We start from the raw sequence: 229,672 nt of genomic DNA on the forward strand, positions 1-229,672 counted from the left end.
GTATGCTGTCACCAGTACACTTTGAACAGAACCACAAAATGAAGACGAAGAGTGTCTAATAAACTCGGGGCTATTCATAGTCATGGTGAAGCAGAGACGGTTGCCCCACATGATCATGGGCAAGATTCTGCCAATGAGGGTGAAGAAGAGGATGGCGCTGAGCTGCCATTTGGTCGTTTTGGCAATACATTGCTTGCCAATCTCGTGGCCGGTGCCGGTTTTGCACTGCTTCTGGGTGGGGTTGCGCTGCTTGTTGGACGACGTATTACGCCGCAGAACGGTCTTTTCTGGGGGGTAGCCGGTTTCTTTGCAGCCGCTTTTCTGCCAGCTCTAGGGCTTTCGCCGGAACTGCCTGCAATGCCTGCCGCTGATCTTGCTCAACGTCAGCTATGGTGGATTTCGACTGTCGTGTTAAGCGGCGCGGGTATTTATCTGCTGGTTTTACGTGGCGAGATCGTTTCTAAAATTCTTGGGCTTGTGCTGATTATTGCACCGCATCTTTATGGCGCACCGCATCCTGAAGATATTGCATCGCCGATACCTTCACTGCTTGCTTCGCAATATGCTGTCGCATCACTTGCAACAAACCTGTTCATGTGGGCCGTTATCGGGCTTGCGCTTGGCTGGTTCATTCAGGCTTATGCAAAGTCTGAAGTTGAAGGTTGAAAGATATGGCTCTGCCCGGAACTAAAAATGCAAACATCACGCTGGTTCTTGGCGGAGCCCGTTCTGGTAAATCATCTTATGCAGAGAAACTGGTTGAAAACTCTGCTCTTCAGCCGGTTTACCTCGCGACTGGACGCGCATTTGATCAGGAAATGGAAAGCCGTATCTCTATTCACCGCGATCGCCGCGGAAATGAATGGAAGACGATAGAAGAGCCGCTCAATCTTGTGGGAGCGCTCGCAAAACACGCGCGGCATGACAGTTTTGTGCTGGTTGATTGCCTGACGCTCTGGATCACCAATCTGATGATGGCAGAGCAAAATATCGCTGCTGAGACTGAAGCCCTGATCAAGGCATTGCCGACGCTTTCAGGACCAGTTGTTTTCGTGTCAAACGAAGTTGGCATGGGGATTGTGCCGGAAAACCGGATGGCGCGAGAGTTTCGCGATTCCGCCGGTTTCTTGCATCAGGCCATGGCATCAGTGGCGGATGAAGTTTATTTGTTGGTGGCTGGTCTGCCACTCAAAGTGAAGGGATAATTCGATGCGTGGACAAAAGATTCCAGCAACCGTGATTACCGGATTCTTAGGTTCCGGCAAGACAACGATGATCCGCAATCTGCTGGAAAATGCCAATGGCAAGCGTATTGCGCTCATCATTAATGAGTTTGGCGATCTGGGCGTCGATGGCGGGATTCTGAAAGGCTGCGGCATTGAAAGCTGCCGGGAGGAGGATGTGATCGAGCTTAACAATGGTTGTATCTGCTGCACCGTTGCTGATGATTTCATTCCGACCATGACCAAACTTCTCGACCGCGCGGATCGTCCTGATCATATTGTGATCGAAACCTCGGGTCTGGCATTGCCACAGCCGCTGGTGGCTGCTTTCAACTGGCCTGAAATCAAGACACAGGTGACAGTCGATGGCGTGGTGACGGTTATCGATGCGAGCGCCGTTGCCGAAGGTCGTTTTGCTGATGACCACGACAAGGTGGATGCGCAGCGTGCAGCCGACTCTTCTCTTGATCACGAAAGCCCGTTAGAGGAACTTTTTGAGGATCAGATTCATGCAGCCGACCTTATTGTTCTGAACAAGGCCGATCTCGTTGATCCCTCCAAACTTGATAGCGTCAAGGCCGATGTGGCTGAGCGCTCAACGCGTCGCGTCAACATGGTACCGGCAAGTTTTGGCAAGCTTGGTGCCGATGTTTTGCTGGGGCTTGGCGTGGGGACGGAAGACGATATTGCCAATCGTAAATCGCATCATGAAATTCATCACGCCGATGGCCATGAGCATGATCATGACGAGTTTGAAAGCTTTGTCGTTGAAGCGGGTTCGGTTGCTGATCCCAAAGCATTTAGCGAAAAGTTGAAAAGCATAATAGCGCAACATGATATTCTGCGTCTCAAAGGCTTTTTCTATGTACCGGGCAAGCCCATGCGTCTGGTTGTGCAGGCCGTCGGGCCGCGTATTGAGCATTATTTCGATCGACCATGGGGCAAAAGCGAGCTGCGCAATACGCGTCTTGTCGTCATTGGTCTGCATGAAATCGATAAGCAGGCAATCACCAAAGCCGTGAAAGATGCTGTTGCTTCGTGAGGAACGATTGTGAAGTGACTAAACATCGCACTCGCATCGCTTTTCTGAGCATAATCTGTTCCGAAAACCGGTTCCCACTTTTCGGGATTATGCTCTGATGCATCTTTTACTTGCCCAGAAAGGAACGATAAGCGACGGCGATGAGGCTGTCGACCTTGGCCAGACGCCGGGTGATATATTGTTCCTTTCCGCTGCCGATACGGAGCTGGCCAGTCTTTCACAGGCCTACAGGTTTGTGAAGGAAGGGCCAAGTCTCCGGCTCGCCAATTTCTTAAGCCTCACACATCCCATGTCGGTTGATGCTTATGTCGAGCGTACAGCACAATATGCGAAGCTTATTATTGTGCGGATTATTGGTGGTGAGACCTATTGGCCTTATGGGCTTGAAGCGCTTCATGCCTGTGCGGTTTCGCGTGGCATTAAAATTGCCGTGCTGCCGGGCGATGACAAGCCTGATTACGGATTGACAAGGTTTTCAAACGTGTCAGCGCAGGAGCGGGATGCGCTCTGGCAATATCTGATCGAGGGGGGGGCTGCCAATACGTTGCGCTTTCTCGATTATTGTCGCGCTTTGATTGATGAAAGCGAAAAGCCGGAAGAGGCGGCACCGCTTCTGAAGGCAGGATTATGGTGGCCGGACATGGCTGCACCTTCGCTTGATCTGATCCGCCAGCAATGGAAGAATGCTGATGCGCCTGCTGCCGCAATTATCTTTTATCGGGCGCTGGTGCAGAGCGGGCAGACACAGCCGGTGGAAGCACTCATCAATGCATTACAGGCCAAAGATCTGAACCCTGTCCCGATCTTTGTTTCAAGCCTCAAGGATCGGCTTTCGGCAGCGGTTGTCGATGGTCTGTTTGAAGATTGTCAGCCGGATATTGTGTTGAACGCAACCGGCTTTGCTATTTCATCGCCGGGGGCGGAGCGTAAACCGACCGTGCTGGATAAGCGCGGCAATATGGTTTTGCAGGTGATTTTTTCCGGCACTCCAAAAGCGACCTGGCAAGCATCACAGCAGGGGTTGCTGGCACGTGATCTTGCAATGAATGTGGCGCTGCCGGAGGTGGATGGCCGTGTGCTGTCGCGTGCGGTGTCGTTCAAATCGGCCAAGCAATTTGATAGCGGCGTTGAAGCCAATATTGTCACCCATGAGCCGGATTCCGGTCGCGTGGCTTTTGTTGCGGAACTGGCAGCAAACTGGGTGCGCCTCAAGCGCAAATCGCAGTCAGAACGTCGCGTGGCGCTTATCCTCGCCAATTATCCCAATCGCGATGGAAGGCTGGGCAATGGCGTTGGTCTTGATACGCCAGCGGGAACTGTCGAGGTGCTGCGTGCCATGGAAGGTGAGGGGTATCAGGTGGGTGATGTGCCTGCCAATAGTGATGCTTTCATGCAGCTTTTGATGGCTGGGCCAACCAATGCCGCGCGTGATGGGCGTTTAATTCGCGAAGTCATTTCTCTCAATCAATACAAGGCTTTCTTTGCAAAGCTTTCCAGTGTGATTCAGGTGGAGATTGAAACCCGCTGGGGCAGCCCGCAGAATGATCCGTTCTATGATGCTGAGCGGAATGGTTTTGCACTGCCGCTGATGAAAATGGGCGAAACCATTGCCGGTATTCAGCCGGCACGCGGCTATAATATCGATCCGAAAGAGACCTATCACTCGCCCGATCTGGTGCCGCCGCATGGCTATATCGCGTTTTATGCTTATTTGCGCGACGTGGCGAAGATTGATGTCATCGTGCATATGGGCAAGCATGGCAATCTGGAATGGTTGCCGGGTAAAGCCTTGGCACTGTCGGAAAACTGTTACCCGGAAGCAGTGTTCGGGCCTATGCCGCATGTCTATCCGTTTATTGTCAATGATCCGGGTGAAGGCACGCAGGCCAAACGTCGTGCCGGGGCTGTGATCATCGATCATCTGACACCGCCGCTCACACGCGCTGAAAGCTATGGTCCGCTCAAGGATCTGGAAGCACTGGTCGATGAATATTATGAGGCGTCGGGCGTCGATCCGCGCCGCCTGCTGCGTTTGAAAGCGCAGATATTGGATCTCGTGCGCGATATTGGTCTTGATCGAGATGCTGGTATCCATGATCATGATGATGAAGACATGGCTCTGCAAAAGCTGGACGCCTATCTTTGTGATCTCAAGGAAATGCAGATCCGCGATGGGCTGCATATTTTTGGTCTCGCGCCGCAAGGGCGCTTGCTCACCGATTTGCTTGTAGCGCTTGCTCGTGTCCCGCGGGGCATTCCTGTTGCGCTGGGTGGTTTGCCGGGCGAACAAAGCTTGCAACGGGCAATCGCCCGGGATGCAGGCCTTGGTGAAGATTTTGATCCGCTCGATTGTGTTATGGCTGAACCGTGGGCTGGACCAAAGCCTGCATTGCTGGAAGCAGCAAGTTCTGTGAGCTGGCGTATCAAAGGTGATACGGTTGAACGTATCGAATTGCTTGCAGCTCAACTTGTTGAAGGCATAGTAGATTGTCCAAAAGAATGGGCGCAGACCAGCGCGGTATTGCAATCCATTAATGAACATTTGCGGCCCATGGTGACATCCTGCGGAGCATCGGAGATTGAAGGTTTTCTATCTGCTATTTCAGGACGGTTTGTGCCGCCGGGACCATCGGGTGCACCAACGCGGGGACGACCTGATGTACTGCCGACCGGTCGTAATTTCTTTTCAACTGACAGCCGGGCTGTGCCGACACCGGCCGCCTGGGAGCTGGGTCGTAAATCAGCCGAATTGCTGATCACGCGCTATACGCAGGATCATGGAGAGTGGCCGACTTCGTTTGGCTTGACAGCTTGGGGCACGTCCAACATGCGCACCGGCGGCGATGATATAGCACAGGCTTTGGCATTGATCGGTGTGAAGCCGATCTGGGATATGGCTTCGCGCCGTGTCACTGGCTACGAGATTGTGCCTCTGCCCAAGCTCGGGCGTCCTCGCGTGGATGTGACGCTGCGTATTTCCGGTTTCTTTCGCGATGCTTTCCCGGAACAGATCGCCTTGTTTGACAAGGCAGTGCGCGCTGTCGGTTCACTTGATGAAGATGTGGAAGACAATCCCATTGCCAGCCGCATCAAAGCCGAACAGAAACGGCTTATCGCATCGGGTGCCGATGAAAAGACCGCTGAACGCCGTGCCGGATATCGTGTATTTGGCTCAAAGCCTGGTGCCTATGGCGCTGGTTTGCAGGCACTGATTGACGAAAATGACTGGGCTGGCCGCAATGAGCTGGCGGAAGCCTGGCTTGTCTGGGGTGGTTATGCCTATGGCGCGGGGGAAGAGGGGCAGGCAGAACGCGGGCTGCTTGAAGAACGGCTTCGCTCTGTGCAGGCGGTTGTGCAAAATCAGGATAATCGCGAGCATGATCTGCTCGACAGCGATGATTACTATCAGTTTGAAGGGGGGATGGCTGCGACGGTTGAAAATCTCACCGGTGTCATGCCAACAGTCTATCACAATGATCACTCAAAGCCTGAAAAGCCGGTGATACGCACGCTTGAAGAAGAACTGGCGCGGGTTGTGCGTGGCCGGGCAGTCAATCCGAAATGGATCGCTGGCGTGATGCGCCACGGCTATAAGGGTGCCGTCGAGATTGCCGCAACTGTTGATTATCTTTTCGCCTTCGCAGCGACCACTGGCAAGGTGGGCAATCATCATTTCGAGGCTGTTTATCAGGCCTATATTGCCGATAAAGCAGTGCATGATTTTATGCTTGATAAAAATCCGGCAGCCCTCGCTGAAACTGCCTCAAAGCTCAATGATGCCATTGAGCGTGGCTTCTGGGTTCCGCGGTCCAATTCCGCGCGGTTTGAGCTGGAAAGTCTTATGAAATTGAGTCCGGGCGCTTGATTCCGAAAAGTTGCAGACTTTTCGGATAAGATCATGCGTTAAAAATGGAGACATTAAATGGCTGAGAAATCTGCAAAACTTCTTTCAATGACGGAAGAGGAACTGAATGCCCGTCACGCAGATAAAATGCGCAAGAAGAAAGCGGCACGCGACAAGATTCAGGCCACAAAGACCGATGAAAAAGGCCTTGTTATTGTCCATACGGGCAAGGGCAAAGGCAAGTCGAGCGCAGGCTTCGGCATGGTTTTTCGCGCCCTTGGTCATGGTATGAAAATCGGTGTTGTACAGTTTGTCAAAGGCTCATGGGATACAGGCGAGCGCTGGGTTTTGGAAAAATTCCCGGATCAGGTGACAATTTCGGCTCTTGGCGAAGGCTTTACATGGGAAACGCAGGATCGGGCGCGTGACATTGCCATGGCACGTGGAGCATGGGAGCAGGCCAAAGCCATGATCCTTGATGAAAGCTACGACATGGTGCTTTGCGATGAGCTTAATATCGTATTGCGCTATGACTATCTGCCGGTTCAGGAAATCATTGATGTGCTGGCAGTCAAGCCCAGGATGAAACACGTCATCATCACTGGCCGCAATGCGAAGGATGAGTTGATCGAGTTTGCTGATCTTGTGACTGAAATGGAAATGATCAAACATCCGTTCCGATCAGGTGTGAAGGCGCAAAAGGGAATTGAGTTCTGATCATGGTAGCGAGCTGGCAATTCTGGGCATTAATGTCGGCAGTTTTTGCTGCCTTGACGGCGATATTCGCCAAAGTGGGTATTCAGGGGATCAATTCAGATTTTGCAACGCTGGTTCGTACGCTGGTGATCATCGGGGCATTATGCCTGTTTCTCACCGTGACGGGCCAATGGCAGAAGCCCGGCGAGATTTCTGCAAAGTCCTGGGTGTTTCTTGTGCTTTCCGGTCTTGCGACCGGCGCGTCATGGCTTGCCTATTTCCGGGCGTTGCAGATCGGTGATGCATCCCGTGTTGCGCCTGTCGATAAATTGTCGGTTGTGTTGGTTGCGTTATTTGGTGCAGCATTTCTTGGCGAGCGGATGTCTGCAATCAACTGGCTTGGCATTATCTTGATTGGTTGTGGCGTCGTGCTGGTAGCGCTGAGAGTTTAGAAGCCGATTATCTGGCGGATTGGATTGCTGGGTTCCATCAGCAAACGCACAGCAAGAGCCAAGCTCACCACAATCAGTAATGGCTTGATAATGCGTGAGCCAATCTTCATGGCAAGGCTTGCGCCGATCTGTGCACCGATAAACTGGGCGATTCCCATGCAGATGCCGATTTTCCAGTTGATCACGCCGACCAGCGCGAAAGTGGCAAAGCCGCCGACATTTGATGCGCAGTTCAGCAATTTGGTATGGGCGGTTGCTTTCAATACGCCGTAGCCTGCAAGGGCAACAAAGGCCAGCATGAAAAATGAGCCGGTGCCAGGGCCGAAAAGGCCATCGTAAAAGCCGATTAGCGGCACAAGCGTGACGCCAAACAGGAATGGGCCCATACGGCGTGCACGATCCAGATCACCAAGGCTTGGCTTTACAGCAAAATAAATGGCAATAGCGATCAGCAGAATTGGCAGTGCTGCACGCATGATGTCGACGGGCAGGACAGTTGCTAAAAGTGCACCGAGAACTGAGCCGACCAGCGATGCAATGGCCTCGGGCCATTGCTCCTTGATGTTGACATGACCTTTGCGTGCATAGGCGATTGTGGCAGAGGAGGAGCCGAACAGTCCCTGAAGTTTGTTGGTGCCAAGTGCTTCGACAGGCGGCACGCCGGCCAGCAGTAAAGCGGGGATGGTAATCATACCGCCTCCGCCTGCGATGGAATCGATGATGCCCGCTATGAAGGCAGCCATAGTTAAGAGCAGCGTTAATGTATCGAAGAATTCAAGCATCGGTGGGTCCAGCAAAAGGTGATGCAACATAGAACAAGCAATCTGATTGTGCCAGATAAGTTATGTGAGGAACGAGCAGGTGCTTGCGTTGTTTTTTTGTTCAGGCATCATTATTGATTAAAGTCAGGTTGATCACAGGAGACAGTTCCCCATGAGCGAAAGCATTTTCGAACGTATTACTGCGTTTCTCAGCAAAAAGAGTGCTGTGCAGCGCGTTGCCGAGGATCCGGCGCTTGCTTCGGAACTGTTGCTTCTGCTTCATGTCGTATTTGCTGATGGTGATCGTCATCCGGCAGAAATAGCAACTTTTAGACAAATCGTTTCTGAAAGTTTTGGTATATCCGCTGAGGAATTGCCGGAAGTGACCGAATATCTGAAAGATTTTGGTTATGAGACCACAACGAAGCAGGCGGCTTCCATGCTGGCTGAAATGGCGCCTGAACGTCGTGCATCCTTGTTGCGCGATCTGTTACGCATAGCGCAGGCAGATGATCATGTTGATCAATCCGAGACAGCCATGATCAAGCGCATTGCAGATGTTCTTGGTGTTACGGCAGAAGATTTGCGAAACGCACAACAGCCGGTTTCCCGTGAAGGCTGAGGGCCGCTTTATTGCTCTTGGAATGGGCTGCTCTTCGGGTGCTGGTCTTGAGATACTTGTTTCGCTGGCCGATAGAGTATTGTCCAATGCAGCCTTAGGGCGGCCAGACGTTATTGCAACGATTGCCACCAAGCAGGCTGATCCAGTCTGGTTCGCAATCGCGCAATATTATGGCTGTGAATTATGCTTCTTTGATGCCAAACGGCTTGAACAGGAAACGCCAAGGCTTTTGAATCCTTCACAGGCTGTTTTCGATTTGGTTGGTTGTTATGGTGTTGCAGAATCTGCCGCGCTTGCCGCTGCTGGAGACAATTCTGTGCTGCTGGTCGAGAAGATTGCGGTGAGGGAAGCAACCGCCGCATTGGCGGTTGCCGGTTTTGATTAAAATATATTGCGACGCTGTATGATATAGGCTGCAACAGTCGAAATGAGCAATAATCCAGCAGTGGCAATGATTACGGCCATGTAAGCATGCTCAAATGCTTGAGATGCAAGGGTGCTCAGAATATTGGCATCAGCGACGGGCATCGATTGTGCAGCCAGAAGAGCTTCATCGAGGCTGTCGCGAGCGGCTGATGGAATGTTTGATCCTGCAGGCAGTATAAGGCTTGCCTTATAGAATGCTGACAGGATACTGCCAAAGATCGTCACACCCAGCGCATTGCCCAGTTCAAATGAAACTTCCTCGACAGATGCCGCCATGCCGGCTTTTGCAGCCGGAGCGTTGCTCATTATGGATGATGATGCACCGGTCATTGCACAGCCAACACCAAAGCCGAGGATTGCAAGGCCAGTCAGATAGAAATGCGACGAGAGCTTGTAGGTCAAGATATACAGCACGACACCAAATGCTGTGATGCCCAGAGAGGCCCAGAGCACTTTGCCAGTACCAAGCCGTGGCAACATCATGCCAGCCAGTGGCCCTGCAACAAAAGCAGCAAGTGGTATAGGCAGGATCACTAGCCCGGCCTGCAAAGGTGACATGCCTTCGATTAACTGCATACGCTGGCTGAAAACCAGTTCCATGCCGGTCATTGCACCTGATGCAACAAGGGCTGCAAATACGCCCATCGAGAACAGCTTATTGCTAAATAGTGAGAAGTCGATCAGCGGCTCCTTGCTTGAAAATTGTCTGCGCACGAAGATTGTCGTGGCGATAAGGCCAATAAGCAGTGCGGCGGCGAAGACCCACATTGATGCATCGCGTTTGGCAAGTTCCTTGATAGCATAAGTGAGCGCGATCAGGCCGATCATGATCTGGATCGAGCCAATGAGATCCCATTTGCGCTTTGAACCAAGTGGGCGATTTTCCAGGGCAAAGGCAGATAGTGCCAGAGCTATCAGAACGATAGGCACATTGATCAGGAATACCGAACCCCACCAGAAATACTCAAGCAGAATGCCCCCTGCGACAGGGCCGATAGCGGCGCCACCTGAAGCAATTGCTGCCCAGATGCCAATGGCGAGCGAGCGTTCTTTTTCATCTGTAAAGGTCAGGCGAATGATCGAAAGGGTTGCAGGCATCATCATTGCCGCACCACAGGCGAGCAACGCGCGGGCCGCAATCAATATTTCCGGGTTTGGCGCATAGGCTGCACACAGTGAAGCAATGCCAAAGACGACCAGACCGCTCATGAACATCCGCTTGTGGCCGAGCTTGTCGCCCAGCGTGCCAAGCCCGGGCAGCAGACCTGCCACCACCAGAGGATAAATGTTCATGATCCAGAGCTTTTCCGAAGCACTTGCCGCAAGATCATGGGTGAGGCGCGGCAGTGCTGTGTAAAGCACAGTCATATCAACAACGATCAGAAATAACGCGCTGGAAACAATTGCGAGAATGAGCCAGCGATTTTGCGGCAACATTGGATTACACCTTTTCAATACAAATGTATTTAAACTTGTCAGGGTGGCTGATATAATATAAATCCGCTTGTATGGAAAGTAAGAAATTGCAAAAAACTGGCCGCCCGCGCTCAATCGACCGTGACCATGTGCTTGATATGGCTGAGAAGCTGGTGGCAGAAGGTGGTATTGTTGCGCTGACAATGGACGCGGTGGCGCAGGCTTCCGGTGTCACCAAAGGCGGTGTGCAATATTGCTTTGGTAATAAAGACGGATTGATGAAAGCTATGATCAAGCGATGGAATGATCGCTTCGATGATCAGGTAAAGGCGCATAAGCAAAACGGGCAGGATGCGATTTCACATATCGCAGCCTATATCGCGATGACACGCGATAGTGATGCAGAAGATGATTCTCGATTTGCTGCAATGATGGCAAGCCTTATTCCCAACTCGCATTATCTGGATGAAACCCGGGCATGGTATCGCAAACAATGGGATGGTCTTGATGTTTCGACGCCTGAAGGTCGTCGTGCAAGACTGGCATTTATCGCCAATGAAGGTGCATTTTTGCTCAGAAGCTTCAACTTTTTTGAGCTGACGCAGAAGGAATGGCAGTCGATCTTCAAGGATATTGAAGGGCTTTTGCCTGAAAAAGATTGACTCCTCCGCCAGCTGAGAGGCATTCGATCCGTCTGAACAGAGGGATCAAGTGTGACAGTTCATTTCATTGGAGCGGGTCCGGGTGCGGCCGATCTTATCACGGTGCGCGGCCTGCGATTAATTGAAACTTGCCCGGTCTGCATCTATGCGGGGTCGCTGGTGCCAAAAGAGGTTGTTACCTCTGCCCCGAAAGGCGCGTTATTGATTGACAGTTCCTCTTTGACGCTTGATGAAATCATTGCTGCAATGGTTTCTGCTCATGATAAAGGGCATGATATTGCACGTGTTCATTCCGGTGATCCGTCTATTTATGGTGCGATGGCTGAACAGATGCGCAGGCTTGATACGCTTGATATCCCTTATGACGTGACGCCGGGTGTACCGGCTTTTGTGGCGGCTGCGGCTGCGATGAAACAGGAACTGACGATCCCCGAAGTCAATCAGAGTATCATTCTCACGCGCACTTCTGTGAAGTCATCGGCAATGCCTGTGGGTGAAGATCTTGCTACATTTGCCAAATCTGGTGCGACGCTGGTCATCCATCTTTCCATTCGCAATATTGCGAAAATCGAAGTAGAGCTGACACCATTTTATGGTGCGGATTGCCCTGTGGTTGTGGCTTATCGCATCGGCTGGCCTGATGAACAGATTTTGCGTGGAAAACTGTCTGATATTGCTGAGAAAATTGAGCTTTCAGGCATTAAACGAACTGCAATGATCTTTGTTGGACGAGGCCTTGATCCAAAGAATTTTCGTGATTCAGCGCTTTATCATGAAGCGCACAATCATGTTGCACGATTAAAATCTTAACAGAGAACGAGCAAAATCGAGTGCTTCATCGACTGTCGTGGCAATTGTTTTGGCGGCAACGGGTGGTCGACTAATCATCATGACCGGAATTTTGAGATCACGTGCTGCTTTGATCTTGGCATAGGAGATGCTGCCGCCGGAATTGCGGCTGACGATCAGACTGATTTTTCGCTCACTCAGGAAGTGCTTTTCCGCTTCATAATTTCCGGGCCTTGACAGAATGATCTCGCAGTTTTGTGAGAGTTTCATTTCCGGTGGGTCAATCATTCGCATCACAAAATGCGCGTCCCCGCGCTCTGCAAAGGGCGCTATATGCTGTCTTCCCAGCGCGAGAAAAACGCGCGCACCAGCCGGAATCATTATTGCAGCCTTTGCTTCGCTTTCTAAATCAATCCAGCTATCACCCTGTTCCATTTTCCATGCCGGGCGTTCCAGCCGCAGTAGCGGGATATTGGTGAAGTTTGATGCTCGCACGGCATTTTGCGAAATGCGTGTGGCATAGGGATGTGTTGCATCGATCAGAAGATTGATCTTTTCATTGGTCAGATAGGTTGCAAGGCCTTCTGCACCGCCAAACCCGCCAATGCGCAGCTTACCGTGGATTGGGGCAGGATTGGCTGTCCTTCCCGCAAGTGAGGTAATGCTTTCAACGGGCAGGGTGTTGAGTATGGCAGCAAGTTTTGACGCTTCTGCTGTACCGCCAAGGATGAGTATTCTAGAGACGGGCAAGGATATTGCCTTTGCGATCCGTCACGATCATTTCGATTTCAACGGGTGCGCCACGCAAAGTTTCGAGAGCTGTTTCTTTTGCTTTTTTCGCTATGGGGGTTGCCATGTCGATGCCAAGGCTTTGAGTCAATTCAAGCACTTCGAGCGCTGTGTTCGCAAAAAGAATCCGGTCCTTAATGTCATTTGGTGCACCAGCGGATTCTGCAATAGTCCAGAGAAAGTTTTTGTCGACCTGCGAACGTGCTGAGTGGAGGTCTAGCTCTCCTTGTGCGAGTTTTGTCAGTTTGGCAAAACCGCCTGCAATAGTGAGTTTTTCGATTGGGTGATCACGCAGATATTTGAGAACACCGCCTGCAAAGTCACCCATGTCGAGAATGGCAAAATCCGGCAGGTCGTAGATTGCTTGAGCTGCATCTTCTGACGTTGAGCCGGTTGCAGCCAGAACATGTTTCTGGCCTTCAGCCCGTGCTACATCGATGCCGCGGTGGATAGAATGAATCCATGCTGAACACGAGAAAGGATGAACGACGCCTGTCGTGCCCAATATTGAAATACCGCCAATGATGCCAAGACGCGGATTCCATGTTTTCTGCGCAATTTCTTCGCCACTCGGAACCGAGATCGTAATGACCAGATCAGCAGGCAATCCATATTCGGCGCAAATTTGCTCGCAAATTTCGGTCATCATTCGGCGCGGAACGGGATTGATTGCTGCTTCGCCCGGCGGAATTTGCAGTCCGGGCCGTGTAACTGTGCCGACACCTTCGCCTGCCTGAAATATTATGCCTGTTCCGGGCGGGGCAGGGAAAACGGTAGAAATGATTGTTGCACCATGGGTTACGTCCGGGTCGTCGCCCGCATCCTTGACGATTCCGGCCATGGCATAGCCTTCACCCAATCCTTCATATTCAAGCTGGAAATAGGGGACTTCGCCCTTGGGCAGGATGATGCCGACAGGGTCGGGAAATTCGCCGGTAATCAAAGCGGTCAGCGCGGCTTTGGTTGCGGCGGTGGCGCAGGCACCAGTCGTCCAGCCGCGGCGTAACGGTTCTTGCCCATTATTTTTCGTTTTTTCCTTGCGGGGCGTGGTTTCGTCGTTCATGGATGCCTGCGGATTTATCTGGTGACACATTGCAAAATGACTGAAAATAATCAACCGAACATTACTCTATATGACACTGACAGGATAGCTTTGCCTGCGATAGAGTCGGGGCATGTCTGGTTGGTGGGCGCCGGTCCCGGCGATCCGGGTTTGCTGACGCTTCATGCCGCGAATGCCTTAGGTCAAGCCGATGTGATTGTCTATGATGCGCTGGTTGATGAATCCTGCCTGTCGTTGAGAAATGCTACAGCTATACTTGAATATGCCGGTAAGCGTGGTGGCAAGCCATCGCCGAAGCAGCGCGATATTTCGCTGCGTCTGGTCGAGCTTGCTAAAGAAGGCAAAAAGGTTCTGCGGCTTAAAGGAGGCGATCCATTTGTCTTCGGGCGAGGAGCCGAGGAAGCGCTGACGCTGGTTGAACATGGTGTGCCGTTTCGCATTGTGCCGGGCATTACAGCCGGTATTGGCGGGCTTGCCTATGCAGGAATTGCGGCGACGCATCGCGATATCAATCAATCGGTCACGTTTCTCACGGGCCATGATGCAACGGGGCTGATGCCGGACCGTATTAACTGGGAGGGCATTGCGCAGTCCTCTCCGGTTATCGTGATGTATATGGCGATGAAGCATATCGACCTTATCACAGAACGACTGATGGTGGCAGGACGCTCGCCGGAAGAGCCGGTGGCTTTTGTCTGTAATGCCAGCTTGCCGGAACAGGTGGTTCTGGAGACAACATTGTCGAGGGCTGCGGCTGATGTTGAAGCATCAGGTCTTCAGCCTCCTGCGATTGTGGTTGTGGGCGAGGTTGTCAAGCTGCGATCCGGGCTTGACTGGCTTGGTGCGTCTCAGGGACGAAGGCTGACAAGTGATCCGCTTCATCTTGGCAAGGAGAAGAGCGCATGAATGGCTTTATGATTGCTGCACCTGCCTCCGGGGCGGGAAAGACGACTTTAACGCTTGGGCTGTTGCGTGCGCTTAAACGGCGTGGCAAGGCGCTTGCGCCTGTAAAAGCCGGTCCTGATTATATTGATCCCGCCTATCATAAGGCTGCGAGCGGTGCAGATTGTTTTAATCTTGATCCATGGGCGATGCGGCCAGAGCTGATCAGTGCCATTTCATCGCGCATGACAGAAGGCAACAAGCTGTTGGTTGTCGAAGCTATGATGGGGCTTTTTGACGGAGCGCTTGATGGGAAAGGCTCGTCTGCTGATCTCGCGCAATCTCTTGATCTGCCAGTCGTGCTGGTGGTTGATTGCGCCCGACAGTCCCACTCTGTCGCTGCACTCATTTCAGGTTTCAGTCAGTTTCGCAAAAATGTGCTGATTGCCGGTGTTATCCTTAACCGGGTTGGTAGCGGCAGACATGAGACCATGCTGCGCGATGCGATCAAGCCGCTTGGTGTGGCGGTACTTGGCGCTATTGCACGCGATGAAGCGCTGGTTCTGCCCTCAAGACATCTGGGTCTTGTTCAGGCGGGTGAACATGCTGATCTGGAACGTTTCCTTGAACATGCAGCAGATGTTATTGATGCGCGTATTGATTTAAGCGCATTAGAGCATATCTGGTCGCAACCAAAACACCACGAGGCCATGGCAAATGTTCAGCGTCTGGCGCCCTTGGGAAACCGGATCGCAGTTGCGCGAGATGATGCTTTTTCTTTTGCCTATGCGCATTTGCTTGCAGGATGGAGAAGGCGTGGCGCTGAGCTTTCGTTCTTCTCGCCGTTAGCAGATGAAGCACCAGATGAAAATGCTGATGCTGTTTATCTGCCTGGAGGCTACCCAGAGCTTTATGCCGGAAAACTGGTAGCTTCCAAAAACTTTCAGCAATCTATGAGGCGTGCCGCTGATCGTGGCGTTCACATTTATGGCGAGTGTGGCGGCTATATGGTGCTGGGTGAAACACTGGAAGATGCGCAATCGCTCACATATCCTATGCTGGGGCTGCTTCCGTTACAGACGAGCTTTGCAAAACGCAAAATGCACCTTGGTTATCGCAAACTGCAACCATTGCCGGGCTCGCCATGGCAGGTGCCGCTATTGGCGCATGAGTTTCACTATGCAAGCATTATATGTGAAGGGAAGGCCGAGCGGCTGTTTCGGGTTAACGATGCCTTGGGTGAGACCTTAGGAGAAGCAGGTCTGCGCGTTGGTTCAGTTGCTGGCTCTTTCATGCATGTGATTGATTTTTCTGGAGAGAATGCCTGTAAATGATTATTGAGCATGGCGGAGCGCTGGATAAGGCCATTGCGCGTTTTGGCGGTAAGGCGCAAGACTGGCTGGATCTTTCAACGGGCATCAATCCTGAACATTTTCCACTGCCAGAATTGCCAGCGTACTTGTGGAACCGCTTGCCGGATGAAGGACTGCTGCAACAGGTTTTGGCTGCGGCGCGTTCCTATTATGGGACAGGTCAAAATGCGCCAATCGTTGCCAGCTCCGGAACACAGGCGCTTATTCAGCTTATTCCAAGGCTGCTTGAACCTTCGACGGTTGCCGTTTTAGGGCCGACTTATCAGGAACATGCGGCAGCTTTCAGAGCGGCAAGCTGGAACGTGGTTGAGTGTGCGACGCTTGACGATATCCCGGAGGATGTGCGGGTGGTGACAATCGTTAATCCGAACAACCCGGATGGACGGATTGTTGCGCGGCATGATTTGTTGGAACTTGCACGAAAGCTTGGCAAGCGCGGTGGCTTTTTGATTGTGGATGAAGCTTTTGCTGATCCGTCTCCCGAAGTAAGTATTGCAAGTCATGCTGCGAATGAGCCGCTTATTGTGCTCAAATCTTTTGGCAAGTTTTTTGGTCTTGCAGGTGTGCGGCTTGGATTCTTGCTTGCAAATGATGAGTTTGTGCAGCGCGTTACAGACAGGCTCGGGCCATGGGCTGTGGCTGGGCCAACATTGGCCATTGCGCTCCATGCTTTTGAAAATACACGTGAGCTTGAAGCCTTTCGTAGTCGCATAAACACAAGGCGGGCAGAACTTGCCAAGTCGCTCACACATTGCCAGCTTATCGAAGTTGGAGGCACGGCGCTGTTTTCGCTGATAAGCCACGACAATGCGCATTCAATTTACGATGGACTATGCGAACGGCATATTCTTGTCCGAAAATTTGCCTATGCACCAAACTGGTTGCGCATCGGACTGGCGCCTGATCAGGCTGGTCTTAAACGTTTGGAACAGGCATTGCAGGATATTCTCCATTTGCAAAAGTGATTCAGGAAAGCGTATCAAGCCTATGGAAATAAAGCTTATTATTCTTGCTTTAGCGCTTGTTCTGGATCGTGTGGCGGGAGATCCGCCACAGCTCTGGCAGAAAGTCCCGCATCCGGTCGTTTTGTTCGGCAAGGCAATCAGCCGGGGTGAAAAACGCCTCAATGATCACAATCTTTCTACCAAGGCGTTGCGCAGCAATGGTATGTGGCTGATCATTGGGCTTGTGATTTCCTGCATTATCGTGGGGTTGGCGTTAGACTATTTGCTGCCCTGTCTCGGTACGGCGGGCGCACTGGTTGAAATTGTTATTGTTGCAGTTTTTCTGGCACAGAAAAGCCTTGCTGATCATGTGCAGGCGGTAGCAAAGGGTTTGCGCGATAATGGTATCGAGGGTGGGCGCAAGGCTGTTTCAATGATTGTCGGGCGTAACCCGGAGCAGCTGGATGAAAGCGGCGTCAGTCGTGCGGCGATTGAAAGCCTGTCCGAGAATGCATCTGATGGTATTGTTGCGCCTGTGTTCTGGTTTCTTGTCGGCGGCTTGCCGGGACTGTTTGCCTATAAGCTCATCAATACTGCCGACTCGATGATCGGCCATTTGAATGACCGCTATCGTCATTTTGGGCGTTTTGCAGCGAAGCTTGATGATATAGTAAATTATATTCCGGCACGATTGACCGGATTGCTGACTGCATTGGCTGCTGTTTATACGATCAATAAACACGCTGGCAAAAGAACGTTTATGGTGATGTGGCGCGATGCGCGGCTGCATCGTTCACCCAATGCTGGCTGGCCGGAATCGGCCTTTGCAGGAGCGCTTGAACTCGCACTGGCCGGACCGCGTCAGTATGGGGCTGAAAAAGTTGAAGCACCACTGTTTTATGGTGAGGGCAAGCGCGACGCAGATGCGGCTGATATTGACGCCGCCCTATCGCTGTTCTGGTCAATGATGAGCGTGATGACAGGACTGGTTATTGTGGCAAGCCTTATCGGGCTTATCCTTCGGCTGGTTTGAAAGCAGTCCCATCATAGCGTTGCAGACGGTTCGGATTGTCTGTGCGATCGCCATTTGCATCAAATTTCAATGTGCCGATTGCCGTTTCAAATGAAGTATTTCGCAATATTTCGATAAGGGGCTGTTGCTGTTCTTGTGATTTGCTGATTGCCGCGACAGCCAGTTCGACCGTGGCAAAGCCCATGACTGCATAGGATTCTGCTATGATGCCAGCCTTGTCGATAGCCTCTATAGCAGGCTTTGCCGTAGGCAGATCCTGCGCCTTGATCGGAGCAATCATCAGTGTTCCGTCTATTAACTTCTGTGTGCCCGGTGCAGCATTCAACTGGCTGCCACCTGCTATTGTCAGCGGATATTCAAGCGCTTGAGCACTCGCACCAATGGCTGCAATATCATCGCGTTCTCCGCCGACATAAACATGGGTTGCACCAGCGCGTCTCAGGCGGGAAACAAGTGCATTCTGATTTTCTATTCCGGGACGGTAGGTGTCTGTAAAGACTGGCTGTAATTGCTGATCTTTGAGGTTGTTGAGAACCTGGGCTGCACGTTCACGGCCTTCAATGGTGCCGTCATCAATAATTGCAAAGGGTTGTGCACGCCACAGGCTGCCAAGAAAACTGCCTGTCGCTCGTGTTTCCTTTTCAATCGAAGTAGTCAGGCGAAACACCGGCATTGTTGATGATGCGCGCTTTTCAGTCAGGGTCGGTTCACTAACGCCAGTGGTGATAACAGGTATATTGTTTTGAGTTAGCAGAGGCAGAGCCGCTTCAAGTGCTTCGGAGCATAGAAAACCGGTGGCTATCTGCACTTTCGCCTGAACAAAATTTTCGGCTGCCTGTTTGCCGCCTGTCGCATCACATCGGTCATCTGCAATGACAAGTTTTACATTGGCCTTCGCTGCTGCCACATTTGCCCCATCACGAAGCTGATTGCCAAGAGGGGCGAAGATGCCGCTTAATGGTGCAGCAAAACCGATGCGGATATCGGTTATATTGTCCTGCGCCTGTGCGCTCATACAAAGCATAGTGCCAGCTGATAACGAGATCAGAAGCAGTCTTAAGCGGCTGCATCCATAAAGTCGTTTTTGGATGAGGGCTCTATATTTTTCAGGAAACTGCTTTGGTGTGATCACAGAGGCGGTCTTCTTCAAACATTTCATGACTAATTCAACGAAAAGTGGGTAGCGGTTTCCTCGCCTTTGTGCAATGCCGTAGGTGGATACAGGTAAGCGGAGGTCTGTCTGCGCAAGCCTTGACAAGTCAATACGGATGCCTGGCTACGTGCAAATGCAAAAAAATACCACCCTCAATGCAGTTTCTGTCGAGTCAAAGACTTATCGCGATGCGATGAGCCATTATGCTGGTGCGGTTCAGCTGGTTACAACTGCTGGTTTGGCCGGTCGTCGTGGTCTTACACTGACCGCTTCCTGTTCGGTTTCTGATAATCCTCCGACTGTGCTGATCTGTTTGCAGAAGTCGCATGCAGAAAACCAGCTTTTCATTGAGAATGGTGTTTTTGCAGTCAATACGCTTGCCGGAGTGCATGAACAATTAGCCGATGCATTTTCCGGTCGGTTGGGCATGACACAGGATGAGCGTTTTGAGCTTGCAGAATGGGATGTGATTGCAACGGGTGCGCCGGTGCTTAAAAATGCATTGGCAATTTTTGATTGCCGCGTAATCAGTGTGCAGGATCACTCCACGCATTATGTGCTGTTTGGAGAAGTCGTTGGATTGCGGTTCAATGCCGATGAAGACGCGCTGATTTATCTCAATCGCCGTTATCACAAACTGGAACTCTGAATTTATTTGCGGGAGGGAGAATGATCAGGCGCGGTGTTATCGTTTCAACTCTGTTATTGCTGACAGTGTTATCCGCCTTTGCCCAAGGATCACTTCCTCCATTCAAAGATGATTATTTTGCTTATCCATCTGTATTGAGCAGCGCTGACAAGGGTGATTACAAAGTCATTGATTACAATGAAATGCGTGATATCAATGGCCGGGATGCCGTGCCGGAAAAGCGTGTTAAAGACGCCTATGTCTCGCTAAAAGCACGTGCTTACCAGAAGGATGTCGTGTTTCAGACATCCACAGGTCCGGTAAGGACCATGGCAGTCGGCAAACAGAAGGATGCTTCATTTATTGTCATTTACCTGCATGGGCGCGGTGGCAATCGCTTGCAAGGTGTGAATGATTTTACCTTTGGCGGTAATTTCAATCGGGTAAAAAATCTGGCGGCACGCAATGGCGGGCTTTATCTGACGCCGGACTTCAAGGATTTTGCGGCAAAAGGTGAAGCGCAGATTGCCGGGCTTATTGAGGCTGCGAAGGCAATGTCACCATCTGCACCGCTTGTTCTGGCATGTGGATCGCAGGGTGGGGCACTTTGCTGGCGTATTGCTTCCAATGAAAAGGCAGGCAACCAGCTTGCCGGTATGATTTTGCTGGGTTCTTTATGGGATGAGGGGTTTTTCAATTCACCGGCATTCAAAAAGCGTGTGCCTGTCTTCTTCAGTCACGGTAGTCGCGATCCGGTTTTTGCAATCGATAAGCAGGAAGGTTTTTATCGCGAAATCCGCAAACGTTCACCCGGCTACCCGGTTCAGTTTCGTCGTTTTGAAAGCGGTAATCATGGAACGCCGATCAGAATGAGTGATTGGCGCGAGATGTTGAACTGGATATTCACGAAACAATGATGACGACGTTGGGGATGCTTAACGAAAAACCGGCAATGTGTCCTTCCTGCCACTCGACAATTTTTCAAAAGCGAATAGTTATCTCGGTTAAAGTTTTACCCAATCAGTAGATCATAAGAGGTTGATCATGTACGGATGCACTCGCAACGGAGCCCGTTTGTTTGTTATTGCCATGCTGGCTCCATTGGCTGCGGCTTGTACAACAACGACACAGAATGCGACAGTTCCGGGCAAGTCTGAAGCGCCTGTTGCTGCTTCCAGCATATCTTTTCCACGCTTTATTCCAACATCGACCGTGGATTCATCTTTAGCTCAACCTTGTATTACTGCTGCTGCCAACAAATATTTCCTGCCTGAACGGGTTATTAGTGCTGTTAATTCGCGCCCGGGCGCCGGCGGCTCCACCAATGTTGATCTGAAGGTTGATTTGCGCACTGCAGTCTGTCAGGTTTCTGCAAATGGTTCGGTGCGCTCGGTTGTCGATACTTCACCAAAAAGTGCTGACCAGGCTGCTGCGGAAGCTGCGGCTGCCAAGGCTGCATCAGCACCTAAGAAATCAGCAAAAAAGTAATTGAATAAATCATCATAACATATGAAAAAGGCAGGAAACTTCCTGCCTTTTTGCTTTTTATTTATCGGGCTTTTTATCATACCAGCGAGGTGTATAAACCCACTCGTTGCCTGATGCCCGTGGAAAGCGAACAGTGTGCGATGAACCGATGATCACAACAGTACGCATGTCGACATCATCAGGCGTCAGTTGTCCGAGCGAAACAACCCTTGTAGTTTCAGCAGGCCTGCCAATATCTCGGCCAAGCACGACCGGCGTTTTCGCATCACGATATTTCCGGAGAATTTCGAGCGCACGACCAAGCTGATGGGGCCGGGCCTTGGATATCGGGTTATAGAGTGCCATCGCAAGATCAGCCTGTGCTGCCAGCGCCAGACGTTTTTCGATCATATCCCATGGCTTGAGATTGTCTGAAAGCGAGATGATGCAGAAATCGTGCCCAAGTGGTGCGCCGATGCGTGAAGCCGCTGCCATTGCCGCTGAAATTCCCGGCTGGATGATGAGCTCAACTCCATGCCATGAAGTGTCAGATGATTCATGCAGTGCTTCGACAATGGCTGCAGCCATGGCAAAGACACCCGGATCACCGGACGATACCATCACCACATTGCGGCCGGAGGCTGCAAGTTCAAATGCATGACGCGCACGCTGCATCTCTTCGCGGTTGTCGGTCATATGGATGATCTGGTCGTCGCGGAATGGGCCTGCCATACGCACATAGGTTTCATAGCCGAGCACGTCTTCAGCCTGTTCCAGATCACGCTGAACGGCTGGCGTCATGAGATCACGTGAGCCGGGACCAAGGCCAACAACGCTTAGCCTGCCGCGCTTGTGGCCAATAAAAAGAACATCGGCTGGTGTTGGGGCAACTGCCAGTATCAGGTTTTCAGTCACTATGTGCTGGACAGGGACTTCGATGGATGCCGCAGCCAAATCGTCAATGCCTGCAACAAAGCGCAAGGGTACATTGAGTGACTGTGCAGCCTTTTGGATATGTGGTGATGCGCAATCACTCTCATGAGCAAGAAGCAATGCAAGCGCGTCTTTCGAGAGGTTCGCATCATCAAGAGCCTGTTCGATCAGGCTTGTCAGATTCTCTCTTGGCCGTGTGATGGCAATGGCAATTGTTCGTGGGTGATAGATCAGCTCATTGGCTTGCGGCATACGGTTTTCAGCTGTGATGCTGATTGTCAGTTGTCCATCATCGGCAAATGGGAGTTTTGATGCTGAGAGCCAGCGAGAACTGCCATTGATGCGCAGCTTTTGTCCTGCAAGCAGGTCGGACATGAAAGTCTTCGCGGCTGCGGGATTGGCGAGTGTCAGTTCTTTAGGCGGATGCAGCAGGTTGATACCAAAGCGCAACTCACCAGTTGTGGTGATGGCAGGTGCGACTTCCAGTGCATGAGCAATTATCCGCGCCAGATCATTGACGCCCGATAGTCCGCCAAGCAATGGTACGATGGCACTGCCATCTTCTGCGACTGCGAGAACTGGCGGTTCTATGCGTTTGTTTTGAAGAAGGGGGGCAAGGGCGCGAATGATGATGCCGGATGCGCACAAAGCGATGATAGGTCGGCCTTCTTCATAAACCGCGCGGATCGTGTCGCCAAAATTTGCATAGCTTTTGTCTGCATTTTGAACACGGTTTTCCAGTCCCAGTATTTCTGCATTACCGAGTGCTGATTGCACCTTGCGTGCTGTTGAGATTGCAGCTTCGCTTAAAATCAGAATCGCAGGCTTCATGCACCATTCCACTTGCTGCCCGGTACCAGAATGATCGAGAAATAAGGGCAATCGCTACCGCTGACCTCACTTAAGGGCGCGATACGCTGGTTTTGCATGGTTGCGCGTTCGATATAAAGTGCACGATCCATCAGCCCAAGCTCGTTTAGCACATCACGCACCTTGTCGAGATTTTTGCCCAGTTTCATAATGGCTGCGGCTTCGGTGACTGCAAGGCGGGTTTTCAGTTCTTTTGTACTCATGACGCCAGAAAGGATCGACAGGGTTTGGTTGCGATAGACCAAGGGCGCACCAAGCACTGCCGCAGCGCCCAGAACAGAGCAAACCCCCGGCACGACTTCCGTTTCATATTTATCGGCCAGCCGGTCATGGATATACATGAATGAGCCATAGAAGAATGGATCACCTTCCGCGATCACGGCCACATCGTGACCTGCATCGAGATGGCTTGCAATCGTCGTGGTAATCTCGACATAGAAATCGCTGACAATTTGCTCATAATCCATATGTTCTGGCAGTTTTTCTGTCGTTACCGGATAGATGAGCGGGACCAATGTCTGTTCTGAGGACAGATAGGTCTCAACAATTGTCAGTGCATTGCCTTTTTTGCCCTTGGCTGCATGATAGGCCACAACCGGCGCAGATTTGAGTAAACGAAGCGCTTTGAGTGTGATGAGTTCAGGGTCGCCGGGACCAACGCCCAGACCATAGAGCTTGCCTTTCGGGGCCATTATTCGCGCTCCGAAGCAAGTGCATTAACGGCTGCGGCAGTCATGGCGCTGCCGCCGCGGCGTCCGCGTATGATGACAAAAGGCACATCCCGGCTGTTTTCTGCCAGTTCGTCCTTGGATTCGGCTGCACCCACAAAACCAACCGGCATACCGATGATAAGAGCCGGTTTCGGAGCACCATTGTCCAGCATTTCGAGCAAGCGAAACAGAGCCGTTGGTGCGTTGCCGATGGCAATGATGCTGCCTTCAAGATAGGGGAGCCAGAGATCAAGAGCAGCAGCGGAGCGTGTGTTGCCGATTTTCTTTGCCAGTTCCGGCACTGATGGATCATTTAACGTGCAGATAACTTCATTATTGGCTGGCAGACGTGAACGGGTGATGCCTTCTGCAACCATCCGTGCATCGCAGAGGATCGGTGCGCCATTGAGCAATGCATTGCGTCCAGCCTGTCCGGCACCTTTTGAGAAAGCAAGATCTTTAACAATATCGACCATGCCGGATGCATGAGCCACGCGCACAGCGAGCTTTTCAATATCCGCCGGAATGTGGCTGAGATCGGCCTCAGCACGGATAATGGCGAAAGAACGGTCATAAATGGCCTGCCCATCGCGGATGTAATCTGTCATGATGTCCGTTCTTATTGATTGGGTTTGTTCAAAAGCATGGCTGCTTGATCACAGGTGATATTTGAGGCCAATAGCCGCCCAAAGCGTGATGGTCCAGCCTTGTCTTGCGAAAACAGGTCGTATTTATTGGGAGAGTGGGCAAGAAGAGTATAGGGCAAAGGAGAAAGTGCGGCACAGGATTTGTCGCATCCGGTGATATGAATTTGCGTGGTGTCAGCTTGTAAGTGCCGGGCAAGTTTTTCACCATCTGCCTGAGTGTCTGCGAGGGCAGAGGCACAGCCTTGGGAACCCGAACAGGCTCGAAGCCGGGCGTGAGGTGTGTCTGGCTGGGTGGCGAACCCAAGATCATGCAGCTGGCTTATAACGTCATGGCATTCGGTTTCCTTAATATGCGGTATCAGAATGCCTTGCCATGGTGTGAGGTGTAATGCGTGTTTTGCCTGTCTCGCCAGTCCTGCCAGTTCATGTAATTGTTGCGGTGTCAGGCGTCCCAGCAGCGGCATGGCCCCGACATAAAAATGACCATCGATCTGTTTATGCAAGCCAAGATGCGCATGAGCAATGGGTGGTCTGCGCTGCCAGTTTGAAGGCGCATCAAATGCAAAAGGAAGTGTTTGCAGGAATTCTTCAACCGGCATTATCTCAAAGAGGTGCTTCATACGGCTAACGCCAGCCGGGGCAACAGAAAGGAAATGTTGCAGCAATGCTTCGATAAAGGGCAGCGCATGCTGGTCAGAAATTACGCCAAGCGCCTGTTTGTCTGGCGAAGAAGCCAGCCCAAAAGCATAGGCATTACCTCCTTTAATTGCCGAGAGCCATATGTCACCGGGATGGGAAATCATTGCGCAATCTTCACCCCCGTCAATTTGAAACGAGAATTTGGGTGACAGTGCATGATAGGTTTCGGTTTTTTGTAAAATGGAAAGCAAGCTGGTTGCCAGATCAGTTATATCGCTGATCTGGCCATGATCGATACCAACCGTCGGACTGACCATGACATTACGAACATCGTCGGCGGCTGCATTTTCTGCACCCAAGCCTGCTTTATGAAGGGCGTTAATGACGTTGCCCCAGACATCGGGATGAATGCCGCGAAGTTGAATATTGGACCGAATCGATAATTCAATAGCGCCGGTCTCAAACTGTTCTGCAATATCTGCAATGGCTTGAGCCTGCGTAATGCTAAGGCGGCCCAGCTTTAATTTGATGCGGGCAATTGCACCATCTTTGCTCATCACCATGCGTGACAGACCCGGACAGGCATTGCGCCGGTCTGCTCTGATTGCTTTTGTATGGCTGATTTGCTGGCTTAACATGGCTTTCTTATACGCCTTCATGCTTGCACTTGCTACTGTGTCAACATAGGAACGAAGAAAAGGAGCAATGCCATGAGCTGCTGGCTGACAATTATTGGTATTGGTGAGGATGGACTGGCGGGACTTGGCAAAAATGCCCGCGACGCTCTCTTCAATGCAGATGTAATTTTCGGCGGCAAGCGGCATTTGAAGTTTCTCAATACAGACTTCAAGGCCGAGCAGATTTCGTGGCCGACACCTTTTGATAATGCATTTCCAAGGATCGAGGCACAACGCGGCAGGCAGGTTGTGGTGCTGGCAAGTGGTGATCCGATGTTCTTTGGTGTGGGAGCGTCGCTGAGCCGTCATTTCTCATCAAAGGATATGCATATTATTCCGTCTCCATCATCTTTGTCGCTCGCTGCAAGCCGGATGGCGTGGCCGTTGCAAGAGGTGCGTATGGTCAGCCTGCATGGGCGCCCGTTTGAATTGCTTGCACCACATATTTTGCCGGGTGAGAAAATTCTTGTGCTTAGCAATGATGGAACGACACCTGCCAAGGTTGCAGCATTTCTGAAAGCCATGAACTTTGGCCAAAGCCGGCTGACGGTGCTTGAGCATCTTGGTGGGCCGCAAGAAAAATCTATCAGCGGTAGTGCGGAGGGGTGGGCGCATGAAAAATGTGCCGATCTCAATGTGCTTGCGGTTGAATCTATTGCTGCATCAGATGCTGTTGTTTTTTCACCCGTTAGCGGCTTGCCGGATCAGGCTTTTGAAAATGACGGCCAATTGACCAAGCGCGACATACGCGCGGTAACAATGTCACGATTACAGCCTTTGCCGCATGAGCTTTTATGGGATGTGGGGGCAGGCTGCGGTTCGATCGGCATTGAATGGATGCGCATACATCCTTCTTGTCGGACGATTGCTATCGAGGCTCATCAAACACGGCAGGATATTATCGAACGCAATGCGCATGCGCTGGGTGTGCCGGGTTTGCAGCTTGTGAAAGGCTATGCCCCGGAAGCGATAAAGGGGCTTGAAGCACCTGATGCAATTTTTATCGGTGGCGGCGTGAGCGATGAAGGGGTGATTGAAGCTTGCTGGGCGGCGTTGAAACCGGGTGGTCGTCTGGTTGCCAATGCTGTGACACTGCAAAGCGAAATGCAACTTTTTAACTGGCGACAGAATAATGGCGGTGATCTGACAAGATTACAGGTAGCACAGGCCGGGGCGCTTGGTTCGTTCGATGCATGGCGTCAGGCACTGCCTGTCACGATATATTGCGGCATCAAAGAAAAATGATGACTTGAATTATCATGTTATGTTCGGCTAAGGCTTGACCGCTATTCTTATGAGGAGACAGGCATGTCCGAACTGAGCCTGAACGCCAACGCCCGTATTGAAGTCGACAGCCCTGATCGCATAGCTAATCAGTTGCTGGATCATTTTGATGAACATTGCGATGTCGAACGGGAGGAAAACAGGGCAAAGCTGGTTCTGAGTTTCGGTCAGGCAGATGTGCGCTGGGATGGCGAGGCTATTAATGTCGATGTGCGCAGCGATGACGATACCGGACTGGCCTATATGAAGCTGTCAATTGCTTCACATCTTCTGGAGTTTTTTGATAAGAATAAAACCCCGCCAAAAATAAGCTGGGTGGGTGATGGTGCAGCCGGTGAGTTGCTGCCGTATTTCCGTGAAATGAAAGTTGTATCGGTTTCCAACGTAACGCCCCATATGCGCCGGGTGCGTTTGCAGGGCGAAAATTTACAGCGTTTTTCGCAACATGGTCTGCATATCAGGCTTCTTTTTGCGCCGCCAACACTTGCGAAACCTCAATGGCCGATCATGGGGGAAGATGGTCGCCCGATATGGCCGGAAGGTGAGGCGCAAATTGTGGCGCGTGTTTACACAATCCGCCGGATAGATGTGGATGCCGGCTGGGTTGATATCGATATGGTTGTCCATGGCGACGATTGTGATGCGCCGGGTTCTGGCTGGGCAATGAGCGTGAAGGCGGGTGATATTGTCGGTATGACTGGGCCGGGTGGCGGCGATGCAGCTCATGATGCAAATTGGTATTTGCTGGCTGGTGATGAAACAGCATTGCCAGCCATAGGGCGCATTCTGGAGCGTCTTCCGCAAGGCGCGAAAGCCGTTGTCCGGGTGGAGATCGACAGTGCGGCTGAAGAACAGCTTATTCAATCTAAAGCAGATGTCGATCTGCAATGGTTGCATCGTAATGGTGAAGAAGCTGGGACGACGACGCTTTTGCAGGATGCTGTTCGTGCCGTGGATTTACCGGATAGTGAAGAAAAAATCTTTGTTTGGGCAGGTTGCGAATTCAATGCATTTCGTACGATCCGCACCTATATGCGCAAGGAACGTAACGTGCCCAAGGACAAACAGCTTATCGTTGCCTATTGGCGGCGCGGCAAGGACGGGGATAATGCCCGTCGCGGGTCGGATGATTGAAAAAGGGGACCTTTTGAGGTCCCCTTTTATTTGGTTATCTGCGGAAGCCTTCGCTGGCAGCCATCAGGTTTTTCGTGTAGTCGGCTGATATTTGACCGCTGACAAGATCACCGGCTTCAAGCTGTTCAACCACTTCACCATTTCGCATCACGGCCAGACGTTCACACATATGGGTGACAACGCCAAGATCATGACTGACCATGACAAAGGTCAATTGGCGATCCCGACGTACCTGTTCCAGCAGGTTGAGCACTTCGGCCTGTACGGAGGCATCGAGTGCTGAGGTTGGTTCATCTAGAAGCAGAATGCTTGGCTCAATGATGAGAGCGCGCGCAATCGCGATACGCTGACGCTGACCACCAGAAAGCTGGTGCGGATAGCGGAAGCGAAACCCTGAACCCAGCCCCACTTCATCAAGAGCACGGACAATGCGCTGTTCTGTATCACCGATGCCATGAACGGCAAGTGGTTCAAGCAACAGCCGATCGACTGTCTGGCGCGGATGCAGCGAGCCATAAGGATCCTGAAACACCATCTGAACATTGCGATAGAATGCTTTGTCACGCGGTGTTCTGAGTATTTTTCCGTCGATCCTGATTTCGCCGTCCTCAACGGGGGCGAGGCCCGCTACTGCCCGCAAAAGGGTAGATTTGCCGGAGCCGGATTCACCGACCAGACCATAGGATTCTCCACGCGCCACTTTAATGCTCACTGATTTGAGCGCGTGGAATTCATTAAAATATACGTCGATCTTATCGACGCTGAGAGCTGGTACAGTGCTCATAGACGCCATGCCTCCTCACGCTGCAAGGTCGGAAGCGGGTGACGTTCGCTTCCCAGTTTCGGCATGCAGTTCAGCAGTCCCTGCGTATAAGGGTGTTTTGCATTTGCAAGATCATTTGCGGCAATTTCTTCAACGATTTTGCCTGCATACATGACAATCACGCGGTCACAGAAAGAGGAGACGAGACGCAGATCGTGGCTGACGAAGATCAGCCCCATGCCGCGTTCTGCAACCAGCTTATCGAGAATGCCAAGCACTTCGAGCTGCACTGTCACGTCAAGTGCCGAAGTTGGTTCGTCGGCAATAAGCATTTCTGGTTCTGCGACAAGCATCATCGCGATCATGACACGCTGTCCCATACCGCCAGAAACTTCATGCGGATAGAGTTTCATCACACGTTCAGGATCACGGATTTGCACGGCCTGCAGCATGGCAATTGAACGGGCGCGTATTTCTGCTCTCGAAAATTTGCCGTGGGCTTTCAGCGTTTCTGCGATCTGCTTGCCGATGGTCATGACAGGATTGAGCGAATATTTCGGGTCCTGCAACACCATTGCAATGCGCCCGCCACGTAAGGCGCGACGTTCGCGAGCTGAAGTTTTGAGAAGGTCGATACCGTCAAATTCCAGTTTCTTGGCGGTGATCTTTGCGTGTGGTGGGGTAAGCCCCATGATGGCGCGTCCGGTCTGCGACTTGCCGGAGCCGGATTCACCCACAATACCAAGTCGTTCACGGCCAAGCGTAAAGCTTACGCCCCGAACGGCTTCAATGGCACCTGTGCGCGTTGGAAAGGTGACACGCAGGTCTTCAACTGTCAGAAGTGGCTTCATTGGTTGCTTCCCCGCGGATCAAGTGCATCACGCAAACCATCGCCCAGGAAGTTGAAGCCAAGGCTGACAATCAGAATTGCGATACCCGGCATTGCCGCAACCCACCATTGGTCCAGAATGAAACGGCGGCCTGATGCGATCATTGCTCCCCATTCCGGTAATGGTGGCTGTGCGCCAAGACCAAGAAAGCCAAGACCTGCTGCCGTTAAAATAATACCGGCCATATCGAGCGTTACACGCACGATCAGCGACGATGTGCAAAGCGGCATGACATGACGCAGGACAATGCGGAACGGCGAAGCGCCCATCAGTCGTACAGCAGAAATATAATCCGAATTGCGGATGGTCAGGGTTTCAGCGCGTGCAATACGTGCATAAGGCGGCCACGATGTGATCGCGATGGCGATGATGGCGTTTTCGATGCCCGGTCCCAGGGCGGCGACAAAGGCAAGTGCCAGAATGAGTTTCGGGAAAGCAAGGAAGATATCGGTGATACGCATCAGAACCGCATCGACCCAGCCACCCGCATAACCCGCAACCGTTCCGACCAGAAGGCCAATCGGTGCTGCGATAATGGCAACCAGCAAAACGACATAGAGTGTCAGTCGCGAACCATAGATCAGACGCGAAAGAATATCGCGGCCCTGATCATCGGTGCCAAGCCAGTGACCGGGTGTGCCCGGAGGCAACAGGCGGGCATTGGCGAGATCACCTGTATAAGGCGAATGCGGTGCCAGCAAAGGCGCAAAAGCTGCAACAAGCAGCAGTGCAATGATGATAAGCAGGCCAAATACAGCGAGCTTATTGGCGGTGAAGCGGCGCCAGATCATATAAGAACGACCCAGACGTGCCTGCATGCGTGATTGAGGGCGCTCGGTGAGCAGCCATTCGCGCCATGAAAGATTGGATGTTTCTGTTATTTGGCTCATCGTGTGCGCGTCCTTGGGTCGAGAAGCCGATAGAGAAGATCGGATACGAGGTTGAGCGCAATAAAGACCGAGCCGATGATAATTGTACCACCAAGAACGGCATTCATGTCAGCATTTTGCAGCGAGTTGGTAATGTAAAGGCCAAGACCCGGCCATGAGAAGATCGTTTCTGTCAGAACCGAGCCTTCTAGCAAGCCTGCATAAGAAAGCGCAATCACAGTTACCAGTGGTACGGCGGCATTGCGAAGCGCATGCCCCCAGATGATGCGGGTTTCTGAAATGCCTTTTGCACGCGCTGCCACGATATATTCCTGCTCAAGCTCATTGAGCATGAAAGAACGGGTCATGCGGCTGATATAGGCGAGACTGAAGTAACCAAGCAGTGCAGACGGCAAAACTAGATGCGAGACGATGTTGTGTAGCGCTTCCCAGTCGCGCTGGATAATCGCATCAATCAGGTAAAAGCCGGTGATTGGTGTGAAGGTATATTCAAACATAATGTCGATCCGCCCCGGGCCGGCAGTCCAGCCAAGACGCGCATAAAACACCAGAAGCGCCAGCATACCGAGCCAGAAAATTGGAACGGAATAGCCAACAAGCCCAATCACACGAACAATCTGGTCGATGATGCTGCCGCGTTTGACTGCGGCAAGAACACCAAGCGGGATGCCGAATAATGCACCAATGATTGTGCCAATGGTTGCAAGTTCCATCGTTGCAGGGAATACGCGGCGAATATCGGTCATGACAGGATTTGTTGTGAGGACCGATGTGCCGAAATCGCCTTGCAGAACACCTTTCACATAAAGGAAGAACTGCTGGTAATAAGGCAGATTAAATCCCATTTCCTGACGTACACGTTCAACCACATGCGCGGGGGCGCGGTCGCCGACAATGGCCAGAACTGGATCAATCGGCACAACGCGGCCAATGAAGAAGGTGACGGCCAGAAGGCCAAGATAGGTGGTGATGACGATCGCCAGAAAACTGGCAATGGCCAATGCGATGGAAGAGGAGCGTCGCCGGACGCTCCTCTTTTTCTTAACAGTTGTTATTGTATTCAATTGTCTGGCCGTTCTTCAGGTCAGTCTTTGCTGACTGGTGTGAGGAAGTTCGAATCGAAAGTCGGCCCGAGCTTGTAACCTTTTACGTCGCCGTTAAGGCCTGCCACTTCGATCTGCTGGAACAGCATGACAAATGGGCTGGTATCAAGGGCTTCCTGCTGAAGCTTCCTGTATTCTTCTGCACGCTTGTCATTGTCACGTTCAAGCAATGCTGCCTGTGTCTGCTTTGTCAGCTCAGGAATATCCCATGCATTACGCCATGCGAGTGTCTTGACGGATGCATCATCACCATTGTCCGGGTTTGATGTGAAGGCTTCGGCATTGGAGTTTGGATCCCAGTAATCCATGCCCCATTGACCGATATAGAGATCATGGTTACGGGCACGATATTTGGTGAGCGTTTGCTTGCCATCACCCGGAATGATGTCGATTTTAATACCAGCCTTGGCCGCAGACTGCTGGAAGGATTCAGCAATACCTGTGACTGGTTGTGTGTTTCGTACGTCAAAAGTAACTGACAGGCCGTCTTTCAGGTCAGCTTTTTCCAGCAGTTCCTTGGCTTTTTCGACATCAAGCTTATAAGGAGCTGCATCGAGAGCGCCGAGAACACCCTTTGCCTGATAGGTCTGGCGGATATCGCCGATGCCCTTGATCAGGGTTGAACCGATTGCATCATAATCAACGAGATATTTGAAAGCTTCACGCACTTCAGGCTTAGCAAGATTCGGGTTTTTCTGGTTGAGGCTTATATAATAAACCGTGCCTTTAGGAGCGCTGGCAACTGCCAGATCCTTGTTTTTCTGTATGGCTTCCAGATCACCGGGTTCCAGATTGCGTGCAACATCGACGTCACCCGATTCGAGCATCAGGCGCTGGGTGGCGCTTTCCTTGACGTGGCGGTAGAAAACGCGAGCGAGTTTGGCTTTTTCGCCGTAATAATTATCGTTGCGTTCGAGAACGACAACTTCATTGGCTCGCCAGTCGCGAATTTTGAACGGGCCGGAACCGGCATAGCCGGTCTTCAGCCATGCTGCACCGTAATCTGTGTCGTATTTATATTCATCAGTCGGCGTTACCTTGACTGAATGTTCTTCAAGCAGCTTCTGGTCCACAATTGCGCCAATGGTGGCCGTCAGGCAGTTGAGCACGAAGCTTGGTGCATAAGGCTTGTCCACTTTCAGAACGAAAGTCGTGTCATCCACAGCCTTGGCATTTTCAATCACGTTATCGCCATTAAGGCCAAACTGGGTCAGAATGAAAGCCGGGCTTTTATCGAGACGGACCGCACGTTCGAAGGTGTAGGCCACGTCTTTTGCAGTCAGTGGATTGTCTGAAGCAAATTTTATGCCCGGCTTCATCTTGAATGTATAGGTGAGGCCGTCATCCGAAATGGTCCAGCTTTCAGCAGCACCCGGCACCACTTTCGAGGTGTCATTAATGTCAAGGCGAACAAGCATGTCATAGGTGTTGCCGATGAATTCTGCTGGCGTAAGTTCAAAGGATTCCGCCGGATCAAGCGTGATCGTGTCATCAATTGCCCAGGCTTGCACCAGCGTGTCGGCGGGTGTTGCTGAAAATGCCGGGTTCGCGGCTATAATGACGGCCAAGGCGGCACCAGCCGTAAGAAGGCGAAAACGTCCGAAATGTTTCATTTTAGTTCCCTTTCTATAATTATATCTGTCTGTTTTTTTTAGTGTGTTTGTTCAAGCTGCTTCGTGCCATGCCTGTTTTAAAACGCGTATCCAGTTGCCGCGACAAAGCTTGGCAAGTTCACCATCATCATAGCCTGCCTTGCGCAGGACTGCGACGAGATTTTGTGTGCCTGCGGCGTCACCAATTTCGGATGGAATGGTCGCTCCATCATAATCGGAGCCAAGAGCGACGCAATCAATGCCCATGCGTTCGACCATATAGTCGATATGGCGGACCATGTCGGACAATGGCGTCTGGGCATTCTCCATGCCATCAAAACGTAGCATTGTGGTTGCATAATTGAGGCCGGCAAGACCTTTGCTTTCGCGGATCGCATCCATCTGACGATCTGTCAGGTTGCGGGCAACGGGCGTCAGGGCATGAGCGTTTGAATGGCTGGCAATCAATGGCTGATCACTGAGTTTTGCCACATCCCAGAAACCTTTTTCGTTGATGTGAGCGAGGTCGATCAGGATGCCTTTGCGGTTGCATTCCTTTACCAGACGTTGCCCGGCTTCGGTCAGACCCGGACCTGTATCAGGGCTCATCGGATAGGCAAATGGAACACCATGCGCAAAAATATTGTTGCGGCTCCAGACCGGGCCGAGCGAGCGCAGCCCTGCGGCATAAAATACGTCCAGCGCAGCAAGGTCAGTATCAATGGCCTCGCAACCTTCCATATGCAGAACAGCAGCGAATGTGTCGCTTTCGATGGTTGCATCAAGTTCTTTACCATTGCGGCAAAGCTTCCAGCCGCCAGCTTCTTCAAGCCGCAAGGCGAGAGATGCAAATTCAAGAGCAATATCAAGGGAAGGGCTACGTTCCAGTGGCGGAGAAAGCGGTGTTTTATAATGGCCGTTTTCGTCAGGTTTACCCAATTCGATATGTTCGCCCGATGGAACATAGATAGCGCAAATACCGCCAGCAAGCCCCCCTTTAAGCGAACGCGGCAGGTCTATATGACCGTTGTTCGTTCCGTCTATGAATTCTTTGATGGGATCGCCGCCTTTACGCTGGGTTTCCCAAAGACGCAAAAGGACATCATTATGTCCGTCGAAAACGCGCTGCATATTTCATTCCTAGCCGAACGACGGAGTTAAGCTTGCCGTTCAATTGAAACTGGTTCCGGGCAGGCGAAGGAGGCAACGCAACACAACATTATTCACTCGTTGCAGATTTCGAACGCCCCACCCGAACCCTTGATATATAAGAAGTCGCAGGCATGTGGAGTCAAGCTCTCTGCTGCGTTACTTCTCATTTAGCACGCATAAAATAGTGTAAAAACAAAGGGCTACACCGTGAGTGCAGCCCTTCATGCAAAAGTTGCATGTCTTGATGCGCAGTCGGAATAACCCGGCCCGAAAAATGATCAGAAACGGTAGTTCACACCTGCTTTAATTGAATGATTCTTAAGGTTATTGGACTGTCTAACACCATTCACGTCTGACTTGACGTTATTGAAGCGCTGGAAGTCATATTCAGCCTTTACGGACAGCGGGCCGGTAAGGGCTTGCTCAACGCCGGCACCGATCAGTGCGCCACCTTCCCAGCCAGGAGCTGATGTCGTTGCGCCTTTTGATTTGAACTTTGCTATACCATATCCCGCAGTGCCATAAATAAGGGTTTTATCAAGCGCATAGCCTACTTTGCCCTTGGCATTGGCATTCCATGATTGCTGCAATCTGCCGCCATTACCTATGCGGTGTTCAGCTTCAGCAAAGTTTCCTTCCAGTTCTCCCCCGAAAACAATATTGCCGCTTTGCATGTTTTTGCCAATGACTGCTCCACCGAGAAAACCGGTGCGGCTGGTGAACGGGCTTGGAAACTTTGATGAGGAAGCGCCGATCTGACCACCAATATAATTGCCGGACCAGTCATGTGGGCCAGAGGCAACAGGTTCATTGTAGGTATAGTCATTATTGTCCATCATATCAGCGGCATATGAATGGCCAGCAAATGCAATGAGCGTGGCACCAAGTGCTATGGCGATGTAGGAAGGCTTCAACATTTTTACTCCAGTATTCCTGTCAAATACGCGACAGGAATCATGCTGATTTCTTTTGAAGAACCAATTTTGATTGTCTTCATTCTGCACGTGTTATCGCCAGTGATTCTGTCCAAATTTAAGAAAATTAGAGTTTCCCTCCATGAGGAGGGTGTTTTTTGTTTATATATTTAATGAAGGATGAATCCGTGTTTCAGATCAATCTTGAGCCGCGCATACTGACATGGCCGTGTTTGCCGATGATGATGTGATCATGGATTGAGATATTCAATGCTTTGGCGGCATCAATCAAAAGCTTGGTCATGTCGATGTCGGCGCGGGAAGGGGTAGGGTCGCCCGATGGGTGGTTGTGCACGAGAATGATGGCGGTTGCTGAAAGTTCCAGTGCGCGACGCACAACTTCACGAGGATAGACCGGAGTGTGGTCGACCGTTCCCTGTTGCTGAACTTCATCGGCAATCAGGCGATTTTTCTTATCAAGGAAAAGAACACGGAACTGTTCCCGCGTTTCATAAGCCATTGCTGCTTTGCAGTAAGCAATAACTTTGTTCCAGGATCCCAACAGCTCACGCTCCATCACGGTACTGCGTGCTGCGCGTTGGGAAATGGCTTCAACGATTTTTAGTTCCATCGCAATGGATGGGCCAATGCCGGGTATTTCACCTAAGAGCTGTACGGGTGCCCCCAGCACTTCCGCGATTGTTCCGAAGCGGTTTAATAAGGATTTTGCAAGTGGTTTTGTATCTGCTCGCGGAACGACCCGAAACAACAAAAGTTCAAGCAATTCATAGTCAGCAAGTGAGTCTGGTGCTGTCTTGAAACGCAGGCGCAGCCGATCTCTATGGCCGAGATGATGCGGTTTATCGAGAGATGCCTGAACCCTTATTCCTTCACTGAAACCGGGAAAGCCAAACCCTACCGGTTTTTTATTGTTATGTGTCATTCTGTTTAAACCCCCGCTGAAACAGTCGACAAATTTTATGACAGCTTACCGCATGCTTGGCGGACCAAAAATGTTCTTCGGTGACAGTGTAAAGATTTCGTAGCCATCCTTGGTAACGCCAAGGGTATGCTCATATTGGGCAGTCAGAGAACGGTCGCGTGTAACGGCTGTCCAGCCATCAGAAAGAACCTTGACGCCGGGCTTGCCGAGATTGATCATTGGCTCAATCGTGAAGATCATGCCTTCTTTAATCTCAATACCTTCATTAACGGTACCGTAATGCAGGATATTCGGTGTGTCATGGAAAAGCTGTCCGACGCCATGGCCACAGAAGTCGCGTACTACAGAGCAGCGCTCACCTTCGGCATAGGTTTGAATTGCTGCGCCTATAGCTCCTGTTTTTACACCGGGCTTTACGACTTCAATACCGCGCAGCAGGCTTTCATAAGTGACTTCAAGCAGACGTTCGGCAGCGCGTTTAATAGTGCCAACTGCATACATGCGACTTGAATCACCGTGCCAGCCATCGAGCAGATATGTGACGTCGATATTGACAATATCGCCTTCGCGCAAAGGCTTGTCGTCAGGAATACCATGGCAAACAACATGGTTAATCGAAGTGCATGTGGATTTTGTATAACCGCGGTAATTCAAAGTCGCTGGAAAGGCGCCATTATCCATACCAAATTCAAAAACGAAGCGGTCAATTTCATTGGTTGTAACACCCGGTTTGACAATGTCGTTCAAGGCATCAAGACAACGAGCGGTGAGGTTGCACACTTTGCGCATCGCTTCAAAAGCTTCCGGGCCATAAAGCCTGACTTGCCCCGTATATTTTAACGGTGCACTCGTTGCTTCGATATAAGTAACCATTTTAACTTGTCTTTCTAATATTCTATCGGCACCAGAGTTTCAGCCATGATGCACTTTTCAGTAATTTGGCATCGAATTGCCCAGGCCTCAACCCCTGCGGCTTGTGCGCGGCTAAATGCGCGCGCATAAGCGGGATCAAGATCGCCCGAGATGCTGAATTTGTCACAATCACCGCGCTGAATAATAAACAACATTACACCACGATAGCCAGCAGATACGACATCAGCCAGCTCATCAAGATGTTTCGTGCCTCTTGCAGTCACGGTATCGGGAAATTCTGCAAGCAAAGGGGTATGTATAAAGTGTACATTCTTCACTTCTACATAGGCGCGTGGTCGCTCGCCTTCATCGAGCAATATGTCAACTCGCGAATTCTTACCGTATTTTTGCTCTCGCTTGAGAAGCGCGTAGTTTTTCAAATCTAGAATCATCCCGGAGAGGATAGCTTCTTCCGCAATTTTGTTGGGGAGGGCAGTATTGACGCCAACAAGTGTGTTGTTGGCTTCAACAATCTGCAACGTGTGCCGATATTTTCGGTGGGGTGCATCTGAAACGCTCAACCAGACACGAGAACCCGGAGCGGTGAGACCGAGCATTGATCCCGTATTGGGAACGAAAGCGGTAATAAAATGTCCATCGTCGAGCGTGATGTCGGCGAGAAAACGTTTGTAGCGTCGTTCTAAACGACCGGTCACTAGAGGTGTCTGGAAAAGCATAAGGCGATTTAGGCCTATGCTTTATGTTATGCAAGCATTGCTTACATCATAATATTATTTTGAGAATGGTGGAAACTGCCGACAAAAAAATCTGGCAAATGGTACGCCCAAGGGGAATCGAACCCCTGTCTGCGCCGTGAAAGGGCGCTGTCCTAACCGCTAGACGATGGGCGCCTGTCGCTGGTGTGAGTGGGCTTATATGCAGGAAATTTCCGGTGCGCAAGCTCTTTTTTAGAGAATTTCCAAGAAAATATTATTCTCTAGAGAAAGAGGTGTTGCATATAAAAACAAGGAGATAATGCAGAAAGCTAAAGTGATCTTTGTGTAGAATTACACTTTAACAGAATATTTTCTGCCGATGCTCTTTCAATTTTCATGATGAAGCCAGTGGTACGCCCAAGGGGAATCGAACCCCTGTCTGCGCCGTGAAAGGGCGCTGTCCTAACCGCTAGACGATGGGCGCCTGTCGCTGGTGTGAGTGGGCTTATATGCAGGAAGTATCTGACTCGCAAGCCCTTAATTCGACTTTTTTATAAAAATATCATCCGAGGCTAATTTTAAGAGGACTTACCCTGTGGAGGAATAACTATCTCATTGTAATATATGAATGAGTTAGAAGAACTTCCACCTCTTGCCTGTTGATTATCGTTTGCAGCTCCAGTTCCAGTCGCGTTCTGGCCCTATATCCACATGGACCGAAGTTGTATGGCAATAGGTGCCAACGCCGCCACGATTGGACATTTTACGAGCGTAGCGGGCAATTTCATGCTTTGATACGCCAGCAATTTGAATGTCGGCCGCAGCACAGATCATATGAAGTGATTTGCGTGCACCATTCACTTTGCGGTTATAAGAAGGGCTACGATAGCCGGATGTGACCATAACCGGCTTGCGGAAGTGGCGTTCCATGGTTTTAAGCATCGACACGAGCTGAGGTTTTAGACAAGCAACGTCGACTGTTTCGCGCTGAACTTTCAAGCCATTTGGCGCCAGCCGTGCAAGGCCGGGAGCCGATGCCAATTGCACAGATGCATAATCATCATATTCGTTCGCATCAATGTCGCTGTCGTCGTAGATGCTCTTACGATGTTTGATTTCAAAACCACCATTGGGACGAACGCCGGGCAGGGAATAATTATATTCGTGTTTTGATTTTGCTGCGGGTCTCAGAACGGCAAGTTTCTTGTTTTCAGTTTTGGCTGCACCATCAGCGTTATTTTCATTGAAGAGCCGCGCAATACTACCTTGACCAGCATTTGCAGGACGTTGCGGCGTTGCATAGGCATTTGCATTTTTGGCAGAGCCGAACAAAGAAGTGGCTTGTGGTTCTTTTTCTGGCTCTGAAGGTTTGGCTAATGCGGTTTGTTTTTGCTGTTCTGCGGGTTTTTCAGTTTCAGTTTTCTTCGTAGTTTCGGGTACAGTTTCTGGCGCAGCCTCTGGCGCTGACGTGGTTGGAGAATCGGTTGATTTCTTGCCAAATATGCCAAAAAGCGAAGTAGACTTTGTTTGTGGGGCGAGAGCCGCAACCTGAACTGGCGCTTCTTGTGCAGCAGCTGGTTTTTCTGGTGTGGCTGCTGTGGTCGTCAGTTTATTGTCGGCCTGGCCGGGTTTGGCAGACAGGGCCGCTTTTTCTGTGCCGGCGGACGCTTCTTCTGCGATTGTCTGGTCGGCAGCACTTTGAAGCGTTTCGGCAATTATGGAACCTTCCGCCGTGCTGGTCATTTGTAATGATGCTGTGCCGTTACTGGTTGATGTGCAGGACGACAGAATAAGTGCAAACAGGGCCACGCTGCCTGAAAGCAGTTTTTTTGTTGTCGTTTGCCGTGGTTCTGCGAATTTCAATATCTGCTCCAGCTTGATGTCCCAGGGTCTGGGTTTGACCAATTTGACGAGTCGGAAAGAGCCCTGTTCTCGTCTGGTTGAGGAGATTGATTCTCCGCGTGAGTCGTACGCAAGCCTTTAAAAGCGATGTTACTCACAGAAATCAGTCATGGACACCGATTCAGATTATCCAGAATTTTCAGCGCTTTATTACGAATATATTTTTATATGTCCGTGCCAAAGCATGAAGACGTAAATTACAGACTGATAAGTTGTAACCAATTTTTAGGATTTTTAACTGGCAAGTGCAACTATTGAATATAGTCTTTGTTTTAGAAAACGAAAACAGTGCTCTTACATATTGAGTTATGACGCAATATTACTGTTTGTAATTTTTAGTTATACTGATGCTGATCGATTTGATTGATTGTCCAGTTTCAACTCACATGTTGACATATCATATCGAGTTGATGCTATCCATTTCCTATTATTATAGTATCTGTTATTGGCTCGACATTACGTTTAGGGCAAGATGATCGGAACCGGACATATGACCAAAAGCACACGGATATTTGCCAATCTCATGCTGGCAGTAGCAGCCGTGGCATTTGTTGCGGGCTGTGCCGGTGGACCAGAATTCCAGGGGGCGCCACAGGAGGGTGCCAGACGTACCGACACTTATCCAAGTTTTGGACGTATGCCTAAAGCTGCAACGACACAGATTACGCCGGAAGAAAAGGCACAGATGCTGTCTAATCTTGATGGCGACCGTACACGTCTTGCTGCCACCCGCTCATCTGCCGCCACCTTGAGCGATGCCCAGGCAGCCGCATTGCGCAAGCAGGCGCAGGAAGAAGTAAGCGCCACCCTCAAGCAGATCGAATCCGGCGAATAGAAAGCTATTAAATCATAAAAGCTTTGTCGCAGAACTGTAACAAGTCTCGACCCGATTCGATAACAGGTGTATAGCTCCAAGTGCGATGCAAGAGCATCGTTTCATTTAACCCCATTCTGGAACAGGATCATGTCGGAAGAATTTCATAAAGTCCGTCGTTTGCCACCTTATGTCTTTGAGCAGGTTAACCGTCTCAAGGCATCGGCGCGAGCGGCTGGAGCCGATATTATTGATCTGGGAATGGGTAATCCTGATCTGCCGACGCCAAAGAACATTGTCGATAAGCTTTGTGAAGCTGTTCAGGACCCTCGTTCGCATCGTTATTCGTCGTCGAAGGGTATTCCCGGTCTGCGGCGTGCGCAGGCGCAATATTATGCACGCCGTTTTGGTGTGAAGCTTAACCCGGATACACAGGTCGTCGCGACACTGGGTTCCAAAGAAGGCTTTGCCAATATGGCGCAGGCAATCACCGCGCCCGGTGATGTTGTGCTTTGCCCGGACCCAACCTATCCGATTCACTCGTTCGGTTTCATCATGTCGGGCGGTGTGATCCGTTCGATCCCTGCAAAACCGGATGAGGACTTCATTCGTGCGCTGGATCGTGCGGTAAAGCACTCTATCCCGAAGCCGCTTGCGCTCATTCTTAATTTTCCGTCGAACCCGACAGCCTATGTTGCAACCCTTGACTTCTATAAGGATGTTGTTGATTTTGCTCGTAAAAATGATCTGATCATTCTGTCTGATCTGGCTTATTCGGAAATTTACTTCGAAGATAACAATCCGCCGCCCTCCGTGCTTGAAGTGCCGGGTGCAATGGATGTGGCTGTTGAATTTACTTCGATGTCGAAGACATTCTCGATGCCGGGCTGGCGTATGGGCTTTGCAGTTGGCAATGAGCGGCTGATTGCAGCCTTGACCCGGGTAAAATCCTATCTGGATTATGGTGCATTCACGCCTATTCAGGTTGCCGCAACCGCAGCACTGAATGGTGATGGCTCGGATATTGCTTATGTTCGCAATGTTTATAAGCAGCGCCGTGATGTATTGGTCGACAGTTTTGGCCGTGCGGGATGGGATGTCCCTGCACCTGCGGCAACCATGTTTGCCTGGGTTCCGATCCCGGAACGTTTTCGTAGTCTCGGCTCGCTTGAGTTTTCCAAGCTGCTGGTCGAAATGGCTGATGTGGCTGTTGCGCCCGGGGTTGGATTTGGTGAGCATGGTGATGACTATGTTCGCATCGCTCTGGTTGAGAACGAGCATCGGATTCGTCAGGCAGCGCGTAACATCAAGCGTTTCCTGTCCACCAAGGATGAGAATCTGCATAATGTTATCCCGCTTGAAACGCGCCGATAAGCGGTTTTGAGCAGACAAGACCGGGGCCGTTTGCTGGACGGCCCCTGTTATCCCGCCCCATAGACATTCAACAATACAGAAAGACATAACAATGAGTGATGCATTGCGGATCGGCGTTGCCGGATTGGGCACCGTTGGTGCTTCGGTGTTGCGTATTCTACGTGACAAAGCCGAAATGCTCACTCGCCAGTGCGGCAAACAGCTTACAGTGACTGCTGTGAGTGCACGTGACCGAAATCGTGATCGTGGTGTTGATCTTGCCGGAATTGAATGGTTTGACGATTCCATCGAGCTTGCCAAGAGCGCTAATATTGATGTTTTTGTCGAATTGATCGGTGGAGATGAAGGCCCGGCCAAAGCCGCTGTTGAAGCAGCATTGAGTGCAGGCCATCATGTTGTGACCGCTAATAAAGCACTGCTTGCAAAGCATGGTGTGGCACTTGCCAAAATTGCTGAAGAGAAGGGTGTACTTCTCAATTTTGAAGCCGCCGTTGCTGGCGGTATCCCTGTTATCAAGGCAATGCGTGAATCGCTGACCGGAAATACGGTTTCGCGTGTTTACGGTATTATGAACGGTACTTGTAACTACATTCTGACCCGGATGTGGGAAGAGGGTATTTCATTTGAGGACTGCCTCGCAGATGCGCAGCGGCTTGGTTATGCTGAAGCTGATCCGACATTTGATATTGAAGGCAATGACACGGCGCACAAGCTTGCATTGCTGACAAGTCTTGCATTTGGCACCCAGATTGCTGCCGATGATATTTATCTCGAAGGTATCAGCAATATTTCTCTGGCCGATATTCGTGCTGCGGACGAGCTTGGCTATCGTATCAAGTTGCTGGGCGTTGCACAGAAAACAGATACGGGTATTGAACAGCGTGTACATCCGACCATGGTTCCAACCTCATCAGTGATTGCACAGGTGCATGGTGTGACCAATGCAGTGGCAATTGAAACTGATCTTCTGGGTGAATTGCTGCTTTCCGGTCCCGGTGCCGGCGGCAATGCGACAGCTTCAGCTGTGATTGGTGATATTGCGGATATTGCAAAGAGCCGTCCCGGATTCCAGCATGGTCCGGTGTTTGGAACGCCCGCGAAGGCTTTGCAGCCATATAAGCGTGCGAAGATGCGCAAACATGCGGGCGGTTATTTCATCCGTTTGACTGTGCATGATCGTATTGGCGCGTTTGCAGCAATTGCCAAGCGTATGGCCGAGAACGATATTTCGCTTGAATCGATTGTTCAGCGTCCACAGATGGATAGCGATATCAATGGCGGTATAAAGACTGTTATTCTGGTCACACATGAGACAACGGAATCGGCTGTTAAAAAGGCACTGGACGCGATCCTCAAGGATGATCATCTCGTTAACAAGCCTCAGATGATCCGCATAGAACGTGCAGGCTGATTGACAAAACTTTCGCATAATGTCGCTATAAAAGGCGAAGCATAGATTTCAGATGAATTCGGGACTTTGTTCACATGGCCAAGATTTCAGACCAGCAACCGCAACGAATAGCGCAGGGACTTGACCGCATTCTGACGCTTGAGCTGGTTCGCGTTGCTGAACGTGCAGCGGTTGCAGCAGCGCGTCTTCGTGGACGTGGTGATGAAATGGCCGCTGATCAGGCGGCGGTTGATGCCATGCGTCAGGAGCTTAATCGTTTGCCGATTGCCGGTACGGTTGTGATTGGCGAAGGTGAGCGGGACGAAGCACCGATGCTTTATATCGGTGAGGAAGTTGGCACCAGGCAGGGACCGGATGTCGATATTGCGCTTGACCCGCTGGAAGGTACAACGATTTGTGCCAAGAACCTGCCCAACTCACTCGCTGTTATTGCTATCGCTGAAAAGGACAATCTTCTTTATGCGCCCGATGTTTACATGGAAAAGATTGCGGTGGGGCCGGGCTATCCGAAGGGTGTTGTCGATATTGATGCAACACCGACCGACAATATCAATGCCCTTGCCAAGGCAAAAGATGTGCAGCCGCATGAAATCACGGCCTGTATCATGGATCGTCCACGCCATGCGCGACTGATTGAAGAGGTGCGCGCAACCGGTGCTTCCATACGTCTGATTGGTGATGGGGACGTTGCAGGCGTGATGCATACAACAAACCCTGATGAAACCGGCATCGATATTTATATCGGTATTGGTGGCGCACCGGAAGGTGTACTGGCTGCCGCTGCCCTGCGTTGTATGGGTGGTCAGATGCAGGGCCGACTTCAGCTTAATTCTGATGAGAAGATCGCACGCGCTGCCAAGATGGGCATTTCTGATCCCAAGAAGATTTATACAATGGAAGAAATGGCCAAGGGTGATGTGTTGTTTGCAGCAACTGGCGTGACCGATGGCAATATGCTTTCAGGTGTCAAGTTTGCGCGTGACTATATCCAGACGCACACAATCGTTATGCGCTCAAGCTCGCAGACGGTTCGTGAAATCAAGGCAAGGCATCAGGATCTTTCCAAGTTTTAGAACTATCGATATTTAGGCTCTGGCTGCCTGTAAATGGCGTTGTTCTACGCTTCCGGTGCTCATGTACTTTAGAGCGTGTTTTGATCTGATTGGATCAGATCGACGCTCTAAATATTCTTTAACGCGCATCTTTATCCGAAAACCGTTTCACACTTTTCGGGATGCGCTCATAAGTACATTCCGCTCCGGTTCTCGAACTCCACCATTTTCGGCACGCCATAACCAAAATCTCTTCTAGTTCCCGGCCTATGATCGAACGGCGGCATTGCAAAAATGCCGCCTTTTGTGTCTTTAAGGATGTATGACAACAGAACGTTTTTTTCTTGGTATTCGCAAATCGGTCACGGGACAGAAATGGATGGACCGGCTTGGTCCGCGTGAGGCAAATGTGGCGCTTGCAATCGCGCAGCATCATGGCATTTCCGATCTGGTTGCGCGTGTGCTTGCCGGGCGCGGGGTGAGTGTTGAAGGTGCACCGGAGTTTATTGATCCAAGCCTTCGAAATCTCATGCCTGATCCGGCGATGCTGACCGATATGGACAAAGCCGCCAACCGGATTGCCAATGCGATTTTAGATCACGAAACAGTTGCGATTTTCGGGGATTATGATGTTGATGGTGCATGTTCATCAGCATTGATGGCGCGTTTTCTGAAGCATTTCGGCATTGCATATTCGATCTATATACCGGATCGTATTTTTGAAGGTTATGGACCTAATCCCGATGCCATGCGCGAGCTGGTCGCAAAGGGTGCTTCATTGATCGTGACAGTTGATTGCGGCACCAATAGCGCACCATCAATCAGCGCTGCCAAAGATGCGGGTGCCGATGTTGTGGTGCTCGATCACCATCAGCTTGGCGGTGATTTGCCGGACGAAGCCGTAGCAATCGTCAATCCGAATCGTGAAGATGATATTTCACAACAGGAGCATCTTTGTGCGGCAGGCGTGGTGTTTCTCACACTTGTGCAAGTTACGAAAATCTTACGAGAACGCGGTAAAGGGAATGGCCCGGATCTGCTGTCATTGCTTGATCTGGTGGCGCTTGCTACCGTTTGTGATGTTGTGCCGCTAAAAGGTGTCAATCGCGCTTTTGTGGTCAAGGGACTGATTGTTGCCCGCAGCCAGAGCAATGCCGGACTTGCCGCATTGGGACGTGTTTCGCGTATTGGCGAACCGCTCAACGTTTTTCATCTTGGTTATCTGATTGGCCCGCGCATCAATGCCGGCGGGCGTATTGGTGATGCGGGTCTTGGTGCACGTTTGTTAACCCTTGATGATCCTGTTGCTGCTGATCCTATTGCTGTCGAGCTTGACCGGCTTAATCAGGAGCGTCAGGCAATGGAAGCCGAAATGCTGATCGAAGCAGAAGCGGAAGCTTCACTTGAGCTTTCAGGTGGGGCTGGCGCGTCAGTGATTGTGACCGCAAGCGACCGCTGGCATCCAGGTATTGTAGGGCTTCTCGCATCCCGGCTCAAAGAAAAGGCACGACGCCCGGCCTTTGCCATTTCATTTAATGCGAATGGCATCGGCTCGGGGTCAGGGCGTTCGATTGCCGGGCTTGATCTTGGCAAGCTGGTGCGTGGCGCGATGGAGCGCGGATTGCTGATAAAGGGTGGCGGTCATGCCATGGCTGCCGGCATCACCATTGAACGTGGCAAACTTGGCGCTTTACGTGCCTATCTTGAGGAAGAATCAGCGGACATAGTTGCAAGGCTTCGCGAGAATCAAAGTCTTTCAATTGATGGTGCGGTGGCTGCATCAGGTGCAACTGTTTCGCTTTACGAATCTTTGCAGAAGGCCGGACCTTTCGGGTCAGCACATCCGCAACCGGTTCTTGCATTGCCACATCACATTCTTGCCGATGTACGCACCGTCGGGCGGGATCATGTGCGGGTTGTTTTGCGTGGTGCAGATGGAAAGCGCGTGAATGCGATTGCATTTCGGGCTGCTGAAGGTGATCTGGGACGGTTTTTATTCAATAATATCGGCCAGAGCGTGCATGTGGTTGGTAATTTATCACTCAATCACTGGAACGGTTCTGTCACACCTCAGATACAGATTCTGGATGCTGCCGTTCCTGTTTGAAATTTTTCAATTTTTTTGTGTTCACGCCCTTGTGAAAGCTATGGATAAACTCCCATATGAGGGCAGAATAAAATATCCAGCCACTCTATTGGGAGATACTTATGCCGGGTTCCGGAAACCGCCTGACCAAACTGACCGCTGCAATGGTCCTCGGGCTTATAGCCTCTTTTGCCGCTGTCGATTTCGCCGAGGCTCGCCGTGCAGGCGGGGGCGGTTTTGGTAGCCGTGGTGCGCGTACTTATCAGGCGCCTGCACCGACACGAACTGCACCAAATAATGCAGCACCTGTCGAGCGTTCAATGACGCCAAATACAGGTGCACAACAGACAAATCGTCCAGCAGCAGCAGCGGGAACGCAAAATGCAGCCGCACGTTCGGGCGGCATGTTCGGCAATTTTGGCCGCTCAATGCTTGGCGGTCTTCTTGTTGGTGGACTGATTGGCATGTTGCTGGGCAATGGTCTTGGCGGAATGGCTGGCATGTTTGGCCTTCTGTTGCAGGTTGCCATTATTGCGCTGATTGCAATGTTTGTGATGCGTATGTTTGCAAATCGCCGTCAGGCGGCAACAGCAGGTGCGGGCAATGCCGGAACACAGAATTTCGGTGCCGCCAGGGCGTCAGCACCGCAAGCAGGCTTTGGAGGGCGCACGCCTTCGGTCAATCCATTTGGCGTGAAGCAGGATGAAGCGCCGGTTGCTGCGGCTGTTGAAGACGAGCCAATGGATGTCGGTCAGGAAGAGCTTGATCGTTTTGAACAAATGCTTACTGAAATCCAGACGGCTTATGGTCGTGAGGATTATGCAGCCCTTCGCAAGCTCGCAACGCCGGAAGCCATGTCTTATCTGGCTGAAGAGCTGGGTGAGATTGCCTCGAGTGGTATGCGCAATGAAGTGAAAGATGTGAAGCTGCTTCAGGGCGATGTTTCCGAAGCATGGCGCGAAGGCAATGTTGAATATGCGACGGTTGCTATTCGCTATTCAGCTATCGATGTCATGCTCGATCGCAATACGGGTGCTGTCGTTGAAGGCAATCCCGATGAGCCGGTTGAAAGCGTCGAGGTGTGGACATTTACGCGCGTTGATGGCGGTGATTGGTTGCTTTCAGCCATTCAGGGCACGGAATAAAGATAAAAACCCGGTCGTGAGACCGGGTTTTTCTTTTACCAGCTGCCAATGTTTTCGGCGGAAGCCCAAGGCTCCTGTGGCGCGAGGCGCTCACCTTTCTGGATCAGTTCAATGGAAATGCCGTCCGGTGATTTGATGAAAGCCATATGGCCATCGCGTGGCGGACGGTTGATTGTAACGCCTGCATCTTTCAATTTCTGACATTCAGCATAGATATTATCGACTTCATAAGCGAGATGACCGAAGTTACGGCCACCGCTATAGGTTTCCGGATCCCAGTTATAGGTTAGTTCGAGTTCCGGTGCGCGTTCTTCTGTGGCTTTATCTTTATCTGATGGGGCAGCAAGAAAAATCAGTGTGAAGCGGCCTTTTTCATTTTCAGTGCGGCGAATTTCTTCAAGGCCGAACTTGTTCACATAAAAGTCCAGCGATTCATCAATGTCGCGGATTCTAACCATTGTGTGCAGATAACGCATAGGCTTCTCCTGGTGTTGTTTGAAAGAGCTGCTTTCGTGGATAAGTGTCTTGTGCCATAAAGCAAGTCAACACGTTGCCGAATGAGCATGCTGCCTTATGTTTTTGACAGAGCAGTTTTCAATTAAAAAAATTAGGCAATAACGATGAATGCATAAAGCCTGTGGTCATCTTCAACAGGATACAAGATAGGGCTTGCCGCCTATGGTTAAGGAAGTGTTATTCTTCTGGCAAGAATCAGGACAGAATCGCAACGCAACGAGGAGGGACGAGCGGATGGCAGACAAATCTATGTCAAATGACCAGTTTCGCAGTCAGGCCTCATCAGAAGAGATTGGCGAACTTGTTGAGCTTTCGGGTCATATAAAATGGTTCGACGTTGCAAAAGGCTATGGTTTCATTGTTCCGGACCAGCCCGGTTTTTCTGACATTCTTCTGCATGTGACGACATTGCGCCGCGATGGTTTTCAGGCGGCACTCGAGGGTGCGCGTATTGTTTGTGAAGTTCGCAATAGTGAACGTGGCATGCAATGTTTTCGTGTTTTGTCCATGGATACCTCGACAGCCGTGCATCCTGCACAAATGCCGCCGCAGCGAACACATGTCACGGTCACGCCTTCCAGCGGTCTTGAGCGTGTAATTGTCAAATGGTTCAACCGTACCAAGGGTTTTGGCTTTTTGACGCGCGGTGAAGGCACCGAAGATATTTTCATTCATATGGAAACGTTGCGTCGTTTCGGGATGATGGAACTGCGCCCCGGTCAGGTGGTTCTGATCCGTTTTGGTAATGGTGACAAGGGCTTGATGGCCGCTGAGATCCACCCGGATATTGGAACGGTAATTCCGCTCTCTCACTGATCTTGTTGTTTCTTGTGATATAATAAGAGCATGATTGCTTGTATTATATCACATTGGCAGGTTCTGACTCTGGCTCATTTCCATCCTTGTTTATTTTCTGTAAAAAGCAGATGATTTTCACGATGTAGGGCAAGAGCATTTTATGGGCCGCATTCTTTTCTCTTTCGTATTCTTATTTTTTACCTTGTCTGCAATCGCGCAAGAGACAAAACCAATGCTCCTGCCTGTTGATAAGGAGCCGCTCACATTTGTGACTGCAAACGGCAGGATTTCCTTTGGAGTGGAAATTGCAGATAGCGGAGAAGCGCGTATGCGCGGATTGATGTGGCGCACTGATTTTCCGCAAGACCGGGCAATGCTTTTCGTCTTTGGGCAAATGCGTGATGTGATGATGTGGATGCAGAACACACCATCACCACTGGATATGGTGTTCCTGGATGATAGTGGTCATGTGACGGCTATCCATGAAAATGCAGTTCCATTTTCCGAAGATATTATTTCTTCGCAGGGGCCAGCGGCCTATGTGGTTGAACTTTTGGCCGGGACTGTTAAACGAACCGGTATCAAGCGTGGTGACAGAGCAATTCACACGGTAATTTGTGGTCCTGACCCTAAGTAATCTGCGCAAAATGCAGTCTAGAATTCAAAAGGAATAGAAAATTGAGCGCGCTCGACATCGAATATTTCGAACATGATGGTCTGCGTCTTGCGTATCGTCAGGACGGAGAGGGCGATCCGATTTTGCTTATTCATGGCTTTGCATCGTCAAGCCTTGTCAACTGGGTATCGCCGGGCTGGTTTCGCACATTGACCGAAGCTGGTTATCGGGTCATTGCAATTGACAATCGCGGCCATGGATATTCTGCAAAAAGTCATGAGGCTGCTGACTATACGCCAAGCGCCATGGCTGGCGATGCTGCTGCTCTGCTTGACCATTTAGGTATCGAAAAAGCCCATATTATGGGTTATTCCATGGGTGCCCGGATTGCTGCTTTTTTGGCCATTGAGCATCCTGAACGTGTTCATAGTGCTGTTTTTGGTGGTCTCGGCATTGGTATGGTTACAGGTGCTGGCGACTGGGAGCCAATCGGCGAAGCGCTTCTTGCCGATGATCCATCGACCATTACACATCCGCGTGGCTTGATGTTTCGTAAGTTCGCTGACCAGACGAAGAGTGATCGTATTGCACTTGCTGCCTGTGTTATCACATCCAAGGAACTGGTTTCGGCTGAGGCAATTGCCCGCATCATGCAGCCAGTTCTTGTGGCGGTGGGTACGACTGACGATATAGCAGGGAGTGCGCAGGAATTGGCCGAAATGTTGCCAAATGGACAGGCTCTCGATATTCCTGATCGAGATCATATGCTGGCAGTTGGTGACAAGGTCTATAAAAAGGGCGTTTTGGCATTTCTGGCAGAGAATGCTCTTTGACTTTAACCTCAAAGCATTAACCAGAGTTACGCGGTGTCAAGGCAAAGTATTTTGATATATGTTAGTCGCTGATACGCATTGCGGCGCAGGCATAGAATAATAAGAGTGTTCGTTGCCCGCGACAGGCAAAATTGGAGTATACATAATGTCCGTTCGTTCGAACGCCAAATTGTCTCCCTCATTGAGACAGGTTGATCCGATCTGGCACTCCATTCGCGCTGAAGCGGAGGAGGCAGCCAATAAGGACCCTGTATTGGGTACTTTTCTTTATGCGACGATACTCAACCAGCCGACGCTGGAAGGTGCTGTTATGCATCGTATCGCGGAACGTCTTGGTCATGCCGATCTGAGCGCGGATATTTTGCGCCAGACATTTGACACGATGTTTGAGGCCACGCCCGAATGGGCGCATATTGTGCGTGTTGATATTCAGGCAGTTTATGACCGTGATCCGGCCTATAACCGGTTTATGGATTCCATTCTTTATCTGAAAGGGTTCCACGCGATTCAGACACATCGTCTGGCGCATTGGCTTTATCGCGAAGGCCGCAAAGATTTTGCCTATTATTTGCAAAGTCGTTCCTCTTCGATTTTCCAGACTGATATTCACCCTGCTGCAAAGTTTGGCAGTGGATTGTTCCTCGATCATGCGACCGGGCTTGTGGTTGGTGAAACAGCTGTCATCGAAGATAATGTGTCGATTCTTCACGGCGTGACGCTTGGTGGGACAGGCAAGGCGAGCGGTGATCGCCATCCGAAAATTCGCCATGGCGTATTGATTGGCGCTGGCGCAAAGATTCTCGGAAATATTGAAGTTGGTCATTGCTCAAAGATTGCAGCGGGTTCTGTCGTTTTGAAGCCGGTGCCAAACAACGCGACAGTTGCCGGTGTGCCGGCCAAAGTGGTTGGTGAAAGTGGCTGTTCTGAGCCATCAAGGGTTATGGACCAGATGCTTGGTGAAGCAGCTTTTGGTGAACACATGTATGGTGAGGGTATTTAAGCCATATCGTTTCGATAATTCGTGAAACCGGGCGCTTCTGGCTTTTTGCCAATAGCTCTCTATATGTCCGAAAAACGATTTCGATTATTGGTGCATGCGCTTATTCGCTCATGCGTTAGTGCTTTACATAAGATTATACCGGGTGCATTAAACCGGTCTTAATTCAATATCAGGAGAAGCTGGTTGAAACCCGAAGAACTCAAGAAACTCGACGCATATTTCAAGCGGACTTTTAATAATCCTGGCTTGCAGATTAAAGCACGACCACGCAAGAATGATTCTGCTGAGGTCTATCTGGATGATGAGTTCCTGGGGCTTGTCTATAAGGATGAAGACGAAGGTGAACTCTCCTATAATTTTTCGATGGCTATTCTCGACGTCGATCTCTGAGATTGTTTGCAGTTTAATAAAACGTCCTTTCTGTTCAGCAGAGAGGGCGTTTTTTATTGAAAGCCGCATTCCGTTTTGACGATAAATAGCGCATTCTGCTGTGAAATTTCATGATGGAGGAAAGCTGATGCCAATCTACGTTTATAATGGCCATAAGCCAGAGTTTGCAGATCAAAGCAGCAACTGGATCGCACCGGATGCAACGCTGATCGGCAAGGTTTTGATTGGTGAGAATGCCGGCTTCTGGTTTGGTGCTGTGCTGCGCGGCGATAATGAGCCGATTTCGATAGGCGCGAATACCAATGTGCAGGAACATACGATCATGCATACGGATATTGGATTTCCGCTTAATGTTGGAGAAGGCTGTACAATTGGTCATCGTGCGATTCTGCACGGATGCAGCATTGGTAATAATACGCTGATCGGCATGGGGGCGATTATTCTCAATGGTGCAAAGATTGGCAATAATTGTCTGATTGGTGCCGGTGCGCTTGTGACTGAGGGCAAGGAATATCCGGACAATTCGCTGATTGTTGGCTCGCCAGCACGGGTTATTCGTCAGCTTGAAACAGCCGATGTTGAAAAACTGAAACTATCAGCACAACATTATGTGGAAAAAGGCCGGTCGTTTATGCGTGGTCTGGAGCCTGCATAAAAAGCTAAGGGAATGAGTGCGCCTTTTTTCCCGGTGCTTTTTCACGATCAGTTACGAATACTGCTCACGACAGTATCCAGTCCATTTTTAATGGAAACCCATGCGCCGCTATTGGTCGTCGACTGGCGTTTGAGATAAGTGTAATCGGTATCATTCCAAAGGCGCACGCGTTGATCAAGATTATCGAGAATGAAGTCACCTCGATCGGTACGAATCGTCAAAACTGCATGACCTTCACCATTTTGCTGGCGAACCACAGTCATCAGCAACGTGTTGGCTGGAATGCCGAGCGCCATTAATTCACGACGTTTGAGCAGCATATAATCATCGCAGTCCCCGGCAATGGTTGGATATTCCCAATATTCTTCCTGCCCCCAGACATCCAGATCAGTGCGGGGCGCGATCCGTTGATTAATGCTTGCATTAATTGTGATTATTTCCTGCCAGATATTACGATTGAGCGTGAGCGGTATGCTGTTTTTATTCATTATGTTGCATTCAGCCGGATGGCGCTGGCAAAAATCATAATGGCCTATGGGTTGTGATGTGCGTTCACCCGTTGGCATCCAGTGCGATTTTGATGCGGGGCTGGCAGCTTGAGCAAATGCAGTTCCCAGCATGATAATCATGGCTATGATGATTGTGTGCTTCGTCATTCTTTGTCTCCCTGTTGGAAACAAGAATGCATGCAATAGTTTTAGAGTGGGGAAATCCAGATATGAAAATACGAATCTAATTTGATTAAAACTATGCAGATTAGAGCAAGGTTTTGTTTAGAAACACCGCATATTCGGCCATTATATCATGATTTATGGCCTTTTGATGCTTAAATCGGCTAAAATCGAGTTTGCCAATTCGTAACCTTAGCGCGTGTTTACCTTTTGGTTTGAATGCGTTCAGGCTTTGCCACCGTTGATAACCCGTAGCTGTGGCAGATCGCGCGTGAAGATCGGAGCAGACCAGTTCTGGCGATCATTGATTGCAGTGATCTTAGTCGCAGAGGGCTTATGCTCTTCCTGTGCAATAAGCATATCTGGAGCCAGCGGTCTGATTTTGTTGATATTGCCCAGTATAATTGGATCGGCACCTGCCCAGGCGATATCATCAAGAACGGAAATACTGCCTAACAGGTTCATTCTGCCGTCTTTGCTGATTGAAAGTGGCGCAAGCAGCATTTCAAAAGACAGGCTGCGACCTGAAAGACTAATGCCGTCATTATGGCTCAGAGCAGGAATCAGCAGCTCACAAACATTCCGGGCCATTTCATCAAGGGCAGGGCGGTTGCGTTCATGCCAGAGTGTTAGAAAACGTGTGAGCTTCAGTTCGCGTCCGAATAAAGTGCAAATGCGGGTGCCTGCAAGCCGGAAAATCAGTTGACCTGTTTCATTCTCTTCCAGAAAAAACAGGTCTGATAAATGCCGCCCAAGTTTGCGTGGCTGAATAGTCTCGCGAGAGGGCGCATGCAGATTTCCGCTCTGGCTGAAAGCCAGTTGTTGCCATTCGCTGAAGATTGCGATCGTGCTGCGGTTTTTCATCTTGTGCGCTTGTTGTCTGTCTGGGTTTCAGGGTAATTCCAGTCGCTCAGCGCATTAAAATAGTATTAACAGAGTGAACGCCAGCTTAACCCTTTATTCATCCACGACACATGCTTGTTAAGGTTAACAAGAAGTAATGGTTGCAAAAATTTATTATAACAGTTTGATCATTGGTCAGGAGAAGTCATTGTCTTGGTTGTCTTTTCCTGATCTCCAGATTTTGTTTCGCTCATTTTAGATATTTGCGAAAAGGCCGTAGGGTATAATCCGGCGGCCTTTATTTTTAACGAATTGTCACTTAGGGTCAGGACTCATTAATTTGACGGGAATGGTGTGAGGCCATCCGTTTGGATACGAGAAGGAAAGGCGAAGGAAATGTGGTTCATTTTCAAGACTTTCCGACGAAGTAGACCGGGCGGATGGACCACATCCTTCGGACATCGAAATGACTTGGTGATCTGCTTCGTCGAGCCGCTCAACCGGGGGGACAACCCCGGTCCTCACGTCTCTCCTAGCATATCTGGTCATTTCAGATGCCATTCTCATCAAATTAATGGGTCCTGACCCTAGGGTCCAGATCCTAATGGGTCAATCGATATTAAATTAGCTGGAAAGCAGCAATTGATGAGTATGCCACAGCCTGATGTGAACCGAAATATGAACGGGCCCCAGAGTGTAGAGCCGATATTCAATATACCGGGCGTTATACTGGCACTCATAGCGATCTGTGTCGGTGTTTATGTCTATCAGAATTATATTATCAGCGAGCAGCTGAACTATAGTTTCATGCTGAATTACGCGCTGATCCCGGCACGATTTTCATTGGCTGGCGGTTTTAGCGACCCCGCAGCATTGCTCACGCTCATTACCTATTCTTTCATGCATGGTGGTCTGGCGCATATTGTCGTTAATATGATCTGGTTGGCGGCTTTTGGCTCTCCGCTGGCAGGGCGTATTGGCACGGGGCGGATGATTGTTTTCTGGATCTTTACGTCGATCGTCGCCGGGTTGACGCATTATGCAATTTATCCTGAGAGCGTGACGCCACTTGTCGGGGCGTCTGGCGCCATTTCAGGCATGATGGGAGCTGCGGCACGCTATGGTTTTCGCCGTGTGGGTCATGGGCGCAGATCTGAATTTGCCGGACCTGTTTTGCCAATCGGTCTGACACTGACATTGAAACCAGTTCTGACCTTTGTGGGTATCTGGTTTTTGATCAATATTGTGACCGGTCTTTATTCGACAGGCGGGGGTGATCTATCAGGTATCGCTTGGGAAGCACATATTGGTGGATTTGTTGCAGGCTTTTTGGGTATTGCATTGCTTGACCGTCCGCGCAGCTATGATGCTGTTATCAGACGCAGAGGTTAACCCTCCCAATTCAGTCTGCTTGCAAAGTGAGCTGTCAAAGCGCACCATAAAGGGAACGTAGCTGGAGGAGCTGCGTTAATATCATAGGATATATTCCCATGATTGATTGCTGAACCTTGGGAGGGATTTTGGCATGACTGTTCGGTCAATTCTTGAAAAAAAAGGCAAAGACGTTGTAGTCATCAAACCTGATGACACGCTTTCACGTGCCATTGCCATTCTCGCTCAACATAAAATAGGTGCGCTTGTTGTTTGCGATGAGGCAGGCCATATCAAAGGCATTCTTTCAGAGCGCGATGTAGTTCGTGCGATCGCGAGCATGAATGCAGAAATTGCGACACATCTTGTTTCAGAATTTATGACATCGAAAGTTCAGGTGTGTCACGAATATCATACCATTAATCAGGTTATGGAAATCATGACGCATAACCGCTTTCGTCATATGCCGGTTGAAGAGAACGGCAAGCTTGCGGGAATCATATCAATTGGCGACGTTGTAAAGCGACGGATTGAGGATGTGGAACGCGAAGCAGAAGAAATCCGCAGCTATATCGCGACAGCATAAGATAGAATCTGGAGTGTTCAGAACACTCCAGATATTTGTTCAGGGCGATTCGCTGGATTTATCGGCGTGAGCGCAGATAACGTTCAGCCGCATAAAGTGAGATGGCGGCTGCATTGGAAACGTTGAGCGATTTAATTTCACCCGGCATATCAAGGCGTGCCAGCGCACTGACTGTTTCACGGGTTTTTTGACGCAAACCTTTGCCTTCAGCCCCAAGAACCAATGCCAGGCGCTCGCCGCTCATGGTTGCTTCCATTTCGTGTGGGCCTTCTGAATCAAGGCCAATGGTCATGAAACCAAGTGAATGAAGCTCTTCAATCGCTTCTGCGAGATTGCGGACTTCTATATGGGGAATCAGTTCCAGTGCCCCCGAAGCAGCCTTTGCCAGAACTCCGCTTTCCTGCGGGCTGTGGCGACTGGTGGTGATGATCGCACCGGCACCAAATGCAACGGCGGAACGTATGATTGCGCCGACATTATGGGGATCAGTCACTTGATCAAGGACGAGTAAAAGCGGGCTTTCTTTAAGTTCGGAAAGCTTTTTGTGACGAAGCGGTTCCGCTTCGATCATGACACCCTGATGCACAGCATCGGAACCTGTTTCCTTGTCAATTTCTTTGGGGTCGACAATTTCAACAGGGAAGGGCAGGTTTTCCGCTTCGCCAATTTCGAGGCGAGAGAAGCCATTACGGGTAGCACGCATGCGTAAAATCTTACGTGCGGGGTTCTCTACAGCCGCGCGTACAGTATGCAGGCCGTAAAGCCTGACAGTGCCTTCCGCTACTCGGCCAGCAGGAATTGTCGCACGTTGTGGTCTGTGCGGTGCTTTGCCGGCGGAAGCCGCTTTCTGGTCGCGATGTTCGCGACGCAAGCGTGCATAGTGAGAATCTTTTGGGGTATGGGAAGAGTTTTGATCGTTCATGGCGGGCTTATATCCTGTCTATAACAGGGAAGATAGCATGTGAAATTTTATTTGAGGCATGAAACGAGTGTTTGGCACAGCCGCCAAGTCCCGGTTTCGCGCGGTTCTTTGCCATGCTGTATGATTTGATATGTTCAAGCTGTGGATTATTCTGCATTCTTTTCACTTTTACCCTGTTGACAGGAGCTGCGCATATCGGCATAAGCGCCCTCGCAGAACGATGGTACGGCCCAAACAGCCAGCCGGATATTTTGCAGAAATGCCTAGTTACTCGACTCTGCTGATAGTGATATTAGGAGGAATGCCCGAGCGGTTAAAGGGGACGGACTGTAAATCCGTTGGCTATGCCTACGTTGGTTCAAATCCAACTTCCTCCACCACTGTCGGATTAGAGTTTAGAGTATGCGGGTATAGCTCAATGGTAGAGCAGCAGCCTTCCAAGCTGAATACACGGGTTCGATTCCCGTTACCCGCTCCAGTTTCCAAGGGCGGATAGGCAGTAAGGTATCATCGACGGGCGGTTCGCCGTTCCGTTTTGGCATAAATGCTGGCGTAAGAGTCTTTCGGGCTTTTGTGCTGGCGCTCGAGCGGTTCTAGAACAAAGAGAACAACGGCGATGGCAAAGAGCAAGTTTGAACGTAACAAACCCCACGTTAACATTGGCACGATTGGTCACGTTGACCATGGCAAGACCTCGCTGACCGCAGCGATCACCAAGTTTTTTGGTGACTTCAAGGCCTATGACCAGATTGATGCGGCGCCTGAAGAAAAGGCTCGTGGTATCACCATTTCGACGTCGCATGTTGAATATGAAACTGCGAACCGTCACTATGCTCACGTCGACTGCCCAGGTCACGCTGACTATGTGAAGAACATGATCACCGGTGCAGCGCAGATGGACGGCGCTATTCTGGTTGTTTCGGCAGCTGACGGCCCGATGCCACAGACGCGCGAGCACATTCTGCTTGCCCGTCAGGTTGGTGTTCCTGCGATCGTTGTGTTCCTGAACAAGTGCGATCAGGTTGATGATGCGGAACTTCTTGAACTTGTTGAGTTGGAAGTTCGTGAGCTTCTTTCGAAGTACGATTTCCCTGGCGATGAAACACCAATCATCAAGGGTTCGGCTCTTGCAGCGCTCGAAGATTCATCAAAAGAACTCGGCGAAGATGCAATCCGTAGCCTGATGGCTGCTGTTGACGAATATATTCCGACCCCGGAACGTCCGGTTGACCAGCCATTCCTGATGCCAATTGAAGACGTGTTCTCGATTTCGGGTCGCGGTACTGTTGTTACCGGTCGCGTTGAGCGCGGTATCATCAAGGTTGGCGAAGAAGTTGAAATCGTCGGCATCAAGGCAACAGGCAAGACGACTGTTACCGGCGTTGAAATGTTCCGCAAGCTGCTCGATCAGGGCCAGGCAGGCGATAACATTGGTGCATTGGTTCGCGGCGTTGGCCGTGAAGACGTTGAGCGTGGTCAGGTTCTCTGCAAGCCAGGTTCGGTCAAGCCACACACCAAGTTCAAGGCAGAAGCCTATATTCTGACCAAGGACGAAGGTGGTCGTCATACACCATTCTTCACCAACTACCGTCCACAGTTCTACTTCCGTACGACTGACGTGACCGGTGTTGTTACCCTGCCAGAAGGCACGGAAATGGTCATGCCAGGCGACAACGTCACTGTTGACGTTACGCTGATCGTGCCGATTGCAATGGAAGAGAAGCTCCGCTTCGCTATCCGTGAAGGTGGCCGTACCGTTGGTGCAGGCATCGTCGCTTCGATCATCGAGTAATCAGATTTGACTGGCGGTATTGCCGCCAGTCTGGCACTCTAGGTGCCTCATAGGGGTATAGCTCAGTTGGTAGAGCGACGGTCTCCAAAACCGTAGGTCGCGGGTTCGAACCCTGCTGCCCCTGCCATTCAGACGGGAATTCATGGTTTGACTATGGGTTCCCGTTTTTTGTATTTTGAACTGGTAAGTTCGCTGTCGTATGATTGAATAATATGGCAGGGGATTTTGTAAGGATCGGACCACTTATAAGCCTGTATAGTGTTCTTTTAACTATTGGGCTTGTTTTTTTTGGGAATCGATTCTATGTAACGTCAACAGACACGCGGTGCGTGGGGCTGAGTTTTCAGCTATGCGTACCGTATAGGTGTGGGTTTCTGTCTTTGATTCGATTTTTGTTTCAAAAACAGTGATTCACCAAGCAGGCAGAGTGGCAGATGGCATCCAAGACGAATCCGATCACCTTTTTTCAGCAGGTTCGGGCCGAAACGGCTAAGGTAACCTGGCCGACCCGTCGTGAAACGATCATCTCCACAATCATGGTTGTGGTTATGGCCTTTCTGGCTGCTGCATTCTTTTTTCTTGCCGATCAGCTTATGGCCTATGGCGTAGAATTTATACTTGGCCTAGGTCGCTAAGCAGGATTGGAGAGTTTCGCGATGACAGCACGCTGGTATATTGTTCATGCCTATTCCAACTTCGAAAAGAAGGTGGCTGAGGATATCGAACTGAAAGCTGCTCAGAAGGGTCTTTCTGATCTTATCGAGCAGATTGTTGTGCCAACTGAAAAGGTTGTTGAAGTGCGTCGCGGCCGCAAGGTCGATGCAGAACGCAAGTTCTTTCCCGGCTATGTTCTTGTTCGGGCGACTTTGACGGATGCTGTGTTCTCGCTGATCAAGAATACGCCGCGTGTAACCGGGTTCCTTGGTGATTCAAAGCCGGTTCCTGTTTCGCAGAAAGAGGTCGATCAGATTCTGAACCAGGTTCAGGACGGAGCTGAACGTCCGAAGACTTCTGTGACCTTTGAAATCGGCGAGAATGTCCGTGTTTCCGATGGTCCGTTTGCCTCGTTTAATGGCATCGTTCAGGAAGTCGATGAAGAGCGTGCACGTCTCAAGGTTGAAGTTTCCATCTTCGGGCGTGCTACGCCTGTAGATCTTGAATATGGTCAGGTTGATAAGCTTTGATCATTTAACCCTTCGGGGTTCTCACCGTAATAGGTGAAAAAAAGGTGGAAGGGCAGGTGGCTTAGCCGGTCACTGATCTCGGACCACCGAACTGCCAGTCAGATTACTGACGTCAGTCGAGAGCCGGGTTTCCGGCATTAATCGAGAACGCCGGTTTCCGGTATTTTTATGAAGGCAGAATGCAATGGCTAAGAAAATTGCAGGCCAGCTGAAGCTCCAGGTAGCAGCAGGTGCGGCCAATCCATCGCCTCCGATTGGTCCAGCTCTGGGTCAGCGCGGCATCAATATCATGGAATTCTGTAAGGCATTTAATGCTGCCTCGCAGGAAATGGAAAAGGGTTCCCCTATTCCAGTCGTGATTACATATTATCAGGACAAGTCTTTCACTTTTGTGATGAAGACGCCCCCGGTGACTTATTTCCTCAAGAAGGCTGCGAACCTCAAGTCCGGTTCGAAGGCTCCAGGCAAGGAAAAGGCTGGCACGATTGCACGTGACAAGGTCCGTGAAATCGCTGAAGCGAAGATGAAAGATCTGAACGCAGCTGATATCGAAGCAGCTATGCGCATGGTCGAAGGTTCTGCCCGTTCGATGGGCCTGGAAGTGGTGGGCTAATAAGATGGCGAAAATTTCCAAGCGCATTGCTAAAATTCGTGAAGGCGTTGACGTCAACAAGCTTTATGATCTGTCCGCTGCAATCGGTCTGGTTAAAGAGCGTGCTGTCGCAAAATTTGACGAAACCATCGAGATTGCTATGAATCTCGGTGTTGACCCGCGTCATGCTGACCAGATGGTTCGTGGCGTTGTCAATCTTCCAAATGGTACTGGCCGTACTGTTCGCGTTGCGGTTTTTGCACGTGGCGACAAAGCTGAGGAAGCTAAAAAGGCCGGCGCTGATATCGTTGGTGCAGAAGAGTTGTTTGAAGCCGTCAATAGCGGCAAGATCGACTTTGACCGCTGCATTGCGACACCGGACATGATGCCACTTGTTGGCCGTCTTGGTAAGGTTCTCGGTCCACGCGGTCTGATGCCAAACCCTAAGGTCGGTACAGTTACTGTTGATGTGGCTGCTGCTGTTGCTGCTTCCAAGGGCGGTGCAGTTGAATTCCGCGTTGAGAAGGCTGGTATCATCCATGCCGGTATCGGCAAGGTGTCGTTCGACAATCAGAAGCTTGAAGAAAATATCAAAGCTTTTGCTGATGCGGTTATCAAGGCAAAGCCTTCGGCTGCCAAGGGTGAATACGTCAAGCGCGTATCGATTTCGTCGACCATGGGCGTAGGTGTCAAGGTCGATCCGGCAACCGTCAAGGATGTCGCCTGATTTTATGGCTCCGGTTCGCCGGAGCCTGTCTTCTCCTTCGGGAGAGGAAAAAGGTTGTGCACCTGTGCTGTTTTAACAGACGAAAGTACAAGAATTCCGGATCGCAAGATCCGGATAACCGGACGAAAGTCCGGTTATCCTGTCCGAGATTGCAGGCGGATTTCATCTTCGGGTGATAATCCTTAAACATATGGCCTGCATGAGACGTGGAATAACCCTGTTTCGCACGAATGTGCATGCAAGGTTTGAACCGTAGTTGCCTTTGAGTGATGCCTGATTTTCAGGATAGCTGAAGGGGACAGGATCCTCGAACGTCGGGCTGACTGTGAAGTTCGTCCGGCAAAGGCAACCCGGCAAGGCCATGTGGTCTTGTCTACTGGAGAGAGACAGTGGATAGAGCGGAAAAACGCGAATTTGTCTCGTGGCTGAACGGAGCTTTTAAAGAATCCGGTTCGGTCGTCGTGGCCCACTATACCGGTCTCACTGTTGCGCAGATGAGCGACCTTCGCTCAAAGATGCGTGACGCTGGTGGTACCGTTAAAGTCGCGAAAAACCGCCTTGCCAAGATCGCTCTTCAGGGCACGGAATCGGAAGGTATCTCTGATCTGTTTACAGGTCAGACGGTTGTTGCTTATGCAAATGACCCAATTACCGCTCCGAAAGTAGCCGTCGAATTCGCCAAGGCCAACGACAAGCTCGTTATCCTTGGTGGTGCAATGGGCGCAACAACACTGAACGCCGAAGGCGTGAAGTCGCTTGCTTCGCTCCCATCGCTCGACGAACTGCGCGCAAAGCTGGTTGGAATGATCCAGACCCCGGCACAGCGTCTCGCAGTACTTACCAGCGCACCAGCGGGCCAGATCGCTCGCGTTATTGGCGCGCACGCCCGGAAGAACGAGGCGGCGTAAGGCCGTTTTTCGCTGTCAATTGTTCAAACCTTAACTCAAGGAAATACCAAAATGGCTGATCTCGCAAAGATCGTTGAAGACCTGTCGGCTCTGACCGTTCTCGAAGCTGCTGAGCTTTCGAAGCTTCTGGAAGAAAAGTGGGGCGTTTCTGCAGCTGCTCCTGTAGCTGTTGCTGCTGCTGGTGGCGCTCCTGCCGCTGCTGCTGAAGAAAAGACTGAATTCGACGTTATCCTCGTCGAAGGTGGCGCAAACAAGATCAACGTGATCAAGGAAGTTCGCGGCATTACCGGTCTTGGCCTTAAGGAAGCCAAGGACCTCGTTGAAGGTGCACCTAAGGCTGTTAAGGAAGGCGCTCCTAAGGACGAAGCTGAAAAGCTCAAGGCACAGCTCGAAGCAGCTGGCGCTAAGGTCGAACTTAAGTAAGTTCATTAAACTGGCGGATGGAAACATCCGCCAGTTTAACGCTTATTTAACTCTGGGCTTGCATCTGGAGTAAATGCATGAAAAGAAACGAAAAGCGCGAATACAGGTTCTCTTTATGCAAATCATAGTCAGGGCGATTTTAGTTAGAACGTTCTGATCTTTTTAAACCCTTTTCCTGAAAGCCTTGAAGGGGCTTTCAGGAAACGGGTTTTAGCCCGTTAGAAGGACCGCCGAAAGGCGGCGCACGATAAAGGCCGCAAGGCGTGAGCAAGCCGTAAGGCTATAGAACGAGGAGCGACGATGGCTCAGACCCATTCTTTCAATGGTCGCAAGCGCGTACGCAAATTTTTCGGTAAGATTCCCGAGGTCGCGGAAATGCCTAACCTCATTGAGGTTCAAAAGGCATCTTATGACCAGTTCCTCATGGTTGAGGAACCCGTTGGCGGGCGTTCTGACGAGGGTTTGCAGGCCGTTTTCAAGTCTGTTTTCCCTATTCAGGATTTCTCCGGCTCTTCAATGCTTGAATTCGTTCGCTACGAATTTGATGCACCAAAATTCGATGTTGACGAGTGCCGTCAGCGCGATTTGACGTATTCTGCACCTCTCAAGGTAACCTTGCGTCTGATTGTGTTCGATATTGATGAAGATACCGGCGCGAAGTCCATCAAGGACATCAAGGAGCAGGATGTCTACATGGGCGATATGCCGCTCATGACAGATAATGGCACCTTCATCGTCAATGGTACCGAGCGTGTTATTGTATCGCAGATGCATCGCAGCCCGGGCGTGTTCTTTGATCACGATAAAGGCAAGACACATTCATCGGGCAAGCTTTTGTTTGCTGCACGCGTTATCCCTTATCGCGGTTCATGGCTTGACATCGAATTTGATGCCAAGGATGTGGTCTATGCGCGTATTGATCGTCGCCGCAAGCTTCCCGCTACGACGCTTCTTATGGCGCTTGGTATGGACGGCGAAGAAATTCTCTCGACGTTCTATAACACTGTCACCTATTCGCGTGATGGTGATAACTGGCGCATCCCTTATTCGGTTGAACGCTTCAAGGGCATGAAGATCATTTCTGATCTTGTTGATGCCGACACAGGTGAAGTTGTTCTTGAAGCCGGCAAGAAGCTGACCGCTCGCTCCGCGAAGCAGCTTGCTGAAAAGGGCCTGAAGTTCATCAAGGCAACCGAAGACGATCTTTTTGGTTCGTATCTTGCTGAAGATATTGTCAATTACGAAACGGGTGAGATTTATCTCGAAGCCGGTGATGAAATTGACGAGAAGGTTCTCAAGACACTGCTTGATACAGGTGTAGACGAGATTAATGTTCTCGATATTGATCATGTCAATATCGGTGCATATATCCGCAACACGCTGGCAGTTGACAAGAATGAAAGCCGTCAGGAAGCTCTTTTCGATATTTACCGTGTGATGCGTCCGGGTGAGCCTCCGACAATGGACTCGGCTGAAGCCATGTTCCATTCGCTGTTCTTTGATTCAGAACGCTATGACCTGTCTGCTGTCGGTCGCGTCAAGATGAACATGCGTCTTGATCTTGATGCAGAAGATACCGTACGCGTTCTGCGCAAGGAAGATATTCTGGCAGTCGTCAAGATGCTGGTTGAATTGCGCGATGGCCGCGGCGAAATCGATGATATCGACAATCTCGGTAATCGTCGTGTGCGTTCGGTTGGCGAGCTGATGGAAAATCAGTATCGCGTCGGTCTTCTGCGTATGGAACGTGCGATCAAGGAACGTATGTCCTCGATCGAAATCGATACGGTCATGCCGCAGGATCTGATCAATGCGAAGCCTGCTGCTGCGGCTGTTCGTGAATTCTTCGGCTCGTCGCAGCTGTCGCAGTTCATGGATCAGACCAATCCGCTTTCGGAAATCACCCACAAGCGCCGTCTTTCGGCTCTTGGACCTGGTGGTCTGACCCGTGAGCGTGCCGGCTTTGAAGTCCGCGACGTGCATCCAACGCATTATGGTCGTATCTGCCCGATTGAAACGCCGGAAGGCCCGAATATCGGTCTGATCAACTCGCTTGCAACCTTTGCCCGCGTCAACAAATATGGCTTCATTGAAAGCCCATACCGTAAGGTTGTCGATGGCAAGGTGACAAATGACGTTGTCTATCTGTCGGCTATGGAAGAAGCAAAGCACTCGGTTGCTCAGGCAAACGTAGAGCTGGACGAGCAGGGCGGTTTCGTTGACGAATTCGTCATTTGCCGTCACGCTGGCGAAGTTATGATGGCTCCGCGTGAAAACGTGGATCTGATGGACGTTTCGCCAAAGCAGCTTGTTTCAGTTGCTGCAGCGCTTATTCCGTTCCTTGAAAATGACGATGCGAACCGCGCTCTCATGGGCTCGAACATGCAGCGTCAGGCTGTTCCGCTTGTTCGTGCGGAAGCTCCGTTCGTCGGAACCGGTATGGAAGCTGTCGTTGCCCGTGACTCAGGTGCGGCCATTGCTGCCCGCCGTGCTGGTATTGTCGATCAGGTTGATGCAACACGTATCGTTATCCGCGCGACCGAAGACCTCGACCCGTCGAAGTCTGGCGTTGATATCTATCGTTTGCAGAAGTTCCAGCGTTCGAACCAGTCGACCTGTATCAACCAGCGTCCGCTTGTACGTGTTGGTGATCCAATCGGTAAGGGCGACATCATTGCCGATGGTCCGTCAACCGATCTTGGTGATCTGGCTCTTGGCCGTAACGTGCTCGTCGCGTTCATGCCTTGGAACGGCTACAACTACGAAGATTCGATCCTTCTTTCCGAGAAGATCGTGTCGGAAGACGTCTTCACCTCGATCCATATTGAGGAATTCGAAGTCGCTGCCCGTGATACAAAGCTTGGGCCTGAGGAAATCACCCGCGATATTCCGAATGTTTCGGAAGAAGCACTGAAAAACCTCGACGAAGCTGGTATCGTTTATATCGGTGCGGAAGTGCATCCTGGCGACATTCTCGTCGGCAAGATCACGCCGAAGGGTGAAAGCCCGATGACACCGGAAGAAAAGCTTCTGCGTGCTATCTTCGGTGAAAAGGCTTCTGACGTTCGTGATACCTCGATGCGTATGCCTCCGGGCACGTATGGTACCATTGTTGAAGTTCGTGTATTCAACCGCCACGGCGTTGAAAAAGACGAACGTGCAATGGCGATCGAACGCGAAGAGATCGAACGTCTTGCCAAGGACCGCGACGACGAACAGGCTATTCTCGACCGTAACGTTTATGGCCGTCTCACTGACATGCTCGACGGTAAGGTTGCTGCTGCTGGCCCTAAGGGCTTCAAGAAGGGCACAACAATTACCCGCGATGTTATGTCCGAGTATCCGCGTTCGCAGTGGTGGCAGTTTGCTGTCGAAGATGAAAAGCATCAGGGCGAACTCGAAGCTCTGCGTGGCCAGTACGATGAATCCAAGAAGCTGCTTGAAGCCCGCTTCATGGATAAGGTCGAAAAGGTACAGCGCGGCGACGAGATGCCTCCAGGCGTCATGAAGATGGTCAAGGTCTTTGTTGCTGTTAAGCGCAAGATTCAGCCAGGCGACAAGATGGCTGGCCGTCACGGCAACAAGGGTGTGGTTTCACGCATTCTGCCTGTCGAGGACATGCCATTCCTCGAAGACGGTACGCATGCTGACATCGTGTTGAACCCGCTTGGTGTTCCAAGCCGTATGAATGTGGGCCAGATTCTGGAAACACATCTTGGCTGGGCATGCGCAGGCATGGGTAAGAAGATCGGTGAGCTGATTGATGTCTATCGCAAGACGGCAGATATTCAGCCATTGCGCGATACGCTGGAGCACATCTATCCGGACAACGACCGCAATGAGCCTGTTCGCTCCTATGATGACGATTCTGTCCTCATGCTGGCTAATCAGGTGAAACGCGGTGTATCGATCGCAACGCCGGTCTTTGACGGTGCGGTTGAAGCTGACATCAATGCGATGTTGACAGATGCAGGTCTTGCGACCTCAGGTCAGTCGACATTGTACGATGGACGTACGGGTGAGCCGTTCGACCGTCAGGTGACTATGGGCTATATTTATATGCTCAAGCTTCACCACCTGGTCGACGACAAGATCCATGCCCGTTCAATCGGACCTTACTCGCTTGTCACCCAGCAGCCGCTTGGTGGTAAGGCGCAGTTCGGTGGTCAGCGCTTCGGTGAAATGGAAGTCTGGGCTCTGGAAGCATATGGTGCGGCTTACACGCTGCAGGAAATGCTTACAGTCAAGTCCGATGACGTTGCAGGCCGTACCAAGGTCTACGAAGCCATTGTTCGTGGCGACGATACGTTTGAAGCCGGTATTCCGGAAAGCTTCAACGTTCTCGTCAAGGAAATGCGTTCGCTCGGACTCAATGTCGAGCTGGATGACACACGCGACGAGCAGCCGGCACTTCCGGACGCGGCGGAATAAAAAGCATCAAGGCGCGCCATGGTTTTGCCGTGGCGCGCCCGTAAAGCATTTCCAGCAATAGCGCAGAGCGATTTGTGTAAACGAAATGCCAAACGGAATGTGCAGATAAACTGCGTAATACCGCGAATTCTTTTCAAGATGTCAGGGACTTTCAGCCTGTCATCGACGACACACAGGGCGGGGATCGCCCTCAAGGAGAACGGCATGAACCAAGAGGTCATGAATCTTTTCAATCCTCAGGCTCCGGCACAGACGTTCGATTCCATCAGAATCTCGATTGCCAGCCCTGAGAAGATTCTGTCCTGGTCATACGGCGAGATCAAAAAGCCGGAGACGATCAACTATCGTACGTTCAAGCCTGAACGCGATGGTCTCTTCTGCGCACGTATCTTTGGCCCGATCAAGGATTATGAATGCTTGTGCGGCAAGTACAAGCGTATGAAATATAAAGGCATTATCTGCGAAAAGTGCGGCGTTGAAGTTACACTTTCACGGGTTCGCCGTGAACGCATGGGCCATATCGAGCTTGCAGCACCTGTTGCTCATATCTGGTTCCTGAAGTCGCTGCCATCGCGTATTGGTACGCTTCTGGACATGACGCTCAAGGATATTGAGCGCGTTCTGTATTTTGAAAACTACATCGTTACCGAACCGGGCCTGACTTCCCTGAAAGAGCATCAGCTTCTTTCGGAAGAAGAATATATGATTGCCGTTGATGAATTCGGCGAAGATCAGTTCACAGCCCTTATCGGTGCGGAAGCTATTTTTGAACTTCTGGCTTCGATGGATCTTCCGAACATTGCCGCAGATTTGCGCGTTGATCTGGCAGAAACCACATCGGAACTGAAGACGAAAAAGCTGATGAAGCGTCTCAAGATCGTTGAGAACTTCATGGAATCCGGCAATCGTCCTGAGTGGATGATCATGAAGATCGTTCCGGTTATCCCGCCGGATCTGCGTCCTCTGGTTCCACTGGATGGCGGTCGTTTTGCGACGTCTGATCTTAACGACCTTTACCGTCGTGTGATCAATCGTAACAACCGTCTCAAGCGTCTTATTGAATTGCGCGCACCGGGCATCATTATCCGTAACGAAAAGCGTATGCTGCAGGAAGCTGTTGATGCGTTGTTCGATAATGGTCGTCGTGGCCGTACAATTACGGGTGCCAACAAGCGTCCATTGAAGTCGCTCTCTGACATGCTCAAGGGCAAGCAGGGCCGTTTCCGTCAGAACCTTCTTGGTAAGCGCGTCGACTATTCCGGTCGTTCGGTTATCGTGACCGGTCCTGAACTGAAACTGCACCAGTGCGGTCTGCCCAAGAAGATGGCGCTTGAACTGTTCAAGCCATTCATCTATGCTCGCCTTGATGCCAAGGGTTATTCCTCGACCGTCAAGCAGGCCAAGAAGCTGGTTGAAAAGGAACGTCCGGAAGTCTGGGATATTCTTGACGAAGTGATCCGTGAGCATCCGGTTCTTCTGAACCGTGCGCCGACGCTGCACCGTCTTGGTATTCAGGCGTTCGAACCCACGCTGATCGAAGGCAAGGCCATTCAGTTGCATCCGCTCGTCTGTACAGCGTTTAATGCTGACTTTGACGGCGACCAGATGGCTGTTCACGTTCCTTTGTCGCTTGAAGCGCAGCTTGAAGCCCGTGTGTTGATGATGTCGACCAACAACATCCTGCATCCGGCAAACGGCGCTCCGATTATTGTTCCTTCGCAGGATATGGTTCTGGGCCTCTATTATCTGTCGATCGTGGCAGACAAGGAGCCGGGCGAAGGCATGATGTTTGCCGATATGGGCGAACTGCAGCATGCGCTTGAGAACAAGGTTGTCACGCTGCACACAAAGATCAAGGGCCGTTTCAAGACTGTTGATGCGGAAGGCAATGTCGTTTCCAAAGTTTACGACACAACGCCTGGCCGTTTAATCACGGGTGAGTTGCTGCCAAAGCACCCGAATGTGTCGTTTGACATCTGTAATCAGGAGATGACGAAGAAGAACATCTCCAAGATGATCGATCACGTTTACCGTCATTGCGGTCAGAAAGAGACGGTTATATTCTGTGACCGCATCATGCAGCTCGGCTTTGCTCATGCATGTCGCGCCGGTATTTCGTTCGGTAAGGATGACATGGTCATTCCTGACTCGAAGGCGAAGATCGTTGCAGAAACCGAAGCTCTGACGACCGAGTATGAACAGCAGTATAATGACGGCCTGATCACTCAGGGCGAAAAATACAACAAGGTTGTTGATGCCTGGGGCAAGGCGACTGACAAGATCACCGAAGAAATGATGGCCCGTATCAAGGCTGTTGAGTTCGATCCGGTGACTGGACGTCAGAAGCAGATGAACTCGGTTTACATGATGTCGCATTCGGGTGCCCGCGGTTCGGTCAACCAGATGCGTCAGCTTGGTGGTATGCGTGGTCTCATGGCCAAGCCGTCGGGTGAAATCATTGAAACGCCGATTATTTCGAACTTCAAGGAAGGCCTGACCGTTAACGAATACTTCAACTCGACACACGGTGCCCGTAAGGGTCTTGCCGATACCGCGTTGAAGACCGCTAACTCGGGTTATCTGACACGTCGTCTGGTTGACGTTGCACAGGATGCGATTATTTCGGAAGTCGATTGCGGCGCCGAAATCGGTCTCACCATGCAGCCAATCGTTGATGCCGGTCAGATCGTTGCACCAATTGGTCAGCGCGTTCTTGGTCGTACGGCACTTGATCCGATCATCAATCCGGCAACCGGCGATGTTATCGTCGAAGCTGGCCGCATGATCGATGAAAAAGACGTCGAAATTATCGAAAAGGCCGGCATTCAGTCGATCCGCATTCGTTCGGCTCTGACATGTCAAACCCGCAATGGCGTTTGCGCCAAGTGCTATGGTCGTGACCTTGCACGTGGTACGCCTGTTAATCAGGGTGAAGCTGTCGGCGTTATTGCTGCACAGTCAATCGGTGAGCCGGGTACTCAGCTGACCATGCGTACGTTCCACCTTGGTGGTACTGCTCAGGTTGTTGACAGCTCGTATCTCGAAGCTTCGTATGAAGGCACTGTCAAGCTGCGTAACCGTAATGTGGTGCGTAACTCCGATGGCAACCTGGTTGTCATGGGTCGTAATATGGCGGTTCTGATCGTTGATGCGACAGGCAAGGAACGGGCAGTTCACCGCGTAACTTACGGTTCGCGCCTGTTCGTTGATGAAGGTGATACAGTCAAGCGCGGTCAGCGTATTGCTGAATGGGATCCATATACCCGTCCGATCCTCACGGAAGTTGAAGGCTATATCGAGTTCGAAGATCTCGTTGATGGTCTGTCGGTTTCTGAAACAGCTGACGAATCCACCGGTATCACCAAGCGCGTTGTCATTGATTGGCGTTCGACACCACGTGGTGCGGATCTCAAGCCTGCCATGGTCATCAAGGACAAGAACGGCAAGATCGCAAAACTGTCGAAGGGTGGCGAAGCTCGCTTCCTGCTGTCAGTTGAAACGATCCTTTCGTTTGAGCCGGGTGCTCATGTCAATGCGGGTGACGTTATTGCGCGTCTGCCGATGGAAAGTGCCAAGACCAAGGATATTACCGGTGGTCTGCCTCGTGTTGCGGAACTGTTTGAAGCTCGTCGTCCGAAGGACCATGCCGTTATCGCAGAGATTGATGGTACTGTCCGCTTTGGTCGCGATTACAAGAACAAGCGTCGCATCATCATCGAGCCAAACGACGATACGATCGAGCCTGTTGAGTATCTGATCCCCAAGGGCAAGCCGTTCCATCTTCAGGATGGTGACGTTATCGAAAAGGGTGAATATATCCTCGACGGTAATCCGGCACCGCATGACATTCTGGCGATCAAGGGTGTGGAAGCACTTGCTTCCTATCTCGTGAATGAAATCCAGGAAGTCTATCGTTTGCAGGGCGTTCTGATCAACGACAAGCACATTGAAGTGATTGTTCGTCAGATGCTGCAGAAGATCGAGATCACGGAATCCGGTGATACCGGCTATATTCCGGGCGATCATGTTGACCGCATCGAACTTGATGAAGTCAATGATCGTCTGATCGAAGAAGGCAAGAAGCCAGGTTCGGGTAATCCGGTTCTGCTTGGTATTACCAAGGCTTCGTTGCAGACTCCTTCGTTCATCTCGGCAGCGTCGTTCCAGGAAACCACACGCGTACTCACCGAAGCTGCGGTTGCAGGCAAGATGGATACGTTGCAGGGTCTCAAGGAAAACGTCATCGTTGGACGTCTTATCCCGGCTGGTACCGGCGGCATGACCAACCAGATCCGTCGCATAGCTACAGCCCGTGATGATCTGATCATCGACGAGCGACGCAAGTCGACGGGTTCTGCAGAAGCCAATGCTATGCTGACAGACATGACCAATAACGCAGCCGAATAAAGCGCGTAATCTTAAAACTAAAAAAGGCCACCTTTCGGGGTGGCCTTTTTGTTTGCAGCTTCGAGGGCAAAAAAGGGCAGTGTGAAGCCGCCCTTTGTTATCTTGCAATGGGTACAGTTTCCGCCCATTGACTTGCGACCTATTCTTCTTCTTCTTCTTCGTCGCCTTCAAATTCGATCAGTGCAACTTCACCAGTGAGAGCTGTGTGCCATGCACTTTTATGGGGTTCTTCTTCTGGTTCTTCGGTGATCGTTCCCATCTCAACCAGCTCGGCTTCATGGTATCCTTCTTCAGCAAGGATCGCGAGAACGGTCTGAACGAGATCTTCGTCGTCGCCTGATTTCAGCAGAAGATGAACTTCGATAGATTCTTCTTCACCTTCGTTCCAGACATCAGCAATGACCAGATGAACGATTGGCGAATCGTTGGATGTGGATGACATTAAAAATCCCTTAATATTGTGTTGTATTTCGACTCGGATGTGTTCCAATAACGATTGTTGGTGTCCGGCGCTATGCTGACACAAGAAAATGACAGTTTTGCCGCGAAATATTTGTTATATCGTCCCGCAACGGGCGCAAGAACCTTACCAGTAGGTCCCAAAAGGCGGCCACATGGCCTTTTGGTTAAGAAACTTGGCGTCCTGCTCTTGACGAAACGCCCACAAACACGTATCAGCAGCCCATCTGAGCCGATGTGAGGCTGGCATTTTTGGAGCGACACGCTCTGGAGTTCGCCTCAAACAGGGTTCGTTTTACGATCGAAATGCAACTTGCCGTTCGCATGAAGCTTCTGCTTCCTCTGCTTTTGTTCGGGGTGGCCGCTGATGGAGTGGCTCGTCCCGAATTTGTGCATGATCATTTCGGTGAAACGGCCCTTATGGGGCGCTGATACGAGATTTTTTATAGAGGAAGGTTCAATGCCTACCGTAAACCAGTTGATCCGCAAGCCGCGTACTGCACCGGTAAAGCGTAATAAGGTTCCTGCTCTGCAGGCAAACCCACAGAAGCGCGGTGTTTGTACCCGCGTTTATACAACGACCCCTAAGAAGCCAAACTCGGCTCTTCGTAAGGTTGCAAAGATCCGTCTGACCAATGGCTTTGAAGTCATCGGTTATATCCCTGGTGAAGGTCACAACCTTCAGGAGCACTCGGTTGTTATGATCCGTGGTGGTCGCGTCAAGGATTTGCCGGGTGTGCGTTACCACATTATCCGCGGTGTGCTTGATACACAGGGTGTCAAGAACCGTAAGCAGCGTCGTTCTAAGTACGGTGCGAAGCGTCCTAAGTAAGAATTTTCCGGGGATACCGGCCGTCAAGATGACGAGTTGAGCCCGATGTAATTGAAAGTAGAGACTAAATGTCCAGACGCCATAAAGCTGAGAAGCGCGAGATTAACCCGGATCCAAAGTTTGGTGATCTCGTAATCACGAAGTTCATGAACGCAGTGATGCTTCATGGCAAGAAGTCGGTTGCTGAAAGCATTGTTTACGGTGCGCTTGAAGCAATCGAAGCCAAGGCGAAGTCAGAGCCGGTCGCGCTGTTCCATCAGGCGCTCGACAATGTTGCTCCGCACGTTGAAGTCCGTTCGCGCCGCGTTGGTGGTGCAACCTATCAGGTTCCGGTCGATGTGCGTTCAGAACGTCGCCAGGCACTTGCCATCCGCTGGCTGATCAATGCAGCTCGTGGACGTAATGAAACCACGATGGTTGATCGTCTTTCCGGTGAGTTGCTGGATGCTGCAAATAACCGTGGTTCTGCTGTGAAGAAGCGTGAAGACACGCATCGCATGGCTGAAGCCAACCGCGCATTCTCGCATTACCGCTGGTAATCGTCGAAACCTATTCAAAGAGCAAAAACATGGCCCGCGAATATAAAATCGAAGACTACCGCAATTTCGGTATTATGGCTCACATCGACGCCGGTAAAACGACGACGACCGAGCGTATCCTTTTCTATACCGGTAAGAACCATAAGATCGGCGAAACCCATGATGGTGCGTCGACCATGGACTGGATGGAGCAGGAACAGGAACGTGGTATTACGATCACCTCCGCTGCGACAACCACGTTCTGGCAGGGCCGTGATGGTAAGAAGCGTCGCTTCAACATCATCGATACCCCGGGCCACGTTGACTTCACGATTGAAGTTGAGCGTTCGCTGCGTGTTCTTGATGGTGCAATTGCACTTCTTGATGCGAATGCCGGTGTTGAGCCGCAGACTGAAACTGTTTGGCGTCAGGCTGAAAAGTATCACGTTCCGCGTATGGTCTTCGTCAACAAGATGGACAAGATCGGTGCAGATTTCTACCGCTGTGTAGAGATGATTAAGACTCGTCTTGGTGCGACTGCTCTCGTCGTTCAGCTGCCGATTGGTGCAGAAACAGAATTCCAGGGCGTTATCGATCTGATCGAAATGAAGTCCTACACCTGGGATGGTTCTATTGGTGGTGACACCATTGTCGGTGAAATTCCGGCTGACATGCAGGCCAAGGCTGAAGAATACCGCGAAAAGCTGATCGAAACGGCTGTCGAAGTTGAAGAATCGGCCATGGAAGCTTACCTCGAAGGCAATATGCCTACGAATGACGAGCTTCGTGCGCTGATCCGTAAGGGTACAATTGCTGTTCAGTTCCATCCGGTTCTGTGCGGTACTGCGTTCAAGAACCGTGGTGTTCAGCCGCTTCTTGATGCTGTTGTTGATTTCCTTCCTGCTCCGAATGAAGTGCCTGCGATCAAGGGCATCGACGTTAAGACAGAAACCGAAACAACACGTGAATCTTCGGATGAGGCACCGCTTTCGCTGCTCGCATTCAAGATCATGAACGATCCGTTCGTTGGTTCGCTGACTTTCGCCCGTATCTATTCGGGCAAGCTGACCAAGGGCATTTCGCTTGAAAATACCGTCAAGGGCAAGCGTGAGCGCATCGGCCGCATGTTGCAGATGCACTCAAACTCGCGTGAAGACATCGAAGAAGCTTTTGCAGGCGACATCGTTGCTCTGGCTGGCCTCAAGGAAACCACAACGGGTGATACGCTCTGCGATCCACTGAAGCCGGTTATTCTTGAACGCATGGAATTCCCTGATCCGGTTATCGAAATCGCGATTGAACCAAAGACCAAGGCTGACCAGGAAAAGATGGGCATCGCGCTTAATCGTCTTGCTGCTGAAGATCCTTCGTTCCGCGTCAAGTCGGATGAAGAATCCGGTCAGACGATCATCGCTGGCATGGGCGAGCTTCATCTCGACATTCTCGTCGACCGTATGAAGCGCGAATTCAAGGTTGAAGCAAATGTCGGCGCGCCGCAGGTTGCTTACCGTGAATCGATCACCCGTCAGGCTGAAATCGATTACACCCACAAGAAGCAGTCGGGTGGTTCGGGTCAGTTTGCTCGCGTCAAGATCATTTTCGAACCACATGAAGGTGATGATTTCATCTTTGAATCGAAGATCGTCGGTGGTGCTGTTCCAAAGGAATACATTCCGGGCGTTCAGAAGGGTATCGAAAGCGTCATGGGTGCAGGTCCGCTTGCCGGATTCCCGATGCTCGGCGTGAAGGCGACCCTTATCGATGGTGCATATCACGATGTTGACTCTTCGGTTCTCGCCTTCGAAATCGCAGCCCGCGCTGCGTTCCGCGAAGGTGCACAGAAGGCTGGCGCACAGCTTCTTGAACCAATCATGAAGGTCGAAGTTGTGACCCCTGAAGACTACGTTGGTGACGTTATTGGCGATCTGAATTCGCGTCGCGGTCAGATTTCCGGTACAGAAGCCCGCGGCATTGCCACGGTCGTCAACGCAAATGTTCCACTGGCCAACATGTTTGGTTACGTGAACAACCTGCGTTCGATGTCTCAGGGCCGTGCACAGTATACGATGCAGTTTGACCATTATGAGCCGGTCCCGACTGCGGTCGCACAGGAAATCCAAAAGAAGTTCGCGTAATCCTGCTGGATTACGCTCCCAATTAAAGAATGCCTGAGCAGGCTAAAAATACGGAGAAGCTCAAATGGCAAAGAGCAAGTTTGAACGTAACAAACCCCACGTTAACATTGGCACGATTGGTCACGTTGACCATGGCAAGACCTCGCTGACCGCAGCGATCACCAAGTTCTTTGGTGACTTCAAGGCCTATGACCAGATTGACGCGGCGCCTGAAGAAAAGGCTCGTGGTATCACCATTTCGACGTCGCACGTTGAATATGAAACTGCGAACCGTCACTATGCTCACGTCGACTGCCCAGGTCACGCTGACTATGTGAAGAACATGATCACCGGTGCAGCACAGATGGACGGCGCTATTCTGGTTGTTTCGGCAGCTGACGGCCCGATGCCGCAGACCCGCGAGCACATTCTGCTTGCCCGTCAGGTTGGTGTTCCTGCGATCGTTGTGTTCCTGAACAAGTGCGATCAGGTTGATGATGCGGAACTTCTTGAACTCGTTGAACTTGAAGTTCGTGAGCTTCTTTCGAAGTACGATTTCCCTGGCGATGAAACACCAATCATCAAGGGTTCGGCTCTTGCAGCGCTCGAAGATTCATCAAAAGAACTCGGCGAAGATGCAATCCGTAGCCTGATGGCTGCTGTTGACGAATATATTCCGACCCCGGAACGTCCGGTTGACCAGCCATTCCTGATGCCAATTGAAGACGTGTTCTCGATTTCGGGTCGCGGTACTGTTGTTACCGGTCGCGTTGAGCGCGGTATCATCAAGGTTGGCGAAGAAGTTGAAATCGTCGGCATCAAGGCAACAGGCAAGACGACTGTTACCGGCGTTGAAATGTTCCGCAAGCTGCTCGATCAGGGCCAGGCAGGCGATAACATTGGTGCATTGGTTCGCGGCGTTGGCCGTGAAGACGTTGAGCGTGGTCAGGTTCTCTGCAAGCCAGGTTCGGTCAAGCCACACACCAAGTTCAAGGCAGAAGCCTATATTCTGACCAAGGATGAAGGTGGTCGTCATACACCATTCTTCACCAACTACCGTCCACAGTTCTACTTCCGTACGACTGACGTGACTGGTGTTGTTACCCTGCCAGAAGGCACGGAAATGGTCATGCCAGGCGACAACGTCACTGTTGACGTTACGCTGATCGTGCCGATTGCAATGGAAGAGAAGCTCCGCTTCGCTATCCGTGAAGGTGGCCGTACCGTTGGTGCAGGCATCGTCGCTTCGATCATCGAGTAATCAGATTTGTGCAGGAGCGTCTCTCCGGAGGCGCTCCGCGTAACAAGGAACAGATCAAATGAACGGTCAAAACATCCGCATTCGCCTTAAGGCGTTTGATCATCGGATCCTTGACGCTTCGACGCGGGAAATCGTGTCGACTGCCAAGCGTACCGGTGCCAATGTGCGCGGACCGATCCCACTACCAACACGGATCGAAAAGTTCACAGTAAACCGGTCGCCGCACATCGATAAGAAGAGCCGCGAACAGTTCGAGATGCGCACGCACAAGCGTCTTCTCGATATCGTTGACCCAACCCCGCAGACTGTAGACGCGCTGATGAAGCTTGATCTGTCCGCCGGTGTTGATGTCGAGATCAAGCTTTAATCGGCTTGAGGACGGAAGGAACGAACCCGATGCGTTCAGGTGTTATTGCACAAAAGCTGGGCATGACCCGCGTCTATAACGACGCCGGTGAACATGTACCAGTGACAGTTCTCCGCATGGAAGACTGCCACGTGGTCGCTCAGCGCACAGTTGAAAAGAACGGTTACACGGCTGTTCAGCTTGGCGTTGGACTTGCCAAGGTTAAGAACACGTCCAAGGCTATGCGCGGTCATTTCGCGAAGGCTGAGGTCGAGCCGAAGGCGAAACTGGCGGAATTCCGCGTTTCTCCGGACAACCTCCTCGAAGTCGGCGTGGAAATCACTGCCGAGCATTTCGTCGCCGGCCAGAAGGTCGATGTGACGGGTACTTCGATTGGTAAAGGTTTTGCCGGTGTTATGAAACGCCACAACTTTGCTGGTCATCGTGCTTCGCACGGTAACTCCATTACCCACCGCGCTCACGGCTCGACCGGTCAGCGTCAGGATCCGGGTAAGGTGTTCAAGGGCAAGAAGATGGCTGGTCACATGGGTCAGACCCGCGTGACAACACAGAACATCGAAGTTGTCTCTACAGATAGCGATCGTGGCCTTATTCTGGTTCGCGGTGCGGTTCCTGGCTCCAAGGGTGCCTGGATTCTCGTCCGTGATGCAGTCAAGGTTTCGCTGCCTGAGAATGCACCTAAGCCGGCTGCCCTGCGCAAGTCTGCTGCTGCGGGTGCAAACAATGCAGCTGCGGATGCAGTCGCGACTGAGGGAGCCGAATAATGGATCTCACGATTACAACTCTTGAAGGCAAGGATGCCGGCAAGGTCAAGCTGAACGAAGAAATCTTCGGCCTCGACCCACGCGACGACATTCTTCAGCGTGTCGTGCGCTGGCAGCTGGCTCGTCGTCAGCAGGGCTCTCATGACGCCAAGGGCCGCAGCGACATCAGCCGCACCGGTTCGAAGATGTACAAGCAGAAGGGAACGGGCCGCGCTCGTCACCATTCGGCTCGTGCACCTCAGTTCCGCGGCGGTGGTCAGGCACACGGACCGGTTGTCCGTAGCCATGATCATGATCTGCCAAAGAAGGTTCGCGCTCTCGGTCTTCGTCATGCTCTGTCTGCAAAGGCAAAGGCATCTGATCTGATCATCATCGATGATCTGGCAGCGTCCGAAGCCAAGACAAAGCTGCTCGTTTCGCAGTTCGCAAAGCTCGGTCTCGAAAATGCACTGCTTATCGGTGGTGCAGAAATCGACGTGAACTTCCAGCGTGCTGCTTCGAACATCCCGAACATCGATGTTCTGCCAGTGCAGGGCATCAATGTTTACGACATTCTGCGTCGTGGCAAGCTCGTGCTTTCCAAGGCAGCTGTCGAAGCACTCGAGGAGCGTTTTAAATGACCGATCTTCGCCATTATGACGTGATCGTCAGCCCAGTCATCACCGAGAAGTCGACCCTTGTTTCCGAACATAATCAGGTTGTCTTCAACGTAGCCCGCAAGGCGACGAAGCCGGAAATCAAGGCTGCAATCGAAGCGCTGTTCGGCGTGAAGGTTAAGGCTGTAAACACCACTGTGCGCAAAGGCAAAGTGAAGCGGTTCCGCGGCATTGTCGGGCGCCAGAGCGATGTCAAGAAAGCGATCGTTACTTTGGCTGAAGGCCAGAGCATCGACGTTTCGACAGGTCTCTGAGAGGCCACGGAGTAAAGACAATGGCACTCAAGCACTTTAATCCGATCACGCCAGGCCAGCGTCAGCTGGTCATCGTGGACCGTTCGGAACTCTACAAGGGCAAGCCGGTCAAGTCATTGACCGAAGGTCTGTCCAAGAAGGGTGGCCGTAACAACACTGGTCGTATCACTGTCCGTTTTCAGGGTGGTGGTCACAAGCGTTCTTATCGTTTCATCGACTTCAAGCGTCGTAAGCATGATGTCGTCGGAACTGTAGAACGTCTGGAATACGATCCGAACCGTACCGCGTTTATCGCGCTGATCCGCTACGAAGACGGTGAACTGAGCTATATTCTGGCTCCTCAGCGTCTGACAGCTGGCGATAAAGTTATCGCTGGCCAGTCTGTTGACGTGAAGCCGGGCAATGCGATGCCACTTTCGTCGATGCCAGTTGGCACCATTATCCACAATGTGGAAATGAAGCCAGGCAAGGGCGGTCAGATTGCCCGTTCGGCAGGTGCATATGCACAGCTCGTCGGTCGTGATCAGGGTATGGCTATCCTGCGTCTGAACTCGGGCGAACAGCGCCTGGTTTCGGGAGCATGCTTTGCAACGGTTGGTGCAGTTTCCAACCCGGAACACAGCAACATCAATGACGGCAAGGCTGGTCGTTCGGTTTGGCGCGGCAAGCGTCCACACGTTCGCGGCGTTGCTATGAACCCAGTTGACCACCCGCATGGTGGTGGTGAAGGCCGCACTTCCGGTGGTCGTCACCCGGTTACCCCTTGGGGTAAGCCTACGAAGGGCAAAAAGACCCGTTCGAACAAGGCAACCGACAAGTTCATCATGCGTTCGCGTCATCAGCGCAAGAAGTAAGAGAGGTAGTCTGAAGTGGCTCGTTCAGTTTGGAAAGGTCCGTTCGTCGATGGCTATCTTCTCAAGAAAGCTGAGAAGGTACGCGAGGGCGGTCGTAATGAAGTTATCAAGATGTGGAGCCGTCGCTCCACGATCTTGCCGCAGTTCGTTGGCCTGACCTTCGGTGTTTATAACGGCAACAAGCATGTGCCGGTATCGATCTCCGAAGAAATGGTTGGACATAAGTTCGGTGAATTCGCGCCGACACGGACCTATTACGGTCACGGCGCGGACAAGAAGTCAAAGAGGAAGTAACAGATGGGCAAGGCCAAGGCTCCCCGCCAGCTTAAGGATAACGAGGCGAAAGCCGTCGCCCGTACGCTTCGCGTCAGCCCGCAGAAGCTTAATCTTGTCGCGGCACTTATTCGCGGCAAGAAGGTCAATGCGGCACTTGCTGATCTCACTTTCTCGCGCAAGCGGATTGCTGAAACAGTGAAAAAGACGCTCGAATCGGCTATCGCCAACGCAGAGAACAATCATGATCTCGACGTTGACGCGCTGATCGTTGCTGAAGCTTATGTCGGCAAATCAATTGTCATGAAGCGCTTCCACGTTCGTGGACGTGGCAAGGCAAGCCGCATCGAAAAGCCGTTTTCGCATCTCACCATTGTTGTCCGCGAAGTTGCGGAAAAAGGGGAGGCCGCATAATGGGCCAGAAGATTAATCCGATCGGTTTTCGTCTTGGCATCAACCGCACCTGGGATTCGCGTTGGTACGCGAATACCGGCGAATACGGTAAGCTGCTGCATGAAGATGTGAAAATCCGTGAGTATCTCAAGAGTGAACTCAAGCAGGCTGCGATCTCCAAGATCGTGATCGAGCGTCCGCACAAGAAGTGCCGCGTGACGATTCACTCTGCTCGTCCGGGTATTATCATCGGCAAGAAGGGTGCAGATATCGAAAAGCTCCGCAAGAAGCTTTCCGAGATGACGAATTCTGATACGTCCCTCAACATTGTTGAAGTTCGTAAGCCAGAAATCGATGCTACGCTGATCGCTCAGTCGATTGCTCAGCAGCTCGAACGTCGTGTGGCATTCCGTCGCGCTATGAAGCGTTCCGTTCAGTCGGCAATGCGTCTTGGTGCAGAAGGTATCCGTATCAACTGCTCCGGTCGTTTGGGCGGTGCTGAAATCGCACGTATGGAATGGTACCGCGAAGGCCGCGTTCCACTTCACACGCTGCGTGCTGATATCGATTACGGTACAGCAGAAGCACAGACCGCTTACGGCATCTGCGGCGTGAAGGTTTGGGTATTCAAGGGTGAAATCCTTGAGCATGATCCAATGGCTTCTGAACGTCGTGCGGTTGAGGGTGACAATCAGGGTTCCCAGCAGAACCGCCGCCGCGAAAACGCTTAAAAGCGGGTCGCGGGCGAGAAAATTGGAGTAAAGAACAATGATGCAGCCTAAGCGCACCAAGTTCCGCAAGCAATTCAAGGGCCGTATTCACGGCAACTCGAAGGGCGGTACGGATCTTAATTTCGGTGCATTCGGTTTGAAGGCCGTTGAGCCTGACCGCGTCACAGCACGACAGATCGAAGCGGCTCGCCGCGCGATCACTCGTCACATGAAACGTGCAGGCCGTGTATGGATCCGAATCTTCCCGGATTTGCCGGTAACATCGAAGCCTACCGAAGTCCGTATGGGTAAAGGTAAGGGTTCAGTTGACTACTGGGCATGCCGTGTTGCACCGGGTCGTGTAATGTTTGAGCTTGACGGCGTACCCGAAGATGTGGCACGCGAAGCCTTAAGACTCGGCGCTGCAAAGTTGTCGGTCAAGACGCGCTTCATTCAGCGCATCGCAGAGTAAGAGAGGCAGTCATGAAAGCCGCAGACGTTCGGGCCAAAAGCCTCGATCAGATTAACGATGAGTTGGGCGCCCTGAAGAAAGAGCAGTTTAATCTGCGCTTCCAGAAGGCAACCGGCCAGCTTGAAAAAACCGCGCGCGTGAAGCAGGTTCGCCGTGAGATTGCGCGTATTAAGACCATCGCCCGCCAGAAGGCGGCCGAAAGCAAGGCATAAGGAACAAGTATAATGCCTAAACGCGTTCTGCAGGGCGTTGTCGTCAGCGACAAGAATGATAAGACTGTTGTGGTTAAGGTTGAGCGCCGCTATTCGCATCCGCTTCTCCAGAAGACCATTCGTCAGTCTAAGAAATACAAGGCGCATGACGAAAACAACCAGTTCAAGATTGGTGATCAGGTTTCCATTGAGGAATCCAAGCCAATTTCGAAGGACAAACGCTGGGTCGTTCTTTCGAACGTAACAGCGGGCTAAATTACAAACACGCAGCTTAGGTAGGGCAGGAGCCCTTAACCAGCTGAAGGAAAAGAAGGCGGCCAGTCATGATTCAGATGCAAACAAACCTCGACGTGGCGGATAACTCCGGCGCACGTCGTGTCATGTGCATCAAGGTGCTGGGCGGTTCCAAGCGGCGTTATGCTTCCGTGGGAGACATCATTGTGGTGTCGATCAAGGAAGCTATTCCGCGCGGCCGCGTCAAAAAAGGTGACGTGATGAAGGCGGTAGTCGTACGGACTGCCAAGGACATCCGTCGCGCAGACGGCAGCGTTATTCGTTTTGATAACAATGCAGCCGTTCTCATCGATAACAAGAAAGAGCCTATCGGCACACGTATCTTCGGACCGGTTCCACGCGAACTTCGCGCTAAGAGCCACATGAAGATCATCTCGCTGGCTCCGGAAGTTCTGTAAGGAAGCAAGACGATGCAAAAGATTCGCAAAGGCGACAGCGTTGTCGTGCTGTCCGGTAAGGACAAGGGCCGTAAGGGCGAAGTTCTTCAGGTTATGCCAAAGGACGACAAAGCGCTCGTTCGTGGCATTAATGTTGTAAAGCGTCACCAGCGTCAGACCCAGACTCAGGAAGCCGGTATCATTTCGAAAGAAGCGCCGATTCATTTGTCGAACCTGGCAGTTGCTGATCCGAAAGACGGCAAGCCAACTCGCGTTGGTTTCCGTATTGAAGACGGCAAGAAGGTTCGCGTTGCAAAGCGTTCGGGAGCGGTGATCTGATGGCTGAAGCTAAGGCACTTCCACGCTTCAAGAAGATTTATAACGAAACAATTCGTAAATCTTTGCTTGAAGAATTCAAATATGACAACGAGATGCAGATCCCACGCATCAGTAAAGTTGTCCTGAATATGGGTGTAGGCGAAGCAACTGGCGACTCAAAGAAGCCATCTGTTGCTGCAGCTGATCTGGCCTTGATTGCCGGTCAAAAGGCTGTCATTACTCGCGCCCGTAATTCGATCGCAACTTTTAAGTTGCGTGAAGACATGCCAATCGGTACGAAGGTTACTCTTCGTGCAGATCGCATGTACGAATTCCTTGATCGCCTTATCACGATTGCGCTTCCACGCGTTCGAGATTTCCGTGGTCTGAATCCGAAGAGCTTTGACGGTCGTGGCAATTTTGCCATGGGTGTTAAGGAACACATCGTGTTTCCAGAAATCAACTATGATAAAGTTGATCAGATCTGGGGCATGGACATCATCGTTTGCACGACCGCTAAGACGGATGATGAAGCCCGCGCTCTTCTGCGCGCCTTCAACTTCCCGTTCAGGCAGTAACGGCAAGCGTAGCGAGGTATAATAATATGGCCAAGACTAGCGCAGTCGAAAACAACAAGCGCCGCGAAAAGTTGGTTAAGCGTCATGCTGAGAAGCGTGCACGTCTGAAGGCGATCGTTATGGATCAGAGCCTTCCGTTGGATGAGCGTTTTCGCGCTACTATCCAGCTCGCCGAACTGCCGCGCAATTCCGCCAAGGTCCGTATTCGCAACCGTTGCGAAGTTTCGGGTCGCCCGCGTGGTTATTACCGTAAACTGAAGATGTCGCGTATTGCGCTTCGCCAGTTGGGTTCGCTTGGACAGATTCCAGGCATAGTTAAGTCGAGCTGGTAAGGAGTAGCATATGTCTGTGTCAGATCCTATCGGCGATATGCTGACCCGTATTCGCAACGCAGTAGGTCGCAAGAAGTCCAAGGTTTCGACCCCGGCTTCCAAGCTTCGTGCTCGTGTTCTGGATGTTCTTCAGTCTGAAGGTTACATTCGCGGATACACGCAGAGTGAATTCGTGAACGGCAAAGCCGAGATCGAAATCGAACTGAAGTATTATGAAGGCGTTCCGGTTATTCGTGAACTTACCCGCGTTTCCAAGCCTGGCCGTCGCGTTTACGTGTCGGTCAAGTCGATCCCGCAGGTTGCGAATGGTCTTGGCATCTCGATCCTGTCCACCCCTAAGGGTGTGATGGCTGATCATGAAGCCCGTGAACAAAACGTTGGTGGTGAGCTGCTCTGCCGCATCTTCTGATGCGGTTGACAGTGAACAGATAGAAGACAGGTATAAAAATGTCTCGTATCGGTAAAAAACCCGTGCCGGTCCCGGCAGGCGTGACCGCCAGTGTTGATGGGCAGATCGTCAAGGCTAAGGGCGCGAAGGGCGAATTGTCTTTCGTTGTGCACGATGAAGTTCTGGTTAAGCTCGAAGATGGCGCTGTACGCGTTGATCCTCGTGACCAGTCCAAACTCGCTCGCTCCAAGTGGGGCATGTCGCGTTCGATGATTGAAAATATCTTCGAAGGCGTCGGCAAGGGCTTTGAGAAGAAGCTTGAAATTAGCGGCGTTGGTTATCGTGCTGCTATGCAGGGCAAGAATGTCCAGCTTTCTCTCGGCTTTAGCCACGAAGTGGTCTATGACGTACCTGCTGGTATCACTGTTGCTGTTCCAAAGCCGACGGAAATCGTCGTCACTGGTATTGACAAGCAGCAGGTCGGTCAGGTCGCGGCTGAGATTCGCGAATATCGCGGCCCCGAGCCTTATAAGGGCAAGGGCGTCAAATATGCTGGCGAGAAGATCGTCCGCAAAGAAGGCAAGAAGAAGTAAGGGAAGCGCGTCATGGCATCGCCAAAAGAAACTTTGCAGCGTCGCGCTGCTCGTGTACGCCGTCAGGTCAAGGCTGTCGCAAACGGTCGTCCACGTCTCAGCGTACACCGCTCTTCCAAGAACATCTACGTTCAGGTTATCGACGACGTTCGCGGTGTTACCATCGCAGCTGCTTCGACCCTGGATGGCGACCTGAAGGGAAAGCTCAAGACTGGCGCCGACTCTGCAGCTGCTGCTGCAGTAGGCAAGCTGGTTGCAGAGCGTGCCACGAAAGCAGGCGTCAAGGAAGTAGTGTTTGATCGTGGTGCATTTATTTACCACGGTCGCGTGAAGGCTCTCGCCGAAGCTGCCCGCGAAGGCGGTCTGAGCTTCTAATATTTTGTGCTTCCGGAAAAGAATAAAGGAATAGGATATGGCACAGAGAGAACGTAACCGTGAGGATCGCGGTCGTGAGGAGCGTGACAGCGAATTCGTTGACAAGCTCGTTCATATTAACCGCGTTGCCAAGGTCGTTAAAGGTGGTCGCCGCTTCGGTTTTGCTGCGCTTGTCGTAGTTGGAGATCAGAAGGGTCGCGTAGGCTTCGGTCATGGCAAGGCACGTGAAGTGCCTGAAGCTATCCGTAAGGCTACGGAAGCTGCCAAGCGCGATATGATTTTCGTACCATTGCGCTCCGGTCGTACTCTGCATCACGATGTGCAGGGTCGTCATGGCGCTGGCAAGGTTCTGCTTCGTGCAGCTCCTGCTGGTAAGGGTATCATTGCTGGTGGTCCTATGCGTGCTGTGTTCGAAACGCTTGGCGTTCAGGACGTTGTTGCTAAGTCGCTCGGCTCCTCGAACCCTTACAACATGGTTCGTGCAACCTTTGACGCTCTGAAGCATCAGATGCATCCAAAGGACATCGCTGCACAGCGCGGTATCAAGTACTCGACCCTTCAGGCTCGCCGCCATGATGTGGTCGGTTCAGAAGAGTAGCCGATAGTTTGTGCCAGTCCGGTGTGCGAGCACCGGATACGCCATAGACAAGGGATTTGAGTGATGGCTGAGAAGAAGGGTAAGACGGTTACGGTCGAACAGATCGGAAGCCCTATCCGTCGTCCTGCCGAGCAGCGTGCAACGTTGATCGGTCTCGGACTTAATAAAATGCACCGCCGCCGCACATTGGAGGATACTCCTTCAGTTCGCGGTATGATCGCCAAGGTTCAGCATCTCGTCCGTGTTGTGGACGAGGCCTGATAACGCAGGGGATAGAGACATGAAACTCAACGATCTGCGTGATAAGCCAGGTTCAGTAAAAGCACCCAAGCGCGTTGGCCGTGGTATCGGCTCTGGCTCGGGCAAGACCGCTGGCCGCGGCGTCAAGGGACAGAAGTCCCGTTCTGGCGTAGCGATCAACGGCTTTGAAGGCGGTCAGATGCCAATCTACCGTCGCCTGCCAAAGCGTGGCTTCACCAATATTTTTGCAAAGAGCTTCAACGTTGTGTCGCTTGGCCGTGTTCAGGCTGCGATTGATGCAGGCAAGCTGGATGCAAAGGCAGTTGTGAACCTTGATACTCTCAAGGCTGCTGGCGTGATTCGCCGTGCGCTTGATGGTGTTCGCGTTCTTGCTGACGGTGAACTGAAGGCAAAGGTAGCTTTTGATGTTGCTGGTGCTTCCAAGGCTGCGATTGAAAAGATCGAAAAGGCCGGTGGCAGCATTAAGCTTCCAGAAGTTGCTGCTGAATAAAGCATCGACATAAAAATAAAAAGCGGCGGCCCTTGTGCCGCCGCTTGCACATTTATGCCAATGCGCATATCTGGGTAAGGTCTTTTTGTCTGATTGGGCGCGAGTTGGAAAACACGTGTCCTTGAAGGGTAGGGGACCGGAGACTTTTCACCGGAGAAATTTAATGGCATCGGCTGCTGAACAGCTAGTTTCCAATCTTAATTTTTCAGCTTTCTCTAAAGCTGAAGAACTCAAGAAGCGTATCTGGTTTACACTGGGTGCTTTGCTCGTGTACCGTTTTGGTACTTATATTCCGCTACCTGGCATCAATCCTGATGCGCTTGCGCAGGCTTTCCAGCAGCATAGCCAAGGTGTGCTCGGGCTTTTCAATATGTTTGCCGGTGGTGCGGTTGGCCGTATGGCCATTTTTGCGCTTGGCATCATGCCTTACATTTCCGCCTCCATTATCGTGCAGCTTATGACGTCGGTTGTTCCGACGCTTGAAGCGCTGAAAAAGGAAGGCGAATCGGGCCGCAAGATCATCAATCAGTACACACGTTATGGCACTGTGCTTCTGGCGATTGTTCAGGCCTATGCAATTTCGGTCGGTTTGCAGGCTGGTAACGGTATTGTTACAAACCCTGGACCAATGTTCCTTGTTTCATCAGTCATTACGCTTGTTGGCGGTACTATGTTCCTGATGTGGCTTGGTGAACAGATCACAGCACGCGGTATTGGTAACGGTATTTCGCTGATCATCTTCGCAGGTATCGTGGCAAACCTTCCGCATGCCATTTCCGGCACGCTGGAACTGGGCCGTACGGGCGCTTTGTCCACCGGACTTATTCTCGGCGTTATCATTCTGGCTATAGCGCTTATTGCAATTATCGTTTTCGTTGAACGTGCGCAGCGTCGTCTTCTGATCCAGTATCCGAAGCGTCAGGTTGGTAATCGTATGTTCCAGGGCGATACTTCGCATCTGCCGCTTAAGCTCAATACTGCCGGTGTTATTCCTCCAATCTTTGCTTCGTCGCTTCTGCTTTTGCCTGCGACTGTCGCAGGATTCGCAAATACGGCTGAAATGCCAGCCTGGGGGACGACCATTCTCAATGCTCTTGGTCATGGTCAGCCGCTTTATATGCTGTTTTATGCTGCTTTGATGGCGTTCTTCTGCTTCTTCTATACGGCAATTGTATTCAATCCCAAGGATACTGCTGACCAGCTCAAGAAGCACTCTGGCTTTATTCCGGGCATTCGCCCGGGGGAACGTACAGCCGAGTATATAGACTATGTGTTGACACGTATAACGGTTGTCGGCGCTATCTATATTGTGCTTGTCTGTCTTCTGCCGGAATTCCTGATTTCCGCGACCGGTGTACCTTTCTATCTTGGTGGTACTTCGTTGTTGATCGTGGTCAGCGTAACGCTCGATACGGTTGCGCAAATTCAGGGGCATCTTGTCGCCCATCAATATGAAGGGTTGATCAAGAAATCCAAACTCAGAGGTGGGAAACGTAGTAAATGAGATTGATACTTCTTGGGCCGCCCGGAGCAGGTAAGGGGACGCAGGCTGGACTTCTTACCAAGAAGCATGGAATACCTCAGCTTTCGACGGGCGATATGCTGCGTGCAGCAGTCGCTCAGCAAAGTGAGATCGGGAAGCGTGCCAAGGCCGTTATGGATGCCGGGCAACTGGTTTCCGATGAAATCGTGAACCAGATTGTTTCTGAGCGCATTGATGCGCCGGATTGTGCGAGCGGTTTTATTCTGGATGGCTATCCGCGTACTGTGCCACAAGCTCAGGCACTGGGTGAAATGCTGCTCGGTAAAGGTCTTAAGCTCGATGCAGTGATTGAGCTGAAAGTTGACGAGAATGCATTGGTGAAGCGTATGGAAAGTCGCGTCGCTGAAACCCTTGCTAAAGGTGGGCAGGTTCGTTCGGATGATAATCCTGAAGCGTTCCGCAAACGTCTTGTCGAGTATCGTGAGAAAACCGCGCCACTTTCAACCTATTATGCGGGAACTGGTGAATTGCGTGTTCTCAACGGCATGGCACCGGTTGAGGATGTTACAGCAGAAATCGAGAGAATTCTCGTTCCGGCTTGAAATGGACCGATCAAGGTTCATTTGTGTGAATATGAATTACGGACAGGAAATATTTAGAGCTTTTTCTGTCCGTATTTTGTTCTAAAAGTTGCTTTTATTGTCTGTAAGGTTGCTACGATGACTTTACGGACAGTTAACAGTTGACTTTTTCAGGCGATTCCGTCAAAGACTGCGCCACTTCAATTGGTTTTGAATGGTCGGTTTTGGCGGATATAGTAAGAGGCCAGACCGGTCAAACAATGCTGTCTGGTTGATCGCATCGACCAGATGGATTTTTATGTAACTCAAGGAGAACAGACGTGGCACGTATCGCTGGCGTCAACATCCCGACAAATAAGCGCGTAATCATTGCGCTTCAGTACATTCACGGGATTGGACCAAAATTTGCTCGTCAGATCGTAACGAAAGTCGGTATTACCGATGATCGTCGCGTGAACCAGCTTTCGGATGCTGAAGTGCTTCAGATCCGTGAAGCAATCGATGCTGAATACCGGGTTGAAGGTGACCTGCGTCGTGAAGTTTCGATGAACATCAAGCGCTTGATGGACCTTGGCTGCTATCGCGGTCTGCGCCATCGTCGTTCGCTGCCTGTTCGTGGTCAGCGTACGCATACCAATGCGCGTACCCGTAAGGGTCCTGCAAAGGCTATCGCAGGTAAGAAGAAGTAATTTTCGGCAGAACCAATCGTTCTGCCGGGCTTGCCCGATAAACGGGCGGGTTCGGTGCTGGTCCTTATCAAAGGGCTGGTGGAGCCGCTGGAACTACGGCGGTGTCGAGATCGAGTTTTGAGAGGACTATCATGGCTAAGGAAGCCCAGCGTATTCGCCGTCGCGAACGCAAAAACATTTCGTCGGGCGTTGCCCACGTTAATTCGACGTTTAACAACACCATGATCACCATCACGGATGCACAGGGTAATGCGATTGCTTGGTCATCTGCAGGTGCTCAGGGTTTCAAGGGTTCGCGTAAGTCGACCCCGTTTGCCGCACAGATCGCTGCTGAAGATTGCGCCAAAAAGGCACAGGAACATGGCATGCGCTCCCTCGAAGTAGAGGTTTGCGGACCGGGTTCTGGTCGTGAATCTGCGCTACGCGCCCTTCAGGCTGCTGGCTTTGTGATTACGTCGATCCGCGATGTTACGCCGATCCCGCACAATGGTTGCCGTCCGCGCAAGAAGCGCCGGGTCTAATTTCTTTATATGCTGCATGAACCCTGAAATTAGTTTCCGGGTTCCTCTGCGGTTCTTCACAGGATCGCTACGATTGGATGGTAGCGACAGTTGATAGAGGAAAAATACATGATCCAGAAAAACTGGCAGGAACTCATCAAGCCGAACAAGGTGGATTTTATCACCAAAGGCTCTAATACGCATGCAACGGTTGTTGCTGAACCGCTGGAACGCGGCTTTGGTCTGACACTGGGCAATGCACTGCGTCGTGTTCTTCTGTCATCGCTGCGTGGCGCTGCTGTTACTGCCGTTCAGATTGACGGCGTTCTGCACGAATTTTCTTCCATTCCGGGTGTCCGCGAAGATACCACGGATATTGTGTTGAACGTTAAGGAAATCGCTATCCGTATGGAAGGCGAAGGCCCGAAGCGTATGGTTGTACGCAAGGAAGGCCCGGGCGTTGTCACAGCTGGAGATATTCAGACTGTTGGCGATGTCGAGATCCTTAACCCGGATCATGTCATCTGCACGCTGGATGAAGGCGCTGAAATCCGTATGGAACTCACCGTCAACACCGGTAAGGGCTATGTGCCTGCCGATCGCAATCGTGCGGAAGATGCTCCAATCGGCCTTATTCCGGTTGACAGCCTTTATTCGCCGATCCGCAAGGTATCGTACAAGATTGAGAACACCCGTGAAGGTCAGGTTCTCGATTATGACAAGCTGACGCTTAACATTGAAACCAATGGTTCGGTAAGCGGTGAAGATGCTGTTGCTTATGCAGCACGCATTCTTCAGGATCAGCTGGCTGTGTTCGTTAACTTCGAAGAGCCACAGAAGGAAGCTCCGCAGGAACAGGTTGCGGAACTTGCTTTCAATCCGGCTCTGCTCAAGAAGGTCGACGAACTCGAGCTGTCTGTACGTTCGGCAAACTGCCTGAAGAACGACAATATCGTCTATATCGGCGATCTGATCCAGAAGACGGAAGCCGAGATGCTGCGGACTCCGAATTTCGGCCGCAAGTCGCTCAACGAGATCAAGGAAGTACTGGCGTCGATGGGGCTCCATCTGGGCATGGAAATCCCAGCCTGGCCGCCTGAAAATATCGAAGATCTCGCCAAGCGCTACGAAGACCAATATTAAGACCGGACAATTCCGGCTGAACTGAATTAAAGGAGAAGGCCATGCGCCACGGTAATGGACAGCGTAAGCTGAACCGCACTGCCTCGCATCGCAAGGCAATGTTCGCCAACATGGCGGCTTCGCTCATCGAGCACGAACAGATTGTGACCACACTTCCTAAAGCCAAGGAAATTCGTCCAATCGTAGAAAAGCTTGTCACACTGGGCAAGCGCGGTGATCTGCATGCACGTCGTCAGGCGATTTCCGCCATCCGCGACGTCAAGCTGGTTGCAAAGCTTTTTGATACATTGGCTACACGTTATGCAACCCGCAATGGTGGCTATATTCGTATCATGAAGGCAGGCTTCCGCACCGGTGACAATGCACCGCTTGCAGTTGTCGAGTTCGTTGAACGCGATGTGGATGCAAAGGGTAAGGCTGATCGCGCACGCGTTGAAGCTGAGCTTGCTGCGGAAGCAGACGCAGCGTAATTCACACTGCGCAATGATTTTAAAAGGGTCGCCACTGGCGGCCCTTTTTCGTTTCAAGTCTTATTTATCTAATCATTACAAAGCTGTAATGGTTTTGCCATATTACAGCCCTTTATCCTTGGCCTTGTTGTCTCCATATTGTTTTCAACTTGATGAATCGGGTTTCGGAAAAAGTTGGAGTTTGCGAATGAATTTGCGGCATTTTGGAATTACGAGTGTTGTTTTTGCTTATGTCTGCATGGCGGCATTGCCAGTATCAGCTCAGGATAATCCTGCTCCGGCGCAGGGAAAGCAGATTCCGTTAAACCGTGCCGATATGCAGCTTTCCTTTGCACCGCTTGTCAAAGAGACGGCGCCTGCGGTGGTCAATGTCTATGCAGCGCGGCAGGTACAGCAAAGACCATCTCCTTTTGCAGGCGATCCATTTTTCGAGCAGTTCTTCGGCAGGCAGTTTGGCGCAACCGGCAGGCTGCGGACTGAGCAATCGCTTGGTTCCGGTGTGATTGTGGATTCATCAGGTATCGTCGTGACCAACAATCATGTGATCAAGGATGCCGACGAAATCAAGGTTGCCTTGCCCGACGGACGTCAGCTTGAAAGCAAGGTTTTGCTTCGTGACGAAACAACTGATCTTGCTGTGCTCAAGATTGATGCGAAAGAGAAGTTCCCGGTTGTATCACTTGGAAACTCTGATGATGTTGAAGTGGGCGATCTTGTCCTTGCCATCGGAAATCCATTTGCTGTCGGACAGACGGTGACGAGCGGTATCGTATCGGCGCAATCACGCACACAGGTCGGTGTTTCCGATTTCGATTTCTTTATTCAGACAGATGCTGCGATTAATCCCGGCAATTCTGGCGGCGGTCTGATCGACATGCGTGGCCGGCTTATTGGAATCAATACGGCTATTTATTCGCGCTCAGGTGGTTCTGTGGGAATTGGCTTTGCTATTCCGTCCAATATGGTTCGCGCAGTTGTTGATGCTGCATTGAGTGGAAGCACAAGTTTTGCGCGTCCTTTTATCGGGGCTACATTCCAGAATATCACACCGGATGTTGCCGAAGGCCTTGGTATGGATAAATCGTTTGGCGTATTGGTTACAGCGATAACCAAAGGAGGGCCGGCAGAGCAGGCTGGTTTGAAAGTCGGTGATGTTGTCCTTTCGGTGCAGGGCGTGCGTGTGGATAATATCGACGTACTCGGTTATCGTCTTTCTACCGCAGGTATCGGTAATACGGTTAATCTGGACATTGTGCGCAATGGCAAAGACAGCAAACTGCCGGTGAAACTGGCAAAAGAGCCGGAAACCAAGCCACAGCAGAAACAGATAATTAAAGGCGATAACCCTTTTGAAGGTGCTGTGGTTGAGGAAATCACGCCTGCAATGGCGTCGAAGATGCGGCTGCGCCCGGGATCGCGTGGGGTGATTGTTACGGATGTTGTTGTTAATTCGCAGGCGGCACAGCTTGGCTTGCGTCAACGTGATATTATCCGTGCAATCAACGGCAATCCGATACGAACAATCAATGATTTGACAATGGCGCTCAATGGTGGCCGCGGTCTGGCATGGCGGCTTGAAGTGGAGCGTAATGGTGCATTGATCCGGCAGTTTGTGCGCTGAGCGCATTGCCGTCAAATTAATGAGTCCTGATCCTAAAAGTTGCATGTTGTTTCAGGCGGGACTATGCCTGAAACAACAGTTGTTTTTGTGGTATCGAGCGAAGTAAAATGAGCGATCTATTTTCTACTGCGGCTGACCCTAATGCCGATCGTAACAGGCCGCTTGCTGATCGGCTTCGCCCACGACAACTTTTTGAAGTGACGGGGCAGGAGCATCTGACTGGTCCAGAAGGTGTATTGACGCGAATGATTGCTTCCGGCTCGCTTGGTTCCATGATCTTCTGGGGGCCGCCAGGAACTGGAAAAACCACGGCTGCCAGATTGCTTGCAGGCGAGACTGAACTTGCATTTGAGCAAATTTCTGCGATTTTTTCCGGTGTCGCTGATCTTAAAAGAGTTTTTGAATCAGCGCGAGCGCGGCGCATGTCTGGCCGCCAGACTTTGCTGTTTGTGGATGAGATTCATCGATTTAATCGGGCACAGCAGGATAGTTTTCTGCCTGTAATGGAAGATGGCACTGTTATTCTCATAGGTGCGACGACAGAAAATCCTTCCTTTGAATTGAATGCCGCTTTGCTGTCGCGGGCGAGGGTGCTCACTTTTCATCCGCATGATGCAGCGAGCATTGCAACGCTTCTGACCCGTGCTGAAGAGCAGGAGGGACGTCCATTACCGCTGGATGAGGAAGCGCGGGCAAGTCTTATCCGTATGGCCGATGGAGATGGCCGTGCTGCTTTGACACTTGCCGAGGAAGTGTGGCGGGCCGCCAGACCTGACGAAATTTTCGATGCCGGGAAGTTGCAGGACGTGGTTCAGCGTCGCGCGCCGGTTTATGACAAGGGGCAGGACGGTCATTACAATCTGATTTCTGCGCTGCATAAATCTGTGCGTGGGTCTGATCCTGATGCCGCACTCTATTATCTTTGCCGCATGTTTGATGCGGGCGAAGATCCACTTTATCTGGGGCGTCGTCTTGTCCGTATGGCGGTTGAAGATATAGGCCTTGCTGATCCGCAGGCGCTTGCTATCTGCAATGCGGCCAAGGATGCCTATGATTATCTCGGCTCTCCTGAAGGCGAGCTGGCATTGGCGCAGGCCTGTGTTTATCTGGCAACCGCGCCAAAATCCAATGCTGTTTATATGGCCTATAAAGCATCTACGCGTGCTGCAAAGGAAAACGGTTCTTTGCTGCCGCCCAAGCATATTCTTAATGCGCCAACCAAACTTATGAAGAGTGAAGGCTATGGCGATGGTTATGCTTATGATCATGACCAGCCAGACGCTTTTTCTGGGCAGGATTATTTCCCGGAAGCGATGGGACGACAGGTGTTCTATGATCCACCAGAACGCGGTTTTGAACGGGAAATCCGCAAGAGGCTTGATTACTGGTCGCGCTTGAGAGCTGAGCGCCGGAGCGGGTACTGATTGGCGCTGCCAAAATTGCGGAAACAGATTATTATGTCATAATTCAGCCTTCATCTATCGTGGTAAAGTCCGAATAAATACAACTTATGGTTTTAATTAACTGATATGCTGTGGCTCATTTCATTAATAATTTCAATGGTCGGGCAACCTACAGACGCATCTGTAAACCATTTGATAACTACAAATATATCAATGGCTTAGTTAATTGCCTTTTACTGTTTAAAATTTATCGAAATTTTTAATTCCGATGAGGGTTCCATGACGCGCGTTTTATTGCTCGTTGCGCTCGTTATTCTCGGTGGTTGCGCAACCGCCCCGCGGCAGACCAGCAATGTATGTGCTGTTTTTGATCAGCGTGATGGCTGGATTAATAACTGGCAGAAGGATGCAACACGTGTTTCGCGTGAGTTTGGTGTGCCCGTGCATGTGCTGATGGCAACTATCTATACTGAGTCCGGGTTCCGTCCTTACGCACGACCACCGCGTACGAAGCTGCTTGGCTTTATTCCATGGAAGCGTGCGTCGAGCGCCTATGGCTATTCGCAGGCGCTGAACGGAACCTGGGATCGTTACAAGCGCGAAACGGGACGTTGGACAGCTTCACGCAGCAATTTTGGCGATGCTATTCATTTTATCGGTTGGTATCATAATGAAAGTAACCGAAGAAATGGCATAAGCCGTAATGATGCCTACAGGCTTTATCTTGCCTATTATTCCGGTCACGGTGGCTATGCCCGCGGTGTGTGGCGCAATAGTTCTACAGCCTTGAACGGTGCAAAACGGGCTCAGAACATGGCTAGCCGCTATGCTGCGCAATTGCGCTCTTGTGGGCGGATGGGCTAAAATATCTCAAAAATGCGTCAAAACTGGCATCAGGGGATTTAAGGTCACCATCCAGCCGCAATAAAAGTTATCATTCGCGGCGAATCGAACATTGAGGATCATCTTTTTATGCTGAAGAAACTCGGGATTGTCTTTATCGGGGCCACATTTTTGGCTGGCTGCACTTCAACCGACCCATATACAGGCCAAGAAAAGATGTCGAACACCGCGGGTGGTGCTGCAATCGGTGCCGCCGTTGGCGCTTTGGGTGGTCTGATGGTTGGTGGTTCCAGTCGTGCGCAGCGTAATGCTGTTCTGATCGGTGCTGGTATTGGTGCGCTTGGTGGTGGTGCAATCGGCAATTATATGGATCGTCAGGAATCCGAGTTGCGTAATCAGCTTCAGGGGACGGGCGTTTCAGTTACCCGCAATGGCGACCAGATTATTCTGAACATGCCTTCAGCCATTACCTTTGATACCGATCAGGATCAGGTGAAAAGCCAGTTCTATCCAACGCTTAATTCGGTAGCGATTGTTCTGCGCAAGTTTAATCAGACATTGGTTGATGTGTATGGCTTTACCGACTCGACAGGTAGTGCAAGCTATAATCAGGGGCTGTCGCAGCGCCGTGCGGCTTCTGTAGCAAGCTATCTTGGATCTCAGGGCATTGATCCGCGTCGCTTTGCTGTTATCGGTTATGGTGCAAGCCAGCCGGTTGCCAGCAATGCAACGCCTGAAGGACGTGCGCAGAATCGCCGTGTGGAAATTCAGATTTCCCCGTTGCGGGGCGCAGCGCAGTAAATTCAGTAATTGCGATAGTAGCATTTTTTGACGCAGTTTCTCGAAAGAGAGGCTGCGTTTTCATATTCTGATGGTCAATAGAATGATGAATTTGGGGGATTTTTAAAACTAATGCGTGGACAGATTGGCATCTTTTAGCTCTTGAATATTACAGAACAATAAAAGAACAAATTTTTTTATTGTTGAAAAACATTGACTTAGTTGTATTGCAAAATGAGAACAAAACGGATACAAATAGATATTGGCGGTGAGCCGACGGGCTTCTGGCGAGACAAGAGGATAGTGTAAGATGTCTCAGAAATCATTGCGACTCGTTGAGGATAATTCAGTGGATAAGACAAAGGCACTTGATGCGGCGCTGTCGCAAATTGAACGTGCATTCGGCAAAGGCTCTATTATGCGGCTCGGCCAGAATGAGGTCGTCGATATTGAGACTGTTCCAACTGGTTCGCTCTCGCTTGATATAGCGCTGGGCATCGGTGGTTTGCCTAAAGGACGCATAGTCGAAATTTATGGTCCTGAAAGCTCAGGCAAGACGACGCTTGCACTGCATACAATTGCGGAAGCGCAGAAGAAGGGCGGCATTTGCGCATTCGTTGATGCAGAACATGCGCTTGATCCGGTTTATGCACGCAAGCTTGGCGTTGACCTTGAAAACCTGTTGATCTCGCAGCCTGATACGGGCGAGCAGGCGCTTGAAATTACGGATACGCTTGTGCGCTCCGGTGCTATTGACGTTCTTGTTGTTGATTCGGTTGCAGCGCTTACGCCCCGCGCGGAAATTGAAGGCGAAATGGGCGATTCTCTGCCCGGCCTGCAGGCTCGCTTGATGAGCCAGGCACTGCGTAAGCTAACCGCTTCGATTTCGCGTTCTAACTGTATGGTTATTTTCATTAACCAGATTCGTATGAAAATCGGTGTCATGTTCGGTTCGCCCGAAACAACGACCGGTGGTAACGCATTGAAGTTTTATGCATCGGTGCGTCTTGATATTCGTCGTATTGGCTCGATCAAGGAGCGCGATGAAGTGGTCGGCAATCAGACCCGTGTGAAAGTGGTAAAGAACAAGCTTGCCCCTCCATTCAAGCAGGTTGAGTTTGATATTATGTATGGCGCGGGTGTTTCCAAGACGGGTGAATTAATTGATCTTGGTGTGAAGGCTGGCATTGTTGAAAAGTCAGGTGCATGGTTCTCGTATAATTCCCAGCGTCTTGGGCAGGGGCGTGAGAATGCCAAGCAATATCTCACGAGCAATCCGGAAGTTGCCAGAGAAATCGAAACAACACTTCGGCAAAATGCCGGTTTGATTGCCGAAAAATTTCTTGAAGATGGCGGTCCTGAAGCCGATGATGGGCCGGATGTAGCTGAAGCGTAGGCTTCTATTGTTATAGGATCAAAGCAAGCCCTGCACGATTGTGCAGGGTTTTTGTTATTTATGGCCAATAGTGTTGCATTGTTGCCGTTTTCTGTATTTGCGGCAGAAATTGCTTTTATAGCGCACTCTGCTTATCTGGACAGAAAAGCAGTGCACCGTTAAAAGCGGACAACAGAAATTCCACCTCACGGGCTTTCCATTATCGGGCAGTCGAAGCGTGGCGGCAGAATATGCCGTAACTTGCCGCGTTCCTGCGGGTGGAGATCATATAATTGATGCGTTTTCAATTCCGCATCTTATGCATGGCAGAAAATGCCCAAGGATGAAACATGGCTGGCGTCAACGAGATAAGGTCCACATTCCTCGACTACTTCCGTAAGAACGGACATGAAGTCGTTCCATCAAGCCCGTTGGTGCCGCGTAACGATCCGACGCTGATGTTCACCAATGCGGGTATGGTTCAGTTCAAGAATGTTTTTACAGGGCTTGAACAACGTCCTTACAGTCGTGCGACAACTTCCCAGAAATGCGTGCGTGCCGGCGGCAAGCATAATGATCTTGATAATGTCGGCTATACTGCACGTCATCATACTTTCTTTGAAATGCTGGGTAATTTTTCCTTTGGCGATTATTTCAAGGAAGAAGCGATCAGCCATGCCTGGAACCTGATTACCAAGGAGTTTGGCCTTAACAAGGACAAGCTGCTCGTTACCGTTTATCACACTGATGATGATGCCGCGAATTTCTGGAAGAAGATTGCCGGTCTTTCCGATGATCGCATTATCCGTATTTCAACGAATGATAATTTCTGGGCTATGGGCGATACTGGCCCATGTGGTCCTTGTTCCGAAATATTCTACGATCACGGTGATCACATATGGGGTGGACCTCCCGGATCGGCTGACGAAGACGGCGATCGCTTTATCGAGATTTGGAACCTCGTTTTCATGCAATATGAACAGGTTACTCCTGATCAGCGCATTGATCTGCCGCGTCCGTCAATTGATACAGGCATGGGTCTTGAGCGCGTTGCAGCTGTGCTTCAGGGTGTGCATGACAATTATGATATTGATCTTTTCAAGGCTTTGATCCGTGCTTCAGAAGAGGCAACAGGCGTTAAAGCTGAAGGTGATTTCCGCGCCAGTCATCGCGTCATTGCCGATCATTTGCGTGCATCGAGCTTCCTGATTGCTGATGGTGTTCTGCCTTCGAATGAAGGTCGCGGCTATGTACTGCGCCGTATCATGCGTCGCGCCATGCGCCATGCCCAATTGCTTGGTGCAAGCCAGCCATTGATGTGGCGTCTTTTGCCAGCTTTGATCCGTGAAATGGGACAGGCTTATCCTGAACTCATCCGTGCTGAAGCTCTTATTTCTGAAACGCTCAAGCTTGAAGAAACCCGTTTCCGCAAAACACTTGAACGAGGCCTCGGTCTTTTGTCGGATGCATCGGAAAATCTGGTTGAAGGTGATCGCCTTGATGGTGAAACTGCCTTCAAACTTTATGATACCTATGGTTTCCCGCTTGATCTGACACAGGACGCTCTTCGTCAGCGTGGTGTGACGGTTGATACGGATGGTTTTAATGCCGCTATGCAACGCCAGAAGGCTGAAGCACGTGCCAACTGGTCGGGTTCCGGTGAAGCTGCAACCGAGACCATTTGGTTCGGCATCAAAGACAAGGTCGGTGTGACCGAATTTCTGGGCTATGAGACTGAGAGTGCTGAAGGCATAATCACCGCTCTTGTACGTGATGGAGCTGAAGTGGCATCCGTTGCTGAAGGTGAAGCCGTTTCGGTTGTCGTCAACCAGACGCCATTTTATGGTGAATCTGGTGGTCAGCAAGGTGATACGGGAACAATTTCCGGTGAAGGCTTTGTCATCACGGTCACTGACACGCAGAAGAAGGGCGAGGGCGTTTTTGTTCATACCGGCAAGGTAACAAAGGGCTCGGTGAAGGTTGGTGAAGCTGTTGAATTGAAGGTGGACAGCGAGCGTCGTACACGTATTCGTTCCAACCACTCTGCAACTCACCTTCTGCATGAAGCGCTGCGCGAAACGCTCGGGTCACATGTGGCGCAGAAGGGGTCGCTTGTTGCGCCTGACCGTTTACGCTTCGACTTTTCGCATCCAAAACCGATTTCGGCAGAAGAGCTGACTGCTGTTGAAAATCTTGCTAACGAGATTATTCTGCAAAATGCACCGGTTACAACGCGTTTGATGGCCGTCGATGATGCGATTGCAGAAGGTGCAATGGCGTTGTTTGGCGAAAAATATGGCGATGAAGTGCGTGTTGTTTCAATGGGTACAGCCAAGCATGGCGAGAAGGCTGGCAAGGCTTACTCGGTTGAACTTTGCGGTGGTACGCATGTTCGCCAGACCGGTGATATTGGCCTTGTTCGTATTCTGTCCGACAGTGGCGTTGCTGCGGGTGTTCGTCGTATGGAAGCGCTTACGGGTGAGGCGGCTCGCCTTTATCTCGAAGAGCAGGACGAGCGCGTCAAGGCAATCGCCAGTGTATTGAAAACAACCCCATCGGAAACGCTGGAACGTGTGAATGCACTGGTTGATGAACGTAAAAAGCTGGAACGTGAACTGGCTGATGCCCGTCGGCAATTGGCGCTGAGCGGTGGTTCGTCAGAGGGGGGCAGCGCAGTTGAGATTGTTAACGGCGTTAACTTCCTTGGCAAGGTTGTAACCGGCGTTTCCCCGCGTGATCTCAAGCCTCTTGCTGATGAAGGCAAAAAGCAGGTTGGCTCTGGCGTTGTTGTCTTCATCGGTGTGGGCGAAGATGGCAAAGCGAGTGCCGTTGCTGCTGTGACCGAGGATCTGCTTGGCCGTTTCAGCGCGGTTGATCTGGTACGTGTAGCGTCCAGCGCTCTTGGTGGTGCTGGTGGCGGTGGCCGCCCGGATATGGCACAGGCTGGTGGACCCGATGGTACTAAAGCAAATGATGCAATCGCTGCTGTGAAAGCGCAGGTTGTTTGATTGATCACTTATAAGAATGAGCGGGCCGGAGTTTTTCCGGCCTTCTTTTTTGTACGCTATATGCAGGTTGCAAACAAAAAACGGCGGGAAAATTTCCCGCCGTTTTTTCATTCATTTAAACAGGCTTAAGCAGCCATTGCCTTCTGAAGGTTTTCATCAATCTTGTCGAGGAAGCCGGTGGTCGAGAGCCAAGGCTGATCCGGACCGATAAGCAGTGCCAGATCCTTGGTCATGTAGCCACTTTCAACGGTGTCCACGCAGACTTTTTCCAATGTATCAGCAAAGCGCTTCAGCTCATCATTGTTATCGAGCTTTGCACGATGGGCGAGGCCGCGGGTCCATGCAAAGATCGAAGCGATGGAGTTGGTTGAGGTTTCCTCACCCTTCTGATGCTGGCGATAGTGACGGGTCACTGTGCCATGTGCCGCTTCTGCTTCAACAGTCTTGCCATCTGGCGTCATCAAAACCGAGGTCATCAGGCCGAGAGAACCGAAACCCTGTGCCACGATGTCGGACTGCACGTCGCCGTCGTAGTTCTTACAAGCCCAGACATAACCGCCGGACCACTTGAGAGCCGAAGCGACCATGTCGTCGATCAGACGGTGTTCATACCAGATCTTTGCTTCCTTGAACTTTTCAGCAAATTCAGCCTGATAGACTTCTTCGAAAATGTCCTTGAAGCGACCATCATAGGCCTTAAGGATAGTGTTCTTGGTCGACAGATAAACCGGGTAGTTACGCTGCAAGCCGTAATTCAGCGAAGCGCGTGCAAATTCGCGGATCGATTCGTCGAGATTGTACATGGCCATTGCCACGCCTGCAGATGGAGCCTGATAGACTTCATGTTCGATGGTTTCGCCGTCTTCACCGACAAATTTGATCGATAGTGTACCTTTGCCCGGGAATTTGAAATCGGTTGCACGGTACTGATCACCAAACGCATGACGGCCAACGATGATTGGCTGTGTCCAGCCTGGAACCAGGCGAGGGACGTTCTTGCAGATGATTGGTTCGCGGAAGATAACGCCGCCGAGGATGTTGCGGATTGTGCCGTTTGGCGACTTCCACATCTTCTTGAGCTTGAATTCTTCAACGCGGGCTTCATCCGGCGTGATGGTTGCGCATTTTACGCCAACACCATGTTCCTTGATAGCATTTGCAGCATCAATGGTGACTTGATCGTTGGTCGCATCGCGGTGTTCGACCGAAAGATCGTAATATTTCAGATCGATGTCGAGGTATGGGTGGATCAGCTTATCCTTGATGAACTGCCAGATGATGCGGGTCATCTCATCGCCGTCGAGTTCAACGACCGGGTTTGCAACCTTGATTTTTGCCATTGATAATGCCTCTTATTGAATGCGTTGCGCTCGTATAGCATCGGTGAACGCGAAGGCAAAGCGTCAGAGGCTTATTCTTTGGCCTATAGACACATTTTCAGGCGGCGTGATGTGAGGACTTTCGCCATTCTGAACGCTGTTCACGATAAGTTTCTTGTTCGCGCAATAATATAGCATCTGCATCCAGTGTTGAGATGCCAGTCTTTTTATCTGTCGGCACAAGGCCCATTGATTGCAATGCGAGATAGCGACCGCAACAAACCCGAAGAAATGATGCAAAATTATCAAGATCATGGCCTTCTGCACGAGATTCATCATAAAGACGACCCAGAAGGCGATTGATTGTCAGATTGTCACGCATGGCTATATCTTCCAGCGCCCACCAGAAGAAATTTTCAAGCCGCACACTTGTGACGACACCATCAATGCGCAGTGAGCGCGTAACGCTTTGCCAAAGCTCAGGCTCAGCACCGATGAACAATCTGCACATATGTTCCTCCCGAAAAATCTCCGATCATAATGTTGCGTAATTTGATGCTGCCTGCAACCGGTTTGGAATTGCAGGCAGTATATGATCAATTATGCGTGATTTTTGTGCCGAGAACGACGAGGAACTGGGATAGCCATGCCGGATGTGCAGGCCATGCGGGTGCTGTCACCAGATTGCCGTCGGTAACGGCCTGATCGACGGGAATATCAGCATATTTGCCACCGGCCAGTTCGACCTCTGGCCGGCATGCGGGATAAGCAGAACAGGTTCGGCCTTCGAGCACGCGTGCTGCGGCCAGAATTTGTGCGCCATGACAGACAGCAGCGACCGGCTTGTCAGCTTCAAAGAAGTGTCTGACGATTGCGATGACCTTTTCATCAAGACGAAGATATTCAGGTCCGCGTCCACCGGGAATGACCAGTGCGTCGTAGTTTTCAGCATTTACATCGGCAAATGTCGCATTGAGCGTAAAATTATGCCCGGGCTTTTCAGTATAGGTCTGATCGCCCTCAAAGTCGTGAATAGCGGTTGCTATAGCATCGCCTGCCTTTTTGCCGGGACAGACGGCATGGACCTTATGCCCAACGGCGAGAAGCGTCTGAAATGGAACCATAGTTTCATAATCTTCGCAGAAATCACCGCAGATCATGAGAATCTTTTTGCCGGACATGATTTTCCTCCCTGTCAAATTCAGTGTCGGTTGGGGCAGTTTGACATGGATGGGAGAAAGACTGGTGTTATTCCGCTACTACATGCGGTTTTCCGTATCGAATGTAAGGGGAATCTTTGCGATTTGGTGTCAAACATGTCAGGGAAGCGCCGTGTTGATATAGTAGTGACGGAAATTATCATGGCAGGAACAGACAAACAGCGCCCTATGATCACCGAAGGACCAGTGATTATTCTGGTTAATCCGCAATTGCCGGAAAATATCGGCATGGTGGCACGCGCTATGGCAAATTTTGGTCTTGCCGAATTACGGCTGGTTGAGCCGCGTGAAGAGTTTCCCAGTGAAAAGGCGCGTGCTGCTGCAAGCAAGGCTGATCATATTATCGACAATGCCGTCGTTTATGATGATCTTGCATCCGCAATTGCAGATCTCAACTTTGTTTACGCCACCACAGCGCGTGAACGCGATGGTTTCAAGCCGGTGCGTAGCCCGGTGGAGGCCAATAGCGAATTGCGCCGCCGTTTTAACGCCGGCAAAAAAGTTGGCATTATGTTCGGTCGCGAACGCTTTGGTCTCAGTAATGAAGAGGTGGGGCTTGCGGATGAGCTGGTAACGTTCCCGGTTAATCCTGCATTCGCTTCGCTTAATATTGCGCAAGCCGTGTTGCTGATGTCTTATGAATGGATGAAGTCGGGACTTGCAACGGAAAGAGACACGGTTTTTCGTGGTCCCGAAATGGAAACAGCGCCGAAGATGGAATTGCAGAGTCTTTTCAATCATCTGGAAGAGGCGCTTGATATTCGGGGTTATTTTCGCCCTGAGGCCAAAAAAGAAATTATGGTCAATAATCTGCGTTCGGTGCTCACACGTGCAGGTTTTGCATCGGCGGAACTCAAGCTTTTACGCGGCGTGATCACTTCACTTGATGTGTTTTCGCCCAAAAAACCGCGTGGCTCAGGCGCCCCTGAAGGTCGTGCGCGCAAATCTGTAACTGAGGACAAGACTGAATGAAACCAGCACTCGAAGCAGAGCATACCGACAAGTTGTCCGCTATTTCTGAAAGGCCGGTTCTGATTTTCGATAGCGGTATTGGCGGGTTGACTGTTTTGCGCGAGGCGCGAGTGATGATGCCTGATCGGCGGTTTGTCTATATCGCCGATGATGCGGGGTTTCCTTATGGTGACTGGGAAGAGGATGCATTGCGTGCACGCATCGTCAAACTCTTTGGTGGTCTTATTACCGAGCATGATCCTGAAATTGTGGTGATTGCGTGCAATACGGCTTCGACGCTGGTGCTTGATGATTTGCGCAAGGCTTACCCTTTCATGCCTTTTGTTGGAACGGTTCCGGCAATAAAGCCTGCCGCCGAGCGGACATCGTCGGGGCTTGTTTCTGTGCTGGCAACGCCGGGAACAGTCAAACGCGCTTATACACGCGATCTTATCCAGTCATTTGCCACGCAATGTCATGTGCGGCTTGTTGGAGCTGATCGGCTTGCAGGAATAGTGGAATCCCATATTCGCGGTGAGACGATTGATGAGGCACTGGTCGTCGAGCAGATAACACCGTGTTTTGTCGAAAAGGACGGTCGTCGCACGGATATTGTCGTGCTTGCCTGCACACATTACCCGTTTCTTGCGAATGTGTTTCGTCGGCTTGCGCCATGGCCGGTCGATTGGCTTGATCCTGCCGAGGCTATTGCAAGGCGTACTGTTTCGCTTCTGCAACCACGCGAGATTAATAAGGCATTACATCATCATGATGATCTTGCCGTTTTCACATCGCAAAAGCCTGATTATGCTATTCGTCGCCTTATGCAGGGATTTGGTTTACACTTTTAAAATGATGCTTTCATCAAGGTGTAATAAAAGGCGAGGAAAGCAGTTTTGGAAGGAACTATCTGCGCGTAGTTTCGTTTTCCATAAAGCTAAATGCGGAGGTGAGTTATGGATATTGTTGAAGTCCGCGTCAGTTCTGTTGGTGGTTTCGCTACCTATATGGTCGAGTTTGTAACCGAAGGTGAGGAGCGGATCACTGTCAAGGTTGAGAATGAAACCGGGAGCGAACTTTCACGTGATGTCGTGATACGCAAGGCGGCTTTAAAACTGGGTGAGGCGCTTGGCGTTGCTTGTCTTGAATGTGGAATTGAACCCGCAAGCCAGATTACGATCCCGAGTGCGCGTCGGGCAGGCGACAGGCCTGAGCTTGAGCGGCAACTCAATGAAGGACTTGAAGGCACATTTCCCGCCAGTGATCCCGTATCAGTAACAGCTTCCACTATTGCAGGTTTTGCAGGGCCCAAAAACTGATTTGCCTTTAAATGATGAAGCCGGACAATTCGTCCGGCTTTTGAAGTTGTTCATAAAATGATTCTGTTTTTTATTTTATCTAATTGATTATATTATAAATTACGGCGCTTTCCTTCTATGAGGTCAAGCACGGCACGGGCACAATCGAGCACATTGCTTCCTGGGCCAAAAACAGCTGATACACCATGGTCGAACAGATATTGATAGTCTTGACGGGGGACTACGCCGCCACAAACAACGATGATATTCTCCGCGCCTTTTTTACGCAATGTTTCGACAAGTTGCGGCAGCAATGTTTTATGTCCGGCGGCGAGTGACGATACACCCAACACATGGACTTTGGCTTTGATCGCCATGTCCGCCGCTTCATCGGGTGTCTGGAACAGGGGGCCGGCCAGCACTTCAAAACCAATGTCACCAAAGGCAGATGCAATTATTTTTGCACCACGATCATGCCCATCCTGACCGAGTTTGGCAATCATGACGCGGGGGGTGGATCCGTTCTGTTTTGAAAACTCTTCAAGGCGCTCTTTGAGTGTTTGATATTCCGGTTCGTTTTCGTACGCTGCGCCATAGACCTTTTTCACAACTTTTGGCACTGCCACATGATCGCCAAAAGCACTGCGCATGGCATCTGAAATTTCGCCAACAGTTGCGCGTGCACGTGAAGCCTCGACGGCTGCTGCCAGAATATTGCCTTCGCCGGTTTTCGCGACCTGTTGCAGCCTGGAAAGTGCCGCCTCCACTTTTGTCTTGTTGCGGGTTTCTTTGATGTGATTGAGGCGGGCAATCTGCGAATTGCGCACAGCTGTGTTATCGATTTCAAGAATATCGATATTGTCTTCCTGTTCCAGGCGGAACTTGTTGACACCGACTATTACTTCTTCGCCCTTGTCGACGGCAGCCTGTCGGCGTGTGGCGGCTTCTTCGATCAATCGTTTTGGCAGGCCGCTTTCAACGGCCTTGGTCATACCGCCAAGATTTTCAACTTCTTCAATCAAAGCCCATGCTTTTTCGGCCAGCTCATTGGTCAGGCTTTCAATGTAATAGGAGCCAGCAAGCGGATCGACGACTTTGGTAACGCCGGTTTCGTTTTGTAAAATAAGCTGTGTGTTGCGTGCGATACGGGCGGAAAACTCTGTTGGCAAAGCAATGGCTTCGTCAAAAGAATTGGTATGCAGCGACTGGGTTCCGCCAAGGGCTGCCGACATAGCTTCAAAAGCCGTGCGCACGATATTGTTGTAGGGGTCTTGCTCCTGCAACGATACGCCCGATGTCTGGCAGTGGGTGCGCAGCATCAGCGATCCCGGCTTTTTGGGGTCGAATTCTTTCATGATGCGTGACCAGAGCAGTCGGGCTGCACGCAGTTTGGCAATTTCCATGAAAAAATTCATACCAATGGCGAAAAAGAACGATAAACGCCCTGCAAATTCGTCGACATTAAGCCCTTTGTTGAGCGCTGCACGCACATATTCGCGGCCATCAGCCAGCGTGAAGGCCAGTTCCTGCACCAGCGTCGCGCCTGCCTCCTGCATGTGATAGCCAGAAATGGAAATCGAATTGAATTTCGGCATTTCTGTAGCTGTATAGGCGATGATATCCGCGATAATCCGCATGGAAGGTTCCGGCGGATAGATATAGGTATTGCGGACCATGAATTCTTTGAGAATATCATTCTGAATGGTGCCGGATAACAGGTCGCGTGAGACGCCCTGTTCTTCGCCTGCGACGATAAAATTTGCAAGGATCGGGATCACTGCGCCATTCATCGTCATGGAAACGGAGATTTTTTCAAGCGGAATGCCGTCAAAGAGGATTTTCATGTCTTCGACAGAATCGATTGCCACACCTGCCTTGCCCACATCGCCTTCAACGCGCGGATGATCACTGTCATAGCCGCGGTGTGTTGCGAGATCAAAAGCAACCGAAACGCCCTGTTGACCGGCTGCAAGCGCCTTGCGGTAGAAGTTGTTGGATTCTTCTGCAGTCGAAAAGCCTGCATATTGGCGAATGGTCCATGGACGACCGGCATACATGGTGGCACGGGGGCCGCGCAGGAAAGGCTCAAAACCGGGCAGGGTGTCGAGATGCCCAATGGGCGTTAAATCGTCAGCCGTGTAAAGCGGCTTGACGTCAATGCCTTCGGGGGTGTGCCAGACAAGGCTATCGGCAGGGCGCTTGAGTTCTTTTTCGGCCAGTTTCGACCAGTCTTCACGGGTAGGACGCTTGCTCATGTCTGCCTCACTCAAATTCCATGATCAGTTCATCGACGGCAAGGCTCGCACCTTCCTGTGTTGCAATTCGTTTGACCGTGGTGCGGCGTTCAGAGCGCAAGAGGTTTTCCATTTTCATGGCTTCGACGGTTGCCAGTGGCTGACCGGCTTCGACGGTTTCACCATCTTTGACGAGAACGGAGGTAATCACTCCGGGCATCGGGCAAAGCAGCATTTTTGATGTATCTGGCGGCAGTTTGACCGGCATGAGTTTTGCCAGTTCAGCCACGTGTGGTTTGCGGATATGAGCGATGGTATCAATGCCACGCCAGCGAAGTCGCCAGCCCGTGCGAGAGCGCAAAATCTTGACGGCGATGGATTTTCCATCAACGGTGAAGGAACCAAGCTGGTTGCCGGGGTGCCAGTCGCTGGCAACCGGCAGGCTAAGGCCATTGGTAAAGTTGATGACTGTACCGCCTTCGCCCTCAACTATGCGAATGGGGATATAATGGTTGCCAAGTGTTATCACCCAGTCCGTTGCTACAGACTGATCCTGCGACGACAGCCTGCCGGAAATTTGGGCGTTACGCTGTTCAACCACCATGTTGATCTGTGCGGCGACTGCGGCGAGTATATTTGCATCTTCATCAGAAATTGCGACGCCTGCAAAGCCATCTGGATATTCTTCTGCAATGAAGGCGGTTGTCAGTGCGCCAGCGCGAAAACGAGGATGCTCCATCACGGCTGAAAGAAATGGTAGATTATGGCCGATTCCCTCCACTTCAAAAGCATCCAGTGCATTGCCCATCGCATTGATTGCGCTGGTCCGATCTGGTCCCCATGTGCATAATTTTGCAATCATCGGGTCGTAATACATCGAGATTTCGCCGCCTTCAAAGACGCCCGTGTCATTGCGGATGATTGTGCCATTTGCGTTTTGCCCTTCGACCGGCGGTCGATAGCGCGTCAGTCTGCCAATGGAAGGCAGGAAGTTACGATAGGGGTCTTCGGCATAAAGGCGGCTTTCAATAGCCCAGCCATTAAGTTTGACATCGGTCTGACTTAGTCGAAGCTTTTCGCCGGAGGCAACGCGGATCATTTCTTCGACAAGATCAATGCCCGTGATGAGTTCCGTCACCGGATGCTCGACCTGCAGGCGTGTGTTCATTTCTAGGAAATAGAAATTGCGATCACCGTCGACGATAAACTCAACCGTGCCTGCGGAATAATAACCAACCGCCTTGGAAAGCGCGACCGCCTGTTCACCCATTGCCTTGCGGGTGGCTTCGTCCAGAAAGGGTGAGGGCGCTTCTTCAATCACCTTCTGATTGCGGCGCTGAATGGAGCATTCACGTTCACCCAGATAAATGACATTGCCGTGGCTATCGCCCAATATCTGAATTTCGATATGACGTGGCTGTGTTACAAATTTTTCAATGAAAATGCGGTCATCACCAAATGATGATTTCGCCTCGTTTCGCGACAGCTGAAAGCCTTCGCGGGCTTCATCATCATTCCATGCGATACGCATCCCTTTACCGCCGCCGCCAGCGGAGGCCTTGATCATCACAGGATAGCCGATTGACGTTGAAATGCGGACCGCCTCGTCTGCATCCTCAATCAACCCCATATGGCCAGGCACTGTTGAAACGCCGGCCTGTGCTGCGATCTTTTTGGAGGTAATCTTGTCGCCCATGGCTTCAATGGCATTTACCGGCGGGCCAACAAAGATGACATTGGCAGCTTTCAACGCTTGGGCAAAGCGTGGGTTCTCTGATAAAAAGCCATAGCCCGGATGCACCGCATCTGCACCAGTCTCTTTAATCGCAGCCAGTATTTTATCGATGACGATATAAGACTGGTTCGAGGGCGCTGGTCCGATGTGGATTGCTTCGTCTGCCATTCTGACATGCAGAGCATTGCGGTCTGCGTCTGAATAGACTGCGACTGTCGAAATGCCCATTTTCTTAGCGGTTTTGATAACCCGGCATGCGATTTCGCCGCGGTTGGCAATCAATATTTTCTTGATCATTGGCAGTTGCCTCACACAAGCATGATCCCAAAAAGCGGGAACCGGTTTTTGGATAAGATCATGCGTTAATTAAAGAGGTATCGTGTCGTGTTTCTTCCATGGCGTGTTCTGGCTCTTGTTGCGAAGCGCAGAGAACGCACGAATGATACGGCGGCGGGAAGAATGCGGCATGATCACTTCGTCAATGAAACCGCGTTCGGCAGCGACGAATGGATTGGCGAAGCGCTCTTCATATTCCTTCGTGCGACTGGCGATTTTTTCGGTGTCGCCAAGCTCAGAGCGATACAGAATTTCGGTTGCGCCCTTGGCGCCCATGACAGCGATTTCAGCCGTTGGCCATGCATAATTAATGTCAGCGCCAATATGTTTTGATGCCATCACATCATAGGCGCCGCCATAGGCTTTGCGCGTAATCAGCGTCACCATCGGAACGGTTGCCTGACTATAGGCGAAAAGCAGCTTGGCGCCATGTTTGATCACGCCGCCATATTCCTGCGCGGTTCCGGGCAGAAAGCCCGGGACATCGACCAGAGTCAGGATTGGAATGCTGAAAGCATCGCAAAAACGCACAAAGCGTGCTGCCTTACGTGATGAGTCAATATCAAGACATCCCGCCAGCACCATTGGCTGATTGGCGACTATACCGATTGTCTGGCCTTCCATGCGGATGAAGCCCGTAATGATATTTTTGGCGAAAGCTTCCTGAATTTCAAAGAAATCGCCTTCATCGGCAAGGGCCAGAATCAGCTCCTTCATATCGTATGGCTTGTTGGCGCTGTCAGGGATCAATGTATCAAGACGCATTTCAAGGCGTGCCGGATCATCATAAAAAGGGCGAACCGGCGCTTTCTCGCGATTGTTGAGCGGCAGAAAGTCGAAAAGAATGCGAACCTGCTCAAGCGTTTCGATGTCGTTTTCATAAGCACCATCGGCCACGGAAGATTTCTTCGTATGGGTCGAAGCACCGCCCAACTCTTCTGCCGTGACAATTTCATTGGTGACGGTTTTTACTACATCAGGGCCGGTCACGAACATGTAGGAACTGTCGCGAACCATGAAGATAAAATCGGTCATGGCTGGCGAATAGACTGCGCCGCCCGCACATGGGCCCATGATGACGGAAATCTGCGGGATAACGCCTGAAGCATCGGCATTACGTTTGAAAACATCGGCATAGCCTGCCAGCGAAGCAACACCTTCCTGAATGCGTGCGCCGCCAGAATCATTGAGCCCGATGACCGGCGCACCGTTCTGCAGGGCCATATCCATGATTTTGCAGATTTTCTGTGCATGTGTTTCCGAAAGCGAGCCGCCAAGAACCGTGAAATCCTGACTGAACACATAGACCTGCCGGCCATTGATTGTGCCCCAGCCAGTCACAACGCCGTCACCTGCGATCTTCTGCTTTTCCATGCCGAAGTCGGTGCATCGATGGGTGACATACATATCGAATTCTTCAAACGATCCCTCGTCGAGAAGAACATCCAATCTTTCGCGGGCGGTGAGCTTGCCCTTAGCGTGTTGCGCATCAATGCGCTTCTGTCCGCCGCCAAGACGGGCTTCGGTGCGACGGGCTTCAAGCTGTTCGAGAAGTTCCTGCATTCACTATGACCTTGGAAAGCTATGAATTTGTCTAACTGCTTAGTGCCAGTATGCCGCATTCTGAAAGCTTGAAAAGGTGCGATTGTGTAATTTATAAATTTGCAAATAGTAAAATGCAAATTTGCAAATATGATGGTTTATAATGGCACCCAAAAAACTCTATGTTGGCAGGAAAATCCGCGAAATACGTGAACAGCATAAGGCAACCCAATCAGGTTTTGCAGAACGTTTAGGTATTTCAACGAGTTATCTTAATCAGATCGAGAATAACCAGCGCCCCGTATCTGCTGCTGTGCTGTTGTCATTGGCCGAGAATTATCAGATTGATATTGGTGCCATTTCGCTTGGCGATGATGATCGGCTTTTATCTGCAGTCTCGGAAGCACTGGCTGATCCGGTATTTGAAAATTACAAACCAAATTTGCAGGAATTAAAACTGATCACGCAGAACGCACCGGGATTGGCGCATGCGCTGATTGCCTGTCATCAGGCTTATCGGCGCAACAGTGAACAACTTGCAAGTCTGGATCACCAGCTTGGGCGTGCGCCATCCGTTGCTGAGCTTGCCCCCTATGAAGAAGTGCGCGACTTTTTTCATTTTATCGACAATTACGTGCATGATATTGATATTGCTGCAGAAAATCTAGCTCAGGAGCTGAGGATTCCAAGCCGCGATATTGGCGTGGCGCTGCCGCAATATATGGAGGAGCGCTACCGTGTCCGGGTTGCCCGTGCCGATCCTGATGAAGCTGTCTTGCGGCGATTCGACCCCGTTGCGCGGGTACTTTATCTTAACCCTTATTCGCCAGCTTCGACACGTAATTTCCAGATTGCGTTTCAGATTGCTGAACTGGAAATGGAAAACCTCGTCACGACGATTGCAAAAGGTGCTGATTTTCGTTCCGTAGAAGCGGTCGAGATTTGCAAAATCGGCCTTCGTAATTATTTTGCGGGTGCGCTGGTCTTGCCCTATCAGACATTTCTGTCTGCCGCGAAAGAGTTGCGCCACGATCTTGAATTGCTGGCATCGCGCTTTGGTGCCAGTCTGGAGCAGGTTGCGCATCGTTTAAGCACATTACAGCGGTCCGGTCAGCGTGGAGTGCCGGTGTTTTTTGCTCGTATCGATAGGGCTGGCAACATTACCAAACGGCATAGTGCAGCCAAGCTGCAATTTGCACGTTATGGTGCTGCTTGCCCGTTATGGAATGTGCATCAGGCATTTGAGACGCCGGGGCGGATTATCCGTCAGCTTGCCGAAACGCCGGATGGTGCACGTTATCTCTGCGTTGCGACCGAGCTTACCAAAAGCGAAGGTGGTTTTCATGCGCCGCAGCGTCGATATGCTATTGCGTTGGGTTGTGAAGTCACGCACGCTCAGGATTTTGTCTATGCGGACGGCCTGGATATTACCGCACGCTCAGCATTTGATCCTATTGGTGTTTCCTGCCGTATTTGTGAACGGGCCGAATGTGTGCAGCGTGCGGTGCCACCATTGAAAAGCAGGCTTGCGGTCGATCACGACCGCCGCGGAATTCTGCCTTATAGACTATTGTAGAAACTAGAATCCGGCATGCTTCTTGAGGAATTCAGCCTCTTCCGGTGTTGTTTCGCGACCCAGAACCTTGTTGCGGTGCGGGAAGCGGCCAAAGCGCTCGATAATATCGTGATGCTGGCGTGCAAAGCCCAGAGAGAATTCATTGCCAAGTTTTTCATAAAGATCAATGCAGCGTTTCTGATCGCTCAGATTTTCGCTATGCATGAAAGGCAGGTATAAAAACTGGCGTTCGTCAGCGGATAGTTGACGGTCAAAATCATGATCCAGTGCCCGTGTTGCCACGTCACGCGCAAGACCATCGCTTTCAAACGAGCGCGGTGAGCCACGGAACATGTTACGCGGAAACTGGTCGAACAATATGGTCAGGGCAAGTGCCGTTTCGGGTTGCTGTTTCCAGTCTTCGAATTTGTCGGCGCGTGCATCTTCATATCCAGCCAGAAATTTTTCGCGAATTTCCGTATCGATTGCGTCACTTTTGGTGAACCAGTTTTCTCGCATTTTTGCTGAAAACCAGAAGTCAAGAACGTCTTTGGGGGAAATAGACATGGTGGCTCGCTTTGTTTACTGGTTCGGATTATCGGGTGAAGGGCAGGGTGTTTCACCTTTCATATTGCGTGACATACACGCAAAACGATCAAAGCTTTTTCCTGTATCCATTGCTGCCTTGCCTGCACCACAGCCCGTAAGGGCTGCCAGTGATAGAAGCAGGATAACTTTATTCATCTGGCTTTCCTTGTCGGTGTTTAATAGCGATATAGGTTAGGTGGTATAGAGAGCAATAGATACAGGGTTTTGTGATCAGCCGCGACCTCGATAGTTGGGGACAGATTGTTCAGGGATCCAGACATTTCGGGGTGCTTCGCCCGTCTGATAGAATATATCGATTGGAATGCCACCGCGTGGATACCAATAGCCGCCAATGCGCAGCCATTCTGGCTCAAGCAGTTCAACAAGACGCTTGCCGATTGTTACGGTGCAATCTTCATGAAATGCGCCATGATTGCGGAACGAAAACAGGAAAAGCTTGAGCGATTTGCTTTCCACCAGCCATTTGCCCGGTACATAATCGATCATCAGATGAGCGAAATCCGGTTGTCCGGTCATCGGGCAGAGTGATGTAAATTCAGGCGCAGTGAAGCGGACACAATAGGGCGTTCCAGCCTGTGGCTTTTCTACTCTTTCAAGAATTGCTTGTTCGGGTGATTGTGGAATGCTGCTGCTGGAACCAAGCTGCTTTAAATCAGAATATATTGTCTTTTCAGACATTTGCGTGCCTTTTCTAAAAGCCACGGTGCAGTCTCAACGCATTTATAACATGCGCTTGTCCTTGTTTTAACCGGGTAGGCTGCGACCGGTGGCATATTGCCAATGGCTCCGGGTAGCAGTCCTGCTCTCACAGGTAAAGACCATAAAAAAACCCGCGCCGGATAGCGCGGGCTTGTCTTGGAAGAATTATATCTATCGGCGGTCTGACAAAATGCAGCCAATTGCGACACCAATCGCAAGACCGATAAGACCAGCGGTCCCAAATAATGTAGTGGCTGTGCCGGGGTTTTCTTTCACGGTTTCTGCAACAGCTTGTCCTCGCTCGCGTACAAGCTGCGCTGCATGGCGGAATCGGCCCGATGCATCGTCAAATGCGTCTTCAGCACTATCGCGCAGATCACTTGAACGGGAAGCTAAAGACTTTGACAGACGCTTTAGCTCACCGCGTAAATCAGCAACTTGTTGCTCTAAAGCCTGTTGAACGTCGTGAGCTGTCTTGTTATCGGCCATTTCAAACCTCCATTGGAATTGATCACTCTATAACGATCATGCAAGCTTTTGGTTCCGTTCAGGAGGAATTTTATTCAGTTTTTTCTGCAAAGAATGGCAACAGGCGAAGGCCACGCCCGATACATACACCAGCCATTGCGCCAACAGCCTTGAAGATAAAGTCGGCAAATTCACCATGACGCCCAGGTGCTAAGCGTTGCAGAAGTTCAAATATACCAGCACATCCGATTGTGAGCAGCAGCACTGCAATCCAGTGGCGAGGATAGGCCAGTGCAAATAAAAAACCTACAAGAAAGAAGGCTGCAAACCTCTCTATATCAACCGGTTCACCGGTTGTCGGGCGAAACTGGATCGGACTGACCGTCACGATAAGGATGAGGGCCAGTACCAGCCATGAGGCAAGGCGTAAAAATTGCGTCATTGAATGTGGCCTTTTATTCTGCCGTATAATTGCCGACAGGTTCGTCCTGAGCCGGATCGCCACAGCGAGAATACATCTGATCGGTTATTGATTTCTTCAGTCCGTTGCCAAAGGCAAGATCATAATGCGCAATGACATCGACGCCCATGCACCATTTTACATTTTCGGGTGAGAGACCATAATTGGTTTCCAGAAAGCCAATGGCATAGGCGATGCCTTCTTCACAATTATCTGTTGTGCAGAAATTTCCATCCCGCGCCAGTTGCCGGATGGAGTTTTCGCCAAGCTTCTGGACGATTGGTTCAACTGCAAAGGGAGCAGCGCCACCCAGTGCGACAAGGACCAGCCCGATTATTGTATATTTAATGGAACGTCGCATGAATCGCTGTTAATTATTGAGACTATTATTGTTTATAACGCATGAGCGGCATCATAATGGCAAGGTCAACACCAGATGTGCCTCTATGTTTTAGGGTCAGGGCCCATTAATTTGACGGGAATGGTGTGAGGCCATCCGTTTGGATTTGATAAGGAAAGGCGAAGGAAATGTGGTTCATTTTCAAGACTTTCCGACGAAGTAGGCCGGGCGGATGGACCACATCCTTCGGACATCGAAATGACTTGGCGATCTGCTGCGTCGAGCCGCTCAACCGGGGGAACCACCCCGGTCCTCACGTCTCTCCTCGCATATCTTGTCATTTCAGATGCCATTCTCATCAAATTAATGGGCCCTGACCCTAATCATTATGACCGATTGTGACGGTTTAATATTGACTTTTACGTAAATGCGGTTGCACAACAATAGCCTGCATATTGTAAGGTCAGGATATAATAAGTGGTACGCGAGTATTATACAATTACAGAACTGACGCGGGAATTCGGTATCTCAACCCGGACTTTGCGTTTTTATGAGGATGAAGGGTTGATTGCGCCTGTACGACGGGGGCGTACACGCCTGTTCAGACCTTCTGACCGTCATCTTCTCAAGCAGATCATGCGCGGCAAGCGGCTTGGCTTCTCCATTGCTGAAATTCATGAAATTGTGCAGATGTATCGTGAACCGCCCGGTGAAACAGGGCAGCTCAAGCTTTTGATGAAGCGCGTTGAGGAAAAGCGTGCTGACCTTCGCCAGAAGCGCCGCGATATTGATGAGACGCTGACAGAGCTGGATCAGGTGGAAGAAGCATGTATTGAACGTCTGGCAGAGCTTGGTGTTTCAACCTGATTATTGCTGATTATTGCTGATTATTGCTGATTATCCGGTACGGGCGAGCATATCTCAACGATCTGCTGAACCGTGCTGTTGTTGTTTTGGTTCGCTTTTCCACTAAAGACATCGTTGAACAGTTTTGCTTTATCAAGCTCGCTTACCACGCAGCCACAGAATTGATTGCAAAGGGCTTCACTGCCATTTGGCAAGCAGGATGCAATACAAGAGCGGGTAAAAGCAGGGCGCTGGTCAGGCGGTGAAATCAAAGCGAAACAATAAACAAGTGCGATGAGGACAGGCTGGTGAATCAGGTAAAAAGCCAGACTATGACGGCCAATAAAGGTCAGCGGCTTTTGCAGAAATTGTGGTTTAATGCCGCCCGAGAGTTTTGGCAGCCAGTTGAAGCGCTGAAAAATACGGGCTGCTGCGATGCCGGTCAGTACAGCTCCAAACCATGGGAACAGGGGGACATAGTCGCTTGAGCGGGGTGGGACTGTTGATAAGCCGACCCAGGCAAGCCATGTTGAATTGAAAATATTGGCCTGTGCATAGAGCGGTGCGCTGATGACCAGGGCTGCAACGATCAGCGTCAACGCTGGCGGTATATGCAGGAACAAGAGGCCAATTATGCTTGCCAGCGCAATCTGATGCAAAATGCCGAAGAAAATGAAGTTATCCGGCGACATGTAATAGGTCACTGCTGAAATGGCTGCGGCGGCAGCCGCAATCTGCAAAAGACGTTTTCCCATTGCATGCCAGCGAATGGTCTTTCCATGTGCAAGGACCAGACTGAAGCCAACGAGAAACAGAAAGCTTGATGCAATGCAGCGTGCAAAGAGCTTCCAGCCACCATGGCCGGTGGTTCCGGCTGCCATATAGCCGAAGAATTCGAGATCCCAGCCAAAATGATAGATCGCCATTGCTATCAGTGCGATGCCACGCGCTATATCTATGCGTTCAAGACGCGAACGGGGTGGTCGTGTCTGATCTGTTTCAGCGGTGTTGTGCATAATCCATCCCGGGCTTTGACACTAAGAGTCGTGCGGATTCTTATCACATGCCATTGCATGGCTATAGTAGGCGGAGGATCCAGACACATTTATCCTGTGCGAATATCCTGTTTTCAACCGCGCCCGGCTGCCTTGTTTTTGCCGTGACTTTACAGGTTTTGTTAAGCATATTTTTTATTAAGGTATTGATATTAAATTATTTTTTAGAAGGCTTGGGCGGAAGGTGGCGAATTGCGCCGTATTTCAGCCATTTTTTACGGTTGCGTTTTATCGATCCCAGGACTATATCGTTGATCTCGACGTTGTGAAGGACGTTGGATAAAAGCATAATAAGGTTGTAAAAATCTCCATGGACGAAACCGTTCAAAAATCTTGCTGGGGTGTAACGCTCTGGGCAGTTATTGGTCTCTTTGTAATCATCCTCATAGCTTACCTCTTCTCTGTTTAACGCATAAAGCATGCGGAAAGCGGAAAGTTGATGGCGTATTTCGGCAATCTGTTTGCCTTGTTATTCTCTTAAACTATCCATAATAGTGTAATGTCATTGTGCTGCCTGCTTTATATGGTTGGCATATGAGCTTGCACAGCCTATTTTGGGTTGGATAGGTGTAGAATGTTTTTGTCGGTATTTGATCTTTATAAGATTGGCATTGGCCCATCGAGTTCTCACACGATGGGGCCGATGACGGCTGCTCATATGTTTCTTGATGAGCTGATCGGCGGTGACTGGCCAAAGCCAGCCAATGCCAAAGTGTATCGTTTGAAAGCAATTTTGCACGGATCGCTTGCTTATACGGGAATCGGTCACGCTACAGATCGCGCAGTTATTCTGGGTTTGTGTGGTTACACACCTGATTCCATTGATCCTGATATTATGGATTCGGAGGTCAAAAAGGTTGAGCGTGTTAAAACCGTTCAGCCTTCAGGTCATCCAGCCTATCAGTTTGATCCAAAGACCGATCTGGTTCTTGATCGCAAGACACCCTTGCCAGGTCATGCCAATGGAATGGCATTTGAGGCTTATGACAAAAGTGACCGGCTGTTGTTGCGCCGAGTTTATTTCTCGATTGGTGGTGGTTTTGTTGTCACAGAGGAAGAGCTAAGCCGTGTACAGACCAGCGGTGGTAAGCGTGAAGCAAAAGCTGATGTGCCTTACCCGTTTAATAATGCTGCTGAAATGCTGGCCATGGCGCGTAAAAGCGGTCTTTCGATCGCTGACATGAAGCGCGCTAATGAAGAATGCCATATGACGTGCTTTGATCTTGATGAAGGTCTGGATCGTATCTGGGCTGCGATGCGTGGCTGTATTGAGCGTGGCTTAAGCCGCGATGGGATTATGCCGGGTGGGCTGAATGTACGCCGGCGTGCGCAGCAGCTTTATGAGCGGCTGGAAGAAGACTGGCGTAATAACAAGATCAATCCATTGCTCGCAAATGACTGGCTGTCGGTCTATGCAATGGCAGTTAATGAAGAAAATGCTTCAGGCGGGCGTGTTGTAACAGCACCGACCAATGGTGCGGCGGGGGTTGTCCCTGCGGTTTTGCGTTATTACCAGCATTTTCACGATGATGCTGATGAAAAGGGTATTCGTGATTTTTTGCTCACCTCTGCTGCGATTGGTGGTGTGATCAAGCATAATGCATCGATTTCCGGGGCAGAGGTTGGCTGTCAGGGGGAGGTCGGTTCAGCATCGGCCATGGCTGCTGCAGGTCTTGCAGCTGTGCTTGGCGGAACGCCGGAGCAGATCGAGAATGCGGCTGAAATAGCCCTTGAGCATCATCTTGGTATGACATGTGATCCGGTTGGCGGTCTTGTTCAGGTGCCATGCATTGAGCGCAATGCGCTTGGTGCTGTGAAGGCCGTTACTGCTGCCTCACTTGCCGTTAAGGGTGATGGTCAGCATTTTGTGCCTCTCGATGCCTGTATCGAAACCATGCGCCAGACCGGGCATGACATGAGCGAGCGCTATAAGGAAACCAGTCAGGGTGGTTTGGCGGTTAATGTGGTTGCTTGCTGAGGATAAGATTCTTATCACTTGAAGCTTGCATTCGGCTTGGCTAAATCATTGCCATGGCACTTAATCTCGTAAAATTATGCGTCGGTTGCGATAGTATTGAAGATCTCGCAGCATGGATCGATTTCAGGCTTGCGGAGCAACGCGCTGCTGGCCTTGTCCCCGAGCAGTTTCATACAACGCGCATGGTTCCCAAGCGGGTTGATGAATTGCTTGCGGGCGGTTCACTTTATTGGGTGATCAAGGGTAATGTGCAATGCCGTCAGCGTCTTCTTGATATAAGGCCATTTACGGATGAGCAGGGTATCAATCGCTGTCATTTGGTGCTGGAGCCTAAAATTCATCCGACCGAGTGGCAGCCCCGCCGTGCTTTTCAGGGTTGGCGATATTTGAATGAGAATGAAGCGCCCATGGACGAGGCTTCTGGTAAGTCGGGCAGGGCTGCTTTGCCAGCTGAATTACGACAAGAGCTGGCCGCTCTGGGATTGCTTTGATCTAACAAAAAAGCCTGCCGAACTGGCAGGCTTTTTTGGGTAAATAATCTTGCTCAATTTTCGATTATGAGGCGTACAGCAACTTTATCAGCGCTTACTGGTAAGGTCATGCGCATCACTATGCGTGGTTTTACCATACGACGGTTTCGTGCAGCATGGCTTACTAATACGCCAACCAGATCACGTGTGTGAAAAGCTTTTCCGTGACGTATATCGGCAATACGAAGAGCGGCTTGCTTTAAAGCCTGAACAGAAAACAGTGACCCAAGTGCCGATGGGCGCGGTGCTTCATTTGCCCATGGGCTGGGTGCCAAAGCATGTTGTGCAAGTGTTTCATTCATATTCGACATCTCGAAACCCTCTACGCAATACAAATTCGGGTTTGAAGTGATGCGGGAAAAGGTTTCCCGCATAGGTTAGTTTGCGACTGCGTAGCAGCCAATATTCTTCTTTTTCAGTGATGCGCACGCATCCCATGCTGCCTGTTTGGATGTGAAACCAACGAAACGAGCGCGATAGAATGTCGAGTTACCTTTTACGAAGGTCTCGGTGTATGGTGATGCAGAACGTAATGATGCACCGGCTGATGACGAAACCTTTGTAAGCATGTCACGGGCTTGACCCTCGCTTGGCAGCGATCCCACCTGAATGGCCCATCCGCCAGATGTAGGTGCAGATGCAGTAGTTACTGGATCAATCTCATGTGGCGCAGGCTCGGAAGGGATTGCAGCTTTTGGTTTTGGGCGCACTGCTGACTGTATAGCCATTGCTGCAGGGCGCGGGGCTGGTGCGACCAATGCAAGAACCTGCGGCTGATCAATATCGCCTTCACCTGTTTCGTTGTTAATGACGTCTTCAACATCTATGACCTGACGAGCAACAGGAACAGGAGCATTACTTGCTTTTGGCAAGGTTGCTGAAGCCACCAGCTGCGGTGTCTGGTTGCGCAATGCGATCAGTGGTTCTGATGGGCGGCCACGTGTTGCAGCAGGCAGATATTTCTTGATGAGCTGTGCCATGTGGGCATCGCGGCTGGCACCTGTATTGCCCCCCATCACGACAGCCACGATACGGCGTCCATCGAGATTGACTGACGAAGCTAGATTGTAGCCAGAAGCATTGGTGTAGCCGGTTTTGATGCCGTCAACGCCTTCAATGCGGCCAAGCAGGCGGTTGTGACCACGGATAGTCTGGCCACGATACTGGAAGCTGCTGCGTGAAAAATATGAAAATTCACGCGGGAAATGCTGACGAAGCGCAATGCTGAGGATTGCCATGTCGCGGGCCGTTGTAACCTGCTGGCGGTTTGGCAGGCCGGAAGCATTGCGGAATGTGGTGTTTTTCATGCCAAGGCGACGGGCTTTGGCTGTCATCATCTGGGCAAAGCGTTCTTCTGAACCGCCAAGGAATTCACCTGATGCAGCTGCAACGTCGTTGGCAGACTTGGTAACCATCGCAAGGATTGCATCTTCCACGCGAATGGATTGGCCTTTTTTGAAGCCGATTTTTGTGGGTGGGCGTGCAGCTGCATATGCCGAGATCGGAATGCGGCTGTCTTTATTGATACGGCCAGCCTGCATGGCTTCAAGCAGCATGTAGATTGTCATCATCTTGGTGAGAGATGCCGGATATCGTTTTGCATCGGCACTGGATGCAAACAGGGTTTTGCCTGTATTTGCATCGACAACGATTGCGGCATATCTGTCATTGGCCACAGCAGGAACTGTGGTTGAGGCTGTGGAGCAGCCTGTTACGACAGCAAGAAGAAGAGAGGCCTGAGCTGCTCTTTTCAAGGCATATGCGACTTTATTAAATGCGGTACGCACGATGATGACCTGCCTGTATCCCGTTTTTTTCAACTGCGGCGCAAATGGCACACAGCAATCTAATTCGGAAACCATACTGTCATCAGCGTTACCAATCCGTTTATGGTAACTGCATTATTCATAATTTCTAAAAAAAAGTTTATGGGCAAGCTGTCATGTTATGCGCAATTAGAGCCGTTTCTATCTGATTTCATCAGAGCGTCGCTCTAAAGTCGGTTATTTAGAGTCCGAGCCTAAATCATGTTTCGTTGAGTGATGGTTCATAATGGCTGGTTCAAATTTTTGTTATTGATGAATGCAACCCAAGATAATTGGGCCAATGCATCCCCTTGCAAAAAGTCTCGGTTGCAAGTCGCGACGAAGGGCTTAAAATCACTGTATGACAACCTACATATGTGGGTAAGAAAGCTATAGAACTTGGCATCGGGTTAAAGGTTACATGCGGCATTCAAATTTATTCATGCAGAGCAAGACCAATGGCGGGAACGGGCCGGATAACGGTACTGTTGTGGTCACGCGCACGCAACCTGCAACCAAGAAGCCAAGCCTCTATCGTGTATTGCTTCTTAATGACGACTATACTCCCATGGAGTTTGTCATTCATGTCCTGCAACGATTTTTCCAGAAAAATATGGACGATGCGACGCGTATCATGTTGCATGTTCATAACCATGGTGTCGGTGAGTGTGGTGTATTCACCTATGAAGTTGCCGAAACCAAGGTTAGTCAGGTCATGGATTTTGCCCGCCAGAACCAGCATCCATTACAATGTGTAATGGAGAAAAAGTGAGGTCATATGCCATCGTTTTCTCCCAGCCTTGAAAGAGCGTTGCATCAGGCGCTTACCATTGCGAACGAGCGGCATCACGAATATGCCACGCTCGAACATCTTCTGCTTGCCCTGATCGATGACCAGGATGCGGGTGCTGTGATGCGCGCCTGTAGCGTCGATATGGAGCATCTTAAACGGATTGTGACCGATTATATTGACAGGGAACTGGACAATCTTGTCACCGGTTATGACGAGGATTCTAAGCCGACGGCGGCCTTCCAGCGCGTGATTCAGCGTGCCGTTATCCATGTTCAGTCTTCAAACCGTGAAGAAGTGACCGGTGCAAATGTGCTGGTTGCTATCTTTGCCGAGCGCGAAAGCCATGCTGCCTATTTCCTTCAGGAACAGCAGATGACACGTTATGACGCCGTGAATTATATTTCACATGGCATTTCAAAGCGTGCGCAGAGCAACGAGCCTCGCACGCCGCGAGGCGCCGAAGGGCTGGGAGAAGAACGTAGCAGCGTGGAACCGGACGAGGGTCCAAAGAAAAAGCAGGATGCGCTGACAGCCTATTGCGTCAATCTGAATGAGAAAGCGAAGTCTGGGCGCATCGATCCACTGATCGGTCGTGATAGCGAGATCAGTCGTACCATTCAGGTTCTTTGCCGTCGCTCCAAGAATAATCCGCTTTATGTGGGTGATCCGGGCGTTGGTAAAACTGCGATTGCTGAAGGTCTGGCCAAGCGTATCGTTGAAGGCGATGTGCCGGAAGCGCTTGCTGACGCTACAATCTTCTCGCTCGATATGGGTACATTGCTTGCCGGAACACGTTATCGTGGTGATTTTGAAGAGCGCCTGAAGCAGGTTGTGAAAGAACTTGAAGAATTTCCGGGTGCGGTTCTGTTCATCGATGAAATTCACACTGTCATTGGTGCCGGCGCTACTTCCGGCGGGGCGATGGATGCGTCGAACCTGTTGAAGCCTGCGCTGTCTTCGGGTGCAATCCGTTGCATTGGTTCGACCACCTATAAGGAATATCGTCAGTTCTTCGAGAAGGATCGTGCTCTGGTTCGCCGGTTCCAGAAGATTGATGTCAATGAACCATCGATTCCTGATGCAATTGAGATCATGAAGGGGCTGAAGCCGTATTTTGAAGACTTTCATAAGGTCAAATATACGGTTGATGCTATCAAGTCGGCTGTGGAACTGTCCGCACGCTATATTTCCGACCGAAAATTGCCCGATAAAGCTATCGATGTGATTGATGAAACGGGGGCAAGCCAGATGCTTCTGCCGCAAAACAAGCGCAAGAAGACGATTGGCGTCAAGGAAATTGAAGAAACTATTGCGACCATGGCACGGATTCCGCCAAAATCGGTTTCAAAGGATGACGAGCAGGTGCTTGCTCATCTTGATACTGAATTGAAGCGGGTGGTCTATGGTCAGGATCTGGCGATTGAAGCGCTTTCCTCTGCGATCAAGCTTGCCCGTGCAGGTTTGCGCGATGCAGACAAGCCAATTGGCTCCTATCTGTTCTCCGGTCCGACCGGTGTCGGCAAGACGGAAGTTGCCAAGCAGCTTGCTTCTTCGCTGGGTGTTGAACTGCTTCGTTTTGATATGTCGGAATATATGGAGCGTCACACCGTATCGCGTCTGATCGGTGCACCTCCCGGTTATGTCGGTTTTGATCAGGGCGGTCTTTTGACTGATGGCGTTGATCAGCATCCGCATTGTGTGCTGTTGCTCGACGAAATCGAAAAAGCACATCCAGATCTCTACAACATTTTGTTGCAGGTTATGGATCATGGCTCGCTGACCGATCACAATGGAAAGAAGATCGATTTCCGCAATGTGATTTTGATCATGACGACAAATGCCGGTGCTGCCGATATGGCCAAGGCTGCGATTGGTTTTGGTTCGACACGGCGCGAAGGCGACGACATGGAAGCGATCAACCGGCTGTTTACGCCGGAATTCCGCAACCGTCTCGACGCAATCGTTCCATTTGGTCCGCTGCCGGTTCCGGTCATTCATCAGGTTGTTCAGAAATTCGTGCTTCAACTCGAAGCACAGCTTGCTGAACGTGGTGTGACATTTGAACTGACCGAACCTGCAATCGCATGGCTTGCTGACAAGGGCTATGATGAACGCATGGGTGCGCGTCCGTTGGCCCGTGTTATTCAGGAGCACATCAAGAAGCCTCTGGCTAATGAGGTGCTGTTTGGCAAGCTCAAGCATGGCGGAACGGTTCGGGTTGATGTTATCACGAAGGAAGACGGCAAGACTGATCTTGTTCTTGAGAGCGTTTCCGACAAGCCGGTAACGCCAAAAAAGGACATTCCTGTTGAAAAGAAACAGCCTGTACGCAAGAAGGCAGCGCCAAGGAAAGCTGTGAAGGAGAAGGTTCTGGCGGATGAGGATGAAATCCTGCCAAAGCCTGTGGCCGAGGTTGGTTCGATTAAGTCGTCTGTTCCCAAGGTTCCACGCAAGAAATAAGAACTGTAAAAGGCCCTTTGAACAAAGGGCCTTTTTCGTAGTGCAAGTTTTAGCGCAAATGGCGTATTTTCAACCATGCCTATGAGTCGTTCTTCCAATTCTGCATTTCATCCCGATGAGCAATCCAGTCATCTGCGCTGGTTTTTTCGTGGTACTCGGCGCATCGTGAGTGTACCTGCTATTTTGCTGATGAGTTCGTTTGTCGGCCTTTCAGGGCTGGCAATCGAAAGTGGCATAACAGTCGGGCAGGCGGTGTTTATGACACTCACCATCTGGGCTTTGCCTGCAAAGGTGGTGCTTATTGGCGCGATCAGCGCCGGAGCCTCAATTCCAGCTGCGGCTTTGGCGGTTGGGTTGTCATCAGTGCGCCTGATGCCGATGGTGGTCGCACTTTTGCCGGAACTCAAAGGCCCAAAGACGCGCAAGCTGACGCTTGCAGCCCTTTGTCATTTTGTAGCTGTGACTGCCTGGGTCATGGCGATGGAAGAGTTGCGTAACGTGCCGCGCAATATGCGGACCAGCTATTTTGCCGGTATAGGCACCGTTCTGGTTGGAACCAATGCGATTGTCGTCGCTTTGGTTTACCTGCTCTCGGCATCTTTTCCGCCCGTGGTGTTTGCAGCACTTTTCATGCTCACGCCAATGTATTTTCTGACGTCGCTCTGGCGTTCTGCGCGTGAACGGGCCGGGCAGGTTGCGATGATTTCCGGCATTGTCCTGCTTCCGGTCTTTCACCAGTTTGCGCCAGGCTACGATCTGCTGATGACTGGTGTTGTGGGGGGCTTGATTTCATTCGCCGTCCACCGTGCAGGCAAGATGAAGGAGGCTGCCCAATGAACTGGGACAGTTATTCTGACTGGTGGTGGCCGTTTATATTCATTCTGCTTGCTGGAGCGCTTCCGACATATCTTTTCCGCGTCATGGGCGTGATCATCGGTGGCCGGATAAGCGAGGATTCTGAAGCGCTTGTATTTGTGCGCTGCGTTGCAACAGCACTGGTTGCGGGTGTTGTTGCGCAACTTATTCTCTATCCGAACGGGGAGCTTGCAAACTCCCCGATGTGGTTGCGTGTTGGAGCAGCAGCGGCTGGCTTTGCTGCCTATCTGATTGCCGGTAAGCGTTTGCTCGTCGGCATCATGGTCACTGAAATATTGATAATAATTGGTCTTTTAAGCTTATAAAGCTATTTCTTATCAAAGTGATGCACGTATTTTTTCAGCATTTGCTGTAAGAATGGCCGGGTCTTCCATTTTTCCGCTATGCGGTTTCAGTTCGATGCCTTCAAAGCGCGGAATGACGTGGAAATGCAGGTGGTAAACCGTCTGTCCGGCAGCAGGCTCATTGAACTGAACGACCGTAACACCATCGGCATTGAAAGCTTTTTTCACGGCATTTGCGATCTTCTGTACGGCTTTGATGGCTTCGGCGAGAGCTTCCGGCTTTGCATCAAGCAGATTGCGCGATGGCGCTTTGGGGACGACCAGCGTGTGGCCGGTTCCTTGCGGCATGACGTCCATGAATGCCACAACATCATCAGTTTCATAGACGCGCGTTGACGGAATTTCGCCGCGCAGGATTTTTGCAAAGATGTTGTTGTCATCATAGGTGGCAGACATGGTTTTCTCCAGTTCAGTCAATTTGCATGGTAATTATGAGTGTTTGAAAGCTGTGTGCTCTGCAAGTTTTGCATGTATCTGATCGATTTCCCGACGTTCATGTTCCAGATAATCGCTGACCGCATGGCGAAAGCCCTCATGTGCAATATAATGCGCGGAATGGGTGATGATCGGAACATAGCCGCGAGCAAGCTTATGTTCACCTTGCGCACCAGCTTCGACAATGCGCAGTTTGTGCTCAATCGCAAAATCGATTGCCTGATGGTAGCAGACTTCGAAATGCAGATATGGGTGATCCTCGATGCAGCCCCAGTGACGCCCATAAAGTGTATCACTGCCGATGAAGTTGATTGCACCGGCAATATAGCGGCCATTACGCTTGGCCATGACGAGCAGGATGTCCTGCGCCATGCTTTCACCAATCAGCGAGAAAAACTTACGGTTGAGATAGGGGCGGCCCCATTTGCGATTGCCGGTATCCTGATAAAATTCAAAAAAATCATCCCATATTGATTCTGTAAGGTCACTGCCCGTCAGCCAATCAATTTCAATGCCTTCTGAAAGCGCATCACGCCGTTCTTTTTTCAGTGCTTTTCGTTTTCGCGATACAAGCTCATTCAGAAAATCATTATATTCTGAAAAGCCATTGTTTATAAAATGAAACTGTTGATCTGTACGATGCAGAAATCCGGCTGTTTCAAGCGAGGAAATTTCGCTTAAAGGTGCAAATGTGACATGCGAGGAGGATGCGCCGGTCTGATCGGTCAGTTGCCGCAGACCGGTTGCGAGCGCTGTCTGAATGGCTTTCGGTTCAAACTCATGATGGTGGAGCAGGCGCGGCCCTGTTGCCGGTGTGAATGGAACAGAGGCTTGAAACTTGGGGTAGTAGTGTCCGCCTGCACGCTCAAAGGCATCTGCCCAGCCGTGATCGAAAACATATTCACCTTGACTGTGCCCTTTGAGATAATTTGGGACAGCGCCAATCAGATAGCCCTTATTATCTTCAAGGCGCAGATAGTGTGGCAGCCAGCCTGTCTGTTGCGAAACCGAGCCGGATTGTTCCAGAGCGAGAAGAAAGGCGCGCGAGATAAAGGGATTGTAAGTGTTGCCCTGCCGGGATGTCCCGGCAAGGTGGTTCCATTCGTCTTCCGAAAAATCGCCAATGCTTTGTACGACGCGAAGCGCGAAGCTTTGTTCAGTTTGCTGCCGGTCTTTACTCATGGCTTTTCGTTATTCATGGTTTGTCTCTTCAGGCGATCAAAGAGCGCGGATCAAAACCCTCGAAGGTGATTTGATCCACATTAAGATCGCTATGTTTTTTCAATTCTGGATCGCGCACGGTCCAGCTGATGACCGGAAGGTTAAGCTTTTCACGCACGAAACTGACGAACGGGTTTGGCAAATGGTGCACATTGTAAGATACGAAGGAAATCTGATGCGCAAGCATCGAGAAATGGGCTTCAAAATTTTTCATTTGCGTGCCTTCGGCAGTCAGACCTCCCGGGACTCCGGGAGCTTGACTTGCAAAGAGGCGGACCAGATGGTGGTCGAACGACATGATTGCAACTTCGCCCTTATAGGAGGCGAGTTCCTTCGCAACCGCAGCGACGAGACCGTCATCGCGGCCTTCAATGCCCTTCAGTTCGATCACGACCGGCACTCGCCCGGCAACCAGATTGAGTGTTTCACGCAATGAGGGTGCATGGTCATCTGTACCGCCGATACGCAGTGCAGTTGCTTCTGCAAGTGTCAGATCGCTGATACGCCCTTTTTGACCTGTGAGGCGCTCAAGGTCGTCGTCATGGAAAACGATTACGCCGCCGTCTTTGGTCAGGTGCACATCGCACTCGATCGCAAAGCCTGCTTTTGCAGCCGCATCAAAAGCGGAAAGGGTATTTTCCCAGCGCTTGTTGTTGAGGTCGTGGAGGCCACGATGCGCAATCGGCTGTTTTCTGAGCCAGTCGGGTGATGACATTATGCAACCTCGATGATGGCTTCAATCTCAACCGGTGCATTGAGCGGCAGGCTTGCGACGCCTACAGCCGAACGAGCATGTTTTCCTGCCTCTCCGAGGACGGCAACAAGCAGATCAGATGCACCATTGGCAACCAGATGCTGCTCAACGAAATCGGCGCTTGAGGAAACGAATACAGTAATTTTTACGACACGTCTGATTTTGTTCAGATCGCCGAGAGCAGCTTTTGCTTGCGCAAGAATGTTGACTGCGCAGGCACGTGCAGCGGCCTGACCATGTGCAACGGTGAGTGCATCGCCGATTTGTCCGGTATGAACGAGTTTGCCATTTTCCAGCGGCAACTGGCCTGAGGTAAGCAGCAGCGAACCCGTTTGTGCGAAAGGTACATAGTTCGCAGCCGGCGCTGCAGCTTCCGGCAAAGATATACCCAGATTTTTAAGGCGGCTGTCGATGGTGTCGGTCATTCCATTAATCCTTGCTAACTTAATGCCTTGAGCTTCCCTTTTACAGAGAGAATCGGTGAAGCTTTTGGGGAGGGTGCGTTTTTTGCCTCGCTTCCGCCATGACTTATTTTATCATGCTCCTCAACATATCGGGAGATTCATATATGCATTTTTTGAGAATGGCATTTGCGGCGTCCGGAGCAGCAATTTGTGTTTGGGGTGGTGTAGCCAGTGCTGCATCGGCTGTGGCTCTGGTTCCGCATCGTGCTGTGTATGATCTCACATTGGATCGCGCGGATGAAAAATCCGGGATTAGCGGTCTGAAAGGGCGTATGGTCTATGAGTTTAATGGCTCAGCTTGCGAAGGATACACAACGAATTTCCGTTTTGTGACACGCATCGATATGGATGAGCAGCCGCAGCGCGTAACAGATCAGCAGACCACGACCTTTGAAAGCGGTGATGGAAAAGACTTCCGCTTTTCCAACAAGACTTTTGTTGACAAGGAGCTGGTCAAGGAAGTGCGTGGCGATGCTACGGTCGAAGATGGCAAGACCATGGTAGCGCTTTCCAAGCCGAAAGAAGACACGCTGGATCTCAAGGCAACGCAATTTCCCACGAGGCATATGGAAGAACTGATTGCCAAAGCTGTCGCTGGCGAAAAATTCTACCAGACATCGCTTTATGACGCTTCTGAAGATGCTGACCGTGTTGTCGCGACGACTGTCGTTGTTGGCATGGAGCAGGAAGCCAAAGGCGATGAAACAAAGGCTATGGGCAAATTCACCAAGGATAAGATCTGGCCTGTTACAATTTCCTATTTCGATGACAAGGAAAAGCAGGATAGCCTTCCAATCTACCGCATCAATTTCAAGCTTTATAAAAACGGTATTACACGTGATCTGACTATGGATTACGGTGATTTCTCCATGCACGGAAAGCTGGTTAAGCTGGATGTCTATGATGAGAAGACTTCGCAAGCCGATTGCAAGTGAGATATTTGCCAAAGCATTGCAGGTTATAATTAGCGCAAGGCTTGCATTTATTGGCGTGTTGGTTTAACAGCGCGACTATTCCACACACGGGATTGGGCTTTGCAGGGAGAAATCCTGCCTCAGCCTCCGGTGGCGATTAATCGCCTCAGCCCGTGGAGGTTCAACCGGAAAAGGAAAATACCGATGGCATTGCCTGAATTCAGCATGCGTCAGCTTTTGGAAGCTGGTGTTCACTTTGGTCACCAGACTCATCGCTGGAACCCAAAGATGGCTCCATACATCTATGGCGACCGCAACAATATCCACATTCTCGATCTGTCCCAGACCGTTCCTCTGCTGCACAATGCACTGAAAGTTGTTTCAGATACTGTTGCTCGCGGTGGTCGTGTTCTGTTCGTTGGCACCAAGCGTCAGGCTTCGGACATTATTGCTGATGCAGCCGCCCGTTCGGCTCAGTATTATGTCAATGCACGCTGGCTTGGCGGCATGATGACCAACTGGAAGACAATTTCGAACTCGATCCAGCGTCTGCGTAAGCTTGATGAAATTCTTGCAAATGATGCTGTGGGCTATTCGAAGAAAGAACGTTTGAATCTCGAACGCGAACGCGAAAAACTTGATCGTGCTCTTGGCGGCATCAAGGATATGGGCTCGGTTCCTGACCTTATGTTCATTGTTGATACCAACAAGGAATCAATTGCTATTCAGGAAGCCAAGCGTCTTGGCATTCCAGTTGTTGCAATTATCGATTCGAACTGCGATCCAGACCAGATCGATTACCCAATTCCGGGCAATGACGATGCTGCACGCGCTATCTCGCTTTATTGCGATCTGGTTGCCCGTGCTGCCCTCGACGGCATTGCACGTCAGCAGGGTGCTATGGGCATCGACGTTGGTGCTCAGGTTGAAGCTCCTGTTGAGCCTGCGCTCGAAGCTCCAGCAGCAAGCGCATAATCAGCGCCCATGAATTTCATCCATCCGTCACATGACGGGTGGATAACTTCATTCGTTTCGATGCAGTCAGCATCGGTTAAAAGTTGGCACACCCATCCGGTGTGCCTTCGCTTTCATGAAAGGCGACACAATGAGCATTTCCGCATCACAGGTTAAAGAACTCCGCGAACTGACCGGTGCAGGCATGATGGACTGCAAGGCAGCGCTTGCTGAAACCAACGGCGACATCGAAGCTGCTGTTGATTATCTGCGCGCCAAGGGTATTGCCAAGGCTGACAAGAAGGCTGGCCGTACGGCTGCTGAAGGTCTGGTTGGCGTTGCTGCTTCCGGCAACAAGGCTGTTGTTGTTGAAGTCAACTCAGAAACGGACTTTGTTGCACGTAACGATGCGTTCCAGGATCTCGTTCGCAAGATCGCTCAGGCAGCTCTTTCGACCGACGGTTCGTCTGAAGCTGTTGCTGAAGCAAATATTGACGGCAAGTCAGTCACGCAGGCTGCCAAGGATGCTATTGCAACCATTGGTGAAAATATCAGCTTCCGCCGCTCGGCAGCTCTTGAAGTCTCCAAGGGTGCGGTTGCTACCTATATTCATAACGGCGTTGCAGATGGCCTTGGCAAGCTTGGCGTTCTTGTTGCAATTGAAACTGAAGGCAATGCAGAAGCTGCAAGCGCATTCGGTCGTCAGGTTGCGATGCATGTTGCAGCAATCAACCCGCTTGCTCTGACTGCTGCTGATGTTGATCCGGCTGCTGCTGAACGTGAAAAGGCGATTTTCATTGAGCAGGCTCGTGAATCGGGCAAGCCAGACAATATTATCGAAAAGATGATCGAAGGTCGTATGCGCAAGTTCTACGAAGAAGTTGTTCTTCTTTCGCAGTCTTTCGTTATCAATCCTGATCTGACTGTTGAAGCTGCTCTCAAGGAAGCTGAAAAGTCGATTGGCGCACCTGCAAAGATCACTGGCTTTGCGCGTATCGCTCTCGGTGAAGGCATCGAGAAAGAAGAAAGTGACTTCGCTGCTGAAGTTGCTGCTGCTGCCAAGGGCTAATCAGCTTTTCGTTTGAAAAGGCTTTTGATTATGAAGGGCATCGCGTGACAACGCGGTGCCCTTCGTGTATCGCAACCATTATTATTCATTGATCATCATCTGCGGAGAGTGCTCCATGTCCGTTAAGTCCGCTTATAAACGCGTTCTTCTGAAAGCCTCAGGCGAGGCGCTGATGGGCAATCAGGGGTTTGGCATTGATGTCTCCGTTGCCGACCGTATTGCCAATGACATCAAGCAGGCACGAGCGCTGGGCGTTGAAGTGGGAGTCGTCATCGGTGGCGGCAATATTTTTCGTGGCGTAGCTGTGGCGTCTAAGGGCGGCGACCGTGTGACGGGCGACCATATGGGCATGCTGGCAACGGTCATCAATTCGCTTGCGCTACGTACTTCGCTGCACAAGATCGGTGTGGATGCTGTTGTGCTTTCTGCCATAGCAATGCCTGAAATCTGCGAGAGCTTCTCTCAGAGGCAGGCGACTGCCTATATGGATGAGGGCAAGGTTGTGATTTTTGCAGGTGGTACGGGTAATCCGTTCTTTACAACCGATTCTGCTGCGGCACTGCGTGCGGCGGAGGTTGGAGCGGATGCCCTTCTGAAGGGTACTCAGGTTGACGGTATTTATACCGCTGATCCTAAAAAAGATCCAACAGCTACACGTTTTGATGTGCTGACCCATAAGGAAGTTCTGGATCGGGGACTGGCTGTCATGGATACCACGGCAGTTGCTCTTGCGCGTGAGAACCACATTCCGATAATAGTCTATTCTATCCATGAAAGCGGCGGTTTGGCCGAAATTCTGCAAGGCAAGGGACGTTGCACGATCGTTTCCGATAATTGATCAAAGTTCTGGCCAGGCACTGAAGGAGAATTTGCATGAGCGATGTTTTTGACATCAATGACCTGAAGCGACGCATGGAAGGCGCGATTAATTCCCTTAAGCATGACCTGGGTGGTCTGCGTACGGGCCGCGCTTCTGCAAGCTTGCTCGAACCAATCACGATTACGGCTTATGGTTCGGAAATGCCGATTAATCAGGTTGCGAATATCACTGTTCCTGAAGCACGCATGTTGTCGGTTTCTGTATGGGACAAGACGATGGTCGGTGCGGTTGAACGTGCGATTCGCGATTCCGGTCTGGGCCTTAATCCTATTACTGATGGTATGACATTGCGTATTCCGCTTCCTGAGCTGAATGAACAGCGCCGTAAAGAGCTGGTCAAGGTCGCCCATCAATATGCTGAGCAGGGCCGCATTGCTGCGCGTCACGTTCGCCGTGATGGTATGGATACGCTGAAAAAGCTCGAAAAAGACGGTGATATCAGTCAGGATGACAGCCGTGCCTTTTCTGAAAAAGTACAGAAGCTGACTGACGATACCATTGCCGAAATGGACAAGATCGTTTCGGTCAAAGAAGGGGAAATCATGCAGGTTTAGGCCTGACATGATTTTCCATCAAGGGGAGCTTCGATATGTCTGATCCGCGCCATATAGCCATTATCATGGATGGTAATGGCCGTTGGGCCAAGGCGCGTGGTTTGCCGCGTAGCGCTGGCCACAGGGCTGGCGTCGAAGCTTTGCGTGAGACGGTAAGGGGTGCGGGTAATCGTGGCCTTGGTTATCTTACCCTTTTTGCATTTTCTTCGGAAAACTGGTCGCGTCCTTCCGGTGAGGTTGGCGATCTTATGGGATTGCTGAAGCTTTTCATCCGGCGTGATCTGGCCGAACTTCACCGCAACAATGTGCGGGTGCGCATTATTGGTGAGCGTGAAGGGCTGGCGTCGGATATTTGCAACTTGCTTGGTGAGGCTGAGTCTTTAACCCGGCACAATAGCGGCCTTAATCTTATTATCGCTTTCAATTACGGCTCGCGTGACGAGATTACCCGCGCTGTAAAAAGCCTTGCGCGGGATGTCGCTGCAGGGCTGCTTGATCCATCCTCTATTTCGGCTGATCTGATTTCTGCCAATCTTGATACGGCTGGTATTCCTGATCCAGATTTGATCATTCGCACAAGCGGTGAGATGCGATTGTCGAATTTTTTGCTTTGGCAGGCGGCTTATACAGAGTTTCTCTTTGTGCCGGGGCATTGGCCTGACTTCAAGCCAGCCGATCTGGATGAAGCATATGAAGTTTTCCGCCAGCGTGAAAGACGCTATGGCGGTATAGAAGTGCGTGAACAACAAGAAGAGTTTGTGTGCCCTTCGACCAATGGTGCAGCTGTGTGATGCGGCTCGCCCGCTATATCGAAAGGTATCAATGTCAAATCTGCAAACTCGTATTCTGACCGCTATTATTCTTGGAGCTGTCGCTCTCTGGCTGACCTGGGTTGGCGGGCTGGGATTCACGCTGTTCGCAATCGCTATTGGCCTTGCGATGTTTTATGAATGGACTGAACTCAGTGCATCGAAGCAGACAGCATTCTCCCGCGTGTTCGGCTGGGGATGGCTGATCATTGTTTCAGTTCTTCTCATTCTTGATCGCGGTGCCTTGCTGACTATCGGCGTATTGGTTGGTGGAACGGTTATTCTTTTGATAACCCAATGGAAAAACGGGCGGGGATGGTCTGCAAGCGGCCTTTTTTATGCCGGATTTTCCGCTATTTCGCTTTCACTCTTGCGTGGCGATGAGCCTTTTGGCTTTACAGCAATCTGTTTTCTTTTCGCAGTTGTTTGGTCAACTGATATTGCAGCCTATTTCAATGGCCGTGCATTGGGTGGACCTAAACTGGCGCCGCGCTTTTCGCCGAACAAGACATGGTCGGGAGCGCTTGGTGGAGCTGCGGCTGCAGTTGCCGGGGGGATTCTCGTTGCATCACTTGTTGCTGCACCGGGCAGCTTTATTGTACCATTACTGGCATTGTTATTGTCCATCATTTCACAGATCGGCGATCTGGCAGAATCATGGGTCAAGCGCCAATTTGGTGCAAAGGATTCTGGTCGTCTTCTGCCAGGCCATGGCGGTGTTCTTGATCGTGTGGATGGGCTTGTCGCAGCTGCGGCTCTTCTTTATTTATTTGGTGCGATTATGGCGGAGCCTGATGTCCCATCAGCTATCTTCTTTAATTTCTGATTGTGTATGAATTGGTAGGAGTGGTGATTTGCAGGAGGCTCTGGCCTTTTTTATCGGCAGCGAAAGTCTGCTCGTGGGAACGATAATCCCATTTCTGTTTGTGCTGTTGATTGTCGTTTTTGTGCATGAAATGGGACATTATCTTGTCGCGCGGTGGTGCGGCATTGGTGCCAGCGCATTTTCGATTGGTTTTGGCCCGGAGCTGATCGGCTTTAACGATAAGCACGGTACGCGCTGGAAATTGTCCGCGATCCCGCTTGGTGGTTACGTAAAATTCATTGGTGATGAAGACGCTACCAGTTCACCTGTTGGTGTGGATGTTTCCAAACTCTCTTCTGAGGAGCAGAGCAGGGCGTTTCCGGGGCAGCCTGTGTGGAAACGTGCTGCAACCGTTTTTGCCGGTCCTGCCTTTAACATCATTCTCACGGTGGTCATCTTTAGTGTATTTTTTGCTATGTATGGGCGGCAGATTGCTGATCCGCTTGTAGCAGGAGTTCAGCCTGACAGCCCGGCTGCTGTGGCCGGTTTTGAACCGGGTGATCGTTTTGTGAGCGTCGACGGCCAGAAGGTCACAACTTTTTCCGATGTTCAGCGAATTGTTTCTGGTCGCTCAGGTGACGAGTTGAATTTTACAGTTGAGCGCGACGGCAAGATGGTTGATCTGAAGGCCACACCAGCACTTGTCGAGCGCACAGACCCACTTGGTAACAAGGTCAAGATGGGGGCAATCGGTGTCGAGACAACGCAGGAAGTCGGTAATTTTCGCCGGGTTGAATATGGTCCGCTCGAATCAGTTGGACAGGCCATTGTGGAAACCGGGCATATTATCAGTCGCACCGGTGAGTTTTTTCAGCGCTTTGTTGTTGGGCGAGAAGACAAGTGCCAGCTTGGTGGGCCGGTAAAAATTGCCAATATGGCAGGGAAGGCGGCAAGTCAGGGATTCGACTGGCTTATCCAGCTGACCGCCATGCTTTCCATTGGTATCGGGCTTCTTAACCTGTTTCCACTGCCTCCGCTTGATGGTGGCCATCTGGTTTTTTATGCGGTGGAAGCGATTAAAGGCAGTCCGGTATCGGTTCGTGCACAGGAGCTTTTTTATCGAGTAGGCTTCCTCGTTGTTATGGGATTCATGGGGTTTGTGCTTTTCAATGACCTCTTTGCCTGCTAGATCACTTCCCGACTATTGACGGGAGCCGGGTTACGCTGCCAATCTTGTGTGACTCTGTATTCAAGAAACATCTGTTTGGCATAATGCTTTGCAGAGATGTTAAATGGAAATGAACATTGGGAGTGAGAACCGGAAAAGCGTAGTGTTTTGTTTACCATAATCGTTAAATCGCGTGGCATGGATGCCACGCTGGTTGCTTAAGTAAACAGATTTTAACCGCGACGCTTGCTTGTATGGAAAAACCGGTTATTACGGTTGTAGATATACGTGCATTTCTGGGAAAATCGCCCCGGGGACAGAAAGAAACGAAGGTTCGGAAAGCCTATGATGGCAAGTTCTAAATTCTTTGGCGCCGCTTCAGCGCTCGCAATGTCGGTTGCTCTTGTGGCTTCGGGTGGTGCCGTGCTCTCTCTGGCATCGGTTGCTGCTGCGCAGGCTGCGGTTGTCAATCGTATTGAAGTGCGCGGCAATGCGCGTGTTGATGCGCAAACGGTCCGGGATAATATCGGTATCAAGCCGGGCAAAGCTTTCAACAGCACTGACATTGATGAGGCTTTAAAGCGTCTCTATGCCATGGGCCTGTTCTCTGATGTTCGCATCAATCAGTCCGGCAATACGCTTGTCGTTCATGTTGATGAACGTTCGGTTGTTAATAATGTGCTGTTCCAGGGCAACAAGAAGATCAAGGATCCTGATCTTGCGCGTGCCGTTCAGCTCAAGGCACGTTCGCCTTATGATGCTGCGACGATGGAAGCCGATAAGGAGGCCATCAAGGGTGCTTATGCGCATATCGGACGCAGTGATGCGATCGTGAATGCACGTACAGTTGATCTTGGTCAGGGTCGCGTCAATGTGGTCTATGAGATCACTGAAGGCGGACGTACCAAGATTGCTGACATCAATTTTGTTGGCAATAATGCCTATGGTGCTCGTCGTCTTCGTGATGTTATCTCCACCAAGCGTTCGAACCCACTGTCATGGCTGACCCGTAACGACGTTTATGATGAAGGTCGTTTGCAGGCCGACGAAGAAGCGCTGCGCCGTTTCTACTATAATCGTGGCTATGCAGATTTCCGCGTATTGTCGTCGAATGCGACGCTTGATCCTGCAACAAACGAATATACGATCACCATCAATATCGATGAGGGTAATCGCTATAATTTTGGCGATATTTCGGTTGAAAGCACTGTTGAAGGTGTTGATACGCAGGCATTGAATGGCTTGGTAAAGACCCGCTCCGGCAAGGCTTACAGTGCCAAGGAAGTCGAGGATTCGGTTACTGCAATCACTGAAAACGTAGCTGGTAGCGGTTATGCTTTCGCCAAGGTTGAGCCACGCGGTGATCGTAACTTTGAAAACAACACGATTTCGGTTGTTTATAGCGTTGATCAGGGTCCGCGCGCTTATGTTGAGCGCATCGAGATTCGCGGCAACGACAAGACCCGTGATTACGTCATTCGTCGCGAATTCGACATGAATGAAGGTGATGCCTTCAATCAGGTCATGGTTCAGCGTGCCAAGCGTCGTCTTGAAGCGCTTGATTTCTTCCAGACGGTCAATGTTTCGACTGCGCCAGGTGCAGAGCCGGATCAGGTTATCCTGATTGTCGATGTTGTAGAAAAATCGACCGGTGAATTCTCGATCGGTGGTGGTTATTCGACTGGTGGTGAATCGCCGGGTGCGCAGGTTGAAGCTGCGATCACCGAGCGTAACTTCCTTGGTCGTGGCCAGTTTGTTCGAATCAGTGCGGGTGCCGGTCAGGACAAGATGCGTAATTACGCATTGTCCTTCACTGAGCCTTACTTCCTCGGTTATCGCATGTCGGCTGGCTTCGATGTGTTCCGTCGTTCGTACCGCGTTAGTAGCGGTGGTCGTTATGACGTTGAGCAGACTGGTGGTACGATTCGTTTCGGTCTTCCGATCACAGATAATTTCTCGGCTGGTATCGCGTATAATCTCGTGCAGGAAAAATATAACCTGTACATGACTGATGGCACAGGAAGACCTGATCCTGACTATTATGCGCCTGCACTTATTGAAGCTGGTGAAAATAGCCCATGGCTTCGCTCGTCCATCAGCTACTCGCTGACCTATAATTCCATCGATGATATGAAAAACCCGCATGATGGTATTTATGCGAAGTTCAATCAGGAATTTGCGGGTCTTGGTGGGGATGCGAAATACATCAAGACGACTTTCAAGGGTCAATATTATCAGACGCTTGCGCAGGAAGCTGACATTGTCGGTATGTTGGGCGTCGGTGCTGGCTATATCCATGAATTTGGTAATGATGGTGTTCGTATCTTCGATTTGTTCAAGAACAATTCGGATATGATCCGTGGTTTCAAATTCAACGGAATCGGCCCTTATCAGGATTCTGATGGCAAATATAGTAACCGCTATTGGCTGGGTGGGACGACTTATTTCAATGCGTCAGCCGAAGTCCAGTTCCCGATGCCAGTGGTTCCTGATAGCTTAGGTATCCGTGGCGCATTCTTTGCTGATGCTGCGACACTTTATGGGAATAATACGCCTGATGTTATGGGTGACGACAAGAAGCTTCGCGCTTCGGTTGGTGTCAGCTTGATGTGGGCATCGCCATTTGGTCCTCTCCGCTTCGATTACGCATTCCCGGTTGCGAAGGCTGATAGTGATAAGGTACAGAATTTCAACTTTGGCGTTTCGACCAAGTTCTAATAGATTTGCCTTTTCCCGGGGCAGATATGCCCCGGGCAAGAAAGTGCTTTGATGGCAGATCCAGTTTTCTTCAAGCCTTCTCGTGAACTAACGATTGGCGATATTGCAGACTTTACCGGTGCAAGTCTTCGTAACCCGAAGCTTGCACCGCGTGCTGTTGCGCGTTTGTCTTCTGTTAATGACGTGGGGGCGGATGCCCTTGTTTTTGTTGACGGTAAAAAGAACGCTGCGACTTTGGCAGGTAAAAAAGCTGCTGGAGTTTTATGCTCTGAGGACGTAGCCGAGAGCATTCCTTCTGATATAGCGGTTCTTGTTACCCGAAGCCCGCAGCGTGATTTTTCTTCCGTTGGACGGATGCTTTTCCCGGTATCTGTAAGGCCTGAAAGCTGGCTTGGTGAAACGGGTATTTCTCCCGCTGCTTTCATTCATCCAACAGCTAAAATTGAAGATGGCGCAACGATTGAGGCCGGCGCTTCGATTGGCCGGGGTGTGAGTGTCGGTTCTGGCACGCTTATTGCGGCGACAGCCGTTATTGGTGAAGGCTGCCAGATCGGCCGGGACAGCTATATTGCGCCGGGTGTTACTGTTCAATTTGCCATGATCGGCAATCGTGTCTCCCTGCATCCCGGTGTTCGTATTGGTCAGGACGGCTTTGGTTATGTTCCGGGGCCGCGTGGCCTTGAAAAAGTACCGCAGCTTGGTCGTGTCATTCTTCAGGATGATGTGGAGATTGGTGCGAATACGACGATTGATCGTGGTGCTTTGAACGACACATTTATCGGTGAGGGTACGAAGATCGATAATCTGGTGCAGATTGCACATAATGTGCGATTTGGCAGATTTTGCGTTGTGGCTGCACTTTGCGGCATCTCCGGCAGCGTTGTCATTGGCGATCAGACTATGATCGGTGGCAGTGTCGGGCTTGCTGATCATGTTGTTATTGGCTCGCGTGTGCAGATTGCCGCAGGAAGCGGCGTCATGAATGACATACCCGATGGTGAGCGTTGGGGGGGCGTCCCCGCTCGGCCTATCAAACAATGGTTCCGTGATATTGCGAATATCCGAAGCATCGGGAAACCAAGAAAGGAGCAATCCTCTGATGAGTGAAGCTAACCAGAAGCTGGAATCTGCCGACATTCAAACTATTATGGGTGCGCTCCCGCATCGTTATCCATTTCTGCTGATTGATCGCATTATCAATATCGAGGGTGATCAATCGGCTACGGGCATCAAAAATGTCACGATGAATGAACCGCATTTTACAGGTCATTTTCCTGGAAAACCGATTATGCCCGGTGTTTTGATTATTGAAGCCATGGCGCAGACTGCTGGTGCGATCACTGTTCTTAATCAGGGTTCTGACGCGCCAAGCCTTGTTTATTTTATGACAATTGATAAAGCCAAATTTCGCCGTCCTGTAGTTCCGGGTGATCAGCTTCACCTTCACGTGAAGAAGGTTAAACAGCGCGGAAATATATCTAAATATGAATGCGTGGCGGAAGTTGATGGCGTAAAGGTTGCGGAGGCTGAAGTCGCTGCGATGGTTGGCGTTGCCGAAGAAAAGGCGTGAGTACCTCAATGAAGGAAACTTTTATCCACCCTACCGCTCTTGTGGAGCAGGGTGTGGAACTTGGACAGGGCGTTTCAGTCGGTCCTTTTTGTCATGTTCAGTCTGGCGCCGTAATCGGCGATAATTCTGAACTGATGAGTCATGTTGTAATCAGCGATGCTGTTCGTCTTGGTATAAATGCCAAGGTTTACCCGCATGCAGTGCTGGGATGTGATCCGCAGAATGGCAAGCACAAGGGTGGTCCGACCACTCTGATCATCGGTGATAATAGTTTGATCCGTGAAGGTGTCACCATGCACCGCGGTTCAGATAGCAGTCGTGGTTTCACAAGCGTTGGCAATAATTGCCAGTTTCTTGCTTATGCCCATGTTGCGCATGATTGCGATGTTGGTGATCATGTTACTTTTGCAAATAATGTCATGATTGGTGGTCATGTTGAGATTGGGCATCATGCCATTTTAGGTGGTGGTTCTGCTGTCCACCAATTTACACGTGTTGGTCATCATGCTTTTGTTGGTGGTATGGCCGCACTTGCTCATGATCTTATTCCTTATGGCAGCGCAATTGGTAATCATGCCTATCTTGGTGGGCTGAATATTATCGGTATGAAACGTTCCGGTATGCAGCGTAAGGATATTCACAATTTGCGCCATGCCGTGCATATGCTGTTTGATCGCAGCAAGCCGGTGCGTGAGCGTGCGCAGGATGTGTTGAAGGCATTCCCTGGTTCCGATAGCGTAGCCGATCTTATTTCTTTCATTCTGGTGGAAAACAAGCGAGCCTATTGCACGCCACCACTTGGCTCGTCCATTGGTGGAGCGATGGATGACGGTGACGACGATTGATAGCTCAACAGGCGCAGTGAAGCGTCCGCGCACGGCTATTATTGCTGGCAATGGTCTGTTGCCGATCAAGGTAGCTGAAACGTTGAAGGCGGATGGAAATCCGCCTTTTGTGCTTCCATTGCGCGGTGAAGCTGATCCTTCACTTTACGAATATGAGCATCAGGAAATTTCCGCGATTGATTTCGGCCAGCTTATCCGTGCGATGCGTTCTGCCGGTGTTGGCAAGGTGGTTCTTGCCGGTGGACTTCGTAATCGACCACATTTGAGTGACCTCAAACTGAATTTGCCGACTTTGAGAGCTGCAAGATATGTCCTTGTTGCGCTTGGCCAAGGTGACGATGCATTGTTGCGTGCATTCATGCGGCTGCTTGAACGGTATGGTTTCAAGATGGTCGGGGCGCATGAAGTCGTGCCAGAATTACTCTCACCAACGCCCCCACGTGTACTGACAAGGCTCACACCGGATTCACATCAGCGTAAAAATATTATTCTGGCAATGGAAGCAGCGCTGCGTCTGGGTGAACTGGATGTGGGGCAGGGCGCAATTGCGTGCGGTGGCCGTGTCGTTGCCCTTGAAGGTGCCGAAGGTACAGACGAGATGATTGAGCGCGTATATGCGCTTCGTCAGGCTGGGCGTATCTCCAAGCGAGGCGGCGTGCTTGTCAAAATGGCAAAGCCACGACAGGATGAGCGTGCTGATTTGCCGGCAATCGGTATTTCAACTGTGGAAAATGCGGCCCGGGCAGGCTTGTCAGGCATTGCACTTGAGGCCGGACGTACCTTTATTCTTGGCCTGGGGGAAACCATTACGAGCGCCAATGAAAAAGGTTTGTTCATCGAGACGATCAGTCGGAACGCAAAGGATTAGAAACATTGAATAATATCAACCGGCCATTGAAAATAGCAATTGTGGCCGGCGAGGAGTCCGGTGATCTCCTCGGAGCTGATCTGATTGATGCTCTTAGGCGGCAGACGGACAGGTTGGTCGATCTTATCGGTGTGGGGGGAGACCATCTTGCAGCACGGGGACTCAAGACATTTTTTGACCCGCATGAAATTGCACTGATGGGCCTTGGGGCCATTCTCAAAAACCTGCCTGGCCTTATTTTTCGTATTCGACAGACTGCAAAGCAGATCGTTGCCGAGAAACCTGATTGCATCCTGCTGATCGATAGCCCGGAGTTCACCCATCGCGTGGCGAAGAAGATTCGCGCGGCTGATCCTTCTATACCAATTATAAAATATATAGCCCCCAGCGTTTGGGCATGGCGTCCGCAACGCGCCAAAGCCATGCGCTCCTATGTCGATCATGTTTTGACAATATTGCCATTTGAGGTGGAAGTAATGAAACGCCTCAATGGTCCGCAATCGACCTATGTCGGTCATCGGCTAAGCAGTTATGCGCCAATAGTGAAGGTGCAGGAAGCACAGCGCTCTGCTGAAGCGCAACGCTGGCCTGATGATAAGCGTTGTCTTTTACTACTCCCGGGTTCTCGGCGTGGCGAAATTCAGGCGCTTATGGAGCCTTTCGGCAAGGCTGTTGAAGAGCTTTCAAAGCGTTTCGACAAGCTCGAAATTATTCTGCCTACATTACCGCGTGTTGAAGAAATGGTGCGGGAACTTTCGAAAAACTGGGTCGTCAAACCACTTATCGTGACGGGGGATGAAGCCAAATGGGATGCTTTTGCGCGTGCAGATGCAGCTTTGGCTGCTTCCGGGACTGTTTCGCTGGAACTGGCTCTGTCGCATATTCCGACAGTGCTTTCTTATAAGGCTGATTGGTTTGCTCGTCAGTTTTTGATTTCCAGAATCACGATCTGGAGTGCTGCATTGCCCAATATTATAGCAGATCAACCAGTTGTCCCTGAATTTTTCAATGAATCGGTTCGACCAGGCAATCTAGCGCGTTACATTGAACAATTGATGCAGAAATCTGCATCACGTCAGGCGCAGATTAATGGTTTTGATAAGGTAACATCGATCATGGCAACTGAACGCCCATCGGGAGAGATTGGTGCAGCAGTTTTACTTGATCTTGCTGAAAATGGCCGAAAACATTGATTACTTAGAGTGCGTTTCGATCTGATTGAATCAGAGCAGCGCTCTAAATATCTGTTTTAACCCGTATCTTTGTCCGAAAACCGTTTCACCCTTTTCGGGATGCGCTCTAAAAAATGGACAAACAAAAACCCCGGTAAGTTGCCGGGGTTTTTGTTTTTGATTATTTGCGCTTTGCAACAGGCACGTAATCACGTTCCTGAGCACCTGTGTAGAGCTGGCGTGGACGCCCGATCTTCTGCTGTGGATCTTCGATCATTTCCTTCCACTGTGCCACCCAGCCAACAGTGCGGGCAAGGGCGAACAGAACCGTAAACATTTCGGTTGGGAAGCCGAGGGCCTTCAGAGTGATACCGGAATAGAAGTCAATGTTCGGGTAGAGCTTCTTTTCAATGAAATATTCATCGGTTAGAGCGATTTTCTCGAGTTCCAGAGCAACATCAAGAAGCGGATCATCCTTGATTCCGAGTTCGCTGAGAACTTCATGGCAGGTTTTCTGCATGATTTTCGCACGCGGATCGTAGTTCTTGTAAACGCGATGTCCAAAACCCATCAGACGGAACGGATCGTTCTTGTCTTTCGCACGGGCAATGAATTCCGGGATACGGTCAACAGATCCGATTTCAGCAAGCATGTTGAGCGCGGCTTCATTTGCGCCACCATGTGCCGGACCCCAGAGGCAGGCAACGCCAGCAGCAATACATGCAAACGGATTTGCGCCAGACGAGCCTGCAAGGCGAACCGTTGATGTCGAAGCGTTCTGCTCATGATCGGCATGAAGGATAAAGATACGGTCCATTGCACGGGCAAGAACCGGATTGACCTTGTATTCCTCACAAGGAACGCCAAAGCACATATGCAGGAAGTTCGCCGCGAAATCGAGGTCGTTCTTCGGATACATGAATGGCTGGCCAATATGGTATTTATAGGCCATTGCAGCGAGGGTTGGCAGCTTGGCGATCAGACGAATTGAAGCAACCATACGCTGATGCGGATCGGTTATGTCTGTTGAATCGTGATAGAATGCTGACATTGCTCCAACGCAACCAACAATCACGGCCATCGGATGTGCATCACGGCGAAATCCGGTGAAGAATTTGGTCATCTGCTCATGGACCATCGTGTGACGGGTCACACGGTAATCGAAATCTGCCTTCTGGGTTGCGGTTGGCAGTTCACCATAAAGCAGCAGGTAGCAGGTTTCCAGAAAATCACCATGTTCAGCAAGCTGATCAATCGGATAGCCACGATAAAGCAGGATGCCGTCATCGCCATCGATATAGGTTATCTTTGATTCGCAAGATGCGGTCGAAGTGAAGCCTGGATCGTAAGTGAATGCATGCGCATTCTTGTAAAGTGGACCAATGTCAACAACGTCTGGCCCGACAGTGCCTTGTCGTACAGGCAGGTCAAAAGTTTTGCCGTCGAGGGTAAAGCTAGCTGTCTTATCTGACATCGTGTTTCCTTTCGTGTCCACTTTGCCACCCGATGTGGCGGCTGAATTTTTAATCGTCGTTATAACTTGTCTCTTGTAACACGGTGTGTTTCCCACATGGACAGGAAAGCACACAACTTCTTTATGCTTCCCGCGCGTGTGGAGTAACGCATTTTCAACGTATTATCCAAACGATTTTGCACGCCAAACTATCCCAATGATTTTGTGATGCAATGCGTAATTTGTACTAATTAAGCCGGTTTTGTCACGTCAGCGTGAAAGCGCACAGTTCAAACGATTTGATCTTTTATGCGCGCAAGTGACTCTTCACGGCCAAGGACAAACAATACATCGAATACACCCGGAGAAGTCGCCCTGCCTGTAAGGGCGGCACGCAGAGGTTGTGCTACCTTTCCAAGTTTCAAGCCTACAGCTTCTGCATGGGCACGGACAGCCGCATCCAGAGCATCCACGGTCCATTCATTGACTGATTCCAGATGAGGCAGAACGGCTTTCAAAACTTCGCGACCTTCGTCATTGAGCAATGACGCAGCCTTTTCATCAAATACAAGCGGACGTTTGGCAAAGATAAACTTTGCGCCATCAACAAGTTCGACCAGTGTTTTTGCACGATCTTTGAGACCAGGCATTGCAGTCAGAAGTTGGGCGCGTCCCTTCTCATCGAGAGAGGCTTCAAGCTCCTTGCCGCCTTCGATTTCTGGTAATACTGCAATCAGCGCATCGAAAAGAGCTTTGTTATCGCTGGCGCGCATATAAAGGCCGTTGATAGCTTCAAGTTTCTGAAAATCAAAACGTGCCGCACCCTTGTTGATATCGGTGACGTCAAACCATTCGATCATCTGTTCGGTCGACATGATCTCATCGTCACCATGGCTCCAGCCAAGGCGGACAAGATAATTGCGAAGAGCTTCCGGCAGATAGCCCATGGCCCGATAGGCATCAACGCCCAACGCGCCGTGGCGCTTTGAAAGTTTTGCGCCATCCGCACCATGAATGAGCGGTATATGCGACATTTGCGGGACTTCCCAGCCCATAGCGTCGTAGATAACGGTCTGGCGTGCTGCATTGGTCAAATGGTCATCACCGCGGATGATGTGCGTAACACCCATGTCATGGTCGTCGACAACAACAGCATGCATATAGGTTGGCGTTGCATCCGAACGCAGAATGATGAAATCATCAAGATCCTTGTTGGGGAAGTGCACGTCTCCCTGTACAGCATCGCGTACAATGGTTTCACCGTCACGTGGTGCCTTGATTCTGATGACGGGCTTTACACCGGCAGGAGCTTCTGAAGGATCGCGATCACGCCAGCGACCATCATAGCGCGGCGGACAGCCTTCAGCGCGGGCCTTCTCACGCATTTCATCAAGTTCTTCCGGTGTTGCGTAGCAATAATAGGCTTTGCCGCTGGCGACCAGTTCTTCAGCAACTTCACGATGACGCGGAGCGCGTTCGAATTGGGAAATTGGAGCGCCATCCCAATCCAGACCAAGCCAGTTCAAACCGTCGAGAATCGCAGCTGTTGCGGCTTCCGAAGAGCGCTCCCGATCCGTATCTTCGATACGCAGCAGCATTTTGCCACCAGTATGTTTTGCATATAGCCAGTTGAAAAGAGCCGTACGGGCTCCGCCTATATGCAGAAAGCCCGTGGGCGAAGGGGCAAAACGGGTAACGACCGGTTTCGACATGACAGCTCCACTGTATCAGAGCCTCGCTAGACTGCGGCAGGGGGCCGAGCACGAGGTGGAATTTTAATATTTAATGCCCGTTTAACCATAGTTTGCAGGCAACAAGGTTTCTTATCAGAAGAAGCCTCTCGATTTTAGTTGAAGTTCATGTAGCATAGGCAGCACTGTGCGCAAGGGTTTCCCTATTCTTTCGCACCGTTCTGGTATCCTTCTTAGGTATGACGAGGGCACTTTTGCAGTCAGGCGGGGGCATGACGGGCATAAGGGACGTTGAAGAGATCAGTGAACGGGCATTTGTCAAAGACATGCCTGATGGAATGGTTCGCGCACTTATTTCTGAACCCTGGGTGCCATATAAAGCAAATGAAGAATTATCGCCAGTTCTGCTGCAACGTCATTTAAGTCTCGTCGACAGGCTATTGCTTTTAAAGCGCCTCATCTGGAGCAATCTGGCAGAAGCCGCGAATCGGGAAATAGCTCGTGGTATATTTTTCCTGCTATTCCCGGTCTTTATGGGTATCGGGGCAATTGTTTATTTCACGCTTTCATTTGAGCCGGGTTGGTTGCCGGTTGTTTCGATCTTTCTTGCTATTGGCATTAGCCGTTTTGTGTTTAGAAAATATTTTTTGCCTGCTCAATTATTGACATTGATCATGGCGTTGCTTCTTGGAATCGTTGCCGGAAAGTTTGAGACAGAGTGGCGTGCAACGCAAATACTGGGTTCAGAAGTCGCTACACGCATAACCGGACGCGTGGTTGCACTGGAATATCGCGATAATGGTAGTTGGCGTGTAACGCTTGACCTGCTTGAAACAGAGCGGCCAACGCTTCGTTATGCACCACAGCGTATCCGTATAACTGCACGTGATATTCCGGCGAGTACGACGATCGGACGTGGATTGACAGGTTTTGCTCGTCTGCGTGTACCTTCTGGCCCTGTGCGGCCAGGGAATTATGATTTTGCCTTCCACGCTTATTTTAGTGGAATCGGTGCGAATGGTTTTTTTCTGGGTACACCTAAAATTGTGAACGTTTTAGAACCGGATGGCATGTTCGCGCAAGTGGCAGCCGCAATTGCCGGATTGCGCGTACATGTTTCAGAGCGCATTGCTGAAGTGTTGTCGGGGGAGGATGGTAGTGTTGCGGCGGCGCTGATTGCAGGGGAACGCGCAGGCATCAGTGAAGAGACAAATGAAGACTTACGAAAGGCAGGGCTTGCCCATATTCTGTCAATTTCGGGATTGCACATGGTACTCGCCGCAGGCGTAGTCATGATGTCCCTGCGGTCTCTTTTTGCTCTCTTTCCTGCGTTCAGTGCACGATATGCCGTGAAGAAATATGCAGCTTTTATCTCTCTTTTAAGTTGCACTTTCTATCTTGGTTTGTCCGGCGCTGATGTCGCTGCGCAACGAAGTTATGTGATGATTGTTGTTATGCTTTGCGCCGTACTAGTCGATCGAGCTGCAATAAGCATGCGTAATCTTTCAATTGCATTTGTGGCAATGGTTGCAATTTCACCGCATGAAATTCTCGGTCCGAGTTTTCAAATGTCATTTTCTGCTACAGCTGGATTGATTGCAGCCTTTGCCTGGTGGAGTGAGAGAAAAGCTCGTCAACAAACTGTTTTTGAAAATCGTCGTGCATTGCCGCCTGGGATTGCTTCAAAAATATTAACACCGGCGGTGGCAACGGGTGCGACTTCTGTCGTTGCAGGTGTGGCCAGCGGAATTTTTGCAGCTTATCATTTCAATAATACGGCTCCGTTTGGTCTTGTTGGAAATATTCTGGCTCTGCCTGTTATTTCTATTCTGGTTATGCCGTTTGCGGTTCTTAGCTTATTGTTGATGCCGCTCAATCTCGATTGGCTGCCACTTCAAATTATGGGCTTGGGCGTCTTTCTGGTTCGGCAGATCGCAAGTTTTGTTGCGAGTTTTTCACCTGATGGAAACCCTGGTGTCATGCCAGCAGCTACGCTTGTTCTCTGGACGCTGGCGCTTGTTATTGCCGTTGTGTTTACGACTAGATTGCGAATATTGGCATTGCCCTTTGTCGCTGCTGGTCTCATCATTTTTATAAGAACACCGCTGCCGGATATTCTTGTGAGTGAAGATGCGAAGTTTGTTGCCGTGCGGCTTGCTGATGGTAATTTTGCGGTTAATCGTAACAGACCACCTAAATTTACAGCAACAAATTGGCAGACAGCCTATTTGATAGATAGGTTTATTCCACCACAGAGTTTGAAAGAACAGAGTTCAGTATCCTCAGAGGATGCTTTCGTTTGTGAGCAAGGCTTGTGTACGATTGCGTTACGGGACGGAAGGATGTTGGCGTATACGGCAGATGAAGCAATGAAAGATGTTGCCTGCAATATTGGTGATATTGTCGTTCTTGGCGTGGCTGGGAAAAAAATAAATTGCCAAGGTTCAAGCGTATTGATGATAAGTCGACAGGAATTGGCCTTAAAAGGTACGCTTGAACTCAGGTTAGGGGATAGGCTGCCACTAACAAATGATGCCCTAACCAGCTCAGCAGATCAGGAAGCCACCAGCGAGAAGATAATTTATCGCTTCGCATCACCTCAATTGCATCACTTGGCAGATTATTCTGATCAATTAAGTTTTTCAGTTGATGCGCCCACACGCCCTTGGCACATTCATCGTCTATATTCTCGAGAAGCACGCGGATTGCCCGATCGTAAATATCAAAAGAAGACGAATGCTAAAACGAGCTACTTTTAAGTGGTATGCACCTTGATTGAAACACTAGGGTCAGGACCCATTAATTTGATGAGAATGGCATCTGAAATGACAAGATATGCAAGGAGAGACGTGAGGACCGGGGTGGTTCCCCCGGTTGAGCGGCTCGACGCAGCAGATCGTCACGTCATTTCGATGTCCGAAGGATGTGGCCCATCCGCCCGGCTTACTTCGTCGGAAAAGCTTGAAAATAAACCACATTTCCTTCGCCTTTTCTTCTCATATCCGAACGGATGGCCTCACACTATTCCCGTCAAATCAATGAGTCCTGACCCTAGAGCCCTTGCAAGCAACAACCAAGGTGCCTTACTGAAAACATAGTGTATTTTATGCAGTTTAGTAACGCCGGATTAAGCCAATCAGCTTGCCCTGTACTTGCACCCGATCGGGTCCAAAAATACGGGTTTCATAGGCTGGATTGGCGGCTTCGAGCGCAATTGATGCACCTTTGCGGCGAAAGCGTTTCAAAGTGGCTTCCTCGTCATCGACCAGGGCGACAACAATTTCGCCTGGATTGGCCGTGTCGCCGCGTTTAATGATGACAGTATCGCCATCGAAAATTCCGGCATCAATCATCGAGTCACCTTTGACTTCCAGTGCATAATGCTCACCTGCACTGAGCATTTCTGGCGGCAAACTTAATGAATGTGTTTGATTCTGGATTGCCGAGATTGGTACACCGGCAGCAATGCGCCCCATCACAGGTACGGAAACCATAGTTTGGGAATCATCATTGGCAGTTGCCGGGGTTGGACGCACCGAAGGCGGAGGCGATTTTCCCAAGCTTCCTTCAATAACACTTGGTGCAAATTTTCGCTGAGAATTCAAGCCGGGTGCAATCGAATCCGGTAGCCGCAACACTTCCAGCGCCCGCGCACGATTGGGAAGCCGGCGAATGAAGCCACGCTCTTCAAGTGCAGTAATGAGCCTGTGAATGCCTGATTTTGAAGCAAGATCGAGGGCTTCTTTCATTTCATCAAAAGATGGAGGGATGCCAGTCTCTTTCATACGTTCATGAATGAACAACAGAAGCTCGTGTTGTTTACGGGTTAACATGCGCTGCACCCTCCAGACCAGAATCAAATAAAAACAAAACCAGAACGAACACTATATGTTCCAGTCTTGTTCTGCAATGGTTTTAAAATAATTAATGTGGTGGTGGAGGGGCGGAAGCTAATTGGGATTAAGGGCGATTAACATTATGGAAATTAGCGCCATTCGGCCTAATGGTGCAGTATCGCACACTCGACCGATCAGTTAACAGAACCTCGCACGCCCGACGCTGGCTCACCCCATGCTGCTTGCAGACATGAACTACAGGTCCCGCTTCACCACGGGCGTCACCATTTCTTTGAGGCGATATCCTTCAAAATGGATATTTATATCTTTTGCAGCTGCTTCATACGGGGGGCTATTTTCCACCTTTGGGAAAAAGATTGGGACGGTGATTACTGGGTGAAAAGGTGCGGTAGTGGTGCGGGATTATTCAATGTAATCAAGGGGAGAAATACGGCACAAGGTAAGAGTGCCGTATTGAATTAATTTAGCAAAAACAATTCATTAGGTGTATTTTGTCAATACTAGGCTGGTATTTTGTCCACCAAAGCCAAATGAGTTGGAAAGAACGCTGGACACTTGTGCTTCACGCTTTACATTTGGCACGACATCCAGCGGGATTGCCGGGTCTGGATTGTCGTAATTGATGGTCGGGGGCAAAGTGCCAGTTTCAATTGTCAGCAATGAAAACACGGCTTCAATTGCACCGGCTGCGGTCAGGGCGTGACCAATCATCGACTTGTTGGACGAAACCGGGATTGAGGAAATTTTCTCGCCAAATACTGTGGAAAGAGCGAGATATTCCATCTTGTCGTTTTCAGGTGTCGAAGTGCCGTGTGCATTGACATAGCAAAGCTGATCTTCGGTGAGGCCAGCATCTGCAAGAGCTGCACGCACGGTACCCATTGCGGGTGAAGCGTCGGGCTTTGAGCGGGTGCGGTGGAAGTCGTCAGCCTTTTCGCCGCAACCAGCCAGAATGCCCAAAACTTTTGCACCACGCGCAATTGCACTTTCAAGTGATTCCATTACCAATGCGCCCGAACCTTCAGCCATCGCAAAGCCATCGCGATCTTTCGAGAAAGGTTTTGATGCTTTTTCCGGCTTGTCGTTCTGCGTGGATAGCGCTGAAAGCAGCGAGAAACGAATAAGCGATTCAGCCGATACCGAACCGTCGGTGCCGATTGAAAGAACGCGCTCGCTTTCGCCACGGCGAATGGCTTCAACGCCAAGCTGGATCGCTGTTGCGCCAGAGGCGCATGCGGTTGAGAGCGTTACCGGCAGGCCACGTGTACCGAATGCTTCGGACAGCCGCTCGGCGATATAACCAAATTGTGTTGTGTTAAAAAGCTCATCTTGTCGCGCACGGCGACAGGCTTCCAGCAGTAACTGATAGCTGGCCGGACCTGCATCCTTGATACTTGCATCAAGTGCAAAGCGGCTTTTCCAGTCAAGCTCTACCGGAGGGGCTGCAAGAAACAGCGGTCCGCCAAAGTTGCTCACTGAAAAACCGGATTGCGCAAGCGCTTCTTCACCAGCAAGACGTGCAAGCGCTTCAGACAGTGCCGAAGAGCCCACATTGCTTTCCGGCAGAAAATCCACAGTACCCGCAAAGCGGGTTTTCAGGCTTTCCGTTGGAAAACGGCTAATTTCATGAATGCCGGAACGTCCACTGGTCAGCGCTTCCCAATTATCTTTCTTGCCCTGTCCGAGCGAGGAAACAACACCTGCACCAGTAATGGCAACGATAGGACGGCCGAGATGGTCTGTATATTTTGTCATCTTATGCTCTCACCAGCTTCGCAGCACCTTCAGCGCGTGTTGCGCCAATGGTGGTGACAATGGCTTCGCTCACAGTTTTGTCGAAAGGCTTTTCGGATGCGCTGCAAGGTCCGAAAGCTTCACCTTTCCAGACAGAAAGGGCCGCGAGTGCAAGGGCTAACGGAAATTGTGCCTCACGCAAATGTCCAGTCAGGCTGGCAATGCCACGATAGGTTGAGGAAAGCGTATCCAGTGCAGCTTTTTCGGCACTTGTTGCTTCATGTGCGCCAGACGCACCTGAAATTACATATTCAGGCTCTTTGCCGTCATTGGCCGAAAGCAGTAATTCATGCACGGTTTTCGTAAGATGGGCCGCATTGCGGCGGATTTGCTTGCTTTCAATACCGGCAATTTCTGCATAGGCGCGTGCACCGCGCTTTTGCGCATGGTCTGCGCTTTCCAGCACCAGAAAAACACCGCCAGAACCGGAAATCATGCCGCCGCCGGCGCTGCCTTCACGCTCCCAGACGGGGGACCAGCCGTCATGTTTCAGCAATCCGCCAAGCTCATGACCAAGAATCATATCGAAATGTTCGGCATTATACGAACCGCCAACCAGCGCATGGGTGCTCTGGCCGGAACGAATGCGAGCTGCCGCTGTTTCAATTGCTGAAATGCCAGAACCTTCTTCGCCCATGAATGTGCGCGATGATCCAGTCACTTTATGTACGATGGAAATATTGCCAGCCAACAGATTGGAAAGCTGGGCCAGAAACAGGGTAGGGCGCAGCTCGGTTGAAAGTTTCTCGTTGAGCATGACGCCGCGATTATTGCTGACGCGGCCTTCTTCGAGAATCTGCATATCGACTGTGATGTCGCGTTCGCCGCCACCGGCGCCCACAATCATATCCATGCTCGCGCAAAGAGCTTCGTCGTCCTTGATCCCTGCATCTTCAAGTGCAAGGCCTGCCGCATAGGTGCCAAGCCGCTGCCAGGTTTCCATCTGGCGCTGATCACCACGCTTGGGGATCTGCAACCCCCAGTCGACTTCGCCCAGAGGGTGAACTGTGTATGGCGCGAAAGCCTCTTTTTCGAGATGCGGTTCGGAACCTCCCCTCGAGAAAGCATTCCAATGAGCATCCAGCCCTTCGCCTAGCGATGAGATGATGCCAATGCCGGTAATGACGACTTTATTGCTCTGCATGGTTCGGTCTGCCCGTAATGCTGTGCCCAAGAATGCTGTTTTCAGGAATGCTTGCCGGTTCCTGAAACGGAAGCAGGGCGAACACGGATGTTCACCCTCTCATACTGCCAGTTTGCGAGGCTGCTTAGCCCTTCTTGGCTGCAACCAGCTCGTCAATTTTGGCACAAAGGTTTTTGAGCACGAAATATTCTTCGGTCGGTGCTTTGCCTTCGTTGACTTCCTGAGTCCACTGTTCCAGTGGAATCTTGATGCCAAACTCTTTATCGATCGCAAATACGATGTCGAGGAAGTCAAGGCTGTCGATGCCAAGATCATCAATAGTGTGGCTATCCGGCGTGATTGTATCACGGTCGATTTCGCTTGTTTCGGCAATGATGTCGGCGACTTTGTCAAAAGTAGAGGACAAGTTTCGATTCCTTTATTCCTGCGATGCCTCAACAGGCATTCGTCTGAGTATCTGCGCGTATCTAGCGTGTTTCCGGCGATAGGGAAAGTCATATTGCTTTCACAATATCCAGAGCGTTAAACGCGCATATAAGGTGTCTGCTATGCGAAGCGCAACATATCGCACATTACAAAATTTAAAAATGCTTTTGAAAACAGCTTGTTCAAGGCTCGTTTCTGATACGTTTGATAAAGTACCATAATCCAACGGCTGCACATGCAAGCATGACAATCGCAAGCGCATATTGCACAGGACCGCTACCGGATGCGATTGCTGCGAGGCCAGATGCCGCACTGCCCATAGTTCCAAGCGCTTCGGGGTGTTTCAGTGCTGTTGTCAGGGCTGTATCGCTCTGGCGAGCTTTCGCAATCGCATTGTCTTCTATCGTTTCTGAGCCTGCGGAAGTGATGACAGATGGCTTGGCTGCAAGCGCCAGAGCACGCGTACGGACACGCTCAACCCGTGCCAGCCAGCCTTTGCCAAATGTTGCGGCTGTGGACAATCCTTTGAGCCATTCTGCGCGTGCATCACAAAGCGCATTGATGATTTCCTCTGGTGAATGGGCGGAGACAGCTGCAACTGTTCTGGCTCCAATCACCCCATCCTGTGGCTGGTCGATAATCGCTTGCAGTGTTTTTGCTGCACGTCCCGGGCCGGAATTGACCGCAAAATCGAACACAGCGTAATCAACGCCGGAAGGCAGATCGTCACCATCAATCTTGTTCCAGAATTGCTGCTGATAAATTTTTGTTGCTTCTGCCTGTGTCAGATTTTTTACATCTTGTGGTGATGCCTGTGCATTATTCCATGCAGATAATGTATTTATGGTAATTCCCATATTGGTTGCGCCACCGGGATCGTGAGGATTGTCAACAAATCCGCCTTCTTCATTGAATAGATATGGCATAACTTTTTTGAAATTGGCTTTCATGAGAAAAAACCTCAATCTATATATTAATAATATTAAAATAATACTTTATTATAGCGGATGTTATCCTAATTATTGATGAATTAATACCATATTTAATTGTATTGGTGAATTGAAGTCAGCTTAAGAGAACTCAGCCAATCATTTTGTTTGCCTCTTGCGTATCAGAAGGTGATGTTGCTTGATGTTGCGCAGAAACTCGATGAAAATGGGTGGATAAATTGACATCGGAAATATTTGGCTATGCCCCGGATGGGCAGGCAGTTCATCGGCTGACTATTGCTAATGGTTCGCTTGAGGCAAAGGTGATCACATGGGGGGCTGCCATTCAGGACCTGCGCATGGAAGGGCATAATGCGCCATTGGTTATCGGCTATCGTGACTTTGCCGATTATCCTGCGCATTCGCCCCATCTGGGGGCAATTGCCGGTCGTTTTTCCAATCGCATTCGCAATGCGCGTTTTGAACTTGATGGCAAGACCTATGAAGTCGAGCGAAATTATCAGGGTGTCCATAATCTGCATGGTGGGAGCCATGGCCTTGGCAACCGGGTTTGGAAAATCACTGGTTCCGGCCCCGATTTTGTAACACTTGCCACGGTTTCAGAAGATGGGGAAATGGGATTTCCCGGCAATCTCAACGTGAGTTGCACCTATATGCTTAATGCGAATAACACGCTGATTGTGCGGCTGGAGGCTGTAACTGACAAGCCAACTGTTTGCAGCCTGCTTCATCACAGCTATTTCAACCTTGATGATGGTGGTGAGAGCGATATTCTCGATCATCAGCTTAAAATTGAAGCCGATGCCTATATGCCGGTTGACGAAGCACTGATTCCCGATGGGCGTATTTTGCCGGTCAAGGACACAGCCTATGATTTCCGCGATTTTCGTCCGATCCGTTTTGATGAAAACGGCCAGCAGCTCGAATATGACAGCAATTTTTGCCTGACAGCAGCCCGTGGGCCGCTTCGTTCCTGCGCGTCAGTCAAAGCTGCACGTTCAGGCGTCAGGCTGGATATTGAAACGACTGAACCCGGCATTCAGTTTTATGCAGGCAATACCATGGCCAATGATTGCATTGGCTTGACTGGCAAGCCCTATGGCAAACATGCAGGCTTCTGCCTTGAGCCACAGCTTTGGCCGGGATCACTCGAGTATCCTTATGTTCCACAGTCGATTTTGCGTCCGGGCGAAATCTACGCCCAGACCAGTCATTTCACTTTTACGAAGGAATGATGTTAACGAAAAGCGGCGCGGGCGGTTTCCATGGGAGCGAGTGCGCCGCGGATTTCGACAACACGTGCAGCAACATCATGCGCTTTCTGGGCTGCTTCGATCGGTGACAAGCCTTTGAGTCTGGCTGCAAGATAGCCGCCGTTAAAGCTGTCACCAGCACCTGTTGTATCAAGTGCATTGGCTTTGACGGATGGAATGAGGGTCTGTTTGCCGTCTGCAATGACCAGTGCAGGCTCGGTACCGTCTTTGACCACGATTTCCTTAACGCCAAGCCCGACCAGTCGTTCTGCACAGGCCTGTGCCGTTGCATCACCAAAAAGTGCCTGTTCATCTGGAAAGGTTGGCAGGGCTATATCTGCGATCTGCATTGCTTCGCTGATGATTTTCTGGGCGGCTTCGCGATCCGGCCAGAGCTGATGGCGGAAATTGGGATCAAACGCGATTATAGCGCCATTCGCGCGGCATTCACGCAAGACCTCAAACAGTGTTGCCCGGTGTTCGGGAAACACGATACCGACAGAAATACCGGAAAAATAAATCATGTCGCGACCGGTAAGGCTGGCTTTCAGTGCATCCTTGTCACTTGCAAGCCGCTTGGCCGCTGCCTCGCTGCGCCAATAGGTGAATGAGCGTTCCGCACCATTGAGTGTAATGGCATAAAGCCCCGGATGAACGCCTTTGATGATCGGGCTTTGCGCAATGCCAATCCCGTTATCGGTCAAGAAATTACGTTGTTTTTGCGAAAAGCTGTCTTCGCCGAACGCACTGACGTAATCGACTGGAAATGAGTGCTCGGTCAGTGCACGTATATACCAGGCAGTATTCAGTGTGTCCCCGGCATATCCCATGTGCCATTGATCGCTATCACCACCTGATAGTTCGATCATGCATTCACCAATCGATGCGAAGCCACCCATCATTATCTCCTCATTGCTGTTAAATATACGCCTATACGAATTTAGCGGGATGTAAAACCTGATCGCTCCTCTCTTTATCGACTTGCCACATTCCGCGTGTAACGATCCCGGCAAAAGAGGAATCACCATGCGTTACGCGATTTATTTTACGCCACCTTCTGGCGACGCGCTTTTGAAAGTAGCTGCAAACTGGCTGGGGCGCAGTGCGTTTAGTGGCGAGGCAGTGAAACTCCCTGCGATTCGCACACTTGCAGCGGACGATATTTTGGCACTCACCGAGGAACCGCGCCGATATGGTTTTCACGGAACACTGAAAGCACCCTTCAGGCTTGAAGAGGGCTTTGAGGAAAGCGACCTGCTTTCAGCTTTGATGTATTTTGCATCTTCTAGCAGGCCTTTTGTGATTCCACGTCTGAAAGTTCAGGCTATCGGCCCGTTTTTTGCGCTTGCGCCCGAAGAGCCGGTTGCAGAACTTAACCAGCTTGCCAATGATGTTGTTGTTTCATTTGACCGTTTTCGTGCGCCACTGCGTGATGCTGAAATTGCAAAGCGCCGTCCCGAACGTTTAAGCGCAACGCAGCGGCAGAATCTTGATCGCTGGGGTTATCCTTATGTGTTTGATGAGTTTCGCTTTCATATGACTCTGACAGGGGCTGTAAATGAAAAACAGCGTCCGCAGGTTGAGCGTGCGCTTGATGAGTTTTTTTCACCTGTGCTTGATGAACCTGTTGAGGTTGCCAATCTGGCGCTGTTTGTGGAGAGCGAAAAAGGCGCTCCTTTTGAGATTCATTCGCTTCATCCCATGACCGGTGGTGATAAGCTGGCCAAGCGGTCCTTTCGGGCCGTGGGGAGGGCTTGAGGAATAATGACTGAATTAATTTTAAAAAATGCAAATATTATTCTGCCCGATGAGGTGGTCTATGGGGCAGTAAAAATTGTTGATGGCATCATCACAGATATAGCATCCGGCCCATCGGTTTCCGGCAAGGATATGGCAGGAGATTACCTGACGCCGGGTCTGGTGGAATTGCACACTGATCATCTTGAGGGTCATTATGCGCCGCGTCCGAAAGTGCGCTGGAATCCGATTGCCGCAGTGCAGGCGCATGATGCGCAGATTGCAGCCTCGGGCATTACAACTGTGTTCGATGCACTTCGTATCGGGTTCGATGAAGAGGCCGCTACCGGTATTGAGGATATGCGTAGGCTCTCGTCTGCCATTGCGCAGGGCCGTGAAGCCGGACGGCTACGTGCTGATCATTTTCTGCATTTGCGCTGCGAGGTGTCAGCTCCTGATTGTCTGAGCGCCTTTGAACGCTTCGGTGAGCATCCACTGGTCAGGCTGGTATCATTGATGGATCATGCGCCTGGCCAGCGTCAATTTACCGATATTGAGACCTATAAGCTTTATTATATGAGTAAGCTTAAGGTTTCCGAAGAAGAGTTTATCCATTATTGCGAAAAGCGTATGCAACAATCGCAGCAATATTCGGCAACAAACCGGACCTCAATTGCAACTGCCTGTAACGCACGCGCTGTTGTGCTTGCCAGTCATGATGATGCAACTGCTGATCATGTTGCTCAGGCAAATGCACAAGGCATTCGTGTGGCTGAGTTTCCGACTACGCATATGGCCGCGAAAGCATCCAAAGAATCCGGCATGTCTGTACTGATGGGGGCGCCCAATATGGTGCGCGGCGGCTCACATTCCGGCAATGTTTCGGCGCGTGAGCTGGCAGAAGCTGGTCATCTTGATATTATTTCGTCGGATTATATACCGGCAAGCATGATGCAGGCTGCGTTTTTCATGGCAGACGTGATGGATGAAATCACCTTGCCACAGGCGCTCAGATTTGTTTCAGCAAACCCGGCGAGGGCAGTCGGTCTTGATGATCGCGGCGAGATTGCCATTGGCAAACGCGGTGATCTGGTGCGTGTGCAGATTGCCGAGCATGTGCCGATCATCCGCACCGTGTGGCGAGAAGGGCGGCGCGTGATATAATTCGCGCCAACCGATGGATATCAGATTGAAGCATCGCTCAGCGAAAGAGTACCTGTATCGCGATCAACCAACAGTTTCAGTTCATTGTAACTTTTAATGCTTCTATGAGCAGTTTCAGGTGAATGCAGATGTGTTGCAGTAACCACGATGACATGTGCTCCAGCGGTTTCGCCAGCAATAATCCCGGCTGGCGCATCTTCAAACACTAGGCAGTTATGCGGATCGAAACCAAGCCGCTTTGCGCCAAGTTCAAAACATTCCGGGCTTGGTTTACCGCGCTCTACATCTTCAGCAGAAACAATGATTTTTGGCAGCGCAATCCCGGCTGCTTGCAAACGACGCCGTGCCAGTTCAATCGGTGCAGAAGTGACGATTGCCCAGCGGTCTTCTGGTAGCGCCTTGAGAAAATCGAGTGCACCTTCAACGGGTACGATCCCATCAAGATCGGCTATTTCTGCATCAAGCAGAATTTTGGCTTCGATATCCGGGTCGAGATGCGGCAGACCGAGCCTGCGCACCGTATCGACTGCGCGAACACCATGAATGGTTGGAATAAATGTTACCGGATCAATACCATGACGGATGGCCCATTGGCTCCAAACACGTTCGGTCGCTGCAATGGAACTCAAAATAGTACCATCCATATCAAATAAAAAAGCGTCGAACGACTTATTGAAGGGGGACAGGTCGGTCAAAATAAGGTCCTCGGATTGTGGCAGTAAGAATCAGTCTCGTTAACATTATGGGTAAAATGCCCGATAGTAAGACCATTCAATGATTTGATTGTCTTTTCTGGCGCAAAACTTGATCATTTGCATTGTTTGTGGCTTTTTGCGTTACTTAAAGCATGAAGATTGATCCTAGCATCAGGACCCATTAATCTGATGAGAATGGCATCTGAAATGACCAGATATGCCCAAATATTCAAAGAGAGAAACATGAAGACCGGGGTTGTTCCCCCTGCTGAGCGATTCGACAACGCAGATCGCCAGGTCATTTCGATGCCCGAGAGATGTAGTCCAACCCACGGGCAAGGTCGTCGGAAAGGCTTGAAAATGTACCACATTTCCTTCGCCTTTCCTTATCAAATCCGAATGGATGGTCTTACATCATTCATGTCAAACTAATAGGTTATGACCTGTTCATAATAAGGCGAGCATCGATAAGACGGTGCTTAAAACATATCTGGTTAGAGGCGCTGATCTGGTTGAAATTAGATCGAAATGCGCTCTAGCCATGTTGCATAAAAACAGGCTGCATTGGTTTATTCCGGCACACTTGTCTGCAGAGCAAGGGCGTGCAGCACGCCGCCCATGTTCCCTTTAAGGGCATCATAGACCATCTGGTGCTGCTGTACACGCGATTTGCCACGGAAGCTTTCCGCAACAACTTCGGCGGCATAGTGGTCTCCGTCTCCGGCAAGGTCGCGGATCGTAACCTTTGCGCCGGGAATACCTTCGCGTATCAGTTTTTCGATCTCATGAGCGTCCATAGCCATGTATAATCTCCTGCCTTTTAGGGCTTGTAGAGCATTTCCAGCAAAAATGTGCAGCGGTTTTGCGTCGGATAATGCGTAGAATAAAGTTCATACCGAATCGTAACGCATCATCGTGATACGTCAATGCTCAACTGTCTAACGTTTATATTGCCGACAAGCAAACACCCGGCACAGAGTTCCAGGCCGGGTGTCAATTGGTAACAGTTCTGACCGACAAGGATTAGTTATCGGTCGTTGCTTCACCACTCATAAAGCCCGGGAACCAGCCCTCATAAGCCGTGATAAGGTCTGCAACTGCAACATCAACTGTTGAACCAAATGTCAGACGCTCCCCGCCGACCGTGCCAAGGATACGGAACGGAATCCCCATACCTTCTGCATTGAGAGTAATCAGCTTTGCCATTTCAGGCGTTGCCGCAATCACATAACGAGCCTGATCTTCACCAAACAATGTTGCATGGGCAAGACCATCTCCTGCGTCAAGGGTTGCACCTTTGCCTGACTTGATAGCCATTTCAGCAACGGCAACTCCAAGACCACCATCGGACAGATCGTGGCAGGCATTTACCTGACCATTGCGGATAGCCGAACGAACAAAGTCGCCATTACGCTTTTCAATTGCAAGATCAACCGTTGGGGCAGGGCCATCAGCGCGGTCGAACAGGTCCCGCAGATAGATCGACTGTCCAAGATGTGATCCGTCGCCGCCGAGGAGAACCAGCATGTCACCATCCTGCATGCCGCCGATTTTGGCCATTTGCGACCAGTCAGGGATGAGGCCGACACCGGCAATGGTCGGAGTTGGCAGGATTGCCTGACCATTGGTTTCGTTGTAAAGCGACACATTGCCCGAAACGATCGGGAAATCGAGCGCACGGCAGGCTTCGCCAATGCCTTCGATAGCCTTGACCAGTTGCCCCATGATTTCCGGCTTTTCAGGATTGCCGAAATTGAGGTTGTCAGTCGAGGCAAGCGGCTCGGCACCGGTCGCGGTAATGTTGCGCCAGCATTCGGCAACCGCCTGTTTGCCACCTTCAAACGGATCCGCTTCGCAATAGCGCGGCGTTACGTCTGATGAGAAGGCGAGCGCCTTGGTTGCATGACCCTCAACGCGGACCACACCGGCGTCACCGCCCGGGAGCTGCAAGGAATTGCCCTGAATGAGCGTATCATATTGCTCATAAACCCAGCGTCGTGACGAACCGTCAGGCGAGCCGACAAGCTTGAGCAGCGCATCCGAATAATCTTCAACCTGCGGCACATTGCTGGCAGGCAGTGGCGCATGCTTGCCCGGCTCCATCCATGGACGGTCATATTCAGGAGCCTCGTCACCGAGTTCCTTGATCGGCAGATTGGCGACTTCTTCACACTGATGGATAACGCGAAAGCGCAGATCGTCGGTGGTTTTGCCAACAATTGCGAAATCAAGACCCCATTTACGGAAGATCGCTTTTGCTTCTTCTTCCATTTCCGGCTTGAGAACCATGAGCATACGCTCCTGGCTTTCCGACAGCATCATTTCATAGGCCGTCATGTTCTCTTCGCGAACCGGAACATGGTCGAGAATGAGTTCAATACCAAGATCGCCCTTCGCGCCCATTTCAACTGCAGAACAGGTGAGACCAGCAGCACCCATGTCCTGAATGGCAATAACCGCGCCTGAAGCCATCAGTTCAAGACAGGCTTCCAACAGGCATTTTTCAGTAAATGGATCGCCGACCTGAACGGTAGGACGCTTTTCTTCGATTGATTCGTCAAATTCAGCAGATGCCATTGTGGCGCCACCAACGCCGTCGCGGCCCGTCTTGGCACCAAGATAGACAACTGGCAGGCCAACGCCCTTGGCTTCAGACAGAAAGATGCCGTCATGCCTGGCAAGACCGGCAGCAAATGCATTGACGAGAATATTGCCATTATAACGCTTGTCGAAATTGACTTCGCCACCAACGGTCGGTACGCCAAAAGCATTGCCATAACCGCCAACACCCGAAACAACACCGGACACGAGGTGGCGGGTTTTCGGATGATCAGGCTCACCAAAACGCAATGCGTTCATGGCAGCAATCGGACGTGCGCCCATGGTGAACACGTCACGTAAAATACCACCAACGCCGGTCGCAGCACCCTGATAAGGCTCGATATAAGATGGATGGTTGTGGCTTTCCATCTTGAAGACGACACAGTCGCCATCGCCAATATCCACAACACCGGCGTTTTCACCGGGGCCCTGAATGACGCGCGGTCCAGTGGTCGGCAGCGTCCGCAGCCACTTCTTCGACGACTTGTAGGAACAATGCTCGTTCCACATGGCCGAGAAAATGCCAAGCTCGGTAAAGCTTGGTTCACGCCCGATCAGGTCGAGAATTCGCTGATATTCATCGGGCTTCAGACCGTGAGCTTGGATAAGTTCTGGCGTGATGTCGCGCTTATTTGAAATAGTCATGTAGATGAGGGACCCCGTCGCAGGCTGCGGTACCCGGAAACTTCTGCCGAAGGGCGGACACCTAAGGTTTCAAGGGGTCTCTTTAACCTAACTCTTTTGTAAGCGCGACAGGAAAATGCCGATTTCCCGGCTCAAATGCAGCCTTCATAGCCTACTTGTCCATTTTCCAGCAATTGTCGCAAAGTTATGAAGCCGTTTTCGATATGGTTGCGAACTGTTGGAGAGCAAAAAAAACAATGCATATGCGGGAGCATATGTCAGCCTATCCGCAGTCTTTCTGGCCGGATGCCCAGCGGTTGATATCTGCACTGATACGGCTGCTTTGCGCCTGATGCATCATCGGGCCAAAAGCCTCGATCCGTGCCGGATTGCCTTCGGCCTGCACTACAAGCAATGGGCGTCCCGCAAGATTGCGGGCTGGTACCACCAACATGCGCGGACGTCCGGTAAACGAGTTTAATTCTGGTGCAAATGCATAGCCACGGAAGTCTTTGTCTCTGGATTTAAACCAGCATTTATTGGCACCCAGAGCAATGCGTTCCATGGTTGCGAGTGCTGCTTTGCTGACATTGGTGGACGCAGGGCTGGGTGAGGGCTTTGGTGCGCAAGCTGCAATCATTGCAAGCGCGGACAGTGCTGCAAGCGCAATGGTCTTGTTCTTCAAGGAAGACTCCATAAAAACATTTTCAGCAATTTCGTTATTGATATTGCTGAAAACGTATAGAAACAAAGAGTTAAAGTGAGCAGGTAACTCAGGCAAGCTGAGGCATGAATGATTTTAATCCATCACCCATCTCATTCCAGACAAGCTCAAATATGGGATCTTGCTTTGCTTTCACTGCATATATGTCGAATTTTGGGTAGGCATCCAGCAAATCTGGTTTTCCGGCCAGTTTTTTGAGAGGCTCCATCAGAAAACGCACTGGAAGCAGCCATGCATCTGCAAGGGTTGGCGCATTTGTGAGCGCAAAATCATCATTGGTCAGCCGGGATTCCACGACGCTCAAGCCAGTATGCAGCTTGGTAAAAAGTCGATTTATGGAAGCCTCGTCTTTTTCCGGTTGGCTTAGCAGGATAAAAAGTTTCATTGCCGGACCGAGAACATCAAGCTCTGTCACGCGCGCCAGAAGGCGGATCAGCGCACGTTCACGCGGGGTTCCGGGAAGGACGGGAGTCTCAGGGTAATGGTCCTCCAGATATTCTGCGATAACTGCTGCTTCAAACAGTGTTTCGCCGGATCCGGTGATCAGAACAGGGACGCGCTTGAGTGGTGTCACATTGCCAAAATCCGCCGGAAATGGATAGGGCATGTTGATTGGTTTGAACGGAAGCTCCTTGAGATAAAGAACGCCACGCACAAATGCGGAATAAGGGGAGAGTGGGCGTGAATATAATTGCATCGATAATTTCCCCGATTCGGTTGCCGCAGGAAGTATGCAATGCCCAAGCTGCCATGAATTTGCATAACGCGCCAGTCGATTGCGCAGGTGCTATCAATTAAGATAGCCACAGCAAGCACAAAAAAACGGCCTTCGTTTTGAGACGAGGGCCGTTTCATCAGTTCAAAGGGTGGCTTTTTTAAGCGGCAATTCCCAATGCGCCTGCAAAGAGTGCACGGCCATCATCGCCGCCATGTGCCGCTTCAATGAGATTTTCAGGATGTGGCATCATGCCCAGCACATTGCCACGGGCATTGACGATACCGGCAATATCATTGATTGAACCATTCGGGTTGGTGCCTTGCGCATAACGGAAAACGACCTGACCTTCACCTTCGATACGCTTCAATGTTTCAGCATCGGCAAAATAATTGCCATCATGATGCGCAACCGGGCAGCGAATAATCTGCCCCGGTTGATAATTGCGTGTGAATGAAGTGTTGGCATTGCTGACTTCGAGCTTTACTTCACGACAGACAAATTTCAGCGATGTATTGCGCATCAGCGCACCCGGCAACATACCTGCTTCAACAAGAATCTGGAAGCCGTTGCAGACACCGATAACCATCACACCCTTGTCGGCCTTCTCTCGAATGGCCTGCATGATTGGCATACGTGCTGCAATTGCGCCGCAGCGCAGATAATCACCATAGGAAAATCCACCGGGAACCAGAATCAGATCCACATCATCAGGGATGGATGTATCTGTCTGCCAGACGGTGACGGGAGCCTGACCGGAAATCTTGGTGACGGCCGCAATCATGTCGCGGTCGCGGTTGAGGCCCGGAAGAAGAACGACTGCTGCTTTCATGGCGTTTATGTCTCTTTGAATCTGAGGGCTTCAGCACTGCGGTTAAGCGGGCTGAAAGCGCACAAAAATACCTGCTGAGCGCAGTGTGTCAGGCGATGACGATTGCGTAGTCTTCAATAACTGTGTTGGCGAGCAGCTTCTCGCACATGGCTTTGATTTCGGCTTCAGCTTTTGCCTTGTCGCTGCCTTCGATTTCAATATCGAAAACCTTGCCCTGGCGCACAGAATTGACGCCTTGGAAATTCAAGCTGCCGAGAGCGCCGACAATAGCCTTGCCCTGTGGGTCGAGAACGCCGTTTTTCAGTGTAACGGTGACGCGTGCCTTGATCACTGAGTAGTTCCTGCTGATTTATTTAGCTGAATGAAAACAGCCCGGTAACTTTCGTTCCGGGCTGTGCGGATTTTACTTCACAAGTGTCGGACCGGAAGGGCGGGAAGTTTCGTTCTCGTTCATGATACCGAGGCGACGAGCCACTTCCTGATAAGCCTCAACAAGTCCGCCCATATCGCGGCGGAAACGGTCCTTGTCGAGCTTGTCATTGGTGTTGATATCCCAAAGACGCGCTGAGTCCGGCGAAATTTCATCGGCAACGACGATACGCATCATATCGCCTTCAAACAGGCGTCCGCATTCCATCTTGAAATCGACAAGCTGGATGCCGATGCCGAGGAACAGGCCTGTAAGGAAGTCGTTGACACGAATGGCGAGAGCCATGATGTCGTCAATTTCCGCCGGGCTTGCCCAGCCAAAAGCAGTGATGTGCTCTTCTGTGACCATTGGGTCATCAAGAGCGTCTGCCTTGTAGTAAAACTCGATGATCGAGCGTGGCAGGACAGTGCCTTCTTCGAGGCCGAGGCGCTTGGACAGTGATCCCGCTGCCACGTTGCGCACAACGACTTCAAGCGGAATGATTTCCACTTCCTTGATCAGCTGCTCACGCATATTGAGGCGGCGGATGAAGTGCGTTGGAATGCCGATACGGTTGAGCTGTGTGAAAATGTGTTCAGAAATGCGGTTGTTCAACACGCCTTTTCCGTCAACAACTTCATGCTTCTTCGCGTTGAACGCGGTTGCGTCATCTTTGAAGAACTGGACAAGAGTACCGGGTTCAGGGCCTTCATAAAGAATCTTGGCCTTGCCCTCGTAAATACGGCGGCGACGGTTCATGGCTTTTCTCGGATTTCCAAAAATGTGATGATCGGCAATTGCCGCTATTCTCGCGGGCTACCTATAGCAATTGTGGTCTTTTAACAATCCTGCTTTATGCCCGTTCCCCCGTTTTAAGCGTTTTGGAGCCATATAAACCAAGAAAGTTATGTTTGGCTCTTGTATAATCTTGCTCTCCTTGCCAGCTTTAGGCAAGAGAATGGATGATGATCTCACATAAGATAACAGCTTGGGAGTTGTAAGAATGGCCACTGGCATGGATGATCGCCGCAATGCTTTTGAAAACAAGTTCGCACATGATGCTGAACTTCGCTTTAAGGCAGAGGCACGCCGCAACAAGATTCTTGGTCTCTGGGCTGCGGAGCTTCTGGGCAAGCACGATGCAGATGCAGAAGCCTATGCACGTGAAGTTGTTGCTGCCGATTTTGAAGAAGCAGGTGACGAAGATGTCTTCCGCAAGCTGCGTGCAGATTTTGACGCAGCCAATGTGAGCGTTACAGACGAGACCATTCGCGAAAAGATGTTCGCTTTCCTGGAGGAAGCAGTTCAGCAGGTCCAGAAAGACTAACGGACGACGAAAGGGCGGAATGCAAAATGCATTTCCGCCCTTCATTTTGAAATTCAGGGGAATATGCATGTCTTTGTCTTCGCGTCTTCGTGCCGGCGAAACTGTGCTCTCGGCTTGGTCGTCGCTGCCGGAAGCGCTCACTATTGAAGTTCTGGCGCATAGCGCTTTTGATGCTGTAACACTTGATATGCAGCATGGCGGACATGATGAGCAGAGTGTGCTTCGTGGTCTTGGACTGATAGTGAATGCGGGCAAGCCGCCGGCGGTGCGCATTCCTGTAGGCCGTTTTGATATGGCCAGCCGTGCACTTGATTTTGGTGCCCAGGCTGTCATCGCTCCAATGATCAATTCGGTGGAAGATGCGCGTAAATTTGCAGCTTCAATGAAATATCCGCCGATTGGTGAACGCTCATGGGGCGTGTTCCGTGCCAATGCTGATTACGGCACGCCGGGTTCCAATGATTATCTGGTCACAGCCAATCAGGATACGCTTGCCTTTGCAATGATTGAAACCCGTGATGCTTACGATGCGCTTGATGAGATTCTCGGCGTCCGTGGCATTGATGGCGTTTTTGTTGGTCCGGCTGATTTCTCGATTGCCTGGAGCAATGGCCGTGAGGCTAACCCGGACTCAGATTCCATCATCGAGCCGATAAGCACAATCGCTCGTAAGGCTGCTGCGGCAGGTAAATTCGCAGGCATTTATTCGCCGTCAGCAGAATTTGCCCGACGCTATATCCCGCTGGGCTTCCAGTTTGTAACCCTTGCAAATGATGGCGGCTATTTGCGCCTTGGCGCGAAAATGCTGGTGGATGCTGTCCGCGCATAAAAGAAAAGCGGCAGATATTTCATCTGCCGCTTATCAAGCTGGTTTAAATCCATTTGATCACAAAATAGAATAAGATATTGATTTAATGTGACTTTGGCGGCTGAAGATTGCTCATGAATTCAGCGAAAACCATAGAGCCTTCCGGCCATGGTCCATGGCCTGATTCCGAATTGATATGGCCTGCATCACCCGCATCAATCAACAAGGCGCCCCAGTCCTTCACAATCTCTTCTGCGGCTTCAAAACTTGAGAAGGGATCATTGCGACTGACAACTGCAATGGTTGGAAATGGCAGACGCTCACGTGGATAGGGGCCAAATGTCATCAGATGTTTGGGGCGGATTTTTTCATTCGCTACATCGGGAGGTGCAACAAAAAATGCACCAGCCACTTTATGCTGGATTTGTGGAATGGCATGAACTGCCGTTGCAACGCCAAGCGAATGAGCAACAAGAACAATAGGCTTTGTCGCTTCATTTGCGGCTTTAACCAATTGCGCTACCCAGTCTTCCTTGACTGGTTTTGACCATTCGGCTTGCTCAACGCGCCGCGCTGTCGAGAGTTTGTTCTCCCAGCGGCTTTGCCAGTGATCAGGGCCGGAATTGGTGTAGCCGGGAATGATGAGGATATCGGAATCTTTAACTTTCATGATCCCTATTTAGAGTTGTTTCAATGCATCTTCAAGCAGAGCTATAGAGTTGGCACAGAGCCAGAGTCAGGAACCCGGATGACGCAAATGATGAACAGCTTGTTCGCAGATCGCTATCTTGTGAAACACTCTCGAAATTGTGATCTTTAGGCGGAAGATAACACCAAAGAGGATTTTGCGAACATGGCCATCAGCAGAAGAACGATACTCGGAACTGCGGGTGCTACCGTTATGAGCAATATTCTTTCCGCACGTGCTGAAATGCCGTCGAAGGAGAATGAAATGACTGAAACAGTAAATAAAGTGGCGGATCAGGCCGCAGCCCAAAATGCTCCTTTGCCTTTTGCAATGACGACCCCGGTTCGGGTGGCGCGTATTGGTTTGAAGGCGCGTGATGCAGAATCTCTGGCTGAATATTACCGTGATGTGGTTGGCTTGCGTGAAATGACACGCCGTGGCGCTTCGATTGTGCTGGGCGCTGGCGATCGTGAGCTGATGGAGATCGAGCAGTTTTCCGCAGCGAAAGCAGATGATCCGCGCAGTGCCGGTCTTTATCACACTGCGTTTTTACTGCCGACACGTGGCGATCTGGCTCGCTGGTCACGCCGTGCCATCGACAAGCAATTGCCTGTTGCCGGTGCGTCTGATCATAATGTCAGTGAAGCGATCTATCTGACTGATCCTGAAGGCAATGGCATCGAAATCTATGCCGACCGTCCATATAAGACATGGCAGTGGAATGGTGATCGCGTTGTCATGGGCACGGAAGCGCTTGATGTGAAAAATCTTCTCGACGTTATTGATCACGAAGGTGGTGAATGGACCGGAGCACCGCAGAATACGGTTGTTGGCCATGTTCACTTGCGTGTTGGCAATGCGAAAGATGCGGAATCTTTCTGGAATAATGAACTGGGTTTCAACACTGTGCAGAACTATGGCGACAAGGCCGTGTTTTTGTCGACGGGTGGTTATCACCACCATATCGGTGCGAACGCCTGGCAGAGTTCAGGTGCGGGCTTGCGTGACAAGGATCGTACAGGTCTTGCATGGGTTGAAATGGAAGATACGCGCGGCGGCAATGATCACGTCTTTGAAGATCCATGGGGCAATGTGATCAACACAATCAAAAAGAGCGCCTAACTCAAGGTACTAAAAAGCCCCATGCTTACAAGAGCATGGGGCTTTTTTCGGATTCAATTTATGAAGGCTAATGTTTAGCCGAAAACGCGCTTGAAAATCGTATCAACATGTTTGGTATGATAGCCGAGATCGAATTTTTCGCGGATCTGCTCTTCAGAAAGCGCTGCACGTACTTCTTGGTCAGCAAGCAGTTCTTCAAGGAAGTCTGCACCCTGTTCCCAGACCTTCATGGCATTGCGCTGTACGAGACGGTAGGAATCTTCACGCGAAACACCAGCCTGTGTGAGAGCAAGCAGAACACGCTGTGAATGCACAAGGCCGCGGAACTTGTTCATGTTTTTGAGCATGTTTTCCGGGTAGATCACCAGCTTTTCGACAACACCAGCCAGACGGTTTAACGCAAAGTCGAGCGTGATGGTGGTATCGGGGCCAATCGCACGCTCAACGCTTGAATGCGAAATATCGCGTTCATGCCACAGGGCAACGTTCTCCATAGCTGGTACAACCGACATGCGCACCAGACGGGCGAGGCCGGTCAGGTTTTCAGTCAGAACAGGATTACGCTTGTGCGGCATCGCTGACGAACCTTTCTGGCCGGGCGCGAAGAACTCTTCTGCTTCCAGAACTTCGGTGCGCTGCATGTGGCGGATTTCGATGGCAACATTTTCAATCGACGAAGCAATAACGCCAAGAGTTGCAAAGAACATGGCGTGACGGTCGCGCGGAATCACCTGCGTGGAAACCGGCTCGGCTGAAAGACCAAGCTTTTCGCATACATATTCTTCAACCCGTGGGTCGATATTGGCAAATGTGCCAACCGCGCCAGATACGGCACCGGTCGCGATTTCTGCACGGGCTGCCACAAGACGTGCGCGGTTGCGCGACATTTCGGCATAAAAACGCGCGAATGTCAGACCCATTGTGGTCGGTTCGGCATGAATGCCATGGCTACGGCCAATACGAACACTATCCTTATGTTCGAAAGCACGTTTTTTAAGGGCAGCAAGCACGCGGTCCATATCTGCAAGCAGCAGATCAGCTGCACGTACAAGCTGAACGTTCAAAGTTGTATCAAGCACGTCCGATGAGGTCATGCCCTGATGCACGAAACGGCTGTCAGGCCCGATAAATTCGGCCAGATGTGTGAGAAATGCGATGACATCATGCTTGGTGACGGCTTCGATTTCGTCGATGCGTGCAACGTCGAACTTTGCGACATTACCTTTTTCCCAGATGGTCTTTGCAGCTTCCTTGGGGATTACGCCGAGTTCGGCAAGCGCCTCACATGCATAGGCCTCAATTTCAAACCAGATACGGAACTTGGTTTCGGGAGACCAGATAGCAACCATTTCTGGTCGGGAATAGCGCGGGATCATGGGCATATCCTGTTTTGGCGGCCCGTCTGCCGGGCTGCAGGTCTTGGGTAAAGGGAGTGCTGGGTGTTTAGCAGAGCCGGAGGCTCCGCTCAACGCACATAACCCCGGAAAAATCTATTATCGTGCTGCTTTTGCGGCTTCGCGAATGGCTTTGATGTTAGCGGCATAGCTCTCGACCGAATTGCCTTTGTAAACGGCAGAACCTGCAACGAGAATATTGGCGCCCGCAGCAACAACCAGACCGGCGGTGTCCGGCGTGATGCCGCCATCGACTTCGATGTCAATCGGGCGATCGCCAATCATCTCGCGAACGCGTTTAATCTTGTCCAGCATCGGAGCGATGAATTTTTGGCCGCCAAAGCCCGGATTGACGGTCATGACCAGCACAAGATCAACATCGTCGATGACGTTGGTCAGAGCTTCGACAGGTGTTGCCGGATTGAGCGCCAGACCGGATTTTTTGCCCAATGCGCGTATGCTCTGGAGCGAACGATGCGTATGTGCACCTGCTTCGGCATGGACTGTGATCAGATCACAGCCTGCATCGGCAAAGGCTTCAAGGTAAGGATCGCATGGCGCAATCATCAGATGCGTATCAAAGAACGCCTTGGTGCGCGGACGGATTGCTTTGACGACCTGTGGACCAAATGTGATATTTGGTACGAAATGGCCATCCATAACATCGATATGAATCCAGTCTGCACCGGCTTCAAGCACAGCATCGACTTCTTCACCCAGACGCGCAAAGTCTGCGGACAGAATGGATGGGGCGATTGCGATAGGACGCATGGTTGTCTCCCTTGCAAGATGCTTGTCACATCATATGATAAAATGCGCTCGGCCAGTTTTTTACCGAATGCAGATATTGAATCTCAACCCCAGCGTTTGTGGAACCACATCCACTGGCCCGGATATTCACGTACCCATTCCTCAACAGTATCGTTAAGAAGCTGCGCAGTCGCAGCAATGTCGATCTCGCCCTTTTCGTCGCGTGGCAGTTCCATGCGCTCTTTCAACTCAAGCCGATAACGGCCACCGGGCAGGCGAATACAGCGTGCGGGATAAACATCGCAATCATATTGCCTTGCGAGCTTTGCCAAAAGCGGATTGGTATTTACGGGGCGATTGAAGAATGTGGAGGGAATGCCGCGCTGGAATTTTTGATCCACCAGCATCCCGACATTGCCATCTGCATCCAGAACACGCGCCAGCGACCATGCGGCGCCAGCCTTGGAAGGCACCAGATGACCCATATTGGTCTTGCGTGCTTTAAGAACTGTTTTTGCGATATAGGGATTGTTCGGCGGACGGAAGAGGGCGGTTACATCAAGGCCGAATGTCCCTGCACAAATCGGCAGAAGTTCAAAATTGCCCGTATGTGCGGTGAAAAAGATATGCGGTTTTTTCTCGTCGCGCAGACGCTCAAAAATCGGAATGCCCTCGACTTCGATCAGCCCCGGTTCCGTCGCATTGGGATCAAAATCGAAGATCGCATCGAGGAAAATATATTCCGCGAAAAGACGTGCCATCGAATCCCACATTTCAACGGCGATTTTCTCAATTTCAGCGTCGCTCTTCTCAGGGTAAGCCAGACGCAGATTGTTGGTGGCAACCTTGTGTCGAGGTGTGAGCGGTCCCACTTTTCGCGCAAACCATGCCGAAAAGCGGATTGCGCTTTTGGCAGGCAGCAGACGCAGCAGTGCGAGCGCGATAAACACAGCCTGCGCCCAAAGCCAGTAGTTAAACTGCTTGAGCTTGCGCGACCACTTGAAGAGAAGAAGCTTGAACTTGAACATCATTTACTGGGCCGGAGCTTAGTCGATCTGCAATACGATCTTGCCGAACACGTCGCGGCCTTCCATGCGCTTCAAGGCGGTGTCAATGTCATCAAAGCCGACAATGGTGTCGATAACCGGATGTACAACACCCTGCGCCATTTTCTGCATCGCATCAGCCATATTTTCCATGCGGCAACCGAAGGAGCCGAGGATTTTAAGCTGCTGCTGGAACAGTTGCATCAGGTTCATATTGGTCGATACACCGGAGGTTGAACCACAGGTGACAAGACGTGCACCGCGCTTCATGCAGAGCATTGAGCCTGCCCATGTGTCGGCACCAACATGCTCAAACACAACGTCAACGCCTTTTTTCCTGGTAAGCTTGCGCACAACACCTTCAAAGCGGTCAACACGATAGTTGATGACATGATCAGCACCAAGCGCCTTGGCTTTTTCGATCTTGTCGTCTGAGCCAACCGTGGTGATGACTGTGCAGCCCATCTTCTTGGCAAGCTGAATAGCCGCCGAACCAATGCCTGAACCGCCGGCCTGAACAAGCACTGTTTCACCCGGCTGGAGCTTGGCATTGTCAAACAGCATATGCTCAACCGTACCAAAGGTAACAGGAGCAACAGCCGCACCAATCGCATCAACACCGGGAGGTGCGGGAACCAGCAAACGTGCTGGCAGATTGACGGCTTCACAGGCAAAGCCATCGAGATGGAAACCGTGAACGCCGCCCACATGCTCGCAGAGATTGTCACGACCTTCACGGCAAGCCTTGCACAGACCACATGTGCGTGCACCATAGATCGACACGAGCTGACCCGGCAGAACATTGGATACGCCCGGGCCGATTGCATCAACCACACCGGATGCTTCGGCTCCGATCACCAATGGCATTTTGCGCTTGGCAAATGCCATGCCGCGCCAGCCCCATACGTCAATATGGTTGAGTGCAACGGCCTTGATCCTCACTGTTACTTCGCCATTGCCGGGCTCGGCAGGTGGTGCAATGTCGGTCATTTCGAGACGACGGTCATCAAGAAGCTGCAAGGCACGCATGAATTTATCCTTTTCAAGACATAATCCCGGAGAGCATTCGGCTTTCCGGGATTACCGAGAATGTTCAAGCATGCCTCCCAAAAGTGGAAACCGGTTTTGGGTTAAAGACATGCGTATAAGCATAGAACGAAAGCGCGTAGCGCTCTAGGTTTTAGACCGATTAATTCGGATTTGCCGTTAATACAAGGCTGGTATTTTGCCTTAGTCAAAAACCTTATTGTTTTTTGTTGTTTACTTCGTCCTAATCCCCGCACCCAGATTACCGGTGCGGGTATAGCTTGTTCACTCCACGTTCTGCAAGGCAAAGTTTATTTCTATTCCTTGTATATAATTCAGCTATCATTGTTGCAGAGAAACCATACATTGTTGAAAACTTATGTGGATTGCCTCGGTCTCAGAAGCAAAGACAGCCCCAGCTTTTCTAAGCGTGTGCGCGGTTACCGGAACTTCTTCTTTTCTGCGTTTTTGTTGAAGGGTCTGTTTGCCGAAGTGTCCAGCCAGACGCGACCAGATGGAGAAGAAATAAACAAAAGTACTTCTATTTTGATTGCCGCGATACTTTTTGACAATGGCGGAAGGGCCGGGATAAAAAATCAGTTTTTGTTTATTGGTTTTTACAGTGATGTATGCGTTGCGAATATGTTATTCTCAGTCTTGGGTGATTTTGCCTGCACACCAGACGCTGAATTGCAGTCAATACATCTGTTATCCTGAGCATAATTGAATAGAACATTTATGCTATTAATGAAGCGATAGCGGTATGCGAACTTTCTCCGTTATTATTTCATTTTTTGTAATGGCCCGGAAGTTTAAATCACTTCCTGTGGTGCATAACTTTTCAAGAACCCAGCACTTGTGGTTTATGCAATGCGCAGCGAACAAGGATGCGGCCATCTGACGAGATCGCAGGTAACTGGAAAACAGCTTTGGTAAAATCCAGCCCAATTATGGTAATCTCATCCATGCAGCGGTACTTACTTTGTGGTGTATTGCAACGGCCACGTTAGGTATTTTCGATACCGGCTAGAAAGGTTGTTAAGTACTCACTGCAGATTGCTGCTCAGTTACAAAGACGTAGATGCCCAACACTTGGTTCGTAGCGTCTTTACGAGACCTGTATAAAAGTCAAAGGAAAATGGTTGTTTTGTATTGAGCCGCTTCATTGACCCTGATGTCGTACTTTCAACTCATCATCCCGCGCACCAGAAACCCAGGGGGCGCTGTCGCTGCTGACACCTCGTATCGCATACACCCGGATTACGCACCGACAATTCTTTGTTTGCAACCTTTAAAACACACGATCGCAAATTGGTGTTTAGCGCTAGTTCCATCAAAAGCTTCCAAAAATGGAAATCTTGAAACAGACAGATTGCCAATTGTCACTTCAAAACAGGTTTAGCATTCAAAGTATATGCTCTAGATTATCTATAATTGATATAGTTTCTGAATATGACTTGTTTAACTATAAGATCAATACTTTACATGATTCACCAGCTTTTGCAGCAGGAGCATTTTCATTTCTGATCAATAATGCCTGAGAGCGGACCAAAGCCGTAAGCATTGATGAATCCTGCACGGAAAACGGGGTTGCAATGAGTGTGCAGTCAGGGGCCTGTATGACAGTTGCGCGGATATAATCGCGTCGATGATCATTGGATTTCAATGCTGTACCGAGCTTTGCCGGGCGAATGTCTGCGCTCAATTCTGTGCCGGAGAGTTTGGCAACCAGTGGGCGCAGAAAAACAAGGCTGCAAACAAGGCTGGAAACCGGATTACCAGGAAGTCCGATAACATGCACTGTTTTACCGGAAACTGTTTTGCGACCATACATGAGCGGCTTGCCCGGACGCATGGCAATTTTCCAGAAATCGAGATCGACGCCACAATTGAGTAAAGCATCATGAACGAAGTCGCGATCTCCGACTGACGCGCCACCAATTGTCACCAGAATATCGATATTGTCTGCAAAAGCGTCACTGATTGCCGTTTCGATCTTTGCTGCATCGTCAACTATAATGCCCAGATCTTCTGGAGTGCCACCTGCACGACGGATAATCTCAGCGATTCCAACACTGTTGGAAGCTACAATCTGGTCCGGGCCGGGGATTGTTCCTGGGGGAACGAGTTCGTCACCTGTAGCAAGTATAGCGATACGTGGTTGCCGGAACACGCAGATTGTTGCATTGCCACTGGCGGCTGCAAGTGAAAGCGCTGGCGCATCAAGAGAGCGTCCAACCGGCACTACAATGTCTCCGGGGGCAAAATCTAATCCCGCACGACGGATATGGCGACCTTTGTCTAATCCCTGATGGATTGTCAGTTTTTCCCCGCAACGTTCGGTGTCTTCCTGAATAACGATGCTGTCTGCATCTGTGGGCATAGGTGCGCCGGTGAAAATACGCACAGCCTGGCCTTGTTTCAGACGGCCTTCAAAACGTTTACCAGCCGCTGATTCGCCAATGACATTGAATTCCAGAGGGTAATTTATCTTCTCAGGTGCAATCAGCGCATAGCCATCCATGGCCGAGCAATCGAAGGGAGGTTGCTGCAGTTTGGCCTGAACGGCTTCTGCAACAACACGCCCGCCTGCTTCAGAGAGGGAGAGATTCTCTGTACCATGCGGTTGCACGCTATTTAGAATGCGCGCAAGTGCTTCATCGACTGGCAGCAGGGACATATGGCTTCCTCTCGTCTGAAAACTTCAGGCTTCCCAGTTGCCTGATTTTCCGCCGCTCTTTGCTGAAACATGAATATCAGTGATTTCCATATGGCGATCGACGGCTTTGGCCATGTCATAAATAGTGAGGCAGGTTACAGAAACCGCGGTAAGTGCTTCCATTTCAACCCCGGTACGGCCTTTGAGTTTTGCTGTCGCAGATATGCGCAGACCGGGAAGAGTCTGGTCGGATTCAATTTCAACGGATATTTTCGTCAGCATGAGCGGATGACAGAGCGGAATAAGATCCGCTGTTTTCTTGGCAGCCATGATGCCAGCAAGCCGTGCAGCGCCGATAACATCGCCCTTGGCGGCGTTCCCTTCGAGAATAAGCGCCAGAGTTTCCGGCTTCATTCTCACTGCACCGACAGCGGTTGCCTGACGTTCAGTCTCAACCTTATCGCCAACATCGACCATATGGGCGGCACCAGTCTGATCAATATGGGTGAGTTTCACAGTCATTGCTTATGCCTTGCCAGTCAGAAGCTCACGAGTAGCACTTGCCACATCCTCTTTGCGCATCAAGCTTTCTCCAATCAGGAATGTGCCGATATTGGACCTCTCAAGACGCAGGCAATCATCATGGGTGAAAATCCCGCTCTCGCCCACCAGTACACGATCTGAAGGCACCATTTTAGCAAGGCGCTCGGAAACGGCCAGATCAACGTCAAAGGTACGAAGGTTGCGATTGTTGACGCCAATGAGACGCGATGAAAGCTGCAATGCGCGGTCCATCTCTGTTTCGTCATGCACTTCAATCAATGCATCCATGCCAAGTTCAAAAGCCGTTTCTTCAAGTGCCTTTGCGAGGTCATTATCAACGCTTGCCATAATGATAAGAATACAATCAGCACCCCAGCTGCGTGCCTCGTAGACCTGATATGTATCGAAAAGGAAATCCTTGCGCAGCGCAGGCAGAGAGCAGGCATTGCGTGCAGCCGTCAGAAATTCCGGCGCCCCCTGAAAAGATGGTGTATCGGTTAGAACAGAAAGGCAGGCGGCACCACCATCCTCATAGGCTTTCGCCAATGCGGGTGGATCAAAATCCGGGCGGATAAGCCCTTTTGACGGGCTTGCTTTCTTTATTTCTGCAATCAACGCAAACTTGTTGGCCGCATGTTTTGCTTCTAGAGCCTTGAGAAAACCGCGGGTTGCTGATTGATCCCTGGCGCGTGCCTTCACTTCATCAAGGGGAAGGCGTGCCTTTGCGGCAGCGATTTCTTCGCGCTTATAGGCTTCGATTTTCCGCAAAATGTCGGTGGACATGATTTAATCCTCTCCGTCAGAGCGGCTGTTCGTTTGATACAGCGACAAGCTTTTGCAAAACTGTCAGTGCAGCGCCACTGTCGATTGATTGTGTTGCAAGGGCAATACCGTCTTTAAGGTCTTTTGCCTTGCCGGAAATTACCAGTGCTGCGGCTGAATTTAACAAGACGATATCACGATAAGCATTTTTAGCACCTTCGAGAACTGCCAGCAGTGCCTTGGCGTTGAGCTCTGCGTCTCCACCCTTGAGTTCAGATATATCCACACGGCGAAGCCCCACATCTTCCGGCTCAATTTCAAATGTGCGGATTGAGCCGTTCTCCAATGCTGCAATCTTGGTGGTGCCAGCGGTGGTCATCTCGTCAAGACCATCGCCATAGACGACCCATGCGGTTTTTGATCCCAGCTCCTTGAGAACTTCCGCCAGCGGTTCAACCCATTCTGCCGAGAAGACACCAACAAGCTGGTGCTTGACGCTCGCCGGATTTGAAAGTGGTCCGAGCAGATTGAAAATTGTGCGGGTGCCAAGTTCAACGCGTGAGGGGCCAACATGGCGCATAGCGGAATGATGCATGGGGGCAAACATGAAGCCAAGTCCTGCTTCACTGATGCTGCGGCCAATTGTATTGGCATCGGCTTCAATGTTGACGCCAAGAGCCGCAAGAGCATCGGCTGCCCCTGAACGGGAGGAGAGGGCACGATTGCCATGTTTTGCAACCGGAACACCTGCGCCAGCAATGACAAAAGCAGAGCAGCTTGAGACATTGTATGAGCCGGACTGGTCGCCGCCCGTGCCGACAATGTCCACAGCATTCTCCGGTGCTGAAACCGGTACCATGCGTGAACGCATGGAGGCGACAGCACCGGCAATTTCCGGTACGGTTTCGCCACGCACGCGCAAGGCCATCAGAAAGCCACCGATCTGCGAAGGGGTGGCCTGACCGGACATCATGATGTCGAAGGCTGCTTTGGAATCCTCGAACGACAGTGGTGTGCCGGTGGCAGCCTTGGCGATATAGGGTTTTAAGTCAGCCATTCTTTTATGTCCGCTGCTTGTCAGAATGCCAGTGCGTTATTGATGGCCGTCTGGTTGATTTTAACCGGGTACTGCTTTTGCAATTCACCAACCAATTGTTCCAGAAGATCATTGGTCAAGGCTGTTGCGAGATAGGTTTTCTGTTCGTCTGGAATGGCTTCAGGACCAGCGGCTGTAGGCTCAACCACTTCAATTACCTTGAACAGAAGCTGCCCATCATTTGACACAGCGCCTGCTGTACCTGTGTGGTTAAGCGGGCCACGGAATACCTGTGCCGTTGCAGCCGAACCAAAATCAGCATCATTCGTATTGCGGGTAATGCCACGCTTGGTCTGTTTTTCGACGCCTGCATCGGCGGCGATTGCATCAAGTGTCTCACCATCATCAAGGCGCTTTTTCAGCTCTGCCATACGTTCATTGAGACGCTTGACCGCTTCTTCGCCTTTCCATGCAGCTGTAACCTTGTCCTTGACTTCGTCCAGTGTACGATCACGCGCTGGTGTTATTTCATCAACCTGATACCAGAGATAACCACTATTACCCAGCGTCAGGGCATCATTGTCGAAGCCCTGGTCGGCCTGGAATACAGCCGGGAGCAGCGCTTCCGCGGTTGGTAATTCGACGGCTTTACCCGATGGATCATTACCTTCGTCATCAATCGCTTCGATTGTCACAGCTTTGAGGCTCAGACCCTTGGCGACATCTGCCATGCTGGCCCCTTCAGAACGTTGCTGTTCGTAAGAATCATGAATGCCATTGATGCTGCTGATAGCGATATTGGTTGCTACAGTGTTGCGAATTTCATTTTCGACTTCTGCGAGTTCTTTTACATTTGCCGGGTTAATTGCTGTGACGCGCAGAATAACCGGGCCAAAGGCACCTTTTACAACATCGCTGACGCCGCCTTCGTCGAGTGCAAATGCTGCATCAGCAATGATTGCATCCGGGAGAGCTGTTTTTTCAAAGGTGCCAAGAACCAGATCATTTTCGCTCTTGCCCTGTTCCTTGCCAATATCCACAAAGCTGGTGCCAGCCACGATTTTTTCGTGTGCAGCCTTTGCAGCGGCTTCATCTGCAAAATTAAGCTGCTCAATCGTGCGGGTTTCATTGGTGCTGAAACGGCTTTTGTTCTTCTCGTAATAATCCTTGATTTCATCCTGTGTGACAGCCGTCGGGTCGGAAATATCCGAAGGTTCAAGCTTCACATAGGTAATCTTGCGGTATTCCGGTGCTTTGTATTCGTCTTTATGTTCTTCAAAATAGGTCTTGAGCGCTTCATCCGAAGGGGCAGGGACCGCATCGGCTTTTTCAGCCGCAATTGTAATATAGTCGGCACTGCGGCTTTCACTCTGATAAAGAGCAAGCGCTTTCAGCATTGCGTCGGGTATTTTCAGGCCGTCGGTGGAAGCTTCGATGATCTGCTGGCGACGCGCAACTTTTGCACGATTGTCGAGATAATCCTGCGGGCGAATGTTTGACTGGCGCAAAACCGCATCAAACTGGGCGCGGCTGAAATTGCCGCTTGCATCCTGAAATGAAGGATCTTCGCCGGTGAGACGGGCAATACCATCCTTGGAAAGACCAAGTTGCATATTGCGTGCCTGCTCATCGAGTACGACCCCGGCTGCGAGCTGTGCCAGAACCTGCTGGTCGACGCCGAGCTGTTGCGCCTGTTCACGATTAAGCCGCTGGCGGAACTGTTGCGAAAGCCGCATCAACTGCTGTTCATAGGCAAAACGGTAATCAGATGTGCTGACTTTTGAACTGCCAGCGCTGATTGCTGAATCCACTTCCATTTCACCCTGGAACGCATCCGTAATACCCCAAGCCGCAAAGCTGAGGACGAGCAGGCCAAGAAGAAGCTTGGCAACCCAGGATCTGGCGGCATCACGCATACTGTCGAGCATTGGAAACCCTTTAAGAACAAAACAAAGCCCGGCTATCTGTAAAGATAAGCCTTTAAGAGGGGATAACCTTAAGAAAGGTTCCGATGCAAGTTCTCATTGTGTGTAGAACACCAAGAACATTGCATTGCTGTGCGAATACGCTTAGTCAATGGCAAAATTTGGCGCTACTCGCATATTGTTGAGTGGTTTGCTGTCGTTCAAGGCGAGGAGAATGACATGACTCCGGGAATCCGACCGCTGGTTGCTGGCAACTGGAAAATGAATGGTACGGGAGAATCTCTGACCGAATTGCGTGCGATTGCTGCGGGGCTTAGCTCTGATCTTGGTCGCAAGCTTGATGCTGTGATCTGCGTCCCTGCAACTTTGCTCTCACGTGCGGCAGAAACGCTTGAAGGCGAAACTGTTGGTCTTGGCGGGCAGGACTGCCATCCAAAAGTATCTGGCGCACACACAGGCGATATTTCAGCGCAAATGCTCAAAGAAGCCGGTGCGAGCCATGTTATTCTTGGCCATTCAGAGCGCCGTACCGATCATCGGGAATCCAGTGAATTGGTGCGCAGCAAGACCGAGGCTGCGTGGAGTGGCGGTCTTGTGGCAATCGTTTGTGTTGGCGAAACGGCCGATGAACGCAAAGCAGAGCGCACTCTTGATGTTATTGGTGAACAGCTTGCGGCTTCTTTTCCTGAAGGTGTGAATGCTGAAAACACAATAGTTGCTTATGAGCCTGTCTGGGCCATTGGTACAGGTTTGACGCCAACGGTTCAGGATGTGCGGGCCGCTCATGCATTTATGCGCGAAAAATTGATTGAGCGTTTTGGAGCAAATGGTGCACATCTGCGCCTTCTTTATGGCGGTTCGGTAAAAGCGTCGAACGCAATGGAGTTGCTCAGCATTCCTGATGTGGATGGCGCATTGGTGGGCGGAGCAAGCTTGAAAGCAAACGATTTCCTTGCCATATGCGAAACCTATCGGAATTTGTAATGAGTGATGCTTCTGAATCTATATCAGGGGCAGGGCTTGGTTTATGACGCAATAGCGTGTAAAGAGCCGCTCTATCTATTTGTATCATCGCTGGCCGGGCGCAAGTTTCATTGTTTTTCCGGTTATGCATTAGTCCAGAGATATAAAGACCTTAACCTATGCAGACCATAGTCATTGTCATTCATTTGTTGATCGTTCTGGCGCTTGTAGGCGTTGTGCTCATCCAGCGTTCCGAAGGCGGTGGCCTTGGTATCGGCGGCGGTTCGGGCTTTATGACGGCTCGTGGGGCCGCCAACGCGCTTACCCGTACGACAGCTATTCTTGCTATCGGCTTTTTTGCCACTTCGCTCGTTCTGGGTATCATGGCACGCTACGGCGACAAGCCGACAGATATTCTTAATCGTATTCCGGCAGCTGGCAGTACGCAAAACGCTCCTGCTGGTGGTGCTGGCGGTGGTATTCTCGATCAGCTTGGTGGCGAATCTTCGCGCAGCAATGAAGCAGACATACCTGCTTCAGGTGAAGCTCCGACAACCACACCTGCCGAGCCACAGGTTCCAAGCTCCCAGTAAGGGGCATATAAATACAAGTTTTGAAGACCGGTCTGAAAAGGCCGGTTTTCTTTTTGTTAAACATGCCCCCGTAAAGTGTTGCATGTGGGCAATAGCGATCATTGAATCGTGATGTATAGCTCATGCGAATAATTGAGTAATTTTGTCGATTAACGTATGAAGTTGAAAATCTGATTGCGATATTGCTTCAGGTGTTTTCCGTTTTTGCTTGGTTTCGGGAACTGATCATGTCTTCACGTTTTATTTTAATGGCGAGCATTGCCAGTCTTTGTATAGGACTGACAGGTCCGGGTTATGCTGCTGGTGGCGAAGCCGGGCTTGATGCTTCTGCAAGTTCTGTCCAGCAGGTTGCTGCAGCAAGTGATGCCAAGACAAAGCCGGCACGGAAGAAAAAGAAGAGCGCTTCGAATGCGGGTGCCGCAAAGAAAGTTGCTCTTAACCGCTATAATATCGATCCGCGCTATCAGGCCCAGACCGTTGCGTTTTCGGGATATGAGCCTGGGACAATTGTGATCGACCCTTCGAAGTATTTCCTCTATCTTGTTGAAAGTTCAGGAAGTGCACGCCGCTATGGTATCGCTGTCGGTAAAGTCGGCCTTGAGTTCAAGGGAACTGCAACCGTCAATGCCAAGCGTGAGTGGCCGCGCTGGATTCCGACCAAGGAAATGATCGAGCGTAATCCTTCTCAATATGGTCGCTATAAGAATGGTATGGATGGCGGCCCGGGCAATCCTCTTGGTTCGCGCGCCATCTATCTGTTTCAGGGGAATAAGGATACCTATATCCGTATTCATGGAACGACTCAGCCATGGACCATTGGCAGCCCTGCTTCGAATGGTTGCTTCCGTATGACCAATGAAGATGTCATGGATCTCTATGATCGCGTTGGTATGGGTGCAAAAGTCGTCGTTCTCTGATTTTATGAGAAATACCCGAAAGGCCGGGAGTTTCCCCGGCCTTTTTTCGTGCGTGTGTTACAAACAAGGTGACATGCTGCGAGAGGGCTGAACTCTGTGGAAACATCCGGTTTAGGGTATGAAAATACTGCCCGGATGTGAATTTGATGGAAAAAACATTGATTGCCGTTTTTTTAGTGGCGGAATCAATCAGAAGGGTCTAACGACATAAGCCCATGGCGCGATATGTATTCATCACAGGCGGCGTGGTTTCTTCCCTCGGAAAAGGCATAGCCGCAGCAGCATTGGCTGCACTCCTTCAGGCACGCGGTTACCGCGTGCGTATCCGTAAACTCGACCCTTATCTGAATGTCGACCCCGGTACGATGTCGCCTTACCAGCATGGTGAGGTGTTCGTCACTGACGATGGTGCCGAAACAGACCTTGATCTGGGCCATTACGAGCGGTTTACCGGTCGTCCTGCCAATCAGCGGGATAATATCACGACGGGTCGTATTTACCGCAACATTATCGAAAAGGAACGCCGCGGCGATTATCTCGGTGCGACGGTTCAGGTCATTCCTCACGTCACGGATGAAATCAAAAATTTTATCCTTGAAGGCAATGACGAATATGATTTCGTGCTGTGCGAAATCGGTGGCACGGTTGGCGATATCGAGGCCATGCCGTTCCTTGAAGCCATTCGCCAGCTTGGTAACGAGCTGCCACGCGGCAGTGCTGTTTATATCCATCTGACATTGATGCCGTATATTCCTGCGGCAGGTGAACTCAAGACGAAGCCGACGCAGCATTCGGTGAAGGAATTGCGCTCAATCGGTATTGCGCCGGATATTCTTCTGGTGCGTGCAGATCGCGAAATTCCAGCTTCTGAACGCCGCAAGCTGTCGCTATTCTGTAATGTGCGTGAAAGCGCGGTTATTCAGGCGCTTGATGTCTCGACCATTTATGATGTGCCTATTGCCTATCATAAGGAAGGTCTTGATAATGAAGTGCTTGCCGCATTTGGTATTGAGCCGGCGCCAAAGCCACGCATGGAGCGTTGGGAAGCTATTTCCCATCTTCTGCACAATCCTGAAGGCGAAGTCACTATTGCCGTCGTCGGCAAATATACCGAGCTGAAGGACGCTTATAAGTCGCTGATCGAAGCGTTGCAGCACGGTGGAATTGCCAACAAGGTCAAGGTCAATCTCGACTGGATTGAAGCCGAGGTCTTTGAAAGCGAAGATCCTTCACCATATCTCGAAAAGGTTCATGGCATTCTGGTGCCGGGCGGTTTTGGTGAGCGTGGTGCAGAGGGTAAGATTCTTGCGGCCAAGTTTGCTCGTGAACATAAGGTGCCTTATTTCGGTATCTGTTTTGGTATGCAGATGGCCTGCCTTGAAGCAGCACGTAATCTCGCAGGTATCGACGATGCGTCATCGACCGAGTTTGGTCCGACAAAGGAACCCGTTGTTGGTCTTATGACCGAGTGGCTCAAGGGCAATATGCTTGAAAAGCGCACAAATTCGGGTGATCTTGGTGGTACAATGCGCCTTGGTGCCTATGATTCCACGCTCAAGGCTGGAACGCGAATTGCTGATATTTACGGTTCGACTGATATTTCTGAACGTCATCGTCACCGTTATGAGGTGAATGTTGATTATAAGGATCGTCTGGAAGCAAGCGGCCTGATTTTCTCCGGCATGTCGCCAGATGGTGTTTTGCCGGAAACCGTCGAATATGCTGACCATCCATGGTTTATCGGCGTTCAGTATCATCCTGAACTAAAATCACGTCCGTTTGAACCGCACCCGTTATTCGCGTCCTTCATTGCAGCTGCGATAGAGCAGGGTAGGCTGGTATAAGACTAAAATGCGCCCCTTCGGGGCGCGTTTCATTTGTGCGCCTTGTTTTCGATCAATTCGCACGCCAGATAAGGTGCCTTATGGCACTTGTAATATTTGAAGGTTCCCTATCATGACGACTGCCAATTCTACTGTCAAAATCGGCAATGTTACATTTTCCAACAGTGCACCACTGGCTTTGATTGCCGGGCCTTGCCAGATGGAAACACGTGAACATGCATTTGAGATGGCTGGCCGACTGGTTGAAATTACCAGCAAGCTTGGCATTGGTCTCGTTTACAAGTCGAGCTTTGACAAGGCCAACCGCACGTCGCTCAGCGCACAGCGCGGCATCGGCCTGGAAAAGGCTTTGGAAGTCTTTGCAGACCTTAAGAAAGAATATGGTTTTCCGGTTCTGACAGATATTCACAATGAGCATCAATGTGCGGAAGTGGCTGAAGTTGTCGATGTTCTTCAGATACCTGCTTTTCTGTGCCGTCAGACTGATCTTCTGGTTGCTGCAGCTAAAACGGGCCGCGCAATCAATGTAAAAAAGGGGCAATTTCTGGCGCCGTGGGACATGAAAAATGTGCTGGCCAAGATTACTGAAAATGGCAATCCAAATGTAATGGCGACTGAACGCGGTGTATCTTTCGGTTACAATACGCTTGTTTCCGACATGCGTTCGCTGCCGATCATGGCTGGCTTCGGGTCGCCCGTGATTTTTGATGCGACGCATTCGGTACAGCAGCCCGGCGGACAGGGTGGCTCTTCGGGTGGTCAGCGTGAATTTGTTGAAACACTTGCAAGTGCGGCTGTGGCTGTTGGTGTGGCGGGTGTGTTTATCGAAACCCATCAGGATCCCGACAATGCGCCATCTGATGGTCCGAATATGGTGCCTATTGATAAAATGCAAGCACTGCTTGAGAAACTCATGGCTTTCGACAGGATTTCTAAATCGATTTAAAAATTCATCATGAATTCACAGGCAGGGGTATTCCTCTGCCTTTAAATTCTGTAATGAAGTCTCACATCGAATTATTCAATGTGCCTCGTAACAAAGCGGGGCTATCTACAGGGAAGGACTTGCCCCTATGACTGCAATCATCGACATCGTTGGCCGTGAAATTCTTGATAGCCGCGGTAATCCGACCGTTGAAGTCGACGTTTTTCTTGAAGACGGTTCTTTTGGACGCGCCGCTGTGCCATCGGGCGCATCGACTGGTGCGCATGAAGCCGTTGAGCTGCGCGATGGCGGCAGCCGTTATCTTGGCAAGGGTGTTGAAAAGGCTGTTGAAGCTGTTAACGGCAAGATTTTCGATGCAATCGCTGGAATTGACGCTGAAAATCAGCTTCTGGTTGATGAGACACTGATCGATCTTGATGGTACGCCAAACAAGGGCAATCTCGGTGCGAATGCAATTCTCGGCGTTTCGCTGGCTGTTGCCAAGGCTGCTGCCCAGTCAACTGGCCTGCCGCTTTATCGCTATGTTGGCGGTGCTAATGCTCATATTCTGCCAGTTCCAATGATGAACATCATCAATGGCGGCGCACATGCTGACAATCCAATCGATTTTCAGGAATTCATGATTCTTCCGGTTGGTGCTCCGTCTCTTCGTGAAGCAGTCCGTTATGGTGCCGAGGTTTTCCATACGCTCAAGAAGCGTTTGAAAGATGCGGGCCATAACACCAATGTTGGGGATGAAGGCGGTTTTGCGCCAAATCTGCTGAGTGCAGAAGCTGCGCTCGATTTCGTTGTCGAATCGATCGAAAAAGCTGGTTTCAAGCCGGGTGAAGACATTGCAATCGGTCTTGATTGCGCGGCAACCGAGTTTTTCAAGGACGGTAATTACGTCTATGAAGGCGAGAACAAGACCCGAGATCCAAAGGCGCAGGCTGAATATCTTGCAAAGCTTGCTGGCGATTATCCAATCGTGACGATTGAAGACGGTATGGCTGAAGACGACTGGGAAGGCTGGAAATATCTTACCGATCTGATCGGCAAGAAGTGTCAGCTCGTTGGTGATGATCTGTTTGTTACCAATTCGGCTCGTCTGCGCGATGGTATCAAGATGGGGGTTGCCAATTCGATCCTCGTCAAGGTCAACCAGATTGGCTCGCTCAGCGAAACACTTGATGCCGTCGAAACCGCTCACAAGGCCGGTTATACTTCTGTCATGTCTCACCGTTCGGGTGAAACAGAGGATTCGACCATTGCCGATCTCGCAGTTGCAACCAATTGCGGTCAGATCAAGACCGGTTCGCTGGCACGTTCGGACCGGACAGCAAAGTATAATCAGCTTATCCGTATTGAAGAAGAACTTGGCAAGCAGGCTCGTTATGCAGGCCGCAGCGCGTTGAAGTTCCTCTAGATCGAGTTGAATATGCGAATAAACAGGCGGGCTTCGGCCCGCCTTTTTGTTTGCTTCGTTTTTGTATGGATTAAAATTTCAAAAATACAGGTTTGAAGCACTTGTGCCCATGCGACGGTAAAGCTCTGTTAAGCAGAATAATGTTTTATGGTGGAAATCGGATCGGCGGCTTTGATTAACAACCAGAAACGCTATGAGCATCCGGGAAGGAAGCTGAAATGTGGACCAAGCAGAAACGTAAATCTATTCGCGGCCGTTTTGTGCTGCCTGTTCTGACGGCTGCATTTTTGAGCTATTTCGGTTTTCACGCCTATCATGGCGAATTCGGTCTATATTCCCGCATCCAGCTTGAAGAGCAAAAAAGTCTGCTGACAAAGCAGCTTGAGAAAGTGAGTGCGGACAGAGCAGCCCTCGAAAAGCGAGTCGCCCTTTTGCGCGACGGTTCCATTGAAAAGGATATGCTTGACGAGCAGGCGCGCAGGGCGCTTAATCTCTCCCATGTCGATGAAATGACGATTATCATTTCTCGTGAGGATCGGTCAAATTAACTGAAATGCAGTTAATTGCCTTTTTATGGTATGTTTATAAGGGCTTGGCGGCATAGCAGCTATGCTCTACGTGCATATTGTATCTTGTAAAATGCCCGTATAACGTCACAATAGAACAACAATCGTAGAGCGCTGCGTGTCATTGGTATGCGTGAAAGGGCTCATAATTTGAATCGACGCATGTTGCTTTCAAAGCCGTTACCCGGGTTTGGCTGCATGCTAAAGGGAGCGAGATATGGCACCGAAGGCTAATAAAGCGTCGGCTGGAAAATCGCAGGCCTCATTTGGGAATCTTCCCAAGACGCCAGCGCCGGCTGATTTCAATAAAGAGCAGGAACTGAACGCCTACCGCGAGATGCTGTTGATTCGCCGTTTCGAAGAAAAGGCCGGTCAGCTTTACGGTATGGGTTTCATTGGTGGCTTCTGTCACCTTTATATTGGCCAGGAAGCTGTTGTCGTCGGTATGCAGACAGCGCTCAAGGAAGGTGATCAGATTATCACTTCCTATCGTGATCATGGTCACATGCTGGCAACAGGCATGGAAGCGCGTGGCGTTATGGCCGAACTGACCGGACGTCGTGGAGGTTACTCCAAGGGCAAGGGCGGTTCCATGCATATGTTCTCCAAGGAAAAGGGCTTTTACGGCGGTCATGGTATTGTCGGTGCTCAGGTTCCTCTTGGTACAGGTCTTGCTTTTGCGAACAAGTATCGCGGCAATGATAATATCTCTGTCACTTATTTCGGTGATGGTGCTGCCAATCAGGGGCAGGTTTATGAAGCCTTCAATATGGCGTCGCTATGGAAGCTTCCGGTGATCTATGTGATCGAAAACAACCGTTATGCAATGGGTACCTCGGTTTCGCGTTCTTCCGCTGAAACAGATTTCTCCAAGCGCGGTGTTTCCTTCAACGTCCCGGGCATCAAGGTTGACGGCATGGACGTTCGCGCCGTGGCTGCTGCTGCTGAAGCCGCTGCTGAATGGGCGCGTGCCGGCAAGGGGCCGTTAATCCTTGAAATGGAAACCTATCGTTATCGCGGTCACTCCATGTCTGATCCTGCGAAATATCGATCCAAGGATGAAGTGCAGAAGATGCGCTCCGAGCACGACCCGATTGAACAGGTCAAACAGCGCCTGCTTGAAAATAACTGGGCTACTGAAGAAGAGCTGAAAGAAATCGACAAGGAAGTTCGCGACATTGTCGCTGATGCGGCTGATTTCGCTCAAAACGATCCAGAGCCGGATGCTTCCGAGCTTTACACGGATATTCTGCTCTAATTCAGGAAAGGTATTGTCATGCCCGTAGAAATTCTCATGCCTGCCCTTTCCCCGACGATGGAAGAAGGCAAACTGTCCAAATGGCTGAAAAAAGAAGGCGACAAGGTCACATCCGGTGACGTGATCGCTGAAATCGAAACCGACAAGGCGACGATGGAAGTTGAAGCTGTCGATGAAGGCACTGTCGGTAAAATTCTTATCGCAGAAGGAACCGAAGGCGTGAAGGTCAATACGCCGATTGCTGTTCTTCTCGGTGAGGGTGAAAGCGCTTCCGACATTGGTTCTGCTCCTGCTGCTAAAGCAGAAGCACCGAAGGAAGAAGCGCCAAAAGCTGAAGAAAAGAAGGCCGATAGCGTGCCTGCTGCTCCGAAAGTTGAAGTTGCTTCCGGTCCGGACATCCCAGCCGGTACAGAAATGGTTTCGATGACTGTGCGTGAAGCACTGCGCGATGCCATGGCTGAAGAAATGCGCCGCGATGATGATGTTTTCATCATGGGCGAAGAAGTTGCTGAATATCAGGGCGCTTACAAGATCACGCAGGGTCTTCTGGACGAATTCGGTCCGCGCCGGGTTGTCGATACTCCAATCACCGAACATGGTTTTGCCGGTGTTGGTGTTGGCGCTGCGATGGCTGGATTGAAGCCGATTGTCGAATTCATGACCTTCAATTTCGCCATGCAGGCGATTGACCAGATTATCAATTCGGCTGCGAAGACGCTTTATATGTCAGGCGGCCAGATGGGTGCACCAATGGTGTTCCGTGGTCCTTCGGGCGCTGCTGCGCGTGTTGCTGCCCAGCATTCCCAGTGCTACGCTGCATGGTATAGCCAGATCCCGGGTCTCAAGGTCGTTATGCCTTACTCGGCTGCTGATGCAAAAGGCCTTCTCAAGGCTGCAATTCGCGATCCAAATCCGGTTATCTTCCTTGAAAACGAAATTCTCTACGGTCATCATTTTGATGTACCGAAGATTGACGATTTCGTTCTGCCAATCGGCAAGGCCCGCATTCACAAGCAGGGCAAGGATGCAACCATCGTTTCGTTCGGTATTGGCATGACCTATGCGGTCAAGGCTGCGGAAGAACTTTCCGCACAGGGCATTGATGTTGAAATCATCGATCTGCGCACTATCCGCCCGATGGATATTCCAACGGTTGTTGAATCGGTCAAGAAGACTGGCCGTCTTGTGACTGTGGAAGAAGGCTTTCCGCAGTCTTCTGTTGGTACTGAAATTGCCACCCGCGTCATGCAGCAGGCTTTCGATTATCTCGATGCACCGATCCTGACGATTGCTGGCAAGGACGTTCCGATGCCATATGCGGCAAATCTTGAAAAGCTGGCTTTGCCAACTGTTGCAGAAGTGGTGGAAGCGGTGAAAGCCGTGACCTACACCGCCTGAGGGAGGACTGGATATGTCGATTAAAATCACTATGCCAGCACTTTCGCCAACCATGGAAGAAGGCAATCTTTCCAAATGGTTGGTTAAAGAAGGCGACAAGGTTACATCTGGCGATGTGATCGCCGAGATCGAAACTGACAAAGCGACGATGGAAGTCGAAGCTATTGATGAAGGTGTTGTTGCCAAGCTGGTTGTTCCTGCCGGAACAGAAGGCGTCAAGGTTAACGCTCTGATTGCAATCCTTGCCGAAGATGGCGAGGATGTTGCGGAAGCAGCAAAAGGCGGTGATGCCGCTCCAGCACCAAAGGCAGAAGCATCTCAAGAAGAGTCGAAAAAGGAAGCTGCACAGGTAGCAACTCCGGCTCCTGCAAAAGCTGAAACGCCAGCGGCTGCTCCTGCTGCTAATCAGGGCGCCGAAAACAAGGGTGATCGCGTTTTCGCATCGCCACTTGCACGTCGCGTTGCAAAGGAAGCAGGTGTTGATGTTTCGGCTGTAAAAGGCACCGGGCCTCATGGCCGTGTTGTTCAGCGTGATGTTGAAGCTGCAATAAAGTCCGGTGGCGCGAAAGCTGCATCTGCTGCACCTCAGGCGGCTGTGTCAGCTCCAAAGCCTCAGTCGGATGATGCCATCCTCAAGCTGTTTGAAGAAGGCACATACGAAATCGTTCCTCACGACGGTATGCGCAAGACTATTGCCCGCCGTCTGGTTGAATCGAAGCAGACAGTTCCGCATTTCTATCTGACAGTTGATTGTGAACTTGATGCGCTGCTGGCTCTGCGTTCGCAGATCAATTCAGCTGCACCGTTAATCAAGACAGAGAAGGGTGAGGTTCCGGCCTACAAGCTTTCTGTCAATGATCTGGTGATCAAGGCTGTTGCATTATCGCTGCGTGATATTCCTGAAGCCAATGTTTCCTGGACCGAAGGCGGCATGATCAAGCACAAGCGTGCGGATGTCGGTGTTGCCGTGTCTATTCCGGGTGGTCTGATTACGCCAATCGTACGTCAGTCGGAATCTAAAACGCTGTCAGCTATCTCCAATGAGATGAAAGATCTTGCCAAGCGTGCGCGTGATCGCAAGCTCAAGCCTGATGAATATCAGGGTGGTTCGACCTCTGTGTCCAACCTTGGCATGTTCGGTGTGAAAGACTTTGCAGCGATCATCAATCCACCCCATGCGACAATTTTCGCAATCGGTGCGGGGGAACAGCGTGCAGTGGTCAAAAATGGTGAAGTGAAGGTGGCGACAGTTATGTCTGTCACGCTTTCCACCGATCACCGTGCGGTTGATGGTGCTCTGGCTGCTGAACTTGCACAGGCTTTCAAGCGTCACATCGAAAACCCGATGGGTATGCTGGTCTGATATGCTTATGCGCCGCGTGTTGTCTGATACGCGGCGTTTCTTATATATAAGCCGATAGCAAGTCGGCAATCCGGGAATATGCGTCGCAAAAATTCTGCGTAAGATGCTGCTTTCCGTAATTCTGAGGTTTTAAGGGCAGGACACTATGGCCGACATTTACGACGTTATTATCATTGGATCGGGACCCGGCGGTTATGTCACCGCGATCCGTGCAGCGCAGCTTGGCCTTAAGACTGCGATTGTCGAGCGCGAGCATCTGGGTGGTATTTGCCTCAACTGGGGCTGCATTCCGACCAAGGCGCTGCTGCGTTCGGCGGAAGTGCTGCATCTTGGCGAACATGCCAAGGATTACGGTCTCAAGCTTGAAGGCTCGATCAGTGCTGATGTGAATGCTGTTGTTGCGCGTTCGCGCGGCGTGTCTGCGCGGCTCAATGGCGGCGTTGCCTATCTGATGAAGAAAAACAAGATCGACGTGATCTGGGGTGAAGCCAAGCTGGTTAAAGGTGCATCCGGCAATACACCTGCCGAGATTTCGGTCGGCAAATCATCCAAGCAGCCGATGCAGCCGCAAAATCCTGTACCAAAGGGCGTTTTGGGTGAGGGCAGCTACAAGGCCAAGCATGTGATCGTTGCTACTGGCGCACGTCCGCGTTCGCTGCCGGGCATCGAGCCGGATGGCAAGCTGATCTGGACCTATTTTGAAGCGATGGTTCCGCAGGCACTGCCAAAGTCGATGGCGGTTATGGGCTCCGGTGCTATCGGTATTGAATTTGCATCTTTCTATAATGCCATGGGCGTTGATGTGACGGTTGTTGAATTGATGCCGAATATCATGCCGGTTGAAGACGTGGAAATTTCCACCTTCGCACGCAAGCGTCTGGAAAAACTGGGCCTCAAAATCATCACCGAAGCGAAAGTCACCAAGGTTGAGAAGGGCACGGATTCTGTAACTGCCCATATCGAAACGAAGGATGGCAAGGTTGAAAAGCTGACGGTTGATCGTCTGATTTCGGCTGTTGGCGTTCAGGGCAACATCGAGAATCTCGGTCTTGAAGCGCTTGGTGTGAAGACCGATCGTGGTTGTGTCGTCATTGACGGTTATGGCAAGACCAATGTTGAAGGTATTTATGCCATTGGTGACGTTGCCGGTCCTCCGATGCTTGCTCACAAGGCTGAGCATGAAGGCACAATCTGTGTTGAAAAAATTGCCGGTCTTCCAAATGTTCATTCGCTCGACAAGCTCATGATTCCGGGCTGCACCTATTGCAATCCACAGGTGGCTTCTGTCGGCCTGACCGAAGCCAAGGCCAAGGAACAAGGCTTTGACATTCGTGTCGGTCGCTATTCCTTCTCGGCAAATGGTAAAGCCATTGCGCTTGGTGAGGATCAGGGTCTGGTCAAGACGATCTTTGACAAGAAGACCGGACAGTTGCTTGGCGCGCATATGGTTGGCGCGGAAGTTACCGAGCTTATTCAGGGCTTCGTCATTGCGATGAACCTGGAGACGACTGAAGAAGAACTGATGCATTCGGTATTCCCACATCCGACCCTTTCTGAAATGATGAAGGAAAGCGTTCTGGATGCCTATGGACGTGTTCTTAATGCTTAAACCAGGAGTGAGATCATTCCACTGATTGATAATGGAGGGCCATGGCGCAGAGCTGCATGGCCCATGATTAAATGGTGTAGCGTTGGTGGTTTGGCGCTTGGCTTTATAGTCGGGAGCTTGAGCCTGATTGGCGGAAACACCATATCGATCAATGGAATGGCGATTGCTGGTTGGTATGGCGTATGGACGCTGACTTTTGCACTTGGATTTGCCGGGCTATTGTTTGGTCTCATCTGGGCACTGGTTTTCAGGGCGTTGGGAATGGCGGCGAGACGGTAAGCCGCAGCATATTGACGAGGTCTTTGGGCGTACAAAGTTGACAGGTTACGGGCCAGAGATTACGAACCGGACCCAATTTAGAAGTGTTTCACATTTGTGAAAACTTCGGATAGGCAGGAAACAGCATGGTTACAGTTCTCGACACGGTGAACCAGAGACGTCTTCGTCATCCGGAGAAAGCGCATCGTCCAGACAATGAAATCCTGAAAAAACCGGAATGGATCCGCGTCAAGGCACCTGTTTCGCGTGGCTATAATGAAACCCGTGAGATTGTTCGATCGAACAAACTTGTGACTGTTTGTGAAGAAGCTGGCTGCCCGAATATTGGTGAGTGCTGGGAAAAGAAGCACGCGACCTTTATGATTATGGGTGAAATCTGCACCCGAGCCTGTGCTTTCTGTAATGTCTCCACCGGTATTCCGAAAGCACTTGACCCGAATGAGCCGGAAAGTGTTGCCCGTGCTATCAAGCAGATGGGCCTTACCCATGTCGTGATCACCTCTGTTGACCGTGATGATCTGGCTGATGGTGGTGCGCAGCACTTTGCTGACGTTATTCGTGCGATCCGTGCAGCAACGCCAAAGACAACGATTGAAATTCTTACGCCAGACTTTCTTCGCAAGGAAGGTGCGCTTGAGATTGTGGTCAAGGCACGCCCTGACGTGTTCAATCACAATCTGGAAACGGTTCCGTCAAAATATCTCAAGGTTCGTCCGGGGGCTCGTTATTTCCATTCGATCCGTCTGTTGCAGCGCGTGAAGGAACTCGATCCGACAATCTTTACCAAGTCAGGTATTATGGTTGGTCTTGGTGAAGAACGTAATGAAATTCTCCAGCTGATGGATGATCTTCGTTCAGCTGACGTGGATTTCATGACGATTGGTCAGTATCTGCAACCGACCCGCAAGCATCATCCGGTGATCCGTTTCGTAACGCCAGACGAATTCAAGTCGTTCGAGACGATTGGTCGTACAAAAGGATTTGCGCTTGTTGCATCCAGTCCGCTGACGCGCTCATCACACCATGCCGGTGATGATTTCGCAAAGCTCAAGGCTGCGCGTGAAGCGCAGATCGCAGCACAGGCTTAAACTCGCATGCCGCAATTTACCAATGTCAGACGCGTTCATCATCGCGCAGATGAAATGTTTGCGCTTGTTGCAGATGTTGAAAAATATCCGCAATTCCTGCCGATGTGTGAAGCGCTTTCCATCCGCTCACGCAAAGAGCGTGATAATAAGACGCTGCTAGTTGCCGATATGAGCGTTGGTTACAAGCTTATTCGCGAGACTTTCACCAGTCAGGTTCTTCTGAAGCCGGAAGAAAATATCATTGATGTGAAATATATCGATGGACCATTTCGTTATCTCGACAATCGCTGGACGTTTAAATCCGTGGGTGATGGTTCGGAATGTGATGTTGAGTTTTTCATCGATTATGAATTTAAAAGCCGCACGCTTGGGCTTTTGATGGGATCAATGTTTGATCTGGCTTTCCGCAAGTTTTCAGAAGCTTTCGAGAAACGTGCCGATGCAATTTACGGCTAAGCGTTAAGCGCTTCAAGCACGAGCGCCAGCGCAGACAGCACTGTCTCGTGGCGAATGTCTTCGCGAGACTTTTCTCCAAAACGGAGTTCTTTGTGCAGCGTAGCGAAGCCTTTGCGGGCGCTGGCAATATGTACGAGACCGACTGGTTTTTCTGCTGATCCACCTCCGGGGCCGGCAATGCCAGTCACAGCAATGCTGATGCCTGCGCGTGAACTGGCAAGTGCACCTTCTGCCATAGCGATTGCCACTTCTTTTGAAACAGCGCCGACACTCTTGATCAGCTCCATCGGGACGCTGATCATCTCATTCTTGGCTTCATTGGAATAGGTGACAAAGCCCCGGTCCACTACATCGGAAGAACCGGCAATATCGGTGAGTGCTGCCGCGATCAGCCCACCTGTGCAGGATTCTGCCGTCACAATCATGATGCTGTGTTTACGACATGCATTCAGGACGTTGATGGCTTGAACTTCGGCAACGAGTGTCATTCAGGCACCTCGCCGGGATAGATCACGGTTGCAGTCACAATAGCAGCAATGCCTTCGCCACGGCCAACAAAACCCATTTTCTCATTGGTTGTGGCTTTCACGGAAACGCGGTCCTGAGAAATGCCAAGCATAGCGGCCATAGCTTGCGTCATTGCCGGACGGTGAGGGCCAATCTTCGGCTCTTCTGCGATGATGGTCACATCCGCATTGGCGATACGACCACCTGCTTCGCGAACAATACGGACAGCATGCTCAACGAAGATATGCGATGCAGCACCCTTCCATTGCGGATCGGATGGCGGAAAATGTGTGCCAATATCGCCTGCGCCGCGCGTGGCAAGCAGTGCGTCGGTCAGAGCATGAAGCGCTACATCGGCATCTGAGTGGCCATTAAGCTTTTTATTATGCGGAATGGATACGCCGCAAAGCGTGACGTGATCGCCCGGCTCAAAACTGTGAACGTCATAGCCATTGCCGGTGCGGATATCTGGAAAAGAAGTCATGCCATGCCTTAAACGTTTGTCGGCCATTTCTATATCTTTGGCCCATGTCAGTTTGGTATTGTCTGCCGATCCCTCAATGATACGTACGCACAGGCCATAGGCCTCTGCAATTGACGCATCATCGGTAAAATCTGAACGACCGCTCAGAAATGCCTTTTCATGTGCATCGAGAATAGATGCGAAAGGGAATGCTTGCGGTGTTTGTGCTGCGAAAAGACCTGTGCGCGGTATAGTTGTCTTGACTGTGCCATCGCTTGCGGACTGTTTCAAGGTGTCAGATACGCCAAGAGCAGGCAGCACACCTTCCAGCGGCGTCAGGTTCCGGAATATTTGCGTGAGTAGTTCTTGTTCGATGAAGGGACGCACACCGTCATGGATGAGCACATAATCAGGGGCCTTTTGATTGAGTGCAAGTAATCCAAGTCGTGTGGATTCCTGTCGTGTCGCACCACCAATGATCACACGCAGATTTTTATAATGCCCGGTGATGGCTTTATCGTAAAGCGCTGCATCATCGGCATGGATGACGACGACAATTTCAGCAATTTGCGGGTGTTGCGCAAAAGCCCGTATCGTGCGCGAAAGAACTGCTTCGCCACCGATCTGCCGATATTGTTTCGGCCCTTCCGTGCTTTGTCCGGCTCGTTCGCCACGCCCTGCGGCGACAATGACTGCTGCTGTCCGTGAAATGTTGCTTGCCTTCGTCTCGGATTCAACTTGTTCCTTGCGCAATACCCGCTTGCGCAGATAATTGCCATACCACAATAGATTTATCAGTGCCGCAAACGCTTTTCCTTGCGTTCGATAGAGTGAGTGATTAAACTGTGTGCTAATTGCATCATGCACATCAAATGAGCATATTTTGATCGCTAATCTTGAATTGCCTTTAAATATACGCAACGTGGTCGTTCCAAACCGCGTTTTTCTTGCGCCGATGTCGGGCGTTTCCGATCTTCCGTTTCGCAGGCGTGCTGCCGAGGCGGGTGCTGGTATGGTTGTTTCGGAAATGGTCGCAAGTGCGGAACTTTGTAACCGTCATAAAGAAAGCATGTTACGGCTGTCCGGAACGGGGCTTGGCACGCATGTTGTGCAGCTTGCAGGCCGTGAAGCGCACTGGATGGGGGAAGCAGCAAAGATTGCCGAGGGTGAAGGCGCTGATATTATCGACATTAATATGGGCTGTCCTGCCAAGAAGGTGACGGGAGGCTATTCCGGTTCGGCATTGATGCGCGATCTTGATCATGCCATGACCTTGGTTGAGGCAACAGTAAAGGCTGTGAAAGTACCGGTTACGTTGAAAATGCGTCTGGGCTGGGATGAGAACAGTATCAACGCACCTGAGCTTGCAAAACGTGCTGAAGATGCTGGTATTGCGATGATAACAGTTCATGGCCGCACGCGTTGTCAGTTTTATGAGGGGAAGGCTGATTGGGACGCTATTCAGGCTGTGCGCAATGTTGTGAAAATTCCACTGGTTGCCAATGGTGATGTGACATCGCGGGCTGATGCGCAAGAGTTGTTGCGTCGCTCAGGTGCTGATGCCGTGATGATCGGTCGTGCTTCCTATGGCCAGCCATGGCTTGCCGGACTGATTGCCGGCAGTGATTTTGCACCGCGAACAGGCGTTGATATTCTTTCTTATATTATAAGACATTACGAGGATATGCTCGACCATTATGGTAGCAAAACGGGTGTCCGTCATTCGAGGAAGCATCTTGGCTGGTATCTTGAACGCCATGCGGGTAGCGCATTCTCATCTGAAGATAAGGCTGAAATCATGAGGCTCATTGATCCTGAAGCGGTTATTGCGGCACTGACGCGGATTTTTCTGTGTGAAGCAGACAGAAAGGTTGCATAATGGGCAGCAAGAGTGAACTGACAGGCATTCCGGGCATTATACTGGATGCGATCAATCAGCCTGTGATCATGGTGAGCGGCGACAATCATATTGTTTATGCCAATATGGATGCGGAGCAGTTTTTCCGCTCTGGTTCATCTATTCTGGCACGCAATTCTCTTGAATCTTTCTTGCCTTTCGGAAGCCCCTTGCTGGCTCTGGTGGATCAGGTTCGAACGGCTCAGGTTCCTGTGAATGAATATCGCGTCGATATTTCTTCGCCAAAGCTTGGTGCCGAGCGTATTGTAGATATTTATGTAGCGCCGGTGATTGAAACTCCTGGTGCCGTGGTGATCCTTTTCAAAGAAAAAACCATGGCGGAAAAGATTGACCGTCAGATGACCCATCGCGGGGCTGCGCGTTCGGTCACGGGTCTTGCGTCGATGCTGGCGCATGAAATCAAGAATCCGCTTTCAGGCATTCGTGGTGCTGCGCAATTGCTTGAACAGGTGGTTGGTGATGATGATCGTGCGCTGGCGCGGCTTATTACTGATGAAACCGATCGCATCGTGAAGCTTGTTGATCGTATGGAAGTGTTTTCCGATGAGCGACCTATCGAGCGCACGGCGGTTAATATCTATTCGGTGCTCGATCATGTGAAGACTTTGGCACGCAATGGGTTTGCCCGGCATATCCGCTTTATTGAGGAATATGACCCCTCGCTTCCGCCAGTTTATGCCAATCGCGATCAGTTGGTGCAGGTGTTTCTTAATCTGGTTAAAAATGCGGCGGAAGCATTGGGTGAGCGTGACGATGCTGAAATTACGCTCTCGACCGCCTATCGCCCAGGCATCCGCCTGCAGGTGCCGGGCGCCAGTGATCGTGTGGCTCTGCCACTGGAATTTTGTGTGCATGATAATGGTCCGGGTGTGCCGGAAGATATGTTGCCGCATTTGTTTGATCCCTTTGTGACGACCAAGACCAATGGGTCCGGTCTCGGACTGGCGCTTGTGGCCAAAATCATTGGAGATCATGGCGGTGTGATTGAGTGCGACAGTCAGCAGGCGCGTACAACATTTCGCATACTCATGCCGCAATGGAAGAGTTCAGCTGATAATATGTCTGCAAAGACAGGAGATAACGCATGATTGCCGGACGTCCGACTGGTACAATACTTGTTGCCGATGATGATGCTGCAATTCGCACAGTGCTTAATCAGGCGCTCTCGCGTGCAGGCTATGATGTGTGGGCAACATCGAATGCGACCTCGCTCTGGCGCTGGATAGCAGCCGGTGATGGCGATCTGGTGATTACAGATGTCAATATGCCGGATGAAAATGCATTTGATTTGCTGCCGCGCATCAAGAAAATGCGCCCGGAGCTGCCGATTGTGGTGATGAGTGCTCAGAATACATTTATGACAGCGATCCGGGCTTCGGAAGCTGGGGCTTACGAGTATCTGCCGAAGCCTTTTGACCTGACAGAGTTGATCAATATTGTCGGTCGTGCGCTTTCTGAGCCAAAGCATAAGCCTGCTGCGGTTATTCCTGATGAGCAGGCTGATAATATGCCGCTGGTTGGACGTTCTCCGGCCATGCAGGAAATCTATCGCGTATTGGCTCGCATGATGCAGACTGATCTGACCATGATGGTCACGGGTGAGTCCGGCACTGGTAAGGAGCTTGTTGCACGCGCTCTTCATGAATATGGGCGTCGCCGTAAAGGGCCGTTTGTCGCCATCAATATGGCTGCGATTCCGCGTGATCTGATTGAATCAGAACTGTTCGGTCATGAAAAGGGGGCATTTACCGGTGCTCAGAATCGTTCCAGCGGGCGTTTTGAACAGGCCAATGGCGGAACACTTTTTCTTGATGAAATTGGCGATATGCCGATGGAAGCGCAGACGCGCTTGCTGCGTGTGTTGCAACAGGGCGAATATATGACGGTCGGCGGGCGTACGCCGATCAAGACCGATGTGCGGATTGTGGCGGCAACCAATAAGGATTTGCGCCAGCTTATAGCACAGGGATTGTTCCGCGAAGACCTCTACTATCGTCTGAATGTGGTGCCGCTGCGTTTGCCGCCGCTTCGCGAGCGTAGTGAAGATGTGCCGGATCTGGTGCGCCATTTTTTCAAGCGTGCCGCCGAAGAAGGTTTGCCAGAGAAACGGATCACTTCTGCCGGTTTCGAAATGATGCGCCGCTATCCATGGCCGGGCAATGTTCGTGAGCTTGAAAACCTCGTTCGCAGACTTTCTGCCCTTTATCCGCAGGATGAGATTTCGCCGGAGATCATTGAATCCGAGTTGAAATCGGAGGTTTCCAAGATGGATATTCCGATTGCTGTTGCCGGAGACATAGAGAACATTACCATTTCACAGGTGGTGGAGCAGAATATGCAGCGCTACTTTGCGTCTTTTGGAGTGGATTTGCCGCCGCCCGGTCTTTACCATCGTGTTCTGGCAGAGCTTGAATATCCGCTGATCCTTGCTTGTCTGACCGCAACGCGCGGCAATCAGATCAAGGCTGCCGAGATTCTTGGGCTTAATCGCAATACGTTGCGCAAGAAGATCAGAGAGCTTGGTGTGAACATATATCGGGGTGCAAAACCTTGATAATCAAGCGGTAGGCCTTTTCTCAATTGCACGGACCTTCATTTAGAACGCCGATCTGATTCAATCAGTTCGGCATTCTAAATATTTGTTTTAAAGGCGCATCCTTGATCGAAATCCGTGTCACAGTTTTCGGGATGCGCTCTAAACTGTAAACAATCGTTGCATTTTCGCCACAATGCGTTGCGTAGATGCAACGCTATTGGGTAATATGGTTAATATGAATACAGCGAATCTGACGACAGGTCTTGAAAAGACGGAGCGATCATCGCGTGGTGGTGAGGGGCGCAGGCTTCTTGCATTGCCGGGTATTATCACCGTTGTGCTGGCGCTGATCACCGCTTCCATTTCGTTTGCGATCCTGATCGGCATCACGCCAATTACGCCAGATCGCGCCGTTACGCTTGCGCTGGTCATTATCAATGTCGCGCTGATTATCTTTCTTATACTTCTGATTTGCCGTGAGATTTATCGCATTGTATCGGCACGCAGATCTGGAAAAGCGGCTTCACGGCTTCACGTTCGCATTGTTGCACTTTTTTCGCTGATTGCTGCTGTTCCTGCAATTGTGGTGGCTATTGTTGCGTCTGTTACGCTTAATCTCGGGCTTGATCGCTGGTTTGATACCAATACGCGCGATATTGTCAGTTCATCGCAAAATCTGACAACTGCTTATATTCGGGAAACGGCGCTCAATCTGCAAAGCACGTCATTTTCGATGTTGCAGGAGCTTGATGCGCAACGCACAGTTTATAGCCTCGATCGAGGTGGTTTTATCCGCTATATGACACTCCAGGCTGGAGGTCGCGGTCTGCTTGGTGCATTCCTTGTGCGTGAAAACGGGGATGTCGTCGTTAGAAGCGAGACAGGTGTTGAAACACGGCTTCCGCCGCCAACCAAAGATGCATTGAAAACCGCTGCCGATGGCAAGCCGGTTATCATTCCGCCGGGCAACAGTAATTTTGTCGGTGCGGTAATCAAGATGCGCGAGATACCGGATCTTTATCTCTACACGGTTCGTGCAGTCGATCAGCAAATCCTGGATTCTATGCGGCTGATGGAAGCCAATACGCAACGCTATCAGGAAATGGATGCGAACCGCATTCCAACACAGATTGCGTTTGCGCTTTTATATTTTGGTTTGACGCTGATTGTTCTTCTGTCGGCAATCTGGACCGGTATTGCTGTTGCTGACCGTCTTGTGCGTCCAATCAGGCTTCTTATTGGCGCAGCAGATGATGTGGCTGCCGGTAATCTCAATGTTTCGGTGCCGGTGCGTTCGTCAGATGGTGATGTTGGTGCGTTGTCTGTCACATTCAACAATATGGTTGAGGAACTTAACAGCCAGCGCAATGAGCTTTTGTCGGCTAAAGACCAGATTGATGAACGTCGCCGCTTTTCAGAGGCAGTGCTTTCTGGTGTTACTGCCGGGGTTATTGGTATTGAAACCGATGGATCCATCTCAATTCTCAATCGCTCTGCCGAACATATGTTTGGCGTGAGTTCAGATGATGCCATTGGCAAAAGCCTGAGCAGCATAGCGCCTGAAATCGGACAGGCATTTGAGGTTGCCCGCACGACCGAACGTGCCATGTATCGTGAGCAGGTTAGCATGACACGGGGCGGTGTTGCCCGCAGTTTCAATGTTCAGGTAACGGTTGAGGATGCGGATTCAGACGATCATTCCTATGTCGTAACGGTTGATGATATTACGGATCTTGTTCAGGCGCAGCGTTCTTCCGCCTGGGCTGATGTTGCGCGGCGTATTGCGCATGAGATTAAAAACCCGCTAACCCCGATTCAACTTTCTGCGGAACGTATTCGCCGTCGCTATGGCAAGGTCATTACTGAAGATCGTGAAGTTTTTGATCAATGTACGGATACGATTATTCGTCAGGTTGGTGATATCGGACGCATGGTCGATGAATTCTCGGCCTTTGCCCGTATGCCCAAGCCGGAAATGAAGGTCATGGACATTCGCGAAGCTTTGCGTGAAGCATCTTTTCTTATCGAAGTGAGCCGTCAGGATATTAAATTCACCAATGAATATGGTTCTGACGCGTTGATTGGTTCTTTTGACAGTCGTTTGCTTGGTCAAGCATTTGGCAATGTTATCAAGAATGCCAGCGAAGCAATTGATGCGGTGCTAAAAGAAGAGCGCGGCGAAGGACATATTCTTGTTCGTTCTTATAAAGCCAATGGGCATCTGGTGGTCGACATCATTGATAATGGCAAAGGTCTGCCAGGTGATGATCGCCAGAAATTGCTGGAGCCTTATATGACTACGCGGGAAAAAGGCACAGGGCTTGGTCTGGCCATTGTTCGCAAGATCGTGGAAGACCACGGTGGATATATGGAATTGCATGATGCGCCGGCGGACTTTTACGGAGGGCGTGGCGCAATGATACGTATGATCTTTCCTGAGGTTTCTGCCGGGCTGACCGGTACGGAAGAAGGAAATCCCGGAAACGAGACAGTTGGGCAGGTGAACTGATATGGCAGCCGATATTCTTGTAGTTGACGACGAAACGGATATTCGGGAACTTGTTGCAGGCATCCTCAGCGATGAAGGCTATGAAACCCGGACAGCATTTGATGCGGATAGCGCTCTTGCGGCTATAGATGATCGTGTGCCGCGTCTGGTTTTTCTGGATATATGGTTACAGGGGAGTCGTCTGGATGGTCTTGCGCTTCTTGATGAAATCAAGAAGCAGCACCCGGATTTGCCTGTCGTGATGATTTCCGGTCATGGCAATGTGGAAACGGCTGTCTCTGCTATCCGACGTGGTGCTTATGATTTTATCGAGAAGCCTTTCAAGGCTGATCGTCTTATTCTGGTCGCTGAACGAGCGCTCGAAACATCTAAACTCAAGCGCGAAGTGTCCAGTCTTCGTAAGCGCGGCGGCAACAGTATGGAATTGATTGGAGCGTCGCTGGCGATCAATCAGTTGCGCCAGACCATTGAACGTGTTGCGCCAACCAATAGCCGCATCATGATAACCGGACCTTCCGGTGCGGGTAAAGAACTGGCAGCACGTGCTATTCACGCTCAATCCAGCCGTGCAAACGGTCCATTTGTGACCGTCAATGCTGCAACCATTACGCCAGAGCGTATGGAAATTGAGCTTTTCGGTACTGAAATGGATGGTGGAGAACGCAAGGTCGGTGCGCTTGAAGAAGCGCATGGCGGTATTCTTTATCTCGACGAAGTCGCCGATATGCCGCGTGAAACACAAAACAAGATTTTGCGTGTTCTGGTCGATCAGCAGTTTGAGCGGGTGGGGGGAACCAAGCGCGTGAAGGTTGATGTCCGTATCATCTCATCCACGGCTCAGAACCTTGAAGGCATGATTGCGGAAGGCACTTTCCGCGAAGACCTTTTTCATCGTCTTTCAGTGGTGCCTGTGCATGTGCCGCCTTTGGCTTCGCGCCGCGAGGACATTCCGTCACTCGTTGAATATTTTATGACGCAGATTGCAGAACAGGCGGGTATCAAGCCGCGCAAGATAGGCTCTGATGCAATGGCTGTTTTGCAGTCGCATAGCTGGCCGGGCAATATTCGTCAGTTGCGCAACAATGTTGAGCGATTGATGATTCTGGCGCGTGGCGATGATCCTGATGCGCCAGTGACGGCTGATCTCCTGCCGGCAGAAATTGGTGATACGCTGCCGCGTGCACCAACGGAATCGGATCAACACATCATGGCTCTTCCTTTACGTGAAGCACGTGAGCGATTTGAGAAGGAATATCTCATTGCGCAGATTAATCGCTTTGGTGGAAATATCTCGCGTACGGCGGAGTTTGTCGGCATGGAACGCTCGGCATTACACCGCAAGCTCAAGTCACTTGGCGTATAATAGATAAGTTAAATCAGGCGGGACGATCATGCGCGTAATCGTGTGCGGGGCAGGGCAGGTTGGCTATGGTATCGCCGAGCGGCTTGCGGCTGAAGAAAATGACGTCTCTGTCATTGATACTTCTGCTCGCCATATCGAGATTGTGCGTGATACGCTGGATGTGCGCGGGTTTGTTGGTCATGGATCCCATCCTGATGTTCTGGCTGCGGCCGGTGCCAATGAAGCTGACATGATTATTGCGGTTACGCTGTCTGACGAGGTCAATATGGTGGCTTGTCAGGTGGCGCATTCGGTTTTTAATGTGCCGACCAAGATCGCGCGTATTCGGGCACAATCCTATCTCAATGCTGAATATCAGGACCTGTTTTTACGTGAAAACCTGCCGATTGATGTGATTATTTCGCCCGAGCTGGAAGTCGGCGAAGTGGTTCTGCGACGTATCGCCTTGCAGGGTGCCACCGATGTGTTGCGCTTTGCTGATGACAAGATCATTGGTCTTGCAATCGAGTGTCTGGAAGAATGCCCTGTTATCAATACGCCGCTGAAACAACTCTCCGATTTGTTTCCAGATCTGGCAGCAACAGTTGTTGGTGTTGTGCGAAATGGCAGTCTGTTTATCCCGCGTTCGAGTGACCAGCTCAATGTTGGCGATTTAGCCTATGTGGTGACAACCCGCGAGCAGGTTCGCAGGACGCTTTCACTGTTTGGGCATGAGAAGCCGGAAGCACATCGTATTGTCATCGCGGGTGGCGGCAATATCGGGCTATATGTCGCCAAAGCCATTGAAGAACGCAAATGGCAAACCCGCATCAAGATGATCGAAAGCGAGCATGAGCGGGCGTTTACAATTGCAGATCAGTTAAAACGGACCATGGTTTTGCATGGAAGTGCGCTTGATCAGGCGCTTTTGCAGGAAGCGGATATTGAGGATGCAGATTTATTTGTTGCACTGACCAATCAGGATCAGGTCAATATCCTTTCCAGCATTATGGCAAAACGTCTTGGCTGCAAGGCGAATATGGCGTTGATCAATACGGTTGCCTATCAGGATTTCACGCCCATGGTGGGGATTGATGCCTATATCAATCCGAAAGCCGTAACCGTGTCAAAAATATTGCAGCATGTCCGGCGTGGTCGTATCCGCGCGGTTTATAGTGTCTATCGGGACATGGCTGAAATCATTGAGGCGGAGGCACTTGAGACATCGTCGCTGGTCGGTGCGCCTCTTCGTGATCTTGAATTGCCGGAAGGTTTGCGAGTTGGCGCAATTTATCGCAATGGACAGGTTATCCAGCCCAATGGGGATGTCAGGATCAAGCCAAAGGACCGGGTTGTGATTTTTGCAACTGCTGAAGCAATCAAGCATGTGGAACAGATGTTCCGGGTCAGCCTTGAATTTTTCTGACTCTGGCTGCTGTTGTTTAATCGATCTTTTCAAAGAACAGATGCTACAGGGACTTATTTCTGCACAGATGGATTCATTATTGTTTCAAATGACTGAAAAAGTTGGAGATTTTGCAATCTGTAAGATTTGCTTACCAGAGCATTCCTGAATTAAGTTGAAATATTAGAAATGCTCTATCTATTTGTTTTTACGCACATCTTGTTCTGAAATTGGCTTCCCACTTTTCAGGATATGCTCTGGCTTTTGAATTTGCCGGTTGCACAAAGATTTTCATCCTGTTAACCGAAGCTTAAGAGCGAAGCAGTTGTCTTTCCACAGCAATTGCGGTTGGCGACTGGTGTTGCGCTGCCTGGGAGCTTGATTTATGTGTATGGGCGTGTTCGTCTGGCATGAGCGAACAAAATGCTGATCGATTAAAGGAATAAAAACAATGGCTGAACGATCGCAAAATCTTCAAGACCTTTTTCTCAATTCTGTACGCAAGCAGAAAATTTCACTGACCATTTTTCTTATTAATGGTGTGAAGCTTACGGGTATCGTAACGTCTTTTGATAATTTCTGCGTATTGTTGCGCCGCGATGGGCATTCGCAGCTTGTTTACAAGCATGCAATCTCGACCATCATGCCAAGCCAGCCTGTGCAGATGTTTGAGGGTGAGGAAGCCTGACGCTTTTCTGTTTGATATTGGTCAGTTTATGGCTGGTGCGAGGTGATTGCCTGAAAGGTATCACTTGGCACTGGCTTTTTCGATTCTGAACCAGCCTCTGACGGGCTTGGGATCATGATTTGATTGACCGGGGCGTCTTCTGTTTGAAACTGCTTATGCGAAGACCTATCTGCTTGAGCAATTGGGTGCCGTATCCCGGAGTAAGTATATTTGTCGAAATTCAAGGATAAGAACGTAACGCCTGCTGATGACAAGAATGGATTTGGTCTGTCTGAGCCAGAACCCACCAGAGCTGCGGTGATCGTTCCAATTTTGCCAGAACGGCATAATGTCAGCACTGCCAGTGAAGAAGGCGAACGGCCTCAGTTCCAGCGTTCCAACGAAGCGCGGCTGGAAGAAGCCGTTGGTCTTGCACGTGCGATTAATCTTGAAATTGCCCATGCGGAAAGTGTCATCGTCAACCAGCCGCGCCCTGCAACGCTTCTGGGGACTGGCAAGGTTGAGGCAATCGCTGAAATTCTTGAAGATAAACTAATTGATCTTGTCATTGTCGATCATTCTTTGACACCGGTGCAGCAGCGTAATCTTGAAAAAGAGTGGAACGTCAAGGTTATCGATCGTACGGGGCTCATTCTGGAGATATTTGGCGAGAGAGCGCGTACCAAGGAAGGTGCGTTGCAGGTAGAGCTTGCGCATCTGAACTATCAAAAGGGCCGCCTGGTCAGAAGCTGGACCCACCTTGAGCGCCAGCGTGGCGGTGGCGGTTTTCTCGGTGGTCCGGGTGAAACACAGATCGAAGCCGACAGACGTATGCTTCAGGAGAAGATTCTGAAGATAAAGCGTGAGCTTGAAACGGTTGTGCGAACCCGCAGCTTGCATCGACAGAAGCGCCGCAAGGTGCCGCATCCGGTGGTCGCACTGGTTGGCTATACCAATGCGGGTAAATCAACATTGTTCAATCGTATGACCGGCGCGGATGTGCTGGCGGAAGATATGTTGTTTGCCACGCTTGATCCCACCTTGCGGCGCATTCGTCTCCCGCATGGCGAGACGGTCATTCTTTCCGATACGGTTGGCTTTATCTCGAACCTTCCGCATCATCTTGTGGCTGCGTTTCGTGCAACACTTGAAGAGGTTGTTGAAGCCGATCTCATTTTGCATGTGCGCGATATTTCCGACCCGGATAATGCGTCACAGGCTGAGGATGTTGAAACCATTCTTGCAGGGCTTGATGTCGAGCCACATGATCATAAGCGCGTGATCCAGGTGTGGAATAAAATTGACAATCTGGATGAAGCTGGCCGTGAAGCGGCATTGCGCCTGGCTGCCGCAGGTGGTGACGAGGGGCGGCCAATCCCGCTTTCAGCATGGACGGGTGAAGGTGTTGACAGGTTGTTATCCCTCATCGAGAGCCGCATTGCTGGTGCGCTTGGTGCGATTGATGTCGTGCTTTCACCGGCTGAGCTACGTATTCTCGACTGGATTTACCAGCATGGCAGTGAAGTAAAGCGCGAAGATCTTGAGGACGGCTCTGTTCGTATTCAGGCTTGCCTGACGGAAACCGCCCGCAAAATGCTGGATGAGAAACGCGGGATCAAGCCTGTCGAGCCCGATTGTGACTAGTGTGGTGGATTTGAAGTTCCTATCATGTGTCTTGCATTCCCGTTTAGGAACTTCAAATCTGTAAACCACACTAGATTCAATAATTTACTAGTATGGCTTTGGACTCGAAATTCGCTCAGTTGACTGCAATACAGTGATACGAATTTCGGGTCCGCCATACTGGTATTGATCGACATCTTGCGGAACATGGCTGCAAAGCCCTATGTATGGTACATCCATACGATTCATATTCGGTATAAATATGCAGAGGCCCATAATGAGAGATCCAATTGAAACCGTGATGAACCTCGTGCCAATGGTTGTCGAACAGACAAACCGTGGCGAGCGGGCCTATGATATTTTTTCACGTTTGCTGAAAGAACGCATCATCTTCGTCAATGGTCCTGTAGAAGACGGCATGTCGATGCTGATCTGTGCGCAGCTGCTCTTTCTCGAGTCTGAAAACCCGAAGAAAGAGATTAACATGTATATCAACTCGCCCGGTGGCGTGGTTACGTCTGGTATGGCGATTTATGATACGATGCAGTTCATCAAGCCGCCAGTTTCCACGCTTTGCATGGGGCAGGCCGCTTCCATGGGGTCATTGCTTTTGACCGCAGGTGCAACTGGCCAGCGTTACGCCCTGCCTAATGCCCGTATTATGGTTCATCAGCCATCGGGTGGTTTCCAGGGGCAGGCATCCGATATTGAGCGTCATGCGCAGGACATCATCAAGATGAAGCGCCGTCTCAATGAAATCTACGTCAAGCATACTGGCCGCGATTATGAGACCATTGAGCGTACGCTCGATCGTGATCATTTCATGACGGCACAGGAAGCGCTTGAATTCGGTCTGATCGACAAGGTGATCGAATCGCGTGAAGTGGCAGCTGAAGAAACCAAGTAATTTATAGAGGTGGCTGGCTGCCTTTTCATATTTTAATGTGGTTTGCCACAAAAGGGGCTTATTTCGTGGTCCTACGTGAAACTTATGGCTTCATATTAAGGATCTGTTGGGGTTCCACACGCTAATATTGTTCAGATTGTGCCGAATCTCGACCGGGGATATGATTTTTCATTTGTTCCCTGGCTGAGGTTCTGCAAAAGTTGCCATAAAGGCTTATTCGGTCGGAAAGCCTGGGGTGACTGGAACCCGAAGACTTGTAAGCAGTGCGTAAAAGCTGCTGATGGAACCAGCCAGAAGCGTGTTTTGCTTTCTGGATGGGGCCGAACCGGAAAAAACGATTGGAATGGGTGTGGACAGCGCTCACTCGTTTCAGTCAATTGAAAGGAAACTGCAATGAGCAAAGTCAGCAACAGCGGCGGCGATTCAAAGAATACGCTTTATTGCTCGTTCTGTGGCAAAAGCCAGCATGAAGTTCGTAAGCTGATTGCGGGCCCGACCGTGTTTATCTGCGACGAATGTGTCGAACTTTGCATGGATATCATCCGCGAGGAAAATAAAACCTCGATGGTGAAGTCGCGCGAAGGTGTGCCTACGCCGCAGGAAATTATGGATGTTCTTGACGATTATGTCATCGGCCAGAAAGACGCCAAGCGCGTTCTCTCGGTTGCGGTACACAATCACTACAAGCGTCTCGCGCATCAGACGAAGAATAATGATATCGAACTGGCGAAGTCCAACATTCTGCTGGTTGGTCCGACGGGTTGTGGCAAGACCTATCTTGCCCAGACTCTTGCACGCATCATCGATGTTCCGTTCACCATGGCCGATGCAACGACTCTCACAGAGGCTGGCTATGTCGGTGAAGATGTCGAGAACATCATCCTGAAGCTGCTTCAGTCGGCAGATTACAATGTTGAACGCGCACAGCGCGGCATTGTTTATATCGATGAAGTCGACAAGATCAGCCGCAAGTCGGACAATCCTTCGATTACCCGCGATGTATCAGGCGAAGGCGTTCAGCAGGCGCTGCTCAAGATTATGGAAGGCACCGTTGCTTCCGTGCCGCCACAGGGTGGCCGCAAGCATCCGCAGCAGGAGTTCCTGCAGGTGGATACGACGAATATCCTTTTCATCTGTGGTGGTGCTTTTGCCGGTCTCGACAAGATTATTTCAGCTCGCGGCGAAAAGACTTCGATTGGTTTTGGTGCGCATGTCAAATCGGTCGATGAACGTCGTATCGGTGATGTGTTCAAGGAGCTGGAGCCGGAAGATCTGCTGAAATTCGGCCTTATTCCGGAATTCGTCGGTCGTCTGCCTGTTATTGCCACTCTGGAAGATCTGGATGTCGATGCACTGGTTCAGATCCTGACCGAGCCGAAAAATGCGCTCGTGAAGCAGTATCAGCGTCTGTTTGACATGGAAAATGTCGAGCTGAGCTTCCACGATGATGCTTTGCGTGCGATTGCCAATAAGGCTGTTGAACGTAAGACTGGTGCTCGTGGTCTGCGTTCGATCATGGAAAAGATCCTTCTCGATACAATGTTTGAACTTCCAACTCTGGAAGGTGTACAGGAAGTGGTTATTTCCGGTGATGTGGTGGATGGCAGTGCTCGTCCGCTTTACATTTATGCTGAACGTCAGGATGAAAAAGGCAATGCTTCAGCCTGACAGGTGTTGAAGAAATGAGAGCGAGGCCGCGAAAGCGGCCTTTTTCTTGTCTATCATTGGTGTTCGCTCGATATATCGCATAATCGTTATTGTACAAGTTTGCGTGACGGCGCAGGATAAATGACGATTCTATGAATGTTGCTGGTTAAAGCAGCTTGAATTTAGGAGTTCGACACTCCAATTATGGACCGAAGCACTGGTTGTGGACTGCCTCGCTGTGAAAGGGGACGCAACCTTTGGCAATCGGGTCGAACGGCCTGAGAAAGGACTGACATGACGGATATTGAACAGAAGACGGAAGTGGGTGGCGATAACGGGCTGTACGCCGTTCTGCCGTTGCGCGATATCGTAGTCTTCCCCCATATGATTGTTCCGCTGTTTGTTGGACGTGAAAAGTCGATAAAAGCGCTTGAAGAAGTGATGGGCGTCGACAAACAGATTTTGCTCGCAACGCAGAAGAATGCGGCTGATGACGATCCGGCACCGGATGCAATCTATGAAATTGGTACGATCGCAAACGTATTGCAGCTTCTGAAGCTCCCGGACGGAACCGTCAAGGTTCTTGTCGAAGGTACCGCGCGAGCAAAGGTTTCCAAATTTACCGATCGTGAGGATTATCACGAAGCGTATGCAGCCGCTTTAGCTGAGCCAGAAGAGGATGCCGTTGAAGTTGAGGCTCTGGCCCGTTCAGTGGTTTCGGACTTCGAAAACTACGTCAAGCTGAACAAGAAGATTTCGCCGGAAGTGGTTGGCGCAGCCAGCCAGATCGAGGATTATTCCAAGCTTGCTGATACGGTTGCATCGCATCTGGCGATCAAGATTCCTGAAAAACAGGAAATGCTGTCGATTCTTTCGGTGCGTGAGCGCCTTGAGAAGGCGCTTGCTTTCATGGAATCCGAGATTTCTGTTCTGCAGGTTGAGAAGCGCATCCGTGGCCGCGTCAAGCGCCAGATGGAAAAGACCCAGCGCGAATATTACCTCAACGAGCAGATGAAGGCGATCCAGAAGGAGCTTGGTGACGGCGAGGATGGCCGCGACGAAGCGGCTGAACTCGAAGAACGCATCAACAAGACCAAGCTTTCCAAGGAAGCACGGGAAAAGGCACAGGCTGAGCTGAAGAAACTGCGCAGCATGAGCCCGATGTCGGCGGAAGCGACTGTGGTACGCAATTATCTCGACTGGCTGTTGTCCCTCCCATGGGGCAAGAAGTCGAAGATCAAGCAGGATCTCAACTTTGCCGAAGGGGTGCTGGATGACGAGCATTTCGGCCTCGATAAGGTCAAGGAGCGCATTGTCGAATATCTCGCAGTGCAGGCTCGCTCGACGAAGATCAAAGGCCCGATCCTCTGCCTCGTTGGACCTCCCGGCGTTGGCAAGACGTCGCTCGCTCGCTCAATTGCCAAGGCTACAGGACGCGAATATGTCCGTATGTCGCTTGGTGGCGTACGGGATGAGGCTGAAATCCGCGGTCATCGCCGCACCTATATCGGTTCGATGCCCGGCAAGGTCATCCAGTCGATGAAGAAAGCAAAGAAATCCAACCCACTCTTCCTGCTCGATGAGATCGACAAGATGGGGCAGGATTTCCGTGGCGATCCGTCATCGGCAATGCTTGAGGTGCTGGATCCAGAACAGAACTCGACCTTTATGGATCACTATCTTGAGGTTGAATATGATCTGTCGAACGTCATGTTCGTGACGACTGCCAATACGCTGAATATTCCCGGTCCGCTTCTGGATCGTATGGAAGTCATCCGTATTGCCGGTTACACTGAGGATGAAAAGCTCGAGATTGCCAAGCGGCATTTGTTGCCGAAGGCGATCAAGGACCATGCTTTGCAGCCGAAAGAGTTTTTTGTCACAGACGACGCGCTGCGTAATGTAATCCGTCTTTACACGCGTGAAGCCGGTGTTCGCAGTCTTGAGCGTGAGATGATGACATTGGCTCGTAAGGCTGTGACCGAGATTCTGAAGACGAAGAAGAAGTCGGTGAAGATTACCGACAAGAATCTTTCCGATTATCTCGGTGTTGAGCGCTTCCGTTATGGTCAGGCTGAAGGAGAAGACCAGGTTGGTGTTGTCACAGGTCTGGCATGGACTGAAGTTGGCGGCGAATTGCTGACCATCGAAGGCGTCATGATGCCCGGTAAAGGCCGCATGACTGTCACGGGTAATCTTCGTGATGTGATGAAGGAATCTATTTCAGCGGCGGCATCCTATGTTCGCTCGCGTGCGGTTGATTTCGGCATTGAGCCTCCGTTGTTTGACAAGCGTGATATCCACGTTCACGTACCGGAAGGTGCGACACCTAAGGATGGTCCATCGGCTGGTATCGCTATGGTTACGGCTATTGTCTCTGTTCTGACCGGTATTCCGGTCCGCAAGGACATTGCAATGACGGGTGAAGTGACGCTGCGTGGCCGTGTGCTGCCTATCGGTGGATTGAAGGAAAAGCTGCTTGCTGCGTTGCGCGGCGGTATCAAGAAGGTTCTGATCCCGGAAGAAAACGCCAAGGATCTGGCGGATATTCCAGATAATGTGAAGAACAATCTCGAAATCGTTCCGGTGTCGAGAGTCGGTGAAGTTCTCAAACATGCACTGGTTCGTGAGCCGCAGCCAATTGAGTGGGTGGAGCCTGAAACACCAATTTCATCTGCTAAAGTAGATGATGAAGCAGGTGTCTCGACGGCCCATTGATGGTCACTTGTTCCTAATATGTTAAGAATGCCGGGCTAATTGCCCGGCATTTCTGTGTTTAACCCCGGCTTTCCGGGGTTTTTTCTTATTGACAGGCTTGGTTTGTGAACCGATTTGAATAAACTGCACGCAATCCGGTCGCTTTATTCGTTCCGGTAGATAAAGAAAGGAAATGCCTATGAACAAGAACGAATTGGTCGCCGCAGTAGCGGAAAAGGGCGGTTTGACTAAGACCGATGCAGGAACTGCTGTTGACGCTGTACTCGCAGCTGTCACTGGTGCCCTCAAGTCTGGCGAAGAAGTACGCCTGCCAGGATTTGGCGTTTTCTCCGTATCGCATCGTGCAGCCTCGACAGGCCGCAACCCTTCGACTGGCAAGGAAGTTGCCATTCCTGCCCGTAACGTGCCGAAGTTCTCGGCTGGCAAAGGCCTGAAGGATGCTGTTAACGGCTAATCCTATAATTTGAGGCGACTTGTCGTGCTCGATTATGTGAGAAGGCCCGGTTGTACCGGGCTTTTTCTTTTGCTTACATAAGTGTCACGCTTAGTTTTGAATGGAGAGTCCCATGGCCGGTTATGATTATGATCTTTTTGTTATCGGCGGTGGGTCCGGTGGTGTAAGGGCAGGGCGTCTTGCTGGCGCCATGGGCAAAAAGGTTGGTCTGGCTGAAGAATACCGCATGGGGGGCACCTGCGTTATCCGTGGCTGCGTTCCTAAAAAACTATTTGTATATGCATCACAGTTTCCTGAACATTTTGAAGATGCTGCCGGTTATGGCTGGGATGTCGGCAAAAGCAGTTTTAACTGGAAAAAGCTGCTTGAAGCCAAGGATAAGGAAATTGATCGCCTTGAAGGTCTTTATCGTAAAGGGCTGGAAAATGTGAAAGTTGAGATATTCGAAAGCCGGGCAGAATTGATAGACGCCCATACAATCGAACTCAAAGCAGATGGTCGTCGTGTAACTGCGGATCAGATTTTGATTGCAACAGGTGGTCATCCGAGTGTGGATGACAATCTGCCGGGAGCAGAATATTGCATCAGCTCCAATGAAGCTTTTCATCTGGAGGAATTGCCGAAAGCCATAGTGATTGCTGGCGGAGGCTATATAGCAGTCGAATTTGCTAATATTTTTCACGGTCTTGGTGTGGAAACCACTATTGTGTATCGCGGCAAGGAAATCCTCTCGCGTTTTGATAAGGATTTGCGTCACCTGTTGCATGAAACGATGGCTGCTAAAGGTATTCGTATCATTTGCGGTGCAGTTTTTGAAAAGATCGAGAAGCAGGCTGATGGAACGCTGAATGTTTCACTCAATAATGGTCAAACGCTCAATGCCGGTCAGGTGATGATGGCAATTGGCCGTAAGCCTAACAGCAGAGGTCTTGGTCTCGAAAAAGCTGGCGTTAAGACTGGAGCTCAGGGGGAAATCGAAGTCGATGATTATTCTCGTACCAGCGTTTCCAATATCTGGGCAGTGGGTGATGTCATCAACCGTGTTCAGTTAACGCCTGTAGCGATTCATGAAGCCATGTGCTTCCTTGAAACAGCTTTTAAGAATAATCCGACCAGACCTGATCATGATCTGATCGCCACGGCCGTTTTCTCGCAGCCTGAAATTGGCACAGTCGGCTTGCCGGAAGAGGAGGCCGCAAAAAAATATTCTGAACTGGAAGTCTACCAGGCGCTTTTCCGCCCTATGAAAAATACTTTGTCAGGTCGCAATGAAAAAATGCTGATGAAAATCATTGTGGATGCAAAGAGCCGCAAGGTTGTTGGTGTGCATATAATGGGACCTGATGCGGGCGAAATGGCGCAGTTGATTGGCATTTCTTTGAAAGCGGGTGCAACCAAGGATGACTTTGATCGTACAATGGCAGTGCACCCAACAGCCTCTGAAGAGCTTGTGACCATGTACAAGCCAACCTACCGGGTTGTGAACGGAGAAAGAATAGAAAACTAATCTTTCGTCGCACGCGCATCCTGTTAACGATTCTTGCTGGTATAAAGCAAGCGACTGCATTATATCAACGCGGTCACGTGTGCCGGTTTCCGTGTCTGGACATTGAATTGTCCGATAGAAACGGATTCCGGCTTTCGTGTTAAGGAGGAACAAATCCGAGAGAAATCGCGCGGATAATTGAACAGGTGTGAAATGACGAAGAACTGGACCCCGAATTCCTGGAGAGACAAACCGATCAAGCAAGTGCCGTTTTATCCAGACGCACAGGCTTTGAGCGATGTTGAGGCTCGCCTTCGTACCTATCCACCGCTCGTTTTTGCAGGTGAAGCACGCAAGCTGAAGAACCAGCTTGCCGACGTTGCCGAAGGTAAGGCGTTTTTGCTTCAGGGTGGCGATTGTGCGGAAAGCTTTGCGGAACATGGCGCGGATAATATTCGCGACTTTTTCCGTGTCTTTTTGCAGATGGCCGTTGTGCTGACTTTTGGTGCGTCCAAGCCGGTTGTCAAGGTTGGCCGCATTGCCGGTCAGTTTGCAAAGCCACGTTCTTCGGATATGGAAACGCTCAATGGCATTGAGCTGCCTTCATATCGTGGCGATATCATCAACGGTATCGATTTCGATGAAAATTCGCGTATTCCTGATCCTCAGCGACAGGACATGGCTTATCGTCAGTCTGCCGCAACGCTGAACCTGCTGCGTGCATTTGCGCAAGGCGGCTACGCCAATCTTGAAAACGTGCATCAGTGGATGCTTGGCTTTGTTGGCAAAAGCCCGCAGGCAGAGCGTTACACAGCTCTTGCCCAGCGTATTTCAGAAACGATGAACTTCATGCGGGCCATCGGCATCACGTCCGATAGCAATCATTCGCTGCGTGAAACTGATTTCTACACCAGCCATGAAGCGCTGCTGCTTGGCTATGAAGAAGCTCTGACGCGTGTCGATTCGACCTCTGGCGACTGGTACGGCACTTCAGGTCATATGATCTGGATTGGTGACCGCACCCGTCAGGCTGATCATGCGCATATCGAATATTGCCGTGGTATCAAGAACCCGCTTGGTCTGAAATGTGGCCCATCGCTGCAACCCGATGATCTTATTCGTCTGATCGATCTTCTCAATCCTGAAAACGAAGCAGGACGTCTTACGCTGATTGCTCGTTTCGGCTATGATAAGGTTGGTGATCATCTGCCACAGCTGATCCGTGCGGTTGAACGGGAAGGCCGCAAGGTTGTCTGGTCTTGCGATCCGATGCATGGCAATACGATCACTGCCGGCGGTTACAAAACCCGTCCGTTCGATCGGATTCTCAAGGAGGTGGAGAGCTTCTTCGCAATCCATCGCGCTGAGGGCTCACATCCAGGCGGTATTCATGTCGAAATGACCGGCAAGAATGTCACCGAATGCACTGGCGGCGCCCGTGCTATTTCGGCAGAAGACCTGCATGATCGTTACCACACGCATTGCGATCCGCGTCTGAACGCTGATCAGGCACTTGAGTTGGCTTTTCTTCTCGCAGAGCTTCTCAAGAAAGAACGTGATGCCGGATCGGAAAAGCAGGCCGCTAGCGCCTGACCCGGTCAAAATCAGTTCAATTCAACACAGGGCGGAGGATTTATCCTTCGCCCTGTTGTGTTTCGGCTGTATTCACATATTGATTTTTCATGGAACTTATCCGGGGGCGTCAATGAAGAGAATTTTTCTAGCGTTTCTCAATTCAATGCGTGCTCTGCGCTATTTGGCGAAACACGAAAAGGCTATTCAGCAGGAACTGATCCTGTTTGTGCTGTCCTTACCAGTTGCATTTTTTATTGCTCCAAGCTGGCTTGCATTTTTGCTGATGACAGGATCGATCCTGCTTCTTATTCTGGTTGAAGTGCTCAATACCGGTATTGAAGCCACATGCGATGCAGTGTCGCGTGATTTTCATAAGGAAATTCAGCTCGCCAAGGACTGCGGCTCACTCGCGGTACTGATCACTGTTATTTTTGTAGCTGCAACATGGGGCTATATTCTCTTTACAACCTATATGAATTGACAAAGAACTGCGGTTCTTTAACTCCATCCGTTGCAATTAATTGCACAAGCGCGTTAAAGCTTGAGCATGATCAGCATGAGCGAGAATCCCGATATGCTTCGTATTGCCGTTGCACAGCTTAATCCTGTTATGGGCGACATTGCCGGAAATTTGGCCAAGGCGCGTGCAGCCCGCGCAGAAGCGGCCCGACTGAATGCCGATCTTGTAATGTTGACCGAACTGTTCATTGCTGGGTACCCACCGGAAGATCTGGTTCTCAGGACTGCTTTTGTGGCAGCTTGTGAAAAGGCAGTTCGTAAACTTGCAAAAGATACAGCAGATGGTGGCCCGGGTGTTATTATTGGGACGCCTTTACTCCGTGAGACTGGCCTGCACAACTCGGTTGCTGTTCTGGATAATGGCGAAATCATTGCCGAACGTTTCAAAGTTGATCTACCCAATTATGGAGAGTTTGACGAAAAGCGTGTTTTCCAGCCAGGTCCAATGCCGGGTCCTGTCAATTTCCGCGGTATACGCATCGGTATTCCGATTTGCGAAGACATATGGGGGGATTTGGGCGTGGCGGAAACGCTGGCCGAAAGCGGTGCTGAACTGCTGCTCGTGCCCAATGGTTCGCCTTATCACCGTGCCAAGATGGAGCGCCGCTATCAGATTGTACTGAAACAGGTTATCGAAACCGAACTGCCAATGCTTTATGCCAATCAGGTCGGTGGTCAGGACGAACTGGTCTTTGATGGCGGGTCTTTTGTGATTAATGCCGATAAGAATCTTTGTCTGCAAATGTCACAATTTGCAGAAGCAATCACGCTGACAAGCTGGACACGGGACGCTGATGGCTGGCGCTGTGAGGATGCTGAAAAGGCAAGACTGCCAGAAGGTCTGGAAGCTGATTACACAGCTTGCATGCTGGGCTTGCGTGATTATGTAAACAAAAATGGCTTCAAGGATGTCGTACTCGGACTGTCGGGTGGTATCGACTCGGCAATCTGTACCGCATTAGCTGTCGATGCATTGGGCAAGGATCGTGTCCGCTGCGTGATGCTGCCATATCATTATACCTCGGATGAGTCCCTCAAAGATGCCGCTGATTGTGCGAAGGCGCTTGGCGTACGTTACGATATTGTGCCGATTAAAGAGCCGGTTGAAGGCTTTTTGTCTGCGCTCAAACCACTGTTTGAAGGCACTGAAAGCGGTGTCACCGAGGAAAACCTGCAAAGCCGCGCACGTGGCACCATTCTTATGGCTATTTCCAACAAGTTTGGTTCGATGGTTATAACCACCGGCAACAAATCGGAAATGTCGGTGGGCTATGCGACGCTTTATGGCGATATGAATGGGGGTTTTAACCCCATCAAGGACGTTTATAAAATGCAGGTCTATGCGCTGTCCGAATGGCGCAACAGCAATGTTCCGGTTGGGAGCCTTGGTCCTGCGGGCGAGGTGATCCCGCACAATATTATTTCAAAGGCGCCATCAGCAGAATTGCGTGAAAACCAGACGGATCAGGACAGTCTGCCGCCTTATCCGGTGCTCGATGATATTCTCGAATGCCTTGTTGAAAACGAGATGAGCAATGCCGAGATCATCGCTCGCGGCCATTCTCTCGAAACTGTGCAACGCATCGAACATCTGCTTAATCTTGCCGAATACAAGCGCCGTCAATCGGCGCCGGGTGTCAAAATTACCAAGAAGAATTTCGGACGCGATCGTCGTTATCCGATAACGAACCGCTTCCGCGACCGCTGAAAGATTAAATCATGACTGTAACAGTTCGTTTTGCACCGTCACCCACGGGCTATATTCATATTGGCAATACACGCACAGCACTTTCAAACTGGCTTTATGCCAAGAAGAATGGCGGCAAATTCATCCTGCGTTACGACGATACCGATGTTGAACGCTCGAAACAGGAATATGCGCAGGCAATTGCTGTTGATCTTGAATGGCTTGGCGTGGTGCCTGACCGTATTGAATATCAGTCAAAGCGTTTTGATATTTATGCGAAGGCCGTCGAAAAGCTGAAACAGGCTGGACTTCTTTATCCATGCTACGAAACCGCTGATGAACTCGAACGCCGCCGCAAGCTGCGCCTCGCACGTCGTCTGCCTCCGGTTTATGGACGAGAAGCACTAAAACTGACTGATGCAGAAAAGGAAGCCTTTGAAGCCGAAGGCCGCAAGCCCCATTGGCGTTTTCTTTTGCCAAATTTTGCAAGTGATCCTTTCACAACAACCCGCACCGAAGTGCACTGGGATGATCTCGTACGCGGTCCACAGACGGTTGATCTGGCTTCTATGTCCGATCCGGTTTTGATGCGTGAAGACGGCACCTATCTCTATACACTGCCATCAGTTGTCGATGATATTGATCTGGGCATCACACATATTATCCGTGGTGACGATCATGTCACCAATTCAGGTGTACAGATTGCAATTTTCCGGGCGCTTGGTGCCGAGCCGCCGGTTTTTGGCCATCATAATCTTTTGACCACGGTTTCAGGCGAGGGGCTTTCCAAACGCTCCGGTGCCTTGTCTGTCGGGTCTTTGCGTGAAAGCGGTTATGAACCGATGTCTGTTGCCTCACTGGCCATTCTGATCGGGACGTCCGAGTCCGTTTCAGCAGCGGTAGATATGGATGCACTGGCAGAACGCTTTGATCTGGCTGCTATTTCCAAATCATCGGCGAAGTTTGATCCAGCGGAACTTGATACGCTTAACCGCGCTTTGTTGCATGAAATGCCTTTCGAAAAAGCGAAAGAACGCCTCGAAACAATCGGCATTTCAGGTGATCAGGCAGAAGCTTTCTGGGCGACTGTTCGTGGCAATCTTGAGCGCTTCAACGATGTAGCCCACTGGTGGCAGATCATAAGTGGTGATCTACCCAAAAAGCCTGAATTATCCGAAGAAGATCAGGTATTTGTGCAGGAAACTGTCGCTCTGCTTCCCGCGGCCCCATGGGACAGACAGACCTGGAAAATATGGACCGATGCTGTGAAAGCCGCAACTGGACGCAAGGGCAAGACATTGTTCATGCCCCTGCGTCTTGCACTTACGGGGCAGGCTCATGGGCCGGAACTTGCGGATCTGCTGGCTTTAATTGGTCCGGAAAGAACGAAGAACCGATTACTCTGACAGCCGTATTGCCGGAATAAACCCGTTCTACAGGTGGCGCCGTTGTAACCGGCGCTACGTGCTTGGGGGGCTGTGATAATGATTGCGGTGTTGCTGTGTAGCCAACTGCTTCAGGCTGTGTTGGTTGCGATGACGAATAGGCAGGCACCACATAATCCTCAACCGGTAATCCTGATGCTTCTGCAGGTTTATCTATAGAAGCTATTTTCTTGGCTTTTGCTTTTACCGGTGCGGGTTTTGGAGGAGCTTTTTTCGCTTTTCGAACAGGGAGCCAGCTGGCTGTACATGACTTAACATGTTGAGAGGCATGTGCCCTGCCTGCAATCGCTGCATTTAATTCATTTAGCCGCTCTTTGAGTAGCTTGCTTTCAGACGTCAGTGATTTTTCGCGGTCTTTAAGGCGCTCACACTTTGGGGATTGAACGGCAGATTTAAACAGGCTGCCAGTACAGCTTTCTTTGGTAATATCCGCCTGAACCTTTGAAAGCCGGGTTTGGTTTCTCTCCAATCTCGTTTTAATTGGAGCGATTTGTTTGTTCAGTCGCAAAATCTCCTGGCTGCTGCACAGTTCAGGAGGTTGTGTTGTTGTACAACCACTTAGCAGGGTAATTGTAGCAACTGTGAATATTAATGCATGTAAATTTAATGACTTATTACAAATATTCATCATAGAACAAGCCCATCCCGTTGTTCGTATGAATTATTTTTTATACATTACAGTTAATTAAACGTAAACGCCAGGATTTATTGTAATTCCCGGCGTTTTTGTTATTTATGCATTATATAATGCTTACTTACCTCTGAGAGGTATCTCCAGTTTTTTGCAATGCTTCAACAGCTGCAATGGCAGTCATGTTAACAACACCGCGTGATGTTACCGATGGTGTCAGAATATGTGCGGGACGAGCTGCACCAAGCAGGATCGGACCAACATGCAAGGCATCGGTCACGGTTTTTACCACATTAAGCGTGATATTTGCGGCATCGAGATTAGGGAAGACCAGTAGATTGGCTTCGCCCTTGAGACGCGAATTCGGGAAAACGCGATCACGCAGTGCTTGAGAAAGCGCTGAGTCGCCATGCATCTCGCCATCCGATTCCAGCTCAGGTGCCTTTTCAGCAAGAATTGCCGCAGCACGACGCATTTTCTCAGCACTCAGGGATTCTTTTGAACCGAAGTTTGAATGAGAAACAAGAGCTGCCTTTGGCTCGATACCAAAACGGCGAATTTCTTTAGCTGCCAGAATGGCCATCTCCGCAACTTCTTCCGCTTCCGGTTCAACACTGACATAGGTATCGGTCAGAAACAGTGCACCGCGTTGAGAGATGAGCAGGCTCAGTGCCGAATAGTCACGGATACCCGGCAGCTTGCCAATAATCTGTTTGACTACCCGCGTATGGCGTTCAAAACGTCCTTCCAGTCCGCAGATCATGGCATCCGCTTCGTCGCGCATCACTGCAAGCGCTGCAATTGCAGTCGAGTTGGTGCGAACAATCGTGCGGGCGGCTTCCGGTGTTACCCCCTGACGACCGGTATAAGACAGGTAAAGATCAACATAATCGCGATAGCGAGGATCATCTTCTGGGTTGATAAGATCGAAATCCTTGCCTGCTTTTATCTTCAGACCATAGCGGTTCAGGCGTGTTTCAATAACATGCGGTCGGCCAACCAGAATTGGTGATGCAATGCCTTCTTCAATCACCACCTGCGCTGCACGCAACACACGCTCATCTTCACCATCGGCATAGATCACCCGCATTGGCTTGCTTTGCGCACGGGCGGCAGCGAAAACAGGCTTCATGATCAGGCCGGAGCGGAAAACAAAGCGTGTCAGGCGATCTGTATAGGCTTCCCAGTCCTCGATAGGGCGGGTGGCAACACCACTATCCATGGCAGCCTTTGCAACTGCTGGTGCAATACGCAAGATCAGTCGCTGATCAAAAGGAGATGGAATAATATAGTTGGGTCCAAATGTTGGCGTGTCGCCGGAATAGGCGCGCGCGGCCACGTCTGAAGGCTCTTCACGCGCCAGCGCTGCGATAGCACGCACCGCAGCAAGTTTCATTTCTTCATTGATTGCGGTTGCACCAACATCAAGCGCACCACGGAAAATATAAGGGAAGCACAGGACATTATTCACCTGGTTCGGATAATCAGAACGCCCGGTGCATATCATTGCATCACTACGGGCTTCGCGTGCAGCTTCCGGCATGATTTCAGGGTTAGGATTTGCGAGCGCCATGATGAGTGGGTTTTCAGCCATCTGCTTGAGCAGTTCAGGCTTGAGAACGCCGGCAGCCGACAGGCCAAGGAAGACATCGGCGCCGCCAATTACATCGGCCAGCACACGCGCATCGGTCTTTTGTGCGTAAACATCCTTCCAGCGATCCATCAGAGCCGTACGGCCTTCATAGACAACACCTTCCAGATCGCAGACCCAGATATTCTCACGTTTTGCACCGAGCTTGACCAGCAGATTAAGGCAGGCCAGTGCTGCAGCGCCGGCACCCGATGTTACGATTTTTGCATTTGTGATGTCTTTGCCTGCCAGTTCCAAACCATTCAGAACAGCAGCTGCGACGATAATTGCGGTTCCATGCTGATCATCATGAAAGACCGGAATATTCATTTTTGCACGCAGTTGCTCCTCAACTTCAAAACACTCCGGTGCCTTGATGTCTTCGAGATTAATGCCGCCAAAGGTTGGTTCAAGTGCCGAAACAACATTCACAATATGGTTGATTTCATGCGCTTCGATTTCAATATCAAAAACATCAATGTCAGAAAATTTCTTGAAAAGAACAGCCTTGCCTTCCATCACCGGCTTGGAAGCAAGCGCACCGATATTGCCCAGACCAAGAACAGCAGTGCCATTTGAAACAACAGCCACCAGATTGCCTCGCGCCGTATATTCGGCAGCAGTAGACGGGTCTTCATGGATTGCAAGGCAGGGTGCAGCGACGCCGGGCGAATAGGCAAGCGCAAGATCGCGCTGATTTCCGAGTGGCTTGGTAGCTTGAATTTCCAGCTTACCCGGCTTGGGATAGCGATGGTAGAAGAGCGCCGCTTCGTCGAAATCTGATCGTGTAGAAGTGGAGGTGGGCTTTTTGTTTGTCATTATAGCATCGCTTTCCGGTTCATGCGCGCGGCTTGAGTGAACCGCACAGTAACGATATTCGCGCCTTGTGAGCCAATATCGTTCTTATCCCAAACTATCAAATCACTACAGGGACGTTTTTGAGAAGCTGTTATTCCGCAATCGCAGAGGTAATTGATAAAACGTCCCATTATCATATCAGACATGCCACCAGCTGATCCTCACAATCAACCGGATTCTGGTTGACGCGCGGAAATGTCCACCGGACAGATCGTTCATTTGTTTCGCAAATTTCAATTCACAATACCCGTCATCTGTCTGTGACATGAATCAGGTTTTCTATACCCGGTTTCAGATTGCCCGGATTGCGATTGGAAGGACGTTCAGAATGAACAAAGAGCAGATTGAGCCAAGAAACTATCGCAGTCTGTTTATTTCAGATGTGCATCTGGGTTCCAAAGCCGCACAGGCCGAATTGCTTCTTGATTTTCTGCGTGTTCACGAGGCTGAAAACATATATCTGGTTGGCGATATTGTTGATGGCTGGCGCCTTCGTCGCAACTGGCACTGGCCGCAAGAGCATAATGATGTCGTTCAGAAACTTTTGCGCAAAAGTCGCAAAGGTGCGTCAATCATTTACATCGCCGGCAATCATGACGAATTTTTGAGAAATTTTCAGGGTACGCATTTTGGTGGCATAGAAGTCATGAACCGTGCCATTCATGAAACTGCGGACGGTCGTAAGTTTCTTGTAATTCACGGTGATCAGTTCGATGTGGTTGTGCGTAATGCACGTTTCATCGCCTATCTTGGTGACTGGGCATACGACACTGCAATATGGATCAATACGGTTATGAGCCGTATTCGCGCAATGTTTGGATTGCGTTATTGGTCTTTTTCAGCCTGGGCAAAATTTCGCGTCAAAAAAGCGGTTAATTTCATTGGCAAGTTTGAAGACGTTGTTTCAGAAGAGGCCCACCGTATTGGTGTCGATGGTGTCATTTGCGGCCATATCCACCATGCAACAATTGATAGAATTAATGGTGTCGAATATATCAATACCGGCGATTGGGTTGAAAGCTGTACAGCAGTTGTAGAGCATTTTGATGGTCGCATGGAGTTGTTGGAATGGACAGACCGTCTTGGTCAACGTCCATCGCTTCCTGTAGCTCAGGAAAGTAACAAAGTCGTCAGGCTCTCCCGTGGGGCTCGAAGAGCAGCAAATGGCGACAGATGAAGAAACTGATCATCGTCTCTGATGCCTGGCATCCTCAGATCAACGGTGTTGTACGGACACTCACGAAGTGCTGTGAATTGATGACGGAGCGTGGCTATGAGGTGATTGTTATATCACCGCTGGATTATCGCTCCTTTCCATGCCCGACTTATCCTGAAATTCGTCTGGCAATGACAACGCCCGGTGCACTGCAAAACAGACTGGCCCGGTTGCAGCCAGATTATGTGCATATTGCAACAGAAGGCCCACTCGGCATTATGGCTCGACGAGCCTGCCTGAAAATGGGTTGGAGTTTTACAACAAGCTATCATACACGATTTGCGGAATATATCCGGGATCGTTTTCCGGTTCCGCTTAGCTGGACCTATGCCTTTTTACGTAAATTTCATAATGCTGCATCGCACACTCTGGTTCCGACGCAATCAATTCTCGATGACTTGCACGAGCGGGGCTTTACGGGGCTTGATCTGTGGACACGCGGTGTTGACCGCTCTTTGTTTCATGCGCACAAAGATGTGCAAAGCGGACTTCCAAAACCAGTCTTCATTTGTGTGGGGCGCGTTGCGACGGAAAAAAACCTTCCGGCTTTTCTGGAACTCGATTTACCAGGCACCAAGCTTGTGGTGGGTGATGGTCCGGCTCTTGAAAATCTGAAAGCCCGTTTTCCTGAAGTAATATTCGCAGGTAAAAAGGAAGGTCAGCTTTTGGCGCAAGCCTATGCATCGGCTGATGTCTTTGTTTTTCCAAGCAGAACAGACACTTTTGGACTTGTTTTATTGGAAGCGATTTCGTCAGGCCTGCCAGTTGCAGCTTTTCCTGTACCCGGATCCAAAGACGTTATTGGAGCAACAGGGGCAGGGGTTCTTTCGGAAGACCTTAAGGCAGCAGCTTTGCAAGCATTGGAAATGCCCAAATTTGATCCCGAAGAAGTGCTGCAATCTTTCACATGGAAAGCCTGTGCTGACATTTTCGAGAATGTACTGGCATCAACGAACAGTGTCACAATACAGGCTCAAGCCATTGAAGCTCACCCCCAGACATCTGCTTCCGGTGGGTAGACAAATCCGGCATCATATTTGAGACCCGGAATACGGTCTTTTGCCAGAAGTAAAGGGCCGTCCAGATCGACAATATCGGCTTTTTGCGCCAGAAGAACAGCAGGAGCCATTCCGAGCGATGTACCAACCATACAACCAACCATGATTTGCAGACCCAGCGAAATGGCTTTCTCACGCATGATAAGCCCCTCAGTCAGACCGCCAGCCTTGTCGAGTTTGATATTGACTGCATCATAACGTGTAGCGAGGTCTTCCAGACCTGTTGAAGTATGCACACTTTCATCTGCACAGATGATAACAGGACGGTCTATGCGGCTGAGGATATCATCTTTGCCCGCAGGTAAGGGCTGCTCAATCAGAACAACGCCTGCTTGCGCGGCGGCTGCCATGTTTTCTACGATATTTTCATCTGTCCAGCCTTCATTGGCATCAATGATGATGCGACTGTCTGGCGCGGCTTTTGTAACGGCATGAATACGCTCGATATCGTTCGTGCCCCCCATTTTAACCTTTATCAACGGATAATGTGCAACCTTTCCTGTGGAAATCGCCATTTCTTCCGCAGTACCCAGAGAGACTGTAATTGCTGTTTCCAAAGGGCGAATTGGTGCATCAATAATATTGGCAACACTTCTGCCTGACAGCTTTGCCTCCAGATCCCAAAAAGCACAATCAACTGCATTTCGCGCAGCGCCTACCGGCATGATCGTTTGGATATCCTGACGGTCTGCACCGTTTTCTATGGCTTTTCGAACAGCTTCAATCTGTTCGCTGACACTTTCAACGGATTCTCCATAACGCGCATAAGGCACACATTCACCGCGCCCGGTTTTACCCTCGCGGGCAATTTCACAAACAATCACCAAAGCTTCAGTCTTCGAGCCGCGGGAGATTGTGAATTTTCCGGCTATAGGATAGCTTTCTTGAATGATCTTCAAACTATTGTGCATGGATATGCCCTTTAGGACGTAATATTTCGGTCGTATAACGACTCGTATAAGAGGTTAATCCATGTTGACGGATGCTGCCGACAAAGCAAGTGCTGCTTCTGATGTCGCGCCAAAGATTGATTTGGCCGAGCATGATGGCGCACGCATGATCCGTTTACGTGGACGCTGGATTTCCCAGAATGTTGGCATCGTCGACAAAAAAATGCGTGAGCTTGAAAAAATTGGCGGTTCGCAGGCTGTTATTATCAATGCCGCCGAGGTTATAGGGCTTGATACGGCTGGCGCATGGCTGATTGAACGTCTGCGTCAAAGACTTCTGTCACAGAACATTGAAGTCAATCTTGAGGGTGTCAAGCCGTCATGGCTACCGCTTGTTGAAGAGGTTGGAAATTCGGTTGAACGCACCCTTGATGTGGTGCCGACGAAGAAGCCATTCTTTGTTCTCAGAATATTGGATTCTATCGGACGGGGCACAGCCTCTGTCTTTGAAGATTTTCTCATGGGAATGCATATTCTTGGTGCAACCATTCGCGGAGCGCAGCTTAAAGCCGGACGCGGAAGCGGTATTCCATTCCCGGCCATTGTAAAACAGATTGATAAAATGGGGGTTGGCGCATTACCAATCATCATTCTCATGTCAACGATTGTTGGTGCGATTATTGCACAGCAGGGCGCGTTCCAGCTTCGTTATTTTGGCGCGGAAATCTTTGTTGTAGATCTGGTCGGCATCCTGGTTCTGCGTGAATTGGGCGTACTTCTGACCGCAATCATGATTTCCGGTCGTTCGGGCAGTGCAATTACCGCTGAAATTGGCTCTATGAAAATGCGCGAAGAAACCGACGCGCTTACAGTCATCGGACTCAATCCGGTGGGGGTTCTTGTCTTTCCACGACTTGTCGCTCTGGTGGTGGTTCTACCTCTTCTTACAATTATTGCTGATTTGTCAGCGTTGGTTGGCGCAGCCGCTGTTACCTATTTTTATTCAAATATTTCACCTGAAGCATTTATCAGCCGCTTGCATGATGCTGTTGCACTTAACACCTATTTTGCAGGTTTGATCAAAGCGCCTTTCATGGCGATGATTATCGGTATTCTGGCCTCTGTTGAAGGAATGAAAGTAGGCGGCAGTGCAGAATCACTGGGTAGCCGTGTGACAGCTTCTGTCGTGAAATCGATTTTTGTTGTTATTGTCGTTGATGGCGCATTCGCCATATTCTATGCCGCGATTGACTTTTAAGTCTGTATTTTCGCAATTTTATGGGGTCTTTCAGACACAGTGAGGGATAAAACCAAGGAATGCTGTTTCTCATGGTTCAGTCTCACGGCAAGGTCGGATAAAGAATATTGATGGAGACGAGTATAGATAATCAGTCACAATTGCATGGGGTTGATACCAAAGAGCAGTCTGTACCGATCATCTCGGTACGGGATGTTACTGTTGGTTTCGGCGGTCGTGCACCTGTGCTCGATAAACTCTCACTCGATATTTATAAAGGTGAGGTTCTTGGTTTCATCGGACCTTCCGGATCGGGAAAATCTGTACTGACCCGTACTATTCTGGGTCTGAATAAAAAACAGGCCGGTCAAATCGAGATATTAGGGCATAATATCGACAAACTCAGTGATGTCGATAAAATGGCCATAGATATGCGTATGGGGGTGCTTTTTCAGCACGGTGCTTTATTTTCTGCGCTTAGCGTTCTTGAGAATATTCAGGTTCCTATGCGCGAATATCTGGACCTGTCACCGAAACTGATGGATGAGTTGGCTCGGTTGAAAATAGATTTGGTGGGGCTTAACCCGGATGCGGCAGATAAGTTTCCCTCAGAACTTTCGGGGGGCATGATCAAACGTGCAGCCCTTGCCCGTGCATTGGCTCTTGATCCCGATATCGTGTTTCTTGATGAACCAACCTCTGGCCTCGATCCGATTGGTGCAGCAGATTTTGATGAACTGATCGCCAATTTGCGCGACACAATGGGTCTCACCGTTTTTATGGTGACGCATGACCTCGACAGTCTGTTTGCAATTTGCGACCGTATTGCAGTTCTGGGGAATAAAAAAGTTTTGGTGAGTGGTTCCATTGAAGACATGCTCACTGTAGACGATCCATGGGTAAAATCCTATTTTCGAGGAAAACGTGCGCGGCAGATAGATACTTCAGCGCCGAGTAGAAGACGGCCCGACAGCCGATTGCAGACTGGATAAGATATGGAAACGAAGGCCAATTACGTTGTGGTGGGAGTTTTCACGCTGATCGTCAGCCTGCTGGCTTTCGGCTTCGTGTACTGGATTGCCCGATATGGCGAAGCGCGGGATTCCGTAGGCCTTGACGTGCGCATTCCGGGATCTGTGACCGGTCTGAGCATTGGTAGTCAGGTTCTGTTTAACGGCATCAAGGTTGGTGATGTGCGCAGACTGCATCTTGATGAATCCAATCCAAGCATGGTTATTGTCCAGACTCAGGTTAACGCAACAACCCCGATCACCCGTTCAACCAAGGCAACACTTGGTTTTCAGGGGCTGACCGGACAGGCCTATATCGAATTGAATGGCGGCTCTCTTGAAGAGCCAAATCTGCTCACAGAAGCTGCCAAGGAAGATACTGTCGCGCGTATTGATGCTGATCCTTCGTCGATAAACAATCTGCTTGCAACTGCGCAGGATATTTTTGGACGTGCAAATTCTGTTCTTGGTGAGCTGGAAAGTTTTGCAAAGGAAGCCCGCGGGCCGTTGATCGATACAATCAACAACACCAAGACCTTCACAGACGCGCTGGCAAAAAATGCTGATGTCATTGATGAGATTGGTTCCAATGCCGGTAATATCAACAAGATTGTTTCGGATGCGCAGGAGATGATGTCACGCCTGAATGCCGCTTCCGCCCGTGTTGAAAATGTTATCGAAAAAGCGGATCAATTGCTCTCGAGCGATGATAAGGACGGGATCGTTGCACAGGCGAAAGCTACACTCGAATCCATTCGTCAATTGTCAAACAATCTTGACAAGCGCATCACGCCAATCGCCAGCAATCTTGAACGTTTTTCAGGTCAGGGTTTGAACGATGTACAGGCTCTGATTGGCGATAGCCGCCGCGCAGTGCAGCGTGTAGAGCAAGCCGTAACTGATCTTGAACGAAATCCACAGCGTTTGCTTTTTGGTGGTCCCGGAAGTGTTCCGCAATATAACGGAAGGACGCGTCATTAATGTCCATTGCAGGTTCTGTCGTGACGAAATTCCCTCATAAACTGGTCGCGCCATTTATTTTCGCGACCATGCTTGCCGGTTGCGGCACAACGACACCACTCGATACATTCAGCCTGTCAGCACCACAGCAGACCAATGGCGTATCTGTAAGCCGCAAGAACTTGCAGATATTGGTGCCTTCGCCAAATGCGCTCAAAG

General features: G+C 50.6%; 225 protein-coding genes and 5 tRNA genes (1 of these 230 cut by a window edge). 153 read left to right on the top strand and 77 right to left on the bottom strand.

Annotated features, from left to right (window positions below):
* The first annotated feature begins 51 nt into the window (after positions 1 to 51).
* From FHY56_RS06540 to FHY56_RS06565, 6 genes are all read left to right on the top strand, one after another.
* Complete coding sequence (locus FHY56_RS06540) at positions 52 to 666, top strand: CbtA family protein (protein ID WP_140904388.1); 615 nt, start codon at positions 52 to 54, stop codon at positions 664 to 666.
* A gap of 5 nt (positions 667 to 671) precedes the next feature.
* Positions 672 to 1,205, top strand: coding sequence for a bifunctional adenosylcobinamide kinase/adenosylcobinamide-phosphate guanylyltransferase (gene cobU / locus FHY56_RS06545; RefSeq protein WP_140904389.1), 534 nt, complete (start codon positions 672 to 674; stop codon positions 1,203 to 1,205).
* A gap of 4 nt (positions 1,206 to 1,209) precedes the next feature.
* Positions 1,210 to 2,265, top strand: a complete 1,056-nt coding sequence (gene cobW, locus FHY56_RS06550) for a cobalamin biosynthesis protein CobW (protein WP_140904390.1) — start codon at positions 1,210 to 1,212, stop codon at positions 2,263 to 2,265.
* A gap of 97 nt (positions 2,266 to 2,362) precedes the next feature.
* Complete coding sequence (gene cobN, locus FHY56_RS06555) at positions 2,363 to 6,130, top strand: cobaltochelatase subunit CobN (protein ID WP_140904391.1); 3,768 nt, start codon at positions 2,363 to 2,365, stop codon at positions 6,128 to 6,130.
* A gap of 57 nt (positions 6,131 to 6,187) precedes the next feature.
* Complete coding sequence (cobO, locus tag FHY56_RS06560; RefSeq protein WP_140904392.1) at positions 6,188 to 6,826, top strand: cob(I)yrinic acid a,c-diamide adenosyltransferase; 639 nt, start codon at positions 6,188 to 6,190, stop codon at positions 6,824 to 6,826.
* Positions 6,827 to 6,828: 2 nt separating this feature from the next.
* Positions 6,829 to 7,257 carry an EamA family transporter gene (locus FHY56_RS06565; RefSeq protein WP_140904393.1) on the top strand — a complete coding sequence of 143 codons (429 nt, stop codon included), beginning with the start codon at positions 6,829 to 6,831 and terminating at the stop codon, positions 7,255 to 7,257.
* Here the strand turns inward: FHY56_RS06565 and FHY56_RS06570 are convergent.
* Positions 7,254 to 8,039: a TSUP family transporter gene (locus tag FHY56_RS06570; RefSeq protein ID WP_140904394.1), complete on the bottom strand. Its 786-nt coding sequence runs from the start codon at positions 8,037 to 8,039 to the stop codon at positions 7,254 to 7,256. The genes FHY56_RS06565 and FHY56_RS06570 overlap by 4 nt on opposite strands.
* A gap of 151 nt (positions 8,040 to 8,190) precedes the next feature.
* On the opposite strand from FHY56_RS06570, the gene FHY56_RS06575 reads away from it, so the two are divergent.
* Both FHY56_RS06575 and FHY56_RS06580 read left to right on the top strand, forming a co-directional pair.
* Positions 8,191 to 8,640 carry a tellurite resistance TerB family protein gene (locus tag FHY56_RS06575; protein ID WP_140904395.1) on the top strand — a complete coding sequence of 150 codons (450 nt, stop codon included), beginning with the start codon at positions 8,191 to 8,193 and terminating at the stop codon, positions 8,638 to 8,640.
* Between the two features lie 22 nt (positions 8,641 to 8,662).
* Positions 8,663 to 9,025 (top strand): cobalamin biosynthesis protein, encoded by a 363-nt coding sequence (locus FHY56_RS06580; protein ID WP_140904704.1) that lies wholly within the window; start codon positions 8,663 to 8,665, stop codon positions 9,023 to 9,025.
* Here the strand turns inward: FHY56_RS06580 and FHY56_RS06585 are convergent.
* Entirely contained in the window at positions 9,022 to 10,503 is a 1,482-nt protein-coding gene (locus tag FHY56_RS06585) for an MFS transporter (protein WP_140904396.1), read from the bottom strand. The genes FHY56_RS06580 and FHY56_RS06585 overlap by 4 nt on opposite strands.
* Positions 10,504 to 10,589: 86 nt before the next feature.
* On the opposite strand from FHY56_RS06585, the gene FHY56_RS06590 reads away from it, so the two are divergent.
* Together FHY56_RS06590 and cobM are read left to right on the top strand one after the other, a co-directional pair.
* Positions 10,590 to 11,144 carry a TetR/AcrR family transcriptional regulator gene (locus tag FHY56_RS06590; RefSeq protein ID WP_235889442.1) on the top strand — a complete coding sequence of 185 codons (555 nt, stop codon included), beginning with the start codon at positions 10,590 to 10,592 and terminating at the stop codon, positions 11,142 to 11,144.
* Positions 11,145 to 11,195: 51 nt separating this feature from the next.
* Positions 11,196 to 11,954 (top strand): precorrin-4 C(11)-methyltransferase, encoded by a 759-nt coding sequence (gene cobM, locus FHY56_RS06595; protein WP_140904398.1) that lies wholly within the window; start codon positions 11,196 to 11,198, stop codon positions 11,952 to 11,954.
* Here the strand turns inward: cobM and FHY56_RS06600 are convergent.
* A complete protein-coding gene (locus FHY56_RS06600; protein WP_140904399.1) occupies positions 11,943 to 12,683 on the bottom strand; it encodes a cobalt-precorrin-6A reductase in 741 nt (246 codons plus the stop codon). The two genes, cobM and FHY56_RS06600, sit on opposite strands and share 12 nt — an antisense overlap.
* Positions 12,670 to 13,785 carry a cobalt-precorrin-5B (C(1))-methyltransferase gene (locus FHY56_RS06605; RefSeq protein ID WP_140904400.1) on the bottom strand — a complete coding sequence of 372 codons (1,116 nt, stop codon included), beginning with the start codon at positions 13,783 to 13,785 and terminating at the stop codon, positions 12,670 to 12,672. The genes FHY56_RS06600 and FHY56_RS06605 overlap by 14 nt, the downstream gene beginning before the upstream one ends.
* Positions 13,786 to 13,821: 36 nt before the next feature.
* Between FHY56_RS06605 and cobA the strand changes: the two genes are divergently transcribed.
* Genes cobA through cbiB form a run of 4 tightly spaced genes read left to right on the top strand, consistent with a single transcriptional unit; the run spans position 13,822 to position 18,017 of the window.
* Positions 13,822 to 14,691 (top strand): uroporphyrinogen-III C-methyltransferase, encoded by an 870-nt coding sequence (gene cobA / locus FHY56_RS06610; RefSeq protein ID WP_140904401.1) that lies wholly within the window; start codon positions 13,822 to 13,824, stop codon positions 14,689 to 14,691.
* Entirely contained in the window at positions 14,688 to 16,001 is a 1,314-nt protein-coding gene (locus tag FHY56_RS06615; RefSeq protein WP_140904402.1) for a cobyrinate a,c-diamide synthase, read from the top strand. The genes cobA and FHY56_RS06615 overlap by 4 nt, the downstream gene beginning before the upstream one ends.
* Positions 15,998 to 17,005 carry a threonine-phosphate decarboxylase CobD gene (cobD, locus tag FHY56_RS06620; RefSeq protein WP_140904403.1) on the top strand — a complete coding sequence of 336 codons (1,008 nt, stop codon included), beginning with the start codon at positions 15,998 to 16,000 and terminating at the stop codon, positions 17,003 to 17,005. The genes FHY56_RS06615 and cobD overlap by 4 nt, the downstream gene beginning before the upstream one ends.
* A 22-nt stretch (positions 17,006 to 17,027) precedes the next feature.
* Positions 17,028 to 18,017 carry an adenosylcobinamide-phosphate synthase CbiB gene (gene cbiB, locus FHY56_RS06625; RefSeq protein WP_140904404.1) on the top strand — a complete coding sequence of 330 codons (990 nt, stop codon included), beginning with the start codon at positions 17,028 to 17,030 and terminating at the stop codon, positions 18,015 to 18,017.
* Here the strand turns inward: cbiB and FHY56_RS06630 are convergent.
* The gene (locus FHY56_RS06630; protein WP_235889443.1) at positions 17,998 to 19,041 is read right to left on the bottom strand and encodes a branched-chain amino acid ABC transporter substrate-binding protein; all 1,044 of its coding nucleotides are present in this window, start codon (positions 19,039 to 19,041) and stop codon (positions 17,998 to 18,000) included. The two genes, cbiB and FHY56_RS06630, sit on opposite strands and share 20 nt — an antisense overlap.
* A gap of 262 nt (positions 19,042 to 19,303) precedes the next feature.
* On the opposite strand from FHY56_RS06630, the gene FHY56_RS06635 reads away from it, so the two are divergent.
* The 3 genes from FHY56_RS06635 (at position 19,304) to FHY56_RS06645 (ending at position 21,286) form a co-directional block, all read left to right on the top strand.
* Positions 19,304 to 19,819, top strand: a complete 516-nt coding sequence (locus tag FHY56_RS06635; protein ID WP_140904406.1) for a flavin reductase — start codon at positions 19,304 to 19,306, stop codon at positions 19,817 to 19,819.
* 20 nt (positions 19,820 to 19,839) lie between these two features.
* On the top strand, positions 19,840 to 20,715 hold the full coding sequence (locus FHY56_RS06640; protein WP_140904407.1) for an alpha/beta hydrolase: 876 nt from the start codon (positions 19,840 to 19,842) through the stop codon (positions 20,713 to 20,715).
* Between the two features lie 127 nt (positions 20,716 to 20,842).
* The gene (locus FHY56_RS06645; RefSeq protein ID WP_140904408.1) at positions 20,843 to 21,286 is read left to right on the top strand and encodes a hypothetical protein; all 444 of its coding nucleotides are present in this window, start codon (positions 20,843 to 20,845) and stop codon (positions 21,284 to 21,286) included.
* A 57-nt stretch (positions 21,287 to 21,343) separates the two neighbouring features.
* Here the strand turns inward: FHY56_RS06645 and cobJ are convergent, their stop codons facing one another.
* The 4 genes from cobJ to cobG are packed head-to-tail and all read right to left on the bottom strand — an operon-like array spanning position 21,344 to position 25,702.
* Positions 21,344 to 23,029, bottom strand: a complete 1,686-nt coding sequence (cobJ, locus tag FHY56_RS06650; protein WP_140904409.1) for a precorrin-3B C(17)-methyltransferase — start codon at positions 23,027 to 23,029, stop codon at positions 21,344 to 21,346.
* A complete protein-coding gene (locus FHY56_RS06655; RefSeq protein WP_140904410.1) occupies positions 23,026 to 23,760 on the bottom strand; it encodes a precorrin-2 C(20)-methyltransferase in 735 nt (244 codons plus the stop codon). The genes cobJ and FHY56_RS06655 overlap by 4 nt, the downstream gene beginning before the upstream one ends.
* The gene (locus tag FHY56_RS06660) at positions 23,760 to 24,386 is read right to left on the bottom strand and encodes a precorrin-8X methylmutase (protein WP_140904411.1); all 627 of its coding nucleotides are present in this window, start codon (positions 24,384 to 24,386) and stop codon (positions 23,760 to 23,762) included. The genes FHY56_RS06655 and FHY56_RS06660 overlap by 1 nt, the downstream gene beginning before the upstream one ends.
* 11 nt (positions 24,387 to 24,397) lie before the next feature.
* Positions 24,398 to 25,702: a precorrin-3B synthase gene (cobG, locus tag FHY56_RS06665; protein ID WP_140904412.1), complete on the bottom strand. Its 1,305-nt coding sequence runs from the start codon at positions 25,700 to 25,702 to the stop codon at positions 24,398 to 24,400.
* A gap of 72 nt (positions 25,703 to 25,774) precedes the next feature.
* Here cobG and cbiE point away from each other — a divergent pair, with 72 nt between their 5' ends.
* Entirely contained in the window at positions 25,775 to 26,986 is a 1,212-nt protein-coding gene (gene cbiE, locus FHY56_RS06670) for a precorrin-6y C5,15-methyltransferase (decarboxylating) subunit CbiE (protein ID WP_140904413.1), read from the top strand.
* Between the two features lie 63 nt (positions 26,987 to 27,049).
* Positions 27,050 to 28,159 carry a siderophore-interacting protein gene (locus FHY56_RS06675; protein ID WP_140904414.1) on the top strand — a complete coding sequence of 370 codons (1,110 nt, stop codon included), beginning with the start codon at positions 27,050 to 27,052 and terminating at the stop codon, positions 28,157 to 28,159.
* A 34-nt stretch (positions 28,160 to 28,193) separates the two neighbouring features.
* Here FHY56_RS06675 and FHY56_RS06680 read toward each other — a convergent pair whose 3' ends face one another.
* The 13 genes from FHY56_RS06680 to FHY56_RS06740 form a co-directional block, all read right to left on the bottom strand.
* Positions 28,194 to 28,943, bottom strand: a complete 750-nt coding sequence (locus tag FHY56_RS06680; protein WP_140904415.1) for an ABC transporter ATP-binding protein — start codon at positions 28,941 to 28,943, stop codon at positions 28,194 to 28,196.
* Positions 28,940 to 29,773, bottom strand: a complete 834-nt coding sequence (locus FHY56_RS06685; RefSeq protein WP_140904416.1) for an ABC transporter ATP-binding protein — start codon at positions 29,771 to 29,773, stop codon at positions 28,940 to 28,942. The genes FHY56_RS06680 and FHY56_RS06685 overlap by 4 nt, the downstream gene beginning before the upstream one ends.
* Positions 29,770 to 30,702, bottom strand: a complete 933-nt coding sequence (gene nikC / locus FHY56_RS06690) for a nickel transporter permease (RefSeq protein ID WP_140904417.1) — start codon at positions 30,700 to 30,702, stop codon at positions 29,770 to 29,772. Before nikC ends, FHY56_RS06685 begins: the two co-directional genes overlap by 4 nt.
* A complete protein-coding gene (locus tag FHY56_RS06695) occupies positions 30,699 to 31,766 on the bottom strand; it encodes an ABC transporter permease (protein WP_168927594.1) in 1,068 nt (355 codons plus the stop codon). Before FHY56_RS06695 ends, nikC begins: the two co-directional genes overlap by 4 nt.
* Before the next feature lie 20 nt (positions 31,767 to 31,786).
* Positions 31,787 to 33,418 (bottom strand): ABC transporter substrate-binding protein, encoded by a 1,632-nt coding sequence (locus FHY56_RS06700; protein ID WP_140904418.1) that lies wholly within the window; start codon positions 33,416 to 33,418, stop codon positions 31,787 to 31,789.
* A gap of 51 nt (positions 33,419 to 33,469) precedes the next feature.
* Positions 33,470 to 34,528, bottom strand: a complete 1,059-nt coding sequence (locus tag FHY56_RS06705) for a dipeptidase (RefSeq protein ID WP_140904419.1) — start codon at positions 34,526 to 34,528, stop codon at positions 33,470 to 33,472.
* Between the two features lie 299 nt (positions 34,529 to 34,827).
* Positions 34,828 to 35,466 carry an outer membrane protein gene (locus FHY56_RS06710; RefSeq protein ID WP_140904420.1) on the bottom strand — a complete coding sequence of 213 codons (639 nt, stop codon included), beginning with the start codon at positions 35,464 to 35,466 and terminating at the stop codon, positions 34,828 to 34,830.
* A gap of 190 nt (positions 35,467 to 35,656) precedes the next feature.
* Positions 35,657 to 36,406 (bottom strand): RadC family protein, encoded by a 750-nt coding sequence (gene radC, locus FHY56_RS06715; protein WP_140904421.1) that lies wholly within the window; start codon positions 36,404 to 36,406, stop codon positions 35,657 to 35,659.
* Positions 36,407 to 36,451: 45 nt separating this feature from the next.
* Positions 36,452 to 37,279: a type I methionyl aminopeptidase gene (gene map / locus FHY56_RS06720; RefSeq protein ID WP_140904422.1), complete on the bottom strand. Its 828-nt coding sequence runs from the start codon at positions 37,277 to 37,279 to the stop codon at positions 36,452 to 36,454.
* Positions 37,280 to 37,293: 14 nt separating this feature from the next.
* On the bottom strand, positions 37,294 to 37,995 hold the full coding sequence (gene sfsA / locus FHY56_RS06725; protein ID WP_140904423.1) for a DNA/RNA nuclease SfsA: 702 nt from the start codon (positions 37,993 to 37,995) through the stop codon (positions 37,294 to 37,296).
* Between the two features lie 99 nt (positions 37,996 to 38,094).
* A tRNA-Glu gene (locus FHY56_RS06730) sits at positions 38,095 to 38,169 on the bottom strand.
* Positions 38,170 to 38,383: 214 nt separating this feature from the next.
* A tRNA-Glu gene (locus FHY56_RS06735) sits at positions 38,384 to 38,458 on the bottom strand.
* 179 nt (positions 38,459 to 38,637) lie between these two features.
* Complete coding sequence (locus tag FHY56_RS06740; protein ID WP_140904424.1) at positions 38,638 to 39,837, bottom strand: D-Ala-D-Ala carboxypeptidase family metallohydrolase; 1,200 nt, start codon at positions 39,835 to 39,837, stop codon at positions 38,638 to 38,640.
* A gap of 529 nt (positions 39,838 to 40,366) precedes the next feature.
* Between FHY56_RS06740 and FHY56_RS06745 the strand changes: the two genes are divergently transcribed.
* From FHY56_RS06745 to FHY56_RS06770, 6 genes are all read left to right on the top strand, one after another.
* Complete coding sequence (locus FHY56_RS06745) at positions 40,367 to 40,711, top strand: hypothetical protein (protein WP_140904425.1); 345 nt, start codon at positions 40,367 to 40,369, stop codon at positions 40,709 to 40,711.
* A 129-nt stretch (positions 40,712 to 40,840) separates the two neighbouring features.
* Entirely contained in the window at positions 40,841 to 42,064 is a 1,224-nt protein-coding gene (locus FHY56_RS06750) for an LL-diaminopimelate aminotransferase (RefSeq protein ID WP_140904426.1), read from the top strand.
* A 91-nt stretch (positions 42,065 to 42,155) separates the two neighbouring features.
* Positions 42,156 to 43,475, top strand: a complete 1,320-nt coding sequence (locus FHY56_RS06755; protein WP_140904427.1) for a homoserine dehydrogenase — start codon at positions 42,156 to 42,158, stop codon at positions 43,473 to 43,475.
* Between the two features lie 74 nt (positions 43,476 to 43,549).
* The gene (gene glpX, locus FHY56_RS06760; RefSeq protein WP_140904428.1) at positions 43,550 to 44,548 is read left to right on the top strand and encodes a class II fructose-bisphosphatase; all 999 of its coding nucleotides are present in this window, start codon (positions 43,550 to 43,552) and stop codon (positions 44,546 to 44,548) included.
* Between the two features lie 301 nt (positions 44,549 to 44,849).
* The gene (gene recJ, locus FHY56_RS06765; protein WP_140904429.1) at positions 44,850 to 46,634 is read left to right on the top strand and encodes a single-stranded-DNA-specific exonuclease RecJ; all 1,785 of its coding nucleotides are present in this window, start codon (positions 44,850 to 44,852) and stop codon (positions 46,632 to 46,634) included.
* Between the two features lie 101 nt (positions 46,635 to 46,735).
* A complete protein-coding gene (locus tag FHY56_RS06770) occupies positions 46,736 to 47,758 on the top strand; it encodes a Tim44 domain-containing protein (RefSeq protein WP_140904430.1) in 1,023 nt (340 codons plus the stop codon).
* A gap of 35 nt (positions 47,759 to 47,793) precedes the next feature.
* Here FHY56_RS06770 and gloA read toward each other — a convergent pair whose 3' ends face one another.
* Positions 47,794 to 48,234, bottom strand: a complete 441-nt coding sequence (gene gloA, locus FHY56_RS06775) for a lactoylglutathione lyase (protein WP_140904431.1) — start codon at positions 48,232 to 48,234, stop codon at positions 47,794 to 47,796.
* A gap of 274 nt (positions 48,235 to 48,508) precedes the next feature.
* On the opposite strand from gloA, the gene FHY56_RS06780 reads away from it, so the two are divergent.
* From FHY56_RS06780 to FHY56_RS06805, 6 genes are all read left to right on the top strand, one after another.
* Positions 48,509 to 49,090: a cold-shock protein gene (locus FHY56_RS06780; protein WP_140904432.1), complete on the top strand. Its 582-nt coding sequence runs from the start codon at positions 48,509 to 48,511 to the stop codon at positions 49,088 to 49,090.
* A 142-nt stretch (positions 49,091 to 49,232) separates the two neighbouring features.
* Positions 49,233 to 49,709, top strand: a complete 477-nt coding sequence (locus tag FHY56_RS06785) for a DUF192 domain-containing protein (protein WP_140904433.1) — start codon at positions 49,233 to 49,235, stop codon at positions 49,707 to 49,709.
* Between the two features lie 41 nt (positions 49,710 to 49,750).
* Positions 49,751 to 50,521 carry an alpha/beta fold hydrolase gene (locus FHY56_RS06790; RefSeq protein WP_140904434.1) on the top strand — a complete coding sequence of 257 codons (771 nt, stop codon included), beginning with the start codon at positions 49,751 to 49,753 and terminating at the stop codon, positions 50,519 to 50,521.
* A 145-nt stretch (positions 50,522 to 50,666) separates the two neighbouring features.
* Positions 50,667 to 51,521, top strand: coding sequence for a serine O-acetyltransferase (gene cysE, locus FHY56_RS06795; RefSeq protein ID WP_140904435.1), 855 nt, complete (start codon positions 50,667 to 50,669; stop codon positions 51,519 to 51,521).
* A 183-nt stretch (positions 51,522 to 51,704) separates the two neighbouring features.
* The gene (locus FHY56_RS06800; RefSeq protein ID WP_140904436.1) at positions 51,705 to 51,911 is read left to right on the top strand and encodes a DUF3126 family protein; all 207 of its coding nucleotides are present in this window, start codon (positions 51,705 to 51,707) and stop codon (positions 51,909 to 51,911) included.
* Between the two features lie 127 nt (positions 51,912 to 52,038).
* A complete protein-coding gene (locus FHY56_RS06805; RefSeq protein ID WP_140904437.1) occupies positions 52,039 to 52,566 on the top strand; it encodes a gamma carbonic anhydrase family protein in 528 nt (175 codons plus the stop codon).
* 47 nt (positions 52,567 to 52,613) lie between these two features.
* Here FHY56_RS06805 and FHY56_RS06810 read toward each other — a convergent pair whose 3' ends face one another.
* Both FHY56_RS06810 and FHY56_RS06815 read right to left on the bottom strand, forming a co-directional pair.
* Positions 52,614 to 53,222, bottom strand: coding sequence for a transglutaminase-like cysteine peptidase (locus tag FHY56_RS06810; protein ID WP_140904438.1), 609 nt, complete (start codon positions 53,220 to 53,222; stop codon positions 52,614 to 52,616).
* A 240-nt stretch (positions 53,223 to 53,462) separates the two neighbouring features.
* The gene (locus FHY56_RS06815; protein ID WP_140904439.1) at positions 53,463 to 54,101 is read right to left on the bottom strand and encodes a PAS domain-containing protein; all 639 of its coding nucleotides are present in this window, start codon (positions 54,099 to 54,101) and stop codon (positions 53,463 to 53,465) included.
* 624 nt (positions 54,102 to 54,725) lie between these two features.
* Here FHY56_RS06815 and FHY56_RS06820 point away from each other — a divergent pair.
* Together FHY56_RS06820 and FHY56_RS06825 are read left to right on the top strand one after the other, a co-directional pair.
* The gene (locus FHY56_RS06820) at positions 54,726 to 55,472 is read left to right on the top strand and encodes a rhomboid family intramembrane serine protease (RefSeq protein WP_140904440.1); all 747 of its coding nucleotides are present in this window, start codon (positions 54,726 to 54,728) and stop codon (positions 55,470 to 55,472) included.
* Between the two features lie 133 nt (positions 55,473 to 55,605).
* Positions 55,606 to 56,037 carry a CBS domain-containing protein gene (locus tag FHY56_RS06825; protein WP_140904441.1) on the top strand — a complete coding sequence of 144 codons (432 nt, stop codon included), beginning with the start codon at positions 55,606 to 55,608 and terminating at the stop codon, positions 56,035 to 56,037.
* Between the two features lie 58 nt (positions 56,038 to 56,095).
* Here FHY56_RS06825 and rlmB read toward each other — a convergent pair whose 3' ends face one another.
* A complete protein-coding gene (gene rlmB / locus FHY56_RS06830) occupies positions 56,096 to 56,959 on the bottom strand; it encodes a 23S rRNA (guanosine(2251)-2'-O)-methyltransferase RlmB (RefSeq protein WP_140904442.1) in 864 nt (287 codons plus the stop codon).
* Positions 56,960 to 57,254: 295 nt separating this feature from the next.
* Here rlmB and FHY56_RS06835 point away from each other — a divergent pair.
* The 12 genes from FHY56_RS06835 (at position 57,255) to rpoC (ending at position 71,423) form a co-directional block, all read left to right on the top strand.
* Positions 57,255 to 57,339, top strand: a tRNA-Tyr gene (locus tag FHY56_RS06835).
* Between the two features lie 24 nt (positions 57,340 to 57,363).
* A tRNA-Gly gene (locus FHY56_RS06840) sits at positions 57,364 to 57,437 on the top strand.
* 138 nt (positions 57,438 to 57,575) lie between these two features.
* On the top strand, positions 57,576 to 58,751 hold the full coding sequence (tuf, locus tag FHY56_RS06845) for an elongation factor Tu (protein WP_140904443.1): 1,176 nt from the start codon (positions 57,576 to 57,578) through the stop codon (positions 58,749 to 58,751).
* Between the two features lie 51 nt (positions 58,752 to 58,802).
* Positions 58,803 to 58,878: transfer RNA gene (locus FHY56_RS06850), tRNA-Trp, on the top strand.
* A 307-nt stretch (positions 58,879 to 59,185) separates the two neighbouring features.
* A complete protein-coding gene (secE, locus tag FHY56_RS06855; RefSeq protein ID WP_024898620.1) occupies positions 59,186 to 59,386 on the top strand; it encodes a preprotein translocase subunit SecE in 201 nt (66 codons plus the stop codon).
* 21 nt (positions 59,387 to 59,407) lie between these two features.
* Positions 59,408 to 59,935 carry a transcription termination/antitermination protein NusG gene (nusG, locus tag FHY56_RS06860; protein WP_140904444.1) on the top strand — a complete coding sequence of 176 codons (528 nt, stop codon included), beginning with the start codon at positions 59,408 to 59,410 and terminating at the stop codon, positions 59,933 to 59,935.
* A 184-nt stretch (positions 59,936 to 60,119) separates the two neighbouring features.
* Positions 60,120 to 60,548 (top strand): 50S ribosomal protein L11, encoded by a 429-nt coding sequence (rplK, locus tag FHY56_RS06865; RefSeq protein WP_140904445.1) that lies wholly within the window; start codon positions 60,120 to 60,122, stop codon positions 60,546 to 60,548.
* A gap of 4 nt (positions 60,549 to 60,552) precedes the next feature.
* Positions 60,553 to 61,254 carry a 50S ribosomal protein L1 gene (gene rplA / locus FHY56_RS06870; RefSeq protein ID WP_140904446.1) on the top strand — a complete coding sequence of 234 codons (702 nt, stop codon included), beginning with the start codon at positions 60,553 to 60,555 and terminating at the stop codon, positions 61,252 to 61,254.
* Positions 61,255 to 61,643: 389 nt separating this feature from the next.
* The gene (gene rplJ, locus FHY56_RS06875) at positions 61,644 to 62,162 is read left to right on the top strand and encodes a 50S ribosomal protein L10 (protein WP_140904447.1); all 519 of its coding nucleotides are present in this window, start codon (positions 61,644 to 61,646) and stop codon (positions 62,160 to 62,162) included.
* A 51-nt stretch (positions 62,163 to 62,213) separates the two neighbouring features.
* Complete coding sequence (rplL, locus tag FHY56_RS06880) at positions 62,214 to 62,585, top strand: 50S ribosomal protein L7/L12 (RefSeq protein WP_140904448.1); 372 nt, start codon at positions 62,214 to 62,216, stop codon at positions 62,583 to 62,585.
* Between the two features lie 300 nt (positions 62,586 to 62,885).
* Positions 62,886 to 67,016 carry a DNA-directed RNA polymerase subunit beta gene (gene rpoB, locus FHY56_RS06885; RefSeq protein ID WP_140904449.1) on the top strand — a complete coding sequence of 1,377 codons (4,131 nt, stop codon included), beginning with the start codon at positions 62,886 to 62,888 and terminating at the stop codon, positions 67,014 to 67,016.
* A 204-nt stretch (positions 67,017 to 67,220) separates the two neighbouring features.
* A complete protein-coding gene (gene rpoC / locus FHY56_RS06890; protein WP_140904450.1) occupies positions 67,221 to 71,423 on the top strand; it encodes a DNA-directed RNA polymerase subunit beta' in 4,203 nt (1,400 codons plus the stop codon).
* 139 nt (positions 71,424 to 71,562) lie between these two features.
* On the opposite strand, the gene FHY56_RS06895 is transcribed toward rpoC, so the two are convergent.
* Positions 71,563 to 71,913 carry a hypothetical protein gene (locus FHY56_RS06895; protein ID WP_140904451.1) on the bottom strand — a complete coding sequence of 117 codons (351 nt, stop codon included), beginning with the start codon at positions 71,911 to 71,913 and terminating at the stop codon, positions 71,563 to 71,565.
* 221 nt (positions 71,914 to 72,134) lie between these two features.
* Here FHY56_RS06895 and FHY56_RS06900 point away from each other — a divergent pair, with 221 nt between their 5' ends.
* The 38 genes from FHY56_RS06900 (at position 72,135) to alaS (ending at position 100,062) form a co-directional block, all read left to right on the top strand.
* The gene (locus FHY56_RS06900; RefSeq protein ID WP_168927592.1) at positions 72,135 to 72,314 is read left to right on the top strand and encodes a hypothetical protein; all 180 of its coding nucleotides are present in this window, start codon (positions 72,135 to 72,137) and stop codon (positions 72,312 to 72,314) included.
* A gap of 28 nt (positions 72,315 to 72,342) precedes the next feature.
* Positions 72,343 to 72,714 carry a 30S ribosomal protein S12 gene (gene rpsL / locus FHY56_RS06905; RefSeq protein WP_006168377.1) on the top strand — a complete coding sequence of 124 codons (372 nt, stop codon included), beginning with the start codon at positions 72,343 to 72,345 and terminating at the stop codon, positions 72,712 to 72,714.
* A gap of 68 nt (positions 72,715 to 72,782) precedes the next feature.
* Entirely contained in the window at positions 72,783 to 73,253 is a 471-nt protein-coding gene (gene rpsG / locus FHY56_RS06910) for a 30S ribosomal protein S7 (protein WP_140904453.1), read from the top strand.
* 29 nt (positions 73,254 to 73,282) lie between these two features.
* On the top strand, positions 73,283 to 75,367 hold the full coding sequence (gene fusA / locus FHY56_RS06915; RefSeq protein ID WP_140904454.1) for an elongation factor G: 2,085 nt from the start codon (positions 73,283 to 73,285) through the stop codon (positions 75,365 to 75,367).
* Between the two features lie 64 nt (positions 75,368 to 75,431).
* Positions 75,432 to 76,607 carry an elongation factor Tu gene (gene tuf / locus FHY56_RS06920; RefSeq protein ID WP_140904443.1) on the top strand — a complete coding sequence of 392 codons (1,176 nt, stop codon included), beginning with the start codon at positions 75,432 to 75,434 and terminating at the stop codon, positions 76,605 to 76,607.
* Positions 76,608 to 76,665: 58 nt separating this feature from the next.
* Positions 76,666 to 76,974: a 30S ribosomal protein S10 gene (gene rpsJ / locus FHY56_RS06925; protein WP_002964363.1), complete on the top strand. Its 309-nt coding sequence runs from the start codon at positions 76,666 to 76,668 to the stop codon at positions 76,972 to 76,974.
* A gap of 29 nt (positions 76,975 to 77,003) precedes the next feature.
* Positions 77,004 to 77,738: a 50S ribosomal protein L3 gene (gene rplC / locus FHY56_RS06930; RefSeq protein ID WP_140904455.1), complete on the top strand. Its 735-nt coding sequence runs from the start codon at positions 77,004 to 77,006 to the stop codon at positions 77,736 to 77,738.
* A complete protein-coding gene (rplD, locus tag FHY56_RS06935) occupies positions 77,738 to 78,358 on the top strand; it encodes a 50S ribosomal protein L4 (protein WP_140904456.1) in 621 nt (206 codons plus the stop codon). Before rplC ends, rplD begins: the two co-directional genes overlap by 1 nt.
* Complete coding sequence (locus FHY56_RS06940) at positions 78,355 to 78,648, top strand: 50S ribosomal protein L23 (protein ID WP_007875343.1); 294 nt, start codon at positions 78,355 to 78,357, stop codon at positions 78,646 to 78,648. Before rplD ends, FHY56_RS06940 begins: the two co-directional genes overlap by 4 nt.
* Before the next feature lie 20 nt (positions 78,649 to 78,668).
* The gene (gene rplB, locus FHY56_RS06945) at positions 78,669 to 79,502 is read left to right on the top strand and encodes a 50S ribosomal protein L2 (RefSeq protein WP_140904457.1); all 834 of its coding nucleotides are present in this window, start codon (positions 78,669 to 78,671) and stop codon (positions 79,500 to 79,502) included.
* A 15-nt stretch (positions 79,503 to 79,517) separates the two neighbouring features.
* Positions 79,518 to 79,796, top strand: coding sequence for a 30S ribosomal protein S19 (gene rpsS, locus FHY56_RS06950; RefSeq protein WP_140904458.1), 279 nt, complete (start codon positions 79,518 to 79,520; stop codon positions 79,794 to 79,796).
* A 3-nt stretch (positions 79,797 to 79,799) separates the two neighbouring features.
* On the top strand, positions 79,800 to 80,189 hold the full coding sequence (rplV, locus tag FHY56_RS06955; protein ID WP_007875336.1) for a 50S ribosomal protein L22: 390 nt from the start codon (positions 79,800 to 79,802) through the stop codon (positions 80,187 to 80,189).
* Positions 80,189 to 80,899 (top strand): 30S ribosomal protein S3, encoded by a 711-nt coding sequence (gene rpsC / locus FHY56_RS06960; RefSeq protein WP_140904459.1) that lies wholly within the window; start codon positions 80,189 to 80,191, stop codon positions 80,897 to 80,899. The genes rplV and rpsC overlap by 1 nt, the downstream gene beginning before the upstream one ends.
* A 37-nt stretch (positions 80,900 to 80,936) precedes the next feature.
* Positions 80,937 to 81,350, top strand: a complete 414-nt coding sequence (gene rplP / locus FHY56_RS06965) for a 50S ribosomal protein L16 (RefSeq protein WP_094577441.1) — start codon at positions 80,937 to 80,939, stop codon at positions 81,348 to 81,350.
* A gap of 11 nt (positions 81,351 to 81,361) precedes the next feature.
* Positions 81,362 to 81,562 carry a 50S ribosomal protein L29 gene (rpmC, locus tag FHY56_RS06970; RefSeq protein ID WP_140904460.1) on the top strand — a complete coding sequence of 67 codons (201 nt, stop codon included), beginning with the start codon at positions 81,362 to 81,364 and terminating at the stop codon, positions 81,560 to 81,562.
* A gap of 12 nt (positions 81,563 to 81,574) precedes the next feature.
* On the top strand, positions 81,575 to 81,817 hold the full coding sequence (rpsQ, locus tag FHY56_RS06975) for a 30S ribosomal protein S17 (RefSeq protein ID WP_024897017.1): 243 nt from the start codon (positions 81,575 to 81,577) through the stop codon (positions 81,815 to 81,817).
* Positions 81,818 to 81,885: 68 nt separating this feature from the next.
* The gene (gene rplN, locus FHY56_RS06980) at positions 81,886 to 82,254 is read left to right on the top strand and encodes a 50S ribosomal protein L14 (RefSeq protein ID WP_007875329.1); all 369 of its coding nucleotides are present in this window, start codon (positions 81,886 to 81,888) and stop codon (positions 82,252 to 82,254) included.
* 12 nt (positions 82,255 to 82,266) lie between these two features.
* Positions 82,267 to 82,572 (top strand): 50S ribosomal protein L24, encoded by a 306-nt coding sequence (rplX, locus tag FHY56_RS06985; protein WP_024897018.1) that lies wholly within the window; start codon positions 82,267 to 82,269, stop codon positions 82,570 to 82,572.
* Entirely contained in the window at positions 82,572 to 83,129 is a 558-nt protein-coding gene (gene rplE / locus FHY56_RS06990) for a 50S ribosomal protein L5 (protein ID WP_140904461.1), read from the top strand. Before rplX ends, rplE begins: the two co-directional genes overlap by 1 nt.
* Before the next feature lie 26 nt (positions 83,130 to 83,155).
* The gene (gene rpsN / locus FHY56_RS06995; protein WP_007875326.1) at positions 83,156 to 83,461 is read left to right on the top strand and encodes a 30S ribosomal protein S14; all 306 of its coding nucleotides are present in this window, start codon (positions 83,156 to 83,158) and stop codon (positions 83,459 to 83,461) included.
* A gap of 10 nt (positions 83,462 to 83,471) precedes the next feature.
* Complete coding sequence (rpsH, locus tag FHY56_RS07000) at positions 83,472 to 83,870, top strand: 30S ribosomal protein S8 (protein WP_140904462.1); 399 nt, start codon at positions 83,472 to 83,474, stop codon at positions 83,868 to 83,870.
* Between the two features lie 38 nt (positions 83,871 to 83,908).
* Entirely contained in the window at positions 83,909 to 84,442 is a 534-nt protein-coding gene (rplF, locus tag FHY56_RS07005) for a 50S ribosomal protein L6 (protein ID WP_140904463.1), read from the top strand.
* A 12-nt stretch (positions 84,443 to 84,454) separates the two neighbouring features.
* The gene (rplR, locus tag FHY56_RS07010; protein WP_140904464.1) at positions 84,455 to 84,817 is read left to right on the top strand and encodes a 50S ribosomal protein L18; all 363 of its coding nucleotides are present in this window, start codon (positions 84,455 to 84,457) and stop codon (positions 84,815 to 84,817) included.
* Positions 84,818 to 84,854: 37 nt separating this feature from the next.
* Positions 84,855 to 85,415, top strand: coding sequence for a 30S ribosomal protein S5 (gene rpsE, locus FHY56_RS07015; RefSeq protein ID WP_024897023.1), 561 nt, complete (start codon positions 84,855 to 84,857; stop codon positions 85,413 to 85,415).
* A 63-nt stretch (positions 85,416 to 85,478) separates the two neighbouring features.
* Positions 85,479 to 85,676: a 50S ribosomal protein L30 gene (rpmD, locus tag FHY56_RS07020; protein WP_007875314.1), complete on the top strand. Its 198-nt coding sequence runs from the start codon at positions 85,479 to 85,481 to the stop codon at positions 85,674 to 85,676.
* 19 nt (positions 85,677 to 85,695) lie between these two features.
* Complete coding sequence (gene rplO, locus FHY56_RS07025) at positions 85,696 to 86,166, top strand: 50S ribosomal protein L15 (RefSeq protein WP_140904465.1); 471 nt, start codon at positions 85,696 to 85,698, stop codon at positions 86,164 to 86,166.
* A 163-nt stretch (positions 86,167 to 86,329) separates the two neighbouring features.
* Positions 86,330 to 87,670, top strand: a complete 1,341-nt coding sequence (secY, locus tag FHY56_RS07030; RefSeq protein WP_140904466.1) for a preprotein translocase subunit SecY — start codon at positions 86,330 to 86,332, stop codon at positions 87,668 to 87,670.
* Positions 87,667 to 88,251, top strand: coding sequence for an adenylate kinase (locus tag FHY56_RS07035; protein WP_140904467.1), 585 nt, complete (start codon positions 87,667 to 87,669; stop codon positions 88,249 to 88,251). Before secY ends, FHY56_RS07035 begins: the two co-directional genes overlap by 4 nt.
* Before the next feature lie 299 nt (positions 88,252 to 88,550).
* Positions 88,551 to 88,919 carry a 30S ribosomal protein S13 gene (gene rpsM / locus FHY56_RS07040; RefSeq protein WP_140904468.1) on the top strand — a complete coding sequence of 123 codons (369 nt, stop codon included), beginning with the start codon at positions 88,551 to 88,553 and terminating at the stop codon, positions 88,917 to 88,919.
* A gap of 131 nt (positions 88,920 to 89,050) precedes the next feature.
* Positions 89,051 to 89,440, top strand: coding sequence for a 30S ribosomal protein S11 (gene rpsK / locus FHY56_RS07045; RefSeq protein WP_024897028.1), 390 nt, complete (start codon positions 89,051 to 89,053; stop codon positions 89,438 to 89,440).
* Positions 89,441 to 89,548: 108 nt separating this feature from the next.
* Positions 89,549 to 90,562, top strand: coding sequence for a DNA-directed RNA polymerase subunit alpha (locus tag FHY56_RS07050; RefSeq protein ID WP_140904469.1), 1,014 nt, complete (start codon positions 89,549 to 89,551; stop codon positions 90,560 to 90,562).
* A gap of 41 nt (positions 90,563 to 90,603) precedes the next feature.
* The gene (rplQ, locus tag FHY56_RS07055) at positions 90,604 to 91,032 is read left to right on the top strand and encodes a 50S ribosomal protein L17 (RefSeq protein WP_140904470.1); all 429 of its coding nucleotides are present in this window, start codon (positions 90,604 to 90,606) and stop codon (positions 91,030 to 91,032) included.
* Between the two features lie 187 nt (positions 91,033 to 91,219).
* Entirely contained in the window at positions 91,220 to 92,653 is a 1,434-nt protein-coding gene (locus FHY56_RS07060; protein ID WP_140904471.1) for a DegQ family serine endoprotease, read from the top strand.
* Positions 92,654 to 92,760: 107 nt separating this feature from the next.
* Positions 92,761 to 94,077, top strand: coding sequence for a replication-associated recombination protein A (locus FHY56_RS07065; protein WP_140904472.1), 1,317 nt, complete (start codon positions 92,761 to 92,763; stop codon positions 94,075 to 94,077).
* A gap of 258 nt (positions 94,078 to 94,335) precedes the next feature.
* Complete coding sequence (locus FHY56_RS07070) at positions 94,336 to 94,920, top strand: transglycosylase SLT domain-containing protein (protein ID WP_140904473.1); 585 nt, start codon at positions 94,336 to 94,338, stop codon at positions 94,918 to 94,920.
* 108 nt (positions 94,921 to 95,028) lie between these two features.
* The gene (locus FHY56_RS07075) at positions 95,029 to 95,700 is read left to right on the top strand and encodes a YiaD family glycine zipper/OmpA-like lipoprotein (protein ID WP_140904474.1); all 672 of its coding nucleotides are present in this window, start codon (positions 95,029 to 95,031) and stop codon (positions 95,698 to 95,700) included.
* A 289-nt stretch (positions 95,701 to 95,989) separates the two neighbouring features.
* Positions 95,990 to 97,075: a recombinase RecA gene (gene recA / locus FHY56_RS07080; RefSeq protein ID WP_140904475.1), complete on the top strand. Its 1,086-nt coding sequence runs from the start codon at positions 95,990 to 95,992 to the stop codon at positions 97,073 to 97,075.
* Between the two features lie 329 nt (positions 97,076 to 97,404).
* A complete protein-coding gene (gene alaS / locus FHY56_RS07085; RefSeq protein ID WP_140904476.1) occupies positions 97,405 to 100,062 on the top strand; it encodes an alanine--tRNA ligase in 2,658 nt (885 codons plus the stop codon).
* A 125-nt stretch (positions 100,063 to 100,187) separates the two neighbouring features.
* Here alaS and FHY56_RS07090 read toward each other — a convergent pair whose 3' ends face one another.
* From FHY56_RS07090 to FHY56_RS07100, 3 genes are all read right to left on the bottom strand, one after another.
* The gene (locus FHY56_RS07090) at positions 100,188 to 101,402 is read right to left on the bottom strand and encodes an NADP-dependent isocitrate dehydrogenase (RefSeq protein WP_140904477.1); all 1,215 of its coding nucleotides are present in this window, start codon (positions 101,400 to 101,402) and stop codon (positions 100,188 to 100,190) included.
* Positions 101,403 to 101,499: 97 nt separating this feature from the next.
* A complete protein-coding gene (locus FHY56_RS07095; protein ID WP_140904478.1) occupies positions 101,500 to 101,892 on the bottom strand; it encodes a ribbon-helix-helix domain-containing protein in 393 nt (130 codons plus the stop codon).
* An 85-nt stretch (positions 101,893 to 101,977) separates the two neighbouring features.
* Positions 101,978 to 102,562: a DJ-1/PfpI family protein gene (locus FHY56_RS07100; protein ID WP_140904479.1), complete on the bottom strand. Its 585-nt coding sequence runs from the start codon at positions 102,560 to 102,562 to the stop codon at positions 101,978 to 101,980.
* 180 nt (positions 102,563 to 102,742) lie between these two features.
* Between FHY56_RS07100 and FHY56_RS07105 the strand changes: the two genes are divergently transcribed.
* The 3 genes from FHY56_RS07105 (at position 102,743) to FHY56_RS07115 (ending at position 104,871) form a co-directional block, all read left to right on the top strand.
* Complete coding sequence (locus tag FHY56_RS07105; protein WP_140904480.1) at positions 102,743 to 103,573, top strand: RNA methyltransferase; 831 nt, start codon at positions 102,743 to 102,745, stop codon at positions 103,571 to 103,573.
* A complete protein-coding gene (murI, locus tag FHY56_RS07110) occupies positions 103,570 to 104,403 on the top strand; it encodes a glutamate racemase (protein ID WP_140904481.1) in 834 nt (277 codons plus the stop codon). Before FHY56_RS07105 ends, murI begins: the two co-directional genes overlap by 4 nt.
* Before the next feature lie 105 nt (positions 104,404 to 104,508).
* The gene (locus FHY56_RS07115) at positions 104,509 to 104,871 is read left to right on the top strand and encodes a hypothetical protein (protein WP_140904482.1); all 363 of its coding nucleotides are present in this window, start codon (positions 104,509 to 104,511) and stop codon (positions 104,869 to 104,871) included.
* A gap of 92 nt (positions 104,872 to 104,963) precedes the next feature.
* Here the strand turns inward: FHY56_RS07115 and scpA are convergent, their stop codons facing one another.
* The 3 genes from scpA to FHY56_RS07130 form a co-directional block, all read right to left on the bottom strand.
* Positions 104,964 to 107,105 carry a methylmalonyl-CoA mutase gene (scpA, locus tag FHY56_RS07120; protein WP_140904483.1) on the bottom strand — a complete coding sequence of 714 codons (2,142 nt, stop codon included), beginning with the start codon at positions 107,103 to 107,105 and terminating at the stop codon, positions 104,964 to 104,966.
* A gap of 7 nt (positions 107,106 to 107,112) precedes the next feature.
* Positions 107,113 to 109,116 carry an acetyl-CoA carboxylase biotin carboxylase subunit gene (locus FHY56_RS07125; protein ID WP_140904484.1) on the bottom strand — a complete coding sequence of 668 codons (2,004 nt, stop codon included), beginning with the start codon at positions 109,114 to 109,116 and terminating at the stop codon, positions 107,113 to 107,115.
* Positions 109,117 to 109,185: 69 nt separating this feature from the next.
* Positions 109,186 to 110,718 (bottom strand): acyl-CoA carboxylase subunit beta, encoded by a 1,533-nt coding sequence (locus FHY56_RS07130; RefSeq protein ID WP_140904485.1) that lies wholly within the window; start codon positions 110,716 to 110,718, stop codon positions 109,186 to 109,188.
* 142 nt (positions 110,719 to 110,860) lie between these two features.
* Between FHY56_RS07130 and FHY56_RS07135 the strand changes: the two genes are divergently transcribed.
* Positions 110,861 to 112,273 carry a helix-turn-helix domain-containing protein gene (locus tag FHY56_RS07135; RefSeq protein WP_140904486.1) on the top strand — a complete coding sequence of 471 codons (1,413 nt, stop codon included), beginning with the start codon at positions 110,861 to 110,863 and terminating at the stop codon, positions 112,271 to 112,273.
* 3 nt (positions 112,274 to 112,276) lie between these two features.
* Here FHY56_RS07135 and FHY56_RS07140 read toward each other — a convergent pair whose 3' ends face one another.
* The 6 genes from FHY56_RS07140 to FHY56_RS07160 form a co-directional block, all read right to left on the bottom strand.
* On the bottom strand, positions 112,277 to 112,819 hold the full coding sequence (locus FHY56_RS07140; protein ID WP_140904487.1) for a DUF924 family protein: 543 nt from the start codon (positions 112,817 to 112,819) through the stop codon (positions 112,277 to 112,279).
* A gap of 15 nt (positions 112,820 to 112,834) precedes the next feature.
* On the bottom strand, positions 112,835 to 112,996 hold the full coding sequence (locus tag FHY56_RS17895) for a hypothetical protein (RefSeq protein WP_168927595.1): 162 nt from the start codon (positions 112,994 to 112,996) through the stop codon (positions 112,835 to 112,837).
* A 75-nt stretch (positions 112,997 to 113,071) separates the two neighbouring features.
* On the bottom strand, positions 113,072 to 113,539 hold the full coding sequence (gene queF, locus FHY56_RS07145; RefSeq protein ID WP_140904488.1) for a preQ(1) synthase: 468 nt from the start codon (positions 113,537 to 113,539) through the stop codon (positions 113,072 to 113,074).
* Positions 113,540 to 113,731: 192 nt separating this feature from the next.
* Positions 113,732 to 114,049, bottom strand: coding sequence for an ElaB/YgaM/YqjD family protein (locus FHY56_RS07150; RefSeq protein ID WP_140904489.1), 318 nt, complete (start codon positions 114,047 to 114,049; stop codon positions 113,732 to 113,734).
* A gap of 70 nt (positions 114,050 to 114,119) precedes the next feature.
* Positions 114,120 to 114,470, bottom strand: a complete 351-nt coding sequence (locus FHY56_RS07155) for a VanZ family protein (RefSeq protein ID WP_140904490.1) — start codon at positions 114,468 to 114,470, stop codon at positions 114,120 to 114,122.
* Between the two features lie 13 nt (positions 114,471 to 114,483).
* A complete protein-coding gene (locus FHY56_RS07160; protein WP_140904491.1) occupies positions 114,484 to 114,849 on the bottom strand; it encodes a hypothetical protein in 366 nt (121 codons plus the stop codon).
* 456 nt (positions 114,850 to 115,305) lie between these two features.
* Here FHY56_RS07160 and FHY56_RS07165 point away from each other — a divergent pair, with 456 nt between their 5' ends.
* Positions 115,306 to 115,695, top strand: a complete 390-nt coding sequence (locus tag FHY56_RS07165) for a MerR family transcriptional regulator (protein WP_140904492.1) — start codon at positions 115,306 to 115,308, stop codon at positions 115,693 to 115,695.
* Between the two features lie 20 nt (positions 115,696 to 115,715).
* On the opposite strand, the gene FHY56_RS07170 is transcribed toward FHY56_RS07165, so the two are convergent.
* Entirely contained in the window at positions 115,716 to 116,690 is a 975-nt protein-coding gene (locus FHY56_RS07170; RefSeq protein WP_140904493.1) for an acetyltransferase domain-containing protein, read from the bottom strand.
* Positions 116,691 to 117,303: 613 nt separating this feature from the next.
* Between FHY56_RS07170 and FHY56_RS07175 the strand changes: the two genes are divergently transcribed.
* Entirely contained in the window at positions 117,304 to 118,707 is a 1,404-nt protein-coding gene (locus tag FHY56_RS07175) for an L-serine ammonia-lyase (protein ID WP_140904494.1), read from the top strand.
* 53 nt (positions 118,708 to 118,760) lie between these two features.
* Positions 118,761 to 119,198: a DUF1489 family protein gene (locus tag FHY56_RS07180; protein WP_140904495.1), complete on the top strand. Its 438-nt coding sequence runs from the start codon at positions 118,761 to 118,763 to the stop codon at positions 119,196 to 119,198.
* Positions 119,199 to 119,251: 53 nt separating this feature from the next.
* On the opposite strand, the gene FHY56_RS07185 is transcribed toward FHY56_RS07180, so the two are convergent.
* Together FHY56_RS07185 and FHY56_RS07190 are read right to left on the bottom strand one after the other, a co-directional pair.
* Positions 119,252 to 119,548 carry a hypothetical protein gene (locus tag FHY56_RS07185; protein ID WP_140904496.1) on the bottom strand — a complete coding sequence of 99 codons (297 nt, stop codon included), beginning with the start codon at positions 119,546 to 119,548 and terminating at the stop codon, positions 119,252 to 119,254.
* 66 nt (positions 119,549 to 119,614) lie between these two features.
* Positions 119,615 to 121,024 (bottom strand): D-alanyl-D-alanine carboxypeptidase family protein, encoded by a 1,410-nt coding sequence (locus FHY56_RS07190; protein ID WP_140904497.1) that lies wholly within the window; start codon positions 121,022 to 121,024, stop codon positions 119,615 to 119,617.
* Positions 121,025 to 121,463: 439 nt separating this feature from the next.
* On the opposite strand from FHY56_RS07190, the gene clpS reads away from it, so the two are divergent.
* The 4 genes from clpS to FHY56_RS07210 all read left to right on the top strand — a co-directional run bounded on the left by clpS (position 121,464) and on the right by FHY56_RS07210 (position 125,476).
* Positions 121,464 to 121,814: an ATP-dependent Clp protease adapter ClpS gene (gene clpS, locus FHY56_RS07195; RefSeq protein ID WP_376889130.1), complete on the top strand. Its 351-nt coding sequence runs from the start codon at positions 121,464 to 121,466 to the stop codon at positions 121,812 to 121,814.
* 6 nt (positions 121,815 to 121,820) lie between these two features.
* Complete coding sequence (gene clpA, locus FHY56_RS07200; RefSeq protein WP_140904499.1) at positions 121,821 to 124,295, top strand: ATP-dependent Clp protease ATP-binding subunit ClpA; 2,475 nt, start codon at positions 121,821 to 121,823, stop codon at positions 124,293 to 124,295.
* Positions 124,296 to 124,370: 75 nt separating this feature from the next.
* Entirely contained in the window at positions 124,371 to 125,132 is a 762-nt protein-coding gene (locus FHY56_RS07205) for an AzlC family ABC transporter permease (protein WP_235889445.1), read from the top strand.
* Positions 125,129 to 125,476, top strand: coding sequence for an AzlD domain-containing protein (locus FHY56_RS07210; RefSeq protein ID WP_140904500.1), 348 nt, complete (start codon positions 125,129 to 125,131; stop codon positions 125,474 to 125,476). The genes FHY56_RS07205 and FHY56_RS07210 overlap by 4 nt, the downstream gene beginning before the upstream one ends.
* Before the next feature lie 12 nt (positions 125,477 to 125,488).
* On the opposite strand, the gene FHY56_RS07215 is transcribed toward FHY56_RS07210, so the two are convergent.
* From FHY56_RS07215 to FHY56_RS07230, 4 genes are read right to left on the bottom strand one after another with little or no spacing between them, the layout of a single operon-like run.
* Positions 125,489 to 125,911 carry an HIT family protein gene (locus tag FHY56_RS07215; protein WP_140904501.1) on the bottom strand — a complete coding sequence of 141 codons (423 nt, stop codon included), beginning with the start codon at positions 125,909 to 125,911 and terminating at the stop codon, positions 125,489 to 125,491.
* 33 nt (positions 125,912 to 125,944) lie between these two features.
* Positions 125,945 to 127,132 (bottom strand): GNAT family N-acetyltransferase, encoded by a 1,188-nt coding sequence (locus FHY56_RS07220; protein ID WP_140904502.1) that lies wholly within the window; start codon positions 127,130 to 127,132, stop codon positions 125,945 to 125,947.
* A 28-nt stretch (positions 127,133 to 127,160) separates the two neighbouring features.
* Positions 127,161 to 127,886 carry a glycerophosphodiester phosphodiesterase gene (locus tag FHY56_RS07225; protein WP_140904503.1) on the bottom strand — a complete coding sequence of 242 codons (726 nt, stop codon included), beginning with the start codon at positions 127,884 to 127,886 and terminating at the stop codon, positions 127,161 to 127,163.
* Positions 127,886 to 128,350, bottom strand: a complete 465-nt coding sequence (locus FHY56_RS07230) for a RidA family protein (protein WP_140904504.1) — start codon at positions 128,348 to 128,350, stop codon at positions 127,886 to 127,888. The genes FHY56_RS07225 and FHY56_RS07230 overlap by 1 nt, the downstream gene beginning before the upstream one ends.
* 143 nt (positions 128,351 to 128,493) lie before the next feature.
* Between FHY56_RS07230 and eipB the strand changes: the two genes are divergently transcribed.
* The 14 genes from eipB to lpxB all read left to right on the top strand — a co-directional run bounded on the left by eipB (position 128,494) and on the right by lpxB (position 142,736).
* On the top strand, positions 128,494 to 129,324 hold the full coding sequence (gene eipB, locus FHY56_RS07235) for a cell envelope integrity protein EipB (RefSeq protein WP_140904505.1): 831 nt from the start codon (positions 128,494 to 128,496) through the stop codon (positions 129,322 to 129,324).
* 183 nt (positions 129,325 to 129,507) lie between these two features.
* Positions 129,508 to 130,278 (top strand): 30S ribosomal protein S2, encoded by a 771-nt coding sequence (gene rpsB / locus FHY56_RS07240; protein ID WP_140904506.1) that lies wholly within the window; start codon positions 129,508 to 129,510, stop codon positions 130,276 to 130,278.
* A 130-nt stretch (positions 130,279 to 130,408) separates the two neighbouring features.
* Positions 130,409 to 131,326 (top strand): translation elongation factor Ts, encoded by a 918-nt coding sequence (tsf, locus tag FHY56_RS07245; RefSeq protein WP_140904507.1) that lies wholly within the window; start codon positions 130,409 to 130,411, stop codon positions 131,324 to 131,326.
* Positions 131,327 to 131,441: 115 nt separating this feature from the next.
* Positions 131,442 to 132,164, top strand: coding sequence for a UMP kinase (pyrH, locus tag FHY56_RS07250; protein WP_140904508.1), 723 nt, complete (start codon positions 131,442 to 131,444; stop codon positions 132,162 to 132,164).
* A 35-nt stretch (positions 132,165 to 132,199) separates the two neighbouring features.
* Positions 132,200 to 132,760 (top strand): ribosome recycling factor, encoded by a 561-nt coding sequence (frr, locus tag FHY56_RS07255; RefSeq protein ID WP_140904509.1) that lies wholly within the window; start codon positions 132,200 to 132,202, stop codon positions 132,758 to 132,760.
* 35 nt (positions 132,761 to 132,795) lie between these two features.
* The gene (locus FHY56_RS07260) at positions 132,796 to 133,551 is read left to right on the top strand and encodes an isoprenyl transferase (protein ID WP_140904510.1); all 756 of its coding nucleotides are present in this window, start codon (positions 132,796 to 132,798) and stop codon (positions 133,549 to 133,551) included.
* A gap of 31 nt (positions 133,552 to 133,582) precedes the next feature.
* Positions 133,583 to 134,395 (top strand): phosphatidate cytidylyltransferase, encoded by an 813-nt coding sequence (locus FHY56_RS07265; protein ID WP_140904511.1) that lies wholly within the window; start codon positions 133,583 to 133,585, stop codon positions 134,393 to 134,395.
* Positions 134,396 to 134,423: 28 nt separating this feature from the next.
* Entirely contained in the window at positions 134,424 to 135,563 is a 1,140-nt protein-coding gene (gene rseP / locus FHY56_RS07270) for an RIP metalloprotease RseP (RefSeq protein WP_140904512.1), read from the top strand.
* 324 nt (positions 135,564 to 135,887) lie between these two features.
* Positions 135,888 to 138,260: an outer membrane protein assembly factor BamA gene (bamA, locus tag FHY56_RS07275; protein WP_140904513.1), complete on the top strand. Its 2,373-nt coding sequence runs from the start codon at positions 135,888 to 135,890 to the stop codon at positions 138,258 to 138,260.
* Positions 138,261 to 138,311: 51 nt separating this feature from the next.
* Complete coding sequence (gene lpxD, locus FHY56_RS07280; RefSeq protein WP_140904514.1) at positions 138,312 to 139,367, top strand: UDP-3-O-(3-hydroxymyristoyl)glucosamine N-acyltransferase; 1,056 nt, start codon at positions 138,312 to 138,314, stop codon at positions 139,365 to 139,367.
* Positions 139,360 to 139,830, top strand: a complete 471-nt coding sequence (fabZ, locus tag FHY56_RS07285) for a 3-hydroxyacyl-ACP dehydratase FabZ (protein WP_140904515.1) — start codon at positions 139,360 to 139,362, stop codon at positions 139,828 to 139,830. Before lpxD ends, fabZ begins: the two co-directional genes overlap by 8 nt.
* A gap of 8 nt (positions 139,831 to 139,838) precedes the next feature.
* The gene (lpxA, locus tag FHY56_RS07290; RefSeq protein WP_140904516.1) at positions 139,839 to 140,675 is read left to right on the top strand and encodes an acyl-ACP--UDP-N-acetylglucosamine O-acyltransferase; all 837 of its coding nucleotides are present in this window, start codon (positions 139,839 to 139,841) and stop codon (positions 140,673 to 140,675) included.
* Positions 140,656 to 141,543: an LpxI family protein gene (locus FHY56_RS07295; protein WP_140904517.1), complete on the top strand. Its 888-nt coding sequence runs from the start codon at positions 140,656 to 140,658 to the stop codon at positions 141,541 to 141,543. Before lpxA ends, FHY56_RS07295 begins: the two co-directional genes overlap by 20 nt.
* A gap of 5 nt (positions 141,544 to 141,548) precedes the next feature.
* Positions 141,549 to 142,736 (top strand): lipid-A-disaccharide synthase, encoded by a 1,188-nt coding sequence (lpxB, locus tag FHY56_RS07300; protein ID WP_140904518.1) that lies wholly within the window; start codon positions 141,549 to 141,551, stop codon positions 142,734 to 142,736.
* A gap of 160 nt (positions 142,737 to 142,896) precedes the next feature.
* Here the strand turns inward: lpxB and gltA are convergent, their stop codons facing one another.
* Complete coding sequence (gltA, locus tag FHY56_RS07305) at positions 142,897 to 144,189, bottom strand: citrate synthase (protein WP_140904519.1); 1,293 nt, start codon at positions 144,187 to 144,189, stop codon at positions 142,897 to 142,899.
* A 269-nt stretch (positions 144,190 to 144,458) separates the two neighbouring features.
* Positions 144,459 to 145,880, bottom strand: a complete 1,422-nt coding sequence (gltX, locus tag FHY56_RS07310) for a glutamate--tRNA ligase (RefSeq protein WP_140904520.1) — start codon at positions 145,878 to 145,880, stop codon at positions 144,459 to 144,461.
* A 251-nt stretch (positions 145,881 to 146,131) separates the two neighbouring features.
* Between gltX (FHY56_RS07310) and FHY56_RS07315 the strand changes: the two genes are divergently transcribed.
* Complete coding sequence (locus FHY56_RS07315) at positions 146,132 to 148,618, top strand: ComEC/Rec2 family competence protein (RefSeq protein WP_140904521.1); 2,487 nt, start codon at positions 146,132 to 146,134, stop codon at positions 148,616 to 148,618.
* A gap of 354 nt (positions 148,619 to 148,972) precedes the next feature.
* Here the strand turns inward: FHY56_RS07315 and lexA are convergent, their stop codons facing one another.
* The 5 genes from lexA to FHY56_RS07340 all read right to left on the bottom strand — a co-directional run bounded on the left by lexA (position 148,973) and on the right by FHY56_RS07340 (position 154,030).
* Entirely contained in the window at positions 148,973 to 149,692 is a 720-nt protein-coding gene (gene lexA / locus FHY56_RS07320; RefSeq protein ID WP_140904522.1) for a transcriptional repressor LexA, read from the bottom strand.
* Positions 149,693 to 150,196: 504 nt separating this feature from the next.
* Positions 150,197 to 151,471, bottom strand: a complete 1,275-nt coding sequence (locus tag FHY56_RS07325; RefSeq protein WP_140904523.1) for a beta-ketoacyl-ACP synthase — start codon at positions 151,469 to 151,471, stop codon at positions 150,197 to 150,199.
* Position 151,472: 1 nt separating this feature from the next.
* Positions 151,473 to 152,654, bottom strand: coding sequence for a beta-ketoacyl-ACP synthase (locus FHY56_RS07330; RefSeq protein ID WP_140904524.1), 1,182 nt, complete (start codon positions 152,652 to 152,654; stop codon positions 151,473 to 151,475).
* Positions 152,655 to 152,778: 124 nt separating this feature from the next.
* Complete coding sequence (locus tag FHY56_RS07335) at positions 152,779 to 153,060, bottom strand: acyl carrier protein (protein WP_024897522.1); 282 nt, start codon at positions 153,058 to 153,060, stop codon at positions 152,779 to 152,781.
* A 202-nt stretch (positions 153,061 to 153,262) separates the two neighbouring features.
* Entirely contained in the window at positions 153,263 to 154,030 is a 768-nt protein-coding gene (locus tag FHY56_RS07340) for a glycoside hydrolase family 108 protein (protein ID WP_140904525.1), read from the bottom strand.
* 218 nt (positions 154,031 to 154,248) lie between these two features.
* On the opposite strand from FHY56_RS07340, the gene FHY56_RS07345 reads away from it, so the two are divergent.
* Positions 154,249 to 155,265: an aldose epimerase family protein gene (locus FHY56_RS07345; protein ID WP_140904526.1), complete on the top strand. Its 1,017-nt coding sequence runs from the start codon at positions 154,249 to 154,251 to the stop codon at positions 155,263 to 155,265.
* Between the two features lie 2 nt (positions 155,266 to 155,267).
* On the opposite strand, the gene FHY56_RS07350 is transcribed toward FHY56_RS07345, so the two are convergent.
* Complete coding sequence (locus FHY56_RS07350; protein ID WP_140904707.1) at positions 155,268 to 156,182, bottom strand: sugar kinase; 915 nt, start codon at positions 156,180 to 156,182, stop codon at positions 155,268 to 155,270.
* 127 nt (positions 156,183 to 156,309) lie between these two features.
* Here FHY56_RS07350 and FHY56_RS07355 point away from each other — a divergent pair, with 127 nt between their 5' ends.
* Both FHY56_RS07355 and FHY56_RS07360 read left to right on the top strand, forming a co-directional pair.
* On the top strand, positions 156,310 to 157,041 hold the full coding sequence (locus FHY56_RS07355) for a DUF1045 domain-containing protein (RefSeq protein ID WP_140904527.1): 732 nt from the start codon (positions 156,310 to 156,312) through the stop codon (positions 157,039 to 157,041).
* Between the two features lie 6 nt (positions 157,042 to 157,047).
* Entirely contained in the window at positions 157,048 to 158,184 is a 1,137-nt protein-coding gene (locus FHY56_RS07360) for an alpha-D-ribose 1-methylphosphonate 5-triphosphate diphosphatase (RefSeq protein WP_376889152.1), read from the top strand.
* A 20-nt stretch (positions 158,185 to 158,204) separates the two neighbouring features.
* Here the strand turns inward: FHY56_RS07360 and FHY56_RS07365 are convergent, their stop codons facing one another.
* From FHY56_RS07365 to purC, 8 genes are all read right to left on the bottom strand, one after another.
* Positions 158,205 to 158,879, bottom strand: a complete 675-nt coding sequence (locus FHY56_RS07365) for an HAD family hydrolase (protein WP_140904529.1) — start codon at positions 158,877 to 158,879, stop codon at positions 158,205 to 158,207.
* Positions 158,880 to 159,448: 569 nt separating this feature from the next.
* A complete protein-coding gene (locus FHY56_RS07370) occupies positions 159,449 to 159,682 on the bottom strand; it encodes a BolA/IbaG family iron-sulfur metabolism protein (RefSeq protein WP_007874594.1) in 234 nt (77 codons plus the stop codon).
* A 220-nt stretch (positions 159,683 to 159,902) separates the two neighbouring features.
* Complete coding sequence (purL, locus tag FHY56_RS07375; protein ID WP_140904530.1) at positions 159,903 to 162,125, bottom strand: phosphoribosylformylglycinamidine synthase subunit PurL; 2,223 nt, start codon at positions 162,123 to 162,125, stop codon at positions 159,903 to 159,905.
* Between the two features lie 262 nt (positions 162,126 to 162,387).
* A complete protein-coding gene (locus tag FHY56_RS07380; protein WP_140904531.1) occupies positions 162,388 to 162,789 on the bottom strand; it encodes a hypothetical protein in 402 nt (133 codons plus the stop codon).
* An 88-nt stretch (positions 162,790 to 162,877) separates the two neighbouring features.
* Positions 162,878 to 163,525, bottom strand: coding sequence for a glutathione S-transferase family protein (locus FHY56_RS07385; RefSeq protein ID WP_140904532.1), 648 nt, complete (start codon positions 163,523 to 163,525; stop codon positions 162,878 to 162,880).
* Positions 163,526 to 163,703: 178 nt separating this feature from the next.
* Positions 163,704 to 164,375 carry a phosphoribosylformylglycinamidine synthase subunit PurQ gene (gene purQ / locus FHY56_RS07390; RefSeq protein ID WP_140904533.1) on the bottom strand — a complete coding sequence of 224 codons (672 nt, stop codon included), beginning with the start codon at positions 164,373 to 164,375 and terminating at the stop codon, positions 163,704 to 163,706.
* An 88-nt stretch (positions 164,376 to 164,463) separates the two neighbouring features.
* Positions 164,464 to 164,706, bottom strand: coding sequence for a phosphoribosylformylglycinamidine synthase subunit PurS (gene purS, locus FHY56_RS07395; protein WP_140904534.1), 243 nt, complete (start codon positions 164,704 to 164,706; stop codon positions 164,464 to 164,466).
* A gap of 72 nt (positions 164,707 to 164,778) precedes the next feature.
* Positions 164,779 to 165,543: a phosphoribosylaminoimidazolesuccinocarboxamide synthase gene (gene purC, locus FHY56_RS07400; RefSeq protein WP_140904535.1), complete on the bottom strand. Its 765-nt coding sequence runs from the start codon at positions 165,541 to 165,543 to the stop codon at positions 164,779 to 164,781.
* Between the two features lie 244 nt (positions 165,544 to 165,787).
* Between purC and FHY56_RS07405 the strand changes: the two genes are divergently transcribed.
* Both FHY56_RS07405 and FHY56_RS07410 read left to right on the top strand, forming a co-directional pair.
* Complete coding sequence (locus FHY56_RS07405; RefSeq protein WP_140904536.1) at positions 165,788 to 166,111, top strand: DUF1476 domain-containing protein; 324 nt, start codon at positions 165,788 to 165,790, stop codon at positions 166,109 to 166,111.
* 61 nt (positions 166,112 to 166,172) lie between these two features.
* On the top strand, positions 166,173 to 166,940 hold the full coding sequence (locus FHY56_RS07410) for an HpcH/HpaI aldolase family protein (RefSeq protein WP_193556768.1): 768 nt from the start codon (positions 166,173 to 166,175) through the stop codon (positions 166,938 to 166,940).
* A gap of 82 nt (positions 166,941 to 167,022) precedes the next feature.
* On the opposite strand, the gene FHY56_RS07415 is transcribed toward FHY56_RS07410, so the two are convergent.
* The gene (locus FHY56_RS07415) at positions 167,023 to 167,589 is read right to left on the bottom strand and encodes an RBBP9/YdeN family alpha/beta hydrolase (RefSeq protein WP_140904538.1); all 567 of its coding nucleotides are present in this window, start codon (positions 167,587 to 167,589) and stop codon (positions 167,023 to 167,025) included.
* A gap of 183 nt (positions 167,590 to 167,772) precedes the next feature.
* On the opposite strand from FHY56_RS07415, the gene FHY56_RS07420 reads away from it, so the two are divergent.
* Positions 167,773 to 168,729: a VOC family protein gene (locus tag FHY56_RS07420; protein ID WP_376889162.1), complete on the top strand. Its 957-nt coding sequence runs from the start codon at positions 167,773 to 167,775 to the stop codon at positions 168,727 to 168,729.
* A gap of 74 nt (positions 168,730 to 168,803) precedes the next feature.
* On the opposite strand, the gene purB is transcribed toward FHY56_RS07420, so the two are convergent.
* From purB to FHY56_RS07440, 4 genes are all read right to left on the bottom strand, one after another.
* On the bottom strand, positions 168,804 to 170,105 hold the full coding sequence (purB, locus tag FHY56_RS07425) for an adenylosuccinate lyase (RefSeq protein ID WP_140904539.1): 1,302 nt from the start codon (positions 170,103 to 170,105) through the stop codon (positions 168,804 to 168,806).
* Between the two features lie 117 nt (positions 170,106 to 170,222).
* Positions 170,223 to 170,894, bottom strand: a complete 672-nt coding sequence (gene rpe, locus FHY56_RS07430; protein ID WP_140904540.1) for a ribulose-phosphate 3-epimerase — start codon at positions 170,892 to 170,894, stop codon at positions 170,223 to 170,225.
* An 83-nt stretch (positions 170,895 to 170,977) separates the two neighbouring features.
* Positions 170,978 to 171,904 (bottom strand): lipid A biosynthesis lauroyl acyltransferase, encoded by a 927-nt coding sequence (locus tag FHY56_RS07435; protein ID WP_140904541.1) that lies wholly within the window; start codon positions 171,902 to 171,904, stop codon positions 170,978 to 170,980.
* 15 nt (positions 171,905 to 171,919) lie between these two features.
* Positions 171,920 to 172,948, bottom strand: a complete 1,029-nt coding sequence (locus tag FHY56_RS07440; RefSeq protein WP_140904542.1) for a zinc-binding dehydrogenase — start codon at positions 172,946 to 172,948, stop codon at positions 171,920 to 171,922.
* A gap of 363 nt (positions 172,949 to 173,311) precedes the next feature.
* Between FHY56_RS07440 and FHY56_RS07445 the strand changes: the two genes are divergently transcribed.
* Positions 173,312 to 173,662: a hypothetical protein gene (locus tag FHY56_RS07445; RefSeq protein ID WP_140904543.1), complete on the top strand. Its 351-nt coding sequence runs from the start codon at positions 173,312 to 173,314 to the stop codon at positions 173,660 to 173,662.
* 748 nt (positions 173,663 to 174,410) lie between these two features.
* Here the strand turns inward: FHY56_RS07445 and FHY56_RS07450 are convergent.
* From FHY56_RS07450 to FHY56_RS07470, 5 genes are read right to left on the bottom strand one after another with little or no spacing between them, the layout of a single operon-like run.
* The gene (locus tag FHY56_RS07450) at positions 174,411 to 175,625 is read right to left on the bottom strand and encodes a molybdopterin molybdotransferase MoeA (RefSeq protein ID WP_140904544.1); all 1,215 of its coding nucleotides are present in this window, start codon (positions 175,623 to 175,625) and stop codon (positions 174,411 to 174,413) included.
* A gap of 24 nt (positions 175,626 to 175,649) precedes the next feature.
* Complete coding sequence (gene moaC / locus FHY56_RS07455; RefSeq protein ID WP_140904545.1) at positions 175,650 to 176,126, bottom strand: cyclic pyranopterin monophosphate synthase MoaC; 477 nt, start codon at positions 176,124 to 176,126, stop codon at positions 175,650 to 175,652.
* A 3-nt stretch (positions 176,127 to 176,129) separates the two neighbouring features.
* Positions 176,130 to 176,930 (bottom strand): indole-3-glycerol phosphate synthase TrpC, encoded by an 801-nt coding sequence (gene trpC, locus FHY56_RS07460; protein WP_140904546.1) that lies wholly within the window; start codon positions 176,928 to 176,930, stop codon positions 176,130 to 176,132.
* A gap of 16 nt (positions 176,931 to 176,946) precedes the next feature.
* Entirely contained in the window at positions 176,947 to 177,966 is a 1,020-nt protein-coding gene (gene trpD / locus FHY56_RS07465) for an anthranilate phosphoribosyltransferase (protein WP_140904547.1), read from the bottom strand.
* Positions 177,967 to 177,986: 20 nt separating this feature from the next.
* Positions 177,987 to 179,873 (bottom strand): peptidyl-prolyl cis-trans isomerase, encoded by a 1,887-nt coding sequence (locus tag FHY56_RS07470; RefSeq protein ID WP_140904548.1) that lies wholly within the window; start codon positions 179,871 to 179,873, stop codon positions 177,987 to 177,989.
* 216 nt (positions 179,874 to 180,089) lie between these two features.
* Here FHY56_RS07470 and tpiA point away from each other — a divergent pair, with 216 nt between their 5' ends.
* The 14 genes from tpiA to FHY56_RS07540 all read left to right on the top strand — a co-directional run bounded on the left by tpiA (position 180,090) and on the right by FHY56_RS07540 (position 194,555).
* Complete coding sequence (gene tpiA / locus FHY56_RS07475) at positions 180,090 to 180,854, top strand: triose-phosphate isomerase (protein WP_140904549.1); 765 nt, start codon at positions 180,090 to 180,092, stop codon at positions 180,852 to 180,854.
* A 158-nt stretch (positions 180,855 to 181,012) separates the two neighbouring features.
* Positions 181,013 to 181,426: a preprotein translocase subunit SecG gene (gene secG, locus FHY56_RS07480; RefSeq protein ID WP_140904550.1), complete on the top strand. Its 414-nt coding sequence runs from the start codon at positions 181,013 to 181,015 to the stop codon at positions 181,424 to 181,426.
* Positions 181,427 to 181,653: 227 nt separating this feature from the next.
* Complete coding sequence (locus FHY56_RS07485) at positions 181,654 to 182,343, top strand: L,D-transpeptidase (protein ID WP_140904551.1); 690 nt, start codon at positions 181,654 to 181,656, stop codon at positions 182,341 to 182,343.
* Between the two features lie 215 nt (positions 182,344 to 182,558).
* A complete protein-coding gene (locus FHY56_RS07490; RefSeq protein ID WP_140904552.1) occupies positions 182,559 to 184,187 on the top strand; it encodes a CTP synthase in 1,629 nt (542 codons plus the stop codon).
* A 112-nt stretch (positions 184,188 to 184,299) separates the two neighbouring features.
* Entirely contained in the window at positions 184,300 to 185,133 is an 834-nt protein-coding gene (kdsA, locus tag FHY56_RS07495) for a 3-deoxy-8-phosphooctulonate synthase (RefSeq protein ID WP_140904553.1), read from the top strand.
* 127 nt (positions 185,134 to 185,260) lie between these two features.
* Positions 185,261 to 186,538: a phosphopyruvate hydratase gene (eno, locus tag FHY56_RS07500; RefSeq protein WP_140904554.1), complete on the top strand. Its 1,278-nt coding sequence runs from the start codon at positions 185,261 to 185,263 to the stop codon at positions 186,536 to 186,538.
* A 218-nt stretch (positions 186,539 to 186,756) separates the two neighbouring features.
* The gene (locus FHY56_RS07505) at positions 186,757 to 187,086 is read left to right on the top strand and encodes an FtsB family cell division protein (RefSeq protein WP_140904555.1); all 330 of its coding nucleotides are present in this window, start codon (positions 186,757 to 186,759) and stop codon (positions 187,084 to 187,086) included.
* Positions 187,087 to 187,321: 235 nt separating this feature from the next.
* Positions 187,322 to 188,362, top strand: coding sequence for a pyruvate dehydrogenase (acetyl-transferring) E1 component subunit alpha (pdhA, locus tag FHY56_RS07510; RefSeq protein WP_140904556.1), 1,041 nt, complete (start codon positions 187,322 to 187,324; stop codon positions 188,360 to 188,362).
* 18 nt (positions 188,363 to 188,380) lie between these two features.
* Positions 188,381 to 189,760 (top strand): pyruvate dehydrogenase complex E1 component subunit beta, encoded by a 1,380-nt coding sequence (locus FHY56_RS07515; RefSeq protein WP_140904557.1) that lies wholly within the window; start codon positions 188,381 to 188,383, stop codon positions 189,758 to 189,760.
* A gap of 13 nt (positions 189,761 to 189,773) precedes the next feature.
* Positions 189,774 to 191,123 (top strand): pyruvate dehydrogenase complex dihydrolipoamide acetyltransferase, encoded by a 1,350-nt coding sequence (locus tag FHY56_RS07520; protein WP_140904558.1) that lies wholly within the window; start codon positions 189,774 to 189,776, stop codon positions 191,121 to 191,123.
* Between the two features lie 145 nt (positions 191,124 to 191,268).
* The gene (lpdA, locus tag FHY56_RS07525; protein ID WP_140904559.1) at positions 191,269 to 192,732 is read left to right on the top strand and encodes a dihydrolipoyl dehydrogenase; all 1,464 of its coding nucleotides are present in this window, start codon (positions 191,269 to 191,271) and stop codon (positions 192,730 to 192,732) included.
* 63 nt (positions 192,733 to 192,795) lie between these two features.
* Positions 192,796 to 193,011 (top strand): hypothetical protein, encoded by a 216-nt coding sequence (locus FHY56_RS07530; protein ID WP_140904560.1) that lies wholly within the window; start codon positions 192,796 to 192,798, stop codon positions 193,009 to 193,011.
* 125 nt (positions 193,012 to 193,136) lie between these two features.
* Positions 193,137 to 194,099: a lipoyl synthase gene (lipA, locus tag FHY56_RS07535; protein ID WP_140904561.1), complete on the top strand. Its 963-nt coding sequence runs from the start codon at positions 193,137 to 193,139 to the stop codon at positions 194,097 to 194,099.
* Positions 194,100 to 194,105: 6 nt separating this feature from the next.
* Positions 194,106 to 194,555 (top strand): type II toxin-antitoxin system RatA family toxin, encoded by a 450-nt coding sequence (locus tag FHY56_RS07540; RefSeq protein WP_140904562.1) that lies wholly within the window; start codon positions 194,106 to 194,108, stop codon positions 194,553 to 194,555.
* On the opposite strand, the gene FHY56_RS07545 is transcribed toward FHY56_RS07540, so the two are convergent.
* Both FHY56_RS07545 and FHY56_RS07550 read right to left on the bottom strand, forming a co-directional pair.
* The gene (locus FHY56_RS07545; RefSeq protein ID WP_140904563.1) at positions 194,552 to 195,043 is read right to left on the bottom strand and encodes a CinA family protein; all 492 of its coding nucleotides are present in this window, start codon (positions 195,041 to 195,043) and stop codon (positions 194,552 to 194,554) included. The genes FHY56_RS07540 and FHY56_RS07545 overlap by 4 nt on opposite strands.
* The gene (locus tag FHY56_RS07550) at positions 195,040 to 196,278 is read right to left on the bottom strand and encodes a bifunctional 2-C-methyl-D-erythritol 4-phosphate cytidylyltransferase/2-C-methyl-D-erythritol 2,4-cyclodiphosphate synthase (RefSeq protein ID WP_140904709.1); all 1,239 of its coding nucleotides are present in this window, start codon (positions 196,276 to 196,278) and stop codon (positions 195,040 to 195,042) included. The genes FHY56_RS07545 and FHY56_RS07550 overlap by 4 nt, the downstream gene beginning before the upstream one ends.
* A gap of 133 nt (positions 196,279 to 196,411) precedes the next feature.
* Between FHY56_RS07550 and dusB the strand changes: the two genes are divergently transcribed.
* The 17 genes from dusB (at position 196,412) to gltX (FHY56_RS07635) (ending at position 219,924) form a co-directional block, all read left to right on the top strand.
* Positions 196,412 to 197,404 (top strand): tRNA dihydrouridine synthase DusB, encoded by a 993-nt coding sequence (dusB, locus tag FHY56_RS07555; protein ID WP_193556769.1) that lies wholly within the window; start codon positions 196,412 to 196,414, stop codon positions 197,402 to 197,404.
* Positions 197,404 to 198,531 carry a two-component system sensor histidine kinase NtrB gene (locus FHY56_RS07560; protein ID WP_140904565.1) on the top strand — a complete coding sequence of 376 codons (1,128 nt, stop codon included), beginning with the start codon at positions 197,404 to 197,406 and terminating at the stop codon, positions 198,529 to 198,531. Before dusB ends, FHY56_RS07560 begins: the two co-directional genes overlap by 1 nt.
* A complete protein-coding gene (gene ntrC / locus FHY56_RS07565; protein WP_140904566.1) occupies positions 198,528 to 199,997 on the top strand; it encodes a nitrogen regulation protein NR(I) in 1,470 nt (489 codons plus the stop codon). The genes FHY56_RS07560 and ntrC overlap by 4 nt, the downstream gene beginning before the upstream one ends.
* A 175-nt stretch (positions 199,998 to 200,172) precedes the next feature.
* Positions 200,173 to 202,488, top strand: a complete 2,316-nt coding sequence (locus FHY56_RS07570) for a sensor histidine kinase NtrY-like (protein WP_140904567.1) — start codon at positions 200,173 to 200,175, stop codon at positions 202,486 to 202,488.
* A gap of 1 nt (position 202,489) precedes the next feature.
* Positions 202,490 to 203,851, top strand: a complete 1,362-nt coding sequence (ntrX, locus tag FHY56_RS07575) for a nitrogen assimilation response regulator NtrX (protein ID WP_140904568.1) — start codon at positions 202,490 to 202,492, stop codon at positions 203,849 to 203,851.
* Between the two features lie 28 nt (positions 203,852 to 203,879).
* Complete coding sequence (gene trkA / locus FHY56_RS07580; RefSeq protein WP_140904569.1) at positions 203,880 to 205,256, top strand: Trk system potassium transporter TrkA; 1,377 nt, start codon at positions 203,880 to 203,882, stop codon at positions 205,254 to 205,256.
* A 430-nt stretch (positions 205,257 to 205,686) separates the two neighbouring features.
* The gene (hfq, locus tag FHY56_RS07585) at positions 205,687 to 205,923 is read left to right on the top strand and encodes an RNA chaperone Hfq (RefSeq protein ID WP_002964239.1); all 237 of its coding nucleotides are present in this window, start codon (positions 205,687 to 205,689) and stop codon (positions 205,921 to 205,923) included.
* Between the two features lie 210 nt (positions 205,924 to 206,133).
* Positions 206,134 to 207,546, top strand: a complete 1,413-nt coding sequence (gene hflX, locus FHY56_RS07590) for a GTPase HflX (protein WP_140904570.1) — start codon at positions 206,134 to 206,136, stop codon at positions 207,544 to 207,546.
* A 256-nt stretch (positions 207,547 to 207,802) separates the two neighbouring features.
* A complete protein-coding gene (gene clpP, locus FHY56_RS07595) occupies positions 207,803 to 208,432 on the top strand; it encodes an ATP-dependent Clp endopeptidase proteolytic subunit ClpP (protein ID WP_140904571.1) in 630 nt (209 codons plus the stop codon).
* A gap of 393 nt (positions 208,433 to 208,825) precedes the next feature.
* On the top strand, positions 208,826 to 210,100 hold the full coding sequence (gene clpX, locus FHY56_RS07600) for an ATP-dependent Clp protease ATP-binding subunit ClpX (protein WP_140904572.1): 1,275 nt from the start codon (positions 208,826 to 208,828) through the stop codon (positions 210,098 to 210,100).
* Between the two features lie 273 nt (positions 210,101 to 210,373).
* On the top strand, positions 210,374 to 212,797 hold the full coding sequence (lon, locus tag FHY56_RS07605) for an endopeptidase La (protein ID WP_140904573.1): 2,424 nt from the start codon (positions 210,374 to 210,376) through the stop codon (positions 212,795 to 212,797).
* A gap of 178 nt (positions 212,798 to 212,975) precedes the next feature.
* The gene (locus FHY56_RS07610) at positions 212,976 to 213,251 is read left to right on the top strand and encodes an HU family DNA-binding protein (protein ID WP_140904574.1); all 276 of its coding nucleotides are present in this window, start codon (positions 212,976 to 212,978) and stop codon (positions 213,249 to 213,251) included.
* Positions 213,252 to 213,363: 112 nt separating this feature from the next.
* Positions 213,364 to 214,758, top strand: a complete 1,395-nt coding sequence (gene gor, locus FHY56_RS07615; protein WP_140904575.1) for a glutathione-disulfide reductase — start codon at positions 213,364 to 213,366, stop codon at positions 214,756 to 214,758.
* Positions 214,759 to 214,950: 192 nt separating this feature from the next.
* Entirely contained in the window at positions 214,951 to 216,330 is a 1,380-nt protein-coding gene (locus FHY56_RS07620) for a class II 3-deoxy-7-phosphoheptulonate synthase (RefSeq protein ID WP_140904576.1), read from the top strand.
* A gap of 112 nt (positions 216,331 to 216,442) precedes the next feature.
* Entirely contained in the window at positions 216,443 to 216,793 is a 351-nt protein-coding gene (locus FHY56_RS07625; protein WP_140904577.1) for a diacylglycerol kinase, read from the top strand.
* 93 nt (positions 216,794 to 216,886) lie between these two features.
* Complete coding sequence (locus FHY56_RS07630) at positions 216,887 to 218,539, top strand: NAD+ synthase (protein ID WP_140904710.1); 1,653 nt, start codon at positions 216,887 to 216,889, stop codon at positions 218,537 to 218,539.
* Positions 218,540 to 218,550: 11 nt separating this feature from the next.
* Positions 218,551 to 219,924 carry a glutamate--tRNA ligase gene (gene gltX / locus FHY56_RS07635; RefSeq protein WP_140904578.1) on the top strand — a complete coding sequence of 458 codons (1,374 nt, stop codon included), beginning with the start codon at positions 218,551 to 218,553 and terminating at the stop codon, positions 219,922 to 219,924.
* Here the strand turns inward: gltX (FHY56_RS07635) and FHY56_RS07640 are convergent.
* Together FHY56_RS07640 and FHY56_RS07645 are read right to left on the bottom strand one after the other, a co-directional pair.
* Positions 219,842 to 220,594, bottom strand: a complete 753-nt coding sequence (locus FHY56_RS07640; RefSeq protein WP_235889447.1) for a hypothetical protein — start codon at positions 220,592 to 220,594, stop codon at positions 219,842 to 219,844. The genes gltX (FHY56_RS07635) and FHY56_RS07640 overlap by 83 nt on opposite strands.
* A gap of 124 nt (positions 220,595 to 220,718) precedes the next feature.
* The gene (locus FHY56_RS07645; RefSeq protein WP_140904579.1) at positions 220,719 to 223,043 is read right to left on the bottom strand and encodes an NADP-dependent malic enzyme; all 2,325 of its coding nucleotides are present in this window, start codon (positions 223,041 to 223,043) and stop codon (positions 220,719 to 220,721) included.
* A 367-nt stretch (positions 223,044 to 223,410) separates the two neighbouring features.
* Between FHY56_RS07645 and FHY56_RS07650 the strand changes: the two genes are divergently transcribed.
* Entirely contained in the window at positions 223,411 to 224,259 is an 849-nt protein-coding gene (locus FHY56_RS07650) for a UDP-2,3-diacylglucosamine diphosphatase (RefSeq protein ID WP_140904580.1), read from the top strand.
* A complete protein-coding gene (locus FHY56_RS07655) occupies positions 224,256 to 225,317 on the top strand; it encodes a glycosyltransferase family 4 protein (protein ID WP_140904581.1) in 1,062 nt (353 codons plus the stop codon). Before FHY56_RS07650 ends, FHY56_RS07655 begins: the two co-directional genes overlap by 4 nt.
* On the opposite strand, the gene dgcA is transcribed toward FHY56_RS07655, so the two are convergent.
* On the bottom strand, positions 225,287 to 226,267 hold the full coding sequence (dgcA, locus tag FHY56_RS07660; RefSeq protein WP_140904582.1) for an N-acetyl-D-Glu racemase DgcA: 981 nt from the start codon (positions 226,265 to 226,267) through the stop codon (positions 225,287 to 225,289). The genes FHY56_RS07655 and dgcA overlap by 31 nt on opposite strands.
* A 61-nt stretch (positions 226,268 to 226,328) precedes the next feature.
* Between dgcA and FHY56_RS07665 the strand changes: the two genes are divergently transcribed.
* The 4 genes from FHY56_RS07665 to FHY56_RS07680 all read left to right on the top strand — a co-directional run.
* The gene (locus tag FHY56_RS07665; protein WP_140904583.1) at positions 226,329 to 227,504 is read left to right on the top strand and encodes an ABC transporter permease; all 1,176 of its coding nucleotides are present in this window, start codon (positions 226,329 to 226,331) and stop codon (positions 227,502 to 227,504) included.
* A gap of 110 nt (positions 227,505 to 227,614) precedes the next feature.
* A complete protein-coding gene (locus FHY56_RS07670) occupies positions 227,615 to 228,475 on the top strand; it encodes an ABC transporter ATP-binding protein (protein ID WP_140904584.1) in 861 nt (286 codons plus the stop codon).
* Positions 228,476 to 228,478: 3 nt separating this feature from the next.
* Positions 228,479 to 229,474 carry an MlaD family protein gene (locus FHY56_RS07675; protein ID WP_140904585.1) on the top strand — a complete coding sequence of 332 codons (996 nt, stop codon included), beginning with the start codon at positions 228,479 to 228,481 and terminating at the stop codon, positions 229,472 to 229,474.
* A gap of 68 nt (positions 229,475 to 229,542) precedes the next feature.
* On the top strand, positions 229,543 to 229,672 hold the 5' end (the start) of the coding sequence (locus tag FHY56_RS07680) for an ABC-type transport auxiliary lipoprotein family protein (RefSeq protein WP_235889450.1). It continues 419 nt past the right edge of the window; only the first 130 of its 549 coding nucleotides appear in the window; the start codon lies at positions 229,543 to 229,545; its stop codon lies beyond the right edge, outside the window.

This window comes from Brucella gallinifaecis, assembly GCF_006476605.1.
GTDB lineage: Bacteria > Pseudomonadota > Alphaproteobacteria > Rhizobiales > Rhizobiaceae > Brucella > Brucella gallinifaecis.

Coding starts and splice junctions, on each gene's coding strand:
- FHY56_RS07035 (WP_140904467.1), top strand. CDS start 87,667: ATGAGATTGATACTTCTTGGGCCGCCCGGAGCAGGTAAGGGGACGCAG.
- clpS (WP_376889130.1), top strand. CDS start 121,464: ATGCGGCATTCAAATTTATTCATGCAGAGCAAGACCAATGGCGGGAAC.
- sfsA (WP_140904423.1), bottom strand. CDS start 37,995: ATGCTTTTCCAGACACCTCTAGTGACCGGTCGTTTAGAACGACGCTAC.
- rplA (WP_140904446.1), top strand. CDS start 60,553: ATGGCGAAAATTTCCAAGCGCATTGCTAAAATTCGTGAAGGCGTTGAC.
- FHY56_RS06745 (WP_140904425.1), top strand. CDS start 40,367: ATGACCAAAAGCACACGGATATTTGCCAATCTCATGCTGGCAGTAGCA.
- gltX (WP_140904578.1), top strand. CDS start 218,551: ATGACTGTAACAGTTCGTTTTGCACCGTCACCCACGGGCTATATTCAT.
- rpe (WP_140904540.1), bottom strand. CDS start 170,894: ATGCGTCCTATCGCAATCGCCCCATCCATTCTGTCCGCAGACTTTGCG.
- FHY56_RS06585 (WP_140904396.1), bottom strand. CDS start 10,503: ATGTTGCCGCAAAATCGCTGGCTCATTCTCGCAATTGTTTCCAGCGCG.
- rpoB (WP_140904449.1), top strand. CDS start 62,886: ATGGCTCAGACCCATTCTTTCAATGGTCGCAAGCGCGTACGCAAATTT.
- FHY56_RS06605 (WP_140904400.1), bottom strand. CDS start 13,785: ATGAACGACGAAACCACGCCCCGCAAGGAAAAAACGAAAAATAATGGG.
- secG (WP_140904550.1), top strand. CDS start 181,013: ATGCAGACCATAGTCATTGTCATTCATTTGTTGATCGTTCTGGCGCTT.
- FHY56_RS07675 (WP_140904585.1), top strand. CDS start 228,479: ATGGAAACGAAGGCCAATTACGTTGTGGTGGGAGTTTTCACGCTGATC.
- rplQ (WP_140904470.1), top strand. CDS start 90,604: ATGCGCCACGGTAATGGACAGCGTAAGCTGAACCGCACTGCCTCGCAT.
- FHY56_RS06755 (WP_140904427.1), top strand. CDS start 42,156: ATGAGTGATGCATTGCGGATCGGCGTTGCCGGATTGGGCACCGTTGGT.
- FHY56_RS07520 (WP_140904558.1), top strand. CDS start 189,774: ATGTCGATTAAAATCACTATGCCAGCACTTTCGCCAACCATGGAAGAA.
- rpsG (WP_140904453.1), top strand. CDS start 72,783: ATGTCCAGACGCCATAAAGCTGAGAAGCGCGAGATTAACCCGGATCCA.
- cobA (WP_140904401.1), top strand. CDS start 13,822: ATGACTGAAAATAATCAACCGAACATTACTCTATATGACACTGACAGG.
- FHY56_RS07355 (WP_140904527.1), top strand. CDS start 156,310: ATGCGTTACGCGATTTATTTTACGCCACCTTCTGGCGACGCGCTTTTG.
- tuf (WP_140904443.1), top strand. CDS start 57,576: ATGGCAAAGAGCAAGTTTGAACGTAACAAACCCCACGTTAACATTGGC.
- FHY56_RS07100 (WP_140904479.1), bottom strand. CDS start 102,562: ATGTCCGGCAAAAAGATTCTCATGATCTGCGGTGATTTCTGCGAAGAT.
- FHY56_RS07610 (WP_140904574.1), top strand. CDS start 212,976: ATGAACAAGAACGAATTGGTCGCCGCAGTAGCGGAAAAGGGCGGTTTG.
- FHY56_RS06785 (WP_140904433.1), top strand. CDS start 49,233: ATGGGCCGCATTCTTTTCTCTTTCGTATTCTTATTTTTTACCTTGTCT.
- FHY56_RS07225 (WP_140904503.1), bottom strand. CDS start 127,886: ATGTCATCACCCGACTGGCTCAGAAAACAGCCGATTGCGCATCGTGGC.
- FHY56_RS07105 (WP_140904480.1), top strand. CDS start 102,743: ATGGCAGGAACAGACAAACAGCGCCCTATGATCACCGAAGGACCAGTG.
- rpoC (WP_140904450.1), top strand. CDS start 67,221: ATGAACCAAGAGGTCATGAATCTTTTCAATCCTCAGGCTCCGGCACAG.
- FHY56_RS07060 (WP_140904471.1), top strand. CDS start 91,220: ATGAATTTGCGGCATTTTGGAATTACGAGTGTTGTTTTTGCTTATGTC.
- rlmB (WP_140904442.1), bottom strand. CDS start 56,959: ATGAACGATCAAAACTCTTCCCATACCCCAAAAGATTCTCACTATGCA.
- scpA (WP_140904483.1), bottom strand. CDS start 107,105: ATGAGCAAGCGTCCTACCCGTGAAGACTGGTCGAAACTGGCCGAAAAA.
- FHY56_RS07620 (WP_140904576.1), top strand. CDS start 214,951: ATGACGAAGAACTGGACCCCGAATTCCTGGAGAGACAAACCGATCAAG.
- FHY56_RS06575 (WP_140904395.1), top strand. CDS start 8,191: ATGAGCGAAAGCATTTTCGAACGTATTACTGCGTTTCTCAGCAAAAAG.
- rplL (WP_140904448.1), top strand. CDS start 62,214: ATGGCTGATCTCGCAAAGATCGTTGAAGACCTGTCGGCTCTGACCGTT.
- FHY56_RS07630 (WP_140904710.1), top strand. CDS start 216,887: ATGCTTCGTATTGCCGTTGCACAGCTTAATCCTGTTATGGGCGACATT.
- rpmC (WP_140904460.1), top strand. CDS start 81,362: ATGAAAGCCGCAGACGTTCGGGCCAAAAGCCTCGATCAGATTAACGAT.
- lpxA (WP_140904516.1), top strand. CDS start 139,839: ATGAAGGAAACTTTTATCCACCCTACCGCTCTTGTGGAGCAGGGTGTG.
- FHY56_RS07095 (WP_140904478.1), bottom strand. CDS start 101,892: ATGTGCAGATTGTTCATCGGTGCTGAGCCTGAGCTTTGGCAAAGCGTT.
- FHY56_RS07505 (WP_140904555.1), top strand. CDS start 186,757: ATGTGGACCAAGCAGAAACGTAAATCTATTCGCGGCCGTTTTGTGCTG.
- cbiB (WP_140904404.1), top strand. CDS start 17,028: ATGGAAATAAAGCTTATTATTCTTGCTTTAGCGCTTGTTCTGGATCGT.
- tpiA (WP_140904549.1), top strand. CDS start 180,090: ATGACTCCGGGAATCCGACCGCTGGTTGCTGGCAACTGGAAAATGAAT.
- FHY56_RS07170 (WP_140904493.1), bottom strand. CDS start 116,690: ATGCACAACACCGCTGAAACAGATCAGACACGACCACCCCGTTCGCGT.
- FHY56_RS06685 (WP_140904416.1), bottom strand. CDS start 29,773: ATGAAGCCACTTCTGACAGTTGAAGACCTGCGTGTCACCTTTCCAACG.
- FHY56_RS07115 (WP_140904482.1), top strand. CDS start 104,509: ATGGATATTGTTGAAGTCCGCGTCAGTTCTGTTGGTGGTTTCGCTACC.
- FHY56_RS07050 (WP_140904469.1), top strand. CDS start 89,549: ATGATCCAGAAAAACTGGCAGGAACTCATCAAGCCGAACAAGGTGGAT.
- recA (WP_140904475.1), top strand. CDS start 95,990: ATGTCTCAGAAATCATTGCGACTCGTTGAGGATAATTCAGTGGATAAG.
- FHY56_RS07490 (WP_140904552.1), top strand. CDS start 182,559: ATGGCGCGATATGTATTCATCACAGGCGGCGTGGTTTCTTCCCTCGGA.
- FHY56_RS07230 (WP_140904504.1), bottom strand. CDS start 128,350: ATGACCGACACCATCGACAGCCGCCTTAAAAATCTGGGTATATCTTTG.
- FHY56_RS06710 (WP_140904420.1), bottom strand. CDS start 35,466: ATGTTGAAGCCTTCCTACATCGCCATAGCACTTGGTGCCACGCTCATT.
- rpsJ (WP_002964363.1), top strand. CDS start 76,666: ATGAACGGTCAAAACATCCGCATTCGCCTTAAGGCGTTTGATCATCGG.
- FHY56_RS07440 (WP_140904542.1), bottom strand. CDS start 172,948: ATGCGTGCCTTGCAGCTTCTTGATGACCGTCGTCTCGAAATGACCGAC.
- FHY56_RS07665 (WP_140904583.1), top strand. CDS start 226,329: ATGTTGACGGATGCTGCCGACAAAGCAAGTGCTGCTTCTGATGTCGCG.
- secY (WP_140904466.1), top strand. CDS start 86,330: ATGGCATCGGCTGCTGAACAGCTAGTTTCCAATCTTAATTTTTCAGCT.
- FHY56_RS07560 (WP_140904565.1), top strand. CDS start 197,404: ATGGGCAGCAAGAGTGAACTGACAGGCATTCCGGGCATTATACTGGAT.
- rpmD (WP_007875314.1), top strand. CDS start 85,479: ATGGCTGAGAAGAAGGGTAAGACGGTTACGGTCGAACAGATCGGAAGC.
- purQ (WP_140904533.1), bottom strand. CDS start 164,375: ATGAAAGCAGCAGTCGTTCTTCTTCCGGGCCTCAACCGCGACCGCGAC.
- FHY56_RS07075 (WP_140904474.1), top strand. CDS start 95,029: ATGCTGAAGAAACTCGGGATTGTCTTTATCGGGGCCACATTTTTGGCT.
- FHY56_RS07330 (WP_140904524.1), bottom strand. CDS start 152,654: ATGCAGAGCAATAAAGTCGTCATTACCGGCATTGGCATCATCTCATCG.
- rpsC (WP_140904459.1), top strand. CDS start 80,189: ATGGGCCAGAAGATTAATCCGATCGGTTTTCGTCTTGGCATCAACCGC.
- FHY56_RS07210 (WP_140904500.1), top strand. CDS start 125,129: ATGAACTGGGACAGTTATTCTGACTGGTGGTGGCCGTTTATATTCATT.
- pyrH (WP_140904508.1), top strand. CDS start 131,442: ATGTCCGTTAAGTCCGCTTATAAACGCGTTCTTCTGAAAGCCTCAGGC.
- frr (WP_140904509.1), top strand. CDS start 132,200: ATGAGCGATGTTTTTGACATCAATGACCTGAAGCGACGCATGGAAGGC.
- FHY56_RS07260 (WP_140904510.1), top strand. CDS start 132,796: ATGTCTGATCCGCGCCATATAGCCATTATCATGGATGGTAATGGCCGT.
- FHY56_RS07655 (WP_140904581.1), top strand. CDS start 224,256: ATGAAGAAACTGATCATCGTCTCTGATGCCTGGCATCCTCAGATCAAC.
- FHY56_RS07325 (WP_140904523.1), bottom strand. CDS start 151,471: ATGACAAAATATACAGACCATCTCGGCCGTCCTATCGTTGCCATTACT.
- FHY56_RS07150 (WP_140904489.1), bottom strand. CDS start 114,049: ATGGCCGATAACAAGACAGCTCACGACGTTCAACAGGCTTTAGAGCAA.
- FHY56_RS07340 (WP_140904525.1), bottom strand. CDS start 154,030: ATGAAAGCCAATTTCAAAAAAGTTATGCCATATCTATTCAATGAAGAA.
- FHY56_RS06820 (WP_140904440.1), top strand. CDS start 54,726: ATGAGTATGCCACAGCCTGATGTGAACCGAAATATGAACGGGCCCCAG.
- FHY56_RS07140 (WP_140904487.1), bottom strand. CDS start 112,819: ATGTCTATTTCCCCCAAAGACGTTCTTGACTTCTGGTTTTCAGCAAAA.
- FHY56_RS07625 (WP_140904577.1), top strand. CDS start 216,443: ATGAAGAGAATTTTTCTAGCGTTTCTCAATTCAATGCGTGCTCTGCGC.
- clpX (WP_140904572.1), top strand. CDS start 208,826: ATGAGCAAAGTCAGCAACAGCGGCGGCGATTCAAAGAATACGCTTTAT.
- cobN (WP_140904391.1), top strand. CDS start 2,363: ATGCATCTTTTACTTGCCCAGAAAGGAACGATAAGCGACGGCGATGAG.
- FHY56_RS07135 (WP_140904486.1), top strand. CDS start 110,861: ATGGCACCCAAAAAACTCTATGTTGGCAGGAAAATCCGCGAAATACGT.
- ntrX (WP_140904568.1), top strand. CDS start 202,490: ATGGCAGCCGATATTCTTGTAGTTGACGACGAAACGGATATTCGGGAA.
- FHY56_RS07315 (WP_140904521.1), top strand. CDS start 146,132: ATGACGGGCATAAGGGACGTTGAAGAGATCAGTGAACGGGCATTTGTC.
- cobG (WP_140904412.1), bottom strand. CDS start 25,702: ATGTTAAGCCAGCAAATCAGCCATACAAAAGCAATCAGAGCAGACCGG.
- FHY56_RS07530 (WP_140904560.1), top strand. CDS start 192,796: ATGATTAAATGGTGTAGCGTTGGTGGTTTGGCGCTTGGCTTTATAGTC.
- glpX (WP_140904428.1), top strand. CDS start 43,550: ATGGCCAAGATTTCAGACCAGCAACCGCAACGAATAGCGCAGGGACTT.
- FHY56_RS06630 (WP_235889443.1), bottom strand. CDS start 19,041: ATGCTTTGTATGAGCGCACAGGCGCAGGACAATATAACCGATATCCGC.
- cobU (WP_140904389.1), top strand. CDS start 672: ATGGCTCTGCCCGGAACTAAAAATGCAAACATCACGCTGGTTCTTGGC.
- FHY56_RS07515 (WP_140904557.1), top strand. CDS start 188,381: ATGCCCGTAGAAATTCTCATGCCTGCCCTTTCCCCGACGATGGAAGAA.
- rpsK (WP_024897028.1), top strand. CDS start 89,051: ATGGCTAAGGAAGCCCAGCGTATTCGCCGTCGCGAACGCAAAAACATT.
- tsf (WP_140904507.1), top strand. CDS start 130,409: ATGAGCATTTCCGCATCACAGGTTAAAGAACTCCGCGAACTGACCGGT.
- FHY56_RS06680 (WP_140904415.1), bottom strand. CDS start 28,943: ATGAGCACTGTACCAGCTCTCAGCGTCGATAAGATCGACGTATATTTT.
- FHY56_RS06615 (WP_140904402.1), top strand. CDS start 14,688: ATGAATGGCTTTATGATTGCTGCACCTGCCTCCGGGGCGGGAAAGACG.
- FHY56_RS07265 (WP_140904511.1), top strand. CDS start 133,583: ATGTCAAATCTGCAAACTCGTATTCTGACCGCTATTATTCTTGGAGCT.
- FHY56_RS07640 (WP_235889447.1), bottom strand. CDS start 220,594: ATGATGAATATTTGTAATAAGTCATTAAATTTACATGCATTAATATTC.
- cysE (WP_140904435.1), top strand. CDS start 50,667: ATGTCCGTTCGTTCGAACGCCAAATTGTCTCCCTCATTGAGACAGGTT.
- map (WP_140904422.1), bottom strand. CDS start 37,279: ATGGTTACTTATATCGAAGCAACGAGTGCACCGTTAAAATATACGGGG.
- rpsQ (WP_024897017.1), top strand. CDS start 81,575: ATGCCTAAACGCGTTCTGCAGGGCGTTGTCGTCAGCGACAAGAATGAT.
- rplK (WP_140904445.1), top strand. CDS start 60,120: ATGGCTAAGAAAATTGCAGGCCAGCTGAAGCTCCAGGTAGCAGCAGGT.
- alaS (WP_140904476.1), top strand. CDS start 97,405: ATGGCTGGCGTCAACGAGATAAGGTCCACATTCCTCGACTACTTCCGT.
- gltA (WP_140904519.1), bottom strand. CDS start 144,189: ATGTCAGATAAGACAGCTAGCTTTACCCTCGACGGCAAAACTTTTGAC.
- FHY56_RS07070 (WP_140904473.1), top strand. CDS start 94,336: ATGACGCGCGTTTTATTGCTCGTTGCGCTCGTTATTCTCGGTGGTTGC.
- dgcA (WP_140904582.1), bottom strand. CDS start 226,267: ATGCACAATAGTTTGAAGATCATTCAAGAAAGCTATCCTATAGCCGGA.
- FHY56_RS07470 (WP_140904548.1), bottom strand. CDS start 179,873: ATGCTCGACAGTATGCGTGATGCCGCCAGATCCTGGGTTGCCAAGCTT.
- purL (WP_140904530.1), bottom strand. CDS start 162,125: ATGACTATTTCAAATAAGCGCGACATCACGCCAGAACTTATCCAAGCT.
- FHY56_RS06700 (WP_140904418.1), bottom strand. CDS start 33,418: ATGAAACATTTCGGACGTTTTCGCCTTCTTACGGCTGGTGCCGCCTTG.
- hfq (WP_002964239.1), top strand. CDS start 205,687: ATGGCTGAACGATCGCAAAATCTTCAAGACCTTTTTCTCAATTCTGTA.
- FHY56_RS07295 (WP_140904517.1), top strand. CDS start 140,656: ATGACGGTGACGACGATTGATAGCTCAACAGGCGCAGTGAAGCGTCCG.
- FHY56_RS07350 (WP_140904707.1), bottom strand. CDS start 156,182: ATGGGTGGCTTCGCATCGATTGGTGAATGCATGATCGAACTATCAGGT.
- FHY56_RS07570 (WP_140904567.1), top strand. CDS start 200,173: ATGCGTTGCGTAGATGCAACGCTATTGGGTAATATGGTTAATATGAAT.
- FHY56_RS06565 (WP_140904393.1), top strand. CDS start 6,829: ATGGTAGCGAGCTGGCAATTCTGGGCATTAATGTCGGCAGTTTTTGCT.
- rplV (WP_007875336.1), top strand. CDS start 79,800: ATGGGCAAGGCCAAGGCTCCCCGCCAGCTTAAGGATAACGAGGCGAAA.
- FHY56_RS06940 (WP_007875343.1), top strand. CDS start 78,355: ATGACCGATCTTCGCCATTATGACGTGATCGTCAGCCCAGTCATCACC.
- gltX (WP_140904520.1), bottom strand. CDS start 145,880: ATGTCGAAACCGGTCGTTACCCGTTTTGCCCCTTCGCCCACGGGCTTT.
- cobW (WP_140904390.1), top strand. CDS start 1,210: ATGCGTGGACAAAAGATTCCAGCAACCGTGATTACCGGATTCTTAGGT.
- FHY56_RS07185 (WP_140904496.1), bottom strand. CDS start 119,548: ATGTCGAATATGAATGAAACACTTGCACAACATGCTTTGGCACCCAGC.
- recJ (WP_140904429.1), top strand. CDS start 44,850: ATGACAACAGAACGTTTTTTTCTTGGTATTCGCAAATCGGTCACGGGA.
- FHY56_RS06635 (WP_140904406.1), top strand. CDS start 19,304: ATGCAAAAAAATACCACCCTCAATGCAGTTTCTGTCGAGTCAAAGACT.
- FHY56_RS06570 (WP_140904394.1), bottom strand. CDS start 8,039: ATGCTTGAATTCTTCGATACATTAACGCTGCTCTTAACTATGGCTGCC.
- rplB (WP_140904457.1), top strand. CDS start 78,669: ATGGCACTCAAGCACTTTAATCCGATCACGCCAGGCCAGCGTCAGCTG.
- FHY56_RS06705 (WP_140904419.1), bottom strand. CDS start 34,528: ATGCAGCGCGTTTTCGACGGACATAATGATGTCCTTTTGCGTCTTTGG.
- fusA (WP_140904454.1), top strand. CDS start 73,283: ATGGCCCGCGAATATAAAATCGAAGACTACCGCAATTTCGGTATTATG.
- FHY56_RS07175 (WP_140904494.1), top strand. CDS start 117,304: ATGTTTTTGTCGGTATTTGATCTTTATAAGATTGGCATTGGCCCATCG.
- FHY56_RS06810 (WP_140904438.1), bottom strand. CDS start 53,222: ATGACGAAGCACACAATCATCATAGCCATGATTATCATGCTGGGAACT.
- pdhA (WP_140904556.1), top strand. CDS start 187,322: ATGGCACCGAAGGCTAATAAAGCGTCGGCTGGAAAATCGCAGGCCTCA.
- rplO (WP_140904465.1), top strand. CDS start 85,696: ATGAAACTCAACGATCTGCGTGATAAGCCAGGTTCAGTAAAAGCACCC.
- rplP (WP_094577441.1), top strand. CDS start 80,937: ATGATGCAGCCTAAGCGCACCAAGTTCCGCAAGCAATTCAAGGGCCGT.
- FHY56_RS07545 (WP_140904563.1), bottom strand. CDS start 195,043: ATGACACTCGTTGCCGAAGTTCAAGCCATCAACGTCCTGAATGCATGT.
- secE (WP_024898620.1), top strand. CDS start 59,186: ATGGCATCCAAGACGAATCCGATCACCTTTTTTCAGCAGGTTCGGGCC.
- FHY56_RS07215 (WP_140904501.1), bottom strand. CDS start 125,911: ATGTCTGCCACCTATGATGACAACAACATCTTTGCAAAAATCCTGCGC.
- FHY56_RS07420 (WP_376889162.1), top strand. CDS start 167,773: ATGGCCATCAGCAGAAGAACGATACTCGGAACTGCGGGTGCTACCGTT.
- FHY56_RS06675 (WP_140904414.1), top strand. CDS start 27,050: ATGTCCGAACTGAGCCTGAACGCCAACGCCCGTATTGAAGTCGACAGC.
- rpsH (WP_140904462.1), top strand. CDS start 83,472: ATGTCTGTGTCAGATCCTATCGGCGATATGCTGACCCGTATTCGCAAC.
- clpA (WP_140904499.1), top strand. CDS start 121,821: ATGCCATCGTTTTCTCCCAGCCTTGAAAGAGCGTTGCATCAGGCGCTT.
- purB (WP_140904539.1), bottom strand. CDS start 170,105: ATGATCCCGCGCTATTCCCGACCAGAAATGGTTGCTATCTGGTCTCCC.
- rplR (WP_140904464.1), top strand. CDS start 84,455: ATGGCATCGCCAAAAGAAACTTTGCAGCGTCGCGCTGCTCGTGTACGC.
- FHY56_RS07385 (WP_140904532.1), bottom strand. CDS start 163,525: ATGCAATTATATTCACGCCCACTCTCCCCTTATTCCGCATTTGTGCGT.
- rplC (WP_140904455.1), top strand. CDS start 77,004: ATGCGTTCAGGTGTTATTGCACAAAAGCTGGGCATGACCCGCGTCTAT.
- FHY56_RS07670 (WP_140904584.1), top strand. CDS start 227,615: ATGGAGACGAGTATAGATAATCAGTCACAATTGCATGGGGTTGATACC.
- FHY56_RS07090 (WP_140904477.1), bottom strand. CDS start 101,402: ATGGCAAAAATCAAGGTTGCAAACCCGGTCGTTGAACTCGACGGCGAT.
- nikC (WP_140904417.1), bottom strand. CDS start 30,702: ATGAGCCAAATAACAGAAACATCCAATCTTTCATGGCGCGAATGGCTG.
- radC (WP_140904421.1), bottom strand. CDS start 36,406: ATGACACATAACAATAAAAAACCGGTAGGGTTTGGCTTTCCCGGTTTC.
- lon (WP_140904573.1), top strand. CDS start 210,374: ATGACGGATATTGAACAGAAGACGGAAGTGGGTGGCGATAACGGGCTG.
- FHY56_RS06580 (WP_140904704.1), top strand. CDS start 8,663: ATGGGCTGCTCTTCGGGTGCTGGTCTTGAGATACTTGTTTCGCTGGCC.
- lipA (WP_140904561.1), top strand. CDS start 193,137: ATGGTTACAGTTCTCGACACGGTGAACCAGAGACGTCTTCGTCATCCG.
- FHY56_RS07130 (WP_140904485.1), bottom strand. CDS start 110,718: ATGCAGGAACTTCTCGAACAGCTTGAAGCCCGTCGCACCGAAGCCCGT.
- rplD (WP_140904456.1), top strand. CDS start 77,738: ATGGATCTCACGATTACAACTCTTGAAGGCAAGGATGCCGGCAAGGTC.
- FHY56_RS06825 (WP_140904441.1), top strand. CDS start 55,606: ATGACTGTTCGGTCAATTCTTGAAAAAAAAGGCAAAGACGTTGTAGTC.
- FHY56_RS07450 (WP_140904544.1), bottom strand. CDS start 175,625: ATGTCCCTGCTGCCAGTCGATGAAGCACTTGCGCGCATTCTAAATAGC.
- FHY56_RS06660 (WP_140904411.1), bottom strand. CDS start 24,386: ATGACAGATTACATCCGCGATGGGCAGGCCATTTATGACCGTTCTTTC.
- FHY56_RS07155 (WP_140904490.1), bottom strand. CDS start 114,470: ATGACGCAATTTTTACGCCTTGCCTCATGGCTGGTACTGGCCCTCATC.
- FHY56_RS07405 (WP_140904536.1), top strand. CDS start 165,788: ATGGCCACTGGCATGGATGATCGCCGCAATGCTTTTGAAAACAAGTTC.
- queF (WP_140904488.1), bottom strand. CDS start 113,539: ATGTCTGAAAAGACAATATATTCTGATTTAAAGCAGCTTGGTTCCAGC.
- FHY56_RS07370 (WP_007874594.1), bottom strand. CDS start 159,682: ATGGCTATGGACGCTCATGAGATCGAAAAACTGATACGCGAAGGTATT.
- rpsL (WP_006168377.1), top strand. CDS start 72,343: ATGCCTACCGTAAACCAGTTGATCCGCAAGCCGCGTACTGCACCGGTA.
- gloA (WP_140904431.1), bottom strand. CDS start 48,234: ATGCGTTATCTGCACACAATGGTTAGAATCCGCGACATTGATGAATCG.
- FHY56_RS07650 (WP_140904580.1), top strand. CDS start 223,411: ATGAACAAAGAGCAGATTGAGCCAAGAAACTATCGCAGTCTGTTTATT.
- FHY56_RS07160 (WP_140904491.1), bottom strand. CDS start 114,849: ATGCGACGTTCCATTAAATATACAATAATCGGGCTGGTCCTTGTCGCA.
- FHY56_RS06655 (WP_140904410.1), bottom strand. CDS start 23,760: ATGGCCCCGAAAGGCAAGCTCTATGGTCTGGGCGTTGGTCCCGGCGAC.
- FHY56_RS07205 (WP_235889445.1), top strand. CDS start 124,371: ATGCCTATGAGTCGTTCTTCCAATTCTGCATTTCATCCCGATGAGCAA.
- eno (WP_140904554.1), top strand. CDS start 185,261: ATGACTGCAATCATCGACATCGTTGGCCGTGAAATTCTTGATAGCCGC.
- FHY56_RS07485 (WP_140904551.1), top strand. CDS start 181,654: ATGTCTTCACGTTTTATTTTAATGGCGAGCATTGCCAGTCTTTGTATA.
- cobD (WP_140904403.1), top strand. CDS start 15,998: ATGATTATTGAGCATGGCGGAGCGCTGGATAAGGCCATTGCGCGTTTT.
- FHY56_RS07645 (WP_140904579.1), bottom strand. CDS start 223,043: ATGACAAACAAAAAGCCCACCTCCACTTCTACACGATCAGATTTCGAC.
- FHY56_RS06750 (WP_140904426.1), top strand. CDS start 40,841: ATGTCGGAAGAATTTCATAAAGTCCGTCGTTTGCCACCTTATGTCTTT.
- fabZ (WP_140904515.1), top strand. CDS start 139,360: ATGAGTGAAGCTAACCAGAAGCTGGAATCTGCCGACATTCAAACTATT.
- purC (WP_140904535.1), bottom strand. CDS start 165,543: ATGAACCGTCGCCGCCGTATTTACGAGGGCAAGGCCAAGATTCTTTAT.
- clpP (WP_140904571.1), top strand. CDS start 207,803: ATGAGAGATCCAATTGAAACCGTGATGAACCTCGTGCCAATGGTTGTC.
- rplX (WP_024897018.1), top strand. CDS start 82,267: ATGCAAAAGATTCGCAAAGGCGACAGCGTTGTCGTGCTGTCCGGTAAG.
- bamA (WP_140904513.1), top strand. CDS start 135,888: ATGATGGCAAGTTCTAAATTCTTTGGCGCCGCTTCAGCGCTCGCAATG.
- FHY56_RS06640 (WP_140904407.1), top strand. CDS start 19,840: ATGATCAGGCGCGGTGTTATCGTTTCAACTCTGTTATTGCTGACAGTG.
- rplE (WP_140904461.1), top strand. CDS start 82,572: ATGGCTGAAGCTAAGGCACTTCCACGCTTCAAGAAGATTTATAACGAA.
- FHY56_RS06770 (WP_140904430.1), top strand. CDS start 46,736: ATGCCGGGTTCCGGAAACCGCCTGACCAAACTGACCGCTGCAATGGTC.
- kdsA (WP_140904553.1), top strand. CDS start 184,300: ATGACGACTGCCAATTCTACTGTCAAAATCGGCAATGTTACATTTTCC.
- FHY56_RS07065 (WP_140904472.1), top strand. CDS start 92,761: ATGAGCGATCTATTTTCTACTGCGGCTGACCCTAATGCCGATCGTAAC.
- eipB (WP_140904505.1), top strand. CDS start 128,494: ATGCATTTTTTGAGAATGGCATTTGCGGCGTCCGGAGCAGCAATTTGT.
- FHY56_RS07180 (WP_140904495.1), top strand. CDS start 118,761: ATGGCACTTAATCTCGTAAAATTATGCGTCGGTTGCGATAGTATTGAA.
- rpsB (WP_140904506.1), top strand. CDS start 129,508: ATGGCATTGCCTGAATTCAGCATGCGTCAGCTTTTGGAAGCTGGTGTT.
- FHY56_RS07360 (WP_376889152.1), top strand. CDS start 157,048: ATGACTGAATTAATTTTAAAAAATGCAAATATTATTCTGCCCGATGAG.
- lpxD (WP_140904514.1), top strand. CDS start 138,312: ATGGCAGATCCAGTTTTCTTCAAGCCTTCTCGTGAACTAACGATTGGC.
- lpdA (WP_140904559.1), top strand. CDS start 191,269: ATGGCCGACATTTACGACGTTATTATCATTGGATCGGGACCCGGCGGT.
- moaC (WP_140904545.1), bottom strand. CDS start 176,126: ATGACTGTGAAACTCACCCATATTGATCAGACTGGTGCCGCCCATATG.
- trpC (WP_140904546.1), bottom strand. CDS start 176,930: ATGTCCACCGACATTTTGCGGAAAATCGAAGCCTATAAGCGCGAAGAA.
- nusG (WP_140904444.1), top strand. CDS start 59,408: ATGACAGCACGCTGGTATATTGTTCATGCCTATTCCAACTTCGAAAAG.
- FHY56_RS07435 (WP_140904541.1), bottom strand. CDS start 171,904: ATGATGTTCAAGTTCAAGCTTCTTCTCTTCAAGTGGTCGCGCAAGCTC.
- FHY56_RS17895 (WP_168927595.1), bottom strand. CDS start 112,996: ATGAATAAAGTTATCCTGCTTCTATCACTGGCAGCCCTTACGGGCTGT.
- lexA (WP_140904522.1), bottom strand. CDS start 149,692: ATGTTAACCCGTAAACAACACGAGCTTCTGTTGTTCATTCATGAACGT.
- tuf (WP_140904443.1), top strand. CDS start 75,432: ATGGCAAAGAGCAAGTTTGAACGTAACAAACCCCACGTTAACATTGGC.
- rplF (WP_140904463.1), top strand. CDS start 83,909: ATGTCTCGTATCGGTAAAAAACCCGTGCCGGTCCCGGCAGGCGTGACC.
- FHY56_RS07220 (WP_140904502.1), bottom strand. CDS start 127,132: ATGAGTAAAGACCGGCAGCAAACTGAACAAAGCTTCGCGCTTCGCGTC.
- FHY56_RS06645 (WP_140904408.1), top strand. CDS start 20,843: ATGTACGGATGCACTCGCAACGGAGCCCGTTTGTTTGTTATTGCCATG.
- murI (WP_140904481.1), top strand. CDS start 103,570: ATGAAACCAGCACTCGAAGCAGAGCATACCGACAAGTTGTCCGCTATT.
- trpD (WP_140904547.1), bottom strand. CDS start 177,966: ATGGCTGACTTAAAACCCTATATCGCCAAGGCTGCCACCGGCACACCA.
- rpsE (WP_024897023.1), top strand. CDS start 84,855: ATGGCACAGAGAGAACGTAACCGTGAGGATCGCGGTCGTGAGGAGCGT.
- gor (WP_140904575.1), top strand. CDS start 213,364: ATGGCCGGTTATGATTATGATCTTTTTGTTATCGGCGGTGGGTCCGGT.
- FHY56_RS07415 (WP_140904538.1), bottom strand. CDS start 167,589: ATGAAAGTTAAAGATTCCGATATCCTCATCATTCCCGGCTACACCAAT.
- FHY56_RS06815 (WP_140904439.1), bottom strand. CDS start 54,101: ATGAAAAACCGCAGCACGATCGCAATCTTCAGCGAATGGCAACAACTG.
- cobO (WP_140904392.1), top strand. CDS start 6,188: ATGGCTGAGAAATCTGCAAAACTTCTTTCAATGACGGAAGAGGAACTG.
- FHY56_RS06780 (WP_140904432.1), top strand. CDS start 48,509: ATGGCAGACAAATCTATGTCAAATGACCAGTTTCGCAGTCAGGCCTCA.
- rpsN (WP_007875326.1), top strand. CDS start 83,156: ATGGCCAAGACTAGCGCAGTCGAAAACAACAAGCGCCGCGAAAAGTTG.
- rplN (WP_007875329.1), top strand. CDS start 81,886: ATGATTCAGATGCAAACAAACCTCGACGTGGCGGATAACTCCGGCGCA.
- cbiE (WP_140904413.1), top strand. CDS start 25,775: ATGAGCTGCTGGCTGACAATTATTGGTATTGGTGAGGATGGACTGGCG.
- trkA (WP_140904569.1), top strand. CDS start 203,880: ATGCGCGTAATCGTGTGCGGGGCAGGGCAGGTTGGCTATGGTATCGCC.
- ntrC (WP_140904566.1), top strand. CDS start 198,528: ATGATTGCCGGACGTCCGACTGGTACAATACTTGTTGCCGATGATGAT.
- FHY56_RS07125 (WP_140904484.1), bottom strand. CDS start 109,116: ATGATCAAGAAAATATTGATTGCCAACCGCGGCGAAATCGCATGCCGG.
- cobJ (WP_140904409.1), bottom strand. CDS start 23,029: ATGAAGCCTGCGATTCTGATTTTAAGCGAAGCTGCAATCTCAACAGCA.
- FHY56_RS07540 (WP_140904562.1), top strand. CDS start 194,106: ATGCCGCAATTTACCAATGTCAGACGCGTTCATCATCGCGCAGATGAA.
- FHY56_RS06805 (WP_140904437.1), top strand. CDS start 52,039: ATGCCAATCTACGTTTATAATGGCCATAAGCCAGAGTTTGCAGATCAA.